Annotated in this window: 196 protein-coding genes, 2 tRNA genes and 1 other RNA gene (2 of these 199 only partly in view); 89 read left to right on the top strand and 110 right to left on the bottom strand. The window is 61.3% G+C overall.

Annotated features, from left to right (window positions below):
• Window positions 1-770, top strand: the final stretch of a protein-coding gene (locus tag KF757_01235) for a ComEC/Rec2 family competence protein (GenBank protein MBX3321591.1). Its footprint begins 1,747 nt before the window's first position; 770 of the gene's 2,517 nt are visible here — the last part of the coding sequence; its start codon lies off the left edge, out of view; its stop codon occupies window positions 768-770.
• Window positions 771-774: 4 nt separating this feature from the next.
• On the opposite strand, the gene KF757_01230 is transcribed toward KF757_01235, so the two are convergent.
• Both KF757_01230 and KF757_01225 read right to left on the bottom strand, forming a co-directional pair.
• Complete coding sequence (locus KF757_01230) at window positions 775-1,611, bottom strand: hypothetical protein (protein ID MBX3321590.1); 837 nt, start codon at window positions 1,609-1,611, stop codon at window positions 775-777.
• Between the two features lie 71 nt (window positions 1,612-1,682).
• Complete coding sequence (locus tag KF757_01225) at window positions 1,683-2,564, bottom strand: alpha/beta fold hydrolase (GenBank protein MBX3321589.1); 882 nt, start codon at window positions 2,562-2,564, stop codon at window positions 1,683-1,685.
• Between the two features lie 134 nt (window positions 2,565-2,698).
• Here KF757_01225 and KF757_01220 point away from each other — a divergent pair, with 134 nt between their 5' ends.
• From KF757_01220 to KF757_01205, 4 genes are read left to right on the top strand one after another with little or no spacing between them, the layout of a single operon-like run.
• Window positions 2,699-3,439: a TIGR00730 family Rossman fold protein gene (locus KF757_01220; protein MBX3321588.1), complete on the top strand. Its 741-nt coding sequence runs from the start codon at window positions 2,699-2,701 to the stop codon at window positions 3,437-3,439.
• A 52-nt stretch (window positions 3,440-3,491) separates the two neighbouring features.
• Complete coding sequence (locus tag KF757_01215; GenBank protein ID MBX3321587.1) at window positions 3,492-4,592, top strand: Sua5/YciO/YrdC/YwlC family protein; 1,101 nt, start codon at window positions 3,492-3,494, stop codon at window positions 4,590-4,592.
• Window positions 4,589-5,050 carry a ribose 5-phosphate isomerase B gene (rpiB, locus tag KF757_01210; GenBank protein ID MBX3321586.1) on the top strand — a complete coding sequence of 154 codons (462 nt, stop codon included), beginning with the start codon at window positions 4,589-4,591 and terminating at the stop codon, window positions 5,048-5,050. The genes KF757_01215 and rpiB overlap by 4 nt, the downstream gene beginning before the upstream one ends.
• A 21-nt stretch (window positions 5,051-5,071) precedes the next feature.
• Window positions 5,072-5,311 (top strand): hypothetical protein, encoded by a 240-nt coding sequence (locus tag KF757_01205; GenBank protein ID MBX3321585.1) that lies wholly within the window; start codon window positions 5,072-5,074, stop codon window positions 5,309-5,311.
• A 17-nt stretch (window positions 5,312-5,328) separates the two neighbouring features.
• Here KF757_01205 and pyrE read toward each other — a convergent pair whose 3' ends face one another.
• The gene (gene pyrE / locus KF757_01200) at window positions 5,329-5,898 is read right to left on the bottom strand and encodes an orotate phosphoribosyltransferase (GenBank protein ID MBX3321584.1); all 570 of its coding nucleotides are present in this window, start codon (window positions 5,896-5,898) and stop codon (window positions 5,329-5,331) included.
• Between the two features lie 188 nt (window positions 5,899-6,086).
• Between pyrE and KF757_01195 the strand changes: the two genes are divergently transcribed.
• On the top strand, window positions 6,087-7,085 hold the full coding sequence (locus KF757_01195) for a hypothetical protein (protein MBX3321583.1): 999 nt from the start codon (window positions 6,087-6,089) through the stop codon (window positions 7,083-7,085).
• Between the two features lie 40 nt (window positions 7,086-7,125).
• On the opposite strand, the gene KF757_01190 is transcribed toward KF757_01195, so the two are convergent.
• The 14 genes from KF757_01190 to KF757_01125 form a co-directional block, all read right to left on the bottom strand.
• Window positions 7,126-7,917 (bottom strand): SDR family oxidoreductase, encoded by a 792-nt coding sequence (locus KF757_01190; GenBank protein ID MBX3321582.1) that lies wholly within the window; start codon window positions 7,915-7,917, stop codon window positions 7,126-7,128.
• Window positions 7,918-7,934: 17 nt separating this feature from the next.
• Complete coding sequence (locus KF757_01185) at window positions 7,935-8,789, bottom strand: hypothetical protein (protein ID MBX3321581.1); 855 nt, start codon at window positions 8,787-8,789, stop codon at window positions 7,935-7,937.
• Between the two features lie 28 nt (window positions 8,790-8,817).
• Window positions 8,818-9,519: a cytochrome C oxidase subunit IV family protein gene (locus tag KF757_01180; protein ID MBX3321580.1), complete on the bottom strand. Its 702-nt coding sequence runs from the start codon at window positions 9,517-9,519 to the stop codon at window positions 8,818-8,820.
• A 23-nt stretch (window positions 9,520-9,542) separates the two neighbouring features.
• Window positions 9,543-10,226: a cytochrome c oxidase subunit 3 family protein gene (locus KF757_01175; protein MBX3321579.1), complete on the bottom strand. Its 684-nt coding sequence runs from the start codon at window positions 10,224-10,226 to the stop codon at window positions 9,543-9,545.
• A 32-nt stretch (window positions 10,227-10,258) separates the two neighbouring features.
• Window positions 10,259-12,052, bottom strand: coding sequence for a cbb3-type cytochrome c oxidase subunit I (locus KF757_01170; GenBank protein ID MBX3321578.1), 1,794 nt, complete (start codon window positions 12,050-12,052; stop codon window positions 10,259-10,261).
• 85 nt (window positions 12,053-12,137) lie between these two features.
• Window positions 12,138-13,277 (bottom strand): c-type cytochrome, encoded by a 1,140-nt coding sequence (locus KF757_01165; protein ID MBX3321577.1) that lies wholly within the window; start codon window positions 13,275-13,277, stop codon window positions 12,138-12,140.
• The gene (locus KF757_01160; GenBank protein MBX3321576.1) at window positions 13,274-14,212 is read right to left on the bottom strand and encodes an SCO family protein; all 939 of its coding nucleotides are present in this window, start codon (window positions 14,210-14,212) and stop codon (window positions 13,274-13,276) included. The genes KF757_01165 and KF757_01160 overlap by 4 nt, the downstream gene beginning before the upstream one ends.
• Window positions 14,213-14,214: 2 nt before the next feature.
• Complete coding sequence (locus KF757_01155) at window positions 14,215-14,595, bottom strand: hypothetical protein (protein ID MBX3321575.1); 381 nt, start codon at window positions 14,593-14,595, stop codon at window positions 14,215-14,217.
• A 148-nt stretch (window positions 14,596-14,743) separates the two neighbouring features.
• Window positions 14,744-16,063, bottom strand: coding sequence for a hypothetical protein (locus KF757_01150; protein ID MBX3321574.1), 1,320 nt, complete (start codon window positions 16,061-16,063; stop codon window positions 14,744-14,746).
• Entirely contained in the window at window positions 16,060-16,863 is an 804-nt protein-coding gene (locus KF757_01145; protein MBX3321573.1) for a c-type cytochrome, read from the bottom strand. The genes KF757_01150 and KF757_01145 overlap by 4 nt, the downstream gene beginning before the upstream one ends.
• On the bottom strand, window positions 16,860-17,465 hold the full coding sequence (locus tag KF757_01140; GenBank protein MBX3321572.1) for a DUF3341 domain-containing protein: 606 nt from the start codon (window positions 17,463-17,465) through the stop codon (window positions 16,860-16,862). Before KF757_01140 ends, KF757_01145 begins: the two co-directional genes overlap by 4 nt.
• A 45-nt stretch (window positions 17,466-17,510) precedes the next feature.
• A complete protein-coding gene (nrfD, locus tag KF757_01135; protein MBX3321571.1) occupies window positions 17,511-19,076 on the bottom strand; it encodes a polysulfide reductase NrfD in 1,566 nt (521 codons plus the stop codon).
• On the bottom strand, window positions 19,076-22,591 hold the full coding sequence (locus KF757_01130) for a TAT-variant-translocated molybdopterin oxidoreductase (protein ID MBX3321570.1): 3,516 nt from the start codon (window positions 22,589-22,591) through the stop codon (window positions 19,076-19,078). The genes nrfD and KF757_01130 overlap by 1 nt, the downstream gene beginning before the upstream one ends.
• A 43-nt stretch (window positions 22,592-22,634) precedes the next feature.
• Window positions 22,635-23,336, bottom strand: coding sequence for a cytochrome c3 family protein (locus tag KF757_01125; GenBank protein ID MBX3321569.1), 702 nt, complete (start codon window positions 23,334-23,336; stop codon window positions 22,635-22,637).
• A gap of 232 nt (window positions 23,337-23,568) precedes the next feature.
• Between KF757_01125 and KF757_01120 the strand changes: the two genes are divergently transcribed.
• The 3 genes from KF757_01120 to KF757_01110 all read left to right on the top strand — a co-directional run bounded on the left by KF757_01120 (window position 23,569) and on the right by KF757_01110 (window position 28,115).
• Entirely contained in the window at window positions 23,569-25,095 is a 1,527-nt protein-coding gene (locus KF757_01120) for a hypothetical protein (protein MBX3321568.1), read from the top strand.
• A 147-nt stretch (window positions 25,096-25,242) separates the two neighbouring features.
• On the top strand, window positions 25,243-26,742 hold the full coding sequence (locus KF757_01115; GenBank protein ID MBX3321567.1) for a DUF1800 domain-containing protein: 1,500 nt from the start codon (window positions 25,243-25,245) through the stop codon (window positions 26,740-26,742).
• A 26-nt stretch (window positions 26,743-26,768) separates the two neighbouring features.
• Entirely contained in the window at window positions 26,769-28,115 is a 1,347-nt protein-coding gene (locus KF757_01110; GenBank protein MBX3321566.1) for a DUF1501 domain-containing protein, read from the top strand.
• Between the two features lie 33 nt (window positions 28,116-28,148).
• Here KF757_01110 and KF757_01105 read toward each other — a convergent pair whose 3' ends face one another.
• Together KF757_01105 and KF757_01100 are read right to left on the bottom strand one after the other, a co-directional pair.
• Window positions 28,149-29,258 (bottom strand): hypothetical protein, encoded by a 1,110-nt coding sequence (locus KF757_01105; protein MBX3321565.1) that lies wholly within the window; start codon window positions 29,256-29,258, stop codon window positions 28,149-28,151.
• Window positions 29,259-29,330: 72 nt separating this feature from the next.
• Complete coding sequence (locus KF757_01100; protein MBX3321564.1) at window positions 29,331-30,758, bottom strand: dicarboxylate/amino acid:cation symporter; 1,428 nt, start codon at window positions 30,756-30,758, stop codon at window positions 29,331-29,333.
• Between the two features lie 132 nt (window positions 30,759-30,890).
• Between KF757_01100 and KF757_01095 the strand changes: the two genes are divergently transcribed.
• Complete coding sequence (locus KF757_01095; protein MBX3321563.1) at window positions 30,891-32,843, top strand: ABC transporter ATP-binding protein; 1,953 nt, start codon at window positions 30,891-30,893, stop codon at window positions 32,841-32,843.
• Window positions 32,844-33,042: 199 nt separating this feature from the next.
• On the opposite strand, the gene KF757_01090 is transcribed toward KF757_01095, so the two are convergent.
• Window positions 33,043-34,629 carry a S8 family serine peptidase gene (locus KF757_01090; GenBank protein MBX3321562.1) on the bottom strand — a complete coding sequence of 529 codons (1,587 nt, stop codon included), beginning with the start codon at window positions 34,627-34,629 and terminating at the stop codon, window positions 33,043-33,045.
• A gap of 119 nt (window positions 34,630-34,748) precedes the next feature.
• Here KF757_01090 and KF757_01085 point away from each other — a divergent pair, with 119 nt between their 5' ends.
• Complete coding sequence (locus KF757_01085; GenBank protein ID MBX3321561.1) at window positions 34,749-35,375, top strand: hypothetical protein; 627 nt, start codon at window positions 34,749-34,751, stop codon at window positions 35,373-35,375.
• A 92-nt stretch (window positions 35,376-35,467) separates the two neighbouring features.
• Here the strand turns inward: KF757_01085 and asnS are convergent, their stop codons facing one another.
• The gene (gene asnS, locus KF757_01080) at window positions 35,468-36,907 is read right to left on the bottom strand and encodes an asparagine--tRNA ligase (GenBank protein ID MBX3321560.1); all 1,440 of its coding nucleotides are present in this window, start codon (window positions 36,905-36,907) and stop codon (window positions 35,468-35,470) included.
• A gap of 81 nt (window positions 36,908-36,988) precedes the next feature.
• Window positions 36,989-37,807 (bottom strand): prepilin-type N-terminal cleavage/methylation domain-containing protein, encoded by an 819-nt coding sequence (locus KF757_01075; GenBank protein ID MBX3321559.1) that lies wholly within the window; start codon window positions 37,805-37,807, stop codon window positions 36,989-36,991.
• 150 nt (window positions 37,808-37,957) lie between these two features.
• Between KF757_01075 and KF757_01070 the strand changes: the two genes are divergently transcribed.
• The 3 genes from KF757_01070 to KF757_01060 are packed head-to-tail and all read left to right on the top strand — an operon-like array spanning window position 37,958 to window position 42,931.
• A complete protein-coding gene (locus KF757_01070; GenBank protein ID MBX3321558.1) occupies window positions 37,958-39,211 on the top strand; it encodes a 23S rRNA (adenine(2503)-C(2))-methyltransferase RlmN in 1,254 nt (417 codons plus the stop codon).
• Window positions 39,195-40,439: a hypothetical protein gene (locus KF757_01065; GenBank protein ID MBX3321557.1), complete on the top strand. Its 1,245-nt coding sequence runs from the start codon at window positions 39,195-39,197 to the stop codon at window positions 40,437-40,439. Before KF757_01070 ends, KF757_01065 begins: the two co-directional genes overlap by 17 nt.
• Window positions 40,436-42,931 (top strand): alpha/beta fold hydrolase, encoded by a 2,496-nt coding sequence (locus tag KF757_01060; protein MBX3321556.1) that lies wholly within the window; start codon window positions 40,436-40,438, stop codon window positions 42,929-42,931. The genes KF757_01065 and KF757_01060 overlap by 4 nt, the downstream gene beginning before the upstream one ends.
• On the opposite strand, the gene KF757_01055 is transcribed toward KF757_01060, so the two are convergent.
• Window positions 42,905-44,128, bottom strand: coding sequence for an HDOD domain-containing protein (locus KF757_01055; GenBank protein ID MBX3321555.1), 1,224 nt, complete (start codon window positions 44,126-44,128; stop codon window positions 42,905-42,907). The genes KF757_01060 and KF757_01055 overlap by 27 nt on opposite strands.
• Window positions 44,129-44,270: 142 nt before the next feature.
• On the bottom strand, window positions 44,271-44,972 hold the full coding sequence (gene pdxH, locus KF757_01050; protein ID MBX3321554.1) for a pyridoxamine 5'-phosphate oxidase: 702 nt from the start codon (window positions 44,970-44,972) through the stop codon (window positions 44,271-44,273).
• 179 nt (window positions 44,973-45,151) lie between these two features.
• Between pdxH and dnaB the strand changes: the two genes are divergently transcribed.
• The 4 genes from dnaB to KF757_01030 all read left to right on the top strand — a co-directional run bounded on the left by dnaB (window position 45,152) and on the right by KF757_01030 (window position 52,820).
• Complete coding sequence (gene dnaB / locus KF757_01045; GenBank protein MBX3321553.1) at window positions 45,152-46,672, top strand: replicative DNA helicase; 1,521 nt, start codon at window positions 45,152-45,154, stop codon at window positions 46,670-46,672.
• Between the two features lie 87 nt (window positions 46,673-46,759).
• Window positions 46,760-47,851, top strand: coding sequence for a potassium channel protein (locus KF757_01040; protein MBX3321552.1), 1,092 nt, complete (start codon window positions 46,760-46,762; stop codon window positions 47,849-47,851).
• Window positions 47,852-47,893: 42 nt separating this feature from the next.
• Entirely contained in the window at window positions 47,894-51,187 is a 3,294-nt protein-coding gene (locus tag KF757_01035) for an amidohydrolase family protein (GenBank protein MBX3321551.1), read from the top strand.
• Window positions 51,188-51,557: 370 nt separating this feature from the next.
• On the top strand, window positions 51,558-52,820 hold the full coding sequence (locus tag KF757_01030) for a hypothetical protein (protein MBX3321550.1): 1,263 nt from the start codon (window positions 51,558-51,560) through the stop codon (window positions 52,818-52,820).
• Here the strand turns inward: KF757_01030 and KF757_01025 are convergent.
• Entirely contained in the window at window positions 52,793-53,725 is a 933-nt protein-coding gene (locus KF757_01025) for a thermonuclease family protein (GenBank protein MBX3321549.1), read from the bottom strand. The two genes, KF757_01030 and KF757_01025, sit on opposite strands and share 28 nt — an antisense overlap.
• A 646-nt stretch (window positions 53,726-54,371) precedes the next feature.
• Window positions 54,372-55,472, bottom strand: coding sequence for a class I fructose-bisphosphate aldolase (locus KF757_01020; protein MBX3321548.1), 1,101 nt, complete (start codon window positions 55,470-55,472; stop codon window positions 54,372-54,374).
• Between the two features lie 93 nt (window positions 55,473-55,565).
• Here KF757_01020 and KF757_01015 point away from each other — a divergent pair, with 93 nt between their 5' ends.
• Window positions 55,566-56,354, top strand: a complete 789-nt coding sequence (locus KF757_01015; GenBank protein MBX3321547.1) for a pyridoxine 5'-phosphate synthase — start codon at window positions 55,566-55,568, stop codon at window positions 56,352-56,354.
• On the opposite strand, the gene KF757_01010 is transcribed toward KF757_01015, so the two are convergent.
• Together KF757_01010 and KF757_01005 are read right to left on the bottom strand one after the other, a co-directional pair.
• On the bottom strand, window positions 56,348-57,259 hold the full coding sequence (locus KF757_01010) for a ChaN family lipoprotein (GenBank protein MBX3321546.1): 912 nt from the start codon (window positions 57,257-57,259) through the stop codon (window positions 56,348-56,350). The genes KF757_01015 and KF757_01010 overlap by 7 nt on opposite strands.
• A 42-nt stretch (window positions 57,260-57,301) precedes the next feature.
• A complete protein-coding gene (locus KF757_01005; protein ID MBX3321545.1) occupies window positions 57,302-58,747 on the bottom strand; it encodes a hypothetical protein in 1,446 nt (481 codons plus the stop codon).
• Window positions 58,748-58,829: 82 nt separating this feature from the next.
• Here KF757_01005 and KF757_01000 point away from each other — a divergent pair, with 82 nt between their 5' ends.
• Both KF757_01000 and ppk1 read left to right on the top strand, forming a co-directional pair.
• Window positions 58,830-59,216: a 6-carboxytetrahydropterin synthase gene (locus KF757_01000; GenBank protein ID MBX3321544.1), complete on the top strand. Its 387-nt coding sequence runs from the start codon at window positions 58,830-58,832 to the stop codon at window positions 59,214-59,216.
• A complete protein-coding gene (gene ppk1 / locus KF757_00995; GenBank protein MBX3321543.1) occupies window positions 59,213-61,357 on the top strand; it encodes a polyphosphate kinase 1 in 2,145 nt (714 codons plus the stop codon). The genes KF757_01000 and ppk1 overlap by 4 nt, the downstream gene beginning before the upstream one ends.
• A 334-nt stretch (window positions 61,358-61,691) precedes the next feature.
• On the opposite strand, the gene KF757_00990 is transcribed toward ppk1, so the two are convergent.
• Together KF757_00990 and KF757_00985 are read right to left on the bottom strand one after the other, a co-directional pair.
• Entirely contained in the window at window positions 61,692-62,534 is an 843-nt protein-coding gene (locus KF757_00990; GenBank protein MBX3321542.1) for a hypothetical protein, read from the bottom strand.
• 84 nt (window positions 62,535-62,618) lie between these two features.
• Window positions 62,619-63,437 (bottom strand): hypothetical protein, encoded by an 819-nt coding sequence (locus KF757_00985; protein ID MBX3321541.1) that lies wholly within the window; start codon window positions 63,435-63,437, stop codon window positions 62,619-62,621.
• A 209-nt stretch (window positions 63,438-63,646) separates the two neighbouring features.
• On the opposite strand from KF757_00985, the gene KF757_00980 reads away from it, so the two are divergent.
• Both KF757_00980 and KF757_00975 read left to right on the top strand, forming a co-directional pair.
• Window positions 63,647-64,699 carry a carbonic anhydrase family protein gene (locus KF757_00980; protein MBX3321540.1) on the top strand — a complete coding sequence of 351 codons (1,053 nt, stop codon included), beginning with the start codon at window positions 63,647-63,649 and terminating at the stop codon, window positions 64,697-64,699.
• Window positions 64,700-64,811: 112 nt separating this feature from the next.
• Window positions 64,812-65,624 carry a glycosyltransferase family 2 protein gene (locus KF757_00975; protein ID MBX3321539.1) on the top strand — a complete coding sequence of 271 codons (813 nt, stop codon included), beginning with the start codon at window positions 64,812-64,814 and terminating at the stop codon, window positions 65,622-65,624.
• Here KF757_00975 and KF757_00970 read toward each other — a convergent pair.
• Window positions 65,598-66,371 carry a class I SAM-dependent methyltransferase gene (locus KF757_00970; GenBank protein MBX3321538.1) on the bottom strand — a complete coding sequence of 258 codons (774 nt, stop codon included), beginning with the start codon at window positions 66,369-66,371 and terminating at the stop codon, window positions 65,598-65,600. The two genes, KF757_00975 and KF757_00970, sit on opposite strands and share 27 nt — an antisense overlap.
• Before the next feature lie 193 nt (window positions 66,372-66,564).
• Between KF757_00970 and KF757_00965 the strand changes: the two genes are divergently transcribed.
• Complete coding sequence (locus KF757_00965) at window positions 66,565-68,226, top strand: DEAD/DEAH box helicase (GenBank protein MBX3321537.1); 1,662 nt, start codon at window positions 66,565-66,567, stop codon at window positions 68,224-68,226.
• A gap of 39 nt (window positions 68,227-68,265) precedes the next feature.
• On the opposite strand, the gene KF757_00960 is transcribed toward KF757_00965, so the two are convergent.
• The 6 genes from KF757_00960 to KF757_00935 form a co-directional block, all read right to left on the bottom strand.
• Window positions 68,266-68,994, bottom strand: coding sequence for a hypothetical protein (locus KF757_00960; protein ID MBX3321536.1), 729 nt, complete (start codon window positions 68,992-68,994; stop codon window positions 68,266-68,268).
• A complete protein-coding gene (locus tag KF757_00955; GenBank protein MBX3321535.1) occupies window positions 68,991-69,461 on the bottom strand; it encodes a hypothetical protein in 471 nt (156 codons plus the stop codon). The genes KF757_00960 and KF757_00955 overlap by 4 nt, the downstream gene beginning before the upstream one ends.
• Window positions 69,462-69,825: 364 nt before the next feature.
• The gene (locus KF757_00950) at window positions 69,826-70,770 is read right to left on the bottom strand and encodes a hypothetical protein (GenBank protein MBX3321534.1); all 945 of its coding nucleotides are present in this window, start codon (window positions 70,768-70,770) and stop codon (window positions 69,826-69,828) included.
• 275 nt (window positions 70,771-71,045) lie between these two features.
• Complete coding sequence (locus KF757_00945; protein ID MBX3321533.1) at window positions 71,046-72,506, bottom strand: PhoH family protein; 1,461 nt, start codon at window positions 72,504-72,506, stop codon at window positions 71,046-71,048.
• A 39-nt stretch (window positions 72,507-72,545) separates the two neighbouring features.
• Window positions 72,546-73,064, bottom strand: a complete 519-nt coding sequence (locus KF757_00940; GenBank protein MBX3321532.1) for a DUF456 domain-containing protein — start codon at window positions 73,062-73,064, stop codon at window positions 72,546-72,548.
• Between the two features lie 12 nt (window positions 73,065-73,076).
• Window positions 73,077-73,970, bottom strand: a complete 894-nt coding sequence (locus tag KF757_00935; protein ID MBX3321531.1) for a hypothetical protein — start codon at window positions 73,968-73,970, stop codon at window positions 73,077-73,079.
• Window positions 73,971-74,353: 383 nt separating this feature from the next.
• Here KF757_00935 and KF757_00930 point away from each other — a divergent pair, with 383 nt between their 5' ends.
• Window positions 74,354-75,583, top strand: a complete 1,230-nt coding sequence (locus tag KF757_00930; GenBank protein ID MBX3321530.1) for an aminotransferase class I/II-fold pyridoxal phosphate-dependent enzyme — start codon at window positions 74,354-74,356, stop codon at window positions 75,581-75,583.
• A 3-nt stretch (window positions 75,584-75,586) separates the two neighbouring features.
• Here the strand turns inward: KF757_00930 and KF757_00925 are convergent, their stop codons facing one another.
• From KF757_00925 to trpE, 3 genes are read right to left on the bottom strand one after another with little or no spacing between them, the layout of a single operon-like run.
• Window positions 75,587-77,314 carry a cation:proton antiporter gene (locus KF757_00925; protein ID MBX3321529.1) on the bottom strand — a complete coding sequence of 576 codons (1,728 nt, stop codon included), beginning with the start codon at window positions 77,312-77,314 and terminating at the stop codon, window positions 75,587-75,589.
• A 3-nt stretch (window positions 77,315-77,317) separates the two neighbouring features.
• A complete protein-coding gene (locus tag KF757_00920) occupies window positions 77,318-78,202 on the bottom strand; it encodes a universal stress protein (GenBank protein MBX3321528.1) in 885 nt (294 codons plus the stop codon).
• A 28-nt stretch (window positions 78,203-78,230) separates the two neighbouring features.
• A complete protein-coding gene (trpE, locus tag KF757_00915; protein ID MBX3321527.1) occupies window positions 78,231-79,859 on the bottom strand; it encodes an anthranilate synthase component I in 1,629 nt (542 codons plus the stop codon).
• A 50-nt stretch (window positions 79,860-79,909) separates the two neighbouring features.
• On the opposite strand from trpE, the gene KF757_00910 reads away from it, so the two are divergent.
• The gene (locus KF757_00910) at window positions 79,910-81,853 is read left to right on the top strand and encodes a hypothetical protein (GenBank protein ID MBX3321526.1); all 1,944 of its coding nucleotides are present in this window, start codon (window positions 79,910-79,912) and stop codon (window positions 81,851-81,853) included.
• 44 nt (window positions 81,854-81,897) lie between these two features.
• On the opposite strand, the gene KF757_00905 is transcribed toward KF757_00910, so the two are convergent.
• The 3 genes from KF757_00905 to KF757_00895 all read right to left on the bottom strand — a co-directional run bounded on the left by KF757_00905 (window position 81,898) and on the right by KF757_00895 (window position 85,188).
• Window positions 81,898-83,430 carry a SpoVR family protein gene (locus KF757_00905; protein ID MBX3321525.1) on the bottom strand — a complete coding sequence of 511 codons (1,533 nt, stop codon included), beginning with the start codon at window positions 83,428-83,430 and terminating at the stop codon, window positions 81,898-81,900.
• 63 nt (window positions 83,431-83,493) lie between these two features.
• Window positions 83,494-83,937, bottom strand: a complete 444-nt coding sequence (locus tag KF757_00900) for a hypothetical protein (GenBank protein ID MBX3321524.1) — start codon at window positions 83,935-83,937, stop codon at window positions 83,494-83,496.
• A gap of 42 nt (window positions 83,938-83,979) precedes the next feature.
• Window positions 83,980-85,188, bottom strand: a complete 1,209-nt coding sequence (locus KF757_00895; GenBank protein MBX3321523.1) for a hypothetical protein — start codon at window positions 85,186-85,188, stop codon at window positions 83,980-83,982.
• Between the two features lie 124 nt (window positions 85,189-85,312).
• Between KF757_00895 and KF757_00890 the strand changes: the two genes are divergently transcribed.
• The 7 genes from KF757_00890 to KF757_00860 all read left to right on the top strand — a co-directional run bounded on the left by KF757_00890 (window position 85,313) and on the right by KF757_00860 (window position 92,590).
• On the top strand, window positions 85,313-86,044 hold the full coding sequence (locus tag KF757_00890; protein MBX3321522.1) for a 16S rRNA (uracil(1498)-N(3))-methyltransferase: 732 nt from the start codon (window positions 85,313-85,315) through the stop codon (window positions 86,042-86,044).
• A complete protein-coding gene (locus KF757_00885; GenBank protein MBX3321521.1) occupies window positions 86,041-87,231 on the top strand; it encodes a terpene cyclase/mutase family protein in 1,191 nt (396 codons plus the stop codon). Before KF757_00890 ends, KF757_00885 begins: the two co-directional genes overlap by 4 nt.
• A gap of 59 nt (window positions 87,232-87,290) precedes the next feature.
• On the top strand, window positions 87,291-88,814 hold the full coding sequence (locus KF757_00880) for a carboxypeptidase M32 (protein ID MBX3321520.1): 1,524 nt from the start codon (window positions 87,291-87,293) through the stop codon (window positions 88,812-88,814).
• Between the two features lie 134 nt (window positions 88,815-88,948).
• On the top strand, window positions 88,949-90,202 hold the full coding sequence (locus KF757_00875; GenBank protein MBX3321519.1) for an aminotransferase class V-fold PLP-dependent enzyme: 1,254 nt from the start codon (window positions 88,949-88,951) through the stop codon (window positions 90,200-90,202).
• Between the two features lie 157 nt (window positions 90,203-90,359).
• Window positions 90,360-90,432, top strand: a tRNA-Ala gene (locus KF757_00870).
• A gap of 75 nt (window positions 90,433-90,507) precedes the next feature.
• Window positions 90,508-91,917, top strand: a complete 1,410-nt coding sequence (chrA, locus tag KF757_00865; GenBank protein ID MBX3321518.1) for a chromate efflux transporter — start codon at window positions 90,508-90,510, stop codon at window positions 91,915-91,917.
• Window positions 91,918-91,972: 55 nt separating this feature from the next.
• A complete protein-coding gene (locus tag KF757_00860) occupies window positions 91,973-92,590 on the top strand; it encodes a sulfotransferase family 2 domain-containing protein (protein MBX3321517.1) in 618 nt (205 codons plus the stop codon).
• Here the strand turns inward: KF757_00860 and KF757_00855 are convergent.
• From KF757_00855 to KF757_00825, 7 genes are all read right to left on the bottom strand, one after another.
• Window positions 92,587-93,618, bottom strand: coding sequence for a fatty acid desaturase (locus KF757_00855; protein MBX3321516.1), 1,032 nt, complete (start codon window positions 93,616-93,618; stop codon window positions 92,587-92,589). The two genes, KF757_00860 and KF757_00855, sit on opposite strands and share 4 nt — an antisense overlap.
• A 143-nt stretch (window positions 93,619-93,761) precedes the next feature.
• Window positions 93,762-95,426 (bottom strand): lysine--tRNA ligase, encoded by a 1,665-nt coding sequence (gene lysS, locus KF757_00850; protein MBX3321515.1) that lies wholly within the window; start codon window positions 95,424-95,426, stop codon window positions 93,762-93,764.
• A 42-nt stretch (window positions 95,427-95,468) separates the two neighbouring features.
• The gene (locus tag KF757_00845; protein ID MBX3321514.1) at window positions 95,469-95,948 is read right to left on the bottom strand and encodes an Rrf2 family transcriptional regulator; all 480 of its coding nucleotides are present in this window, start codon (window positions 95,946-95,948) and stop codon (window positions 95,469-95,471) included.
• A 65-nt stretch (window positions 95,949-96,013) separates the two neighbouring features.
• Window positions 96,014-97,048, bottom strand: a complete 1,035-nt coding sequence (locus KF757_00840; protein MBX3321513.1) for a MoxR family ATPase — start codon at window positions 97,046-97,048, stop codon at window positions 96,014-96,016.
• 161 nt (window positions 97,049-97,209) lie between these two features.
• The gene (locus KF757_00835) at window positions 97,210-98,400 is read right to left on the bottom strand and encodes a PDZ domain-containing protein (GenBank protein MBX3321512.1); all 1,191 of its coding nucleotides are present in this window, start codon (window positions 98,398-98,400) and stop codon (window positions 97,210-97,212) included.
• A 108-nt stretch (window positions 98,401-98,508) separates the two neighbouring features.
• A complete protein-coding gene (locus KF757_00830) occupies window positions 98,509-99,144 on the bottom strand; it encodes a hypothetical protein (GenBank protein MBX3321511.1) in 636 nt (211 codons plus the stop codon).
• Window positions 99,131-99,721: a sigma-70 family RNA polymerase sigma factor gene (locus tag KF757_00825; GenBank protein MBX3321510.1), complete on the bottom strand. Its 591-nt coding sequence runs from the start codon at window positions 99,719-99,721 to the stop codon at window positions 99,131-99,133. The genes KF757_00830 and KF757_00825 overlap by 14 nt, the downstream gene beginning before the upstream one ends.
• 105 nt (window positions 99,722-99,826) lie before the next feature.
• On the opposite strand from KF757_00825, the gene KF757_00820 reads away from it, so the two are divergent.
• The 3 genes from KF757_00820 to mutM are packed head-to-tail and all read left to right on the top strand — an operon-like array spanning window position 99,827 to window position 102,162.
• Window positions 99,827-100,828: a twin-arginine translocase subunit TatC gene (locus KF757_00820; protein ID MBX3321509.1), complete on the top strand. Its 1,002-nt coding sequence runs from the start codon at window positions 99,827-99,829 to the stop codon at window positions 100,826-100,828.
• A complete protein-coding gene (locus tag KF757_00815) occupies window positions 100,821-101,300 on the top strand; it encodes a nucleoside deaminase (protein ID MBX3321508.1) in 480 nt (159 codons plus the stop codon). Before KF757_00820 ends, KF757_00815 begins: the two co-directional genes overlap by 8 nt.
• Window positions 101,293-102,162, top strand: a complete 870-nt coding sequence (gene mutM / locus KF757_00810; GenBank protein ID MBX3321507.1) for a bifunctional DNA-formamidopyrimidine glycosylase/DNA-(apurinic or apyrimidinic site) lyase — start codon at window positions 101,293-101,295, stop codon at window positions 102,160-102,162. Before KF757_00815 ends, mutM begins: the two co-directional genes overlap by 8 nt.
• Window positions 102,163-102,544: 382 nt before the next feature.
• On the opposite strand, the gene dnaA is transcribed toward mutM, so the two are convergent.
• On the bottom strand, window positions 102,545-103,927 hold the full coding sequence (gene dnaA / locus KF757_00805; protein ID MBX3321506.1) for a chromosomal replication initiator protein DnaA: 1,383 nt from the start codon (window positions 103,925-103,927) through the stop codon (window positions 102,545-102,547).
• Between the two features lie 132 nt (window positions 103,928-104,059).
• Window positions 104,060-105,037: an MBL fold metallo-hydrolase gene (locus KF757_00800; GenBank protein ID MBX3321505.1), complete on the bottom strand. Its 978-nt coding sequence runs from the start codon at window positions 105,035-105,037 to the stop codon at window positions 104,060-104,062.
• A 418-nt stretch (window positions 105,038-105,455) separates the two neighbouring features.
• Here KF757_00800 and KF757_00795 point away from each other — a divergent pair, with 418 nt between their 5' ends.
• Window positions 105,456-106,271 carry a TVP38/TMEM64 family protein gene (locus KF757_00795; protein ID MBX3321504.1) on the top strand — a complete coding sequence of 272 codons (816 nt, stop codon included), beginning with the start codon at window positions 105,456-105,458 and terminating at the stop codon, window positions 106,269-106,271.
• Window positions 106,272-106,289: 18 nt separating this feature from the next.
• On the opposite strand, the gene KF757_00790 is transcribed toward KF757_00795, so the two are convergent.
• Both KF757_00790 and KF757_00785 read right to left on the bottom strand, forming a co-directional pair.
• Entirely contained in the window at window positions 106,290-108,017 is a 1,728-nt protein-coding gene (locus KF757_00790; protein MBX3321503.1) for an iron ABC transporter permease, read from the bottom strand.
• A 12-nt stretch (window positions 108,018-108,029) separates the two neighbouring features.
• Window positions 108,030-109,265 (bottom strand): insulinase family protein, encoded by a 1,236-nt coding sequence (locus tag KF757_00785; protein MBX3321502.1) that lies wholly within the window; start codon window positions 109,263-109,265, stop codon window positions 108,030-108,032.
• 473 nt (window positions 109,266-109,738) lie between these two features.
• On the opposite strand from KF757_00785, the gene KF757_00780 reads away from it, so the two are divergent.
• From KF757_00780 to KF757_00760, 5 genes are all read left to right on the top strand, one after another.
• On the top strand, window positions 109,739-109,933 hold the full coding sequence (locus tag KF757_00780) for a hypothetical protein (protein ID MBX3321501.1): 195 nt from the start codon (window positions 109,739-109,741) through the stop codon (window positions 109,931-109,933).
• Window positions 109,934-110,021: 88 nt separating this feature from the next.
• A complete protein-coding gene (locus tag KF757_00775; protein ID MBX3321500.1) occupies window positions 110,022-110,660 on the top strand; it encodes a hypothetical protein in 639 nt (212 codons plus the stop codon).
• Window positions 110,657-111,913: an amidohydrolase family protein gene (locus tag KF757_00770; protein MBX3321499.1), complete on the top strand. Its 1,257-nt coding sequence runs from the start codon at window positions 110,657-110,659 to the stop codon at window positions 111,911-111,913. Before KF757_00775 ends, KF757_00770 begins: the two co-directional genes overlap by 4 nt.
• A gap of 94 nt (window positions 111,914-112,007) precedes the next feature.
• A complete protein-coding gene (locus KF757_00765; protein ID MBX3321498.1) occupies window positions 112,008-112,916 on the top strand; it encodes a phenylalanine 4-monooxygenase in 909 nt (302 codons plus the stop codon).
• A gap of 37 nt (window positions 112,917-112,953) precedes the next feature.
• A complete protein-coding gene (locus KF757_00760; protein MBX3321497.1) occupies window positions 112,954-113,184 on the top strand; it encodes a DUF2892 domain-containing protein in 231 nt (76 codons plus the stop codon).
• On the opposite strand, the gene KF757_00755 is transcribed toward KF757_00760, so the two are convergent.
• A complete protein-coding gene (locus tag KF757_00755) occupies window positions 113,178-113,423 on the bottom strand; it encodes a hypothetical protein (protein MBX3321496.1) in 246 nt (81 codons plus the stop codon). The genes KF757_00760 and KF757_00755 overlap by 7 nt on opposite strands.
• Window positions 113,424-113,498: 75 nt before the next feature.
• On the opposite strand from KF757_00755, the gene speA reads away from it, so the two are divergent.
• From speA to KF757_00740, 3 genes are all read left to right on the top strand, one after another.
• Window positions 113,499-115,475: a biosynthetic arginine decarboxylase gene (gene speA / locus KF757_00750; GenBank protein ID MBX3321495.1), complete on the top strand. Its 1,977-nt coding sequence runs from the start codon at window positions 113,499-113,501 to the stop codon at window positions 115,473-115,475.
• 224 nt (window positions 115,476-115,699) lie between these two features.
• Window positions 115,700-116,311 (top strand): PEP-CTERM sorting domain-containing protein, encoded by a 612-nt coding sequence (locus KF757_00745; protein ID MBX3321494.1) that lies wholly within the window; start codon window positions 115,700-115,702, stop codon window positions 116,309-116,311.
• Between the two features lie 235 nt (window positions 116,312-116,546).
• A complete protein-coding gene (locus tag KF757_00740) occupies window positions 116,547-117,650 on the top strand; it encodes a deoxyhypusine synthase (protein MBX3321493.1) in 1,104 nt (367 codons plus the stop codon).
• 6 nt (window positions 117,651-117,656) lie between these two features.
• Here the strand turns inward: KF757_00740 and KF757_00735 are convergent, their stop codons facing one another.
• A complete protein-coding gene (locus KF757_00735; GenBank protein ID MBX3321492.1) occupies window positions 117,657-118,190 on the bottom strand; it encodes a hypothetical protein in 534 nt (177 codons plus the stop codon).
• A gap of 73 nt (window positions 118,191-118,263) precedes the next feature.
• Here KF757_00735 and thiL point away from each other — a divergent pair, with 73 nt between their 5' ends.
• Window positions 118,264-119,172, top strand: coding sequence for a thiamine-phosphate kinase (gene thiL, locus KF757_00730; protein ID MBX3321491.1), 909 nt, complete (start codon window positions 118,264-118,266; stop codon window positions 119,170-119,172).
• Between the two features lie 13 nt (window positions 119,173-119,185).
• Here the strand turns inward: thiL and KF757_00725 are convergent, their stop codons facing one another.
• The 4 genes from KF757_00725 to tsaE are packed head-to-tail and all read right to left on the bottom strand — an operon-like array spanning window position 119,186 to window position 121,412.
• Window positions 119,186-119,632 (bottom strand): biopolymer transporter ExbD, encoded by a 447-nt coding sequence (locus KF757_00725; GenBank protein ID MBX3321490.1) that lies wholly within the window; start codon window positions 119,630-119,632, stop codon window positions 119,186-119,188.
• Window positions 119,629-120,048, bottom strand: coding sequence for a biopolymer transporter ExbD (locus KF757_00720; GenBank protein MBX3321489.1), 420 nt, complete (start codon window positions 120,046-120,048; stop codon window positions 119,629-119,631). The genes KF757_00725 and KF757_00720 overlap by 4 nt, the downstream gene beginning before the upstream one ends.
• On the bottom strand, window positions 120,045-120,749 hold the full coding sequence (locus tag KF757_00715; protein MBX3321488.1) for a MotA/TolQ/ExbB proton channel family protein: 705 nt from the start codon (window positions 120,747-120,749) through the stop codon (window positions 120,045-120,047). The genes KF757_00720 and KF757_00715 overlap by 4 nt, the downstream gene beginning before the upstream one ends.
• A gap of 9 nt (window positions 120,750-120,758) precedes the next feature.
• Entirely contained in the window at window positions 120,759-121,412 is a 654-nt protein-coding gene (gene tsaE / locus KF757_00710) for a tRNA (adenosine(37)-N6)-threonylcarbamoyltransferase complex ATPase subunit type 1 TsaE (protein MBX3321487.1), read from the bottom strand.
• Between the two features lie 57 nt (window positions 121,413-121,469).
• Here tsaE and gmk point away from each other — a divergent pair, with 57 nt between their 5' ends.
• Entirely contained in the window at window positions 121,470-122,075 is a 606-nt protein-coding gene (gene gmk, locus KF757_00705) for a guanylate kinase (protein ID MBX3321486.1), read from the top strand.
• A 30-nt stretch (window positions 122,076-122,105) separates the two neighbouring features.
• On the opposite strand, the gene KF757_00700 is transcribed toward gmk, so the two are convergent.
• Window positions 122,106-123,350: a hypothetical protein gene (locus tag KF757_00700; GenBank protein MBX3321485.1), complete on the bottom strand. Its 1,245-nt coding sequence runs from the start codon at window positions 123,348-123,350 to the stop codon at window positions 122,106-122,108.
• A 108-nt stretch (window positions 123,351-123,458) separates the two neighbouring features.
• Between KF757_00700 and aroC the strand changes: the two genes are divergently transcribed.
• A complete protein-coding gene (gene aroC / locus KF757_00695; protein MBX3321484.1) occupies window positions 123,459-124,631 on the top strand; it encodes a chorismate synthase in 1,173 nt (390 codons plus the stop codon).
• A gap of 496 nt (window positions 124,632-125,127) precedes the next feature.
• On the opposite strand, the gene KF757_00690 is transcribed toward aroC, so the two are convergent.
• From KF757_00690 to ssrS, 3 genes are all read right to left on the bottom strand, one after another.
• Window positions 125,128-126,036: an aminotransferase class IV family protein gene (locus KF757_00690; GenBank protein ID MBX3321483.1), complete on the bottom strand. Its 909-nt coding sequence runs from the start codon at window positions 126,034-126,036 to the stop codon at window positions 125,128-125,130.
• Between the two features lie 696 nt (window positions 126,037-126,732).
• Window positions 126,733-129,441 carry an AAA family ATPase gene (locus KF757_00685; protein ID MBX3321482.1) on the bottom strand — a complete coding sequence of 903 codons (2,709 nt, stop codon included), beginning with the start codon at window positions 129,439-129,441 and terminating at the stop codon, window positions 126,733-126,735.
• 175 nt (window positions 129,442-129,616) lie between these two features.
• A non-coding RNA gene (gene ssrS, locus KF757_00680) (6S RNA) lies at window positions 129,617-129,808 on the bottom strand.
• 230 nt (window positions 129,809-130,038) lie between these two features.
• On the opposite strand from ssrS, the gene KF757_00675 reads away from it, so the two are divergent.
• Entirely contained in the window at window positions 130,039-130,323 is a 285-nt protein-coding gene (locus KF757_00675) for a hypothetical protein (GenBank protein MBX3321481.1), read from the top strand.
• Between the two features lie 86 nt (window positions 130,324-130,409).
• Here the strand turns inward: KF757_00675 and KF757_00670 are convergent, their stop codons facing one another.
• From KF757_00670 to KF757_00645, 6 genes are read right to left on the bottom strand one after another with little or no spacing between them, the layout of a single operon-like run.
• Window positions 130,410-130,877 carry a transcription elongation factor GreA gene (locus KF757_00670; GenBank protein MBX3321480.1) on the bottom strand — a complete coding sequence of 156 codons (468 nt, stop codon included), beginning with the start codon at window positions 130,875-130,877 and terminating at the stop codon, window positions 130,410-130,412.
• A 50-nt stretch (window positions 130,878-130,927) separates the two neighbouring features.
• The gene (locus tag KF757_00665) at window positions 130,928-131,695 is read right to left on the bottom strand and encodes a hypothetical protein (protein ID MBX3321479.1); all 768 of its coding nucleotides are present in this window, start codon (window positions 131,693-131,695) and stop codon (window positions 130,928-130,930) included.
• An 8-nt stretch (window positions 131,696-131,703) separates the two neighbouring features.
• Window positions 131,704-132,609 carry a hypothetical protein gene (locus KF757_00660; GenBank protein MBX3321478.1) on the bottom strand — a complete coding sequence of 302 codons (906 nt, stop codon included), beginning with the start codon at window positions 132,607-132,609 and terminating at the stop codon, window positions 131,704-131,706.
• Between the two features lie 8 nt (window positions 132,610-132,617).
• Window positions 132,618-133,547, bottom strand: a complete 930-nt coding sequence (locus KF757_00655; GenBank protein ID MBX3321477.1) for a D-alanine--D-alanine ligase — start codon at window positions 133,545-133,547, stop codon at window positions 132,618-132,620.
• Window positions 133,544-134,458 (bottom strand): UDP-N-acetylmuramate dehydrogenase, encoded by a 915-nt coding sequence (gene murB, locus KF757_00650; GenBank protein MBX3321476.1) that lies wholly within the window; start codon window positions 134,456-134,458, stop codon window positions 133,544-133,546. Before murB ends, KF757_00655 begins: the two co-directional genes overlap by 4 nt.
• Complete coding sequence (locus KF757_00645; protein MBX3321475.1) at window positions 134,458-135,966, bottom strand: hypothetical protein; 1,509 nt, start codon at window positions 135,964-135,966, stop codon at window positions 134,458-134,460. Before KF757_00645 ends, murB begins: the two co-directional genes overlap by 1 nt.
• 11 nt (window positions 135,967-135,977) lie before the next feature.
• Between KF757_00645 and KF757_00640 the strand changes: the two genes are divergently transcribed.
• From KF757_00640 to KF757_00630, 3 genes are all read left to right on the top strand, one after another.
• The gene (locus KF757_00640) at window positions 135,978-136,625 is read left to right on the top strand and encodes an NUDIX domain-containing protein (GenBank protein ID MBX3321474.1); all 648 of its coding nucleotides are present in this window, start codon (window positions 135,978-135,980) and stop codon (window positions 136,623-136,625) included.
• Between the two features lie 73 nt (window positions 136,626-136,698).
• The gene (locus KF757_00635; protein MBX3321473.1) at window positions 136,699-137,673 is read left to right on the top strand and encodes a hypothetical protein; all 975 of its coding nucleotides are present in this window, start codon (window positions 136,699-136,701) and stop codon (window positions 137,671-137,673) included.
• Window positions 137,670-138,275 (top strand): hypothetical protein, encoded by a 606-nt coding sequence (locus KF757_00630; protein MBX3321472.1) that lies wholly within the window; start codon window positions 137,670-137,672, stop codon window positions 138,273-138,275. The genes KF757_00635 and KF757_00630 overlap by 4 nt, the downstream gene beginning before the upstream one ends.
• A 6-nt stretch (window positions 138,276-138,281) precedes the next feature.
• Here KF757_00630 and floA read toward each other — a convergent pair whose 3' ends face one another.
• The 6 genes from floA to KF757_00600 form a co-directional block, all read right to left on the bottom strand.
• Window positions 138,282-139,283 carry a flotillin-like protein FloA gene (floA, locus tag KF757_00625; protein ID MBX3321471.1) on the bottom strand — a complete coding sequence of 334 codons (1,002 nt, stop codon included), beginning with the start codon at window positions 139,281-139,283 and terminating at the stop codon, window positions 138,282-138,284.
• Window positions 139,284-139,325: 42 nt separating this feature from the next.
• Window positions 139,326-139,844 (bottom strand): hypothetical protein, encoded by a 519-nt coding sequence (locus KF757_00620; protein MBX3321470.1) that lies wholly within the window; start codon window positions 139,842-139,844, stop codon window positions 139,326-139,328.
• On the bottom strand, window positions 139,841-141,661 hold the full coding sequence (locus KF757_00615) for a hypothetical protein (protein MBX3321469.1): 1,821 nt from the start codon (window positions 141,659-141,661) through the stop codon (window positions 139,841-139,843). Before KF757_00615 ends, KF757_00620 begins: the two co-directional genes overlap by 4 nt.
• Before the next feature lie 61 nt (window positions 141,662-141,722).
• Complete coding sequence (locus tag KF757_00610) at window positions 141,723-142,142, bottom strand: biopolymer transporter ExbD (protein MBX3321468.1); 420 nt, start codon at window positions 142,140-142,142, stop codon at window positions 141,723-141,725.
• Window positions 142,139-143,386: a glycosyltransferase gene (locus KF757_00605; protein MBX3321467.1), complete on the bottom strand. Its 1,248-nt coding sequence runs from the start codon at window positions 143,384-143,386 to the stop codon at window positions 142,139-142,141. The genes KF757_00610 and KF757_00605 overlap by 4 nt, the downstream gene beginning before the upstream one ends.
• A 48-nt stretch (window positions 143,387-143,434) precedes the next feature.
• Window positions 143,435-144,310 (bottom strand): DUF4097 family beta strand repeat protein, encoded by an 876-nt coding sequence (locus KF757_00600; GenBank protein ID MBX3321466.1) that lies wholly within the window; start codon window positions 144,308-144,310, stop codon window positions 143,435-143,437.
• A gap of 158 nt (window positions 144,311-144,468) precedes the next feature.
• Between KF757_00600 and KF757_00595 the strand changes: the two genes are divergently transcribed.
• From KF757_00595 to KF757_00585, 3 genes are all read left to right on the top strand, one after another.
• A complete protein-coding gene (locus tag KF757_00595) occupies window positions 144,469-145,164 on the top strand; it encodes an HAD hydrolase family protein (GenBank protein ID MBX3321465.1) in 696 nt (231 codons plus the stop codon).
• 124 nt (window positions 145,165-145,288) lie between these two features.
• Window positions 145,289-145,777, top strand: a complete 489-nt coding sequence (locus KF757_00590; GenBank protein ID MBX3321464.1) for a CHRD domain-containing protein — start codon at window positions 145,289-145,291, stop codon at window positions 145,775-145,777.
• A 36-nt stretch (window positions 145,778-145,813) separates the two neighbouring features.
• Window positions 145,814-146,113: a (2Fe-2S)-binding protein gene (locus tag KF757_00585; protein ID MBX3321463.1), complete on the top strand. Its 300-nt coding sequence runs from the start codon at window positions 145,814-145,816 to the stop codon at window positions 146,111-146,113.
• Here the strand turns inward: KF757_00585 and sucD are convergent, their stop codons facing one another.
• A complete protein-coding gene (sucD, locus tag KF757_00580) occupies window positions 146,114-147,100 on the bottom strand; it encodes a succinate--CoA ligase subunit alpha (protein MBX3321462.1) in 987 nt (328 codons plus the stop codon).
• 369 nt (window positions 147,101-147,469) lie between these two features.
• Here sucD and KF757_00575 point away from each other — a divergent pair, with 369 nt between their 5' ends.
• Window positions 147,470-148,606, top strand: coding sequence for an AAA family ATPase (locus KF757_00575; GenBank protein MBX3321461.1), 1,137 nt, complete (start codon window positions 147,470-147,472; stop codon window positions 148,604-148,606).
• Window positions 148,607-148,657: 51 nt separating this feature from the next.
• Here KF757_00575 and KF757_00570 read toward each other — a convergent pair whose 3' ends face one another.
• From KF757_00570 to rnhA, 7 genes are all read right to left on the bottom strand, one after another.
• Complete coding sequence (locus KF757_00570) at window positions 148,658-149,848, bottom strand: hypothetical protein (protein ID MBX3321460.1); 1,191 nt, start codon at window positions 149,846-149,848, stop codon at window positions 148,658-148,660.
• Window positions 149,849-149,869: 21 nt separating this feature from the next.
• On the bottom strand, window positions 149,870-150,460 hold the full coding sequence (locus tag KF757_00565) for a prepilin-type N-terminal cleavage/methylation domain-containing protein (GenBank protein MBX3321459.1): 591 nt from the start codon (window positions 150,458-150,460) through the stop codon (window positions 149,870-149,872).
• The gene (locus KF757_00560) at window positions 150,457-153,363 is read right to left on the bottom strand and encodes a hypothetical protein (GenBank protein ID MBX3321458.1); all 2,907 of its coding nucleotides are present in this window, start codon (window positions 153,361-153,363) and stop codon (window positions 150,457-150,459) included. Before KF757_00560 ends, KF757_00565 begins: the two co-directional genes overlap by 4 nt.
• A gap of 31 nt (window positions 153,364-153,394) precedes the next feature.
• Window positions 153,395-154,093, bottom strand: a complete 699-nt coding sequence (locus tag KF757_00555; GenBank protein ID MBX3321457.1) for a hypothetical protein — start codon at window positions 154,091-154,093, stop codon at window positions 153,395-153,397.
• 60 nt (window positions 154,094-154,153) lie between these two features.
• Window positions 154,154-155,380, bottom strand: a complete 1,227-nt coding sequence (locus KF757_00550; GenBank protein MBX3321456.1) for a type II secretion system F family protein — start codon at window positions 155,378-155,380, stop codon at window positions 154,154-154,156.
• Between the two features lie 40 nt (window positions 155,381-155,420).
• A complete protein-coding gene (locus KF757_00545; protein ID MBX3321455.1) occupies window positions 155,421-156,476 on the bottom strand; it encodes a type IV pilus twitching motility protein PilT in 1,056 nt (351 codons plus the stop codon).
• A 120-nt stretch (window positions 156,477-156,596) separates the two neighbouring features.
• Window positions 156,597-157,049: a ribonuclease HI gene (gene rnhA, locus KF757_00540; protein MBX3321454.1), complete on the bottom strand. Its 453-nt coding sequence runs from the start codon at window positions 157,047-157,049 to the stop codon at window positions 156,597-156,599.
• 31 nt (window positions 157,050-157,080) lie between these two features.
• Between rnhA and KF757_00535 the strand changes: the two genes are divergently transcribed.
• Complete coding sequence (locus KF757_00535; GenBank protein MBX3321453.1) at window positions 157,081-160,158, top strand: hypothetical protein; 3,078 nt, start codon at window positions 157,081-157,083, stop codon at window positions 160,156-160,158.
• Between the two features lie 17 nt (window positions 160,159-160,175).
• Here the strand turns inward: KF757_00535 and KF757_00530 are convergent, their stop codons facing one another.
• The 3 genes from KF757_00530 to KF757_00520 all read right to left on the bottom strand — a co-directional run bounded on the left by KF757_00530 (window position 160,176) and on the right by KF757_00520 (window position 164,904).
• Window positions 160,176-162,068 carry an HDOD domain-containing protein gene (locus KF757_00530; protein ID MBX3321452.1) on the bottom strand — a complete coding sequence of 631 codons (1,893 nt, stop codon included), beginning with the start codon at window positions 162,066-162,068 and terminating at the stop codon, window positions 160,176-160,178.
• 224 nt (window positions 162,069-162,292) lie between these two features.
• Entirely contained in the window at window positions 162,293-163,744 is a 1,452-nt protein-coding gene (locus tag KF757_00525; protein MBX3321451.1) for a sigma-54-dependent Fis family transcriptional regulator, read from the bottom strand.
• Window positions 163,744-164,904, bottom strand: coding sequence for a Nif3-like dinuclear metal center hexameric protein (locus KF757_00520; protein ID MBX3321450.1), 1,161 nt, complete (start codon window positions 164,902-164,904; stop codon window positions 163,744-163,746). The genes KF757_00525 and KF757_00520 overlap by 1 nt, the downstream gene beginning before the upstream one ends.
• Before the next feature lie 64 nt (window positions 164,905-164,968).
• On the opposite strand from KF757_00520, the gene KF757_00515 reads away from it, so the two are divergent.
• The 3 genes from KF757_00515 (at window position 164,969) to KF757_00505 (ending at window position 168,227) form a co-directional block, all read left to right on the top strand.
• Window positions 164,969-165,850, top strand: a complete 882-nt coding sequence (locus tag KF757_00515) for a hypothetical protein (protein MBX3321449.1) — start codon at window positions 164,969-164,971, stop codon at window positions 165,848-165,850.
• 19 nt (window positions 165,851-165,869) lie between these two features.
• Window positions 165,870-166,856 (top strand): ROK family protein, encoded by a 987-nt coding sequence (locus tag KF757_00510; protein MBX3321448.1) that lies wholly within the window; start codon window positions 165,870-165,872, stop codon window positions 166,854-166,856.
• A gap of 789 nt (window positions 166,857-167,645) precedes the next feature.
• Window positions 167,646-168,227, top strand: a complete 582-nt coding sequence (locus tag KF757_00505; GenBank protein MBX3321447.1) for a hypothetical protein — start codon at window positions 167,646-167,648, stop codon at window positions 168,225-168,227.
• A 62-nt stretch (window positions 168,228-168,289) separates the two neighbouring features.
• Here KF757_00505 and KF757_00500 read toward each other — a convergent pair whose 3' ends face one another.
• Window positions 168,290-168,928, bottom strand: coding sequence for a hypothetical protein (locus KF757_00500; GenBank protein ID MBX3321446.1), 639 nt, complete (start codon window positions 168,926-168,928; stop codon window positions 168,290-168,292).
• A gap of 99 nt (window positions 168,929-169,027) precedes the next feature.
• Between KF757_00500 and KF757_00495 the strand changes: the two genes are divergently transcribed.
• The 4 genes from KF757_00495 to neuC are packed head-to-tail and all read left to right on the top strand — an operon-like array spanning window position 169,028 to window position 175,523.
• On the top strand, window positions 169,028-172,588 hold the full coding sequence (locus KF757_00495; protein MBX3321445.1) for a DUF115 domain-containing protein: 3,561 nt from the start codon (window positions 169,028-169,030) through the stop codon (window positions 172,586-172,588).
• A gap of 7 nt (window positions 172,589-172,595) precedes the next feature.
• Entirely contained in the window at window positions 172,596-173,315 is a 720-nt protein-coding gene (locus KF757_00490; GenBank protein MBX3321444.1) for an acylneuraminate cytidylyltransferase family protein, read from the top strand.
• A complete protein-coding gene (locus KF757_00485) occupies window positions 173,312-174,367 on the top strand; it encodes an N-acetylneuraminate synthase family protein (protein MBX3321443.1) in 1,056 nt (351 codons plus the stop codon). The genes KF757_00490 and KF757_00485 overlap by 4 nt, the downstream gene beginning before the upstream one ends.
• Window positions 174,368-174,380: 13 nt before the next feature.
• Complete coding sequence (gene neuC, locus KF757_00480; GenBank protein MBX3321442.1) at window positions 174,381-175,523, top strand: UDP-N-acetylglucosamine 2-epimerase (hydrolyzing); 1,143 nt, start codon at window positions 174,381-174,383, stop codon at window positions 175,521-175,523.
• 7 nt (window positions 175,524-175,530) lie between these two features.
• On the opposite strand, the gene KF757_00475 is transcribed toward neuC, so the two are convergent.
• A complete protein-coding gene (locus tag KF757_00475; GenBank protein ID MBX3321441.1) occupies window positions 175,531-176,853 on the bottom strand; it encodes a SpoIID/LytB domain-containing protein in 1,323 nt (440 codons plus the stop codon).
• Here KF757_00475 and KF757_00470 point away from each other — a divergent pair.
• Both KF757_00470 and dprA read left to right on the top strand, forming a co-directional pair.
• On the top strand, window positions 176,852-177,256 hold the full coding sequence (locus KF757_00470; GenBank protein MBX3321440.1) for a hypothetical protein: 405 nt from the start codon (window positions 176,852-176,854) through the stop codon (window positions 177,254-177,256). The two genes, KF757_00475 and KF757_00470, sit on opposite strands and share 2 nt — an antisense overlap.
• Window positions 177,257-177,265: 9 nt before the next feature.
• Entirely contained in the window at window positions 177,266-178,450 is a 1,185-nt protein-coding gene (gene dprA, locus KF757_00465) for a DNA-processing protein DprA (protein MBX3321439.1), read from the top strand.
• 272 nt (window positions 178,451-178,722) lie between these two features.
• Here dprA and KF757_00460 read toward each other — a convergent pair whose 3' ends face one another.
• Entirely contained in the window at window positions 178,723-178,998 is a 276-nt protein-coding gene (locus KF757_00460; GenBank protein ID MBX3321438.1) for a hypothetical protein, read from the bottom strand.
• A gap of 82 nt (window positions 178,999-179,080) precedes the next feature.
• On the opposite strand from KF757_00460, the gene lexA reads away from it, so the two are divergent.
• A complete protein-coding gene (gene lexA, locus KF757_00455) occupies window positions 179,081-179,698 on the top strand; it encodes a transcriptional repressor LexA (protein ID MBX3321437.1) in 618 nt (205 codons plus the stop codon).
• Between the two features lie 168 nt (window positions 179,699-179,866).
• Complete coding sequence (locus tag KF757_00450) at window positions 179,867-180,673, top strand: hypothetical protein (protein MBX3321436.1); 807 nt, start codon at window positions 179,867-179,869, stop codon at window positions 180,671-180,673.
• 59 nt (window positions 180,674-180,732) lie between these two features.
• Here KF757_00450 and KF757_00445 read toward each other — a convergent pair whose 3' ends face one another.
• Window positions 180,733-182,085, bottom strand: a complete 1,353-nt coding sequence (locus KF757_00445) for a glycosyltransferase family 1 protein (protein MBX3321435.1) — start codon at window positions 182,083-182,085, stop codon at window positions 180,733-180,735.
• A 471-nt stretch (window positions 182,086-182,556) separates the two neighbouring features.
• On the opposite strand from KF757_00445, the gene recR reads away from it, so the two are divergent.
• Window positions 182,557-183,195: a recombination mediator RecR gene (gene recR, locus KF757_00440; protein ID MBX3321434.1), complete on the top strand. Its 639-nt coding sequence runs from the start codon at window positions 182,557-182,559 to the stop codon at window positions 183,193-183,195.
• A 106-nt stretch (window positions 183,196-183,301) separates the two neighbouring features.
• Window positions 183,302-184,771: an RNA polymerase factor sigma-54 gene (gene rpoN / locus KF757_00435; GenBank protein MBX3321433.1), complete on the top strand. Its 1,470-nt coding sequence runs from the start codon at window positions 183,302-183,304 to the stop codon at window positions 184,769-184,771.
• A 360-nt stretch (window positions 184,772-185,131) separates the two neighbouring features.
• Here the strand turns inward: rpoN and KF757_00430 are convergent, their stop codons facing one another.
• From KF757_00430 to KF757_00420, 3 genes are read right to left on the bottom strand one after another with little or no spacing between them, the layout of a single operon-like run.
• On the bottom strand, window positions 185,132-186,043 hold the full coding sequence (locus tag KF757_00430; protein MBX3321432.1) for a hypothetical protein: 912 nt from the start codon (window positions 186,041-186,043) through the stop codon (window positions 185,132-185,134).
• Window positions 186,044-186,058: 15 nt separating this feature from the next.
• Window positions 186,059-186,802 (bottom strand): prepilin-type N-terminal cleavage/methylation domain-containing protein, encoded by a 744-nt coding sequence (locus KF757_00425; protein ID MBX3321431.1) that lies wholly within the window; start codon window positions 186,800-186,802, stop codon window positions 186,059-186,061.
• Entirely contained in the window at window positions 186,799-187,401 is a 603-nt protein-coding gene (locus KF757_00420) for a hypothetical protein (protein ID MBX3321430.1), read from the bottom strand. Before KF757_00420 ends, KF757_00425 begins: the two co-directional genes overlap by 4 nt.
• Between KF757_00420 and KF757_00415 the strand changes: the two genes are divergently transcribed.
• Window positions 187,400-187,663: a hypothetical protein gene (locus KF757_00415; protein MBX3321429.1), complete on the top strand. Its 264-nt coding sequence runs from the start codon at window positions 187,400-187,402 to the stop codon at window positions 187,661-187,663. The genes KF757_00420 and KF757_00415 overlap by 2 nt on opposite strands.
• A gap of 93 nt (window positions 187,664-187,756) precedes the next feature.
• Here the strand turns inward: KF757_00415 and lptB are convergent, their stop codons facing one another.
• From lptB to KF757_00380, 7 genes are all read right to left on the bottom strand, one after another.
• Window positions 187,757-188,527 (bottom strand): LPS export ABC transporter ATP-binding protein, encoded by a 771-nt coding sequence (gene lptB / locus KF757_00410; GenBank protein ID MBX3321428.1) that lies wholly within the window; start codon window positions 188,525-188,527, stop codon window positions 187,757-187,759.
• Between the two features lie 40 nt (window positions 188,528-188,567).
• Window positions 188,568-188,990: a DUF4870 domain-containing protein gene (locus tag KF757_00405; protein ID MBX3321427.1), complete on the bottom strand. Its 423-nt coding sequence runs from the start codon at window positions 188,988-188,990 to the stop codon at window positions 188,568-188,570.
• A 57-nt stretch (window positions 188,991-189,047) separates the two neighbouring features.
• Window positions 189,048-189,899 carry a CHAD domain-containing protein gene (locus KF757_00400; protein MBX3321426.1) on the bottom strand — a complete coding sequence of 284 codons (852 nt, stop codon included), beginning with the start codon at window positions 189,897-189,899 and terminating at the stop codon, window positions 189,048-189,050.
• A gap of 51 nt (window positions 189,900-189,950) precedes the next feature.
• Window positions 189,951-191,681 carry a M3 family oligoendopeptidase gene (locus tag KF757_00395; GenBank protein ID MBX3321425.1) on the bottom strand — a complete coding sequence of 577 codons (1,731 nt, stop codon included), beginning with the start codon at window positions 191,679-191,681 and terminating at the stop codon, window positions 189,951-189,953.
• A gap of 107 nt (window positions 191,682-191,788) precedes the next feature.
• Window positions 191,789-193,060, bottom strand: coding sequence for a hypothetical protein (locus KF757_00390; GenBank protein MBX3321424.1), 1,272 nt, complete (start codon window positions 193,058-193,060; stop codon window positions 191,789-191,791).
• Between the two features lie 33 nt (window positions 193,061-193,093).
• On the bottom strand, window positions 193,094-194,506 hold the full coding sequence (locus tag KF757_00385; GenBank protein MBX3321423.1) for a hypothetical protein: 1,413 nt from the start codon (window positions 194,504-194,506) through the stop codon (window positions 193,094-193,096).
• 77 nt (window positions 194,507-194,583) lie between these two features.
• Window positions 194,584-195,840, bottom strand: coding sequence for a CCA tRNA nucleotidyltransferase (locus tag KF757_00380; protein ID MBX3321422.1), 1,257 nt, complete (start codon window positions 195,838-195,840; stop codon window positions 194,584-194,586).
• A 209-nt stretch (window positions 195,841-196,049) separates the two neighbouring features.
• Between KF757_00380 and KF757_00375 the strand changes: the two genes are divergently transcribed.
• On the top strand, window positions 196,050-197,420 hold the full coding sequence (locus tag KF757_00375) for a hypothetical protein (protein MBX3321421.1): 1,371 nt from the start codon (window positions 196,050-196,052) through the stop codon (window positions 197,418-197,420).
• 20 nt (window positions 197,421-197,440) lie between these two features.
• On the opposite strand, the gene KF757_00370 is transcribed toward KF757_00375, so the two are convergent.
• Both KF757_00370 and KF757_00365 read right to left on the bottom strand, forming a co-directional pair.
• Window positions 197,441-197,938, bottom strand: coding sequence for a hypothetical protein (locus KF757_00370; protein MBX3321420.1), 498 nt, complete (start codon window positions 197,936-197,938; stop codon window positions 197,441-197,443).
• A gap of 56 nt (window positions 197,939-197,994) precedes the next feature.
• Entirely contained in the window at window positions 197,995-199,440 is a 1,446-nt protein-coding gene (locus KF757_00365; GenBank protein MBX3321419.1) for a CPBP family intramembrane metalloprotease, read from the bottom strand.
• 247 nt (window positions 199,441-199,687) lie between these two features.
• Here KF757_00365 and rplM point away from each other — a divergent pair, with 247 nt between their 5' ends.
• The 4 genes from rplM to KF757_00345 all read left to right on the top strand — a co-directional run bounded on the left by rplM (window position 199,688) and on the right by KF757_00345 (window position 203,266).
• A complete protein-coding gene (rplM, locus tag KF757_00360) occupies window positions 199,688-200,134 on the top strand; it encodes a 50S ribosomal protein L13 (GenBank protein ID MBX3321418.1) in 447 nt (148 codons plus the stop codon).
• Window positions 200,135-200,204: 70 nt separating this feature from the next.
• Window positions 200,205-200,738 (top strand): 30S ribosomal protein S9, encoded by a 534-nt coding sequence (rpsI, locus tag KF757_00355; GenBank protein ID MBX3321417.1) that lies wholly within the window; start codon window positions 200,205-200,207, stop codon window positions 200,736-200,738.
• Between the two features lie 317 nt (window positions 200,739-201,055).
• Window positions 201,056-201,892, top strand: a complete 837-nt coding sequence (locus KF757_00350) for a hypothetical protein (protein MBX3321416.1) — start codon at window positions 201,056-201,058, stop codon at window positions 201,890-201,892.
• A gap of 60 nt (window positions 201,893-201,952) precedes the next feature.
• Window positions 201,953-203,266, top strand: a complete 1,314-nt coding sequence (locus KF757_00345) for a serine hydroxymethyltransferase (protein ID MBX3321415.1) — start codon at window positions 201,953-201,955, stop codon at window positions 203,264-203,266.
• 30 nt (window positions 203,267-203,296) lie between these two features.
• Here KF757_00345 and KF757_00340 read toward each other — a convergent pair.
• Window positions 203,297-203,370 (bottom strand) — tRNA-Arg (locus KF757_00340).
• A 44-nt stretch (window positions 203,371-203,414) separates the two neighbouring features.
• On the opposite strand from KF757_00340, the gene KF757_00335 reads away from it, so the two are divergent.
• The gene (locus tag KF757_00335; GenBank protein MBX3321414.1) at window positions 203,415-204,044 is read left to right on the top strand and encodes a hypothetical protein; all 630 of its coding nucleotides are present in this window, start codon (window positions 203,415-203,417) and stop codon (window positions 204,042-204,044) included.
• 28 nt (window positions 204,045-204,072) lie between these two features.
• On the top strand, window positions 204,073-204,969 hold the full coding sequence (locus tag KF757_00330; GenBank protein MBX3321413.1) for an endonuclease/exonuclease/phosphatase family protein: 897 nt from the start codon (window positions 204,073-204,075) through the stop codon (window positions 204,967-204,969).
• Between the two features lie 106 nt (window positions 204,970-205,075).
• Here the strand turns inward: KF757_00330 and KF757_00325 are convergent, their stop codons facing one another.
• Window positions 205,076-205,708: a hypothetical protein gene (locus KF757_00325; protein MBX3321412.1), complete on the bottom strand. Its 633-nt coding sequence runs from the start codon at window positions 205,706-205,708 to the stop codon at window positions 205,076-205,078.
• Window positions 205,709-205,897: 189 nt separating this feature from the next.
• Here KF757_00325 and ychF point away from each other — a divergent pair, with 189 nt between their 5' ends.
• Window positions 205,898-207,001 (top strand): redox-regulated ATPase YchF, encoded by a 1,104-nt coding sequence (gene ychF / locus KF757_00320; protein ID MBX3321411.1) that lies wholly within the window; start codon window positions 205,898-205,900, stop codon window positions 206,999-207,001.
• 53 nt (window positions 207,002-207,054) lie between these two features.
• On the opposite strand, the gene hppD is transcribed toward ychF, so the two are convergent.
• Window positions 207,055-208,248, bottom strand: a complete 1,194-nt coding sequence (hppD, locus tag KF757_00315; protein MBX3321410.1) for a 4-hydroxyphenylpyruvate dioxygenase — start codon at window positions 208,246-208,248, stop codon at window positions 207,055-207,057.
• Window positions 208,249-208,426: 178 nt separating this feature from the next.
• On the opposite strand from hppD, the gene KF757_00310 reads away from it, so the two are divergent.
• Entirely contained in the window at window positions 208,427-209,455 is a 1,029-nt protein-coding gene (locus KF757_00310) for a zinc transporter ZntB (protein ID MBX3321409.1), read from the top strand.
• Window positions 209,456-209,490: 35 nt separating this feature from the next.
• Here the strand turns inward: KF757_00310 and KF757_00305 are convergent, their stop codons facing one another.
• The 3 genes from KF757_00305 to radA form a co-directional block, all read right to left on the bottom strand.
• Window positions 209,491-211,119: a SpoIIE family protein phosphatase gene (locus KF757_00305; GenBank protein MBX3321408.1), complete on the bottom strand. Its 1,629-nt coding sequence runs from the start codon at window positions 211,117-211,119 to the stop codon at window positions 209,491-209,493.
• A 138-nt stretch (window positions 211,120-211,257) separates the two neighbouring features.
• The gene (locus tag KF757_00300; GenBank protein ID MBX3321407.1) at window positions 211,258-215,463 is read right to left on the bottom strand and encodes a S8 family serine peptidase; all 4,206 of its coding nucleotides are present in this window, start codon (window positions 215,461-215,463) and stop codon (window positions 211,258-211,260) included.
• Between the two features lie 279 nt (window positions 215,464-215,742).
• On the bottom strand, window positions 215,743-217,119 hold the full coding sequence (gene radA, locus KF757_00295; GenBank protein ID MBX3321406.1) for a DNA repair protein RadA: 1,377 nt from the start codon (window positions 217,117-217,119) through the stop codon (window positions 215,743-215,745).
• Window positions 217,120-217,207: 88 nt separating this feature from the next.
• On the opposite strand from radA, the gene KF757_00290 reads away from it, so the two are divergent.
• From KF757_00290 to KF757_00250, 9 genes are all read left to right on the top strand, one after another.
• Window positions 217,208-221,485 carry a hypothetical protein gene (locus KF757_00290; protein MBX3321405.1) on the top strand — a complete coding sequence of 1,426 codons (4,278 nt, stop codon included), beginning with the start codon at window positions 217,208-217,210 and terminating at the stop codon, window positions 221,483-221,485.
• Window positions 221,482-222,648, top strand: coding sequence for an LOG family protein (locus KF757_00285; protein MBX3321404.1), 1,167 nt, complete (start codon window positions 221,482-221,484; stop codon window positions 222,646-222,648). Before KF757_00290 ends, KF757_00285 begins: the two co-directional genes overlap by 4 nt.
• Before the next feature lie 7 nt (window positions 222,649-222,655).
• On the top strand, window positions 222,656-223,669 hold the full coding sequence (locus tag KF757_00280) for a hypothetical protein (protein MBX3321403.1): 1,014 nt from the start codon (window positions 222,656-222,658) through the stop codon (window positions 223,667-223,669).
• Window positions 223,670-223,729: 60 nt separating this feature from the next.
• Window positions 223,730-224,716, top strand: coding sequence for a calcium/sodium antiporter (locus KF757_00275; GenBank protein ID MBX3321402.1), 987 nt, complete (start codon window positions 223,730-223,732; stop codon window positions 224,714-224,716).
• A gap of 90 nt (window positions 224,717-224,806) precedes the next feature.
• Window positions 224,807-226,081, top strand: coding sequence for a hypothetical protein (locus KF757_00270; GenBank protein ID MBX3321401.1), 1,275 nt, complete (start codon window positions 224,807-224,809; stop codon window positions 226,079-226,081).
• 28 nt (window positions 226,082-226,109) lie between these two features.
• The gene (queC, locus tag KF757_00265; GenBank protein MBX3321400.1) at window positions 226,110-226,793 is read left to right on the top strand and encodes a 7-cyano-7-deazaguanine synthase QueC; all 684 of its coding nucleotides are present in this window, start codon (window positions 226,110-226,112) and stop codon (window positions 226,791-226,793) included.
• Window positions 226,790-227,497 (top strand): 7-carboxy-7-deazaguanine synthase QueE, encoded by a 708-nt coding sequence (locus tag KF757_00260; GenBank protein MBX3321399.1) that lies wholly within the window; start codon window positions 226,790-226,792, stop codon window positions 227,495-227,497. Before queC ends, KF757_00260 begins: the two co-directional genes overlap by 4 nt.
• A 9-nt stretch (window positions 227,498-227,506) precedes the next feature.
• Window positions 227,507-227,992 (top strand): 6-carboxytetrahydropterin synthase, encoded by a 486-nt coding sequence (locus KF757_00255; protein MBX3321398.1) that lies wholly within the window; start codon window positions 227,507-227,509, stop codon window positions 227,990-227,992.
• 90 nt (window positions 227,993-228,082) lie between these two features.
• Complete coding sequence (locus KF757_00250) at window positions 228,083-229,519, top strand: Do family serine endopeptidase (protein MBX3321397.1); 1,437 nt, start codon at window positions 228,083-228,085, stop codon at window positions 229,517-229,519.
• A 47-nt stretch (window positions 229,520-229,566) separates the two neighbouring features.
• Here the strand turns inward: KF757_00250 and KF757_00245 are convergent, their stop codons facing one another.
• Window positions 229,567-230,686: the 3' portion of an efflux RND transporter permease subunit gene (locus tag KF757_00245; protein ID MBX3321396.1), read on the bottom strand. 2,282 nt of this gene lie beyond the right edge of the window; the window shows 1,120 of its 3,402 coding nt (coding positions 2,283-3,402); its start codon lies beyond the right edge, outside the window — the gene reads right to left on this strand; the stop codon is at window positions 229,567-229,569.

The following is a 230,686-nucleotide window of genomic DNA, read 5'->3' as shown; positions in this document are numbered from 1 at the left end:
CGGTCGGGGATGGGTCGTGCTTCATTGTGCGCAGTGGGCGTGAGGCGATGATCTGGGATTGCGGATCGTTGCGTGCGGACCTGAGGCCGGTGCTGGAACGGGCGCAGCGTGCCCTTGGTGTGCGCGCTGTTTCTGCTGCGGTGGTGACACACGCGGATCTGGACCATTACATTTCGCTTCCGGATGCGATGGAGGTGTTTGGGATTGATCGCGTGCTTGTGCCAGAGCATTTCTTGGTTGCCAAGAACGCACCACTGCGGTCATTGCATGAAGAACTGAGGTCGCGCAACGTTGAGCCGGAGACGATCGCTCGCGGTGATTACGACGTGCTGGGGCATACTGCGATCATGGTCCTTTGGCCACCAGCATCGGCGGAGATGGCCAAGGACAACGAAGTTTCGGTCGTGTGTCGATTGGAGGTCCAAACCGATGTCGGCGTGCGGCGCGTGTTGTTGACGGGCGACATCGAATCGGGAGCGATGGAGGTGCTGCTCGAAGATCGCGAGTGGATCGCGGCCGACGTGCTGGAAGTGCCGCACCACGGGAGTTTTTCGCTCAAGGCGTGGGAGTTTGTCGAGGCGGTCGGTCCCCGTGTGGTGCTGCAATCGACAGGCATCAGGCGAGCGCGCGATGAACGCTGGAACGGTGCGAAGCAAACGCGTGAGTGGTATGTGACTGCGCTCGATGGTGCGAGCTGGGTGGAAATCATGCGCGATGGGACCATTCGCTCGGGGTCGATGCGACGGCCAGACGTTGGCAGGCAGCGGTGAGCACTCAGAAGCGGATCTGAAGCCTTGCGAACAAGCCGTTGTCGGCGAGTTCGGCTTCGATATCGCGTACTTCCATCACGGACCGCACGAATTGGTATCCGGTGATGAAGTCGATGTTGTGTGTGAACTGGATCTTGGCTTCTGCGGTGAGGTCGAGGTAAGTGCCCTGATTGTCGATGGCGTGAGAGACGGCCGAACCTTCGAGACTGAAGCGAGGTGCGGGATTCCATTCAACTCCAGCACCGACGACGGGCACGGCGACCATGCCTCGACGCTTGTTGTAGGTGGAAATGGTGTTGCCGCCGCTGTCGGTTGATGTTGTCGTTTGGCCGACATGAGCGCGGATAGCGCGGAAGCCGGAGATCATCTTGAGCGCGAGTTCGTCGTTTCCGAGGGTGTACATTTCGAGTGAAATGTCGTAGAGGTCGAACTCGCCGGTGTCGCGGAGGATGCTGTAGAGCGATTCGTCGCCGAAGGTGTTGGTGTCGTCGCTGAACCCGCCATCAGCGAGGAACATGGCTCGCCCGACACGCACGCCGGAGAACTCGTACAGATCGCGTTCGGCTGCGAGAAGCTCGATATTGACGGGACCAATGAGTTGGCCGTCCCACCTCAGTCGCCTCGATACGGGATTAAGGTGGACGGTCCCGCGTGTGCCGAACTCCCCGCCGTCAAGATTCGGATCGAAAGGTGGCGGCAGGTCCATCCAGCCGGATTCAGAAAGATCGATCAGTGGATCAAACGTGAACGCAATCGCGGGCTGCTCACTCTGGCTGGCGGCATCCTCGCCCGGTTGACCGAGCAGAGACACGCTCAGCAGCATGAAGACGATGGCGCTCATGAAAAACTCTCAGGCCCGCTCGTGTGGCGTCGTCTGACAATCCTACCCCAGCACCACACGGTTGCGAAGTGCTAACTTCTACAAGAGTTATCGGCCATTTCACCCACGAACCGTTCTATAGAGGAGGCCAGGATGTGGAATTCTCCCGACTCAGAGGCCTCCGGATTGGGTGGGTTGGGAACGTTGAACACATGATTTGCATCCGGCACGAGCACGAGTTGGGTTCGTGGTGCCCACGATGCCAGTTCGTGAGCTGCGCAAGGCGCGACAGTCTGGTCGGCCAGGCCATGAATCACCAGAATCGGGCACGGGATGCTGGCGAGAGCCTTTCGAAGATCGTGGGCGCCGGGGTCAATGATCTGTTCTTCGAGCCAGCGTGAGTTGATGCGGAGATCCTGACCTGTGCGATTGCTGTGCACAAGTGTGTACCCGCGCGCGATAAATTCGTTCTGCTCGTGTGTGCTCATCGTGCAGCATGCGCTTGGAGCGGCGAGCGTGACGATGCCCGTCAGCGAGTGCGTGTGGTGGTGGCGGTTAGCGAAAAGCAGGGCCGCGACGCCGCCTCTGGAGTGGCCCAGAACAAAGAGAGGAAGACCATCGCCCAGAAGTTGGCCTCGTTTGATGGCGCCGCAGACGTGCTGAACATCCTGGACTTGCGCGTTCCATGTCTGATCGCTGAAGAGGTCGGGTCGATCGAAGATTGTCGCGTGTGGCGTGACCCCTGAGTGGGCGAAGTTGAATCGATGAGCGATGACGTTGCAGCGTGCCAGGAGTTGTGTGAGCTTGACGATGAGCCCGTAGTCCTTGTAGCCAAGGAATCCGTGGAGAATGATGGCGACGGCGCAAGGTGGGTTGTGCGGGATATGCGTGTCGCCATAGAGTGGAAGTGACGCAGCACCCGGGATGACCCACGTTTGCGTCGTGTGTTGCGAATATGGCTGAGGTTTGGACATGGTGTTGCTGGAGACTTGCACCCCATTTGAGCCGATAGTAACAGGCGGGACGTATTTTTGCGTGCGGAGCACGGCACGATTCTGGTTTTAGAGACTTGGGGCGAAGAGTGGGCAAGAAATCGATCTGGCAGAATATGACGCGTTCGGATTGGGGCAAGAAGCCCCCGCCCGGCGAGGAGCGCTCGTTTCTCGAAGGCCCGAAGCTTCGGCGGGAGGAGTTGTTCCGGTCGGTGCGCTTTTTTTCGGAGTTCATTCGCGGATTCCGTCAGTTGCACTTCATCGGGCCATGCGTGACGGTGTTCGGTTCGGCACGGTTCGCGGAGGATCATCGGTACTACAAGCTCGCACGCGAGGCTGGGCGTGCGCTGGCAGATGCCGGGTTTGCGGTGATGACCGGGGGCGGGCCTGGGATCATGGAGGCCGCCAACCGGGGTGCCCGGGATCGCAAAGGACTGAGCATCGGGTGCAACATTCAGTTGCCGATGGAGCAGGAGCCGAATCCGTATCTTGACCGATTCGTAGAGTTTCGGTATTTTTTTGTGCGCAAGGTCATGCTTGTGAAGTACTCGGATGCGTTCATCGTGATGCCGGGGGGGTATGGGACACTTGATGAGGTGTTCGAGACGGCGGTGCTGGTTCAGACGAAAAAGATTGAGCAGTTTCCGATCGTGTTGATGGGGGTTGACTTCTGGGAGCCTCTGTTCGCGTTCATGCGCGAGAGGTTGCTCGCGGAAGGGACGGTGAGCCCGGAGGATCTGGACCTGTTGACACTGACGGACTCGGTCGATGAAGCGATGGCGAAGATCACCGCGGCGCGCGAAGCTCGGCACCGCGAGACGCCAATCCGGCAGATGTCGATTCTGGGCGAGAGATAGGGGGCTGGGTGGCATGGGCGAAGTCGGGCAGTGCGCCGAATAGAATCGGAGCGTGACTACGGCTGAACGCGTCATTCAACTGGACTCGACAAGCGCTGAGACGGCGGTCTCGCGTGCTGTGGCGTGCCTTCAGGAGGGCCTGCTGCTCATCATGCCGACCGAGACGGTCTATGGCGTTGCGGCGGCTGCGGACGACCCGGGGGCGGTGAAGAAGCTGCGGGAGATCGGGCGTCTGGGAACGGCCCCACTCACGTGGCACGCCAGTTCGCGTGAGGACGTGTTGAGCCGACTGGGTCAGTTGCCGCGAGTGCATCAACGCCTGTTGACAAAGTTACTTCCTGGGCCGACGCGGTTTGTGATCGAACTGGACGCAGCGCGACTGGGGGCGCTTCGGCACGACCTTGGCGTCGAAGCGGGAGTGATTGATGATGGGGTTGCACTCGATGTGAGGGTGCCGATGTTGCCGATCGTACGACGAGTTCTGGATCCCGTGGATCGGCCGATCGTGATGATTCGGCTTGCGGCGACGGGGATCGGGGCCGACGGCGGGCTCGACCCGCGTGCTGTGGATCTGGACGATCGGATCGGGTGCGTGCTTTCTGGTGGGGGAACGCTGTACGCGAAAGGCTCAACGACGGTACGCTTGCATGCTGGTGGTGGGTTCGAGATTGAGTATGTCGGGGCGGTTCCGGAGTCTGATGTCATGGAAGCAGCGGAGCGAATTCTTCTTTTCGTATGCACGGGCAACACTTGCCGAAGCCCGATGGCGGCTGCGCTTGCGGAGGGCATGATCGAGCAATCGAAGGATGATCTGATCACGATTGAATCGGCAGGGATTGCGACGGCGGATGGCATGTCTGCGGCTGCGGAAGCAGTCGAGACGATGCGCAAACTCGGGTTTGACATTTCCGGGCATCGCACGCGATTGCTGACGCGGAAGCAATGCGCCAGGGCAGATGCTATTTTCGTCATGACGGCTGCGCATCGGGCTCGAGTGCTGGAAATCGATCCGGGCGCGGACGGCAAGACGTACTTGCTCGATCCGGCTGGCGATGTGCAGGATCCGATCGGGCTTCCACTCGCGGCATATGAGGCGACGGCTCGGCAGTTGCGTGCTCTGATAGAGCAGCGTTTGAAGGAACTCAGCGTATGAAGATCGTCATCGGATCGGATCATCGTGGACATTCAACGACGACACATCTTGCGACCATGCTCGAAACTCGCGGGCTTGAGGTTGAGGTGCTTGGATCGTGCGGTGACCAGCCCTGTGACTACCCGGAAGGCGCGTGGAATGTCGGGCAGGCCATTCGCTCGGGGCGGGCTGATCTGGGAATTCTGATTTGCGGCACTGGAATTGGCATGGGCATCGCGGCCAATAAGATCCCGGGCGTACGGGCGGCGGTGGTGCATGACGAACTGACGGCGCAACTCAGCCGCAGCCACAACAATGCTAATGTGCTGTGCTTGTCGGCCGACCTGCTCGGCGAGCGTCTCATCGAGAAGATCGTAGATGTGTGGCTCAAGACCGAGTTCGAGGGCGGAAGACACGCTCGGCGGGTCGGTAAGATCGCGATGATCGAGGAAGGCAAGGATCCCGCATCCGTAACCTGAGTGCAGCCCGAGCCGAGACCGATGCGAGACTTCGATGACGATGCTGACGGCGACCTCGATCCACTCGGACCGAGCGAGGACGACCTCGAACGTTTCGGCGATGCGTTTGTTCTGTGCGCATCATGCGGCAAGGCCATGTTCGATCAGGCAACGGTGTGTCCGTACTGCGGGTTTATAGCACCTGGCACGAGTCGCACGCCGTGGTGGGTGATCATCGCTGCGCTGGTGGCACTGGTGGCCATGTTCATGCTGGTTTTCTGAGGGAACGGGATGATGGTTCATTCGCGTTCGACGCCGAGGTCCGTGACGGTGAAAAGCGACTCGAAGATCAGTCCTGCACGCTCGACGTTTTCGCGTGCGCCTTCGAGGCGGTCGATGGTGGCGATGACGGCAAGGGGTTCAAGCCCGGCGCTGCGCAGGACACCGACGGCCTCAAGCGCCTGCCCTGCGGTGGTCGCTACGTCTTCAACAAAGATCACGCTTTCTCCTGGCTGATGAGTGCCTTCGAGTTGCCTGGCGGTGCCGTAGTCCTTCTTGGCGTTGCGAACGAACAGGCACGGAACGCCGGTCTGGATCGAAGCGACCGTGACGAGCGGGATTCCCCCGAGCTCAGCCCCGGCAAGGCGGTCGGCACGCCGATCGAGGGCATGCTCGATGGTTCGGATTCGCTGAGCCAGCAAAACGGCAAGTTGGGCAAGAATGGCCGGACGGGTGGTGAAGGTGTACTTATCAAGGTAGTAGGTGCTGATTTTCCCGGACCGGAGCGTGAATTTTCCTCGAAGCAGGGAGGCTTGGGCGATGGCGGAAGCCAAGGTGGCACGATCGGGCGTCGACGAGGCGTGGTTCATAGTCCTAGGGTATGACCTGTCACTGAGGCGCAACAGGGAGCAAAAATCAGGATCTCGAGGCGGCATTATGCCGAAGCGGCTGTCATAATCTTCACTGTGATGGTGTCGCGGCACACGCGCTGCGCGTCAAGTGGACACAGAGATGAAATCCCCTTTATAGGGGTTTGGGAGGTTTGGTTGTGAACAAGATGAGCATTTCCGTTCTGATGGGCGTTCTGCCTCTGGTGGCCGGTTCTGTGGTGGGACAGGTTGCGACTCCTCCTCCGGGTCCGAGGCCCGAGCCTCCGGCTTTTGTGCCACCGCCGCCACCGGCACCTGCGGCACCTCGGCCTCAAGTTCAGCCTCAGCAGTTGGGTCGGCAGTTGGAGCGACTGCCGGACATTCCGTATATTCCGCTGGAGTTGGTCCAGTATGGCGAGTCGCTTGATCTGGTGGCGATGGGGCCAAACCCGACGATTGGGCAGTCCAAGGCTGCGGAACTGATGCCGATGCTGGTCGGTCGTCGTGCCCGGCATGAGTTGGTGGTGCTGGAGAATCTGGACTTTGTGCTGCAGATCAACGACGGTTTGCTGGACGATGTATCGTTTCAGGACATTCAGAGGCTTGTGAGGGTCTCGGACATGGTCAAGCCGCTGGTGCCGCCGAAGGGCATATCGCAAGAGGCGTTCGACCGCGGGATGTTGTCGCGCGTGCAGCACGAGTTCAATACGAAAATCGTGCGAGAGTATCAGAACGGGATGAGCGAGATGTTCACGGCGGACTATGGGGATGACGGACTGGGTGAGTTCTTCAAGTTCCTGATGTCCGAGTCGATCAAGGAAGCGATGGCTGCGCTTGATGGCATGTGCATCGAAGCAACGTGGCGGATGGACGACGTGCTGGCCAAGGCCGGGCTGGCCGATACCGAAGTCGGGAAGAAACTTGCGACGATCACGGGTTCGGTCGAGACACCGTGGGACGAGTTGAACGACAAGGCGGCCGAGATTCAGAGCGCATGGGGTCCGTGGAGCCTGGAGGAGAAGAAGGCGTTTCTCAATGCGGTGACGACGACGCGCGATGACCAGTACTTCCCGCCGATTCGGATGTTGAATCTCGATGCAGTGGGCTGGCGTGATCGCACGCAGGACGAGGACAAGAACATGAAGGTCCGGATCCGCCGAAGAGGCGACGCGACCCCGCAAGAGTAGTCTCGATACATACGCAAGCGTGCTCGCGAACGCGGTTGAGTCAAGAGAGCGCCAAACTGGCACCTCCATCGACAATGATGCTCTGGCCGGTGATGAACGAGGCCCGCTGTGAGCACAAGAACGCTGCGACGGCTGCGAGTTCGGCCGGATCGCCGAGTCTATTGAGCGGGATCGCGCTGGCCATGGTCTCGAGTTCGTCGTGAACGGTTCTGCCCGAGGTACGGCTGCGCACCTGCGCGAGTTCTTCGAGTCTTGACGTGTGGTGCATGCCGGGGCAGACGTTGTTGACGAGGATGCCATTGGGCGCGAGTTCGCGGCTCAGAGTTTTGGCCATGCCATGCACAGCAGGGCGCAGGGCATTGGATAGCAACAGGCCTTCGATGGGTTGCCGCGCGGAAAGTGAGGTGACGTTGACGATGCGCCCCCACTTGCGCTGTGCCATGTGAGGCCTTGCGTGGCGGATGAGACGAACGACATTCATCAGCGTCAGTTCGATGCCGCGATACCAGTCGTTTTCGGCGATCGTTGCGAAGGTGCCCGGAGTGGGGCCTCCGGTGTTGGTGATGAGGATGTCGAGGCGTGAAAAGTGGGTCGCTGCTTGATTGACGACGCGCTCACACTCTTGTTCGAGGCCGATATCCGCGACAAGTGGGAGAACTGCTGCGCCGGTTTCTGATTGAATTTCATGTGCGGCGGCTTCGATGTCGGGCTTGGTGCGCGAGCAGATGGCGACGGAGCAGCCTTCGCGTGCCAGTTCGAGGGCGATGGCGCGGCCGAGGCCTTTGCTTGCAGCGGTGACGAGGGCAACACGTCCATTGATGCCGAAGTCCATGTATCGGCTCCTTGAGGTCAGGCCTTGCGATTCCAGGTCTGCTCTCTTGTCGGCGCCAAGGCGAGCGCGAGCGAGATCAGCAATCCGATGACGCCCAGAGATGCGACCGGAAGCGACCAACCTGCGGCGATGAGTGCATCGTGCTGAAACGTCCGGTTGGGTGCCTTGCCGCTGGGGATAACGTGCAGGGCCGCGTGCCACTCCCACGAATCTTCGGCGAGTTCATCGGGGTTGCGATCGGGCTTGGGCTCGCCAGCGCGGTTGGCTGCGAGTACACGACGTTCATAGGAACGCTGACTCTCTGGAAAGGTGCGTGACCATTGACGAAACCCGCCCTGTGGCAGGAGTTCAAGAAACCCGAAGGTCCAGCGCTTACGCATGGTTTCGCCGCGTTCGCGGCTTGATGAATCGACTTCGAGCCCGAATCGGCTTTCGTCGATGCCGGGGTTGAGATGGCGCGAGACCAATACAAGGCGGGGCTCGATTTCACCCTTGTTGATGGCTTGAACAAAGGACTCGTACGACTGCCCTTCGGCAGGCGGAGCGACGAACATGACACGGAGCCAGTCTTCGTGGCGAGCAAGGCCTGGCAGCGGATGCAGGCTGGGCACTCCGACGGGAATGGCTGCGACATCCTGGTCGTAAGAAATCTCGACGAACCCGACGCCCTTGTCATCGAGACGATCGACAATTTGCACCTGACGGTCGTGGTAGAGGAAAGAGGTCAGGTCGAGGACGAAGAAGTACGGCGTGTTGCGTGGATGATCGCGATTGAACGCGTGAACGCGCTGTGCAAGGACTGCGCAACCGACCAGGAGTGCCGCGAGGGAAATCGCGACACCGACCCAGGCACCTGAACGTTTGCGTTTCATGGTTCGTCTTTGGACCGCGGGGGTCGGTTCAGTGTCCGTCGCGATGTCCGTGATCGTGATCGGAGTAGAGATCGGGGGTCAGGCCGTGGCGTGGGATAGAACGTTGAGCGGTGCTGATGTCAGGTTCGCGATGACCATGGCCGTGGGCATGATGCTTCTCGGCCATTTTCTTTTCCCAGACTTCGAGGCCGTACTTGTCGATGTATTTTTGTCGTGCAAAATCGATGACTGACATTTGTGAGGTGGAGTAGCGAGGCCCAAGAGTAATGTGGAAGTTGTCGTCCGTGCCGGACATGCCCATTGAGCCGCCGTCGAATCCGGGTTTGATGACGCTGGACTTGTAGTCGTAGACCCGCCCGCGTGCGCCGAGATCGAGGGCTGAAAATCCGAGGAAGAGGCCGACGCCGAAGATGCAGAAAAGGAAGATGATGGCGTTGAGGGGCTTGTCGTAGCGGAGTTGCATGAAGTAGAGGCACACAAGCGAGCCTTTGATGGTCGCGATGCCGAGGACAATGGCAACGTTGATCCATGTGGGGATCGTGATGTCGAACTCGCTTGCGATCCATTTTTCGAAGTTGGCTGCGGAGACCGTGAGGAAGGTGAAGAACAGAAGAATCGCGAGGACGCCGATGATGATGCGCCAATCGACGACGGTGTGTCCGTGATGACCTTCCTGGAATCCGTGCGGGTCCATGTGATCGACGGCATGATGATGTGCTTTGCTGGACATCGTGCGTTCCTGTGTTCGATTGGTCAGTGGATGAGGTACAGGAGGGGGAAGAGGAAGATCCAGACGAGGTCGACAAGGTGCCAATATAAGCCGGACGTTTCGACCATCGTGTAGTTCTTCGGGCCGTAGATTCCCTTGAAGGATCTGACGAGCACCCAGGTCAGGAGCCCGGCACCGATGACCACGTGCAGGGCGTGTATGCCTGTGCCGGCGTAGTAGAGGCCCCACCAGATGGGCTCGCGTGGGTCAGTGGCAAAGGGATAGCTGAACCAGGCACCGGGAGCTTTGCCTTCAGCGAGCTTGGGGATGTACTCGAAGGTGAACTTGATGATGATGAAAAGTGCAGCACAGATCAGGGTGATGATGAGGTTGACCTTGAGCCAGAACTGCTGATTGAGTTGTGCACAACGGACGCCCATGGCCACGGTGAAACTGGAGATGAGCAGGATGACGGTATTGAGAAGCCCCCATCGCCAGTCGAGGTAGCTGGATCCATTGATGAAGGCTTCGGGGTAAAGCATGCGGAAGATGGCGTAGGCGACGAAGATGCCCGCGAAGAGGAGGACTTCGGTGGCCAGGAAGAGCCACATGCCGAGCTTGGCTGCATCGAACTCGTCGTCCGCAGTGCGCCAATGGTGCTCGTGCTTGTAGGTCTCCCACCGCATGGGCGGCTTGGCCGGATTCTGATGTGCGTCAATCGTGGTCATGAGACTTTGGTCCTTGGCTCAGTGATGTGGATTCAGTGACGACTGGGCTGGGCCGGGAGCGGGTAATCCTCGATGCTGCAATGCGGAGGAACGACGGTTTCGAAGTCATATGGCCCGTGCTTGACGAGCGGCTCGTGATGGAAGTTGTGAGCACTAGGCGGGCTTTCGGTTTCCCATTCGAGGGTGAGGCCGCCCCATGGGTTTGGCGGAGCCTTGGGGCCGGCGAAGAGGGAGTGGACGAAGTTGATCAGGTGGGTGAACATTCCGAGCGCGAGCACCCATGAGCCAACGGTGGAAATCTGATGGAGCAGTTCGAACTCGGGGACGTAGTTGGCATAGCGACGGGGCATGCCCTGTGTGCCGAGGAAAAACTGAGTGAAGAAGGTGACGTTGAACCCGACGAAGACGAGGAGGCACCCGAGCATGCCGACCTTTTCGTTGTACATACGGCCGAACATCTTGGGCCACCAGTGGTGGAGGCCTCCGATGAAGGCGATGACTGTGCCGCCCATCATGACATAGTGGAAGTGGGCGACAACGAAGTAGGAGTCGTGGAGGTGGAGGTCGGTCGAGAGTGCGCCAAGCGGGAGGCCGGTCAGGCCGCCGATGGAAAAGAGGAAGAGGAATGAGAGTGTGTAGAGCATCGGCGTATTGAGCACGATGGATCCCTTGTAGAGCGTTGCAATCCAGTTGAAGACCTTGATAGCGGTCGGGATTGCAACGAGGAAGGTCAGGGCGCTGAACACGGCTGAGGCGAGTTCGCCCATCGCTGTGAACATATGGTGCCCCCAGACGATGAAGCTGACCGCGGCGATGCCGAGCGAGCTGAAAGCGATGGCGCGATAGCCGAAGATGTGCTTGCGGGCGTGGACCGCGAGCATTTCAGAGATGATGCCCATGCCGGGAAGGATCATGACGTATACAACGGGGTGTGAGTAGAACCAGAAGAAGTGCTGGTAGAGGACGGGGTCGCCATCGAGCGAGGCATCGAAGATGCCGATTCGGAAGAGGCGTTCGAAGATGAGCAGCAGGAGCGTGATGCCGATGACAGGGGTAGCGAGGACCTGGATGATGCTGGTGGCGTAGATAGCCCAGATGAAGAGTGGCATGTCGAACCAGCCCATGCCTGGGGCGCGAAGTTTGTGGGTGGTGACAATGAAGTTCAGGCCTGTGAGGATTGAACTGAATCCAAGAATGAACGCTGCGGCAACCATGAGCACAACGCGGTAATGGTCGGCGTCGGTCTGAATGGAGTATGGAGTGTAGAAGGTCCACCCGGTATCGGTACCGCCGAGAATGAGCGATGTAACGCCGAAGAGGCTGCCAAAAACGTAGATGTACCAACTGAGCAGGTTGAGTTTGGGAAATGCCACGTCCTTGGCCCCGAGCATGATGGGCAGAAGGAAGTTGCCGAGTGCTGCGGGGATTGCGGGAATGATGAACATGAACACCATGACCGCGCCGTGAATGGTGAAGATGCGGTTGTAGGTGTTGGAGGCGGTGCTTGGGGTGTAGTCGCGCGTGATTTCGCCAGTCACGGGGTCAGTTTTGGCCTCGGCAAAGTTGAACAGAGCGCCGGCGAGTTCGCCTTCGGCGGTGATGGTCATGGGCTTGAAGAGTTCGGCGCGCACTGCGAGGCCTGCGACCCCGCCTATGAAGAACATCGTGAGCACTGCGAAGAGGTACATGACGCCGATTTTCTTGTGATCGACGGTGGACGCCCAATCCCAGATGATGCCCCAGAACCCGAGCCCCTTGGAGTCGAGGTACGAGCCCTCGTCGTGGTGGTGCCCTGCGTGTTCGTGTGGTGTGTGATCGTAACTCATTGGAACAACCTCGTGTACGCTGCGCTTGCGTCGGCGGCGTGTATCTGCTGCCGGGGGGTGTCAAGGCTTGTGATGAAGCGGATTGTCATTGGCCGTCCTCGGTCGGTTCGGGGTCGGCGGATTCAACTTCTTCTTCGGGGGCTGGGCCCTTGTCACTGAGGGTCTTGTAGTACGCGATGACGCCATTGATCTCGTCATCGCTGAGGATGCCAGCGAAGGCGGTCATGATCTTGCCTTCGTACCCGGCAACGATTTTGGCCTGCGGGTTGAGAATGGACTCGCGGATGTAGTTTTCGTCGATGAGCACGCTGGTCCCGCCCGAGATCGCCCGTTCATAGCCATAGGCATTGAGCCACGATGGGCCGATATTGGGGCTGCCATCGATCGAGTGGCAGGAGATGCAGTTGTTGCGGAAGACGACTTGCCCAAGTTCGACAGGGCTGAGGTTGCCGGTGCTCCAGTCGTTAAGCACATCGTTATAGACCTTATTGCTGACAACGCGGAAGATGCCGTACATCTCAGAGTGCTGATCGCCGCAGTACTCTGCGCAGAAGATCCAGTGATCGCGGTATTCTTCGCCTTCGCGCAGTTTCTCCGTGCGGAAGGTGTATGAGGTGAGCCGGTTCGGATAGAGGTCGATCTTGGTACGGTAATCGGGAACCCAGAACGCGTGAATGACATCGCGACTCTGCATGAGCAGCTTGACGTCGGTATCTTCGGGCAGGACGAAGATCTTGACGCTGTCCTTTGTGCCGAGCGCTGTTGAATAGCCGGAACGCGCACCGTTGGGGTAGGTGATAATCCAATCCCACTTGAGGCCTGTGACATTGAGAGTCAGCGCATTGGTGGGGGCGACAATCTTGGCCATGTATCCCTGAAAGCCGAGGAGGAAGATGACGAGGAGGCCGGAAGAAGGGACGACGGTCCAGAAGATTTCGAGCGGACCGTTGTGCGATGCGCTGACCGGCGCGGGCACTCCGGGGCGCCGGCGGTACTTGATGACCCAGTAGAACATGAGCCCCATGAGGAGGACGAAGAAGAACACACTGAACCAGAGCGTGAGCATGAACAGGCCATCGGTGCGTACTGCTTCTTCAGTCTGGGCAGCGCCGCGGAAGAAGAGCTGGTGCAACCAGTCTCCTCCCTGAGGATTGTGAATGCGCAAATCGCTGCTGCGAAAGAGTTCGAGATGATCGACCGGTGCGGCCGGTGTGTCCTGCATCATGTTCCCTGCCCCAGCGCGGTGGTGCCGATGCGCGCGTTGGCATCGAGCACGACCGAATCCTGCTTCTGACGTCGAGCCGAGGCACGCCGCCTCCGCTCATACACAAACAGCCCGCCGACCAACACAGCCAGCAGGACCATCGTCATCAAACCACCGAGCCTCATGAGCTGCATGGCATGCAACGAGTACTTGCCTGCATTTGGATCGAATTGATAGCAGAAATGCAGCACGCGATCGAAGAGATTTCGGGCGATCTTGCCCTCGCTGGCATCGAGGAGCGCGAGTTTCATCTGCCTCGGCGGCTGGTCGTAGCCATACATATAGCGCATCACTCGCCCATCGGGCGACATCACCATGAAGACGACGGGATGTGAATACTCGCCGTTGGGAAGCCGACGAAACTCGAATCCGACTGCATCCGCAACCTGCTGAATGCTTGTCTCGTCGCCGGTGAGGAATGCCCAGTTTTCCTGAATGGTTTCGGTGTTGCCCCGACCATAGAGGCTGATGAGTTCAGTCTGTTTCGAGCGGGCGATAGTCGGATTCTCGGAGTCGTCGATGCTCAGGTAGACAACATTGAAATCCTGCCCGATTGTGAAGTCCATCTCGCGGAAGGTCTCGACCATGCGCTGCATGATGAGCGTGCAGACGACGGGGCAGCGGTAGTAGACGAGGGCGAGAACCACGGGGCGACCGACGTCGAAGTATGACCCAAGACGCGTGATGCGATTGGAAGAGTCGCGGAAGGTCAGTTCGAGCGGGGCTCGTTCGCCGAGCCGTTCAATGAGGTCGAGTCCCTGGATTTCCTTGGGCTTGACGTTCATCTGGGCCAGAGCAGGCGAAGCAACGCAGACGAGGACAAGCGACACGACCGCGATCGCTGCGCGCTGCAGCGATTGGCGGTGACTTGTCGTTGTCGGGCGCGCGTGCATCATGTTCAGCCTGCTTCTCCGCCGCGATGTGTGAGGACGCGATTGATCCCTTGTTCGATCGGGAAATGCAGCGTGTCGTGGTCGACCCAGTCGGTGGAATGAAGGCGTTCGAGAGCGGCGCGCTTGCGCTCGCGGGCTTCATCGCCGAGGATCGTGGTTTCTTCGACAGCCACTTTGTACTTCGAGGCGTAGTTGTCGAAGAAGACGATGAGGATCAGGACAGTGAAGAGCACGCCGAGGACCATCGCGACAAAGGTCATGGCAAGGGCTTTGGGGCTTGCGTGCGCCCCGTGTTCGTCCTGCCACGCGCCCTCTTCGGGCCCATGCCGATGCCACGAATCGGGTGCGGCGGGTTCGTGCTCAAGGTGTTGATTATGGCTTGACATGGTTGATCTTCCTGTGATTCGAGTTGCTGGCCTTGTGTGCAATCAGGTGAAATGAGTGATCCATTGAATCAGTTCGCCCCAAAGTCGTTTGCGGATGTTCAGTCTCTCCGAGTTGAGGGCTTCGTGCTTCTTGCAGATCTCCTGAAAATCAGACGTAGTTCTTGTGCTCCATGGAAAGTTGAAGTCTGGGGTCCTTTAGCGGGACCAGCGGGACCGACGCGACCCGACGAAGGAGGAAAAACCCGAAAACGCCGAAGACTCCGAGGATGCCCGCGATATCGAGCCACCAACTTGTCGGGCCGAGAGGTGCAGCACCGTGATCGCCAGCGGTGACCATGGGCTTGATGATCCAGATCATGTCAAAGACGTGTGCGATGACCAGCAGGACTGCGATGGCGGCCAGAGCTTTGGGGTGGCGCTTGGGGATGCGCGACATAAGCAGGAAGAAGGGGATGAAGAAGTGAACAGCGATGAGCACCTGCCCGAGGAGCATCCATCCACCTTCGCGACGCGCGATGAAGTACATGGTTTCTTCGGGGATGTTGCTGTACCAGATGAGGAAATACTGCCCGAATGCGATGTAGCCCCAGAAGACTGTGAAGGCGAACATGAACTTGCCGTGGTCGTGGAAGTGTTCGGGCGTGACGAGAGTATCGAGCTTGCCCTTGCTCTTGAGCCAGAGCAGCAGCAGCGCGATGCAGGCGAGTGAACTGAACGCAGACCCTGCGAAGTAGTAGACGCCCCACATGGTGCTGAAGAAGCGGTAGTCCATTGCCATGAGGAAGTCGAAGGCGAAGAACGCCAGCGACAATGCGAACACAAGGAGGCCCCAGCCGGACATGAATCGGCTGCGGCGGCTCAGCCAGCGATCGCCCGATTGATCCTGCTCGACGCTCCAGCCTCGGAGTCGCAGGGCCATGAAGGTCCAAAGCCCGGCGTAGAGAAGGAATCGGACAATAAGGAATGGCGTGTTGAGGAAGCCGCTCTTTTTCTTGAGGAGGTAATCCTGCTCGGGGTCCATTCCGATCCAGGTGAGCAACATTCCGCCGGAGACGAGCTCGATCACGAGGATGACCGCGACCATGGCCATGCAGATCGGGAGCATCGATGCGAGGTTCTCGGATTGTCTGCGAAGCGTGGTGGACCACGAGGCGTTGGTGATGTGGTGGATCAGTGTGAAGAACAGGCCACCGAGTGCCATGGCGGTGACCGCCATCACGCCGACTTCAAAGGCTGCCAGCGCGTGCACGGGGCTGCCGAAGACGAAGCCGCCGACGATCGTGAGAATGAGGCCGACGGCGCCGATGCCGAGGAGGATGCGTTGCGCTCCGGCGGCTTCGGCCTGCGTGAGGCGCACGTTGCTCTCGGCCAACGCTGGGTGATGCGCGAGATGGTCAAGATGATCTTGATACGCGGCGTCACTCATGGCCCCGTCGGGCGAGCTGCTGTGCATCGTTGCTTGACTCATTGCCCGACCTCCCCGTTGGTTTGTGCGGATGGGGCTTCTGGCTCAACAGAAGTTTCCGGCTCGACTGGGGCTGGGGGCCTTGACTGCAGGAGTATGTCGCGAGTGCCCGCGGGAAGATCATCGACGGATCCCTTGCGGGCTTCCTGAAGCGCCCTGACGTACATAATGATGTTCCAGGTGTCCTGTGCGTCAATGGAATAGCCATAACCAGGCATGTTGCGTACGCCCTGTCGAATGACTTCGTAGAAGTACCCGTCGAACGAGGTGCGTTGCGCAGGATCGGTGTAAAGATCGAGATGAAGGCTCACGGGGGGAGCAATGAAGTAATCTGCGACCATTCCTTTGCCGTCGCCTTCGTACCCGTGACACGCGGCACAGAAGATGTTGTACCTCTCCTGTCCGCGGCGGATGCGCTCGAGCGTCACCGGGACGGGGATGTAGTCGATGTATGAATCGTCGGCCGCGCGGCCACGATAGACCGCATCATCTTCGGCAATGAAACCCGCTCGCTCGACCATGAACGACCTCGACCACGGAGCATCGCCATGAAGGCGAGGGTCGAAACTCGCACGTCCGAAAGCCACTACGTTCGGGTCTGGCACGCGCGCTGACGATCCATCCTCGAAGAACGACGAGTCGGCCTGCGGCACGTATCGCGGCTGGTGGTCCATGTCCGGGAAGAACTCGCGCGGTGGGTTTTCGAATCGATCGCTGCGACAGCCACCCAGACTGGTTGCCAAAGCTACGACGCCTGCGAGCAGGATCACACGCTGCACAGTTGATACCTCGCCCTTGTTCACGCGTCATCCTCCACCAGGTCGATGTTCTTGCCGCCTGAATCTTCGAGCAACTTTCTGACGCGATCGGGGTGGAACTGTTTGTCCTCGGCCTCGATGCAGATGTAGAAGCGATCATCGCTGGCTCGCCAGAAACTCGGCCTCGAGAGCAGCGGGTGATGGAATCGGGGCAGGCCATTGAGCATCAGCATGCCGAAGAGCGCGGCGAAGGCCGAGGGCAGCACGCCGAGCTCGAACATGATTGGCACAAAGGACTCCCATGAGCCAAAGGGCTTGCCCTGCACAACCATTGGATAGTCGGTCTTGGTCACCCAATACTGGAACAGAAGGCCGAGGCCCGCGCCGCTAAACCCGATGGCAGCGACGAGCAGCGGCAATGCGGTGCGCTTGAAGCCCATCGCCTCTTCGATTCCGTGAATCGGGAACGGCGTGTACACATCCCACCGCCGAAACCCCGCATCGCGGACTTTCTCGGCTGCGTGATAGACGTCGGCAGGTGTGTCGAACTCTGCAACGATGCCATGAACCGGCTTGCGGTCTTCGGTCACGAACCGCGCCGGCGGGCGGGAGAACCCGGGGATGTACGTCCCCAACGCCATAGCCACGTCACGCGCCCAAGAACCAACTTTTTGTTCTGCTCGCGCCATCGGTCAGTGCCCTCCCTCGTGACCATTGCCATGGGTGTGCGGATTCGCCTGGGGTAGCACGGCTTTGACTTCCGCCATCGCGAACATTGGCAGGAACTTCGCGAACAACATAAACAGTGTCAGGAAGATCCCGCACGAACCGACGAACGTAAGGATGTCGACCCATGTGGGCCAGAACATGTGCCATTCGCCAGGGAGCCACGCACGGTGGAGCGACGTCACGATGATGACGAACCGCTCGAACCACATGCCGATGGTCACGGCCAGCGATACAAGCCAGATGACCATGGGGTTCTGTCGCATCGATCGGAACCAGAACAACTGCGGGCTCAGGACGTTGCAGGAGATCATGGTCCAGTACGCCCACCAGTACGGTGCCTTGCCCGGGTGAGCGCGATTGTTGATGAACACCGACCACTCGAACTCATTGGCGCCATACCACGCGATGAAGAACTCCATGCCGTAGGCAAAGCCCACCATCATGCCGGTGACCAGAATGATCTTGGCCATGTTTTCGAGATGGCGGAGTGTGAGCAGTTCGTGGAAGTTTGGCAGCACAGCCCGCAGCGGAATGAGCAACAGAAGCACCATCGCAAAGCCGCCGAAGATGGCGCCCGCGACGAAGTATGGTGGGAAGATCGTGGTGTGCCATCCGGGGACAACCGATGTGGCGAAGTCGAACGACACGATCGAGTGCACGGACAGCACGAGCGGGGTTGAGATGCCGGCGAGAATCAGATACGCCGCTTCATAGCGGTGCCAGTGGCGGCTGCTGAATCGCCATCCGACGCTGAGCAAGCCATAGACGAACGCGCGGATCTTGTCGACATTGATCCACTTGATTTCGATGGTCTTGCCGGTAGGGAGCAGCACGAGGCAAGGCATGCGCCGTCCGCTGTGCAACCGGGCCATCGCCCGATCGCGAAGCGTTGCAAGGTCGGGGATCATGCCCATGTACCAGAACAAGGCTGAGACCGTGGCGTATGTCGAAACCGCAAACACGTCCCAGAGCAGCGGGCTGCGGAAGTTCGGCCAGATCCAGTTGTAGTTAGGAATCGGAAACAGCATCCACGCGAACCACACGCGACCGACGTGAATGCCCGGGAAGATCCCGGCGCAAATCACAGCAAAGATCGTCATGGCTTCGGCAGAGCGATTCACCGCTGTGCGCCACTTCTGCTTCAGAAGGCAGAGAATGGCAGAGATGAGCGTTCCGGCGTGGCCGATACCGATCCAGAACACGAAGTTCGTGATGTCCCAGGCCCAGTCGACCTGATTGTTCAACCCCCACACCCCGACCCCGGTGATGATCAGATACGGGATCATGATCGCGGCCATCAGTGCTGCCAGACTGCTGACGGTGATCGTCGCATACCACCAGAGTGGTGCTGACTTTTCTGCGTAGCCGCACACCGTTTCGGTCACATCGGAGAACCCTCGCTCGTTGAGAACGAGGGGAGCTGTGACGGCCGGGTCTTCGATCAGTGTGCCATCGCCGCGCGGCAGATCGAGCACAGCGGCTTGCCCTGCGAGTCGCTGGGCATTGATCTGGTCGGGTTCCTTCCCCATCATGCGTGAACTCCAGCAGATCCGTCCAGCACGCGCAAGCTCAGCGCGTATCCGGTTTCACGGGATTTCCTGTTCTGATCGATGAACGTCGTCGAGGCGTGATGCCCCCCGCCATGATCGAATGGATCGTGGTGGTCATAGGTTGCGATGTTCGCGTTGGGATTGCGAATGCGCATCGCGTAGGTCGTGCGAGGCCGCGTGTTGATATACCCGAGCAGCATGTACGACCGCTGCGAGTTGCGCTCTTCGACGACCTTGGCCTTCGGGTCGAGAATATCGCCAAAGACGATCGACTCTGTCGGACACGCGGCCTGGCACGCGGTTTTGAAGAACCCGTCGGGGATCGGGCCGATCTGATCGGGCTCGGTCCAGATCTTGCGGACCTTGACTTCCTGCCGGGCGCGATTGACGCGCTGGATGCAGTAGGTGCACTTTTCCATCACGCCACGGGAACGGACCGTGACGTTCGGGTTGCGCTGCATCTTGGCGATTTCATCGACCTTGGCGCGGAGACGCGGCGGGATGAGGTTCTGGTTGAAATCAAGACTCTTGTCGCTGCCTTGGGCGGTCCTCTTGCCGACATACTTCGGGTCAAGCCCGCCCTGATGGCGAACCTGCGAGTAATCGAAGAAGTTGAAACGGCGCACTTTGTATGGGCAGTTGTTGGCGCAGTACCGCGTGCCGATGCACCGGTTGTAGGCCATGTTGTTGGTGCCTTCGGGCCCGTGTACGGTGGCATTGACAGGGCACACTGTCTCGCACGGTGCATTTTCGCAATGCACACACGCCACCGGCTGCATGAACACGTTTTCGGGGTTGTTCAGATCGTCGCCCGTGAAATACCGATCGACGCGGATCCAGTGCATCTCGCGACCCTTGGCGACTTCGCGCTCGCCCACGATCGGGATGTTGTTCTCGCTCTGGCATGCGATTGTGCACACGCCACAACCTGTGCAGCTCGCGAGGTCGATCGACATCCCCCACTGCGGGTTCTGGCTGTAGACCGAACCATGGGCCGGCTCCATCGGTGACGCGTTGAGCGGGTTGTTGTAGATCGAGCGGTTTGGAGGAGTGTGGCTCAGTTCACCAAGTTTCTCCGCCAGACTCAGTTCGTCCACAGCGACCTTCTCGCCGTAGATCGCATCGGGGTTTCTCTTGGGTCCTTTGCCAGCGTGCTTGTCCCAATACTTCTTGTCTGCGGCCCGCACGATGCTGGTGCGGCTTTCCATCGACCAATGGTTCTGTGTGCTCGCCATGTCTGCCCAGCCCGAACCGCTGGTCAGAGTCGCACCGCGCGCCGAACCCGTGCCCGCGCCGCGCACTGCATATGTGTTCGAGCCGACACCCGTGCCGACATGCCCGCAAACCGTTCGGCCATAGCCCAACACCACGCGCACGGTGTTGTCGGGCATGCCAGGGAGAATCCAGACGGGCAGTTCCATACGCCGCTGATCAATGGTCAGGACACCTACGCGTGCCTGCGGGATTTGCTGCTTGGTGTAGGGGTCTATGCCACCCTTGGGTTCGAGCCCAAGTGCCTTGGCTGTTGCGGGACTGACGTAGGCCGGATTCTGCCATACGACCTTCGATGCGACGTCGGGCAGTTCCTGCAACCAGCCGTTGTTGGCGTGTCGGCCGTCCCATGTGTTTCCGGTTGTAAAGACGACTTCGAGCGCATCGGGCGTCGGGTCGCTCGTGCTGCCCAGAGTGCGGACTGCGCCAGCGATGGCGCCGAAGTTGACCGCAGGCTGCTGGCCTCGGCTCGCAGGAGCGGGCATCATGCCGTCGTGCAGCACACGCCGCCAGAGTTTTTCAAAGGCTTTGGAGTCGCGATCCAACGACATACGCTCAGCCCACGTCTGCGTGACCAACGTGTAGCCATCGGGGCTTTGTTCGCCCGCCAGCAGCGCCAGCAGTTCGATCTCGCTCAATGCAGGGTCGTAAAGCGGCGAGATCATCGGCTGCGTTGCAGCGAGCGTGCCGTCCCACGCTTCGGTGTCGCCCCACGACTCGAGGAAGTGCGTGCCATTGAGCGCCCAGGTCGAGGCGTCTGCGGTCTCCGTATTGCCAACGCTCCAGCAGACTGTGGTCTCGATGTGCGAGAATTTTTCTGCAAATCCCAGACCGGCCGGCGCGTCGTAGACCGGATTGGTGCCAATGCAGACAAGGGTCTTGACTTCGCCGCGACCCATGCTCTGGCTCAGTTCAGTTATTGCTGCACCGGAGTCCGACGCCAGTTCGGAGCTCATCGCATCGTGCGTGACGATCGTGCCAAGGCTGTTGAGTGCAGCATTCATTGCCAACACCAGTGCATGCACGGCTGGTGGTTGCGACGGACCTGCAATCACGACCGCCTTGCCGGCGCGGTGCGTCAGCAAGTCATCGACTATTTCTTCGACATGCTTGGCGGGGATGGTGCCAATGGTTTCGGCAGCCCCACGGCCGGCGAGGAGCGACTGGAGCTCGCCCGCACCCGCTGGCCCCGCCTTGGCAATCATGCGCTGCGCCACAGCGACCGCCAAGGCTGTGATCTGTGATGGCGAGAGGCGGAAGCGGTGGTCGGCCAACGAACCCGTTGCTGTCGGTGAAGACTCGGCAACGTACAAGCGACTCATCGCGTCGTTGGCGGTCTTGACCCGCCGCGTCGCAGCGAACGCTCGAGCATTGCGGATCGAATCCGGCCCTTCAGCCATGAAATTCGAATCAAGCGACAACACCACATTGGCCTTGCTCAAGTCATAACGCAGGCGGCGCGGGCTGCCTGTTGCGATGCGGCTGCCTTCGATCTCGCCACGCGTCTCGACCGGATTCCATGCAACCCACTTTGCCTCCGGCCAGCGTGCCAGCACACGGTCGCGCATGGCGTCGCGGGTAGGACTGGACTTCTTTTCAACGACAAACACGAGACCCTGGCCCCGAACTTCGTCGAACTGCTTGAAATGCCGCTCGGCAAAAGCCTTGAAATCGTCCCACGTCGCAACCAACTTGCCGCGAGAAGGGTTGTGATAAACCGGGAACTTCAGTCGATCGGGGTCATACAGATTCAGGATCTCGGCAACGCTCCAGATCGAACTCGCACCCTGATTGATCGGGTGCAGCGGGTTGCCCTCGATGTGCGTCGGCCTGCCCGTGTGGGTCTCGACCAGCAACCCTTCAGCCCCGCCGCCCGGCAGTGTCATCGCGGTGGCGTAGTACAAAGGACGCCCGGGAATGATGTCTTCGGGCACATCCCTTGAGTACGGCATGACCCGTCGATCTGTGCGACGGCAGCCCGGGATCGTCGCAGCACCTGCCAGAGCCAGGCTCGCACCCATCAGCTTGACAAACGTCCGCCGCGACGCTTCGAGCATCTCGCTCGCGCCCGACGGAAACTCCCTTTCAACAAACTCACGGAACTCCGGAGTCTGCGAGAATTCCTCAACACTGCGCCAGTGCCGCATCCCGGTGGGGGTTTGCGGCTCGGTCGCGGGAAGAATCTTGCCACGCGTCGATGGACATTGATCAATCGTGCTCATCGGTTGCTCATGCTCCGGACTGCAATAAACCGTTTCATCCGTCTCAATAGTGACACGCGGCACAGTGCTGCGGCGGATCGCGCAGCAGTGATTCACGCAACGCCTCGGGCGTCAGGCCGTCATAGCGGCGCTCGCTGATCGGCCTGGACATCCATTCCTGCTCTACCCACACCAGATCGGTCACCTTCTCGCGCGGGACCAATTGAGGCTCGGGATCGCGATGACAATCCAGACACCAACCCATCGCAAGACTGTGCTGCTGCGCAACGACCGGCATCGCGGTAATCTGTCCGTGACACGAATAACAACTGACACCCGCCTCGATGTGCACCAGGTGCGGGAACTGCACATAGTCGGGCAGAATGTGAATCTCACGCCACGGAATTGGCTTGTTCTCCGCATACGCCTCGCGGATGAACGCAACCTTCTTCTCCTGTTCATCGCCGCCAGGCATGCGTAGCCGATTCTCGGCGTGGCACCCGTAGCAGGTCGCCACAGGAGGCACATTGGAGTGGCTCGACGATTCGACATGGGTATGGCAATACAGGCAGTCAATCCCGAGCTTGCCGGCGTGCAACTGGTGGTTGAACCCACTGCCCGGCTGCGTCGGCATGTAGCCCACTTCCCAGAACGAAGGCGTCGCGTAATACGTCACGCCTCCGACAGTCGCCACGGCTCCACCGACTCCGAGTATGCCCAGAATCGTCGGAAGCGTGTTCATCCATCGCGGAAAAAGTGCGGACACTGACCGTACTCCTTCTCAATCTCGACGCACACCCGCTCACCCCGGGTGTACTGCACGAGTTGAAACAAGGGAGCGCACGGGCCCCCAGACAGCCCAACAGATTAGCAGGACCATCTGCGTCCGGCATTGCTGTCAGGCCGAAATTTGTAGCGATTCTGCCTATCCTGATCCACTGCGCGCACTGTTCAACCGTAAATGAGACCGTGTCTCAATGCCATCCGTGGAGCACGCCATGAACTCACGGGAAAACCCCCCCCTACTCCCCTCTTCCCTTGTCGTCGGATTTGCCGCCTCTGTTGCAATGTGGTGCGGGTGGTATGTCCTGCACCTGCCGGGGTTCGCTGCGGGTTCCAAAGCGTCGGCACTCATGCTCGGACTCGTGCTGTTGATGGTCACCGCCTTCGGCGGCGCGCAGGCACACAAACCCGGGCATCGCGAAGGCTGGGTCGTCGGCCTTATCGCCGGGCTGATCAGTGCCGCCATAAACCTACTCCTACTCGGGTCGAAAGTCGTCGAGCAACCGGCCACAACAGCCGATCTCGAAGGCTTGAACAACCAACTCCGCCCCGATGCTCCAGTCATTGTCCTGGGGTTTTTTGCGTTCAGTGCCGTTGTAGGAGCCTTGGGAGGGTTCGTCGGTTCTGCTCTGGCCCGCACCCGCCCGAGACATGAATCGTGGCTCGCGACCTTTTCAATTGTCGCTGCGGTGTCGTTCCTGCCTCTGCTCGTTGTCGGCGGAATCGTCACCAGTACCGACAGCGGCATGGCGGTCCCGGACTCTGTCACAACCTACGGCTCGCTGTCGTTCCTCTTTCCGTTGAGTCTGATGGCTGAACCTCGAATCTACTTTGAGCACACGCACCGGCTCTTCGGCACCCTGGTCGGGCTGACCACTCTCGTACTGGCGGTGTGGGTGATCGGGCGATCGCGCGCGTGGGGGTGGCTTGGGCTCTGCATCGCCATGATCGGGGGGCTCCTGCTTGCCTTCGCTGCCCGACATGCCGATACCCTCGACCAAACACCCGCGATTCTCGTGATGGGCTCGATAGTGGCAATTGCGTTCGTCCTCATGATCTGGGGCATCGTGCGGGCGAAGTCTGCCCAAATGGCTGGGCTCCTCGTGGTGCTGGTCGTGGGGCAAGGGTTGTTTGGGGCTTTGCGCGTCAGCGAGATCAGCACGCCTCTGGCAATGGCGCACGGCGTGCTTGCCCAACTTGTCTTTGGTGCTGCCGCCGCCTTGGCAACGCTCCTGAACATTCAAGACCGCCCTGTTCAAGCCCTGCCCCCGGAGCAAACTCGTCGCTCGATTCGGTCGGCATCGCGCCTGGGCCCCTGGGTCGTCGCAGCCCTGATCCTCCAACTCATCCTCGGCGCGGGCTATCGGCATACCGCCAGCCACGCATTCCTCGGCGGACATGTCCTTTTTGCCGTATTTGTCGCAGCCCTGGCGATCGTCATCGGGTCGCAACTGAGCACCAGCGAGCGTTATTCGGACGTCGGACAGCGTTCCTGGCGGTGCGGGAAAGCCTTGATTCACCTCGTCTCGCTTCAAGTCGTCCTCGGGGTCGTCGCGGTGGCGCTGGTCGCGGTTGCAGGGGCGCAAAGGCCGATTCCATTGGCGCACGAACTCGAACACGCTGCCCCATTGCCGATGATGGAGGCGTTTTTTGCGACTGCACATCAGGCGACCGGAGCCGCCTTGCTCGCGCTGGCGGTGACCATCGCGGTCGCTTCGCATCTTCGAAGCAGGCAACATTGACACTCAACCAGGCAATCTGCACCCTGATCCGGCGTTTTGCCGAAACAGAAACTGCTGTACTGCCAATGGACCTTCTGGTATCGTGGTGGTGTTCAGCGCCTAGGGGTTGCCTGCATGAGCTTCTCTCAGCCACAAAACGATCGTGCCTTGGGCAGCATGCGCCCGATCCCCAAAGAACGCTTCGGCTACGAGCAGGCTCGGCACCTGCTGTGGCGGGCCGGTTTCGGAGGCACGCCCGAACAAATCAACACCCTTGCATCCTGGGGCCCGGAGCGCGCGGTGGCCCATATCGTCGACTTCGACGCCGTCGCGTACGAAACCCCGGAATCCGACTTGTTCGACCCCGACATCATGCGGCCGCTTTCGCCCGAGGAGCAGCGCGAGCTGCGCCTGGCGCGCGCGAACCAGAACGAGGATGTCGTCGCCCGCTTCCGTGTACGCGAGCAGCAGGCCGAACGCGAAGACCGCAGACAGATCCGGCAAGTTCAACAGTGGTGGCTGACGCGCATGATCGAGTCACCCCGCCCGCTCGAAGAAAAGCTCACGCTGTTCTGGCATGGTCACTTCGCGACCAGTTACCGCACGATCGAGAACAGCTATCACATGTACATGCAGAACCAGTTGTTCCGCTCGCACGCTGCGGGCAACTTTGGTGATCTGCTCTTTCGCATCATCCGCGACCCCGCGATGCTCGCATACCTTGACAACAACAACTCGCGTCGGGGCAATCCAAACGAGAATCTCGCGCGTGAACTGATGGAACTGTTCAGTCTCGGGGTCGGCAACTACACCGAACGCGACATCAAGGAAGGTGCCCGCGCCCTGACCGGCTACACGTTCAACGATGACGAGTTTCTCTTCCTCGAAGCCAACCACGATAACGGCAGCAAGAACATCCTCGGCAAGCGCGGCGCGCTCGATGGCGACGGATTCGTCACCGCAATCCTCGAATCACGCGCCTGCTCGCGCTTCATTTGCACAAAACTCTATCGCTACTTCGTGTCCGATGTGCCGCTTGATTGGAACTCCATCCCGCGACAGCATCGAACGGTCATCGAGCAGATGGCCAGCACCATGCTCAGTGGCCGATACGCCATTCGCCCAACCCTAGCACGCCTGTTCCTGAGTGAGCACTTCTACAGCCCGTCGATCATGAATCAGCAGATCAAGAGCCCGGTCGAACTCGTTGTCGGCGCGATGCGTTCGCTGCACACACCGGCACGTGACCTGACCATTCTTGTCGAGGCGCTGGACCTCATGGGGCAGAACATCATGTTCCCGCCCAGTGTCAAGGGCTGGGACGGCGGACGGAGCTGGATCAACACTTCCACATTCTTTGTGCGGCAGAACATCCTCGCTTTTCTGCTGACTGGCAAGAAACCCGTCGGGTACGACGCGCTGGCAAACCAACAGGTATACGAATCGGAAAAACTGATCGACTGGCTGCAGGAGAACGACCCCGCAGCCGCCCGCGACCCGGAGCGCGTCGTTGACTTCCTGCTGCGCCTGACACTTGGTTCATCGCCCGCCAGCGCCCGCGAATCTCTGACTTCGTTCATCAACGCCAATGGGGGGAACGTCAATCGTGACATGATCACTGCCGTTCTGCTCATCATTACCGCAATGCCCGAATATCAGATCTGCTGACCGGCTCGCCCACGAGGAATGCTCACATGAACCTGCACAACAACCCCGACCGCGCTCGTGCGTATACACGCCGCGAGTTTCTCAACAACTCGCTGGCGCTCGCTTCGGCGGCGGTCACGGTCCCTCACTTCATCCAGGCCTCGGCCTATGCCATGCCGCGCGCCGCCTTGGGCATGACATCCATTCCGGGCGCCCCCGAAGATCGCGTCCTTGTCGTCATTCAACTTTCCGGTGGGAACGACGGGCTCAACACTGTCATTCCGCATCTGGACGACCTCTACTACCGCTCGCGCCCCGGCATTGCCCTGCAGCGCAATCAGGTCAATCCGCTCAGCGGCAAGGGTGTTGACGGCGTATCGCTCCATCAGGCACTCTCGCCGATCAGTAGCCTCTATGACCGCGGCCTTTGCTCCGTCGTGCAGGGCGTCGGGTATCCGAACCCCAACCGCTCACACTTCAAGAGCATGGATATCTGGCATACCGCCGACACCTCTGGCACGGGCGATGGATGGCTGGGGCGCTATGTCGACTCGGAGTGCTGCGGGTTCGGCAAAGGTGAAAGCGGCACGCGCGAAGCTGCGCCTCGCATGACGGCGATCGAACCTCCGGTTTCGATCGGGCGCGATGCGCCACTCGCCCTGATGGGCCGAAGCACCAAGCCTGTAGCTTTCGAAACTGCGGACCTGTTTCGCTGGACGGGGCAAGACATTCACAAGTCGCTGGTCGATCCGTACGCCGAGATCACGCGCCGCCAGGTGCCCGAAGATGTTGATGAGCACTCGACCGCTGCGTTCCTGATGCGCACTTCGATGGACGCTCAGATCGCGTCAGAGAGCATTCGACGCGCTGTCGCCGCCCGCCCGCTGGTGCAGTACCCCAACTCGCAACTCTCTCAGCAACTTCAGATGGTCGCGAAGATGATCCGGGCCGGCATCAAGACGCGGGTGTATTACGTCAACCACGGCGGGTTCGACACGCACTCGGGTCAGGGCGGCGCCAACGGGCGACACGCACAACTGCTGACCCAGTTTTCGCAGGCTGTCGATGCCTTCTACAAAGATCTTGAGGCTCAGGACAACGCTTCGCGGGTCCTGACAATGAGCTTCTCGGAGTTCGGGCGTCGTGTCGCGCAAAATGCTTCGGGCGGGACCGACCACGGCACCGCCGCGCCGATGTTCCTCTTTGGGCCGATGGTCAACGCCGGCGTGCTCGGCAGCCACCCCGCGCTCAATGACCTCGATCAGGGTGACCTGAAGTTCCGCATCGACTTCCGTGCGGTGTACGCGGGAATTCTCGAACAATGGATGAAAGCCGACAGCAAGACTGTCCTCGGCGAGACCTTCCGCCCCATCGAAGCCATCCGTCGATCCTGAGAGTCTGCGACAAATCGACTTCGAGTAACGGACTTAATCTGCTAGGGCAGGCTCGGGCACGATCTGCGCGCGCCACGCTGCGTCAAGTTCTTCGAACGACAAACCAAGCACCGTAAGTGTGGCGTCATCAAGGTTTGATCCATTAGCCATGGCTCGGAGCCACGCCAACATGGCTTCCCGCCCCGATCGATCAATGATGAACTGCACCATGTGATGACCTTGCAAATACACATGCGACATGTGGTCCATCGCTTCGCCGCGAAAATCCGCGAGTTGATGCCACTGGCGCAGATTGTCGCCGGCTGCCCATCGCCGCACGCGTCGATCCATTGTCGCGGCTGAGCGATCGAATGCTGCTGCACACCACTCCGCAACCCCTTCGAGCACCCACCAGGGCATGTCCGTAGCGTGTTCGCCCATAGCAAAAGTTACAAAATGCCCGTACTCGTGCGCCAATAGTGTGCGCAGCGCCCGCCCTGTCTGCTGCTGGCTGTGGACAAGTTTGATGGCCTCGCCCGGTTCATTCCAGCCTCCGAGAGGCTCGACATAACTCAGATAGATCGAATGCTGAAGGTGAGCCATCGTTCGATACAGTTTGACCTGTGGCTGGCCTTCAATGCTCGCGTCCATCAGTGTGTCAATCGCACTCCGCACACGCGGCATCGTGTGCGCAATATGAAGCCCGGTTGTCGCCAGTTCCGGATCCACCAGCACCTCGGCACCCGCAGCTTCAACTCGAGTCCAATGCTCGCCCGCGTACTGCCACTCGCTTTCTCCACGCACAAAACGCGCGACAAATGACACGCTGCGCTGGCGGGCTTCGGGGCTCAACTTCCATCGCATCTCCATCGGCATCGTCACAGAGCCATCACGCTGCTCAATCAACTTCTCCCGATCAAGCACGATCTCGAAAAGTGCTGGGGTGTGTTCGCGCAAGTCGGATGCCCAGTTCCGCTGCTCCGTCCAGAAGATCGGGTCGGTACGCGAAACCACTTCAAGGTATCCATTGGTGTCTCCCGCAAGCACCGATTCGACCATGATCTGCGTCACCCGTTCGATGCCGACAATCGCCGGCTCGCCGGCTCGCGCCAGTCCTGCCAAAGTTCCAATCGCAATCACGCATACAGCAAGTAGGGTTCGCATGACCAGCAGCATATCAAACCAGGTCGCCCGACGCGGGCCGCTTGTGTGCTGGCGATTGCGCGGCCCGGCCGATCACAGGGCCTCGCTTGCTTTGGTTTCCAACCGCCGAAGCACCGTTTCCTCATCGTCGATCGCGTTCTCGCTGGTGGCCACAACCGCGCACACCATGCAGTCGCCGGTCACGTTACAACTCGTGCGGCACATATCGAGCAGGCGGTCGATGCCAAGAATGACCGCAATGCCCTCGAGCGGAATATTGACGCTCTGAAGCACGATCACGAGCATGACAATGCCGACGCCCGGCACCGCCGCCGTGCCGATGCTCGCGAGCGTCGCAGTCAACACAATCGTCAGCTGCTCGCCGATTCCGAGGTTCATGCTGTACATCTGGGCGATGAAGACCGCCGCTACGCCCTGATACAGTGCTGTGCCATCCATGTTGATGGTCGCGCCGATCGGCACGACAAACGAGTTGACTTCATCGTGCACACCAAGTCTTTCCTCACAGCACTCCATCGTTACAGGGAGCGTCGCGCCCGAACTCGAACTCGAAAATGCGAGCAATTGGGCCGGACTGATCGCACGAAAGAAACGTCGATATCCAACCTTTGTCAACACCCGCAGCACTGTTGGGTAAACAATAAAGATCATCAGCAACAGACCCGCAACCACCGTCAGGACATACCAGAACAGATTTGCGAGCACCGTCACGCCAAGATCCGCCAGCACAACCACAATCAACGCGAAGACCGCATACGGAGCCAAAATCAGGATCAGGTGGACAATTTTAATGACGACTTCGGTCATCGTGTCGAAGAAACGAACAACCGGCTCTGACTTCTCTCTCGGCAGCATCGTCAGGCCGACACCGACCAGCAGCGCCGCCAACACCACCTGAAGCATCTTCGTATTGGCAATGGCCGAAAATGGGTTCTCGGGGACGATGTCGAGCACCGTGTTCCACACCGTAGGCCTCGCCTCGGCGCGCGCGATGCGCTCGCTCGCAGACTCGGCCTGCTGCTCCCGGAGAGACTCTCGCAGTTCTGGCGGAAATCCCTTTCCCGGCCCCACCACATTGGCCAGCACCAGGCCCAACGTAATCGCAACCGCAGTGGTCGCCAGATACAGCCCGATCGTTTTGCCGCCGATGCGCCCAAGTTTGGCAGTGTCATTCAGGCTCGCGACACCCGCAATCAAACTGAACAGCACAATCGGCACCGCAATGAACATGAGCATGCGCATGAAGAGCCGCCCGATGAAGACCGTCGCTTCGCGCACGAGTCGAGCGACACCTGCCCACATATTTGCGTGCTCATTCGCTCCACCCTCCGCCGAGGCAGCCTCGCGAACGTCCCCCGCTTCCGACAGAAACGCTCTGGCATCCCCGACCCCCAGAGCCGCCCATGTCGCGTCTGTCCACCAGGCGTTGACCGCCACTCCAACGATGATCCCGACCACCAGCCCGATCAGTATCTTCCAGTGCAGCGCGAGTCGCTTCATGTTATCTCCAAACTCCATTGAGAAGGTACACGCCAACCGCACCACCATACGGCATTTGGCCCCCCGGCACAACTCACTTGCCTGCCTGATCCACGTTTCAACAAGAGTTGCTGCATGCTTCTACGATGCTGCATGTTCCCCCGCAGCAGCAAGAGCCGATTTCACGACTACCGCGCCCGCCGAAAGAATGCGCATGAACGAGACCGGGTCTCGGACGTCGGCCCGACAGGTCAACCAAAGCCCGCCGCCCGCAAGCGCTCGTTCATCGCACTCTTCGCCGCGTTTTTCGCGCTCGCCCGAGGCCATCGCCTCCTGATTGCCGCCGCCCTGGCCACACTCAGCCTCTCAACCGGCCTCGCGCTTCTCATGCCAGCGTCGACCAAGGTCGTCATCGACTACATCCTGACCGACAACCCCGGCCCGGCCGGGCTTCCTGACTTCATCCCGTATCGCGACTCCACTCCCGAAGCACGCCGCGCTCTTCTCTGGCTCCTCTCAGGCGCATTGCTCGTCAACACTCTGTTCATGGTCGTCATCGGTCTCTGGGGCCGCTGGCAGATGACGCGCCTCTCCAAACGACTCCAGGTCCTGCTCCGCCGTCGCGTCTTCGACCACGCTGTGCACCTCCCCATGCACCGCATCCACGAACTCAAAAGCGGCGGAGTCGCCAGCCTCCTGCGCGAAGACGCCGGAGGGGCGGCCGAACTCCTCTTCAGCATGCTTTACAACCCCTGGAGAGCCCTCACTCAACTCGTTGGCACGCTCGCCATCCTCGCCGTTGTCGATTGGCGCATGCTCATCGGCTCGCTCGTGCTCATCCCGATCATCTGGGCAACGCACAAGACCTGGATCGCACGCATCCGCCCGCTCTACCACGACATTCGCGCCGCCAGACAAGGCATCGACGCCCAGACCACCGAGGCCTTCGGCGGCATCCGAGTCGTCCGCGGCTTCAATCGCACCAACGCCGAATCATCCCGCTTCGTCCGCAGCAACCACTTCATGGCCAGGCAGGAACTCTTCACGTGGTGGTGGGCACGCCTGCTCGAAGTCGCGTGGCAGTTCATCATCCCCATCGCCTCGGTCGCCGTCCTGCTCTATGGCGGATCGCGCGTCGTCAACCCCGCCGACACCATGACCATCGGCGATGTCATGATGTTCAGCGCCTACCTCCTTATGCTCCTCGGCCCGCTCGAAGCCCTCGTCGCCAGCGCCACCGGCATCCAGAACAATCTCGCCGGGTTCGACCGCGCCCTCGACCTGCTCGCCGAAGAACGCGAGTTCGCCTCCGTCGCCCCAGCCTCGCCGACACCAATCAACCCCGCCCAGGTCCAAGGACGCATCACTTTCGAAAACGTCTGGTTCGCCTATCCCGAACGCAGCCTCGACCCGCGCTGGGTGCTGCGCGACATCAACCTCGATGTCCAGTCCGGCGAAACCATCGCCCTCGTCGGCCCCAGTGGTGCTGGCAAAACCACTCTCTGCAACCTCGTCGCACGCTTTTACGACCCGACCAAAGGCACGATCCGCCTCGATGGGGCAGATCTGCGCACACTCGACGCTCGCAACTACCGCAGCCTCCTCGGCATCGTCGAGCAGGATGTCTTTCTCTTTGATGGTTCCATCGCTCAGAACATCGCCTACGCACGCCGCGACGCCACCCAGGCCGACATCGAACACGCTGCACGCATCGCCAACGCATACGCCTTCATCACCGACCTGCCCGATGGCTTTGCTGCCCGCATCGGCGAGCGCGGCGTCAAACTCAGCGGCGGCCAGAAACAACGCATCGCCATCGCCCGCGCCATCCTCGCCGACCCGCACATTCTCATCCTCGACGAAGCCACCAGCAATCTCGACAGCGAATCCGAACGCCTCATCCAGAACGCCCTGACAACGCTCATGGCTTCGCGCACCTGCTTCGTCATCGCCCACCGCCTGAGCACCATCCGCCACGCCGACCGAATCGTCGTCCTCGAAGACGGCGCCATCCGCGAGATCGGCACACACGAACACCTGCTCGAAATCGACGGCCGCTACGCCGAGCTGCTGCGCATCCAGACCGGCGAAACAACCCTGACCTGACTTCGCAATCCTCCGCCCCGACATCGGATCTCCGGGCACGCCCCTGCTCTTGCCCAGACGCCGGATCTTCGGGCGCGCCCTGCCCTTGCACAGACGCCGGATCTTCGGGCGCACACTTGCAACCGGACTTCCCTGCGCGCGAGCGCTCGAAGGTCCGGGTGAATCGTCGTCAAACCACCACACCCCGCCGCACACACACTCACTCCGCAAGATAACTGCTCAGAAAGATCGCCAGATCCGCTTCGGTGTGCTCTCCGTCGAGGTCAAGGTCAGCTGTAACATCGCCCTGGCCGTAGGCGATGAGAAAGTCGATGGGGTCGAGCGTGTCAATGCTCTCGTCGCCATTAAAGTTTGCGGGCATGCAGAGGATCATCGCATATTTCACTGCCTCGCGCGCATTGACGAGGCCATAACCTGTCCACTTGTCATATCCCGTCGGCCCGATGTCAGTCGCAGTTGCTTCCAGAATGCACTTTACATCTTCAAAAGAAAGGCCCGGATTCACCTTCAGCATCAACGCCACAATACCCGCAACCTGCGGCGAAGCCCACGATGTGCCAGCGGAAAACGAGTCCAGAAAGCCATATTCAGCGCCCTGTTCTGAAACTTCGTCATACGCAAACGTCGTCACAATATCTTCAATCGGCGCGACAACGCTCAGTACAGGAACATGATCTGTGTCGTCATAATCAGGAAAGATACTTGCCCTGCACGAACCCAGCGCCGACCGCAATGGGTTGATGCGCGAATGACAATGCCATCCCTGCCCGGTCCGGCACGCACCGCCGACAGTGATCGTTTTCGGATGCCACGCAAGCGGATAATTCGTGGCCGTGCCGCTGGTCGCCGCGGTGCACGCCGGTTCGTCGGGGTAGTCATCAGTCCAGCAGGGATCTTGCGGCGTCGACGCACTGTTACCGGTGATAGCGATGATGATGCAGCCGCGCTCGTAGGCCTGATCGATGGCAACATTGACTTGATTCATCACAGGCACATCATCTATGACTTCTTCGTTGCAGAATTGCTCAGTGTTGTTGTACCCAGTAATGCCCTCGAACGCAGTGCAGATCACACGCGCCCGTACCGGACCCCACTCTGCCGTATTTCCTTCGCTGTCACCCGGGCTCCAGCCCGCAGCATAGCGAATAGAAGCAGCAACAGACGTTGCTGATGGTCTGCAACCTCGACACGGGGATTGCTGCGCAGGCATAATTCTAATAATAAGCAAGCTACAATCCCAGCACACACCAGCGATGCCGGTCTCGTTGTCAGTCAATGCGCCAATAAGACCAGCCGAAATCGTGCCGTGTGGCGTACCACCTCCCATCCATACCCGGTCTTCAACATCAACGGGACCATTATCAGGATCGGGAGGATCGAAATCATTAGGATCACAAGGACAGAAACCTTCAATCAGTGGCAACCCCCCGTATACAATCGTCGCGCTCGCCGGATGAATCTTCCCCTCGAACTCTGGATGATTCATGTCAATGCCGGAATCGATGATTGCGATCGTGGTGTTTGGGTCATTGTGATCGATCGCGTATGGATAATCGAGCGTGTTGTAGCCGACCAGCGTCCACGCATAGGTCACCTTGGTTGAGTGCAGCCAGTGCTGGCCGTGCGGCGCCAACGTGGAAGATTGGAACAGCGGATCGTTGACCAGAAGCGTTGGCTCAATATTACCGAATCCCCCGCCCAACTGACCGAACGCCACCCCCACGGGCAGCAAAAACCAACCGAATAAAACTGCGGCCACACTGATCATTCGATAAAAATATGCCATAAAATCCTCCATTCAGGTTGACGGCGCAGGGCGGATGCATCATACTGAGTGGATACGGAACACGCAATCGGAATTCGGACTAACCGTACAAGAATTCTCACTTTTCGGAGGCTTCGGCCATGACGAGACTCGTCGTCATCCTCGCAGCATGTCTCATAGCCGCAATCCCATCCCTTGCTCTTGCTCAGGACAAGGTGTTCCGCGCATGGTTCGAAGCCCCTCAAACCGTTATGGCAGGTGAGACTGTCCAAGTCTGGATGTGGGCGATATATGAGATTGATAGTGTGCCGGAAACCGTTGGCAACATGGATGCTGCTGTGGGAAGCATCGAAGTTTCGGGTGATCTTGCTGCATTCACCAGCATCTCACAACTTCGCAACGGCCTGGCGCTGATTCTTGATCGCGGCACACCGGATGGGCCTTGGCTGCGTGATTTTATGACGGTGCAGCCACACGGCCCTGGCATCAACATTGACGAGCGCAATCCGATCCCGATGTTGATGTTTGAAATTGAAACCACTCCGCAAACAACTGGTCTGCTGCACGTTGATTTGCGACCTTTCACAAATGAGTCGATACCATATTTGAGCTGGTTCTATCTTGATGGTCCAGATCATTGGACGAGCACAACCGACCCCGACGTGTCACTCATCACCACCACCGCCACCATCCGCATCATCCCCGCCCCAGCCTCCGCGGCCATGCTGGCCTTCGGCTCGCTCGGCTTCACGCGCCGCAGACGCTGAGTCATCACCAACCCCACAGCGATCATCGTCGCAGGCCCGCCTCTCCCGTCTCAATATTGCAATGCTCGCCTTCGGCCCGGCCAAGCCAGGCTTCAGAACTCCGCCTGCTTCGGCGCGCGAGGGAAGGGAATCACATCGCGAATGTTCTGCATACCTGTGCAGAAGAGAATCAGGCGTTCGAACCCGAGCCCGAAGCCCGCATGCGGAACGGTGCCATACTTGCGCAAGTCGCGATACCACCAGTAATCATCCTTGTGCAGGCCCATCTCTTCGATGCGTCGGTCGAGCACCTCGAGCCGTTCTTCGCGTTGTGAGCCGCCGATGATCTCGCCAATACCCGGGACGAGCACATCCATCGCAGCCACGGTATCGCCCGGCGCGCCGTCGGTGCCCGCGTCGTTGAGCCGCATATAAAAAGCCTTGATCTGCTTGGGATAGTTCATCAGAATCACAGGCTGCTTGAAATGTTGCTCAGTCAGGTAGCGTTCGTGTTCGCTCTGGAGGTCGAGCCCCCACTTGACGGGGAATTCGAACTTGGCCTTGCCGCTCGCCTGGGCCTGTTCGAGAATGGCGATCGCTTCGGTATAAGGCAGGCGGCGGAACGGTGTTTCGAGCACATGCTTCAGGCGATCGATCAACCCCTTCTCGATGAACTCGTTGAAAAACGCCATGTCATCAGCCCGGCGCGTCAGCAGGTCATCGAGCAGGTACTTGAGCATGTCCTCAGCCAGATCGGCATCGGCAGCCAGATCGGCAAACGCGATCTCGGGCTCGATCATCCAGAACTCAGCAAGGTGGCGACTGGTGTTCGAGTTCTCAGCCCGGAAGGTCGGGCCAAACGTATAGACGCGACTGAGCGCGCAGCAATACGTCTCGACGTTGAGTTGGCCGCTCACCGTCAGATGCGCTTCCTTACCGAAGAAATCTTCGGAAAAATCCACTTCGCCCGATTCGGTGTGCGGGCACTTGAGCGCGTCGAGGGTCGAAACACGGAACATCTGCCCAGCCCCTTCGCAGTCGCTGGCCGTGATGATGGGTGTATGGATCCAGTTGAACCCGCGATCATCAAAAAACCGATGAATGCCGCACGCCAGAGCGTGGCGCACGCGCGCGATCGCACTGAACGTGTTTGTGCGCACGCGCAGGTGGGCTTGCTCGCGCAGATATTCGAAGGTGTGTCGCTTCTGCGGCACAGGGTAGGTATCCGGGTCTTCGACCCATCCCACAATGGTGATACTCGACGCGACCAGTTCGACACGCTGCCCCTTGCCCTGACTCTCAACGAGTCGGCCGATGGCTTCGATCGCGCAGCCGGTGGTCAGTTTGGCGACATCGTCGTAGTTGGCAAGAGCGAACTCGCCCTCCTTGTTCGCAACGACCTGGATGGAATCGAAACAGGATCCATCGTTGACCTGAATGAAACTGAGCCCGCCATTGGCCTTCGAGTCGCGGCGGGTCCGCACCCAACCTTTGACAACGATTTCGCGTCCGCTCTCGCCCGCGAGGGCATCGACGATCCTGATCCATGTCATGCACAAGTCTCCCACAAGGTGTGGGAGATGGTATCGAGCGTGCGTCCCCTGGTCCGGGCCGACCGTGGAGTGGTCGCAGGTTCACTGTGGACGGTTGATCCAGCCAAAAGGCCGGGTTATCGGTGCATAGACACGCCGCCAGCGTTGCATATAAAACACAAAGACGTCGTTGGCAACCCAGTCAGTGCCTTCCTGACGCGACTCATCATGCTTGAGGTTGGCGACGAAAAGTTCGACCGAGCCATCGAGAAACCCGATCATGCCGCCGCGATCGTGGCGCGTGGTAATCTGGTCGAGATTGCCCCATCGGCCGTCGAAGATCTGCCCGTTGTACCACCACGAACTCTCTTCGATGAAGATGGGGATGGAGCGAAAAGGTGACAGATACAGCGTAGCTTGTTCTGCCGTCAGAAAGGTCCATGAGCCAGGGTGGTACCACTTATTCACACGATCGAGATACATGACCTGAGTCTGGCTCGAGAGGTTGACCCCCTGCATCCCTTCGACCATGCAGTAGTCGAAGTCGAGCGCGTTTGAGCCGTCACTGAAAAGTTGGTTGCCCTCTCGGCCGTAAGGGTTCTGTCGCTTGCTCTTGGGGCACCCCGTGACTTCGTGGACGGAATCGACATAGTTGTACAGGTGCCCAGGGACGAGGCGGCCGTTCTCCACTCGGCGTGCCCAATCGAGCGTGTTCCAGTACCTGTCCTTGTTGTCCTGAGCATAAAGAGTGCCGGCCAGACCGATCTGGCGAACCTGTGACTGGCAGACAGTCATCCACGCAACGTTGCGGGCACCGCTCAGGCCGGGAAGGAGGAGCGATATCAGGATCGCGATAATGGCGATCACGACTAACAGTTCAATGAGCGTAAAGCCCTGTGAGGAAGACCGATCCCGGACCATCGTGCGTTCCCTTCCCTGCGACCGAATGGCCGCACGAACGCCACTATAACAACATTTTCACTTCCTGCCAAGTGTTCTTTTGACAAGTGGACTTGCGAAAGAGTGAGCCGCCCGGCCTGTGAGGGTGCTTCGCCTACGATTCTCGAATCTATGAGCCTTACCCGCCCAACTTCCGCTGAGCAGGCGTCCCTGCCTGATCCGTTGGGCTTGACATCTGGCGAGTTCCTCGCTCGGGTGCCAGGGCTGGGCCATGAACAGGCAAGGGCCCTGTATCGGTCAATCTATCGGGAGGGGCGCACGGGTGTCATCGCGGTGGGTGGGCAGCCCCGCGCCACTGTATCCGTCGGCGACATCGGGCGGATCATGGAGGAAGAAACACCAGAAGGGCGGACCACCAAATTTCTGACCCGCGTTCGAGGCCTCCCAAACGACGCCAACAAAGCTTCTTTCGGGCTCGACACCCTCTGGGCCGAATCGGTCATCATTCCGATGATCGGTCGGCTGGGAAAGCGGACCCACACGCTGTGCGTCTCGAGCCAGGTCGGTTGCGCGATGGGATGTACTTTCTGCGAGACAGCCCAGATGGGGCGTGTACGCAGTCTCTCGGCCTCAGAAATCGTGGCACAGTGGTTCACCGCAACGCACCTGATCGGGCACCTCGAAGGGGGCCGAATCAATAACCTCGTGTTCATGGGTATGGGCGAACCGCTCGACAACTTCGACGCGGTAGCGCAGGCGATTCGGGTGCTGTGCGATCACAACGGCCCGGCACTGGGCGCAAGCAATATCACGGTCTCGACCGTCGGACGCATCGATGGACTCGCCCAACTCGCTGGCCTGACGCGCGAGGAGGGTTACCGCCGGCTCGGGCTTGCGGTGAGCATCAACGCCCCCAACGACGAGATACGATCGCAACTCATGCCCATCAACCGGGCGATGCCGATGAGTGATCTGCGCGATGCACTCCTTCGTTTTCCTATGCGCGCCAGCGGCAAGATCTGCTTCGAGTACGTACTCATCCCCGGCGTCAATGATGCCGACGAGCACGCTGCTCAACTCGCAGACTATCTCGCACCCTTCGGCAAGGCTCCGGGCCGAAGCGTCCCGATCGGGCTTGTGAACCTGATTCCATACAACCCCCGCCGCAACTCGCCGTGGCCTGCGCCGGAGGAATCGGACGTCGAGCGCTTCATGGGCGCTCTCGTGCGCTATGGTGTGTACGTCAAGCGTCGCCGCACGAAAGGGCGCGACATGATGGGCGCATGCGGACAACTCGGCTCGGCCGAGATCAGGCGCCGACGCCTTGTCAATCTGACCATTGATGACTCGGGTTCAACACGAGTGTCATCGGCCGAACCAATGTTGCATGAACGCCGGAGATCTGGACTTGAACATCCATGTTGATCGAGGCGGCCTGAACATCGGCACACTACGGGCCGAAACCCTGGTCGCCCGTGTCGGGTCGCCGATCGTGATCTACGACGTGGACACCATGGTCGAGCGCTTCTATGCGTTTGCCGAAGCGTTTTCCGAACTTCGGGCGATGGTGAGTTTTGATGTCGATGCCATTCCAAACACACATGTCCTTCATCACCTGGCCAAGCGTGGCGCGGGGCTGAGCATTCGATCTGGCACCGATCTGGAGCGCGCGTGGCTGAGTGGCGTGCCCATGACGCGGGTTGTCTATGCCGGTCTTGGGCGAAGCGACGATGATGTTCGTGCTGCCCTCGACGGGCTCTACAGCCCGATGTTTCAGTCCGGCCGGCTGGTCGAAGGTCGCCCGCCATATTACCGCGGACCAATCGGGTGGTTCAGCGTCGAAACAGGCACAGAACTTCGGCAGATTTCTCGCATTGCCAACGGAGTACGCATCGCATGCAACGCAATCTGCGCCGTTGACGTCGGCGGGACCGGCCATGGATCGTGGGGCATTTCTGCCGAGCACGCGCTCGAGCTCTTCGATGAGTTCGGCAATGAGTCGCGCCTTCGCCTGCGAGGATTGCACATGCACGCTGGCGAGCAAGCCAGAACTGTCGACAGTTTCGTCGCATGCGTCGAGCGCTTCGTGCGCCTGGCTGATCAGCTCATGAAGCGCAACCACCCGATCACGCTGCTCAATCTTGGGGGTGGGTTCGCAAGCAACGAAGTGGACCAGGACGCGCCAACCCCGGCTGAGTATGCCGGCGCGGTCGCTGCGCTGCTTCTGCCGCTGGTCGAAGCGGGTGCAAAAGTTGTCATCGAGCCCGGTTGGTCGCTCTGCGCTGGTTCCTGCGCAGCCATCTCGCGCGTGCTCGGGGTTCGCCAGGGCGTTGCAGCGCGCCGAGTCGTGTGTGATGGCGTTCCCTGCGTCGCGATCGCACGGTCCAGCGCAGTTCGACCAATCGTCGCACCTTCTGACCCAGACGCGACACCACGAGACGCTGGCCAGATCGACGGTGCGCTGGAGCACAGTGTGCGAGCGAATCCCGGCGACCTCATCGCCTGGCCCGCCGGTGGCTACCGCGCCCGGCACAGCGGACACTCAGCCTGCGAAATTCTCCTCAGCGCCGGAAAGTCCCGCATCATCCTCCCAAGAAGAGGAGTCTCCGATGCGCTCGTGCCCGAACTCGAATCGCAGGAGGTCATACTGTGACACGCGGGCAAGCCCGACATCCCCGCTCGATGGTCGCTCTCGGCGTGCTGACTGCATATGCGCTGCTCCTGCTCGCCTCACACATCGTTCAACACATCAATCGCTCGCGGGACGACCAGCCTCTACCCATCGAGCGCAGCATCGAAATCCCGATGGTCACGCGCGAGGGGCCAAGCCCGAACGAGCGCCTTCTGCTCGGCTACGCCGATGTCGGCCTGCCGGCGCATGCTGACGACGCGCCAATCGTGCTGCTCCACGGCTCTCCGGGACGAGCCCTCGACTTCATGTTGCTTCAGGATGAATCGGGCCAGACGTTCGTTGACCATCTCGCCAAGGCCGGTCGGCGCGTCATCGCCATCGATCTGCCCGGATTTGGTCGATCAGAACGCTGGGTGCCCGACTACTCATTCGAGGCCTCGGCCTTTGCCGTCATCGAACTCCTCAATGCGCTCGGCCTTGATCGGGTGCATCTCGTGTGCTGGTCGAACAGCGGCGGAGTCGGGCTGCATGTCAGCGATGTCGCACGCGATCGCGTCGCATCGCTCACGCTGCTTGCCTCGATCGGCGCCCAGGAAACGGAAGGCTCCGGCAGTTACTGGTTTGAACAGGGCAAATATCTGCTCGGCGTCCCCGTTGTCGTGGCGTTGCCCGAGTTGATCCCACACTTCGGCTCGCTTGGAACAACCGAGTTTCGGCACACTTTTATCCGCAGTTTTCTTGACTCGGACCAAAGACCCCTCGAAAACGTCATGCGACGCTTGCAAGTGCCGACCTTGATTCTGCATGGACGCCACGACCCGCTCGTCCCCGACTGGGCAGCCGAATATCACCACTCGCTGATCTCGACCAGCAGGCTCGTCATGCTCGATGCGAGCCACTTTCTCCCGATGCTCCAGCCTCAACAAAGTGCAGCGTTCATACTCGAACACGCCAATCGGCACGATGTGCTCGGCGTTCCGCCATTGACGCTCTACGATGACCTCGCGCCAACCGCAGACATCGCCGGGCCAATCGGATGGATCGAGCACGCTGGTGTTGTTGTTCGCTGGACTGCGTGGTGGGTGCTCACGCCACTGCTTGCCATTTTTGCCTGGCGCAGGCCTGATACTGCGACGCTGCTCGCTGCGTTCTTTGTCGCATCAGGGAATCTCGATTTTGGCGTCGCCTTCGTTGGTCTGTTCCTCGGACAGATCACCGATCGTGTCCTGGGTGCGCGCCAAACTCGATCCGCGCGTTCCGTGCTCAGTGCTGTCTTGTGGGTGCCGTTCGCCTTGTCTCTCGCGTCGATCGTTGCAGCCCTGATCGATGGCCCCGCCGGCGCGTGGGATGGGTGGGCGTTTGTTCCGCTTTTCTGTGTGAGTGTGATCGGGCTGCGATCATTGAGGCTCGGATTGACCTGGGTCGGTCGGCGCCGCATCGCCGCAACAGTGACACGAGCGTTGCATCACGAATGGTGGCCATCGAGCGTGTACTATGCCTCGGTTCTTCCGAATCTCGCCCGAGAAGCCTGGCGTTCCCGATCGGTGCTGGCTTTTGCCGCTGCAAACCCGGGTATCGAGAACGGAGGCGGGTTCGTCGGCGAATCCAAGTCAGCGATCATCGCCCAGTTCCATCCCCAGGAGACGCGCGTGCTGCCAGCGGTGCGCATTGCCGACTGCGATGATCGGTACACGCGCGCCCTGCTTGCACTCGAAGGCACTCCGGCACTCGGTGGCTTCCCCGTCGTTGTCAAACCGGATAGCGGCCAAAGAGGAATCGGCGTTGCGCTTGCGCACGATCCCATTGAGCTGGAAGCAGCCATTCATTCCATTCCCGGAGCGATCATGCTCCAGCGCTTCCATCCAGGTCCGCACGAATGCAGCGTCTTCTGGATGCGCAGGTCCGCCGCCGAGGATCCAACCCCCATCGACCAGCGCGATGGCTTCATCTACTCCATCACGCGCAAAGTCTTCCAGCGTCTCGAAGGTGATGGCCACAGTACCGTCGCACAACTCATCTGGTCTCATCCGCGATTTTGCTGCCAGGCCTCACTGTTTCTTGATCGATTCCGCGACCAGCTCGATCGCGTGCTCGCCCCCGCAGAAACTCTCGCACTTTCGTTCGCCGGAAATCATGCGCAAGGAACCATGTTCATGGATGGCGAGGATCTCAAGTCACCCGCACTCGAGGCTGCAATCAACGACATCGCCCGCAACTTCCACAACGCCGGATTCGACTACGGCCGATTCGACCTGCGCTTCGAATGCGAAGACCTGCTGCACGCCGGACAAGGCTTTGCCATCATCGAAGCAAACGGCACCACCAGCGAATCAACCAACATGTACGACCCCTCTCGATCGTTCGCTTGGGCACGACGTGTCATGCTCGGACACTGGCAGAGGCTCTACGCCCTTGGTGCCGAGCGACATCGGCTCGGCTATCGAACGCTCACCCTCGGGGAATTTCTGCGACTGCTTCTTATGCCGTCAGGCGGCAAACGCCGAGAGGAATGATTCAAACTGGGCCGACTGGTCCTCGGCTGAAGACTCGAGCGCGAACGCATCGAGCACCGATTGTGAAGACATCAGCGATCGGTTGAAGAACTGACTTGTCAGCCTCTCGCCAGATGCGCTGCACAGAAAGACCACAAAAGCGTCGTTCTCTTCCGGGACCAGTTCGATGCGACGCCCTCCGAGGACGAACTCGATTGGGACGTTTGCGTCCGGTGACTCCAGGGTGTGGCCGATCGTGCGCTCGATCGCAAGCACAAGCTGGCCTTGCACCTGGTCGAGCAGCGAGTTGATGTCATTCATCTGGGTCGCCAGATCCGAGAACACAGCGAACGTCGCTTCGTACTCCCGCACACTGCGCTTGATCATCTCCGACAACTCTGACGCATCAAGGTCGAACAGCCGATTGGCGATCAGTGGCAGCGGAGCAGCGCCCTGCGGCGTGCTGTTCTCAGGATCAAGTTTGATCGCACTGACGTAAAACGCGATCCGATGCAGCTGATGAATATCCTCAGAGCGCGCTGTATTCCCCGGATTGGTCCGCTGCCACTCCAGGGGTCGCAGAAGCAGATCCGGAAGTTTCCAGTGCCGGCCCAGCGCTGCAATCACATCAACGCTCGTGAAGGGAAGCGTCTCGAACTCTTCAGTAAAGCGCTTCGGCGGAAGAGGATTGGCCTCAAGGTAGTGCAGGTAGTGGTTCCCAACAAGCTCGAGCATCAATGGCGTGCCGGCGTCGAGCAGAAGACCGATCACGAACGCTTCAGCTGCGCGAGCAGGCACAAGCTTGCGAGCCAGAACCGTCGCGAGACACGCTCGATAGATCGATTGCGTCCAAACCAGGCGCGACAGTTGCGACGAAGCATCATGAGATGCCGCCCGGCTCACATAAAAGCCCAGTGCCAGCGACTTGAGCCTTTCGAGCCCCAGCAGCACACACGCGCGATCAACGCTCGTCACCGGCTGGCGCTGGGCAAAAAATGCCGAGTTGGACATCTTGAGCAGCCGCCCTGACAGCGCCGGATCCGACGACACAATACGGGCGTAATCGCTCGCCCCAGCATCTGCATTTGAAACGATCTCCAGGATCTTGGCAGCAACCTCCGGCTGCGTTCGGATGCCGATGCGCTCGAGCCGACGTTCGATCTCGCAGTAGAGACCAGGAACCTCCGATGCAGCCAATTCCCTTCTGATCTTGGACACTCAGTCACCTCTCACTAGTCGCTGGCAGAGCAACACATCGCCTCTGTCACTTCGACAATCAGAAGGTGAATCTCAAGTACAAGCGGTCAATTCCCCACAATAAATTTCGAGCCCGAATTGCCGATCTCATCAGACCCCCGGTTCAGGGTTGAAGGCGGGTGCTCCTCCATGGTCCGCAAACAACCTCCCCTTCCTTCTTTACGACATCTCGTTCCCACAACGCTCGGTCGTGTACCCGGCTCGCCGCGCCGGCCCAGATTTCGACCGCGCTCGCCCAAAGCCGATAACCTCCCCAGTGCGGCGGACGCGGGATCTCGGCATCATTCCCCTGAAGCACCAACCCCGGAAGCGAGAGCCCCAGCTGGCCGATCGTCTCCATCACGCGATCAAGCATCTGCACCCGCGACGCGATGGGCGTTGATTGTGCGCTGGCCCACGCACCTATGCGGCTCTCCCACCGCCTCGAACGAAAATAGGCATCGCTCTCCGAGTCGGGAGCATGCACCACCGGGCCTTCGATGCGGATCTGTCGATCCAGAGCGTCCCAATGAAAACACGCCGCCGCGCGTGGGTTGGCTTCGAGCTCAAGCCCTTTGCGACTTTGACGATTGGTATAGAAAGCCACCCACCCCGGATCGGGGCGGATCTCCTTGCAAAGCACCATGCGCACACTTGGGAACCCCGAAGCAGCAGCTGTCGCCAGTGCAATCGCGTTCGGATTCGGCTGGGTCTTGCGCTCGTGCGCTTCATTGAGCCACGCAACGACGGTTGGCATTGGGTCGTGTGGGAGTTGGTCGGGGAGCGGGCTCGGGCCACTGAATAAATCGACAATTGAACGCTTCATGGCGGATGGTAGATGGCACGTTGAGATGTTGTCTCAGAACGCCAGCGCCTACGGTCGGACGGGAGAATGCGCACACGATGGAGCGAGCCAACCAGCGAAACAACCGGTCCACATCCATTACCGAGCAATCGCTGGGAAAGCTTTTTGACAAGCTCCCGCCTCATTCGATCGAGGCGGAGATGTCGCTCCTGGGATCGATGCTGCTCGATCCGCAGATGATTGCGGACGTGCTGCCGATTGTGAGCAAGCGCGAACAGTTCTACAAAGAAGCGCATGGTGCGATTTTCGAAGCGATCGTCTCGGTGTACGACCAGCACCACTCGGGCGATCTTGTCCAGATTGCCGAGTGCCTGCGCGGGAAGGACCAACTCGAACTCATCGGCGGGGCGGAATATCTGGTCGACCTGGCCGAAGCAGTCCCTTCCGCGATCAACGCCCCTCACTATGCGCGCATTGTCGCGGACCGCGCGAGATTGCGCAAACTGATCGACGCTGCGGGCACGATCCTGTACGACGCGTATCACGCGGGGCAGGACAGTGAAGGCTCAAAGCAGGTGATTGACCAGGCAGAAATGTCGATTTTCGACATTGCCCAGGAAGAACAGGTCGGCGAGCCCGAGCGCTTGAAGGATCTGCTCCAGCAGCAGATCGAACTGATCGAACAGGCCGAGGGGCGCGGCATCAGTGGCATGGCAACCGGATTCGATGATCTCGACAAGTTGCTCAGTGGCCTCCAGCCCGGCGAAATGCTCATCCTCGCTGCGCGGCCGAGCATGGGCAAGACGGCGCTCGCGCTCAATCTCGCGGAACAGGTCGCCTTCGGCGGCTGCACGCCCTGGAGCCCATCAAAGGGTGCCAAGCACGTTCCGGTCGGGATCTTCAGCCTCGAAATGTCTCGTGGTTCGCTGGCTCAGCGTCTGCTCAGCGCGCGATCGGGCATCGACGCACACAAGTTGCGGACCGGCTCGCTGACGATGGACGAGTGGCAGAAACTCAGCGATGCTGCGGGCGAGTTGTACGAAGTTCCGATCTATATCGACGACACGCCGGGCATGACCGTGCTGAACCTGCGCGCCCGCGCGCGGCGGATGGTTGCCAAGCACGGCGTGCGCGTGATTTTCGTCGACTACCTTCAGTTGCTCACAGCGCCCGGAGCCGCACGCGAAAGCCGGCAGGTTGAAGTCTCGACCATCAGCCGGCAGATCAAGGCCCTGGCGCGCGAACTGCACATTCCTGTGGTGACACTGGCCCAGCTCAACCGCGGAGCCGAGCAGCGCGAGCGGAACCGACCGCGCATGAGCGACCTGCGCGAGTCGGGCTCGATTGAACAGGACGCGGACGTCGTGATGCTTCTGCACCGCGAGGCCTATTACCACAAGGACGACGAGGACTGGACCAACGACCCGGCCAACGAAGAACTCCTGCACCTGTCGGAAGTCATCATCGCCAAGCAGCGTAACGGCCCGACCGGGGTCGTGAAACTCACATGGGACGACACCACGACGCGCTTCAAGAACTATGACTGGCGCCACGCCGGGGGCTACGGCGGTGGGTACACGGACTACTCATCGCCCAGCAAAGCCGCAGAAAGCAAGCCCCCGCGCCAGTCGTTCGCGCCGGGGCCCCAGGCCGGGCCGATCGAAGATCATCGCGACGGTGGCGGGCCCGATGCGGACTTCGATGATGAGCCGCCGTTCTGATACGGATCCATCCTCGACCCGTCGCTCCCGGCGTTTGTGCCTGGAGCGCTTGCGTGGTAGGCTACTGGAACGATTCGGGAAGTCTGCATGCAGGTTCGACTCAACATCGATCGACTCAAGACTCGCATCAAGCCCCACGCGCCGCTGCGCTGGCACCTGTGGCGTGAGTGGTGCTTTGTGCGGACGGTCATTCACACGCTTCGGTATCGGATTCTGATTCTTGTTCTTGTGCTGGCGGCCGGCGGGTTGTTGTTCCGCATGCTTCAGCCCGAGGCGGGATTGTCGCCGCTCGAAGCGACCTATTACTCGTGGAGCCTGCTCTTCGGCGAGCCGCCACAGGAGTTTCCGAGCAGTTCGGTGCTGGCTGTGCTGTTCTTCCTGTTTCCCGCGCTGGGGCTGACGGTTGTGCTTGAAGGAATGATCGAACTGGCGCTGATGCTGCGCGATCGGCGCCGGAATGAAAGGGAATGGTGTCGGGCGATGTGCAAAGCGATGGAAGATCACGTCGTGCTCGTCGGACTTGGGCGGCTGGGCTATCGCACGTTTCTGCTGCTGCGCAAGCTCGGGGTGCAAGTCGTGGTCATTGAGCGTGATGAAAAGAACCAGTTTCTCGAAGACGTCCGTCGCGACGGCTCGCCCCTGATGATCGGTGATGCGCGGCGCGAGTCGATCCTCGAAGAAGCAAACATCAAACAGGCCCGAAGCCTCATTCTGGCCACAACCAACGATCTTGCGAATCTGGAGATTGCCCTTGATGCGCGCAAGTTCGCGCCCACTGTGCGAGTCGTGATGCGGATGTTCGACCAGAACATGGCCGACAAGGTGGCAGAGGGATTCGATATTCGCCCCGCCATGTCGCAATCAGCCATCAGCGCGCCCGCGTTTGCCACCGCCGCGATCGAGCCTGATGTCATCAACAGCGTGGTGGTCGATGACCGCCTGATCGTCATGAAGCGGTGGAAAGTAACGGCTGGCGGCCCGGTTGCCGGCCTGAGCGTCGGCGCGCTGCTCGACACGCACGAGGTCGCGGTCGTTGAACACGCGCCTGAGCGCGGCGGGCGAAAGCTCTTTCCCGCAACCGATACCAGACTCCAGCCCGGAGACGAGATCGTCATCCAGGGCCCGTTCGATGAACTCTTGAAACTGCGGATGACAAGCCAGAAGCCAAGGGGATCCTGAGGCATCAGGACGCGCGAGGCTGGGCGTTTCTACGATGGAGGCATGATCGAGACCATCACTCTGGCCATCGTGCTCGCTGCATCGAGCCTTCAACCCACCTCAAACGCTCCGACCGCTGAGCCCGCCAATGGGGTTCGTCACGCCGAGCCGATGCGCTTCGCGATGACCGGCGCCACGATCCACGCTCGCCCCGGCGAAGTCATCACCGGCTCGACACTCTTCATCGAGCAAGGCCGCATCAAGACCATCAGTGTCGAACCCGATGCCGCGGCGCTCGCGACCAGTGGCTGGCAGGTCGTTGATCTGTCCGGGCTGCATATCTACCCGGGCCTGATCGAGCCGTTCTTCGAAGTGGACGCGGGCACGCTCGCAGAGGGGCGCGCCGGACGGCACTGGAGCACTCTGGTCATACCCGAGCGCAGCGTGATTGATGGTCCCGGGCTCGATGCCGCCGCGCGGCGCACTCTGCGAAACAACGGATTCGTGTCTGCGGCGCTGAGCCCCAGGGGCGGCATCTTCCGCGGCCGAGGCGCCGTCGTGAGCACGGCCGACGCCCCCGCCGACACCAGCAAGGACCGCCCCACAACCTACGCCGCCAATGTGTTTCAGATGGTTGCTTTCGAGACAACGCGCGGCGAACGCGCGTACCCCACGTCACACATGGGTGCTGTCGCACTCGTGCGGCAGGTGTTGCTCGATGCCGAGCATCAACACGCGCAGTCCGCCAGCACGCCAGCGGGTTTTCTCGATTCGCTCAAGCCTGAGGCGACGCCGCTGTGGTTTGACACGAACGTCGAACTCGAAGCCCTGCTCGCCGGGACCATCAGCCGCGAGTTCGGGCTCGACGTTGCCAGGACTGTCATCATCGGAAGCGGGACTGAATTCCGCCGGCTCGACGCGATCGCGGCTGACGGGCACACGATGATCGTGCCGCTGCGATTCCCGGCGGCTCCGGATGTGTCAAGCGTCTCGGCGGCCGAGGGCATCGATCTTTCAGACCTCATGCACTGGGAACAGGCACCGACGAACCCGAGGCGTCTGGCCGACGCGGGGGTCACCGTCGCGTTGACCAGCAGCAAACTGCCCGAGGGTCAGAAGTTTCGCGACAACGTCCGCCGCGCGATCGAAGCCGGGCTCTCCGAAGACCGGGCGCTGGCGATGCTGACCACGATCCCCGCTGCGATTCTCGGCGTGGACGATCGCCTGGGCACACTCGAAGCCGGAAAGCTGGCGAGTCTTGTGGTGACTGACGGCCGCCTGTTCGATGAGAAAACCAGAATCCTCAGCGTCTGGGTTGAAGGTCACTCCCACCACATTGCCGACCGCAAGCAGGACGTGCTCGATGGCATGTGGAACATTCGTACCGGTGATGGGTTCGAAATGCAGATGATCGTCAAGGGCACAACCATCGAGATGATCGAGGGCGATGCTCGCAACAAGGCCCGCAAGGTCGTCATCGACCTTCCCGCGATCAGCTTCCTCATTGACGACGAGGACGACGATCAGGTGACCTATGTTGTGTCCGGCGTGCTTGTCGGCGATCGGCTTGCTGGCACCGGGATCGCTCCTTTTGGTCAGACCTTTCAGTGGACGGCGATGCGCACCGAGCAGGCCGCCCCCGTCGAGGCGGGCGAGGCGGCACCGGCCGAGAGCGACAAGCAAGCAACCGAGCCGTCGGGTGCACCTCGCACACGCGCCGCGAAGAAGCCGGAGATCCATCGCGCGCCGGACGACCTAGGCGGCGTTCCGTTCGGGCCCTACGCAATGCCCGAAGCGCCTGCCCAACAAACCATCGTTCTTCACAACGCAACGATCTGGACCCAGGGCCCCGACGGCATCATCGAAAATGGGCACATGATTGTCTCTGACGGGCGCATCGTCGCGGTTGGCGCGGGCGGGCTCGAAGCCATCAGTCTTCCCGCAGGCACCGCTTCGCTCGACGCGGGCGGACGACACATCACGCCCGGCCTGATTGACGCCCACAGCCACACCGGGCTGTTCCGACTCGGAGTCAATGAAGCAGGGCAGGCGGTGACGGCTGAATGTCGCATCGGCGACGCGCTCGACCCCGGCAACATCAACTGGTATCGCCAGCTCGCCGGCGGGGTCACCACCGCCAATCTGCTCCACGGCTCGGCCAACCCCATCGGCGGGCAGAGCCAGATCGTCAAAGTGCGCTGGGGCGCGCTGCGCCCGCAGGATATGTTTTTCGAAGATGCAAAACCCGGCATCAAGTTCGCGCTCGGCGAAAACGTCAAGCAGTCCAACTGGGGAGACCGCTTCACCACACGCTACCCGCAGACGCGCATGGGCGTCGAGACCATCATTCGTGATCGGTTCTTCGCCGCTCAGGAGTACGCAGCAGCCCCGGCCCGATATCAGCAGCAGATCGACCGCATCCGCATGCTGCGCATCCCGGTCGAAGAGCAGGACCGGCGCATCGCAGCCCTGCCCCGTCCGCGCCGGGATCTCGAGCTCGAGACGCTCGCCGAGATTCTCGCGGGCGAGCGGCTTGTGCACTGCCACAGTTATCGCCAGGATGAGATTCTGATGTTGTGTCGCGTGGCCGAGGAGTTCGGATTCACCGTCGGCACCTTCCAGCACGGGCTGGAAGTCTACAAGGTGGCCGAGGCCGTGCGCCAGCACGCGATCGGCGCCAGCCTCTTCAGCGACTGGTGGGCCTACAAGGTCGAGGTGCAGGATGCGATTCCCTACGCTGGACCGCTTCAAACCCGCGTCGGTGTGCTGACCAGTTACAACTCCGACTCCGACGAACTCGCACGCCGGATGAACGGCGAGGCCGCCAAGGCTGTCAAGTATGGCGACGGACACATCGCGCCCCACGACGCGCTGGCGTTCGTCACCATCAACCCCGCGATCCAGCTCGGCATCGCCGACCGCGTCGGGTCGCTCGAAGCCGGCAAGGACGCGGACTTTGTCATCTGGTCCGGGAGCCCGCTCTCAAGTCTCTCGCGCTGCGAAGCCACCTGGATCGACGGCCGCGAGTATTACTCGCTCGAGCGCGATCGCCAGCACCGCGAGCGCATCCGCGCCGAGCGCCACCGCCTCCTCCAGCTTGCCCTCGAAGCGCCCAGGCCCAGAGCAAGCGACCACAAAGAGAGGGACAACGAGGGGGACAAAGAGAAGGACAACGAACAGCACAAAGATTCCGATCAACCCACCGGTGAACCCGAACTGTGCGCGCACGACGAGCACACCCACGACCTGGGCGACCTGATCGATCGCGCCCGCCGAGGCATCCTCTCGCACAACAACGAGTGCGGCTGCGACCTGATCGATCACGAAGCGAGGCTGATTCATCTGCTCGATCAATAAACGCAACGCAAGCCCAGGACGCCGGATCGTTGGGCTCACACCCTTCCTGCCCCCTCGCGCAAGCCTCCGCAGCCCGAAGGTCCGGGCCACCGCAAAGCAGCGGACGAAGAACACTGAAGTCGAAAACGACTTCAGTGGCACGGATGCAGGGACTTTGATGCTGCCCTGCCCACCCCCGCCAATTAGGGGATATTTACATAATTGCGCTGTACAATCGCACGCGAAGGGTTTGCGCATGCCTGAGTAATTTTCGATGAGGTACTACCGCCGGGGATACCGACGCCGCCGTTACCGTGCCTCGCCGCGGGGTGGTTTCACGCCTTCGCACCGTATGCAAGTTTCTCGCCTGTACGGTGGAATCGATCACGACGTGCGCCGCATGTTCTTTGCGATGGATAGCTTCACGCTCAAAATGGTGTTCAACCGCTACGAGAAAGAGTACGGGTCGGGTAAGCGCAAGTATGCTGAAATGACATTCGAGGAGTGGCGGTCTGGCAGGGTCCAAATGGGCGGCGAAATCAGTGATCGGTTAGTGCGCATCGTCCCGGCTTTCCTGACCTTCGACCAGAAATACGAACTGATCGAGAAACTGTGGTTCAAGTTCCGATCGAAGACGACGCTCGACGTCACAATCTCGCCCGAAGGCGGGCTTGACGCAGCCATCGAAGCGGTCATGGCCGCGATTGACGCAGTTGGAGAACAGGAGATTCCGCCCTCCGTCGCGGACCGGCTTGAATGGCTGGCCGCGGACGACGGAGTTGCCGCGCAAGCGCTTCTGGAACAAATCGACAAGCGGAAAGGCGAGATTGCAGTCCAGACACTTGAATCCGAATTGAGGCAGTTGCTTTCGATTGCCGAAATGCACCAGGACAAGTCGGTTTCGGGCACACGGACGGTCCGTCTGCCCGCGGCGACCGTGTATATTCATGTCAGCCAGCACGCCCCCCCGACTGCAAGGAGATCTGCAATGAGCAACGGCCAAGTTCCCCCAGAAGGCGAGAAGCCCGGCCAACTCGCGCGTCCGCAGGGCAACCATCCAACACGGGACTTGGCTCCAATTCAGAACCCCAACGACTTGCTTGGAGAAGCTCTGCGCCGTATGTCGCCCCAGAAACAAGAGGAGATCGTCAGTAAGGCTACCGACGAGGCGCTACGACTTCAGGTGAAACAACAAGAGGGCAAGATTGACCATGAGATGGCATCGAGCAAAGTAGACAGTGCTGCCGAAGCCGCGAATAGACTCGGGCACGCCGGGACTGAGTTTGAGGTTAAGGCAGAGCACCGATCAGAGCACGGCTCGGTCCAGGTTACGGTCAGGAGCAAGAAAAGGTCTCTCTCGCAACAAGTCGGAGGGTGCTTCGTCGCAACTGCCTGTTACGGCGACGAGTTCCATCCAACTGTTGTGGTGCTGCGTGAATTCCGAGATACCTGCTTGCGCGTGCGGCCGTCGGGTCGAGCCTTTGTCGCGTGGTACTACCGCAATAGCCGGCCGTACGCGAGGATGATCGAGGACCGAGCCGTGCTTCGCCTGGCTACACGCCTGTTCTTCGCTCCACTAGTCGCGTTTGCGAAACTAGCGATCTGGCTTGACACCACGCATCACGTTCAAGGCGACGACCAAATGCCACGTTGAGCGGCGCGGGCTTCGCCCTCGGCCGCCGAAAAGTCATTGGCAAAACGATTACTCCCGTACTTCGTCACATGGGCGGTCCAACCTCGCCGAACCATTTCGACGTTTACGTTTTGACCGTCCACGATCAAGTACGCCAGTACGCGCCCGTACTTGTCGCGTTCTAATTTCCCTGGCGTCTCATATTCGAGAGTGATGGGGCTGTTGGCCACAAGTTCCCTGAGAGCGTTCCCGGCCTCTGAATACCAACGCTGTCCGCGTTCGGGAGTGTCGATCGCCAACAATCGGATCCTTTCCTCAAGCCCTGTGCCGCCCACACCTGACACCACGAGCGTGTCCCCGTCAATGACTTGGATCGCCGCGATCCTGCTTATATTCAGGGCCGGGGACGATTGTGCCACAGTCGACGGATTACCGCTGCTTCGTCCGCCCGTCGCCCAAATCCCAACCCCGATAAGCCCGATCGAAGTGGCAACGGCGATCACCACACTCGCGACCCATCGAGGGATCGGAGCCAATCGCGGCGAGATACGAGCAACTAAGGGAGGTGGAGCGTTCCGCACCGTGACGTAGATGGAACCGTGCTGTGACCGATGTTCCGTTCGGATCTCAACGTCCGTACTGGTGCTCCCCAGCCGGTGCACCGCATCGGCGACAGCTTCAACTTTTGACGCGACCATGTCTCGATCTACGGCCCCTTCGCTTTGCTTCACACCGAGCCGTATCGCTTCGTCTGCCGCCTTGGAGAAAATGGACTCCTGTTGGCGCGCATTCATGAGCCGGAGTGCTTCCCCAAGCAGATCCTCCGGGTTTTGAATTGGATTGGTCGGAGCACTTGAACCCGGCGTGGAATGATCAAAGTCGTTCGGTGGCCAATCGCCGCCCGAAGTTCCCTTGTCATCGTTCATTGAGTCGCTCCAGTAGATGAGGATAAGACTATACGTTGTGAGGCGAAGCGTCGCCGGCAGGCGGCATGCTTACACCGTCTTCGTAGCGAGCGTGAAAGGGCACCGTCTTCGCCCGGTGGCAGGGTGGCATCAAAGTTCAGTTCCCCCGTGCCATCGAAGTCGGCTCTGCGACTTCGATGCCGAGCGTCGAGACGCTCCCGACTCTGGCACCGAGGACGATGCCAAGCCATCGACCCCGCTGGTTCACTGCCAGATGCCTAGTGCCTAGTGCCCAGTGCCTCTCCCCTCTCGATCACTCTTATCACACCCGAACACGCCCGCTGCGGGTCGTGCGGGACATCGGACGCTGGATGGCGTGACGGACCGCGGGTCCGTGGCGTTTATCTGCGCGCCGGGGCGGTTTGAGGCTGTTCTTGCGCGATTTGTGGCTGCAGAAGAGCGATCTTCTAAAGCACAAGAGCGACATTCCAAAGTAGAAGAGCGACATTCCAGAGTAGAAGAGCGATCTTCCAGAGCCGAAGAGCGACATTCCAGGGCACAAGATCGATCTTCGGGAGCCAAAAAGCGACCTGCGGGCCCGAACAAACCTGCCCACACGATCCGAACTCACCCCCGCCGAGCGCGCGGGAACGGGCGGGGCCCGGCCTCAGGCCACCGTCACGCCCGCATCGAGGTAGACATCCTGGATCGCGTGGAGCAGGGCGGCCCCGTCCTTCATCGGGCGCTGGAACGCCTTGCGCCCCGAGATCAGGCCCATGCCGCCCGCGCGCTTGTTGATGACCGCGGTCTTGACCGCGTCGACCAGATCGCTGGCCCCCTTGCTCTCGCCGCCCGAGTTGATCAGCGGCACGCGGCCCATGTAGTTGTTGATGACCTGATAGCGGCACAGGTCGATCGGGTGCCCGCCGCCGCCGCTTTCATCCGAGCCCGAGAGTTTCGTGTAGACCTCGGTGCGGAACTTGCCGTACGACGAGTTGCCGGCGTTGAGGGCCTTGTACCCGCCGTTGTTGGTCGGGAGTTTCTGCTTGATGATGTCGGCCTGGATCGTCGCGCCGAGGTGGTTGGCCTGTCCGGAAAGATCGGCCGAGGCGTGGTAGTCGGTGCTGCCGACCTTGAACGCGTCGCTGCGCGTGTAGCACCAGAGCACCGTCACCATGCCGTAGTCGTGGGCCTCGGCGAACATCTCGGCCACTTCCTGAATCTGCCGCCGCGACTCGGGCGAGCCGAAGTAGATCGTCGCGCCCACCGCGACCGCGCCCATCTCGAAGCACTGGCGGATGGTGCCGTAGGGCGTCTGGTCGTAGGTGTTGGGGAACGAGAGCATCTCGTTGTGGTTGAACTTGACCAGGAAGGGAATCTTGTGGGCGTACCTGCGCGCGACCGCGCCGAGCACGCCGAACGTGCTGGCCACCGCGTTGCACCCGCCCTCGATCGCCAGGTCGCAGATCTTCGCGGGGTCGAAGTACTCGGGGTTGGGCGCAAAGCTCGCGCCGCCCGAATGCTCGACGCCCTGATCGACGGGCAAAATCGAGACATAGCCCGTGCCCGCGAGGCGCCCGGAGTTCATCAGCAGCGCAAAGTTGCGCAGCACATTGTTGTTGCGGTCCGTGGCCGCGAAGCAGCGATCGACAAAGTCCGGCCCCGGCAGGTGCAGGCTCGAACGGCTGATGGTCTTGCTCTCGTAGCCGAGCAGGGCGGTGCCGTCGGCACCGAGCACGTCACGGACGTTGATCGTCAGGTTGGGCATAGGAAAGTCCTTCGGTGGGTTGCGGGGTTGCGAACGGTCGATTCTAGCAGGGGTTGTCGCGGGTTCCGGCGCCAGCGTTCATATCATTGACCCATGCTCGAACTCGGCGTCAACATCGACCATGTCGCAACCGTGCGCAACGCCCGCTACCCAGCGCAACCGGACTTCGGCGAGCCCGACCCGGTGCGGGCCGCCCACGAGGCCGAACTCGGCGGTGCCGACGGCATCACCATCCACCTCCGCGAAGACCGCAGGCACATTGTCGATCGCGATGTCGAACTGCTGCGGCGGCTCGTGCGCGTGCGCCTCAACCTCGAAATGGCCGCGACTGACGAGATGGTCGCGGTCGCTGCCCGCCTGACCCCCGACACCGCCATGCTCGTGCCCGAAGGCCGCAACGAGGTGACGACCGAAGGCGGACTCGATGTCGCGCGCGAGGCGGCGCGCCTGCGCGACGTGGTCGGTCGGCTCCACGATGCCGGGCTGATCGTCAGCGCGTTCGTCGATGCTGAACCCATGCAGATCGAAGCCGCAGCCAAAGTCGGCTTTGATGTCTGCGAGATTCACACCGGGCCCTACGCCCACGTCTTTGCCGAATGGGGGGGCGATCTGCGGCGGGCCGAACTGCGCACCGAGATCGAACGCATCGCAACCTCCGGACAACTGGCCCGCGAACAGGGCATGCGCTTCAACGCAGGCCACGCGCTCAACTATCACAACGTCGGGCACATCGCCGCCCTGCCGGGTGTGAGCGAACTGCACATCGGTCATGCGATCATCAGCCGGGCGGTGTTCGTCGGCCTGCGCGAGGCCGTCAGGCAGATGAAGGCGGCCATGATCACCGGCCGCGCCGCCAGCAACCCCGCTGGCAGCCCTCACTGACCGACGTAGAACACAAAGTCAGCGCGCCCCCGATCGTCATCCGCGATCTCCACCTCGCTCGACGCCACCATGCTCAGCGTGACGATCCGTGCATCGGGCACCCGGTGGCGGAGAAACTCGACCGTGCCGCCGTCAAAATCGGAATGAAAGCGCCCGATGACGAGCAGTGCGGGCTGCGCACCGGCCATGAGCGCGCGGGCGGTCGAGTCGGCCATCGTCGCGTCCCACATCTGCTGCGAGCGATACATCTTTTCGATCATCGCTGCGGGCATGCCGCCGCCCTCGCCAGCTGGACCGTGCGACATACCGCCCATGAGGCCGAAAAAATCATCGCGGTACTTGCCCGTCACGAGCACATCGGGCACAACGAAGAGGCGTTGCTGCTCGCTGCCGAGCGAAACAAGGTTCTCATAGCCGCCGGCCGTTGTCCGCCGCACATACCTCCGCGGGGCGTTGGCCGCGATGACCGGCGCGCCGACGGCGCGAGCGGTTTCGACCATACGCGAGTGCCCGGCCGGGTAGTTGCTGCTCGTGCGTCCCGCCGCTTTGAGAAATGCGTCGGTATCCGTCACGCCCGAGAGATAGTCATCCAGAGCCACCTGCTGATCGCGCTCGAAGAACTCGAGGAGCAAAGCCGCAGACGAACTGGCAACCGCTTCCCACACATCCGCCGCCGCGGCAAGCCCCATCGCGTGGCCGTGCGTCTCGCCGATGATGATCGCGCCAGCGTCGCGCACGCCCGCAATCATCGCGTCCCAATCGACAGGCGCGCCGCCACGATCGAAAATCCGTACCGACTCGCGCGGCACAAGCGGGGCAACGACCACGTCCGCCTCTGTCCGCTTCGCGCCAGCACATCCGCCCAGTAGCCCCGCGAGCATCACACACAACATCATCGCCTTCACGTTACTAGCCAGCACAACTCCACCTCCGGTTGCTTCCCAGACTCAGGCCCGGGCTTCCTTGACGATCTTCTCTACCGCATCAAGCAGCTCGCTCGCGGCCTTTTCATGCGGTGCCTCAGCGATCAGACGCAGAATCGGCTCGGTGTTGCTCGCGCGCACATGCACCCAGCTGTCCGCGAAATCAACCCGCACGCCATCTTGCAGATCAACCTTCTGCCCCGCGTACGCCCGGGCAATCGCCGCCAGCGCCGGGTCTGCATCGCTTCGCTGCTTCAGGTCGGCCTTGCGCTTGACAATCGCGTACCGCGGCATGTCGGCGACCAGCTGGCTGATCGTCTTGCCAGATCGTGCAACAAGTCCCATCACCAGCGCCATGGCCGAGAGCGAATCGCGCACGAACGTGACCTGTGGCCAGATGACGCCGCCATTCCCCTCGCCACCAAGCACCGCCCCCGATGCCCTCATGGCCTCCACGACGTTGGCTTCGCCCACCGCCGTGCGCACGACGCGTGCGCCGTGCCGGGCCGCCACGTCGTCGATCATGCGGCTCGTGCTCAGGTTCGTGCACACGCTCTGCCCGCGTGCCGCAGACCCAAGTGCGCCAAGCACCGCCTCGGCCGCGAGCGCGAGCGTGTATTCTTCGCCAATGTAGCAACCCTGCTCATCGATGATCGCCAGTCGATCGGCGTCCGGGTCCTGCGCAAAGCCCACGCTCGCACCCAGCCCGCGCACCGCGTCGCACAATCCGCCCGGTTGGCTGAGGTTCTCAGCCGTCGGCTCGGGTGCATGCGGAAACACCCCCGAAGTTTCGCCATGCAGCATCACGCAGTGTGTGGGCGCGTGTGCAAAGAAAATGCTGTCAGCTTCGGGTGCCGATGCGTTGACCGCATCGACCACCACGCGCCTCACAAGCCCGCTCGCGCCCACCATACTCCACAAGTCATCGCCAAACAGGTCTTCGCAGGCGTTGAGCACGCGGGCAACATGAGTGCCGGGTGCTTCGTGCTCGTGCCAGACGCTGGGTATCCGGTCGCCGGGCACGAAGCCAGATCCCCCCGCCTGATAGGCTGCGACAATGGCAGCCGCATCATGCGCCGACGGAGCACACGCATCGACGCCCTCAACCTTGGCTCTGCGAACCAGCACCTTAAGGCCATTCCACTCCTGCGGATTGTGGCTCGCCGTCACGATCATCGCGCCGTCAGCTTCCATCAGATCCGTCGCAACCCCCACCGTCGGCGTTGTCGCCACTCCAAGCGAGCATACCCGAACACCCACCGCCTGCAACCCCGCAATCGCCAGACGTTCGATCATCTCCCCGCCCGCGCGACCGTCGCGACCCACAACCACCAGAGGCTCGCCGCCAGCGTGCTCACGCAGCCACGAACCGAACGCCGAGGCGTACCGCAACGCCACTTCCGGCGTCAGACTCTGGCCCACAATCCCACGCAGGCCGCTGACTCCAAGCATCAATGGTGCATCGGACATGAAATCTCCTCGAGGCGCACTGGCTGCGTTCTTGTCACAAACTGCATGATTTACCGCACCTACGCCGATCTATACTGTTCGAGTGTACGAGATCACAGTAGAGCATGTTTTCTCCGCAGCCCACAGCGTCCGCATCGCCGGGCAGAGCGAACCCCTGCATGGCCACGACTGGCGCGTCACCGCGACAATCACCGCCCCACGACTTGACGCCGATGGGTTCGTCTGCGACTTTCACGCAGCCGAAGAGGCCTTGGCCAAAGTGTGCCTGCCCTTCAAAAACCGGACACTCAACGATGTCCCACCATTTGCAGATGTGAACCCCTCCGCCGAACAGGTCGCCCGAGTATTGGCCGAGTCGCTCGCAGTGCTCCTGCATCCGATTCTGCCGCCAGACGCTCGCCTCGCGTCGCTCCGGGTGACTGAGGCTCCCGGTTGCGCCGCCACCTTCGTCGCGGAGAGCGCGCGATGACATACTTCCCGCCGGGGATGGGCATTGACGATGATCCGGACGGCCCGCTCAACACAAGCGAGGAACTGTTCCTCAATCGCGACCTCTCGTGGCTTGAGTTCAACCGCCGCGTTCTAGCCCAGGCCACCGACCCACGCGAACCGCTGCTCGAACGGGTCAAGTTTCTGGCCATCTTCTCATCAAACCTCGATGAGTTCTTCATGAAACGGGGCGGACTGCTGCGACAACGCATCCTCGCCGCCGCGTCCGATCCCGAAGCCGCCCAACATGCCGCCAACATCCTCCCGCGCGTGCGCAAGACCGTGCTCGAACTCGAAGCCGTGCAGGCCAACTGCTGGCAGAACGAGATCATCCCCGCGCTCGCCTCGTCCGGCATCAACATCGTCAACTACCTTGATCTGGACAGGATGTCACGAGACTCGATCGACGCCTGGTACATCGCCAACGTGTTTCCTGTTCTGACGCCCCTGGCCGTCGATCCGGGTCATCCGTTCCCGTTCATCTCGAACCTGTCCGAGAACATCGGCGTCATCGTCGGGCGCGAAGGGACCGACGAGCGGCTCTTCGCCCGCATCAAGATCCCCACGATGCTCAGCAGGTTCGTTCCCGTCGATGCGGGCAGCCGCGCATTCGTCCCGATCGAACAGATCCTGCTCAACAACCTCGACGACCTCTTTCCCGGCATGCGTATACACGAGTCGATGACCTTTCGTGTCACGCGAAGCGCCGTTACGAGGCTCGACTCCGAAGACGCTGACGACCTGCTCGAACACGTCGAGACACAACTGCGCATGCGCCGCTTCGCCAGCGCGGTACGCGTCGAAGTCGATACCCATGTCTCGAACGAAGTCCTCGGGTTTATCACCGACGAACTCGGCCTCGGACCCGAAGACGTCTATCAGCGCGGAGGCCCGCTCGACTACGGCGGCCTGTTCACCATCGCCGACCTCCCGGTGCGCGAACTCAAGGACACCCCCTGGACCCCATGCCCCGTACCCGACCTTGCACGCGAGGGCGGAAGCGACATTTTCTCGCGCATTCGCGAGCGAGACATTCTTCTGCACCACCCCTACGAATCATTCACCGACTCCGTCGAACGCTTCATCGCCGAAGCCGCCCGCGACCCGGATGTGATCGCCATCAAGCAGACCCTTTATCGAACCAGTCGCGATTCTCCGTTCGTAACATCACTCGTCAAGGCCGCAGAACGGGGAAAGCAGGTTGCCTGCCTCGTCGAGCTGCGCGCCCGATTCGACGAAGACAAAAACGTGCGCTTCGCCCGCCAACTCGAAAAGGCCGGCGTCCACGTGGCCTACGGCGTCGTGGGCCTCAAGACTCACTGCAAGTGTTCCCTCGTCGTTCGACGTGAGACCAGCGAAGGCCGCGACGGTCTGCACTGCTACGCCCACCTCGGCACAGGCAACTACCACCCCAAAACCGCCCAGCTCTACACCGACATCGGACTCCTCACCGATGACCCCGAGATCACCGCAGACGTAGTCGACCTCTTCAACGTAATGACCGGCCGCGCACGACCGGCACAGTATCGCAAACTGCTCGTTGCACCAACACACATGCGCGAAGCGTTCGTCGCCATGATCGCTCAGGAAACCGAACTGGCCCGCACAGGACGCAACGGCCGCATCATCGCCAAGATGAACGCACTCGAAGACAACATCATCACCGAAGCGCTCTACGAAGCCTCTCGCGCTGGTGTCCAGATCGACCTCATCGTGCGCGGCTTCTGCTGCCTTCGCCCGGGCGTCCCCGGCATGTCCGACAACATCCGCGTCCGGTCCGTCATCGGGCGCTTCCTCGAACACTCCCGCATTTTCTACTTCGGCAGCGGAGCCGACGACCCTCTCGATGGCTCGTTCTGGTTCAGCAGTGCCGACTGGATGTACCGCAACCTCAGCGCCCGCGTCGAAGCCGCCTGCCCGGTTCAGGGCAGAGACACCCGCGCACGACTCTGGCACATCCTCGACGTGCTTCTGCGCGATCAGTCTCAGGCGTGGGTACTCGAACCTGACGGCTCGTACCGCGAACTGCGCCCACCACCCGACGCCGACCCCAACAGTCCCGAAGTCATGGGCTCATTCGCCACCATGATGGCCGACGCACGCCTGCGGGCGTTCGAGTGAGCCGCCCCCCACAACAAGTGTCGCAGGATCAGCCATTCTGAACAAAAAAAGACAAGCCCCGACCAAAATCGGGGCCTGACTTTGAATGAGAGAGAGACTGACTATTGTGCTACCGTCTTCAAACCGCTCCGGCGTGCGTTAACACCCCCCAGCGGTCCTACCGTACCCATACGGAATAGACCACATGAATGGTGTTTCGTCCACCTATCCTGCCAGCGATTTTTCGGGCGTGCAAGCAAAAATCATGTAACCGTCTTGATTCAAAGAACTTCGAAGTGGAAAACTGGGCAAGAAAATTTCACTTCTTTGCCCCCGCCTGACCTCCCGGGGATCCTCATCGCTTGGGTGCAATGGCTGTGCTCACCCCTAATTGGGTGCCCAGTGGTCGCACAGGCCCGGCCTTCATTCGTTCCGTCGCCCGCTTCGCATTGGCATCGCTGAACTCTGTCCCGATGAAGTTCCGACCCATCGCCAGCGCCATCACCCCCGTTGTCCCCGAGCCGAGGAAGGGATCGAGCACCAGATCGCCGGCATTTGAAGAACACGCGACCACCCGTTCGAGGTAGGCCTCGGGCAACTGGTTGTCGTGCCCGTGTCGGCGTTCCTTGTTGTTGCCCTGAATGCGCCCCCAGAACGGCCCGTACCACACATCCATCGGCACCCGATGCCCCGCAGGCAGCCCGTCGCGCTTCGACTCGGTCCGCGCGTCCTTGTAGATCGCACGTCGGTCTGACAGTTCCAACACCGCTTCGGGGTTCCAGGTCCGCCTGGCTGCATCGCGGGCGAAGTACAGCGCGTGCACCTTGGAGTTGATGAACCGCCCCTTGGTGTTCTGTCCGAACCTGTAGTGCCACACACACCAATTAATCATGGTGAGACCCCGAGCCTTGAGATGAACAACAATCTCGGCTGCGTGGTCATCAGGAATATTCACCCACATCGACCCGGTGGGTGCAAGTGATTGCACACACAGGTCGAGCCAGTCTCTCGTGAACTGCGCATATTCCTCGGCGGGCATGGCGTCGTCCCACTGGTCATAAGCCCGGTTCCAGTTGAACGGCGGATCGGCGAAGACCAGATCAATCCGGCTCTCGCGCACTTGCGGCAAACGCGCGAGGATCTCGCGGCAGTCGCCGACATACACCTCCCCAGTTGCGCCCGTCCTGGCATCCTTCACAACGCGAGCCCTGGGCGCGCGCCCAGATCGCGCAACGGGCTTTGGTTCTCTCTCAACAGAGGTCATACGAGCAGCATAGCGGCCCTATGTGCGTCGCGCTCTCAGCGCCTCTTGAACAAGCGAGCTGGGGTTCGCCAGGATTTGTGCGCAACACGCGCGCCACAGGCGATGCCGCCGCGCCCGTGCAACCCGGCCCCCACCAGTTGCGGCTTTGATCACCCGCATTGCCACCGAACTCCGAGGAAAGCACCCGAACGCAATCGGTTCAAGCGACAGGTCTCGCAGCATGCGCACAAGCCCAGCTTCACTCGCCGCGGCACGCCCGATCGCAACGGTATCGAGCACCGTGATGCGCCAGCGCCCTTCTCGCCACTCGGCCATGAGGTTCGAGGGCTTCGAGTCTCGGTTGATGAGCCCGCACTCCTGAATCGCGGGCAACATGCGACCGACCGTCAGTGCGAGATTGCGCTCGCGCGCAAAATCGAGATCGCCGCACGCCAGCAGGTCGAAAACTGTCGCGCCGGGCACCGCCTCAAGGACGAGCAATTCATGCCGCACCAGGCCCGCAGAGGCGCGCAGGATTGCGACGCACCCTGCGGCCAAAAACCCTTCCGATACAAGGCGCTCAGCCCCACGCCACTGACGCGCATGCTGCGATAGGCCCACGAGTGATTGAACGAGGCGGTACAAGCTGTCAAGCGGCCGAGCCTTGATGACAATGTCGCGCGCGCGCCCATCAAGAGTGACGGTCGCTCGCCACACTCCCCCTCCGCCGGGCTCTGGGCTCTTGAGGCAGACGACATCCGCAGCCCCCTCCAACGCGTCGTGCCACTGGCTGGCGGCATACCCCCAGCCCGCGGCGTATCGCACGACTGCCGGATTGCCGGTTGGATGATCGGGCATGAGAACACGGTAGCGACACGGCAAGGCCGACCACAGAACACGGTGAGCAGTTGGTAGGGATCGATTAGATCTGTGGGGGATTTGCCGCCGACGGAATTGACACTAATTTTTCTTGTGAAACGGGCAAATACCTGATATATTGACCTCCAAACATTATCGGCGGGAATGCCGACATTCGGGTCTTGGGATGATGAATAAGGAGGCACAAGATGCTGTGGTCATCACGAATTCACTGGACTATCGCCGCACTCGGAGTCTGGACAGCCGGGGCTCTCGGGCAACAGCTGGAGCCCCAACCGGATCTCTCCGGGTGCCCGTGCACTTGGCCAGACGTCGACACCCGGGCTGGCGGACATCAGTTCAGCCCCATCAACATCGCGGACAACCTGCTTGTCTATCCGCGCAGCCTTCCTGCGTTGACCTTTATCTATCCGATGGCCGACTTGCTCGTGCATGATCCTGGCGGTGCACATACTGGTGTGCAGGCCAACAAAATCGGTTTCGTGCATGTGCCAAACGTGCCTGACCCGGTGATCCCCGGCGCAGTCCTGATCATCGGGGGCGTGACCTACGAGTTGGTTCAGTTTCACTTCCACGTTCGTTCCGAGCACAAGAGGAACGGCAATGACTACGCGATGGAAATGCACCTGGTCCACAGGAAACAAGGAGGTACCAATCTGGTCGTCGTTGGTCGATGGATTGAGCCTGTTTCGGGCGGAATGTTCCACCAGGAACTTGACAAAATCTTCGGGATGGGGCAGCTGTACGACAATGCGCTGCCCATGCCGTGCCGGTTGCCGTTCAACGAATTGGGCTTCGACCTCAGCACGCTCCTGCCCGCGATGCCGCCACTCGCTCCTCACCCCGCGACTTTTCGCTATCACGGTTCGTTGACCGCTGTGGGCGATCAGGCCACGAAAGTCGATTGGATCATTTTTGAGGACACCATGGGGCTCTCGCACGCCCAGATCAACGAGATGTGGAATTACCTGAACAACTGCCCGCCCGCGGCTCGTCAGGGGTCCAATGCAACAGCACCTTTTGCTCTCAAACCCGTGTGGCCGCCGTTCAAAGTCAGCACCGATATCATGCCCGGCCCGAAGACCGATGTTAATGGCGATGGCTCGATTGACTTCTTCGACGCGCTGGTCTTCCTCGGGTGGTGGTCGCTGAGCAACGAGCGCGCCGACTGGAACGGCGACTACAGCGTTGACTTCTTCGATTTGGCCGATTATCTCAATGACTTCGCCGCCGGGCTTTAAGCGTTGTTGGTCACCCACAACCGGGTAAGCATCGCGTGGACCGGGGCGAGGCGGCGGGTGCAATCGGTTTCATCGGACGATTGAAACACCCGACCCGCCTAGCGTTGACGCAATGCGCGACGCCGATGCGATCAATCGTCCGCCGCTGTCCGTCGCCTTGATCTGCAAGGACGCCGCCCGAACTGTCGCGCGCACACTCGAGGCCGTCTGTGGCTGGGCCGACGATGTAATCGCCCTCGACAGCGGCTCGACCGATGGCACGCTCGACCTGCTCGCCCAGCACGGCGCGCGCGTCGAACGTGTCACGTGGCAGGGCTTCGTGCGCACGCGGCAGGCCTCGATCGACGCGGCCCGCTACGACTGGGTGCTGTGCCTCGATGCTGACGAATCGCCTGATGATGCGATGAAGCGGTCGATCGATGCGTTTCTGGCCTCGCCCGAGGCCGAAGTGTGCGCTGGAGCGACACTCAACCGCAAGATCTGGTATCGCGAAAAACCACTGAACTTCGCGTGGCAGCCCGAGCGGCGGTTGCGGCTGATTCATCGTGCGCGAGCACATTCGGGCGGGCTCGACCCTCATGCTGAACTTGTGCCCAACAAAGCCGATGCGCGGCTTGGCGCCGTGGCGGGCACACTGCGGCACGATGGGTTCGTCACCTTCGCCGAGCAACTCGCCAAAGACCTCGGCTATGCGCGCACAATGGCCGCCAGTCTGCACGCGCGCGGCGTCCGAGGCTCGACCGGCCGCATCATCACCAGCCCCATCGGCGCGTTCGCCAAGCAGTTGATTCTCAAGCAGGCGTGGCGCGACGGCTGGCCCGGGTGGTGCGCCGCCGCTTCGACCGCCTCTGCCACACTCGCAAAGCACATCTGCCTCGTGGAGTTGACGCGTAGCGACTCAGGAACTCGCGGGCGCTCTGCCTGAATGTTGTGCTCGACGAAGTGTGCGGGTGGCCTTGGCGCCTCCTGCCAGAGCGCGCATCATCGACTTAAGACCACCGCTGAAACCGTGAGCTTTGAGCAGCCGACGCGTGTAGAGGTCGGGATGCACGCGCGAAAGACTCTCGGGGTCTACTGGCGCCACGCAACGGCGCAGATCGCTGACGCGCTCGTGTTTGACGTACAGCACGATATTCTGGCGATACCACACATCGATGCGCGGGTCACTCCAGATCGCGGGGCGAATGGTGTCGATGGCGCAAAAGCCCAGGTCTGCAAACTGCCGCCCCCAATAGGACTGCCACTGTTCATTAACATGGTGGTTGCCGCCCTGGCACGGCACCGCAGCGGAGAACAGCACAAAGTCGGCAAGCTCCGTCAATGCCCGCACCAGCGCAGCGCCTTGAGCATCGGTGATGTGCTCGGCCACTTCGAGCGAGATGGCCAGGTCAAATCGTCGGTCGATGTCGATCGGCTTGCGCAGGTCGATCGTGCGGAATCGCTCAGCATCGATCGCAAGCATTGAAGGGTCCAGCCAGTCACCTTCTGCGCCCACAATGTCTTCGACCCCGCGATCGCTGATGGCCGCCAGCCAGGTACCGACCCCGCAGCCGATATCGATGCACGAACGGATCGGCGGAAGTACATCGAGAACAAGATCCATCACGCGATCGGCTGCAAACCGCGTCCGCTCGTCGAGGCCTTCATAAAAACATCGGTCGTACTGGCGCATCGCAACTCCTGCACGCGTCGGCTCCGTGCGGCCCTGCCCGAACAACGAGACTCTAGCGAGGCGGCTGCCAACTGCTCGACAAACGAAATGTAGAAGTCCGCGCCGCCGCACCATGCTCCGGGTGGCTATCCTTCGTATCTACAACGGGTTGGCCCGGGCTTCGGCCCGCGGGCCTCCAGCACTGAGGATATGAATGATCGAACCGAATGAGCCAGAAGCCTCCGGACAGGCTGAAGGAAGCAGCGAAGACAAGCCCCGCAAAAAGCGCCGTCGTCGTCGCCCGCGCAAGCCCGGCGAGGCCAATGCAGCCGCAGGGACCAGCTCCGATGCATCGCCGGCACCCGAAGCATCGCAGCGCGCGCCGCGTGAAGATCGCCACGACCGCGAAGGCCGAGGCCCGCGTCGCAAGAAACGCTCGGGGCGCCCCCACGAGAATGAGCCTGATCCGACACAATCATTGCGCGAGCGCAAAAGAGAAACAGACCGAGCCTGGGATCCAACGATCTTCGACATCGGCCAGACCTTCGAGTCGATCGGGCTTCGCGAAGAGGTTGTCCGCGCTTGCACCGCCGCCGGGTTCAAGCACCCGACGAAGATTCAGGCCACGCTTGTGCCGGTGGCATTGACGGGCCGCGACGTGCTGGGTCAAGCCAAAACCGGCACGGGCAAGACTGCTGCGTTTGCCCTTCCCTTGCTGCACCAGATCGAAGCGGGCACGCCTTTCCAGGCCATCATTCTCGCGCCAACGCGCGAACTGGCGATTCAGATTCAACAGGACTTTGCCGAACTGGGCCGCTTCACCGACCTGACCTGCGTCGCGATCTATGGCGGGCAGAGCATCAACGCTCAGGCTGAAAAACTCAAGAAAGGCCCCGAGATCATCGTCGGCACGCCGGGGCGCATCCTTGACATGATCGACCGCCGCTACCTCTCGCTTGCCCACGTCCGGCACGCGGTGCTCGACGAAGTGGACCGAATGTTTGACATCGGCTTCCGCGACGACATCCGGGCGATTCTGGCCAAGTGTCCGAAGGAACGCCAGACCGTGTTCGTTTCGGCAACGCTCTCGGCTGAAATCGAAGACCTCGCCCGGCGGCACATGACCAATCCCGAAAAACTCGTCGTCTCGGCGGGCAGTCTGACGGTCGAACTGGTCAAGCAACACTATCTGACCGTCGCGCCGTGGGACAAAAAGAGGCTGCTCGCACACCTTCTGACCCACGAGGCACCCGACCTGACGCTGGTGTTCTGCCGCATGAAGCGAACCGTCGATGACGTGGTCAAGTACCTCGCGCACAAAGGCATCGAAGCGCACGCGATCCATGGCGATATGCCACAGGGCAAGCGCAACGCGACGATGGAAAAACTGCGTCACGGATCGCTGGCGGTCCTGGTGGCCTCGGACCTGGCCAGCCGCGGCATCGATGTCGAAGGTATCACACATGTCGTGAACTACGACCTGCCCGAGGACCCCGACCTCTATGTGCACCGCATTGGACGCACAGCCCGCGCCGGTCGCGACGGCGTGGCGTGGAGCCTCGTGACCCCTGCACAAGGCGGCCTGCTGACACAGATCGAGCTGCTCATCAACGCGGAGATCCCGAAACTCGATTACCCCGACTTCGAGCCGCGCGAGAGGCCGAGCGACTGGCGCGATACTGCCCCCTCGGGCCAGCCGGTGGTCGAGGTGGTTGCTCCGCCGAAGGAAGAAAAGAACCGGTACGCCACGCCGCTTCCACCCGCAGCCGCTACAAAGGACGGCGAGGATCAGCAAGCCAAGTTCCCTGATGGTGTGGTCCCGACGAAGTTGCCGCCGCGATTGATGCGCGGGCGCGTCAAGCCAAGGGGGCGGTGAAGCGCGAAGTTTGAAGCGTTGCTGATGCGTGCACGTTTTTCAATGTGAAATATCCCTGCCGCGTACTCCATCGACAGTATGCAAGACCGGCAAGCCGATGATGGGACCCAACAAGAACCCGGAACACCCTCCGGGATATGCTCGTTGCAAATCGCTTGCCGGCGACGACTTGGCCGCGCCATCGACCAACGAAAAATTTAATTTGCCCGGCGCGTTGTGGTGGGTGCGCCAAGATTCCAGTGCGGGGTCTCGCTCAATAAACAAGCCCTTGCTTGAGGGAAACACAACCTCATGAATCATGACAGCACGAAGTTGTGTTGTCGAGTATTCTCGATACTCGCGCATCCAAAACTTGGGGTCGGCAACAAAACTTTGTGAATACCAATATTCCGATATTGGTCCGACTTCGTTGCTCCCGGGGGGATGAAAACTCGCCGAATGAACATTTCCACCGTAGTATTCGCCCGCCATTGCGATTGGCCATGATGCATATTGCGTAAAAACGAGCATTTCGGTGGAATACCCTCCCGCGGAGTGATGCGTGGGCTCAACAGATGCGACCGCGAGAAACGGAAGCGAGTCTTGATAGTCTCCCGCATAGACAAAAAAGACCTGTGTATGACTGCGCAGGTTGGCCAATGTTACTGATGCCAAGGCATGGCTCCGGCCGTAGTGTAAGCCGGGAACCAAAAGAGAAACTAACAACCCGACGATGACAATAACGATTACGACTTCAACAATTGTCCACCCCCGCCGCCCACTCTTCATGGTGTGTCTCCTTGAATTCCATGGCGAATTAAGAGGCCTGGTACAAGCAACAACACCAAGACGGCGTTTCGCCACAAGGCGCTAACTGCGTCTTGATTCATCCTGTTAAACAGATAGAGCTTTCCAAAACAGGCGCAATCGGGCGGCTCCGCAAAGGCGACATGAGCGACATAGATGGCGCTGTATATAACCAAGAGACCGATAGCGATAGATGAGACAACACGAAAAGAAATATTCGCAATCAAAAGCAACCCCAACAACAACTCAAAAACAGGCACCAATACGGTGATGATGGGGTGCGCCAAAGGCGGAACCAGGGTCCATGTTCCAACCGACACAGCAAACGATTGCAAGTCCGCCAGCTTTGTCACACCAGCAATCATCAGAATAAAAATTACAACAACCGAAGCCGCCTTGGCCACCCGAATACCCAGTTGTCGTTTACTGAGGTGGGAAAGGCTGGGCACAAATACCCCCAGGCGCAGTCTGGCTGATGGTGTTCGTTGTGTTGATGGTTACAACCATGCATCCGCCATACTCGTTGCGAATCGAAACTTCAACTGCACAGAAATTGTTTTCCATGTGGGACTGGGCCACTTGTAACCCACTTGCGGCCTCCCTCACCATAGTAACAGGAGAAAACCAAAAAGGGTTCGCACTGCCGCATGTGGGATCGTGGTTTTGCTGAATGACCCAGTCGCAGCTGTTGCTGTCGTACTGTTGCCAACATACAGCGTATGCTGCGGCGACAACACACCCCGTGCCAAGGGCAATGAGTCCGAATCGATTAGGGAGTTTCAACATTCTTCCAGTCCTTTCAAGTAAAAGTGATCAGCGTGTTTGCCACTGTCGTCTCGCGATAAGTAGCCCTGTTGTCAGCAACCCGGCCAACAGCAACCAGCCTGTCCACCTTAAGATGCCACTACTCTTCGATGACACTATCGCGTCATGCAACGGAACTTTGATCGGGGTTTCTGCGTCCAGATTTGTCACATAGACGCCCTGCCCTCTTCTGTAGTCGACCATGGAAGTCGGGCTTGTTCTGCCGCGAACTGTATCGACCTTGCCGACTTCTGGAATCCGGCCAATTTGTTCAAACTCTTCCCGAAAAATCCTTGATGTGCCGGTCAGAATGATCTCGCGGTACAAATATCCTCCAGGCCGAATTTCTTGCACTCGCTCCGGCACAGGAGTCGCAAAGCCATCATGCTCGACCGGCTCACCAAATCGTGCCTTGAAGCCAACTCCGGCAGGATACCGATCGTTTCGAACAATCTCCCATTCCGAAATCCATACCGTTTCGCCATCGCTCGAAATCTGGCCACGCCATCGCAAAATCTTGGTTTTGTCGGGATTTGCGGCGTAGCCAACCCACCCGTTTTCATCAAACATGGACGATACGGGCTGCAAGTCGGATGCCATGCCGACACCCATGCCAAAAAAAACAACTTGGCACACCTCTTCTTTTCGACGCAATAGACTTACGTCTGGTTCGCGCGCTGCTGGCATCGTGTCAACATGTCCATACATCATTTGCGGCGGAGTCAGAGACCACACCTGATTGCCGCGACGACCGAAATCCGCGTACGGGGTCAACTCCAACTGGTGGTCCTGAGAAATCCTCCAGTTCGTGATGTTCCAGTGCCATACGCGATAGTCAACGCGATCCATGCCAAGTTCGAGCAGCCGCCTCTCTCTGTGTACAGCCAGATGCCTTGGGCTATCAGGTCGTCCCTCGATCTCGCGGGAAAGCGCATCAACTTGTGCCTGGGTCATCGATGGATACAGAACAGTCTCAAACTGCACATACATTTGATTAGGAAAGACGTAGGACTGTGATTCACTCCATAGATCGGAAAACCACGCAAGCGATCCCGCGGGGTCCGACGAGGATGCTGTGGCTGCCAACCACAACGAGGCCAGAGATGAAACACCTGCCCAAAGCATTGAGGAAGGATACCCCCCCCCCCCCCCCTCTGTGTCAATCGCCCGCAGAATTGCCCCCCCAAGAACCGCCGCCGTATTAACGGGGTAGCCTCCGCCACCGGTGCTTACAACCTCTGCGCCGCCAGACTAGCCAGTTCGCTGCGTTCGCTGCGGGCCAGCGTGACGTGGCCCACGAGGCCGAGGCCCTTCATCTTCTCGACCGCATAACTCAGGCCGTTGGATGCCGAATCGAGATACGGATTGTCAATCTGCCCGATATCGCCGGTCAGGACGATCTTGGTCCCTTCGCCCACCCGGCTGATGATCGTCTTGACTTCGTGTGGCGTCAGGTTCTGTGCCTCATCGACGATCATGAACTGGTGCGGTATCGAGCGGCCGCGAATGTAGGTCAGCGGCTCAAGCACCAGTCGCCCGTCGGCCATGAGTTTGGTGATGCGCTGCTCGGGCGAGAGGCTTTCAGGGGCCTGCATGTGCGAGCCGCGCGTCGAAAGCAGATAGCCGAGATTGTCGAAAATCGGCTGCATCCACGCGGTGAGTTTTTCATCCTTGTCGCCCGGAAGGTATCCGATATCGCGCCCCATCGGCATGATCGGCCGCGCGACGAGCAGTTTGTCGTAGCGCTGTTCGTTGAACACCTTGTGCATGCCCGCCGCCAGCGCGAGCAGCGTCTTGCCCGTGCCCGCCGAGCCGAGCAGGGTGATGAGTCGGATCTCGTCATCGAGCAGCAGATCGAGCGCCATGGTCTGCTGCACGTTGCGAGCCATGATGCCAAACGTGGCTTTGCGTTGCGCTGTGACGGGCTGAACGTGCTCGGTGTCGGCCAACCGCCGCCCGAGGCCCGAGTGGGCCTCATCGCCCATGTCCTTCATGACCAGGAACTGGTTGGGCAGCAGTTCACGCACATAGGTTTCGCCCGCTTCGGTCGTCGTGGTCAGCACGTCTTCGAGCGACGCCAGCGAAAGCATGCGCTCGCGATACATTTCGTCGATCAGATCGCCGGGGGTCTCGGCTGCGATAAACCCCGTGTACAGCCGGTCGGCGTCGACCTTCTGGTTTTCGAAATCCTCGGTCCGGATGCCCAGCGCGTCGCTTTTGATCCGGGCCGAGAGATCCTTAGAGACAAACACAGCGCGGACGCCCTCTTTCTTCAGATGCCATGCGACCGCAATGATCTGATTGTCGGGCGATGTCTTGGCGATGACATTGGGGCGTTCATACTCAGTGACATCGATGCGAATGGTGCCGGTGGCCCCGTTGGGGCCGCGCGCGCTGGCCACGCCCGACGGGAGTTTGATGTGGCCCCAGTCGATGCCTTCGGTAAGTTTGCCCGCCTTTCGCAGGAGGTCGAGATGCCGAATGCATGCGCGGGCGTTGCGTCCGATGTCATCCTCGCGCCGCTTCATCGTGTCAAGCTCCTCGATGACGGGGAACGGGATGACGACGTTGTTCTCCTGAAAGACAAACAGCGCATTGGGGTTGTGGAGCAGGACGTTGGTGTCGAGCACAAAGTGCTTGATCTCGGCATCCTGCTTTGGTGTTGATGTGGTCGTGGGTGTGGTCGTCATCCTGGCTGGTGCTCCTCCGCCATGAGCAGCATAGCGACTCTACGCCCAGGCGAACACCGATCCGGCGATCAGCAGGCCCGCCACCACAAACGCACAGCCCGTTTTAATGATGGTCGAGGCGAAGCGCCCGATGGCGGCCCCCCCGCCGCATCGCGCAGCGTCGCACCATGGCTTTTTGGCAAACTTCATCTCTCCGAACACCGCCCCCAATCCCGCCCCGACGACAGCCCCGACGATCGTGCCGACCAGAGGGATGGGCAATAACACTGAGCCCGCGATCGCACCGACCAGGCCACCAACAATGCTCCAGAGTGCTCCGTGCTTTGTTCCCCCAGCCCTGGACGCCCCGACCGCCGACGCCGCGAAGTCGGCAATCTCTGCCAGCAGCCCGATTCCAACAGCCGCGCCGATTGTCCACCATTCGATCAGCCCCGGCTGCCACAGCGTCTTGATCAGAATCGTGCCCCCAATGGCGACCCATATCCCCGGAAGCGTCAACAGAGTCAGCGCAATGCCCAAAAGGGCAAGAACCACCACCACCGAAGCAGCAAAGGTCATCAACGCGCAGTCCTACCTGTCCGAGTCCGTGTCGGCTGCTTGAGAAGTTGGCGTTTCACTTGCATCCGATTCATTCGACGCGCTCGCAGAGGCTTCAGTCTTGCTGGCTTCTTCGCCGCCATCTTCTTCCGAACCGAAGGCTTCGCGTTCCATCTCCAGAATCCACTCCTCGACCAACCCGTGCCTATACGTATCAAAACGAAGGCTTTGCCCCCCCACTCGATCAACCTCGGGCTTGATCACCAGATACACGATAAACTTGTCCCACTTGCGCTTGTCGACCTCCTTGAGATCGGCGGGCGCGATGCGGGCACCGCTGGGCATGATGAGGGTTTTTGTGCCCGGCTCCCACCGGTACTTGGTGATCGCGACCTTGCCCACGAGAAACACAACCCATGCGCCGAGCCCATAGCCAATAACCATCATCAGCCACTGTGACGGGATGTCGTACGCCTTGAGCGGACTCGGTTGTGAAGCCGTCTGCCAGATAGTGTCCAGTGCATCCTTGCGCTGGCGTGGCGCCATCTGCGAAAACCCCGTGTTGTCCGGCGTCAGGTCGCCGACGCGAGACAATGCGGTCAGCCACTCGCGCCGCGCGAACGCGCTGCCACTCGTGTTGGCGCTCGGATTGGCATTCAGTCGTTCAAGTTCGGCGACTGGATCCAGCACTGGCGCGTTGCGCGTCAGGATTCCCGGATCGCGACCCGCACGAGACTCTTCTTCCAGCACGCTGAGATATTGCCACTCGGCCCACTCGGCATGCCGACGCCCACGATCCGGATACTTCCAAACCGCGTCATACAAAGCCCACGAACCGAATCCGAGCAGCACGACCGCAAAGACCCCCATCTTGCGCAGCCATCGCACCCCAATCGTCGAAGTCAGCACACCTTGATCCGTCGTCATCCAATCCTCCGCGATCCGTTCTAACCCTCGAGCGTGTTCTTTCGGTTCATTCTTCAGTCATTTCAAAAGCCCCGGCCCACCATTGTTCCGCGTATGCGCGGCCTTCCCGCTCAGTCATCATCGGTGCAAAACCACCCTCCGCCACAGGACGCGTCGGAATCCGCACGCACTTGCGCCCTCCTGTAATCGCCAACGTGAGCCATGCCGAATGCTCCGCCCGATATCTTTCCGCTGGCCCTTGCTGTTGAGGCCCAAACAAGTCCCAAAGCATACTTTGAGCATAGCCTGCGAGTGTCCGCCAATCCGAACTACGCCCGCTGTGCGAAACACGAACTCGACGCTTAGACTGCACCATTGCACACCGGGTTGTCAGGAGAACGTCCATGAGCAGCTACACACACCCCTTCGAGATTCGTACGGAAGAAACCCTCCGTATGCTCAGTGACACTGGGCAGTACAAGACATTGCAGGTGCTCGAAAGCCCTATGGATGCGACGGTGCGGATTCGCCACTCCGACGGCTCGGCCCGTCAGGTTCTGTGCTTCTGTTCCAACAACTACCTCGGACTGGCCAATGAGCCGCGAGTCGTGGAGGCCGGTATCGCTGCCCTCCGCAAGTACGGGGCGGGCACCGCCTCGGTTCGGTTCATCTGCGGCACGTTCGAACCACACGAACACCTCGAACGAACCATCGCCGAGTACATGGGAACAAGTTCGAGTTACTCCTTCGTCAGTTGCTGGACCGCGACCGAAGCCCTGTTCCCGACGTTCTGCGAAGCGGGCGACATCATCATCTCCGACGAACTCAACCACGCATGCATCATCGACGCGATCCGCCTGACTCCGATCATCAAGAAGGGCGTCAAGAAGACCGTCTACAAGCACTCTGATATGCAAAGCCTGCGCGATCGCCTGCGCGAAGCAGCATCTGACCCCGAAGTCACCGGACAGATCTGGGTTGTGACCGATGGCGTGTTCAGCATGGAAGGCGACATCGCCAACCTGCCCGCGATGCGACATCTGTGCGACGAGTTCAGCGCCCTGCTTGTTGTCGATGATTCGCACGGCCACGGTGTCATGGGCCGCACAGGTCGCGGCACGCACGAACACTACGGCCTCATTGGACGCAACGATATCGGCAACGTCGACGTCTTTACCGGCACACTCGGCAAGGCCCTCGGCGGGGCAGCAGGCGGCTTCGTCGCTGGCACCAGCGAAATGACCGACCTGCTGATCCAGCGCGCCCGCCCAACGCTCTTTTCCAACGCTTTGCCTGTCACGGTCGCCGCAAGCGCGGCCAAAGCCATTGAAATCGTCATGGACGAACCCGAGCGCGTCACCCGCCTCAAGAACAACGTCGAGACCGCGCGCGAAAAAATCGCACGCGCCGGATTCGAAGTCATCAGCTCTCCCACCGCGATCTGCCCAATCATCGTCGGCGAGACCGCGCAGGCGATCCGAATGTCCAAACGACTCCTTGAGCTCGGCGTCTTCGTCATCGGCTTCGGATACCCGGTCGTGCCCGAAGGGACCGCGAGACTGCGGATTCAACTCTCCGCCGCCCACACAGACGAACACATCTCAACCCTCGTCGACGCTCTCAAGAAACTTTGAGCCTCAGTGCTCCGCATTCTCGATATTGGCTTCGACGCGCAGGAACGCGCGCAGTTCGGTCAGGTTTGTAACGCTGGACGCAAGCCGCTGCGCGGTGTGGGGGTCCTTGAACGAGCGCGCGACGCTTGACAGAATCTCCAGGTGACGAGCGGCGTCTCGTGCAGGCGTAAGAATCAGGACGATCACGTGTACCGCCTCGCCGTCACTGGCATCAAAATCAATGCCCGCTCTGCTCAGACCAATGGCGACGATCGGCGCTTCGAGCTCTGCCAGCCGGGCGTGCGGAATGGCAAGCCCATGACCCATGGCCCCGCTGATGGCTCGCTCGCGCGCCAGCACCGCCGCTGCGGCAACATCCGCATCGACGCTCGCAGCCTCGGCCGCCACACGCGCCAGGCGGTCTACCGCAGCAATTCGATCCGCACCTTCCAGGTCTGCCACGAACGATTTTGCAACAACAAAGTCGAGCAGCGAAACCTGACGCTTCTTGCCAAAACTGCGCTGGATCAACACGCCTGCGCCCATCGAAGTTGCCAGGGCCATGACGACCAGAGCAACGAACAGTTTTTCGCCGATCAGCCCCGCTTCGAGCGCGAGCAACCCGAGGATAATCTCCATCGCTCCGCGCGCGTTCATGCCAAACCCGATCGCTCGCGACTCGCCCTTGCCAAACCCCATCCATCGGGCGGCAAAAGTGCACCCCACGATTTTGCCCACGCACGCAATAGCCAACACAAGCACAACCAGGCCAAGGTCGAAGTTCTGCACGAAGTCGGCCTTGAGCCCGATGCTGGCAAAAAACAGCGGCGCAAACACAAATGAAACAAACTGCTCAATCGTCGCGCGCGTCCGTCGGCGAAGATGCGCCGAATCTCCCAGCGCCACCCCAAAAATGAACGCGCCGAAGATCGCGTGAACCCCGATCCACTCGGTAAACGCTGCACACAACATCGTGCACGTCAGCGCAAACCCCAGCACCCCCCCGGGCCATTCCGTGTGGGCCTGAATCCACGGCAGGACGCGGTTAACCCCCCAGCGTCCGAAGGTCAACATCACGACCGTAAACACGACCGTCAGCAACATTGTCACGCTCGGGGTAAGCCCCTCTCCACCAGCACCCATCATCGCCAGAACGAACGCGAAGATGATCCAGCCAACGAGATCGTTAAGGACTGCCGCCGCAACGATCGTGATGCCAAGGTCCGTCTGGAATAAACGCAGATCAAGCAGAATTTTGACAATGACGGGCAGTGCCGTGATCGACATGGCCGTCGCAACGAACAACGCAAAGACCATCGTATTGGAATCTGGCAATGCGCCCATCAGCCCCGGCGCAAAATACGCCGGCACAAAACCAAGCACAAATGGCACCAGAATCCCAAATAAACCAACAACAAGAGCGTTTTTCCCCTGACGCCAGACCATCGAAAGATCGATCTCCATCCCCGCAACCAGCAGGAACAGCGAAATTGCGATGATGCTCAACGCCTCAAGCCCATTGGCGACCGCGCCCGACTGCGGGAACAACCACGACTGCGCCTCGGGCATCAAGGCCCCAAACACCGTTGGGCCCAGCAGGATGCCCGCAAGGATCTCCCCCAGCACCGCAGGCTGACGCATCAACTGCGCGATCTCCGCCGCGATGCGCGCGCACCCGAGCAGCACCGCGACCGCCAGAAAGAGCGCCGCAACATCTGTGTGCGAAAACCCTTGTGCCGCCAAGAGAACCACGACTCATGATCTCCTTATGCCGCAAGGCCCATCGCCGCGCACAATCAAAACCGAGCAGGGCAACTTTTCCATCACCACAACCGTTGGCTGGCTGAAGAATCGGTCAAGAAATCCAAGCGGCCGATTCGGCGCAACGATCCCCAGAACATCGGCACCAAACTCATCTGCATAACGCGCAACTTCGTGCCCCGCGCGGCCCGACAGCGCAATCGCCGTAACGTCCAGCCCTCCCGTATCAAACCCATTGACGAATGTAGCAAGCACGTGCTGCTCGGTGGGCAACCCCGCGTACGTACTTCCCGAGACTTCAAACTCTCGCGCAGGCTCATACCGCCTCGAAAACGCTGCCCCCGAACTCTCCGACGCGAAACACACCGCTGCACCTTCTGACGTGTGAGCGAGCGCGACGATCGCTTGTGCAACCTCCGGCGATGGGTCCGCCAACGAAACCGAGACCAGAAACCGTCGCCACACCGCCGCGTCGCGCCCGGCTGTCGAAACCAGCATCACCGAACAACCCGCACGCTGCGCAACACGCCGCGCCGTAGACCCCACAAGATCCTTCAGCGGCTTTTCTCGCTCGAGCGCGCCAATGACCAGCACCCCCGCGTTCTTCTCCCTCGCTGCGGCGCAAATCGCCTCCTCAACAGCCGTCGGCCGTGATTCGGCATCAATCACAAATGGAACATCGGTCTGGCTAGAAATCGATGCTCGCAGTTTTTCCTGCTGCTCGCCGCTCATCGCGCCGACATGTAGGAATCGCAGGTCCAGCCCGTACGCCCGCGAGCAGCGCGCCGCCGCCCGAATCACTCGCCCGGCCGTCGGTGAGTTTGTGACACACGCGAGCACGCAAGGATTGATTGAGCCTTGTTCTTTGCCCTGATCCATTGTGGGCATCATACCAGAATCGCCGACCTTACGCGCTTGCCGGTCCGCCGTCGGATGTCAAACGGCGGCCGCCAAACGCGTGTTCCGCAAGATCGATCGCCCGCCCCATCGCCGCTGCCTTGTTCACCGTCTCCATGAACTCCGGCTCGGCTTGAGAATCGGCAACGATACCCCCCGCCGCCTGAATGTGATACACCCAGGCTCCGTCCGCACACCTCATATCCGTCGGCACAACCATCGTGCGCAGCGCCAGAGCGATGTCCATCTCGCCATCGAGCGAGACCCACCCAAGTCCGCCGCCATAAGGCCCGCGGCGCACAGGCTCAAGCTCGTCAATGATCTGCATCGCCCGAATCTTCGGCGCGCCGCTGATCGTCCCGACCGGGAGCGCCGCACGCAGCGCGTCCCACGCATCAAGACCCTCGCGCAGCACCCCCGTCACCGTCGAACTGATGTGCATCACATGGCTGTACCGCTCAACATCCATCACACGCTCAAGCCTGATGCTCCCCGGTTCGGCCACACGGCCCACATCATTGCGCCCAAGATCAACCAGCATCACATGCTCCGCCCTCTCCTTCGGGTCGGCGAGCAGTTCGACCTCAAGCGATCGATCCTCCGCCTCGGTGGCTCCGCGCCGCCTGGTTCCCGCCAGAGGGCGATTCGTCACCACAAACCCCGCGCCCGACCTGCGCACACGGCACAAAATCTCCGGACTCGACGCCACAAGAATGCAACCGGCCGCCTGCAAGTACACCATGTACGGACTCGGATTCACCGCACGCAGCGCGCGATACACATCAAACGGATCGGCCTGGCTCACACGCTCGAACCGCTGCCCCAGCACTACCTGAAAAATATCGCCCGCGCGAATGTACTCCAGCGCCCGCGACACCATCTCAGCGTGCCCCTCGCGCGTCAGGTTCGACGCCATCACACTTGAAGGACGATCGCGATCTACGCGTCCAAGTGGCAGCGGTTTGCTGTGGCGCCCCAGGTCCGCTACTCGTTGTTCCAGAGCCGCCATCGCCTCGTCATGCGCACGCCCCGCATCGACCCCGTCCGCAATCTCAACCATTTTCACGACATGCAGGCGCTTGGCAATGTGGTCAAACACCACCACGCCGTCATAGAAACCAAAGTGCAGGTCCGGAAGGTTCCGATCGTCCGTCGGCGCGTCTGCAAACCCAAGTTTCTCGGGCTCGGCATAACGCACCGAGTCGTACGCCGCATATCCAAACCACCCCCCAAGAACGCACGAAGGCAGCAGCCCCCGCGCAACAGCCTCCTGCGGCACCACCAGCACGCGCTCGTGCGCAATCGATCGCAAAATCTCAAACGGGTCCTCGCCATGCCGCTGCGATCGGCTCTCGTCGCGGTGATCGATCAGCGTGACCTCATCGCCCGTCGCGATGACCTCGAGCATCGGCCTCGCACCCAATACCGAATGCCGCCCCACACGCTCGCCACCCTCGACCGACTCGAGCAGAAACGACGGTGCAGTCCGCTCATCAGCCGACACCAGGCGACGATACGCCAGCACCGGGGTCAACTGATCCGACAACAAACTAACACCCAGCGGCACCACAAGCACGCGCCCAGACGCACGATGCTCCTCACAAAACGCGACAAACTCCTCGCGATTCATCGTCGGCATGGTCAGCGACTTTAGGCCTCACGCCTCGCGCCCGATCCTACGATGCCCCGATGCCAGCACTTCTCGTCGCGTGTGCCCTTGCCTCGACCTTTCTGACTGCTCAACCAGCCGCCGCCGCTCCCGCCACCTCGCCCCCCGCCCTGGCACTTGCCGATCATCTCCGCCGCACCCGCGAGAACTCCCGCCTCATCCCGACGCTCGTCATCGTTCGCGACGAGCCTTCATACCTCTCCGCCATTTCAAAGTGGACCAGCACCACTCGCTTTCCTGTGTTGTTACACGACGGCTCAATCGAAGCCGCCGAAGATATCGCCCGTTTCTGTCGGGCCTTCGAGCCTTCGTCTGTAATCGAGTATCACGCCGCAAATGCCCAAGCCTGGACACGAGACCGCGACTCGCGCATCCGCCGCATCGAGCACACTTTGTTCGAAGCAACCACCGGCCGCACCGACTTCGCCTCCATGCTCGAGTGGACAACCGCCACGAAACAAACCCGATCCCTCACCCCTGGCCTTGTCGTCGCCGATCCCGAAGACACCCTCTGGCCCGCAGCCTTGGCCCTCGCAGCAGGCCGATCTCAACCGATCATCTTCACACGCTCCCCCGGCCGCATCAACACCGCCCTCTCGCTCGAAGACGCCTTCACACTCGAACGGTTCCTGCGTGATGCCGCTCAGAATCTCGATCTGGCATGGGCCGGCATCAACGACGATGTCGATGCCATCACGCTCGCCTTGCAGGTTCCGGTCAAAGTACGCTCGCGCGAGGAACCCCCCGACTTCCTCGCAACAACCGACTTCCTCAGCCGCTCCGATCCGCCCGCTCGCTCGCGCTGGGCGTTCGTCGGGCAACTCCACGGGTCGCAAGCCCGCGCTGCCTACCTCGCTATGTCCAGCCTGTTTCTCGGCGCTCACTCGGCATGGCTCTTCGACGGCTACTCAAGCGAACGCGGCTGGGATGAATACGACGCCACTCGTGCCGCAAACACCCTCAAGAACCTCGGCTGGACCACCACCCTCTTCGACGAACCGCGCCAATCGCTCGAAGTCTGGCGAGCCGCCGCTGTCCGCCCGCTCAACGCCGATCTCGTATTCGTCAACTCCATGGGCAATCCCGAGTTCTTCCGTCTCAGGCCCGGCGACGCGAGCCCCGGCGATGTGCCATTGCTCACCAGACCCATCGCGGTTCACTTCGTCCATTCTTTTTCCCTCGCTCGCCCCGCCGATCGCGACACCGTCGGCGGGCGATGGCTCGCGCACGGCGCGTATGCCTACTTCGGCTCAGTCCACGAGCCACAACTCGCCGCCTTTGTCCCCACACCACGTGTTGCCGCCCGACTTGCAGCAGGCCTGCCCTTTGCCGCCGCAGTGCGCTACGACACCGGCGAACCCTGGAAACTCGCCGTCATTGCCGATCCGCTGCTGACCCTCGGCCCGCCCCTGCCGCGCATCGAATCCGCGCTTGCGCTCGATCCCACCACCAACCTCGGCGACCGTGCCGCGCAGGCCGTCGGCGAACATCGCTTTACCGACGCAATCGAACTCTTCTCGCTCCTAGGCCGCGACTCCGACGCCGTGCGCCTCACCCAGGCTCTCCGCCGCGAACAACCCGACTCCATCACGCCCGATTTGGCCAAAGCCGCGCTCATGCCCATGTTCCGCGCGGGTCGGCCCGACGATGTCGTCGCACTCTTCCGCGCTCTAGCGCCAGCCGATCGCGAGCAGGAGATCTTCCTCGACGCCCTCTGGCACGCTGCCCGCCTGCGTCTCTACACCGACCCCGCCACGACCGACCTCCTCCGCCAGCACTTGCGCCCCGGACAGATCGCCGCCGACGCCCTTGAGCTGGCAGACGTCATCGCGCACCAGCACGACCGCCATGCCGCTGCGGGGTTCCTGAACTCGATGAGGCCCCGTGTCACAAGCCCGCGAGATCAGCGACAGATCGACCGCCGAGTCAGTGAACTGCTTCGCAATACTCCATCGCGCCCCTGACCTGCTCGCAAGTTTCCGCCAGCAAGCCCGCTTCACCATCGTCCTCAGATCACATGCGCCGGAGGCGGAATCTCTTCGGTAATCTTCTGCTGCCTGGGCTTCTGATCGTTCGGATCATTCATCGACAACAGGCACATCTCGTCATTGACCCGGCTCTGCAGGTGCACCGGCCTCCCCCACACGATCCGTAAGTTCCGCAGCACCTCCACCGCCTTGCCCGCCTCGACCTCAAGCCCGCTGAACTTGTGCGCCAGGTACAGCTCGCCACGATTGAGATAGTTGCCATCAACCACATACATAAAGGGCTGACCCATGTTGGTCAGTTGATACAGCAGAGTCTGTTTGATCCTGTCAAAATCGCGCGAAACCACCCGCACCTCGCCCGTGTTCGGATCACGCCGAAACTGATACATCTGGTGCTTCTCGACAAACCCGGGCGTGAGAAACTCATCAATGAAGTTCACATCGTTATAGATCCGTCGAACCTCGAATATCTTCTCGCGCCCCTTCATCGACTGGTCGTCGTAACGCTCTTTCGCGCCCAGGTTGTCCAGCCGATCCCACGCCGGCCCATGCTGCCCGCGGTTCCAGCGCCTTTCGATATCCTTGAACAGCTCCACCCCGATCTTGTACGGATTGAACCCCCCCGGCGGCATGTGAACCACGCCCGAATGCTGCTCCGCGTAATCAATAATCTCGCTGGCTTCAAGAAAGTGCTCGGTCATCAGTTTCGAGTGCCAGTACGTCGCCCACCCCTCGTTCATCACCTTCGTCTGGCCCTGCGGCGCAAAGTAATACGACTCATCGCGAATCAGGCCCAGAATGTCCGACTGCCAGTCCTCGAGCGCCGCGTGCCGAAGCAGAAACAACAGCACATCGCGCGTCGGCTGCTTCGGAAAGCGGCCCTTCTCGACCTCGCGCTTGCGCGAGAACGCCTCGCGCTGCCGCGCCATCTCGTGCGCCGGATTGATAAACGGATCCATGTAATCCTTGGCCGGCAGCCGATCCTCGCTGAACGCCTCATTGCTCGCGCCCGCATCATCGCGCTTCACAAACACGCTGTGTGGGTCGATCAGGTGCTCGATCGAAAGACACGTATCAATAAACCGCTCGACCGTCTCCGCCCCCTGACGCTCGATGTGTCGCCGCACGCGCGTCGCGTGGTTGGCGATCTCGTTCATCATCTTGCGATTGGTCTTGCTGAACCAGAAGTTGCTCTTGAAAAAATCCGAATGCCCATACACATGCGCCATCACCAGTTTCTGGTCCGTGACGCTGTTCGATTCCTGAAGATACGCATAGCACGGGTCGTTGTTGATGACCATCTCATAGATGCGACCCATGCCGTACGCATCGCGCTTGCGGAGTTTCTCGTACTCCATCCCCCATTTCCAGTGCGGGTATCGGATCGGGAATCCTCCATACGCCGCAATCTGGTTCATCGTGTCAAAATCAAGCACCTCGAAGATGACCTCGAAAAAATCGAGCCCATACTCGAGCGCCTTGGCCTTGATCGCCTGCATGTGCGCAAGCAACTCAGGAGGCAGGTCCGTACTCTGGCGTCCGGTCGACATCATCTATCCCGCTTATCGGCGTTTCAGCCCGACCTCTATACGACTTCGAGCCCCGAGAAGATCATGTTAGCTCAGAATGATTGCAACCAGCCAACCCACGCTTCCCAACGTGATGAACCAACACAGAGCAACAAGCCCCCACGTCGTCGCGCGGTTCGCGCGCTGTATTTCCTTGCGCCGGATGATCCACGCTGGTGTGCCCACCAATGCCAATAGCCCCCCGACGAGCGAAGGCCACAAATCGTGCCATCCCCCAAACCCCCCATTCATAGCTACAAGAGCTGTAAGGCCCAACAAAATAAAATGAAACCCAAGCCCCAGCACAAGCCCGATCAAGCCCATGATAAAACTCGCAAGCCTCGGCTCAACCAACCCCACATTCAGCCGCAGCGCCTGCCCGCACTCCGGACACTCCGCCCCCTTCAGCCCGCGCAGGTTGTACCCGCACCCCGGACACGGGACATCCTGCTCTGACAGATAGTGCTCAAGGAACAGCCTCTCGTCGCTCATCTCCACCAGCATACCAACCCGACCTGCCTTGGGGAGGAGCGATCAGTTCCCGCTCGTCTCGTTGTACAGCCCGATCGGTTCTTCCGTCGCCACCGGTATATTCGGCTCACGAAACACCAGCACAAACGCCCACACACACACGCCCAGAAACGCTGTGTACACCGCCAGCCAACCCGCCGTCTGTCGCAGCGTGTCCGGCAACTTCTCTGCCGGCTTCGCACTCAACAGCAGCGCCTGAGCCATCAACGGCACTGCAGCCCGGCCCGCGGCCCTCATCGCCATGCCGCCCATCGCCGCCACCGCTCGGCCGCGAGACTTCGCAGCCTTCGCCTCGGAATCGCGCACAAGAGTGGGCATATCACTCTTCGCCTGCGACAAAATCGCTTCCGGTTGATCTCGCTCGATCGTCGCGTGCGCAGCAACCGGATTCGGTGCTGTCGAGGCTGGGCCCTCCCCTTCCACCGTCGGCGCCTCAGACACGCTCACTTCGGCGACCGGCAAAGCCGGCTCGGGCTCGCTCAACTCATCCGCCGCCGCCTCGGCAACAGCCTCGTCGATCGTCGCCACCAACTCCTTCTCCCATGACGAAGATTCTTCGTCCGTCGCAACTCCTCCAGCCTCGTCTTCTTCCTCAAGACTCTCCAGCATAGATTCGGCAAGCGTCGCCAATTCCGCATCGAGCGCATCGAGATCATCAGCCATCGCCGCACGGGCAGCCGACCCCTCAGGCCCCTTCGTCGGTGCGGCCCCGGGTGTCACCTCTTCCCCTTGAGCAAAATCCGCAGCAATCGCGCCCAGCGCCGACTCCAACTCCTGCGCGTCAATCGCTGCCACTTGCTCCATCCCGAGCGTTTCATCAACCGCTGCATCAGGCTCCGAAACCAAAGTCTCGTCGCGCGGCGTCGCCTCCGGCCCTCGGCCCTGCGCCGGCACATTCTCAGTCACATCGCGATCACGCGCAGGCGACGCAACCTCCAGCGAACTCAGCAGCGACCGCACCTGATCCTCGACCTCCGACTCGAGCGCCGCCACCGAAGACCGGATGTCCTCCCCTTCGCCGATCGCTACCAGACCATCATCGCTCGAAACCAGCCCCGTAAGCCCCGATGACACCTCCTCCAGCGCTGCCGCGTCCTCTTCTTTCATGCGCGATTCGAGATCAGCGCACGCCGCATCAATCGCGCCGAGAAGTTCTTCGACACGCGACGAGAGATCCGCCTTGGGCTGCTTCTGTTCAGTTCCCTCAGACATGGGCCGGTTCCAAACCCCGTAGCGTCCATCGGAACTTCAGACACTCAACTACACTGAATATCGGCCGCAGGACGCACAACCGCGTTATCATGACCACCGAAATAAGGTGATACCCTTCCACTCCATGCCTTCTCCCACACATCGAATCTACCTGCCCGACGCCCCTGTCAGCACGGGAGATTGCTTCGATATCCAAGGCCCCGAAGCCCATCACGCCGTTCGAGTCAAACGACTACGAATCGGAGAACGCGTCCAACTTCTCTCCGGCACCGGCACAGTTGCTCTCGCCGAAGTGCTCGGCGTTGAGCCAAAGTCCAAAGACCGCACAACCCTCCGCCTTCGCGTCGAATCCGTCGAACACCTCGATCCGGTGCGGCCCCGAGTCATCGTCCGCTGCCCAGCCCCTAAGGGTGACGCGCTTGAAACAATGATCGACCAGCTCAGCCAGGTCGGTGCCAATGCCTGGAGCCACCTGCGAACCGCCCGTAGCGAGCGCGAACCCCGCAATCTTGACCGCCTCGAGCGCGCCGCAGTCGAATCACTCAAACAATGCGGCCGGGCACACCTCATGAGGATCGAACCCCCTTCTGACCTCGTGTCACTGCTCGCACACCATGCTCCCGGACGGCTCGTTGCAGATGCGACCGGCTCGGCCGAACTACCTCCCATTGCCGACACGGTCGAACTCCTCGTTGGGCCCGAAGGTGGGTGGTCGCCCGAGGAACGCCAGGCGTTTACCGATGCCGGCACACCTCTGATCCGCTTCGGTCCTCATGTTCTGCGCATCGAAACCGCAGCCGTGGTTGGGGCAGCGTGTATCCTCCATCAGGCACAAAAGTCGGGAGGTCTCCTATGAAACAGTTGATCGCAGGGTGTGTCGCGATTTGTCTCCTCGGCACAGCAACGAACACACAGGCCTCAGACGCTCACACTCGCTCTGCCGCCAGAGAAATGTCGGCCAATGCAATCTCCTACCTGCGCTCGCAGCAGGATCCTTCGACCGGTGGCTGGTCGAATCGCGACGGCGGGCCGAACTTCCCCGCCATCTCTGGCCTTGTCCTTACCGGCATGCTCATGGATCCGCGCATCGACCAGCGCGACCCCCAGGTCGCGCGCGGCATCGAATACATCCTGTCATTCCGCAAGCCTGACGGCACAATCCACGACGGCATGCTCCCGAGTTACAACACCGCAGTCTGCCTCAGCGCCCTGGCTCGCGTCCACACATGCGATGCAGCAGAAGCCATTGCTGCTGGGCAGAATGCCCTTCGCGCAATGCAGTGGCAAAGCGCTGTTCCACCCGGTGCTCAGGCCTACAACGAGCCGGTTGATCCTGACCATCCTTATTACGGCGGAATCGGCTATGGCACACACGGGCGCCCGGACCTCTCAAATCTCGGATTCATGCTTCAGGCCCTGCACGACACGGGGGTGAGTGCCGACGACCCCGCGTTTCAGCGGGCGTTGACCTTTCTTGCGCGCACGCAGATGCTCGATAGCGTCAACGACATGGACTACGCCGACGGATCGTCGCAGGGCGGATTCATCTATGCCACTGTTCCAAACGCCCAGAGTGTCGAAGGCCGCGCCGGGCAGAGCATGGCCGGGATGATCGAAGAATCCCTTTCCGACGGAACCACCGTCAGCCGTCTTCGGGCGTATGGGTCCATGACCTACTTCGGGTTCAAGAGCCTCATCTACGCCGACCTCGGACCCGACGACGAGCGCGTGCGGGCGGCTCTTGGCTGGATCACGCGACACTACACCCTTGAGGAGAACCCCGGTCTCGGGACCGATGGGGTCTACTACTACATCCTCTCCTTCGCGCGCGGCCTCGAAGCCTTCGGACACGACACGCTTGAGGTTCACTCCGCTCAGGGTTCTGCCGAAACCCGACACTGGAAGCGCGATCTGGTTTCGCGGCTGGCCGAGCTCCAGCAGGATGATGGTTCGTTCAGAACTCTGGACGACCGGTGGATGGAAAACAACCCGGTCTTGATCACCGCGTACGCGCTGATCGCGCTTCAGATCGCCGGACAATGACCGGGCAGGGACTAGGATTAACACTCAACACCTGACACCCACAAACGGAGGATGATGCCATGGGAGGTTTGCCGGCAGAATATGTCGAGTTGTGCGCGTTGCGGCGCGAGGCAGCCACGCTCGGCTCGGTCGCACAGCTAGCGTCGTGGGATCAGGAAACCTACATGCCTAACGCGGCTGCGGAGGGACGCGCCGAACAAGCCTCACTCCTGGCGCGCCTGATTCACGAGCGCAGCACCAACCCGCGCGTCGGCGAACTGCTTTCGGCGTGCGCACAAAACGCGGCAGTGAGCGCAGACCCTCGGCTCAAGGCCAATGTCCGGGAGATGCAACGCGACGACGACCTGGCGACCAAACTCCCCGGTTCTCTGGTAGCCGAACTGGCCGAGGTGGGCAGCAAGAGCCAGCATGTCTGGAAAGAAGCCCGCAAGAAGTCGGACTTTGCGATGTTCAAGCCCTGGCTTGAGCGGATGATGGCCCTGACGCGCAAGAAAGCCGAGTGCTATGGCATTCCGGCAGGCGGCGAGATCTATGACGCGCTGCTCAACGAGTACGAACCCAACGCCCGGGCAGCAGAAATCGAAAAGGTCTTTTCCCCTTTGCGAGTCAAACTTGCCGCGTTGGTCGCTGACCTGACAACCAAAGGCAAGGCACCCTCCGACGCCCCACTCAGAGTCCATGTTGCCAAGGAGCGCCAGCACGGGTTCGGACTGAAAGTTATTGAGGCGTTCGGGTTCGACCTGCAAGCCGGTCGGCTGGATGTGACGACCCACCCATTTTGCTCGGGGTTTGCGCCGGGCGATACGCGCCTGACGACGCGGTACGACGAGGACTATTTCGCGGGCGCGCTGTATGGCACGTTGCACGAGTGTGGGCACGGGTTGTATGAGCAGGGGCTGCCCAAGAGTGACGGGCTCTTTGGTCAGCCGCTGGCCGAGGCAATCAGCCTGGGCATTCACGAAAGCCAGAGCCGGATGTGGGAGAACTTCGTCGGGCGGGGCCGGGCGTTCTGGGAATGGGCACTGCCCGCAGCCCGGCAACACCTGGGAGACCCCTTCAGTTCGTTCTCGCTCGACGAGGTCTACCGGGCGGTCAACATCGTCAAGCCGAGCTACATTCGTGTCGAAGCGGACGAAGCCACGTACAACCTTCACATTATGCTGCGGTTCGGCATCGAGCGCGAACTCATTTCCGGCCGCCTGGCGATCGATGACCTGCCAGCCGCCTGGAACAAGGCGTTCAAGGATCTCCTGGGTATCGACGTTCCCAACGACGCGAAGGGATGTCTGCAGGACGTTCACTGGTCGTTTGGGTTGATCGGTTACTTTCCGACGTACGCGCTGGGAAATCTGTACGCTGCCCAGATGTGGGAGAAGATCCATCAGGACATCCCGGGGCTTGAGGATGAGTTCCGCAAGGGCGAGTTCGGGTCGCTGCTGGCGTGGCTGCGCACGAACATTCACGGCGCAGGTCGCGAGTTCTCGGCGGGCGATTTATGCCAGCGTGTAACAGGCAAGCCCCTCGAAGCCGAGCCTCTGCTGCGGCACCTGGAAGGAAAACTTCGCCCGATCTACGGGCTTTGAGCGCACAACAGCGGGGCAATTGCCGACGCGCGGGAACTGCGCGAGATACACTCGCGCGTGGAACCGTGCGTGTCAGGGTCCGCGAAGAATTACCGGTTGATGTGCAGAGTCGGAACAAGCCGAGAAAGTATGTCATGAGCATTGCGCCTGTTGTGTCGTCATCCCTCGAGTTGCGTCGTCGAGCCGTGTGGCCTCTCCGGCCGGGGCTGGTCTATCTGAATCACGGCTCGTATGGCAGTTGCCCGGCGTATGTGCTCGAACGACAGGACGAACTCCGTCGCCGCATGGAGCACGACCCGACTCAGTTCTTCAAGGTCGATCTCGAAGGCTTGTGCGACCGGGCGCGGGACAGCCTATCCCAATTCATCAACTGCCAGCCTCAGGATCTGGCGTTCATGCCGAACGGGACTGTGGCGGTCGCGGTCGCACTGCACAGCGTGCCCCTCGAACCGGGCGATGAAGTGCTTGTGACCGACCATGAGTATTCGGCCACTATGAATGAGTTGGAGCGGCTCTGTGCCTGGACCGGGGCGCGGGTTGTCAAGGCGCGGATTCCCGTGCCGGTCGCGGACGAAAACGCGGTGTTCGAGCCGATCATGGCGGCAGTAACGCCGAGGACGAAACTGATTGTCGTGAGTCACATTTCGAGCGCTTCGGGGATCATCTTCCCGGCGCGTCGACTGGCGCATGCTGCCCGCGAGCGCGGAATCGAGATTCTGCTCGATGGTGCGCATACGCCGGGGCAGGTGACGATCGACATCGCGGACCTTCAGCCGACGTTCTATGCGGCGAGCTGTCACAAGTGGCTCGGGGCACCGAAGGGAACGGGGTTCCTGTATGTGGCGCGCGAGGTGCAGTCGCGGGTCAGGCCGCTCTCGCTTTCGTGTCGCACGCATCTCAAGCGAGACGACCGGGCGGCGTTCCTCTGCGACTTCGACTATGTCGGCACAAACGACTATTCCGCGAACCTGGTCATCCCTGACGCGATTGAGCATCTGGCGTCGCAGGTGCGCGGCGGCTGGCCGGAAGTCATGAGGCTCAACCACGACAAGGTGATGGATGCGCGGGCATTGCTCTGTGAGCGCACACCGGTGCGCCCTCTTGCGCCCGAGCGCATGATCGGATCGATGGCGTCGGTGGCGCTGCCTCCAAACCCGGACCCGACGCGCGAATGCGACTATGACGACCCATTGCAGGATGCCCTGCTCAAGCGACACAAGATTCAGGTGCCGGTGTGGGACATGGCTCCGGTAGCCGACCGCGTGATGCGCGTCAGCGCGCAGTTGTACAACACCCGGCAGGAATACGAACTGCTCGCGTCGGCCCTGGTGGAGGAGCTGGATCGCGAACGCGGCGGAGAGCAGTCCCCGCGGTATGCTGGTGAATGATCCGGGACGAAAAGTTCCTGTTTAAGCACCCTCGCCAGCCGCACTTGACCCTTTCGGCCGCCTCTCTACGATCCCCGGTTACAGACGCCGGGTCACCCTGGCCGATGAACGCTGGTCGGTCCGTGGCGGTCAAAGTCCGTCAGGGAGACAACATCAAGGGGGCGTAGCTCAGTTGGTAGAGCGCTTCCATGGCATGGAAGAGGTCGAGAGTTCGAGTCTCTTCGCCTCCACTTGATCGAAGACGCTGCTCTCGCGGGCAGCGTTTTTCTTTGGGTAGCTCCGAGCTCTCGCTACCATACGTCCGCATGACGATCCCTCCTGATGCGACCGACCCGGGCAGCCCGCCCACTGCCCCGCCGACCTTTCGCCAAGCCCTGCGCGTGTTTGCCTACATCGGGATCCACTCTTTTGGGGGGCCTGCCGGACAAATCGCCGTCATGCACAAGGTGCTCGTCGAGGACCGCCGGTGGATCAGTGAAGAACGCTTCCTCCACGCCCTGAACTACTGCATGCTGCTGCCGGGGCCCGAGGCGACGCAGTTGGTGACCTATGTCGGATGGCTTATGCACCGCACAATGGGCGGAATCGCTGCGGGTGTGTTGTTTGTGCTCCCCGGCTTCATCTCGATCCTTGCCCTGACGCTGGCCTACACGCTGCTCCGCGATGTAGGGGTGGTCGAGGCGCTGCTCTTCGGGCTCAAGGCGGCCACGCTCGCCATCGTCGTCGAAGCGGTCATCCGAATCGGCAAGCGCGTGCTCAAGAATGGTGTCATGCTCGCGATTGCGGCGGCGGCATTCGTTGCCATCTTCGGTTTCGGCGTGCCCTTCCCGCTCATTATCGTCTCGGCGGCACTCATTGGGCTTATCGGCAGCCGCATCGCCCCGGGGTTCTTTGCTGTGCTCAAGCCGAAAGCCGCCAGTGACGAACACGCCGCGATCGTGTATGCCACGGATATCGTCGACAACGCGCACACCCGCCCCAATGCGTGGCGCACTGTGCGCACGATCATGGTGTGGCTTACGCTCTGGCTCGGGCCGGTCATTGCGATTCGCGCGTGGCTCGGGCCGGGGCACATTTTCACGCTTCAGGCCGAGTTTTTCAGCAAGGCCGCGGTGGTGACCTTTGGCGGGGCGTACGCGGTGCTGGCGTACATCGCACAACAGGCTGTTGAGGTGTATGGCTGGCTGGCGCCGGGCGAGATGCTCACGGGTCTGGGCATGGCTGAGACGACCCCCGGCCCGCTCATTCAGGTTGTCCAGTTCGTCGGGTCGGTCGGGGCATTTCACGACCCCGGCCCGCTTTCGCCGGTGAGCGCAGCTGTATTGGCCGCCGTGCTTGTCACATGGGTGACGTTTGTCCCGTGTTTTCTCTGGATTTTTGCAGGCGCGCCGTATGTCGAGGCGGTTCGCGGCAAGCCTGCGCTCGCAGCGGCCCTGTCGAGCATCACGGCTGCGGTGGTTGGTGTGGTGCTCAACCTCGCGGTGTGGTTCGCTGCCCACACGCTCTTTCGCGAGACGTTCACTGTCACGGACTTTGGCCTGAGGCTGACGCTGCCGCGACTTTCCACGCTTGACCCTGCGGCTCTTGTCGTCGCGGCGATGGCGGCGTTCGTGCTGTTCCGCCTGCACTGGGGTGTCATGAAGACCCTGGCCCTGGCGCTGCTGCTCGGGCTCGTGTGGCACGCCATCGGATATGCCGCGGGTCGCTTCGGGTGAATATCGTTGCCACGACCGGCACTTCTTTTCTGTTGTCGAACTTCAGGGAGTTCCCATGGCTTCGCTCGTTACCCGCGTCGTCAACCGCATCAAGCGCCAAAAGCGCATCGTGCGCCACCGTTATGTCGACAAGTTCATCTTTATCCACATCAACAAGACCGGAGGCACCAGCATCGTTAAAGCCCTGGATCTGCCCGGCGAACATCGCAGCGCCCTCGAAAAAATCAACGAACTCGGCCGCGCGAACTGGGACCGCCGCTTCAGTTTCGCTGTGATCCGCAACCCCTGGGACAAGGTTGTCAGCCACCACGCCTATCGCGTGCAGACCAACCAGACTGGCCTTGGCAGCAAGGATCTTGACTTCAAGGACTGGGTGCGAGCGGCTTACCGAGACCGCGATCCGGCGTATTACGACAGGCCCAAGATGTTCATGCCACAGACTGACTGGTGCGTCGATGAATCCGGCGCGATCGTCGTCAACCACTTCTGCCGGTTCGAGAATCTCAACGCCGACTTTGCCGAGGTCTGCCAGAAGATCGGGAAACAGGCCCAGCTGCCGCACCTCAAGAGCAGCAAGCGCGGCAACTACCGCGAGTATTACGACGACGCGACGCGCGACATCGTCGCGGCCTGCTTCGCCAAGGACCTCGAAAACTTCAAGTATGAGTTCTAATTGTGATTGCGGCGACGACGCGATTCCATCCGCTCAGGCGTCGGTACGCGCACGTTCCGCACCAGTCCGACCTTCGACATAAGCAGAATCGTGAGGTAACTCACATCGATTTCCCACCAGCGCAGTCCGTGCCGCGCTGACGTTGGAAACGCGTGATGATTGTTGTGCCACCCCTCGCCCAGCCCAAGCACGCCGAAAACCGGATTGTTGCGGCTTTCGTCGCGGCTGACGAATGGGCGCGTCCCCCAAAGGTGGCACACCGAATTGATGCTCCAGGTCACATGATGCACCAGCAGGATTCGCACCAGGCCGCCCCAGATGAACCCGAGCAGCGCCCCCCACCACGACAGCGTCACCACACCTGCAATGATCGTCGGGATCAACAGCCCCACCGTTACCCACAATGGAAACAGCAGGCTCAGGCGGCGCACGAGCTTATCTCGCATCAGATCGGGCGCATACCGCCACGAGCGCGGGCCTTGGTTCTCGAAAATCCAGCCCACATGCGCACGCCAGAAGCCTCGAAGCGTGTTGAGCACGCCCGCGCCATGTGTGTGGGGCGAATGCGGATCCTCTTCGTGATCGCTGTGCTGATGGTGGCAGCGATGAAATGACACCCACCGCACAATCGACCCTTCAGCCGCCATCGACCCCGACACGCCGAGCAGTGTCTTGACCACCGGGCCCGTATCAAACGACTTGTGGGCGAAATAGCGGTGAAACCCGATCGTCACGCCGAGCCCGCTGATGAGATACATCCCACCAAGCACCGCAAGTTGAACCCACGAGAACCCCCACCCCCACACCAGAACAATCGCGGCCAGAAGGCCGATGAACGGCACAATCACAAACACGAGATTCACGATTTTGTTGAGAGTCGTGTGCCCCGCGTCGTGGTGTTCGTCTGTATGGACGCTTGTGGGCTTGAGTTCGAGTTCAACACCAGTCGGTGTTCCTGTTTCCAGAGTCTTGGGTTGAGAAGGCATCATGCTCCAGGTCGCCCCATCGAGGCTCACGCGTGCTGGCATACCGCGGCTCCACCGCGGCACAACGCCCGCACCAAAAACCGTAGGAGCGCGTTCGGCTACAAACCCTGAAAGCAGGCCGATTCCGGTCACTGCCCTGTCACGCATGCACCAACAGGAACATGAATATGCATCGCTCGTTGCGATCAGGACTCCGATTCCAGAGCCTCCCCGCGCCCGATCGGCTTCATCAGCGGAAACAGAATCACATCGCGAATTGTCGGCTGATCGGCCAGGAGCATCATGAGGCGATCAATCCCCAGGCCCATGCCCCCCGCAGGGGGCATGCCCACCTTCAGCGCCGTCACAAAATCTTCATCAAACGTACGAAACGTCGTCTCCTCGTCATCAATGCCCGCGAGTTGTTCGCGGAAGCGGGCTGCCTGTACATCCGGGTCGTTGAGTTCGGTGTAGTGAGGCCCGATCTCCATGCCCGCGACGAACAGGTCGGCGCGCTCGGCTACTTTCGGGTTCGACCGGCTCGCGCGCGTCAGCGGGCTGAGAACTGCGGGGTAATCCATAATCCATGTCGGGCGCGCGGGGTCGAGTGTGCCTTCGGCAAAATCCTCGAAAAGTTCATTAACGATGAAGATCGGGTCGATGACTTCGCCCTTGTCGTTGCGCGTCTTGATGTGTCGAGCGGCAGCCTCGGCCATCACCCGCGGCGTGTCCTCCATGGAAAAGCCCAATGCGCGCTCGAAGAGGTCGGCATAGGTCACGCGATCGAACGCCGGGCCATAGTCGATGCGTAGCTCGCCAAAGGGCAATATGGGCGAGCGTGTGTCAACGCCCGCCTCGCCTTCGCGCACCTGGGCCGCAGCCCTTGCAACATGTCGCACCAGCTCCTCGGTTGTTGCCATGACGGAGTGGTAGTCGCCGAACGCCTGATACAACTCGAGCATCGTGAACTCGGGGTTGTGCTGCTTGTCGAGCCCTTCGTTGCGAAAGTTGCGATTGATCTCAAAAACTCGTGGCAGCCCTCCGACGAGCAGCCGCTTGAGATACAACTCGGGCGCGATGCGCATGTACAGATCGAGTCTGAGCGCGTTCATGTGCGTCGCAAACGGCCTGGCCGCCGCGCCGCCCGCCTGTACCTGGAGCATCGGCGTCTCGACTTCGAGATAGCCCCGGTCTGTCAGAAATCGTCGTATCTCCGCCACGACCCGGCTGCGCAACTCGAACACGCGCGTTGTCTCGGGGTTGGCCCACATGTCGATGTACCGCCTCCGATAGCGCGTTTCATGATCCGTCAGGCCCGCGTGCTTCTCGGGCGGCGGCACAAGGCACTTGCTCGCGGGCTCAATGTCCTCAGCCCACACCGTCACCTCGCCAGCTTTTGTCTTCATCAGCAGCCCGCGCACGACCAGAACGTCGCCAAGATCGGTCGCCTTGGCAATCGCAAATCCGCACTCGCTGCACTCGCGCTGGCTGACCGCGACCTGAAGGCTGTCGCGTGACGCATCGCGCAGATTCATCCAGATGAGTTTGCCGCCATCGCGCCGCAACATCACCCGTCCAGCAACACACACCCGAGGCCGCCGATCTTCGATCGGGCTTGGCACCCCGGATGGATTGTCTTTGAGCCTCGCCTTGTTTTCCGCTTGGGCTTCCTGATAGGCCTGGTCGGTACCTTCGTCGTAGGCGGCGAAGGCCTCGGCCAGTGATATCAAGCCGTCTGTGCGTGAGCCGTACGGGTCAACCCCGAGCCCTGCGACGACGGCGCGATTCTCTCGCCGTTGTGCTTCGAGGGGGTGTACGTTATCGTGAAGATTGGTGTCCTGGTTCACGCCCGCATCGTACGCGTTCGTCACGCATCGCTCGGGTTCAGGGCGTCATTAGTTTCGAGGCCCCCGCTAGTTTCGCGGGATGATCTTGCGCCCGCTGATGGTCAGCCCGAACTGTTCGAGCATGCCGGGGTCGCACAGGGGACGGCTGACCTCTTTTTCGTCCAGCAGTTCCAAGAGCGACACGTCCTTGAACGTCTCGATCAACGACGCAATTGCTCCGTCGAGCTTGCGGTGCAAAGGGCATAACCGCGTCCCGTGGGCCGCGATTCCCAGTGGGCACGAATCGATCCGATGCACTGGACTGATCGCGTTGACGATGTCCAGAATGCTGATCTGGTCCGCAGACCGAGAGAGTTTGTATCCACCTCCAACCCCGCGCCGACCCTCGATCAGATTCGCCTGGGCAAGCGAGTGCAGGACTTTGGCCAAGTAATTGAAAGGCACCAGTGTCCGCTCGGCCAATGTCGAAGTCGGTACCAGTTCATTTTCGGTGTAGGCCAGCCACACCATGGCGCGAAGCGCGTATTCGGTCGTCTGTGAAAGCATAAAACCCCCCGGTTTCTGCTAGTTGATCCATTCCGCGTGAAAGGATCCTACCGCCTCCGCCTCGTTCAGGGGCGAAGAACCTCGTCCATTTGCGACAATTCCGCCGCACTGCTCGATTCGACTGTGACCGAACGCAACAGTCCATCCACGATCTGGTCTGTCTTGACCTGATCGGCTTCCGCATTGAAATTCGTCATGATGCGGTGGCGAAGCACAGGCAATGCCACCTCCCGCACATGGTCGGCTGTCACATGCGTCGAACCCCCCAGGAGCGCCCGAGCGCGGGCCGCCAGAACAATGTTTTCGCTTGCGCGCGGCCCTGCTCCCCATGCAACATAATCGCGCACAATCGCGGGAATCTGCACCCCTTCATCCAATTCCGCGACGCGCGTCGCCCGTACCAGCCGCAAGGCATATCTCATCACATGGTCCGGCACTGGTACATGCCGCACGCTCTGTTGAATGTCCGAGATGCCCTGGCCATCAATCACGCGCTCGACGTTCTCGTCGCCGCGCGTGGCGGTGCGGCGCATGACTTCAAGTTCTTCCTCCGCAGTCGGATACCCGATCATCACCTGAAACATGAAGCGGTCCAGCTGCGCTTCGGGGAGCGGGTATGTGCCTTCCTGTTCGAGCGGATTCTGCGTTGCGAGCACAAAGAAAGGCGAAGGCAGAGCGTGCCGAACTCCACCCACAGTCACCTGCCGTTCCTGCATCGACTCCAGAAGCGCCGCCTGTGTCTTTGGCGGGGTGCGGTTGATCTCGTCGGCCAGAACCACATTGGCAAAGACCGGCCCGCGTACAAACCGCAACTGCCGATGCCCCGTGGTCTTGTCCTCTTCGATCACTTCGGTGCCGGTGATGTCACTCGGCATCAGGTCGGGCGTGAACTGAATACGATTGAACTCCAAACTCAACGTTCGCGCGATCGTTGAAATCAGAAGCGTCTTGGCCAGCCCCGGCACGCCGACAAGCAGCGCGTGCCCCTGACAGAAAATGCACGTCAGAATCTGCTCAACCACTTCGTCCTGGCCGACGATCACCTTCTGAATCTCAGATCTCAGGCGGCTGTAGACGTCACGAATCTGCTCCGGTCGCATCCAGGACTCCTTTTCCGGGCTGTGAGAATCATAGTCGAACCGAAAGGACAAAAAACAGCGACGGCAGTGCAGGGTCGCATCGCACTGCCGCCGCAACGATTCGAGCCTGCCCGCCGATCAGCACGATGCGGCGTCCAGTCTCGTCACGCGAAGGGGTTTTTTCAGTTTTCGCTGCGCAGCTTGCGCTCGAGTTGGTCGGCCATAACCTCGAACCGCTGGATCAACCGATTCATCCGCGCTTCCATCTGCTCGGAAAGGCCTTCCATGCGCTTTTCCAGTTCCGCAAGCCGGCGCTCGAGTGTCTCGCGCTCGGGGATCATTGCCTCAAAACGTCCAGCAAAGCGCTCGGGAATCTCGATCACCCGATTCTTGTCGTCAATCACGAAGGTTCCGTCCCGCCCGGTCGGATTGGGAATCGTCATGACCCGTGGAGATATTTCCACCATATTGTCCCGAACCTGAGGCCTCAGTTCGAGATACTGCCCATGAAGTTGTGCCGCTGCGGCTCGCGCCGACTCTGAAGCACGCATTGCTTCAACCAACACGCGCTCGAGCTCGGCACGCAGTTTTTCGTCGTTCACCTGCGAGCGCACGCGCTCCAGAATATTTTTGAGTTCCACTTCCTGCTTTCCCGTAGCCGCTGACGGCGCGGGTGGCACTTGTGCCGCCCTCAATCCCGATCCCGCAATCGGCGATTCGGCCATCCCCATCCGCGATGCGTCGAACTGCTTGACCACAACCCTAAAAGTCTCGCGTTCGCCACCGCGCAACACCCGCATCTGCACCACGTCTCCGGGCTTCTTGCTCATCAACGCTTTCTGCAGCACTTCCGGCGTCACATCATCATTGCCATCAATCGCGACGATGATGTCGTGTGTGCGAATTCCCGCCTCAGCCGCTGGAAGCCCCGGGATCGCTTCTTCAATCAGAATCACCCGGCGGTCCCCAAGCTTCAGCTGCGATCGAAGCGACTCGCTCGGCTCGCTCATGCGAATGCCCACCATCACCGGCAATGGCTTCGGCTCGCCTGGCTGAAGAAAGTGCGAGCCATCCAGCCTGACGGTCTGCTGCACATGGGCAACGGAGCCATCATCGGCAAGAATTGTCACGGTGTCGCCGTTCCGCTGAATCTGCTCCGTTGGCACCGCTTTGCCATTGAGCAACACCTTCAACGGCTCGCCATCGCGCACCATGAGTTCAATACTCGTTTGCGTCACCTGATCCGGAGCGGCATTCGTCACGAATAGGGCCGCCTCCGACCGCACCTGGGCATGCTCTGGCCCGACCGCGCCGGCCGCCGCAACCAGTGCTCCAATCGAAATCCCACTCCACACGATTTGTCGCTTGTTCATCGCAAACCTCCCATCAATACCCTGTTTATCGCGACCCTGATTGTCGCGGGCACCGCGTCCGCACTCTCTATAGATGAGCCTGCCGCGCCAGCCCGTCAACATTTCTGCTCAGTACGCCATCCCCGCGTGGCGGACACGCGGCGCCGGAATGGGCACAAGATTCCCTGCTTCGTCCTCGATCATCCGAAACATGTCGCGCAACTGCTGCCGCTCAACGATCTGGCGCACAAAAATCACTTCGATCCCAGACCCGTCGGGCAGTGTGCGGGTTTCAATCACATGGGTTTCAGGAATCAGGCCGATCACCGTTCCCGCTTCGCGGCCGCGATCGACATACGTTCGCAGCGCATCGTCGGGAGTGTCAATCTTCACAAAGTTCGCGCCGAATGCGCCTTGCGCCGAATGCCCGTCGCCGGAGAGCGGCATGCCCAGCGACCACGCCAGTAATACCGCCGCCGCTGCAAGCCATCCGCCCCACATCCTCGCCGCACCGAGGCGCACACTCGCATGCCCGACCATCCGCCCGCCCGACTCGGCATCGATATCCACGCACTTCGCACACGCGGCCGCATCGTTGCACGAGAGCCGAAGCGCTGCGTTCATCGATTCGAGTTCCTCGATCTCCGCCCAGACTTGCGGCTCGTGCGATGCGATCTCCCGCAGCGTTCGCCAATCCGTTGCAGACGCCCGGCCCTCAATCACACGCCCAAGCAGCACGTCCCGATCCACTTCATGACCTGACATCGACAGTCCCTTTCTTGCGAGCGACGAGTTCCACCTCCCCGGCTCCCTCGTCCCGCGCCAACTCCCGAAGCATCCGCCTCCCGCGCGCGATGCGCGTTTCGATGGTTGTTTCCGGAATCTCCAGCACCCTCGCGATCTCACGATAACTCATCCCCTTGACACACCGGAGCAACAACGGCTCGCGATACCCATCGGGCAACTGCCTGGCCAGATCGAGCACACGCTGCGCATGCTCACGATCCCCGACTTCGGCCGGTTCCGGCCGGTCGGTTCCTGTCAGCCTCACACGGGATTCCACCTTCTGCTTGCGCCCGGCCGCCCGGGCGACATTGGTTGCCACGGTGCGAAGCCACGGCTTGAACGCCTGCTCGTCCCGCACCGTATGAACCGTTCGAACAATCGTCATGGCCACTGTCTGAAGGAGATCTTCCAGGTCCGCCTGCCTCGGCTTGTGCGCCAGAAGAATCGCCGCAATCCACCCTCGATTCCGATGCCACAGCGCGCGCAGCGCATCGCGATCGCCCGCCATGGCGGCACGAACCAGTGCTTCGTCCTCCGGTCCATTGAACTTGTCCACCGCGGCCCTTTCCAATCGGCCCCTCTGCCTTATAGGGATGTCGCGCTTCTTGAGTTCCGTCACAATCCTGTGCCTTCTGGTCCCATATCCTCCTGCTTCATCACCATGTCACCTTCCGACTCAAATCCCAACGCCAAACGGCCCGCCTCCGACCACGCTCTCATGTCGTTCGGCGATCACCTCGACGAACTGCGCAAGCGCATCATCTACGCCCTTCTGGGAATCGTTCCCATCTTTTTCCTTGCGATGGCTCTCGGAAAGCCCGTTCTCGAAGTCCTGATGATCCCGATTCGAGCCTCGCTCCGCAATGCCAACCAGCCCGCTTCGCTGATCGCAACCGCCCCGTTCGAAGGATTCGGGACGTGGTTTCGCGTTGTTCTGGTCCTGACCATCCTGGCCGGTGGGCCATGGATCGTGTACCAACTCTGGCGCTTCATCGCGCCGGGCCTGTACAACTCCGAAAAACGCTTCGCCTACCTGCTCATGCCCATGAGCATTCTGCTCACATGCATCGGGGTTACGTTCCTCTACTACGTCATTCTCCCCGTCATTCTCACCTTTCTCATCACCTTTGGCACCAATGTCGGCAAACTCGAGGTCGCGGTCGCTCCGCTTCCGCAGGGCGTAGCACTCTCATCAATCGTGATTCTCGAAGTCGATCCACCCAACCCAGAAGTCGGCAACATCTGGCTCAACCGTTCTCTCAAACAACTTCGTGTATGCATCGATGCCGAACCGGTTCCCCTGATCATCGGCATGGAACTGGCTTCAACTGCTGGTGTGCTCCAGCAGTACCGCATCAGTGAATACGTCAAGATGCTTCTCAACTTCGCGCTGGCGTTTGGCATTGCCTTTCAGATGCCCCTTGTCGTGCTTCTGCTCGGCTGGGCGGGCATCGTCGATCGCCCGTGGCTTGCTAAATATCGTCGATACGTCATTGCCGGATGCACCATCATCAGCGCCATCCTTACCCCCGCCGACCCGCTCTCAATGGTGCTTCTTGCCCTGCCGCTCTATGGCTTGTTCGAACTCGGCATGCTGCTGCTCATTCTGCTCCCTGCCGACCGTGTCGCAGGCCGTGCTCAGCGCGGGTCCACGCATGACTAGCCATCACGATAAATCGATGATGCACGAAGCGCTCCGCCTCGCGCGCATAGCGGCCTCTTTGGGCGAAGTCCCGGTTGGTGCTGTTGTGTATCACACCGCCACCGGCACACCTGTCGCACACGCCTTCAACCGCCGCGAGCGCGACCGCGATCCGGCCGCCCATGCCGAGTTTCTCGCTGTTCAGCGGGCTTGCCGCGTCATCGGAGACTGGCGCCTCAACGAGTATTCCATCGCCATCACGCTCGAACCGTGCGCCATGTGTGCTGGCATGCTTGTCAATGCTCGCGTCGGACGAGTCGTGTTCGGCGCGCTCGACCCGAAAGCCGGCGCGGTTCGTTCATTGCACCACCTGCTCGAAGATCCGCGCTTGAACCACCGGGCCGAGGTCATCGAGGGCCTCGGGGCCGACGAGTCCGCGGCTCTCCTGCGATCGTTCTTTCGCTCACTGCGCGCCCAGGAACCCGATGCCTGAACTGCCCGAGGTCGAGTCCTACCGCCTCGCACTTCAAGCCGAGCTTGTGTCGCGGCGGATTAAGGCGGTGCGCATTCTCACCCGTTCGGTTGTTGCCTTCCCTGCCGATCCGCTTGCGGGGATCGTGCGTTCCCGTACTGATGCGCCGCCCGCTCGCGCTCGCCTCGCCCTTCTCCTCAAGGGCGACACCGTCACCTCGATCTTGCGCCACGGCAAGCAGCTTGCCATCATTGGGTGCTCCGGTGCCGCGGTCGCAATTCACCTCGGCATGACCGGGCGATTCTCCCTCGACGCCGCGCCCGCAACCCATGTTCATGTCACGTGGCACCTCGACGACGATCGAACGCTGCGCTTCATCGATCCGCGACGCTTTGGCCTCGTTGCAGGACATGAGTCCTTCGATGATCTCCGCGCCAGGCGCTGGTCCCGTCTGGGTCCGGACGCGCTCGCCATCACCCCGAAACTTCTCGCCGCCGCGTGCGCCGGCTCTGCCCGCCCGATCAAGTCGCTCCTCCTCGATCAGTCCCGCATCGCGGGCATCGGCAACATCTACGCTGACGAAGCCCTCTTCGCCGCACGAGTTCATCCCCTCGAACCCGCACACAATCTTGCCCCAGACACCCTTGAGCTGCTGGCATTACAACTGCAATCAATCCTGGCTGCAGCAATCGATGCTGGCGGTTCAACCATCCGCGATCATCGCATGCTCGTGGGCACCGCGGGCTCGTACCAGAACCACCACCGGGTCTATGCCCGAGCAGGACAGCCTTGCAACATGTGCCACGAGCTTCTCGTGGGCCTGCGCATTAGCGGGCGGGCGACGGTCTTTTGTCGGTCCTGTCAACTCCACCGCGAGAAATAATCGACGGGTTATCCACAAACCGGATTTCTTCCGGTTTTGTCTTCCGTCGGTTCGCACATACCCCTCGTGCAAGGAGGTGTTCTTCTTTTCTATAAGAGATAAATTGACCGTAGTCGTAGTAGTGAAACGTGGCGCAATGTGGACAAAAATTCCTCAGGCGCAAGATGCTCCGGCAAAACAAGCACTTATAGCTCCCGGCGATTCCGGGAGAACCTGTCGGCTTTCAGGCGCACGCCAGCGACTCAATTCGCAAAAAGATTAGGCTCTCAGACGATTCACCCTTCAAAGCGAAGTCCCGGCACTCGATCGCGCTTGCCAACGAGCGCCTGCCCACACCTTGTTCACAAAACAAGCGAGCCCCACCGATAACCGAACAACAGTTCTACGCCCGAATCTGTTCTTCCGCGAGGGACTTGTTCAGAGACTGAATCACCGAGGCGAATGCATCGTCGATCGTTTGCTTGCTCTCGATCGTGCGCACAGCGTGCATGACAGTAGTGTGATCGCGCCCCCCGAAATGAGCACCGATCTCTTCGAGCGAGTGCTGTGTCTGCTTGCGCGCCAGGAACATGCAGACTTGCCTGGGCAGGCTGATTGACTTGTGTCGTCGTTTGCCGAGAAGGTCCGTCCGCTTGACGTTATAGAAGTCCGTGACCACGTTGATGATCGCGTCGATCGAAGGGCGGCGGGTGATGCGGGGCGCCGTGTCGCCCAGGGCAGAACGGGCAAGGTCGAGATCAATCGGGCGTTTTTCGACCGCGGAGTGAATCTGGATCTTGACGATCGCCCCCTCAAGTTCGCGAATGTTGGTGTCAATCTTGGCGGCAATATGACACGCGACATCGTCGGGCAGATCGAGTTTTCGCATCCGAGCTTTTGACTTGAGGATCGCAACCCGGGTTTCGTAGCACGGAGGCTCGATCTTGGTTACCAACCCCCAGTTGAAGCGACTCACCAGCCGATCTTCAAGGTCCGGGATCTCCTCGGGTGGACGATCGCAACTCAGTACGATCTGCTTGCGTGACTGATACAGGGTGTTGAATGTATGAAAGAACTCTTCCTGCGTTCGGTCGCGCTTGGTCAGGAAGTGAATGTCGTCGATCACCAGAACGTCAACATCCCTGAACCGGTGTCGGAACCCGGACATCTGTCCGGTCTCGACCGCGTTCATGAAATCGTTGATGAAGGCGTCGCACGAGACGTAGTGCAGCACCGCGTCTGGGCGATCCTGTTTGATCTTGAGGCAGATCGCCTGAAGCAGGTGGGTTTTTCCGAGTCCGACATCGCCATGGATAAACAGCGGGTTGTACCCCGGGCCGGGATTTTCACTGACGCTGACCGCAGCGGCGTAGGCGAGGCGGTTGTTGGGGCCTGGGATGAAGTTCTCGAAGCAATAGTCCGGATTGATGACCAGGGCGTCAGGGTGAAATGCGAGTTCGGATTCGCTGCCGGCGTGCGCACGGGAATGGCCATTGATAGCGGAGCCCGGAGCGACCCCCATGTTTTGGGGTGCGGCATCGCGTGGCCCGACAAATCGCACTGCGAGCAACTGGTTCGTAACTGTGCGCAGGGCGTCGTTGAAGGCGTCGAGGCAATCGCGGCGGAGGTAGTCGCGGTGGATGTCGGAGCGCGCGCGAATGCTCATCGTGCCGTTGACGATGCCGAGGGGTTCGAGTTCGTCGAACCATTGTCTCCACATTGTGGAGTGGTGGCTCCGGAGGTACGCGAGCAGCGCGTTCCACACCTGCCGATCAGGGTCAATCATGGGCGTGCAACCTCGAAGGAGCCTCGGGCACTCCTCAAAAGAACGGACAAGGGACGCAGCGGGTGTCGTCTCCCAACGCACCAAAGCACCGCCGCCGGTGAACTGACACGGTAATCCAAACCGGGAGAGGTGTCAACCATTCTCTGGCGAATTGGCTGCGGATCCGGCCTGGCGTGTCGCCAGCTCGATTTCTCGTTTGCGGGCGTCTTCGGCTTGCAGGTCGTAGCGCATTTTGTTGGTTCGGTGATCCATGAGCAGGTAGGCCTTGGAGGCCTTTTCGGGTCCCGCAATTTCGAGCAGCCGCTGGGCTGCGTACCCGAGATGAGTGCGGCGCGAGATGTGTACGAGGACCATGGCTTCGCACTCGACGAGGCTGAGCCATTCGGCGACGTCATCGACATGCAGGTGCATCCCGATCTTGGCGCGTCCCTTGTGTTCTGGTTCGAAGAAGGTGCATTCGACGATGATGATCTGGGCTTTGCGCACATCTTCGCGGAGCAGGCACGCGCCGGGCAGCGTGTCGCCGAGGTACGCGATCTGCGGGATTTCGAGGGTGCGCGTGATTTCGGTGCCCCGGCTTTTGAGTTCGCGCAGTTTTTCCTGGGGCAGGCCTACGAACTCTTCTTTGAGCTTGGTTCGCCGTTCGAGAATGGAGTATCCGGTGCTGGGGGCGGTGTGTTCGGTGGCGAAGGCGCGCAGGAAAATGTTATTTTTGATCTCGATTGATTGTTCTTTGCCTGGCTCACTTGACAGCGCGATCACCTCGTATGGGGTGACCTGGCGTTCGAGCTCCTGAAAGCCTTTCATCATCGCATGAACGGCACCCTCGATGCGGGTGTCGCAGACAATGGTTCCGGTTCCCATGCCTTGGAAGCGGCGCTGGCTGCACCAGTAGGCGAGGCCTCCGATGTGATCCATGTGTCCGTGGCTCAGTGCGACATACTTGCTCGCCAGGGCTGCGCGGGGGCAGACCCCCATGTCGAAGCAGATGTCGAGTTCAGGAATTTGAATGCTTGTGGCTTCGCCGGCGACACTGAAGCCCTGCACTCGATACGGCGGGAAGTAGAGGAAGCCGAGGGTGCCTTCGCGAGGCGGCGGTTTGGGGATCATGGGGCAAGCCTCTCTGGCCGAGCTTTCGCTCGACAGGAATTGTCTCGGGTCAGTATCGCCCGATCCGACACCCGGATCGTGGCATTCACCCCCATGGTACACTGGCAGAGCGGCTTTGACACAGGCGTGACGAACACTTTGCGGTCGCGTTCGTACTTCAGGGAGTGTGGCGCTGGCGTGGAGGCCTGCAACCAAAGCGGGCCAAGTGCGAATAAGGAATATCGAGCGCGGCGCACGTTCATGCTGCTGCGGCCTCTTGTCTGGTCCTCTCTCTCCTCCGGGTTCGTCGGTTCCCTTGCGGGCCGACGAACTCTTGACGCGGCGTGGTGATTCTTGGTGCTGCGGGGCTTGCTGCAGACTCAGTTTGTGAGCACACACAAGCCGCCGATCGTGGCCTTGGGCCTACGCTCATGGCGCGATGAACGACACTCCGCCACAACGCGATGCACATCACTCTGAGGCTGTCGGAATCGGCGATTCCGAAGCGGGCGAAGCGGCGACTGGTGCGGGCGGGCCGATGCCGGCGCGCGACGATTCGGCGCGTGCGGTGCTGGTGCGCCTGGGGCCGGCGGCGATTCTGGGGGTGTTGTGGGCGATTCTGCCTGCGTTGGGCGGGATCGCGGTGCTGTACTTCATCGCCGACATTTCCGCGTTTTTGCGCGAACACCAGTTGATGGGCTTTGTGCTCTATGTGGTGGTGTTTATTTTCAGTGCGGGATTTGGCCTGTTGCCGACGTATTCGCAGTCGTTGTTGGCGGGGTATGCCTTTGGGCTGGCGCAGGGGTTTGCGGGGGCGCTGGCGGGCTTCACGGGTGCTGCCCTGGTGGGGCACGTCATTGCGCGCACGGTCGCGCGTGAGCGGATGGAGCGGGAGATCAGTGCACACCCGAAGGCGGCGATCGTGCGCGATGCGTTGGTGGGCCGGGGATTCTGGCCTTCGCTGGGCATCACGACTCTGGTGCGGCTGCCTCCCAACTCGCCGTTTGCTCTCACGAATCTGATCCTGACGGGCGCGGGAGTGTCGAAGCGCGTGTATGTGCTCTCGACAATGCTGGGCCTTGCTCCGCGGTCGCTGGCGGCGGTGTACATCGGGACGCAGATCAGCGACTGGTCGAACGTCGATAAGCCGCGGTGGCTCATTGTCGGGGGCATCGCGCTGACAGTGGCAGCGATCCTGATTATCGGAAATATCGCACAGCGGGCCCTGCACCGCTTTGCCTCGCGTGGTGGTTGAGTTCGGGCGTACCTTGGGCTAAACCCTGAAGATGGACCCGAGTTTCTTGCCCAGCAGGAGGCTGGCGCCGAAGAGCGTGACGGTCAGGAGCGCCATTCCCCAGACGCCCATCGCGCTGGCGATGCTCGGCCCGTCGCCCAGGCGGTTGGTCAGTTCGAAGATCATCTTTGTGATCGGGAAGTGGCTGGTCTTCTGGGCCAGGATCATCGAGTCTGAGACCTCGAGCATGGAGAAGCTGAAGACCAGGAGACAGCCCGCGATGAGGTTGGCCATGATGAGCGGGATGATGACGCGGCGGATTGCGTAGAGGCGTGGCGCGCCGAGGTTGATAGCGGCTTCTTCGAGTTCGCCGCTGGTCTGTTCGAGCCCGGCGGCGGCGGAGCGCACGATGTATGGCAGACGCCGGACAGCGTATGCGATGATGAGCAGCGGGAACGGATTTGGGTCGGCGCCGAGCACGCTGAACAGTCCGCCGAGGGGGTCGCCGTCAGCGAAGGGCCAGCGCAGCGACATCGCGACAAAGCCGAAGGCCAGCACCAGCCCGGGCACCGCGAGCGGGAGCATGCACAAGGTATCGAGGACGTTGCGGCCGACGAGGCGTGTGCGCACGATCAGGTATGCAATGACGATCCCGAGCAGGAGGTTGACGACCATCGCAGCCAGCGAGAGCAGCAGGCTGATGCGGATGGCACCGAAGGCATCGGGCGAGCCGAGCGCCTGGCCGAAGTGGTCGAGGGTGTAAGAGCGCGGGAGGACCGAGCGGTACCAGTCGCCAACGCCTGAGACGCTGGTGAGGATGACGCCGAGGTGGGGCAGCAGGGCCGCGATGCCGACGGCTGCGAACAGTCCTGTGGCGATGAGCCTTCCGGCCAGGGGAAGATTTTTTTCGTCGCTGGCGCGAGCGGCTTTGGAGTACATGGCGTGGCCTTTGCGGCCAAAGGCGACGCGCCCGACGATGTAGAAGAACATTGACGATGCGAGCAGTACGAGCGTGAGGGCGTAGGGCTCGGCGGAGTCTTCGACTTCCTTGAGGCCATAGAAGATCTGCACGGGCGTGACGCGGTAGTAGTCGAACATGAGCGGCGTGCCGAGTTCGGTGAAGGACCAGATGAAGACGATGGTCGCGCCGGCAAAGAGGCCTGGTCGGATGAGGGGGAGGGTGATGCGAAAGAAGCGACGCCAGGGGCCTGAGCCGAGGTTTTCGGCCGATTCGTTCAGGGCGGGGTCGAGGTTGGCCAGGGCGGCGGCGGCGTTGAGATAGATGATGGGGTAGAGGTGCAGGGCTTCGACGATGACGACGCCGAGGAACTTGGCTTCGCCGAGAATGTCCCACTCGGTGCCGAGCAGGGCGTTGACTGCGCCTTGGCGCCCGAGCAGAGCCCGCATGCCGATCGCGCCGACGAATGGGGGCAGGATGAGCGGGACGAGGATGGCGGCATTCCAGAATTTCTTGCCGGGGAAGCGATAGCCCGCGCTGAGCGTGGCCAGGGGCAGGGCGATGAGGATCGAGAGGGTTGTGGTGCAGGCGGCGATGGCCAGTGCGTTGAACAGGCCGCCGCGGAGGTTGGGGTCGGCGATGACGAGGGCGAGGTGGTCGAGCGTCCAACCGGTGCCGGTTGCGGGGTTGGCAGCAAACCCGCCGCGGATTGTGAGGGCGATTGGGTATAGAAGGAAGAAGGCCAGGGCGCCGATGAGCGACAAGAGCAGGGTGTACTGAAGGATGTTGCGCACAAGCCGTGGGGTCACCGGCGTGGTTCCTCAGAGGGCCGGGGCGGCCAGGGCGCTCGGGCCGAGGGTTTGGATCGTCAGGGTGCCGAGTTGGCGGGTCGAAAGATAGGCGTTGACATCGTCGAGCGTGATTGAGTCGAGGCGGGCGGCAATTTCGGCCAGCGAGCGTGGGCGGCCGAGTTTGTACTGGTCGCTGGCGAGGGTGACGGCGCGTGCGGGGCTGGATTCGCCGCTGAAGATGACGCGGCTCTTGAGCCCGACCACAGCCCGTTCGAACTCATCGCGCGTGACGCCGGCGCCGACACGGGCCAGTTCGGCGACGAGGACATCGAGCGATTCCTGTGCGCGTTCGGGCGTGGTGCCGACGTAGCCGGTGATGGAGCCGAACTCGCGGTCTGCGCGGTAACTGGCGCTGACGGAGTAGCAGAGGCCTCGTTTCTCGCGGACCTCGGTGAAGAGTCGGCCGGACATTCCGCCCGAGAGGATGGAGACGACGATTTGTTCGAGATAGGCATCGGGCGACGGGGCGGGTGGGGCATCGTGGACGACGATGATCTGGACTTGATTGGAGCTGTCGTCTTCGTGCGCGTAACCGCGAGGGGCGGGCGGGCCGAGGGTGATTGGTGGCGAAGTGCCAGTCCAGGATTGGAGCAGGGCGTTGATTCGGCTGGAGAGATCGTGGGATTCGACGTCGCCCGCGACAGCGATGATCGAGCCGAGCGGGGCGCAGCAGGTAGCCCAGTGTGAGGTGACGTCATCGAGGGTGAGGGCTTCAAGGTCTTCGGTGGTGCCCATGCCCGAGCGGTTGATGGGTTCGGGGTAGTGTCGGTCGCGGGCAGCAAGAACGGCACGCTGGTGCGGGTCGTCCTTGAGCGACTCGATGGATGCCAGGGCCAGTTCGCGTGCCGGGTCGAGGCTTTGGGGATCGAAGCGGGGGCGAAGCGCAAGATCGGTCAGCAACGGGAGCGCCTCGCCGAGTCGCTGCCCGAGCATGGTGGCGGAAAGCTTCATGTGGATCGTGCCGGCGTCCACTGAACGCGAGAGGCCGAGCATGTCGCAGGCGTCGGTGAAGGCGCGGGAGTCGAGGTTTCCGGCCCCGCGGAGGAGCATTTCACTGGTGACTGCTGACCAACCCAGGCGATCGTGTGGATCCCGGGCGGCACCGGCTGGGAGGAGCCAATTGAGTGCAACGGAGCGCACACCAGAAATTTTTTCGATGACGAGCGTTGTTCCGCAGTCGAGTGTCGTGCTTGAAATCGGATTCATCATGTACTCCGATGCGCTAGAGGGCAAGTTTAGCGGGGCTGCAACGATTCGCGCGCTGTTGCGAGGGAATGTGCGGCAGTAGGTTCAGGATGGCGGTTGTGCACGATCATGTGGCGAACGTTCACGATCTTGATGCGATCGTGCGGGTGTCGTGCGACCTTGCGCGATGCAGAGCGAGTGAAGCCGAGCGATCGCGTGCGCCCGATTGCGTGCTCGTGAGCAGTGCATGACGAGCACATGACTCACGTTGCGTGCGCGTAGAGAGGGGCGACTTGCGAGCGTGCGCGCGCGAGATTGTGTATCTTGAAGGCGCGTGAACTCGGTGTTGAGGGAGCGTATTGGCTTGGATTGTTCAAGTTCAGAGGAAAAGAATTCCGATAAGGCAAACAGTTTCACAACCGATTGTCGGATTGCGAAAGTTCGCAACGACCCGGTGACGTTTGGTTTGCAAACCAGTTTTAGGAGTACGAAGCATGGCCAAGAAGACCGCAAAGAAAGCAAAGAAGAAGACCGCCAAGAAGGCAGCCAAGAAGAAGACTGCCAAGAAGGCAACCAAGAAGAAGGCTGCAAAGAAGACCGCCAAGAAGGCGGCCAAGAAGAAGACTGCTAAGAAGGCAGCCAAGAAGAAGACAGCCAAGAAGGCCACCAAGGTCACTCCCGCGATGTGATCGCTGGCAGATCCAAGCCCATGACGGACCGGTCTCACTGAGGCCGGTCCGCTTGTTTTTGTCGACGGCGCGCGGAGAATACTCCATCGTGACAGACCAAGAAAACAAGGCCAAAACGTGCATGAGGACCTATCGGCAGGGCCGGCTTATTGCGCGACACAGTGATGGGATCGATACACGGGCCGAGGATGTTCGGTTCATTCTCGACCCGGCCGGCGGCGCGATCATCTTTCCGCTCTCGAGCGCGATGATGAGCCTCGAAGAGTGTGTTGTCTATGTTCCCGATGAGTCGCCCGACGACAATGGTGATTGGCTTGAGCTTCAGGTCGAACTCTCGGCCGACGATGAGGTTGATGAAGAGTTGAGAGACCGGCACTATGCGTATCACGATCGAGGGCGGCCTGGCGTATGGGTTCGGGCTCGCGTCGCGGCGTGCCGATTCGGGAGCACGATCATCGATGGCGCGGAGATTGCGCCACCCAACACGCTTGCCCGAATCGAGCCGGCGCTGTGTCGCGCATGCAACGCAGACCGCGCAAAATTGGCGGCGGCATGTTTTGCGCACCGTCGCGTGCACGTGTCCGAAGCGACCACTGTCGGTGTGGATAACTTTGGGGTTGATGTACGAATCGCGCTCGGAGTGCTGCGTGTCGAGTTCGACGCGAGGGTTGATGACGAAGCGTCCGCGCGGCAAGCGATTGCAAGACTGATGGAGACACCCGTATGAATCGCCCTGATTGCCTTCGCGAGGCACACGCGCACCTGTTTCAGCACGGGCGAGCACTGGGAATGGTCGATCTCGCGATGTGCGCGTCGTCGGGCGAAGTGCTCGATCGCGTGCGCGAGCGGGCATCGTGGGGCGAGAACGTCATTCTCGGGCATGGCGCGCGACCAGAATCATGGAATGACCCGCGATGGCCGACGCGCGACGAACTCGAGGCGGCCTCGGGCGACATCCCGTGCTGTCTGTGGTGTTTCGACTATCACGCTTTGATGGCGAATCGTGCCGCGCTGGCTCTGGCGGGCATTGACGGCAATACCCCGAGCCCTGCTGGGGGGTTGATCGAGCGGGACCGTTCGGGTCGGCTGACGGGAGTGGTGTACGAAAGGGCTGCCCAGATGGTGTGGGAGGCAATGCCCGAACCAGAGAGCGATGCTCGCGGTGCGATTCTGAGGGCGGCAATCCACGATCTTTCGCAAACACACGGGTTCGGCGAGATTCACGATCTCAAAACTCAGGAATGGCTAGGCCCCGCTCTTGCGGCGATGGACCGGGAGCAGACTCTTGCCGCGACCTGTGTTCTTTGGCCTCTGGTTCAGGATCTTCGGGTGGTTGCGGAGACTCGAGGGCGGTGGGAAGGCGAGCACGTTCGACTCGGCGGCGGCAAGATCTTCGTCGATGGCACGCTCAACAGCCGAACAGCGTGGATGCTTTCACCGTTCAAAGACGGACGGGTGGAACATCCTTGTGGCCTGCCGATGATGTCGCCGGCGGAGATCGAGGAGGCGGTGCGAGCGTGCGACGCGACCGGAGTTCCGATGGCGGCCCATGCGATCGGGGATGCTGCGGTGCGCGCGGTGCTCGACGCGATCGAGCACGTCAGGCCTCGCACTCCGGGATTTCGGATCGAGCACTGCGAGGTCATTGATGAGGCGGATGTCTCCCGGTTCGCACGACTCGGCGTCATCGCCAGCGTTCAGCCTTGTCACCTGCTCTACGACACAGAGGTGCTCGAACGGGCCCTCCCGCATCGGCTCGATCGTGTCATGCCACTGCGCGAACTGATCGAAGCGGGGTGCACGCCTGGGGTGGGGTTGATTTTTGGGAGCGACACTCCGATAGTCAGGCCGCACCCGCAGGACAGCATTGATGCTGCCACGCGCCGCCGCCGCAACGAGCGCAACGAACAACAAGCGATCGGGCTTGACCAGCGGCTGACCGAGGCGGAGGCATGGGAGTGTTTTCGCGGGGGCATTTGAATTGGTGCTGGTTTCGGGCCCGGCTCGGTGTCAGACCTCTATGATTCTGCGAACGCGTCGCGGATCGAGCGAACACGCCGAAAGGGGCTGACAGATGCGCAGCGACATCTCATACAACAACATCATCGACGGGGAGGAATTCGCTCGTGCCCAGGCGGCGGCGGATGCGGCGGCGGATCTCCCTGGAGATCAGATCGACACCAACCAGTTCTATGTTGCCCAGCAATATGAAAGGTACAGCGAGGAGAACCACGCGGTCTGGAAGATGCTCTATGAACGCCGATGGGACATGCTCGAGCTTCAGGCGTCGCGGACGTTCATCGATGGACTCAAGGCAATTCGTCTGGTCCCAGACCGAGTGCCGCTGTTATTCGGCACGGCTCCTGATCCGTATGACCCCGCGCGTCAGGTCAAGGGAATTAACGAGTACCTTCGGCCTCTGACCGGGTGGCAGAGCCGCGGCGTTCCGGGTTACCTGCCTGCCAAAGCCTTCTTCGCGTGCCTCAGCCGGCGCGAGTTCCCGACGACGATCGTGATCCGCCCGAAGGACAAGATGGACTACCTGCCCGAGCCGGACATTTTTCATGATGTGTTCGGGCATGTGCCGCTGCATGCCGATCCGGTGTTTGCGGAGTTTCTTCAGACCTATGGCCTGGCGGCGCTGCACGCTGGAGATGGGCACGAATTGGCCCTGTCGCGACTGTTCTGGTTTACTGTTGAGTTTGGACTGGTGCACGAAGATGGCCGGCTCAAGATTTACGGCTCGGGGCTGATTTCGAGCCACGGCGAGAGTGAACATGCTCTGACGGCACCCGAAGGGAGAGGCGAAGGCAAGGTCGAGCGCCGACCCTTTGACCTCGAACGGGTCATCGAGACCGACTTCGAGATTGACCATTATCAGCCGATTCTCTATGTGCTCGACTCGTTCGAGCAGCTGCGCGATGCGATGAACTCGTACGCCGAGCGAGTGATGAACCAAAAAAGCGCCACACTGAAAGCGTGATGCAGGACAAACACACAACAGAATGGAGAGCAGACTGATGCGGCCGAATGTCGGAAGTGCGGATCGAGCGGTGAGAATCTGGGGAGGAATAGCGTTCCTGTCGATTGCCATTCTGGGCCTTGGGCTTTTTGACGGGATGATCGGCGGGATCGTGTGCGCGACGGTTGGCGCGATCATGCTCATCAGCGGTGCTGTCGCGTATTGCCCGGGCTATGCGATCGTCGGCATGGGGACTTGTCCGGCTCCGAAGGACAAGCGGGCTCAGTGACAGCACCCGTTGCCCGGCCGGCAGCAATGTCCACTGTTGGGAGCCGAAGGTCGAGCGCGGCCGCTGCTGACGAAACTCAGGCTGATGACCTTTTCAACCGGCTCACTGGCGGGTGTCGGGCCGGGGTCGATCGAGGCGAGAGTGCAGAGTTCGCCCCAGGTGCGGATCTCGTCTGACATGGAGTGCTCGACCTCGACCAGTCGCTGATTCGCAGGGCATCGATATTCATACTGCGGCACGACAACCTCCTCGCCAACGCATGAAGTATTGACACGCTCGTCGCAGGCGGCGACAGTCTTCGCATACAATTAGGAATGACCACTGTGCCGACGGGACGAGAGAAGACGGACGCAACCTGGACCACCCAGGACGCATCGGATTTGTATGGCATTGATTCCTGGGGCCAAGGGTACTTCTCGGTCACAGACGCCGGAACGATCGCGGTGCGCCCCGCGCGAGACGAAGAGCACCAGATCGATCTCTATGAACTCGTCGAGGGCTTGCGTGCGCGTGGGATTCACACGCCAGTGCTCCTGCGGTTTACGGATCTGCTTAAGAGCCGCCTGACGGAACTGCGCGACGCTTTTGATACGGCCATCCGAGAAAATGAGTATGGCGGCTCGTACACCTGCGTGTATCCGATCAAGGTCAACCAGCAGCGACCCTTGTGCGAGGAAATCCGCGACTTCGGTGATGTGCTGGGATTCGGACTTGAGGCGGGCTCCAAGCCCGAACTGTTGGCGGTCCTCGGCCTGACGGAGAACCGGCCGAACATGCCGATCGTGTGCAACGGCTTCAAGGATCAGGAATACGTCGAGACGGTGGTCCTTGCGACCAAGCTTGGCCGGCGCATCGTGCCTGTGGTCGAGCAAGCGATCGAACTCGACCTCATTATTGAGCAGGCAAACCGCTATGGCGTGAGGCCGATGATCGGGGTGCGCATCAAGCCCTCAGCCCGAGGCGCGGGCAGGTGGGAGTCTTCGGGCGGGATGCGGTCCAAGTTCGGGCTGCAAGTGTCGGAAGTTCTGGCGGCACTCGAGAAGCTCCGGAACAACGACATGCTCGACTGCCTCCGCCTTGTGCACTTTCATGTCGGGAGCCAGATCTGCGACATACGCCAACTCAAGAACGCCATCAGTGAACTGGCGCATACCTATACCGAACTGCGGCGCCTGGGCGCAACACAACTGGACATGATCGACATCGGCGGCGGGCTTGGCGTTGATTATGACGGCAGCCAGTCGAGCTGGGCTTCGAGCGTGAACTACTCTGTGCGTGAGTATGCGTCGGACGTGGTGTATCGCATCAAGGCGGCCTGCGACGATGTCAACCAGCCCCATCCGATGATCGTGAGCGAATCGGGGCGTGCGATGGCGGCCTATTCGAGCGTGCTGGTGGTGGATGTGCTTGGCAAGAGCCACTTTCCATCGGACCCCGATCTGCCATGGATTCGGCGCACGATCGATGCCGAGCGCGCCAGCGGGCAGGAGATTCCTCAGCCCGTGATCGACCTGCTCGATGCCTACGAAGGAATGGCCACACGCGAGGCTCTAGAAAACTACCACGACTCGATTCAGGCCCGCGATGAGGCGATGACGCTCTTTGGCATGGGGTATATGTCGCTTCCGATGCGGGCGGTGACCGAGCGACTGTTCTGGGCCATTGGGCGGAAAGTGATTCAGATCACAGACGAAGACCCCGAGAGTGCATTGGCCGACCAGATCGGCGACCTCGGGGAACTGCTCAGCGACATTTATTTCTGCAACTTCAGCCTGTTTCAGTCACTGCCCGATTCGTGGGCGATCGATCAGTTGTTCCCGATCGTTCCGATTCAGAGGCTCAATGATCGGCCGAGGCGACGCGCGATTCTGGCAGACATCACCTGCGATTCTGATGGGCAGATCAGCCGGTTCTCGAGCACCGAAGGACAGAAGGCTAAAAAAACGCTCGAACTGCATGAGCTTCGCGGAGAACAGCCTTATTACCTCGCCTTCTTTCTGGTTGGGGCTTATCAGGAAGTGCTCGGCGATCTGCACAACCTCTTTGGCGATACCCATGCGGTCCATGTTTCGCAAGAAGAGGACGGCTCGTGGTCCATCGGCGAAGTGGTCGAGGGCGATACGGTGCGCGAGGTGCTCAGTTACCTCCAGTTTGACCCTAGCGATCTGAGGCGGGCCATGCGCCGCGACACCGAGCGGGCAGTGCGCGAAGGTCGCATGAGTGTCGAGGAAAGCCGGGCACTTCTGACCTTCTACGAAAGCGGCCTAGAGGGATATACCTATCTTGAATAGGCCACAATCATTATAGGACGTGTGTCTGCCCTAAGGCCCCGATAAGTCCTGTTGTGGAACGGATTAGAGAGGAAAATTGTGCCATTTTTCTTGCATTCGTGACTTCAGCGTGTGTGGGGCAGATCCTTTACGCTTAGACTACACGAGGCGATCGGATTCTCGTAAGGCGAAGTGGCGCCTGATCCGTCGTGGGACTGGTTTTTAGAGAGATGAGGAGAATACACATGATGAAGAACGTGATGATTGCTGGTGTGGTTGCGCTCGCATCGGGTGCGATGGCGTCGGTCTACGACAACGGCGCGATGGATTTCCTGAATGGCAACGAGATGACGCAGTGGCTGCAGACCGAGGATTTCGTGCTCAGTTCCAGCGCGAACATTACCGGCGCGACTTTCGGGCTGCTCAATACATTCGCTGGCTCCAACAACTCGAATTGGGACGGCTCGCTGCAGTGGTACATCTTTGATACCAATGCTGGAGTTCCGGGCAATGTGATCGCCACTGGAAATGCCCAGAACATTCAGATCAGTTTCGTGGGCAACGTGTTTTGGGACTTCTACGACGTGTCGTTCAGCTTCGGACAGAGCGTCGCCCTGAACAGCGGCACCACATATCACTTCGGCCTGCACATGGCAGCCGACTACAACAGCCGCGACGAACTCTACTGGGCGTCGACCGCCAACAACGCGACACAGACCGGCTGGGAGTCTGATGGCGGCACCATGAACAACTGGTCCAACAACGGCGTCGAGCACGCATTCACGCTCGTCCCCGCTCCGGGCGCTCTGGCGCTGCTGGGCTTTGGCGCGGTCGCCGGCCTGCGTCGTCGTCGCTAAGCCGTTTCTGACGACTTGGTTCGTTTTATTCCGGGCGGCGCGACATGCGTCGCCCGGTTTCTTTTTGTGGATGCCATGCGAGGCGGGAGTGACACCGCCCCAGGCCGAAACCAAGGGGCCAGAGTTCCTACAATTGAGTTCATCAGGCCCGCCACCCCCGGGCCTCGTGATTTCCTGTCGCCACGGGGGGCTGGCGACGAACAACGAAAGCGCGCATCGCGCACGGGAGACATCGATGACCACGCCAACACCGTTCACCAAGACCGACCTGCTTGCCAATCCGATTCAGCACGTCGACATCACGCGCTTTGACGCCCGCTCGATCATCGACGCCTACGAGCAGACAGCGTTTCAGGCACGCAACACAGCGAGGGCTGCCCGCATCTACAGCCAGATGCTTGGCGACAGGGATTGTGTGGTGATCCTGACGCTTGCCGGCTCGCTCATTTCGGCGGGGCTGAAGAAGACCATCATCACACTGCTCGAACACAACATGGTCGATGCGATCGTGTCGAGCGGGGCGAACATTGTCGATCAGGACTTCTTCGAAGGCCTGGGCTTCAAGCACTATATCGCTCCGGGCAGTCCCGAGAGCCCGCCCGTCGATGATCCGACGCTGCGCGACATGGCGATCGACCGCATTTACGACACCTATATCAATGAGGACGAACTGCGCGTCTGCGACGACACAACCAAGGCGGTGTTCGACAGCCTTGAACCGGGGGCGTATTCGTCGCGTCAGTTGATCGCCGAACTCGGGCGATATCTCGACCAGCACCACCCGAAGAACGAATCGGTCGTGCTGACGGCGTATCGCCGGGGCGTGCCGATCTTCTGTCCCGCGTTCAGCGACTGCTCGGCGGGCTTCGGCGTCGTGCTGCATCAGGCCGAGCGGGCAGCCGCGGGCAAGCCTTCGGTCTCGATCGACTCGGGCCGTGACTTTTATGAACTGACGAAGATCAAGCTGCACACGATGGAGCACGGCGGCGACACGGGGCTGCTGATGCTCGCGGGCGGCGTGCCCAAGAACTTTGTGCAGGACATCGTGGTCTCGGCTGAACTGCTCGTCGAGAAGGGCCTGGCGCCCGAAGGCGAGACGCCGATGCACAAGTACGCGGTACAGATCACGGCTGCCGATGTGCGCGACGGCGCGCTGTCGGGCTCGACGCTGCGCGAGGCGTGCAGCTGGGGCAAGGTCGATGTGGTGTACGAGCAGATGGTCTTCGGCGAGGTCACGAGCCTCTTCCCGCTGATTGCGTCGGATGCGTATCACCGCAAGGCCTGGGCCAAGCGCCCGCAGCGGAAACTGGCGGAGTTGTTTGAGGCGGCGGCGGTGTGAAAGTCTTCAGTCGGCGGCCTTGGTTCTGAATCCTCGCTTTCGTACTTGTCTGATCCGGGCACGAACCGATGGCGCGGTTTCTGTTGCTTCGCCGTCGGCTAGCAGGCGCTCGGCTTCTTCGCGATACGCCGGGTGGAAATACGCGAGGCGCGCAAAGCCGTTGTAAGCCCAAGCGCGAACGAACTTGTTTTCGTCCGCCATACAGCGCTCGACCAATCGCTTGATGTCACGAACCGATTCCTTCGGGAGCACGACGAGATCCATGATCTGGAGCATGTGAAGCCGGGCTTCCCAATGCTCAAAGTCGCGAGCACGGGCAAAAAACTCGCGGGCTTGTGCGTGCGAGCATGTGCCGCCCGAGTCGAGGTGGTGCTTGAGCAGCCACGAGGCGGCTCTTTCGAAGTCAGGAATGGCAGCAAGCCGAGTGATGGTGGCAACGAAGTTCCGGCGGGAGGAATGTTGGTCGTAGATCTGCCGGATCGATGCAGCGTCCTTGTTGTCCCACTTCGCGAGCGCCGTGCGTAACGGAGATGCAGCCATCGTTGCAGTGTACCGCAATCGGCAGAAGTTTCGAGAGCCAGCCGCGGATCATGGCGTGCCCCAACAATCCCCCATGCACGAATCCGATCTTCTCCGCCACATCGAGTCCACGGCTGCCGACCTGACCGGTTTCGCCGGGGCGTTCGGGCGTGTGCTCGTCGGGCCGGGCGATGATTGTGCGGTGGTGCAGACGCCGGGCGGCGAGGTGCTGCTCGCGACGGTCGATCAACTCGTCGAAGGGCGGCACTTCTCGCCGGGCACACCGATCGACCTGATCGCGCGCAAGGCGGTTGCACGGTCGGTGTCGGATATCGCTGCGATGGGCGGCTCGCCCGCGTGGGGGTTGGCGACGGGGCTGCTGCCGAGTGGGTTCGAGCATGGCCGCGCGCTCGTCGATGCGCTTCATGCATGGGCGAGGCATTGGGGTTGCCCGCTGATCGGCGGCGACATCGCGGCCGGGCCGGGGCCATTGAGCCTGACGGTGACCATCGTCGGTCGGATGGAGGCGGGTGTGGCACCGCTGCTGCGGAGCGGGGCGAAGGCTGGCGACCTTCTGTATATCACGGGCCCGATCGGCGCGAGTTTCGAGAGCGGTTGGCATCTGAACTTCGAGCCTCGTGTTGAGGCCGGGCGCGCGGCGGCAGCGTGCCCGCGCGTGCATGCGGCGATCGACATTTCGGACGGCCTCGGGCGCGATGCCGCACGCCTTGGGCATGCCTCAGGCGTTCGGCTGGAGATTGATGCAGCGGCGATCCCGCTCCGCAAGGCGGGGCAGGCGTGGCGTATCGCGGCTGGAGCGGGAGAGGACTACGAACTGCTCCTGGTCATTGAGCCCGGCAGCGATGGTTTTGAGAGCGAGCAAGGCCTGCTCGGTCCGATCGGGCGCGTGCGGGCGTGCTCACCGGGCGAAACGGGCGGCGCGAGCATTATCGACGCTGACGGAACGCATGACGCAGCGGAACTGGGATGGGATCACAAGTAAGCGATATGGCGATCTAGCGAAGCGCTACATCGCGAAAGCCCGCGTCAACGAGCATCTCCTGCACACGAACGATCGCGTCGTATGACACACTGGATTCGGGCTCGATGATGATGCGTGTGTGAGCGACCGCAGCCCCGAGCGATTGGGCGGCGACGGTCGCTGCATCGGCAAGGACATCGACTCCCTGTCGGTCAAGCCCCAGGCCGGAAACGAGCACCCCGGCGGGCGAGGGCGCCAGCGTGATGAGCAACTCTGCCGGTCCCAGGGTGAAGGTTGGTGGGGCGTCGCGGCGATCGGGCGCGACTTGGGCTCGCAGGATCCACTCGGGCCCCACCAGCGCGGTCGAAGCCATGAAGAAGACGAGGATGACCATCACGACATCGACCATGGGCGTCATGTTGGGGCCGAAGTGCGTCTGCCATGTGTGAAGGGCGTTGCGTCGGCGGAAAGGCGCGCTCATGGCGATTGCTCCGTCGCGAGCTCGATGACGCGAACCTCTGCGTCGCGGCAAGCCTGAATGACGGGGCGGACCACCGCATACATCGCACCGCGATCGGCCCGCAGGCGCACGCGTCGGTCGGGGTGCAAGCCGAGTTCGCCCGCGAGCAGGCCGGCCAACGCGCCCACCGCCGTCGGCCTCCCATCGAGGAGCACCACACCAGACTGGTCAACGGTGATGATGATCGGGTCGGAGTGTTCGTGAATTGTTTCGCCGGTGCGCGTCTGGGGCAGGTCGATCTCGCCGCGCCGATCGAGCACGAGCCGCCCGACAAGCAGGAAGAAGATAATCAGGCACATGACCACGTCGATAAGCGGTGTGACGTTGATGTGTCCGCTCGGCTGCTGCTGCACGATGGATACCGCGCGGCGTCTCATGGCACCTTGTTCTCGCGTGCGACCAGATCAATCACGCGATCGACAGCGGCTGAGGCTTCGGCCATCGCGCGCGTGCAGATTCGATCAGCAATGCCACGATACACGCCAAAGACGAGCAGGCACGGCACAGCCAGGAGCAGACCGAGCAGCGTGTGAAACAGGGCTTTGGAGATACCTAGCGAGAGATCGGTCGGCCCGGCCTGCCCGCCTGTTGCGCCGAGCGATGTGAAGGCCAGGATCATGCCCCACACGGTGCCCGCAAGCCCCACAAGCGGGCCGAGGTTGCCGATGACATTCAAGAGTTCAAGCTTGCGAAAGCATCGCGCAGACTCGATGCTGGCGGCCAGTTCTGCAGCGTCACGCATGGCCTGCGGACCGAGTGCACGCTGCGACAGAGCGGCTTCGACCGTGCGCGAGACAAACGCCCGATCATCAGCCACCGCGTTCGTCACCAGAGCGATGCGACCTCCCTCGATCGCGCGCGTCAGCGCTTGTGTCGAACGGTGCGGCTGAATCACGCCCTGCCGCACGTCGAGCACCACTCGCACGATCCACGCCACCGCCACCAGCGAGCCGATGAGCAGAGCGACAGAAAAGAGATCGAAACTCTGTCTGAACAGAGGCCAGAGCCCGAGTTCCTGAGCCTGGGTTGCGAGGGTTGAGATCTGCGGCGAGGCGAGGCGGGCAAGCGTTCCGTGCATGACACGATCTTACAGATGTTCCTCGTAGTCTGCCTGATCGGCCGGTCGATCAACCTGATACGACTCGCTGAACCATCGGTAGAGGTCGGCCCAGCGAGCCCGTTCGCTGCTGAATGGATAATGCGGATTGTCGGGCGAGACGGCTTCCCCGGTTACAGGGCATGTCGTGGGCCGGAGTTTCGCAGGGCTGGCGGGCGCATCCAGAGCAAGCGCCCGATCCGCCCAGCCTTCGGGCATTGTGAGCGTGATGCGCCGCTCTGACTGGCCGATGTGCTCGATATCGATGTTCAGCCCCTCGCGTGCGAGCAGGTGTTCGATGCGTTCGGCCCACTCGATAAGCACAATCGCGTCCGCTCCGGCCAGCGCATCCCAGCCGAGGAGTTCGAGTTCCTCCGCATCGCCGCCGAGGCGGTAGGCGTCCATATGCACAATCCGCACTCCGTGAGCGCCCCGGTATTCATTGGCAATGACAAAAGTCGGGCTTGAGACTTCGGCAGGGTTGGCTCCCAATGCCTCTGAGAGCGCCCGAATCAGCGTTGTCTTGCCGGCTCCGAGCATTCCTCTCAGCCTCACGATGTCGCCGGGGCGCAACACGGCGGCGATCTGCCGAGCCAGGTCGCGCGTGTGCTCGGGGCTTGTGGATTCGAGAATAATCTGCGGCATGGCTGATTGTTGCGCGGCACACGCAGGGACGCGCACAAGGCGTCCTACCCTGTCGGCATGGATCGCAGGCTCGCAACCGACACCGACGACGGCATGCTGCTCATCATCAGCGGGCCCAGCGGTGTCGGTAAAACCACCATTACCCGAGGCGTCGAACGCGGCATCGCGGGCTCCGTCTTCAGCGTCTCGGCCACGACCCGGCCAAAAACCGCCTCCGATGTCGAAGGCGTCGATTACCACTTCGTCGATGACGCCGAGTTCGACCACATGATCGAGAACGATGAGTTTCTCGAATGGGCCGATGTCTTCGGCAAGCGCTACGGCACGCCGCGGCGGTGGGTCGAGGAGCAGTTGACGCGCGGCAGGCTGGTCATCCTCGAAATCGATGTCAAGGGCGCGCAGCAGGTCAAACAACGCATGCCCGACGCCTTTGCGATCTTCGTTCTCCCGCCGAGCGAAGAAGAACTGCTTGTGCGACTTCGCGGCCGAAAGAGGGAGTCGGAGGAACTCATCCAGAAGCGCTTCGCCGAAGCCCGCAGCGAAATCGCCGAGGCTCGCGCGGGGGGGTTTTACGACGCGTTCATCGTTAATGCGCAGTTGGATGAAGCGATGGCCGAGGCGATCAGGCTCGTTGGGAAACGAAGGGCGAGTGGGCGAGCGTGAATCTGCGGCGGGGGGTATTGGGCCCGCATGTTATTCGTCTTGAAGTTCACGCCAGAGTGTTGGGGCTCGTTTGTGTAACTCCTCGATCCGACGGGTTACTTCATCGAGGCCTTCGCGCGTGCTGGCGATGAAGAGCGAGCGGCGATACACAGAACATTCGAATGGATACAGCATTTCGGCGTCCGTGAATCCGGCTAGATCGGTAATTGTCCATTCAAGGATCCAGTCGAGCAGGTTTTGGTCCGTCTGTTCCAGTCGGGCATCCTCGTTGGCGACACGAACAGCATCAATCGTTGAGCCCAGGTCAAACTGTCGTATATAACCCGTCTGGCCATCCTCCATAACAAGCTGAATATCCGGGATGCCGGTCGAACCGGTGTCGGGTCGCCAGTTCGCGGGCTGCCAGAGGTGTCGCAGGCCTTCTCGAACCAACTCGTCTCCGCGATCAGTCGCGAGATAGGCCACATATTCAGAGATTTCGGGCCACCACCTAGAACTCCGGAGGTTAACTTCCAAACACACTTCAAGGTCAAAGCGGCTGGGACATTGGATCCCACGCATGAGCGTTGCGATCCACCCGCTGCTCTCAATCGATTCGATGATGGCCGGTGCTTCAATGTACCACGCGCCTTCGCCCGGGCAAGGATCCTGTCGGCCATAGGTATGCACAAACGCAGTACACCAGTCGTGGCATCGGTGTCGCTTCCATTGACGATCGTTGCGATCCGGCGCGCGCACAAAACGCCACTTCCAGCCTTCAGAAGAATTCGCTTCCGCTCTATTTCTCAGGTTGAGGACCCATAGGTACTCCTGCCACTCGCGCATGCCAATGGTGTCAGCCCTGTAGAGCAGTTCGCGAGTAAGCGGCGCGGTCGAACCCTTGTATCCTCCCGCCTTGTACCACGCATCCGCCGACTGAGGCAGCACAACCAGCACCGTCGTCGGCACATATCCCATCCAGCCGCGCTCGCGGAAGCGCCAGTGGAAGGCCAGTGCGTACCACGAAATGCTCACAAGGCCGAGACTGAGCGCCGCCATCACCCATCGCCTGCGTGTATACAGCAGTTGTCGCGCTCGCGCGTGCTGCCGCCCGCACTCCGGGCACACGATTGAGCCGTTGGCCGCAGCAGGAATGCCCTCCATCCGATACCGGCACTTGCGACACCGCGGGCGCCCGCGCGCCCGATCCCAGAACAGCGCCCAGCAAAACACGATCGCGCCCGCGCCAAGCAGCGCCCACGCAAACCAAGCCAGGTTGACGACAATCCATCCCATGTGCACAGCCTATCCGCGATCGCCGCTGCTGTGTTCCCGCTCTCCGGCCATTCTCGCTTCGCTGCCTGTTGGGGTTCGCTGGCGGGCTTGAGACGCTAATCTTTGCTCATGCCCCACCTCAACTATCAGACCGCCGGCGAAAGCCATGGCCCCGCGCTCGTCACCACCATCACCGGCCTCCCTGCCGGGCTCGCCCTTGATATGGACCTGATCAACGGCGAACTGCTCCGCCGCCAGGGCGGGTACGGCCGGGGCGGAAGGCAGAAACTGGAAACCGACGAAATGACCTTTCTCTGTGGCGTGCGGCTGGGGCGGACGATCGGGGCGCCGCTGGTGTTTTCGATCGCCAACCGCGACAGTCGGCTCGATGACCTCGTGCGTACGCCGCCGGTGCATCGCCCGCGCCCGGGGCACGCTGATCTCGCGGGCAGCATCAAGTGGCTGACGACCGATTGCCGCGAAACGCTGGAGCGGGCCAGCGCCCGCGAGACCGCCAGCCGCGTAGGTGCAGGGGCGATCGCGAAGTGTCTGCTGCGCGAGTTCGGGATCGAGGTCTTCGGCTTCGTGCGGCAGATCTATGACGCGCGGACCGATGTCGATGTCACGCCCGAGAACTGGCAAAGCCTGGTCGCGGTGCGCGACGCGAGCGATACCTACACGCTCGACGAGGCTGCGACCGACGCCCAGCGCCGCGCGATTCGCCAGGCCAAGGAAGATAAGGACACCGTGGGCGGGCACGTCGAGTGTCATGTCTTCGGCTGTCCGCCTGGCATCGGGTCGAGCATGGACTGGACCACCAAACTCGACGCGCGCATTGCCTACGCCGTGATGGGTATTCAGGCGTTCAAGGCGGTGCAGATTGGCGCCGGTGTGCGCGCGGGCCAGACGCGCGGGAGCGACCTGCACGACCCGATTGCCTTCGACCCGGCGCGCAAGGGCGACCACACGCTCGGGTTCGTGCGCTCGCGCAACAACGCCGGCGGCCTGGAGGGCGGCATGACCAACAGCCAGCCCATCGTCGTCACCGGCACGATGAAGCCCATCGCCACGCTGCTCCAGGGCATGCCCAGCGTCGACCTGAACACCAAGCAGCCCGAGCGCAGCCAGTACGAACGCAGCGATGTCTGCGCGGTTTCGGCGGCGAGCGTGGTGATGGAAAACGTCGTGGCTTTCGAGGTCGCCCGGTGCTTCATCGACAAGTTCGGGAGCGACTCGATGATGGAACTGAAGCAGAACGTCGAGGCGTATCTACAGACGGCGAGAAGGTTACCGCTGGAGTGAAGTATCGCCGACACCATAGACGCGGTGCACATCGTGACGAACTGTCCCTTCTGCCGCTACGACCTCTCCGGAACGCGCTCTTGCGAGCGCTGCCCCGAGTGTGGCAATTGTGTTGTGCCAGACCACATTCTGGCGATCATGAACCACCCCATGCTCCGGGACGAACTGGCTCTCTGCATACTCGCAGCGATAGGCTGGTTCATTACAGCGGCGGTGTTTCTGCTCGCATTTGCTTTGACCCGCGGCCGACTCTTCATCATGCTTCCTGCAGCGGGGGCTGCATGTGCCCTTGGCGCAGCCAGCATCTGGCTCAGTAGTTTGAGCCGCCGGCGCTGGCCAGCACACTTTGCTCGATGCCCGCCTAGCGAGGTCCGTCATTCCGCGTGGTACACACCGATCGCTCTGTATATGATGGCGGCGTTTTTCGTGCCCACAATTGGGAGTTGCATGCTGTTGATATCCCCCTGATTCAACGACACAATCGCTCGGCCCAGAGTTACAACGACTCTTCAATATCCGCCCCCAGCCCCGCCAGCAGATCCCGCGTCACAGGCCCAACAGTGCCGCCCCCCACCGCCTCGGCCTCGATACGCACCACCGGCAGCACGCCCCAGCTCGAATTCGTCAGAAACACTTCGTCGGCATCAAGAAGATCATCGATCGAGAGCATCCGTCGCGCACAACCGATGCCCTTGGCTGCGGCAATCTCGCTCACCGCTTCGCGCGTCACGCCCGGCAACACCGGGCTCGGGAGGGCGTTGGGTTCTTCCTCGCCGCGCGCGATCGGCGTGTGCAGCGTCCAATCCTTGACCAGAAACACATTGCTCACACATCCGCCCGCGAGGTGATTGGTTACCTGCATGACGATGGCTTCGCCCGCCCCCTTGCTCGCGGCTGCCTGCAACTCACGCAACCTCATCCAGTAGTTCAGAGTCTTGTGCCCGGCGAACGGGTCGAGCGGGTTGACGCGGGCATCGGCAAGTGTGGCGCCGACGCCTTGCTCAAACATAGCCAGCGGGTACGACGTCGCTGGTTGCACACTGATGATCACAGTCGGCGTGTGGTTCGTTTTTCCGCCGATTTCGAGCAGATTCAGGTCGCCGCCCGTCAGCGTCAGCCGCACGCGCGCCCGCGCATATCCAGCCTTGGAAATCGCTTCTTCGACCGATTCAGCGAGCGGCTCGATGCGCACATCGTTGCTCAGCCCAAGTTCTTTAGCCGAACGGGCCAGACGTTCGAGGTGCTCGCGAAGCCGATACACGCGCACATCGCCGGAGGTGTCGAGCAGGCCGAGCATGGTTTCGAACAAACCCACGCCATGCAACAGCCCGGCATCGAATGCCGAAACCTGCGCCTCCTGGCGATCCATCCAATGACCCTGCACAAACACAATTGGTTGGCCCATGATCGGAGTGTATTGACAAAAAAGTCGCCGGGCGGCAAGATGGGCATCTGCCGCCCGGCTCGGCGTGGGAAGAAAGGAGTTTGTCAAAGGCCTGGTGCTTTTCGCGTGATGCGCCACATCACAGCCAGCGCTCGGCCTGCCAGCATTTCCAACAAAATGCGGGTCGCGGCGGTGCAAACACGCGACCCACATCCGCCGCAAGGGCGGACCCCTCTCTCCACCCGTTTCCACTCCCGTGCAGCGGGAAACGGGCGACTCGGACCATTGATTGATGCAGGTGCTCCTACCCACCCGGCATCAGACTACCACTCTCATCAACGCTCGCTCGGCATCGCTCATGCCAAACAAACCACCACACGCAACCTCCGCGCGGTTTCCCGCGCTCCGCCATCAGTTTCGAAGTTCTCGATCGTGGAGCGAATGCTCCGGGCCACTATCGGGGGATCGGAATCGAACCCGCGAATCCTCGCCAAGCGGTATTCTCGCTCTGGCTCAGTCAAACTCCCATCAATTTCCCGCAACCTCTTAGACACAAGGCTGTACGACGCACTGCCGATTTCGGTTTCACGATTTGTTGTAAGTTGTTCACTCAGCAAAGGATCGGTGCCGCCGCCGAGGGCGGATTCCGCCGGAGCAGCGGTTTCACGCGTGAATCGCCATGGAACCTGAGTTTGAAGGCAGCCCGAACTTCCTAACTTACCCCGACTTTCTCTCGAACTTAAAACTCTGACCTTGATGCGATACCACCACCACGTCCCCTGACCCGAGTTCCCCTGCAAGGATCTTGCTCGCCAGCGGGTTCTCGAGTCGGTGCTGGATTGTCCGCTTCAATGGCCGAGCACCGTACGCCGGATCCCAGCCCTCGGCGATCAGGGCCGCCTTGGCCTCATCACTCAGGTCGATTGCCATGTCGCGCTCGGCAAGGCGCCTGCGGAGGTGTTGCAGCTGAATCTCCAGGATGCTTCCCATCGTCTCGCGCCGCAGTTGATGAAACACCACCACTTCGTCGATGCGGTTAAGCAGTTCAGGCCTGAAGAACTGCTCGCGCACCCCCACATTCAACTGCCCCTGCATGCGCCCGCGTTCGAGAGCCTCTTCGGGTGACAAGCCTGAAGCGTCAAAGTCCGCGCCTGGGCCACGACGGATCAGATCACGCACCGCGGCTTCGATCTCCCAGTCCTCCGCTCCGCGCTCGGTCATGTCCTGAATCTTCTGGCTGCCCAGGTTGCTCGTCATCACGACAATCGTGTTGCGGAAGTCGACGGTGCGTCCCTGCCCGTCGGTCAGTCTCCCGTCATCAAGCACCTGGAGCAGCACGTTGAACACATCCGGATGTGCCTTTTCGATTTCGTCAAGCAGAATCACGCTGTAAGGCCTGCGCCGCACAGCCTCGGTCAATGCGCCGCCTTCGTCGTAGCCGACATACCCCGGAGGCGCACCGATCAATCTCGCGACGGCGTGTTTCTCCATGTACTCGCTCATGTCGACGCGCACGAGCGCCTCTTCGGTGTCAAAAAGGAACTCGGCCAGAGCCTTGCAGGTTTCTGTCTTGCCCACGCCGGTAGGCCCAAGAAACAGAAAACTCCCGATCGGCTTAGTCGCATCGCTCAGTCCGGCCCGACTGCGACGGACCGCGTCCGACACCGCGCGCAGCGCGTCATTTTGCCCCACGACGCGCTGACGCAGGTGTTCTTCCATGCGAGTCAGTTTCTCGCGTTCGCCCTCGACCAGGCGACTGACGGGGATGCCTGTCCACCGCCCGACGATCTCGGCAATCTGCTCGGCATCCACTTCTTCCTTCACGAGCGCTCCGCCTCGCTCCTGCCGCTCGTCGAGCACCCTCTCTGCCTGTTCCAGCTGCACATGCATATCGCGCAGGTCGCCGTACTGGATTCGGGCAGCCGCTTCGAGGTCGCCGCGGCGCTGCGACTGCTCCAGTTCCACGCGTTTTGCGTCGATTTTCTCCTTAAGCGACTTGACGGTATCGAGATCCTTCTTCTCTGCCTCCCACTGGGCCGTCAGCGCGCGGTTCTGCTCCTGGAGTTCGCTCAGGTCGCGCTCGATTCGTTCGAGTTCACGGCCTTCGGTTGTTTTTTTGTCGCCCTGGCCGATGCGAATGGCCTCGCGCTCCATTTCAAGCTGCATGATCTTCCGCCGCAGTTCATCGAGTTCGGTCGGCATGCTGTCGTTCTCGATCCGCAGGCGCGATGCGGCCTCGTCCACAAGATCGATCGCCTTGTCGGGCAGGAATCGGTCCGCGATGTACCGATGGCTCAGCCGCGCGGCCGCCAGAATCGCATCGTCGCGAATACGCACGCCGTGGTGCGCTTCGTAGCGCTCTTTGAGTCCCCGCAGAATCGCGACAGTCTCTTCGACGCTGGGCTGGCCCACATAGATCGGCTGGAAGCGCCGCTCGAACGCCGGATCCTTCTCGACGTGCTTGCGATATTCATCGAGCGTTGTCGCGCCGATCGCGCGCAACTCGCCGCGAGCCAGTGCCGGCTTGAGCAGATTCCCAGCGCTCACCGCCCCCTCTGCCGCCCCGGCGCCGATGATCGTGTGCAGTTCATCAATGAAGAGAATGATCCGCCCTTCGCTGGCCTGCACTTCGCGCAGCACCGCCTTGAGACGCTCCTCGAACTCGCCGCGGTATTTCGCGCCCGCGAGCAACTGCCCCACATCCAGCGCGATGATCCGCATCGAGCGCATCGAGTCCGGGCAGTCGCCATTGACGATTCGCAGCGCCAGACCCTCAGCGATCGCGGTCTTGCCCACGCCGGGCTCGCCGATCAAAACCGGGTTGTTCTTCGTGCGGCGGCTGAGCACCTGCATTGTCCGCCGAATCTCCTCATCTCGCCCGATGACCGGGTCGAGCTTGCCTTGCTGTGCCTTGTCCGTCAGGTCGATGCCATACTTCGAGAGAGCCTCATAACTCGACTCCGCGTTTGGGTCATTGACACTGCTGACTCCCGACACTTTGCGAATCTGCTGCACCGCAGCCTCGATGGCTTTGCGATCAAGTCCCAGAACCGTCAACAACTCCTTCGCAGGTCCCGAAACCTCTGCCAATGCCACAAGCAGGTGCTCGGTCGAGACATAGGCATCCTTCATGCGTGAGGCAGCGGCGTCGGCAGCGGTCAGCACATCCATGATCGCCCGCCCCGACGATCCCGCTCCCGAGCTTGTCTTGGGCAGGCGACCGAGCTCGCTCTCGGCCAGCGACGCAATTCGCCCTACGTCCGCTCCTGTGCGAGCCAGGATCGACCACGGCGCGCCGTTGCGATCGCTCAGCAGCGCTCCCAGAACGTGCAGCCCGTTCACCTCGGGGCTTGAGCGGCGCGAAGCATCGGCCTGGGCGTCGGCCAGGGCCTGTTGGGCGAGCGTTGTAAAGCGATCCATGCGCATGATTCACTCCTCGGAGAACACCTGTTCTCTCAAAGGCTTGTGCAATCGCTGCGCCAGTTGCTGTCGCCCCTATGCCCTTGCCAGCGGGTTTGTATGCCCTTCCGCGCTGCCGAAGTGGCAGGCGATGGGGATTTTCCAGCCAGTGTGCCCGGCCAGCGATTGGGGAACAAAAGTGGGTCAAGCCGATTGGTCGGCACCAGTCGATCTGGAATGTCCGAACCCCGATTCAAGGTGGGTACCATTGCAGCGATTCCGGAACTTCCCCGACGAGGGGGCGTGTTCGTCGTTCGTGATCCCGGTTCCCGATCGAGGGTTCAAAGGCTCGGACATTCACCAAACCGCCTGGACGCCGACCAATCGGCCTGACAGGAAGCACCATACCAGAATCTACCCCTCGGGTCGAGACCAATTTTCCGATTCTTTCGCGAAGTTTGTGTTCTGGTTCGGCATGGTCCGATGAAACAGAATGGGAAACTTCGCGTAAGGAATCAGCAGTGCAATTTGACCTTGCGCCGGGTTCCCGCCACAATCAACCCCGGTCAGCGACCTCGCAGAGGTCGAGGTAGAGCACAGAACCCGTCAGCCAGGAGGCAGAACATGAAGAACCGCCGTTGTCTTTTCGTCGCGTCGATGCTGGGCTCTGCTGCCGTTCTGCTTGGGGGGTGCGCCAGTGGCGGCTCGACCAAGAGCACGGATGTCCGCCATATCCGCTCGAATTTGACCCCCGGCCTCTCGACCAGTGCTCAGCGGCACACCGAGGTCAACAACTCTTTGGCCATCATGTCCAACCAGCACTTCCGCCTCCTGCACGAAGACCTTGGACGGACCCTGATGTATCTCGACCGCCCGTCGCGTCTGACGCCGGCTCCGGTTGCGCACTGACCGGGCATCGCACAGCATGTGTACAGTTTGTTGATGAATCCAAAACCGGCGCTAGCGCCGGTTTTTTTTTTCGAGACCACAGCCGCTTACAGCAGCTCGATGACCTCGAACGTCTTGATCCCTCGAGGGGCTTTGACCCGCACCTGTTCGCCGACACGGGCTTTCATGAGGGCTTCACCCATCGGGCTTGACGCGGTCACCTCGATGTACTCGAGCGTGATGCTCCCGCTTGTTTCCCCGACCAGCCGGTAGACATCCTCGTCGCCTGTGGTCACATTGCGAAGCTTGACGACGGATCCGATGAACACGACCTCTGCCGACTTGGCCGCGGAGTTGTCAACGACCTGGGCGCGCGCAAGGCGGTCTTCGAGCCGACGGATCTCGGCCTCTTCGAGGCCTTGCTGCTCACGGCTTGCGTGATATTCGGCGTTCTCCTTGAGATCACCCAGTGCGCGAGCTTCCGCGATACGCTCGGAGATGACCGGGCGATTGGCCCGCAACTCATCGAGACGGCGCTCGAGCTTTTCCTTTTCCTCGCGCGTCAACAGTTCCATGCGATCTCCTTCGTTCCGACGGGCCGCGACAGCAACCCTCAAACCAGACACTATGCCTTGCGACCCGAGCGTGCGACCTCAATGCCCAACGCGGCCATCCACGCACACGCACCAACCAGAGCCGTCACGGCGATGCTCAACCAGTGGGTGGCCCGAATGACCAATACGCCCGATGGCGGATGTTCCCGAGACAACTCGTGGACGGCAGTAATGGGTGAGACCATAATTGCCCACCCCGTTCCGCTGGCTGGACCAATATCAATCATACCCGAAGCAAACAGGACAAGTGGCAGGCCGATGAACAACCCGAGAATGGTGATCATCCATCCAGCCCGCCGCAGATCGATTTGTGATCGCGGCGACTCAAGCAGGTATGCAAAGCACAATGCCGCACCAACAACGGTCGTCCATGCTGCCTGACACAGACTCACCGCGCTCGCCTGCTCAACGGTCCACTGTGCAAGCATGCGCAGCGTTTGAGGCCAGATCAGCGCCTGCACCGGCAGGACCACGATGAACAGGTCGTGGGCGATGTGCGAGCAGATCGAGCCGCGGGGACGCTCCTGGCACAAGCGCACCATCGGCCACAAGATCACCATTCCCACCGTCACTGAAACGATCAGAATGCGCACAGCAGGTTGATAGATATCCTCGGTCACGATTCGCGCAGGCCCAAGCGACGCGAACATAATCAGTGTCGAGACCATCAGGAACACTGTCCACGCGAGCGCAAACGTGCGAGGCTCGCCACGGCGATGGTCCCAGGTCTGTCGTCCCGCTGGAGGCCGCCCAAAGAGATCGAGATCCTGCGCTGCCATTCTTCGCTTCACGGGTTGATGTCCAGGCCCTCTCGAAGTGGGAGTGGGCCATGAATCTCCATGCGGGCGCTGTTGCCATCGATGCGACCATCTTTGCGGAACAGGCTGCTCAATCGCTGGAGTTTGACCTCGGTTGTCACTTCGCCGGGCTTGAACTGCCCAGGAGGCGCGCCCCACACGACACGTGATTCGGTCGGCGTGATGATTTCGAGAACACCCTGACGCGCCATCAGCCGCACATCGATCGCGCCGACCTGATGAAAATATGGTTCGTTGACCAGCACACGAAGCAGCGCGAGCGCTGCCTGCACGTCTGTTCCGGGCCATGCCTTCATGTACTTGGTCTCGGGGTTCGGATCGGCTGGTGCCAGACCCGCACCGAGAATTGCCTTGACCTCGGCGGCTCCGGGCGCGAACACCATCGGCATGATCATTCCATCCCAGCTGATCAGATGATCGCGCCCATTATGATTGACGACAGCTGCCGGGACGCGCCACTTGCCGCGAATCTGGACCCGGTCGCGCCCGACACGCTGCACCTTCGGCGAGCCATCAAACCACCCGCAGCGTTCGAGCATGCGTCCAACATCGGCCAGCGCAGCGGCGCTGAGCGGGTCGCGCCCCCGCAGCAGCCCGAGGCTGCGCTCGATCAACGCGTCAATTTCAGATTGAGGCACCCAGCGCAAGCCTTCGGTCGAAACTGGAGGCGTGAGTTCGATCGTGATCGCGTCCTGCACAAGGAGTTCTCGTGCGGTCTGATCGAGGTGCTTGACGCCGAAGGTCATGCCCGTTCCCATCGCGATGACGCAGAGGCCGGCCACGATTGGAGACGCGATACGCCATACCTTGCCCCAGTCAGTCGAGGAAGCGGCGCGCGATGCCTTGCGAGATGATTTCTTGCGTGTTCGAGCCATACTTGTTTCTATGCCTTCTGGTGCGACCGCGACATGGCGCACCCGACGAGTTGCGAACACAGGGCAGCAAACGGGAGCCCTTCGGCCGCTGCTGCCTTAGGGACCAGCGATGTCGGGGTGAAGCCGGGCATTGTATTGATTTCGAGCAACCAGTGCGAACCTTCGCGGTCGAGCAGAAAATCGACTCGCGCCAGATCGCGCACACCCAGCGCGCGGGCCAGGGTCAGGGCCTCGGCACACACGCGCTCGCGGACGCCCGCGGGCAAGGCGGGATCGGTCGTGTAGACCGTGTCTGATCGCTGGTACTTCGCTTCGTAGTCGTACACGCCGCCAGCCGGCGCGATCTCGACGATTGGGAGCGCCCGAAGCGATCCCTCGCGCGCGAGCAGCGCCACGGTGAGCTCACGCCCCTCGATGTACTGTTCAACCATATAGCTTCGGTGCGGATTGGCGCTGAGGTCTTCGCGTGCCTGCTCAACAGCGTGCTCCCAATCGGCCCGGTCCCGGCACACATGCAGCCCGACGCTCGAACCGTCGTGGGTCGGCTTGAGGACGACCGGCGGGTCGATCGGTGCATGGTCGTCGCGCGGATCAAAAACAAATGCTGGAGCGGTACGAATCCCCAGCCGCGAGGCTTGCAGTTTGCATCCCATCTTGTCCATGCACGCCCGGGCAGCCCGCGGCCCGCAGCCGACGTACGGTCGGCCATCGACTTCGAGCAGATCCTGCAGCGGCCCGCCCTCGCCATACTGCCCATGCAGCACCGGAAACACCACGTCGCTCTCGATCGACCGCAACTCCGACAGGCTCAGACGATCGATCGTCCGTTCGATGACCGTGTACGTCGATGAGAGAGCCTGTGCGACCGAGCGGGCGCTGGTCAGGCTTACGGGGCGCTCCGCGTCAGGCCCGCCACCAAGCACCAGAACCCGTGTCATGGTTCTCGGCTCCAGACCACGACCTCGCGTTCGAGTCGCACGCCGAATCGGTCGAACACGCGCTCTTCGACTGCGAGCATGAGGACCAGCAGGTCGTTGGCTCGCGCGCCCGGGTGTGCGACAAGGAAGTTTGCGTGCACCGAACTGACTTCCGCCCCCCTGCAGCGCAGGCCCTTGCAGCCGGATCGATCGATCAAGAGTCCGGCGCTGACGCGCGCACCGGCAGGGGCAATGTCTTCGAGAGTGTCGATCAACATCGGATTCTTGAATGCACATCCCGCGCTCGACGCGGCCATCGGCTGGCTCACGCTCTTTTTTTCCATGCACGCGCGAAATCGAGCGCGAATTGCCCTGACATCATCGGGCAGAAGGGCAAACTCCGCCTTGGTGATGATGTACTCATCAAGCCCCGAACGGCGGTAGCCGAAGTCAATCTCCGCAGCCTCAAGCACTCGGCTTCGCCCCCGCTTGTCGATCGCATGCACCCGTGCAATCGAGGTGCAAATCTGCCCGAACGCGCCCCCGGCGTTCATGCGCACTGCACCGCCGACGCTGGCGGGAATTCCTCCGAGCACTTCGAGGCCCGACAAGCCCGCATTGCTCGTCAGCGTAATAAGCCGGCGCAGATCCACACCCGCGCCCGCGTGCACAAGGTGTGTTCGGGGATCGATCTCGACCTGCTTGTAGAAGTCGCTGGCCAGCGAGACGACAATCCCGCCCACGCCTTCGTCCGCAACGAGCAAGTTTGCACCCTCGCCGAGCACGCGCACGGGTTCGCCAGTTTCAATCGCCCATCTCAGGTCATCGTCCGATTGGGCGACGACCAGCGCGTCGGCACATCCGCCCACGCCGAACCATGTCGAGATCGGCGCATCGCGTTGTACTTCTCGCGTTTCTGCCGAACACGTCATCAGGCCTGTGCCTTTCCAAGAGACTTCATGAACTGATGTCCGACCTGCCACACCGGACCCGCACCCATGACGACCACCAGGTCACCATCGCGGGTAAACGTCCGAAGGTGCTCGACAATTGCATCGAACTGATTGATAAGCGAAGCTTCGACGCCTTTCTCTCGCAATTTCTCGACCAGATCCTGTGATGAAACCAATTGCTGCTCAGCCTGTGAATCGCGCACGAAGTAGATATCGGGGACAATCACCACATCTGCCTGCCCGAAACTCGTCGCGAACTCGCCAAGCAGGAAACGCGTTCGCGAGTGCTGATGAGGCTGAAACACGCAGATCAGCCGTCCGCCCCTGGCCTCGGGCGATTCTGCCTGACGCAGTGCTCGCAGCGTTGCATCTATCTCGGTTGGGTGGTGCCCATAGTCGTCGTACACTCGAACGACTCCACCGCCAGGCAAGACCCCGTCGCCCAACAGCTGCATGCGGCGATCCAGGCCACGGAACGCAGAGAGCGAGTGCTCGACCCTCGCTCGCTCGGCACCAAGCAACATTGCAAGCGCAGCTGCGGTGGCCGCGTTCATCGCGTTGTGCTCGCCGGGCATGTGGCCGATCCACTCCAGACGCAAGTCTTCGTGCCGCAGTGTCGTACGCCTCGATGCCGCGTCATAGGACACACACCAATCGGCAGCCGGGTTGAAGCCGATCGTCTCGACCGCGCACTCAAGCCCGGCCGTTACGACGCTGCGGTATGCGCCGTCGTGCGCGATCAATAGTTTGCCGCCCTGGCTTGCTGGCGGAACGCGGCGCGCAAAGACTGCGAAAGCCTCGATGATTGCATCGATCGAGCCATAGATATCCAGATGGTCGGCCTCGATGCTGCTGATCGAAGCGAGGGTCGGATACAGGTTGTGAAATGATCGGTTGAACTCGCAGGCCTCGCCAATGAGCAAGCCAGGCTTGCTCGCGAACGTGCCCAGCGGCACAACCTGCGCACCAATCCGCGACCCGACGGGTTCTTGGGCCTCACCCCCGAGGCTGCCGCGTCCGAGCTGTGCGCATGTCGCGCCCACGATCACCGACGGATCCAGGCCTGCGTCTATCAATACGCATCCCAGCATGGCTGTCGCGGTGCTCTTGCCATGCGTTCCTGCGATGGCGACGCCCGTGCGCCCGGACATCGCCAGTCCCAGCGCTTCAGCGTAAGTCATGATCGGCAGGCCTCTGACCTGGGCCTCGAGCACCAGTCGATGATCGCGCTTCACCGCAGCCGACATGATCAGCAGGTCCCGGTCCGCGGGCAACGTCGATTCGGGTCCGTCGTGCTCGACCATGATCCCTTCGGCGCTCAGCCTCTCGGTCAGGGCGGTAAGGCTCGAGTCGCTCCCCCGGACATGAGCGCCACCCGATCGCAGCAGCCTGGCAAGACCAGACATGCCACAACCGCCGATGCCGACCATGAAAGGCCTGCGGGCGCGGAAAACCTCGGACACCCAGTTGTTGATCGGCGTGGGCACGATAGATGGTAATGTGGAAGTGGTCACGAAGAATCTATCGGCTTGGCGGGCGAATCGGGGCGAGTCTCGGAAACAACAAGCCAAACACGCTATCCTCGCTCATCGTGCCTGACCCCGCAAACATCCTGCCCCAACTCACGAACCCGGGACCGCTCCCGTATCGACTCGCATGCCTCTGCGACTTGCGCGACGAGCAAGGGCGCGTTCTGCTCATTCGCCGCAAGAAGGAACCAAACTTCGGCTTGTGCTCGCCCATCGGTGGCAAACTCGACATGGAAACCGGGGAGAGCCCCGCCCAGTGTGCCCAGCGTGAGATCCGCGAAGAAGCTGGCATCGACATTCCCATCGACCGCATTCATCTTGCCGGACTGATCAGCGAGTGCGCGTTTGAAGGCCAGGGTCATTGGTTGCTGTTCTACTACCGCATCCTCGGCCCGGTTGCGGTCAAGGAAGGCCCCATGAAAGAAGGTCTGCTCGAATGGCACGAGCAGGACACCGTCTCTTCGCTCCCCTTGCCCGAGACCGACCGCCGAATTATCTGGCCCCTTGTCAAAAAGCACGAAAATTCCGGGCATGACGGCAAGCCTGGGTTCTTCGCACTACACATCGATTGTCGCCCCGGCGAACTGATCTGGTCGATTGAGCAGGAGTCGCCCTGAACGGCTTGGCCAGATTCCTAACAGGGTTCGAGATTGAACGGATTGCGGGTCTGAAGCGTACCTAAGATTTGTCATGGCCGGGTCAACGTTCGGCAATTCTTCACAGCGAGGGCTGATGCTGGGTGTGCTGCTCAGCCTGAGTGCCCATCTTGCAACCCTGGTGGTCTTCGCCTTGCCGAGCGACGCTTCGGGCGACCGCGCGGAGACGCCACGCCGCGCGATTGACTCCGAGCAGACCTCCCAAATTCGTCTCGGGGTGCAGAAGTCGAACGCGGTCACAGTCAACTGGGTTGGATTTGAAACGCCCACAGAGCATGTGGCGGAGCAATCGACGGTGGAGCAGGCGGCCCTGAGCCCCGAAATAGGGCAGGAAGTGACCGCAGCAGCCACTCCGATGATGACGCCCGAAGTTGCGGAACCAGCGGACGCGCAGCATCCGATCGAGGCAGCAGAAGCCACGCCGCCACAACCAAGCACCGAGCAGGCGCAGGCTGAGGCAGTCGGGTCGCTTGTGCCGATGGTTTCGACAATGGATGATGCCCCCCACCACGAAGTTGCGGAAGAAGTTGTAGCTGTAGCAGCCCCACCAGCGCAGGAATCGGTGGACCAGCCGGAGGTCAAACAGGCTGCCGAGGCCAGCCCGGCACCTTCGCAAGCCTCGGCACAGGGTTCACCGGGCGAAGAGGATCGGCGCGAGAGCGATGCCTCATCACTGAGCAAGTCGCTCGACTATCGTCCGGGCAGGCCTCTGGCGACGGAAGGGCTTGAGATCACGACTGTCCGTCCCCGCTACAGCGTGACGACCCGTTCGATCGCACGTCCGCGCGACCCTCACATCACAATCGAGTTTGACGCCAAGGGGTCGGTGAAGCGGGCATACTTTGCCAAGATCGAGGGGCGTGTTCGCAGCACCGGGCATGAACATGTCGACGGCCCGCTTCTGGACGCGATTTACCGCTGGAAGGCCGAGGGCCTGGCCATCAAAGATCTCAAGGGCGATCAGACCGTTGCGATCACGATTCGCGTGATTCTGGGGGCCGAGCAATGAGCCGACGTTTGATGGTTGCGTGTGGCGTTGCGCTCGCAGCCTCGACTGCCTGCGGACAGTTCGAACGCGACCGTGCTTCGGGGTGGAACTTTGACAGGTCGGTTGATGCCGGGTATTCCGACGTCGGGCCTCTGACAGCAAGCCTGCGTCTTGAAGGCTTTGACCTGCGCTCGCCCGACGACTGGGATCGCGTGTATCAGTTGAAGGGGATTGATGGCGATCTTTTCGCGCGGCGCAGCGGCGGGCTGACCGCAATCTTCGATCGCTCGCAGTACATCGACTCGCCTTATGGCACTCAGGCGAAGATTCCAGCCGGGACCATGTATGTGATCGGCGAACCTCCGCCATGGCTGCTCGAATCGCTTGGACTTGGTGGGCCTGACGAGGCGGCCGAACAACGGCGAGCGGACCATCGAGTGGAGACAGCCCTTGCGACACGCATTTCCATGCGATATGAGCCGACGATTGCAGCCGCGCCCGATGATGCACAGGTTCTGGCCGAAGCGCGACGCGATACATCGATCTGGTTCAACGACGAAGCACGACAAGCGCGCGTCAAGCGGCTGCTCGACCGCGCCCAGAAAGCAAGCAAGCGGGACTGAGACTTCTTAGCGGCGTTCGCTTTCCGTATCGCCGGCGATGGACTTGCGCATCGAGGTATCGGCGACGATGTTGCGCATGCGGTAGTAATCCATGATGCCCATATTGCCCGAGCGGAACGCATCGGCCATGGCCTTGGGAACCTCGGCCTCGGCAAGCACCACAATGGCGCGGTTTTTCTCGATTTCGGCTTTGAACTCCTGCTCTTGCGCAACAGCCATCGCACGGCGTTTTTCGGCTTCGGCCTGGGCTTTTCGCTTGTCAGCCTCGGCCTGATCGCCCTGAAGCTTCGCGCCGATATTGTCCCCGACGTCGATATCTGCGATGTCGATGGACAGAATTTCGTACGCCGTTCCGCCATCGAGGCCACGCGCCATCACAGCCTTGGAGATCCGGTCCGGATTCTCCAGCACCTGCTTATGACTTTCAGCCGAGCCGATGGCGGACACGATACCCTCGCCGACGCGAGCAATGATCGTTTCTTCGGTCGCACCGCCGATGAGGCGGGCGAGATTGGTCCGCACCGTGACCCGGGCGCGGGCCTTGAGCTGGATGCCGTCCTTTGCCACGGCGTCGATGGTCGTACGGCCCATCGCCACGTTCGGGCAGTCGATAACTTTCGGATTGACCGATGTATTCACAGCGTCGAAGATGTCGCGGCCGGCCAGATCGATCGAGCAGGCGGTGTCCCAGTCGAGATCGATGCGGGCGCGCTTGGCAGCGATGAGTGCGTTGACGACGTTGACAATCCGCCCGCCTGCCAGATAGTGCGTTTCGAGCTGGTTTGTTGAAGCCGCGATACCGGCTTTGACGGCACGGATGCGGCTCAGGACCACCGCCCGAGTATCGACCTTGCGGAAGCGCATGGCGATGATGTCGATCAGCGAAACTCGAGCACCCGACAGCAAGGCCTGAAACCACAAGCCCAGGAACTGGAAGATCGAGAAGAAGATGACAATCGCCACAAGTCCGACGATGATCCCGAGAATCCACCAAATAGTGTCTGACATGGTCGAGCAACTCCTGAATCAGGGTGATCCGCGAAGGTCATTCTAGTTCGTCCGGGGGTTGCGCACCGCTCGGACCTTGATCTGGTTCGGACGAGCCGAAACGACACGCACCGGCGAGCCCGCATCGATCAGCGCCCCCTCGGCCAGTGCTTCGTAACGCTGAGCATCAATGCGAACCTGCCCCACGGGTCTCAGGTCCGTGATGGCCACGCCTTCGCGCCCGACGAGCACTTCGTATTGCTCGACGATGCGGCGTTCCTGCTCCATCTGCTCGGCGACCTGTTCTTCGGTCGCTTCGCCGATCAGCCTGCGACCAAACGGCGTCGAAGGGAGGAGCGACAACGCAAAGAAAAATGTTGTTGGCCCGAGCACCAGAACGCTCAGCGCGCCCGCAAAGCCCCATCGCACGTCGTAGCGAAACAACGCAACGACACCCGCGATCGCGACGAGGATGGCAACTGTGCCGATGATCCCGCCCGAGGGAATGAACGCCTCGACGACGATCAGCAGGATGGAAATAGCAAGCAGGCCGATGCCCGCGTAGAGCAACGCTTCGGTCATGCCGGAAGATCTCCATGCGTAGGTTCGGTGGTCGCGGGGGGCTCGCCGGTCGCCTCGACCAGAACGCGCCAGGCATCGACCCCGACAACCCTGATGGGTGTTCCAGCGGCGATGAATCCCAGATCTGCTGTCACATCGACAAGATGATCCCCGATTTCTGCCTGCCCCACGGGCTTGAGATTGGTCGCGGCCACGCCTTCGTCACCAACGCGTACCTGGCCTGAGGTATCAAGGTCCATCATGGCAACGAGCGGCACAGGCTCATCGTTGTCGGTTTGCGCGGTCAGGATCAATCGATTGAGGAATGGAATTGTGCCAAAGTGCTTCGAGACGAAGTACATCCCAATCCCGGCCGTCAGCGCCCCCAGCACGATCGTGATCATGCCCGTGAAGGCTTCGCGTGCTGCCGAGTTAGATCCGGGGAACATGCCGGCGTTGTTGGGAATGAACGTTCCGATCAATCCGCCAAAGAGCGCGACAAACCCGACCACACCAAAGAAACCAAAACCGGGCAACACAAAGATTTCGATGGCGATGAGTGCGATGCCCAGGACAATGGCTCCGATCTCCCACCAACCCGCCATTCCGATGACGACGGGCGGCGCGATCAGGAGAAACCCCGCAGCCACGGCAATCGCACCGGGCAGAATCATGCCCGGACTCGTCATCTCGATAAACAGCGCGAGCAGAAAGACCGCAACAAGAATGCCGCGCACAACCATGCTTGTCAGAAACCGTGACGATCGCTCCGACCATGACTCATCGAGGCGAACGAGCGACGTCGCCCCAAAGAAGGCCAGCAGTTCGCTGTCGCTGCCAATGACAGAAGCCGCAAATCCGAGTTGTTGCATCTGGGCAGTCGACATCACGATCGGTGCGCTGCCGTCGGCAACATAGCCGACATAGTTCCATCGCCCCTGTTGGCTCTCATCAAAGACCGGGCGGGTGCTTTCTTCGCTCAGACGATCTGAAACAGCGGTACGCAGATCGGTGAGGCCTGGGGCGGCCGGCTGGAACTGCAGTTCGCGACTTATTGGGGTGCCCGGAGAATCCTCCGTGGCGGGGGCGGTCGCGGCCGGCGTGCGAGCATTGGTCACACGCGGAATCATCGGCATATCGCGCGGCGCATCGCGCATGAACACCCGCTCGAACTCGGCCTGATTGATCGCGAAGCGCTGTCCGGTCTCGCGCGATTCGACATACCACAACTCGACGCCATCGATCACGATCGCCTGAACCAGATACTCGTCAAACCCGCTGCGCCGGGCCGAATCGACCACGTCGGCGAGCAACGGCGGCAGGAGCTTGGTCCGTTCGTCGGGCGTAAGACCTCGCAATCCGATGCCTTGTCCTTGTTGTCGGCGCCCGATCGTGACTGGAAACGCGTCGCCCATGGCTGCGCTGGGCGAGACGACGATTTCGCGGCAGGCGATGGCGATGATCGCGCCGCCCGAGTAGGCCTTCGAATGAATCCACGCCACAGTATTTGGCACGGGACTGAGTTTGATTGCGCTCGAGAGATCAAGGACCGCGCCAAGTTCGCCGCCTTCGGAATCGATCTCGAAGACAATGGCATTGGCCCCGGCGGCGTGTGCGCGTTCGATTCGGCGCTTGACGCTGTATGTCGTGACGCCATCGATCATCCCGCTGATCGTGATGACCGCGACGTTGCTCGCCTGGCGAGCAGCAGGGATTGCGCGGGGCGGGGCCGAGTCGGGCTCGAAGGCCGCCAGGATCGTCGAACAGATCACCGTGCAAGCCAGAAGCACGCGTCGAAAGAAGCGGGGGCTGAAAGGTTGGTTCGGGCGTATGTGCATGGTCACATTGAGTATACGGGGACTGATCGCGACCGCCGCGACGAACTGTGAAACCACTCCGTTATTCCGCAGGCGCGGGCGGGGGTTGCACACCGATAAGGCTGAAATCTCCGAGTCCTTCGCGAGAGAGATACGCCACCAGTTCAATGAGCCTGCCCGACGCACCCTCCCGGTCAGCCGCGATGAGCAGTGCGGCATCGACTGCAACTTCACGCCGTGCCCGAATCGCCTCAGCCAGAGCTTCGAGCTCGATCGGTTCGCCCTCGAAGAACAGAGACCCCTGATTGTCGAGCACAATGGTAATGTTTGTGCCGCTCGGCTTGTCGCCGGTGTTGATCGAGGGCAGTTTGATGTCAAGAACATCAGCCCGCACGAGCAATACAAGCGAGAAGATAAAGAACGTGAGCAGCAGAAAGATGACGTCGATCAAGGGCGTCATCTCCAACCGAACATCCGGACTTGTGCGACGAAACCGAATCATGTCTGCGACCGATCCTTGAGGACGTACTGCCGTCCACCCCACCGCGTCGGGACGCCTCTCGCCAGCTCCTTGCCCGCCCGGGCCAGAATCCCGCCAACCAGCCACGACCCTATCGGGTGACAAACAATAGCCCACAGCGGCGATCGCCCGGCCTTTGCCGCCACAAGCAGCGCGGCGAGCCATACAAGAAGTCCGGCACCGGCGAACGCAATCGCCGCAACGCGCAGCGGATCCCAGCCCCCATCAATCCCAAGCCCCATCGCCAGGCACAACACGCCACACAGAGGAAGTGCGGTTCCTGTCGAGCGAGCCACCAATGACGCGTGCACAAGCCTGCGCGACTTGCGGTTGGCTGCCTCGATGTAGATCCGCTTCCAACCCTCGCGGAACTGACCCCATGTGTCATACATGCGGCAAGACATCGCTTCCCCCGCGAGCAGAAGCCCGGTTCGGAGGCCAGCCCGCGCAAGCAGCCTTGCAAACGCAATGTCTTCGAGCAGTGCCTCTCGCACCGCTTCGTGCCCGCCGATCTCGCGGTACGCTGAGGCGCGGAACATCATGAATTGCCCGTTTGCGAATGGCCTCTGCCGATCACCTTCGTGATTGGCGCGTAAGAGCGGGTACTGCCGCATCAGTTCGAGTGTTGCGGCTGGCTGTGCGACCTTTTCGAACCAGTGTCGTGTCGAGAGGGTGCTGAGCAGGCTGAGCATGTCCAGCCTGCGCTCATCGAGCAACACAGCGCACGCCCGCAGACACTCGGGATGAAATGAGCAGTCCGCGTCCGAAAACACAAGCAGGTCAGCGTCCGCAGCAGCCCGCGATCGGCTTGCGCCCGACCACGCCGCATGCACCTTTCCTGCCCACTCCGGCGGGCAGGAATCAATCAACACAATCTCGAAGCGATCATCGTCTCCGATCGCTGCGCGGGCGATGCTTTCGGTGTCGTCGGTGCATCGATCAAGAGCGAGTACGAATCTCGCCGATGCGTCATTTTGGGCGCGCATTGATGCCACAAGTGCTCCGATGTTCGAAGCCTCGTTGTGAGCGGGCACGATCATGCACACGCGATGTCGAGCGGGCGACTCGCGGCCCAGGGCGCTCCCGGCGGTCGGAAGGCCCGCCAAAGTACCCGCCGCATGCACGAGCGCGACGCTCCAGTAGACCAGCAGCCCGATCGACCCGAGAGTCAGGATCATGAGCACAATCGCGGTCGGCAGCGGAATGGACGCGAGGCTGGACGTCATGTCGATGAGCCTAGCCGCCCCATGTGCTGCCCGATGTTCCGTTCATGGTCAGCGTTTGCGAATCGTGATCTTGCCGTTGGACGTGCTCAACTTCGAAGGCTCGGCATTCGCCGACTCGCCCAGATTGACGCTCAGGTTCCGCGCCTTGGTCGTGATGTCGCCCGTCTGCTCAAGACCGAACACGGAAATCGAGCCGTTGGATGTTGACGCTGCGAGCGAACCCGCCAGCGCGGGGCCAAATTCCAGAGTGATGCTGCCGTTGGAGGTTGTCGCACTGACCGGCCCGGCACTTGCATCAGTCAGCGACAGATTCACCGATCCATTCGACGACGTTGCACTCACGCTTCCGCCAGCCTCGACAATCTCGATGCGCCCGTTGCTGGTTCTTGCGGTCGCATTGCCATCGAACCCGGTGAGCGTGATCGCGCCGTTGCTGCTGCGGGCCTTGACGTTGCCGGAGAATCCCGAAGCGGTGATGCGGCCATTGCTGGTGGTCAGGTCCAGATCGTGCCCGAGATTTTCGACATGCAGCGCGCCGTTGGATGACACCAGCGTGACCTTCCTGGCTTCTGGCAACTGCACGATGAACGAGCAAGATTCGCTGCCGTGCCGCTTGTCGTCGGGCCATTGCACGTTGATGGAAACATGGTCGTCTTCGCGATGCACGATCGCACTGACGGCGTCGAGCCTCTCTTGCGTCTGCATGCGAAAGTGTGCAACCACAACGATCTCGTCGCCCAGAACCTGTTCAACACGGACAGATCCGTTTGTTGTGCGGACCTCGAGAGATGGAGCGGGCGTGGCGGGGCTGCGCAGTTCGTCCGTGCGCTCGAAGCGAGCCTGGGTCTGTCCACCACAGCCGGCGGCATATACAAGGACAACGATTGTTAATACAGACGCTGCCAAACGCGAGAGCAAAACCATGAGCATCTCCTTCTTGCCAACCCTGCCGAGTATTGATAGTAGTAGTAATCAAGGCATTCCGATTTCGCTTGCGCCGCTACGATCGACCCGTGCAGCCGACCCAATCCAACTCTTCGCGCCGCTACGACGTGGTTTTCTGTGACGTTGATGGCTGCTTGATGCCCGAGGACTCATCACCAGCCGATGTCGCAGCACTGGTCGAGATTGCTGCGTACAACGCCAGGGCGCAAGCCCAGCATGATCGCCCCGTGTTGGTTCCGTGCACCGGCCGCCCACAGCCCTACGCCGAAGCCGTGTGCCGACTGTTGGGTTGTTCATCGCTGCCTGCAATCTGTGAGAACGGGGTCTGGTTCTACGATTTTGCGGCACACCGCTGGGAGATGAACCCGGCCATCACGCGTGGCGATCGCGAGGTGATCCGCGATCTTGAGCGATGGGTCGAGATCGAGCTCGGCCCGAGGGGCTGTTATCTTCAGCTTGGCAAATCTGCTGCCGTGACGATCTTTCATGTCGATGTGTCATACCTCGAGCGCGAGATCGTGCCGATGCTGCGCGACTTGATCGCTGGCCATGCGTGGCCCCTGCGTGTTTCCATGACATGGACGTGCATCAACTGCGACCTTGCGCACGTCAGCAAGGGATCGGCCATCGACCAGCTGATCGAGCGTTACCGCCTCGACCCGGCCCGCCTCGCGGGCATCGGCGACACCCTCGGCGACCTTGCGATTCGCGAGCGCGTCGCCTGGTTCGGCTGCCCCGCCAACGCTGCGAGCGAACTCAAGCCTCACGCAGACATGGTCGCCACGCGTGCGCTGGCCGAAGGAGTCATCGACCTTCTCAACACAATCGGGTGATATCCCCCCATAGTGGTGTGTAAGCGTGCGATTAAGTCGGCGGATGACTGGCATTTTCCCCAAGCGAGCGCACAGTGTGCGAACGGTGTTTCAACAAGTGGGCTATGGAGAAAAGGAGATGATCATGCGCGGTGCAGTTCTTGTTGCGGTTTGCGGGTTGGTTGGTGGGGCACAGGCTTCAATTTTTCACTTTGTGGCTCACATTGACGGGGCTCAAGATAACACCCCGAGCCCAGCAACCGGGGTGAGCTTCGGGCAGTACGACTCAGTCGCGAATACATATTCGTTCGACTGGAGCATCACGGACAACCTCATCGGAACGCCTGCTACGCCCGGCGCGCACATTCACAATGCTGCTGAGGGAAGCAATGGCCCGATCGTGTTCCATTTCAGCAACCCCGATGGAACGTGGCCTCTGGTCGGAAGTGCCACTTGGAACAATGTTCCCGCTGCAATGGTCGATGAACTTTTCGCTGGTCGGCTCTACGTCAACTTCCATACGACAGCACATCCGGCAGGCGAAGTGCGCGGGCAGATCTACTTGATTCCATCTCCCGCTTCCGCGGTGCTGTTTGGCATCGGAGCGCTTGCGCTTGTCCATCGTCGTCGGTGAGCCCAGTCGGGGTCAAAATCCCGGATACGATCAGTCGTGGACCCGGACGACCATGTCTGCCTGTGCTTTCGCGTGTCGCTGCGCAAGATTCGCACCTACCTCAACCGCGAGGATCCGCCGGTTGCTTCGCTGATCTCGGAGTGTCTGAGCGCGGGCACGGGGTGTGGTTGGTGTGTGCCGTTCCTGAAGAAGTTGCACGACGACCACGCTGCAGGCCGGACGCCCGACCTGCGCATAAGCCCCGAGCGATATGGCCAGGAGAGACAGGTTTACCGCGACACAGGTGCGCGCCCGGAAGAAGATGAGTCATCATCCGACGAGCCGCGGACTACGTGATTACAGCCCCAGCGCCTCGGCCATCGCACGCCCCATATCGGCGGGGGTTTCTGCGACTGTCACACTGGCGTCGCGCAGCGCGGCGATCTTGCTCTCAGCGGTGCCCTCGCCGCCCGAAATGATCGCTCCTGCGTGCCCCATTCGCTTGCCCGGGGGAGCGGTGCGGCCAGCGATAAACGCGGCAACCGGCTTGGTGATTTCATCCTTGATGTACGCAGCGGCAGCCTCTTCGTCGGTGCCGCCGATCTCGCCGATCATGAGAATACCTGCTGTATCGGGGTCATCCTGAAAGAGCTTGAGCGCATCGATATGGCTCAGTCCGCGCACCGGGTCTCCGCCGATTCCGATGCATGTCGATTGTGCGAGGCCCAGATTTGACGTCTGCCAGACTGCTTCATAGGTCAGCGTGCCCGAGCGGCTCACGATTCCGACGGCCTTGCCGCTCTTGGCTTCGGAGATGTGAGTATGGATGTACCCGGGCATGATGCCAATCTTGCACCCAGCGTTGGTGTAGGGGTCCTTGCCGCTACTTCCCGAGCCAGTCTTGGGGCCAGGCGTGATAATGCCGGGGCAGTTTGGGCCGATGAGCGTGAAGAGGCTCTGGCGCGGATGAACGTCGGCTCCGCGAGCAGCGAGATTCCGCTCGTCGAGGATCGCTCGCACCTTGACCATGTCCTGCACCGGGACGCCTTCGGTGATCGCACAGATCAATTCGATTCCCGCGTCCATGGCTTCGAGAATCGCATCCATCGTGAAGGCGGGCGGGACGAAGATCATCGTGGCGCTTGCGCCGGTCTCCTGTACTGCCCGCTCGACGGTGTCGAAGATCGGAAGGCCGTTGTCGTCCTTCTGGCCCCCTTTGCCGGGCGTCACCCCGCCGACCATTTTGGTGCCATAGTGGTAACAACCACGAGTGTGGATTGCACCGAATGAGCCGGTGATGCCTTGGCAAATGACACGAGTATCGGCGTTGACCAGAATCGCCATCTTCAACCTCCAGGAGTCCAACCCGTTCGAGCGGGTTGTAAGCCTAGGTGCCGGTTGATCGCGAGGCTGTACTCGGTGAGTTTCAAGGGCGGGGGAGCGTTGGGCTGGACTTCTTCGAGGACCACGGCATGCGATCAATGAGCCGAAGCTCTTTGGGGGTAAAAAGGCTCGTGCGCTCAACCGCACCGATCAGACACAGAGTCGCCGCGACAAACCCGATGAGGTCCAAGAAGAGATACAGAGCGCGAGGCGTTGCTTGGGGTTGGATCGTGCTAAACAGTCCGACACACTGATCCGGGGTTTCAGACTCCAACCGGCGACACGATCTTCGCTTATACTTCGGCCAGGAAGGCACACACGGGAGAACACATGCGCGCCATTGTCACCGGGCAGATCGGGCTCGATAAGAAATCGTACCTGAACGCCGTCCGTCGCTTTGCGGGCGAGCAGGGCGAAACCATCCAGATCTATAACGTCGGGGACATGATGTATGCCGAGGCTCCGGACGTTCGGCCCGGGCGCATCCTCGACCTGCCGCTGAGCCGCCTCAACTCGCTTCGCCGCGCAGCCTTTAAGGACGTGATCGCTGATTCGCGTGAGCACACCAATGTGATTGTCAACACGCACGCGACTTTCCGCTGGAGGCACGGTCTCTTCGCTGCGTTCGACTTTGATCAGGTCCGTAAACTCGAGCCCACCGTCTTTATCTGCCTCGTTGACAACATCGAGGTGGTGCACCACCGCCTGCACGCTGAGCACGATATCGACGCCACGCTCAAGGACTGCATGGTCTGGCGCGAAGAGGAAATCCTCGCGACAGAACTCATGAGCCAGGCCATCCCCGGCAGCCGGTTCTACATCGTCAGCCGCGGGCGCCACAGCGAGACGTATCGCACGATGTTCCAACTCGTCTGCCGCCCGCAGATGCGCAAGGTCTACCCAAGTTTCCCGATGAGCCACGTCGCGGACATGCCCGAAGTTCAGGCCGAGATCGACAGTTTTCGCTCTGCTCTGGCGCAACACTTCGTGACCTTCGACCCCGGCGATGTCGATGAGAAACTCCTGCTCGATCGCGCCCTTGAGGCTGTCAAGCAAGGGCGAGACTTCTTCGACCACATGCCCCACCAACTCGGAGGCGTGCAGTCAGAGATGGAACCCATCCGTATGCGCACACGCGAGGTCCTCGACATCGCCGGCGATATCGACGGCCAGATCTATATGCGAGACTTCAAACTCATCGATCAGGCCGACATGATTTGTTCGTATGTCCCCGAACTCTCGGGCGAAGGCGGGAAGTCGATTCCGGGCCTTTCCAGCGGAGTGGAACGCGAACTGCAGCACGCATGGGAACACGCCAAGGAGGTCTATGTGGTCTGGAAACCCTCCAAGGCTCCGAGCCCATTCATCACCGAGACCGCAACCAAGGTCTTCGCATCGGTTGACGAGGCGCTGAATTTCTTTGAAGAGGAAGGCATGTTTGCGCAGCGCAATCTCTTCGGCCACTGATCTCAGCGACTCGTTCGACCTCGCGCCCGCCTTGCCGGTTCACGTGACCCGTCAACACCCCAGCACAAACGCCCGCTCGGCCCACAGTTTCTCGACGCGCTCACGAAACGAAGGCCGCTCGGGCAGGTGCATGCCGCACCCGACAAGCAGTTCGATCATGCCCAGATAATCGCTCAGCGCGATGTACTCGCGACCAACGCGAGGCGTGGTTGCGTTGGTTCCCGCCTGCACAGCGTCCAGGTCCGCCATGTTGTGATAGTTGCCCAGTGGCAGGCACACGCATGTTGACTGGTAGCCATACGCACAGAACACACTTGCCTCGCACGCACCACCAGCCATCAGTTTGCGTTGCCATCGCCAGGCCGGAGCTTCGCTGTGCTTCTGCGCAGCCGTGACCATCGAAGGCCCACCCGCGATATCTTCCGCGACCTTGGCCACAGCACCCGTCAGTTCCGGCGAGAACACGCTTACGCGGTCTCCAACGCGCACGATTGGGCCGCCACCGATCGGCGAGTCGGCAAAGCTCCGGCTGTTCTCGAGCGCGATGACGCGAGCGTTCTTGGGCATTGTTTCATCACGACTCGCGCCGATTGCGCCAACAAACCCGATCTCCTCAGCCCGAGTGAAGAGCAGCCTCACGTCACCCACCGCCTCGCCCGCGTCGCGTACGGAGCGCAATTCCTCCATAGTGCTCAGCGCAGCTGCCACAGCTGCCAGGTCGTCGCACGCGTTGGTGTGCAGGACGCCGTCGATCACTTCCTGCATCGGCAGATCCCACACAGCCACATCTCCGATGCGAACGCCGTCGAGCGGGCCGGCAAGTTCCGCGACGTATCTCTTGAACGGTTCCTGAGGCCCATCGCTCGGGCCGCAAAGCCTCGCGCGCTGCATCGCAGTCGCGCCGCGATACACCACCACCGACGCATCAACAAAGTAGTCGTCCATCACCCCGCCGCGAAAACTCACTTCAAGGCTCGTCGGCCCGAGTACGCGCTCGACGACAAACGCGGGATGATCGAGGTGGGCCGTGATATAGATCGGAGCGTCACTACCCCAAGGCTCCCTGGCTCGCAGCGTCAGGTTTCCGTGCGCATCGCGTTCAAGGCACAGGTCTTCGCGCTGCTCTGCCCAGCGCTCGATGTACTCAATGACTCGGCCCTCGTGTCCCGCAGCTGTCGGCAGACGGGTCAACTCATTGAGCCATCGAAGGTACAAGGCGCGACGATGATCGGCAATGCTCATGCCCCATCGTACGCCCGCGCGTCAATCCACCCGGCGCGGCGAGGCCGACGCAACCATCCGAATCGTCGGCGCGTCCAGATCTGCCGCGACAGCAGCGTCCTGAAGATCATTGGGCTGCACCACCATGTCAACCGTCACCCGCTTGAGCCGCGGGCCAACGTCATACTCCATGATGAAGTTGAGTTGCGTCAAGCCGCGTATGAGCGGCCGCGTCTGTTCTTCGACCAGCGTCTCGCCCTCAAATGTTGAGAGTGTGTAGATCAGATCAAACGAGCCATCATTCTCCTGGCGACTCAGTGTCGTGACCCGCCTCACCCCGGTGATCGCGTTGCTGTACGACACAAACTCCATCCAGTCCGACTCGATCATTGGCGTAGTCAGCGGGTTGATCGGATACGGCCCGAACTCATCGCCGTTACGAATCATGGCCATCAATCGCTGCATCACGATGCGCGAAACAACATGCGTCGACGCCGACTCGCTTGTGACCTTGTACGACTTGAAGCTCGCATCAAGAGCGGCCAACGTGGCGGTCAGAAGCGTTGATGTGATCACGAGCGCAATCAGCAGTTCAATGATGCTGAACCCGCGCCTTGTACGAACTCTACTCATCGATTGCCCTCCTGATACGAACCCGCCCGCGGCGCGACCTGGAGCGGCAGTCGAAGCCCGCTGGGTAGCGTCATGTCCGGGTCATACGACAACTCGATGCGGCCGTACCCATGGAAAGGCACCGGCACAGCTCCTGCATTCAGCTGCGCCTGCGTCGGTGTTTCGGTCGGTCCGAGATCCGCAAGCCCGTCGCCATTCAGATCCCATCCCACGATCCGCACACCATTGTGCAGCGGCAGACTCTCGGGATCCATCGATTCGTAGTCCCCGTCCTCGGGGCCGAAGTATCCGATCGACGCGTTGAACCCCGCGGGATTCCCGATCGGGTTGCCCGCCACATCGACCAGCGGTCCTTCACCATGCACCGGCTTGAATGTGAGCAGCAGCGCGCCCTTGATCGACGCATTCCCGCGAATATCCAGCACGCCCGCGATGATGGCGCCCGTCAGACGAACATCCTGCTCCGGCGGCGAGTTGAATGTACCGATGTCCACCGAATAGTTCGGCAGCATCATCGAACTCTTTGCCAGCTCGCGCACATCCTCCGGGTCCGGGTTGTGCAGGCCCGACTGCGGGAAGTCAGGGTGTGACAGCGAAAAACGAGTCGCGCCAGTAAACTGCAACTTGTTGCGCACCTGCGTGTAGTTCACCGGCGTACGCCCCACGACCGAGCCCACAATCAGGCAATCGTGGAACCGAATGTTGTTCGAGAACTTTTTCGTATCGGTTACACGCTTGCCGCCAATGACAAGCGGGTTCGGCAAAGCCGCGTACGCGTCATTCGTGTAGTTGATGATGTCCGGAACCAGCACGTCACCCTTGTCCATCGGCGAGACAGCCTTCTCAAGCACCTGCTGTGGCGGGCGTGCTGTATCGGGAAGGTACGGAGCGCCAATCACATTGGCAGGGTTGTCGCCTGCGTTCGGCCCATACGTCACACGCTCAAACGCCGGCACCGGGTATCCAAGCGTTTCGTTCATCACCATCTGGCCAAACAAAGTCCAATGCGGGTGGGTGTTCTCGATTGACGTTTCCACCAGTGTCGAGCCAATGAACTCGCAATCGACAAACAACGCGTTGAGCCCGAGCGGAATCACGACATTGCGGAACCGGAATCGCCTGAAAACCGGGCGGTAGTACCAATCGGCATAGTTTGGGCTGTTGAACGGCGACTTCTCGAAATACGCGTCCGCCGCATTATCGGGGATGCCGTCCAGATTCGCATCGGGCCACACAGCAGTGAAATGCGGCGAATTCGGTCCGCCTGGGTTGTTCGCCGTTTGCCAGAGTGTCAGTGAGGCAACATCAGTTCCCAGTTGAGCTGCGACTTGTGTCCAGAAAGCATCGCCCGACGCTGCCGCCATCAGCGCGTTCTCGGTGTCGCTGAAGCTGTCAACGTTGATTTCGGGCAGCATCGCGTCTGGTGCATCAAAAATCAACGGGCTCTGGTTGTCTTCTGGCCTGACGGGGCCTCGCAATTTCGGGCCGTATGCGCCACGTTCCGCGACCCACTCGTTCGCATTCACACGGAACACCACCCGTCCGTTCACTTTCGCGTACTGGTCCATCGCGTCGATGTACCCGTCGCGATACCCCAGTTCCAGATCGCGGTATGTATTGGTCCGCGAATCGAAATCAAGCAGAATGTCGACGCCGGGGTCGTAGCGACCATTGTCATTGACGTCTTCATACCCGAAGACGCCGTTCCGATTACGGTCAGGGTTGCCGCCGTCGAGCAGCAATGCCAGGTCATCATCAAGGGTGAACTCAGGAGTTGCACCCGCAGCCTCCGCCGGCGTTCCGGCGATCAGCGCCGCGCTCAGCGTCACGCGCTTATCGCCATCGGCATCAAAGTGCCGAATAAAGATGTCAAACTCGTCGACGAATCCGTCCTCGGTGACGTCCACAAAGGCGTAGTCTGCCTCGCCGTTCTGGCTGTAGTCCGTCTCGTTCGAAGGAATCCCCTGCGACTCGATCGGATGCCCGACGCGCAGACGATTGTCGCCATCTACGTCATAAGCGTCTACGCCCGCGAAGAAGTCCGTCAATTTCTGGTCGAGCACCGGATCAAGCCCGAAAAAGTCCGATCGGATAATCAGCGGATCGCCCATCTCGAACTCGATATCGTCGAATCGCGCACCCAGGTCCCCGACCACGCGCACGTTCTTGCCGATCATGATCTTGTTTGGGCTGATGATCGCGTGGTTCACGCGCTTGACCAGGCGGTAATCACGGCTCACTGTGCGCCGGATCGGCTCATTGTTCCGCCGATAGTCGAAGTCAAACCCGTCAACGATCACGCGAATGTGCTGGCCATCGGCAAGTGGTGCGTACCGAATCTGAAACGCAGGCGGGAGCGAACCTTCGCTTAGTGGAGCCTCGATGGCCACCGCGGGCGTGTACACCCAGTGCGTCGCCAGGTATTCGTTGTTATCAACACCCGCCGGTGCCGAGCCGATCAGTGCCGAAGCGATGAACGACCCGCCCGAGATGATGTTCAAGTCCGAGTTGTGATGGTTCACCAGCGCCTCGGCCAGACCTGCGGGCGGATTCACTTCCGAATACCCGCTCGCCGGCGGCAGCACGCTGTGATCGCCAATCGCAGCACCGTTGCCCGTCCACAGACCCCACGTAAACGCGCTGTCGATATCGCTCTGCGACACGACAAACCTTCGGGAAGCGCCCAGCAGCCGGCCTTCCGCCACGGCCAAACCTGTCTCAGCAGCCGACATGGCCCGCATGACGTGCAGGTGCATCGCCGCAGTTCGAATGTTCCCTGTACTCGCAATCGCCATCGCCGCGACGAGCGATCCGAAGATGATCAGAAACATCATCGCCAGCACGGACGCAACGCCCTTGCGCGTCCATTGCCGTTTTCCAGACTTGTGCATCTTCTTGTGCATGATCACCGCTCCAGGTTCCCCTGCACCGCGCTCACGGAACAATCCATGTCACTCGAGCGACAACCTCCGGGTTGATCGCCATCGGCCCTTGATACGTCACCTCAACCGTCACACGCAGCGGATATTCATGGACCGCGCGTCCCGCAAAGTTGCCAAGTGCGGGCTCCCAAGCGCCGTTTGCGACCACCACGCTTGTGTTGAACGGGTCCACCTTCTGCACGAGCACGTTCTGTGTCCAGCCGATCATCGGCTCAACAACACCCGTCTGCTCATCACGGATCGCAACTTCGCCATCGATCGAAATGTTCGGGATGACTTCGCCGAACGCATTGATCGGACCGGCGTATTGCCCGTCGTCGAGTCCCGAAGGGCCGAAGAACGAGAACGACACACCATCGAAATCATCCAGGTCATCAAAGTCCAAGACTGAAACTTCACCGTTCTCGCGCCCCCACCCACGAAGCGTCGAGTTCCCATTTCCGTCGGCCTCGAGGTACAGACCCGTCACCGGATCGTGCTTGGGCAGGTGCCGCGTCAGCTCGCGAATCTCATTGGCAAGAAATGTGCCCGTTGCCGCATGGCTCGACCACATGTTCGAGCGGATGAACGCCTGCTGCGCATCCACCATCGCCACGATCCCGACGCCCACGATCACCGTCGCCAGCGCCGCCTCGATCAGCGTGAATCCGCCTCGAGCTTTCGGCGATCGACGCACAGATGCCTTCGCCATGGTCCGCATAGCACTTCGTCCTCCGACGGGCACACCGCGCCCTGTCCTCTGACGAATCGGCTATTTCACGATCTGGCTCATCTTGAAGATCGGAAGGATGATCGCCATTGCGATGAATCCGACGATCGTACCCATCACAAGGATCATGATGGGCTCGATCATTCCGGTAACCGCCTTGATGTTGTCCTTGAGCAGCCTTGCGTAGTACGTGCTGATCTGGTCAAGCACCTCGCCAAGCTTACCGGACTCTTCGCCCGCCGAGATCATCTGCACCACCGCACGAGGAAGCAATTTGTCATTCTGAAGCGGCGTTGCGATCTTCTTGCCCTGCTTGACGCTCGTGTACACCTTGCGCCACATGATCTTGTACAACTGGTTGCCCGAGACATCGCCTGTGATCGTCAGCGTGTCGAGCATCGGCACACCCGCATTGAGCAGCTGCCCCATCGTCTGCAACGAACGGCTCAGGTACAGCGACCTGAACATGTTCTTGAGCACCGGCATCGTCAACTTGAACTTGTCGAACCAGAATGACCCGACCTCTGTCTTGAGCGCCGTCCAGATTATGCCCACAATCACACCCACAGCCGCCAGCAGCAGCGGCCACTGGGCGATCACCGTCTTGCTCACCGCCATCAGGAAGTTCGTCGCCCAGGGCAAAACGTCTTCCTTGCCTTCAAACACCGCATAGAACTTCGGCAGCACGAACGTCAATAGAAAGATCGTCACACTCACAGCCAGCACGCCGATGATCGCAGGATAGATCGACGCGCCAACCACCATCTTGCGCGTTTCCATCTGTTGCGAGATGTACCCCGCGATCCGGTCCAGCATGTCCGCGAACGAGCCCGAAATTTCCGATGCGCGCACCATGTTGATATACAGCGGGCCGAACAGTTTGCTGTGGTTCGCCAGCGCGTCCGAAAACTGCCGGCCCGACTCCACATCGCTCTTGAGTTCCAGAATCAGTTTCTTGAACGAGCGGTGCGTGGTCTGATCCGCAATGCCCTCAAGCGCGGCGCGCAGGTTGATACCCGCGCGGATCATCACCGCCAGCTGCGTCGTGAAGTCCAGCACATGTTTGCGCGTGGGCTTCTTCTCGTTAAACTTGCCGATCGTGGCCAGAAGCGATCCGCCCGAGTTCCCATCGCGCGAAGGGCCGATCGAAACAACATGCAGGCCCTTGCTGCGCAGCGAACTGGCCGCCGCCGCCGCCGACTGCGCCGACAGCACACCCTGCTGGATGCTCCCGCTCCGGTCCTTGACCTGATACTGATAGGTCCCCATCGTCTAGCCGCCTGTCTCGCCCAACTCATGGGCGCACGCATCACGCCACCAACTGACGCTCCAGCTTGTCCGGATACACCGCCTGTGCGATTGCGTCTTCCTTACTGATCAGCCCATTGAAATACAACTCCGCAATCGACGTATCCAGGCTGCACATCCCAAGCGCCCGGTTCGTTTCGATCACGTTCGGAATCTCGTACGTCCGGTTCTCACGAATCAGGTTCCGAACCGCAGGTGTCGCCAGCAGCGTCTCCACCGCCGGAACCATTCCAGGTCGATCCGATCGCGTGAACAAAGTCTGGCTGATCACCGCCTGCAGCGTTGTCGAAAGCATCGACCGAATCTGATTCTGCTGCCCCGAAGGATACATATCAATGATGCGCTCCACCGTCTGCGACGCATTGACCGTGTGCAGCGTACTGAGCACAAGGTGGCCCGTCTCTGCCGCACTGATCGCCAGCGCCGAAGTCTCCAGATCGCGCATTTCGCCCACCAGGATAATGTCCGGATCCTGACGCAGCGCGTGCTTGAGCCCCGATGAAAACGTCGGCATGTCCTGCCCGAGTTCACGCTGCTCGATCAGGCATTGCCCGCTCTCGAACGTGTACTCGATCGGATCCTCCAGCGTGATGATGTGCTTGGCATACCGCTCGTTCATCGCCTGGATCATCGCTGCAAGCGTCGTCGACTTGCCCGAGCCCGTGTCGCCGGTCACCAGCACCAGCCCGCGCGGCAGATAGGTCAGCCTGGCAATCACCTCCGGCAGGCCAAGATTCGCCAGTGGCGGAACCTTCGTCTTGATCGCACGCAGCGCCATACCGATCTTCGCCCGCTGCATGTGCGCGTTGACACGATACCGGCTCAGTCCCGGCACTTCGTACGAAAAGTCCGCGTCACGCTGCCGCTCGAAGATTCCCTGCGCCTCTTCCGACGCCATCTGCTTGAACATTCCTGACGCCACCTCGGGCGTCAGCACCGGGAACTCCATCGGCGTCATCACCTGATGCACGCGCATCACCGGGGGCTCGCCCGCGACCAGGTGGATATCAGACGCATCCGCGTCATACGCAGCCCGAAGAATCATGTCCAGGTTCAAAGTCGTCCTCCTCCGGGTCGCACCACGCCGCAGCGCCAACCCCGGAGTAGATCGGCACTCCATCAGTCCCGATTCACCCAGAACCCAACAATGTTCTCGCCCAGCGTCCGAAAACCAGCATCACATAGTTCCCATGAGTCGCTGGTACGCCTCCACCGCCAGCTGATCGCACCGCTCGTTCTCAGGGTGTCCCTGGTGTCCCCGGATCCAGTGAAACCTCACCTCATGCCCGGCCGCCAATTCGTCCAGCGCCTGCCACAGGTCCACGTTCTTGACCGGCTTCTTGTCAGCAGTCCGCCACCCCCGCCGCTTCCACCCCGCCATCCACTCACTCAGTCCCTTGAGCACATACTGCGAGTCCGAGTACAGATCCACCGATGACCGCTTCCCCAGCGCCTTGAGGCCATTGATCACCGCCAGCAGTTCCATGCGGTTGTTCGTGGTCATGGCCTCGGCACCCGAGTCCTCGATTTCCTTCCCGCTCGTCGGGTGGCGCAGCAAAAACGCCCACCCCCCAGGCCCGGGGTTTCCTGAACAGGCCCCATCCGTGTACAACTCGACGTGTGGCAACATCGCTCGACTATATCGGCCCTTACCATCGCCCATGAAACGTGTCCACCGCTTCGAGGTCCGCCCGCTCGCCGATGCCGGAGATCCCTCAGCTGCCTCTGTCCTCCGTGAAGCCCAGCGTCTCGGCTTCGCTCCTGCGCGAGTCCGCACCGCGCGCCTCTATCTCGTCGCTGCCGACCTCGACCACGCCCAGGCCGCCCGCCTCCTTCACGACCTGCTCGTCGATCCCGTCATCGAATCGGGCACCATCGGCTCAACGCCTGCGCCGGCCGCAGCCTCACTGATCGAAGTTCACCCCCTTCCCGGCGTCATGGACCCCGCTGCCCAATCGCTCGCCGCAGCCATTCGAGCCCTCCTCGATATCGATGCCGAGGTCGCCACCGGCACACGCTACGAGTTCGAAGGCCTTGACCCATCACAAGCCAGCACCATCGCCCGACTCAGCATCGCCAACCCGGTTATCCACGCAATACATGCCGATCCGTACCACCCGGCTCACTTCCCCCAAGGCCGCACCACCTCGTTTGAAGTGCGCCACGTCCCGCTCCGCGAACTCGACGACACCGCCCTCGAACGCCTGAGTCGCGATGCCCACCTCTTTCTCAGTCTCGATGAGATGCGCGCCATCCGCGACGAATTTCGCCTCCTGAACCGCGAGCCGACCGACATCGAACTCGAAACCCTCGCCCAGACCTGGTCCGAACACTGCGTCCACAAGACCCTCAAGTCCACGATCAAATACTCCTCGACTCCAACTCAAGCTCCAACTCAAGCTCCAACTCCAAGCCCAGGGATCCCAATCCCTGGGCTCGACGACCATTCACGCCCGCGTCCCGGCATCACCCACAATCCCGACGGCTCCATCATCATTCACAACCTGCTCAAGTCCACTGTTGCTGCTGCCACGCACGAACTCATCGCTCAGGGCCTCGACTGGACCTTGTCCGTCTTCGTCGATAACGCCGGCATCATCGCTTTTGACGATGAGCATGCGGTGTGCGTCAAGGTCGAAACCCACAACCACCCCAGCGCCATCGAGCCCTATGGCGGAGCTGCCACCGGTATCGGCGGCTGCATCCGCGACATCATCGGCACAGGCCTGGCTGCCAAACCCATCGCCAGCACCGACGTCTTCTGCGTTGCGACGCCAAACATCACCGACATCCCCGCCGGCTGCCTCCACCCGCGTCGCGTTCTGGCCAATGTCGTCGCCGGTGTTCGCGATTATGGCAACCGCATGGGCATCCCCACACTCAATGGCGCCGTCTGGTTCGATGATCGTCACATCGGCAACCCTCTCGTGTTCTGTGGCTGCGTCGGCATCATGCCACGTGACAAAACTCAAGGCTCGGCCAAACCCGGTGATCTCATCGTCGCGCTGGGCGGGCGCACCGGCCGCGACGGCATCCACGGCGCAACGTTCTCCAGCGCCGAACTTACCGACACACACGCCGACGAGTTCGCACACGCGGTACAGATCGGCAATGCCATCGAAGAAAAGCGCGTCCTCGACGCAATCCTTCGCGCACGCGATGACCAGGCCGGCGTGCTGTACTCTGCCATCACCGACTGCGGCGCGGGAGGCTTCTCATCCGCAGTGGGCGAAATGGGTGAAAAAATCGGGGCTGAAGTTCATCTCGATCGCGCACCACTCAAGTACGCGGGGCTTTCCTATACCGAGATCTGGATCTCCGAAGCACAGGAACGCATGGTGCTCGCGGTGCCTCAGGCCAACCTCGACAAGATCCAGACCATCTGCGACGAAGAACACGTCGAACTCGCCGTCCTCGGCTCCTTCGGCACACCCGGCGCCAACCTGATCCTCCGCTACCACAACACCGAAGTCGGCCGGCTGCCGATGCACTTCCTTCACAATGGCATCCCCACCCCAACGCGCGAGGCATCTTGGACCCCCCAAAGAAACCCAAGCGCCAGCGCGGGCTCTTCACATCCCCAAAGAGGCCCAAGCGCCAGCGAGGGCGCACTCGCAAACACCCTTCTCGCGCTGCTGCAACACCCCAACATCGCAAGCAAGCAGTGGATCATTCGCCAATACGACCATGAGGTGCAGGGCAACACCGTCATTCGCCCGCTCGGAGGCCCCGACGGCATCGGCCCCATGGACGCCGCCGTCATCGAGCCCGTCCCCGGCACGTGCCGAGGCCTGGCCATCGGATCCGGACTCGCCACACACTTCGAAGCCGATCCCTACCTCATGGCCCTGGCCGCCATTGATGAATGCGTCCGCAATCTCGTCTGCGTCGGCGCCGACCCTTCGCGCATCGCCATTCTCGACAACTTCTGCTGGCCAAGCTGCAAGAAACCCGAGAACCTCGGCTCACTCGTCCGCGCAGCTGTCGGTTGCTACGACGGAGCTATGGCCTATCGCACCCCATTCGTCTCCGGCAAGGACTCGCTCAACAACCAGTTCACCACCGACGACGGCCGAACCATCGAAATCCCGCCCACGCTCCTCATCACCGGCATCGGCATCGTCCCCGATATCGCCCGATGCATCACCATGGACGCCAAGCAGCCGGGCAACACACTCGTCTTCGTCGAACCTCTCGGCAGTGATTCGTCACCAACGCGACAAGGCCACGAACACAACTTTGCCAGTCTCGGCTCAAGTCATTACGCCCGCTTCTTTGGCCTCCCCACCGGCACGACAATGGATCTGCCACGATGGAATCCCGTGGCGAGTGCTGCGCTGGCGCACGCAGTCGCGGGCGTGCTCCGCGAAGGCCTCGCCCTCTCGGCTCACGATGTCTCCGATGGCGGCGCACTCTGCGCCGTTGCTGAAATGCTCATCGCAGGCTCAACCGCAGGCCGCCCGCTCGGCTTCGACCTCGATTTCGGCCTGTACACAGGCGCCCAGGCCATCGGTTACTGGTTCGGCGAGCGACCCGGAGGGTACATGCTCGAAACACAAAATCCCGCTGCACTGCTCGCCAGACTCGCAGAACTCGCCGGCCATCCACTCGCTGGCAACATCATCGGTGGCCCGATCAATACCTCCGGCGTTCTGATACTTCGCGGCACGCCCTCAGGTCGCGACGAAGCCATCTCCGTCGCCGACCTCGCAGCTGCATGGCAACATCCAATCCTCTGATCAATCTGCACTCTTGCTTACGCGGCCATCGCCTCGCTGAAGTCGCCTTTGGTGATCTGCTCTATCCACCATCGAAACCGCTTGCTGATATCAATCTTGCTGACACACATTGTCGCGCCAGCCATCAACCCTTCTGCCTTTCGATGGTCATCAAGCAGCGCCGACACCACCAGAATCGGCACGCGCTTGTTTGGCAGTTCGCGCACCGCACGCACAACATCCGTTCCCGATCCGCTGCTCAGGCAGTAGTCCGTAACCACCACGTCAGGCGAAAATCCCGCCTTGAACAGCCGATGCACGCCAAGAATTCCCGACTCCAGCGTCACACGCACACCAGGCACCTTGAGCAACATTGTCCTCCACAAAGTGGCGCTCAAGGGATCGTCTTCAACCAGCAGCACATTGGTGATCGCGCCGGTGCTGTCGCATGATTCTTCTATTCCGTCTTTCTCGGGTCCCACCCACATCTCGACTCGGTTTCGCCCGTTCTCCTTGGCCTTGTACACCGCTTCGTCTGCACGCCGGATCAGCTCCGACATGCTCGGCGGGGCATGACTCGCTCCGGGCTCCCAGCTCGCTACACCGATGCTGACCGTCTGTGAGTGGTGGTCCACCGGATTCTCAACAGCACCCAGATCCATTGGGGTTCCGCACACAGCCGTCCGCATCCGTTCAGCAATTTCCCTGCTACGAGCCAGGTTCGCTCCGGGCAACAGCACCGCGAACTCTTCGCCGCCATATCTGAACACGACGCCCGCTTCGCCCACAGCCTCAGCAAGTCTGCTCGCAATCTGCACCAGTACTTCGTCACCAGCCTGATGCCCCAGGGTGTCATTAACTTTCTTGAACGAGTCCCCGTCGCAGAACGCCACGCCAAGAGGTGAGTTGGTCGTGCTCGCCATCTTAAACAACACTTCTGATTGCTCCTCAAATCGCCGCCGATTCGGCAGTCCCGTCAGCGCGTCCGTCTGGGCTTCGCGCTCCGTTGCGATCTGAATCTCGATTGTTCGCTCCTGCGCTTCTGCCATCAGATTCGACACATTCGTCGGAGTCTGAATCACAAAGTTGAAGATCTTGCCAATCTCCTTTGCAGCGAGGGAAATCTCGTTGAAATGTCCTTCAACCTGTTTGAAAGTCTGCCCGAACCACTCGCCCAAAAGGAACTCAAACTCACGCATAACCCTGTTCGCGCCACTCTCGCATCTCAATGCATCAGTAGCCAGTCGACCCAGCACCGCAGTGCGCACAATCGCGCTCGACGCGCTGGAAGCCTGGTCCGGCGAGTGATGGAACTGAACGACATCTACATATGGCTTGGGCAGACGCCACTTCGTCGCCAGCGCAGCCCCAGCCTCCATGTGCGTAAAGCCAAACGCAGCCTTCTCCGCTGTCGGCAGAGTATCCCCATCGAACCCGGTCTCCGCGCACACCTGCGTGTACTGCTTGCCAAGCGCAGTCACCGAAGCAAGTATCCCGATATCCTGAAACAACGCCGCTGTAAATGACTCATCCGGATCCGCACGCCTCAACTGCATCGCTAGCACACGCGCGCCCGAAGCTGCATAAATCGATCGCACCCAGTAATCATCCAGACTGAACAGAGGCTGTTCGCCGATGGACCGCGATGTGTCGATCAGGCTGAACCCCAGCACCAGCGACTTGACCGTGTTCAGGCCTAGAAAGTTCAATGCCCGATCAACCGTCCCACATGGCTGTGACAGCCCATAAAAACTCGAATTCACAGTCTTGAGTATCTTGCCAACCAGCGCCTGGTCCTTCTCTACCGCTCGCGCTATGTCACGCAACGACACATCCGGATTGCGCGTCAACTCCAGCACCTGCATCGCGACCGCCGGCAGCGAAGGCAGCGACGGACACGAAAGCACTCTCTCTAAAGCCTCACTCGGCATCGACCTCTCCATCCACTGAACATATCGGACAGACGTTTGCCTCCCCGCACAGAAAGTGCGAGACCTTTTCTATCGGCAAACGGGGCAACATCCCCCAGTTCAGAAGCAGGGATATTCATCTAATAACCCAGGACGTCCGCAGGAGCCAGCATTACAGGACGTGCAATGCACCCTTGGCGCACTGGCCGCGCAACACCTGCGCATGGGCCTAAGCCCAATACGCCTCAGCGCAAGCCATATTCCTTCAACTTGCGGTACAGCGTCCGTTCGCCGATACCCAGCAGTTTCGCAGCATGCTCCCGATTGCCTCCGGTCATACCCAGGGTCTCGCGGATCGCACGCTTCTCGAGCTGCTCCAGACTCGTTCCCGCCAGAGCGCCCGCCACACCCTCACTCGCTCCATCACCAGCATCCGAGCGAATGTCATCCGGAATATGCCGGACATCGAGCCTGATCGAGCCCTCGCCTTCGCCCGCAGCCGTAATCACCATGTTCTGCACCACGTTGAGCAACTGCCGCACATTCCCCGGCCAGTCATAACTCGTCAGACGCAGCAGCGCCGAATCCGATATCGCTGGCGCAGGCTGCTTTGGCGCAACCTCAGCCGCAAACTTCCCAATCGCGTGCCGCACAATTCGAGGAATGTCGTCACGCCTCTCACGCAGCGGCGGCAGCGTGACATGGCTGCCGTTGATTCTAAAAAACAAATCTTCCCGAAACTCGCCACGCACAATCAACTCGCGCAGATCCCGGTTCGTCGCACTAACGAATCGAACATCAACCTTGCGCGCCTCGTTCGAACCCAGCCTCACCACCTCGCCCGACTCCAGCACGCGCAGCAACTTGGCCTGCATCGACAGCGGCATGTCCCCGATCTCATCGAGAAACAGCGTTCCGCCGTCCGCGTATTCAAAAACACCCTCGCGATCCTTGTCGGCCCCCGTGTACGCCCCGCGCACATGCCCGAACAACTGATCTTCGATCAGGCTCTCGCTCTGCCCGGCACAGTTGAATGCCACAAAACGCTTGCCCTTGCGCTTCGAATTCTCGTGCACAGCCCGCGCCACAAGCTCCTTGCCCGTTCCACTCTCGCCCGTAATCAACACCGAAATAGTGCTGGCCGCGACCGTCCGCACCACCCGCAGTATCCGCCGCATCTGCTCCGAGCCGGCGATGATCCCCTCGAACCCATCGTGCTGCACCAACGGCGAGAGATCGCCCGACTCATGCCGCAGCATCACATTCTCCGCCGCACGTTGAACCAGGCTGCGAAACAGCTCCAGATCCAGAGGCTTCTCAATAAAGTCGAACGCGCCAAACTTGAACGCCGCCCGAGCGGTCGGCACATCACCATGCGCCGTCACCATGATCGTCTCGGCTTCGGGCTGCATCTGCCTCGCCGCCTCGAGCACGCGCAGCCCCGCGTCTCCGCCATCAGCCGATGTACCATGCTGCCCCGCCGACGATGGCATCCGCAGATCTGTCACGATCACGTCGAACGCTCCGCCATCGAGCTCTTTCATCGCTTCGTCCACGGACCCGACAATCGTGCAGATATGCCCGGGCTTGCGCAGCGCGTCGGCCATGACATCCGCGTGCTCGGCTTCGTCATCGACAATCAACACCTGCGCGCCCGCATGTCTCGCCCGGTCCACACTATTGAGGCTCTCATCCATCAATCATCGCTCTCCACCATTCTGAACAAGTCCCGATCGCGGCTGCTGACCACAAATCGGGCATCGCTCAACAGCGCTTCCAGCCGCCCCGCAAGACGAGGCAGGTATCCACGCTCCGTGTTCGTATGCCCACCGAGGATAACGCTTACGCCCTGTTCAAGAGCCTTGACCACCGCGTGGTACCGCATCTCCCCAGTGACGAACACCTCACATCCTTCGCCAGACGCCATATCTGCAAGATCCTCGCCCGCCCCGGGCACCACGCCAACACGACGGATCGGCTCGTCGGCCAAAGCCGAACCCGCCAGCGCATACTTCACTCGATCCGTATTCAGATGCCGGGCAAAACGTCGCGCAAGTTCCGGAACCGTCGCCGGCCGATCCAGCACCAATCTCCGCCCAAGCCCCACCTTGCGATCGCGCACGCCGTGCAACTCATACACATCGATCGCAGGCTCCTCGTACGGGTGAAACTCCCGCAGCGTCTGAATCACCAGCGCCAGCGAAGCACGCGAACACACCATCTCCAATCGGTGTTCTGGTACTTTCTCCAGCCGTCCCGCCTGTCCCACGCGAGGCCGGGCACCCTCGCCCCCAAAGAACGTCCCTGTGCCCATCACAGAAAACGAACACACTTTGTAAGCTCCGATGCTCCCCGCGCCAGCCGTCCCGAGCACATTGCGCATCGTGTCCACGTCGCTCTCGGGCACAAACACGACCACCTTGAGTTCCTGATTCTGATCCAGCTGATGATGCGACTTGATCGCGCGACAATCGCCCGCGATCTGTCCCTCGCTCCCTTCGCTTAGGCCTTCGCAGAGCCAGTCCGTCACGCCACCCGGTGCCGCATCCAGCGCCGTGTGTGGCGAGTAGATCGCAAGACCCGCCTCAATCGCCCCACGCACGATGCGTTCCTTCGCCGTCGCGTCCGTCATCGTCAGCATCGGGTCCCAGATCGGGCAGTGATACGCCACAATCGCGCCGGCCTTCAGTTCGAGCGCCTCTGCAAGCACCGCCTCGCTCAGATCAATCGTCAGGAGTACCGGGCCCGCGATCGTCCGTTGTGGCGAACCCACAATCAGCCCCGCGCGATCCCACTCCTCCGCATAGGCCAGCGGCGCAATCTGCTGCATCGCATCAACCAGATCCTGTACCTTCATGCGTGCCTCCGATCCCACAGTATAGGAAAACGACGCCGCCTCCAATCCTCTACCATCTACTCTCATGCCCGACGCGCTCGCCTGGCCCTGCCCGGCCAAAATAAACCTCGCTCTCGCCGTTGGTCAGCCGCTCCCGCCCGATCACCCCCGCGCCGGCATGCACCCCATCGCCTCATGGTTCGCGCCTATCGCGCTCGCCGACACGCTTTCGGTCACCCGCCTCGCCCAGTCCGCCTCCTCGCACTACACCATCACACGTGCCGACCGTCAACCTGTCGACTGGCCCATTGACCACGACCTCGCAGTCCGTGCACACCGCGCGCTCGAACAATTCCTCTCCCGCACGCTCCCCATACACCTCGACCTCACCAAGCACATCCCCCCCGGCACAGGCCTGGGCGGCGGCTCATCAAACGCCGCCTCAACTCTCCTCGCCCTCAACCAACTCTTCGAACTCAACATTCCCCACATCACCCTGGCTCGCATCGCAAGCAACCTTGGTTCAGACATCGCATTTTTCATCGATGACCAACCCCCACGCCCCGCTCTGGTCACAGGCCTCGGCGAACAAATCGAACGACTTCCGCCACTCCAACTCCCCATCCTCCTCATCCTGCCACCCTTCGCCTGCCACACTCCCGCCGTCTATCGCACCTTCGATACTCTGGCTTATCAACCCGCCCACCTCGACCACGCTTGCACCATCGCGCGCACCGCCGACACACAACAACTCTTCAACGATCTTTGGCCTGCGGCTCAACTCGTCGCACCGCAACTGACCCACATTCACGCCCGCGCCACGCACGCCCTGAGTGCTCCGGTCCACCTCTCCGGCAGCGGAAGCGCCCTCTTTGCGATCGCGCCCGCCGACCACGCCAGCACTCTGGCCCGCGCGCTCCCCGAGTGCATCATCCTTTCCACCCATACCCTTGCACCGACCGATTGATTCCGCAGGAGCGCAACGCATGACGACCACACCCGATCTCCCCCAAGGCCTCATCGCAGGTGTTGACCTTGGCGGAACCAACATCCAGTTCGGCATCGTCGATCATCGCGGACGCATCCTCGGCCGCGCCAAAGACAAGACCCCCACCGACCAGGGAATGGAAGTCATCCTCGACCGCATCGTCCTCGGCATCCGTGCCGCTGCCAAGGACGCCCAAGTCCAGATGGCCGACCTCATCGCCCTCGGCCTCGGAGCGCCCGGCCCCGTCGACCCTGTCGCAGGAATCGTGCGCGAAGCCGTCAATCTCCGTTGGACCATGGCCCCGGTCGGCGAACTGCTCATGGAACGCCTCGGCATGCCCGTCGTCCTCGACAACGATGTCAACGTCGCCGTCTATGGCGAAGCACACCACGGCGCCGGCATCGGGTCACGAAACCTCATCGGAGCATGGATCGGAACCGGTGTCGGAGGCGGGCTTATCCTCGACGGAAAACTCTTCTATGGCCACCACTTCTCGGCCGGCGAACTCGGGCACATGCTCCTCTACCCCAACAACCCGCCAGGCTCGCGCACCATCGAGAACATCTGCTCCCGCTCCGCCGTCGTCGATCGCGTCCTCCACCTCATCCGCACCAACCGCAAATCCATGATCCCCGAACTCCTCGGCGACAAATTCCCCAAAATCAAATCCAAGACCCTCGCCGATGCCTATCGCAAAGGTGATGAACTCGTCATCGAAGTCATCGACGACGCCGCCGACCGCCTGGGCATGGCGCTCGGAAGCATCACCACCTTGCTCAGTCTCGAACGCATCATTCTCGGCGGCGGACTCACCGAAGCGCTTCAGGATCTCTTCGTCGATCGCGTGCGATTGGGTGTACAGCGAGCCGCCTTCCCCGCAGTCGCCAAGACCGTCGATGTTGTCGTCAGCAAACTCGACGACGACGCCGGAGTTATCGGAGCCGCGCTCCTCGCACGCCAGCGACTCGCCAGTGTTCAGGCTTGAATCTCAAAACATCAGACGCAGCCGCTCGAACAGTGCATCCGCAGCCTCATTGAGCCGCGACTCGGACTCATACGACCCCGCACGAATCTCCTGCTGCACCCGTTCCACCAACTCAACCCTTACCCGACCCGCGGAAGGCTCAAAACCCCCACTCGCTTGCGCACTGATCTCAACTCTGTCTCCAGGCCTCACGATCGACGTCGGGGGCACCGCGCGTTCCGACCGCCCCGGCACCTCACGAAACAACCGTTCTGAACCCACCCTGCCAATTGGTCCGTAAGATTCCATCGTGTCCCCCTAAGTCAAGACAGGTGCATCCCACACCCGGCCCAGTCGTATCTCTTCAATGGATTGCTTCGATTCCCCGTGGCGCACACTCATCGACCCAATCACCCGCACTGCTGCATAATTTCTTCTATGTTCATCGCGCAAGTACATGAAACTTCGCAAGTTAGCACCCCCAAACAGCGGGGATACACTTCCGTATCCAAACGGCTTGTTACCTGTACCCTACTCTTACTCGCATCCAGCCTCCCAGGGTGCAGCTCGTCACAGCCGCGCGAGAAAAAACCCCCACAGGCCGTCACCGACGTCTTCGGCCGACCCACAACTTCCCCGGGTACGACATGGGGGGGTGACCAAGGCGAGGAAACCATCCGCATCCCCTCAAACGCGGGGCCCTCCGCCTGGACCATCGTTCTCGCAGCACTTCCTACCGACGACCCCGCACATGCCGAGATCCTCCTCCAGCAGGTCCGCACCATCGGGAGGCTTCCCGATGCCTTCATCATGGACCGGGCAGGCAAGAAAATTATCGCTGTCGGAAGCTTCCGCAACCCAACCGATCCCATTGTTCGCGCCGAACTTCAGCGCGTTCAGGACATCCAGGTCGATGGCTCGCGCCTCTACGAAAACGCATTTCTCGTCCCTCCCTCCGGCGAACTTTCGCGTGGCTCAATTCCCGCCTACGACCTCCGCAATGTCCACGCCGAGCACGGCAAGCGTGCCGTCTACACCCTTCAGATCGCCGTCTACAGCCGCGAAGATGGCCGAGTTCCAACCCCCGCAGAGCAAGCCGAGATCCGCCAAATCGCCGAGAAGGCCGTCGTCGCGCTCCGACAATCCGGCGAGCAGGCTTTCTACTACCACGGCCCGAATCGCAGTATGGTCACCATCGGCATCTTTGGCGAAGACGATCACGACGTTCAGGATGGCTTCCCGATCGAAAGCCCGCGCCTCGCCTCGACCAGAACGCGACACCCATTCAACCTGCTCAATGGTCGCACCATTCTCGAAACCACACGCACCAGCACCGGAGGCCGCTCGCAACGCGAGCAATCCAGCTTCCTCGTCGCAATTCCCAAGAACTGAAGCGTTTGTCTCTCTACATTCAAGTGCACGCATTCACTGCACCTGACAGATCCGCCGCGCCGTTATCCGCCAGGCCTTGAAACGCCCGGTATCCACAGCGCCTCGATCCGTCGGGCACGCCACGTCCCGTCTGTCTCCCGCAGCCAATCAATGCGCCACCAACTCGGCAGCACCCCGACATCGCTCGTCACGCGCACGCGCACTTGCGTCCGGCCGAGCCTCGGCCCATCAAGCGTCGACTGAAGTTCCAGAATCGTGTGCTCGCGCACCGGGTAGACCGACCCGAGGTAGCTCCGCACCGCAGCGATCGTCTGCGCTTTTCCCACCCCTCGGCCCACTCGCGTCACATTCAACTCCAGATCCTCATCGAGCAGCTCCTCGAGCAATTCGACCTCGACGCGCGCCACCGCTCCGATCAGTTCGCGCGACCTTTGTTTCATCGCTTCGCGATCCGTCTCCACCACCATCGCGCAAACGAACGCCCCCGCCGCCACCGCCAGCGCGACCCCGAACACCACCAGTCCGTGTCTGGCCCGCCCGCGTTGATTGAGAATCAGAAACCCCACCACCCCAACCAGCATCACCGCCACCACGGTCGGCCAGGGGTTGTCAAGCAAGATCCGCTCGATCAGCGGCGAAGAAGGCAGCGGTGGAACCGAAGCCCCCTCAAACAGATTTAGTTGCGCAAGAACTGCCGACATTCGTGTCTCCACACCCATCATCCTAACGCCCAGCACGCGACAGGTCCGATCAGACTGCCGACACCCACTCACGCGCACCCTTTGCGCTCCGGAGGTTTCATGGACTTCTTTCAGGCAGACCCCTTCACGCTCGATCAATCCTCGGTTCTCGATCGGAACCTTGCCGCTTTGGCACGCACCTGTCCACAACTCGCAGCACGCCTCCGACTGGTACAGCCACGCACCGATATCGAGTTCGATACAAGCGACGAAGGGGTGACTACCGCCCGATTCGTGGGGGGAACTCAACTCGCCAGCCGACGTCGCCCTCTCTCCGAAGCCCGCACCCTTGCAGACTCCGTCGATGTAAAGTCTCATCCCGGAATCGCCGTCCTCGGCTTTGGGCTTGGACACCACCTCGAAGCCATCGCACAGCGACAGCGCGGCTCCGGAGCGCTCCTCTGCTTCGAGCCGGACCTCGAACTGCTCCGCGCCGTTTTCGAACGCATCGATCACTCCGACTGGATCAGCGCGACCAACTTCGCCATCCTCACCGAACCCGATGACGGCGCCGCCATCACACACGCCCTCACCGGCGTCGAAGCGCTCGTCGCCCTGGGCGTGAGGCTTGTCGATCATCCCCCAAGCATTCCACGCCTCGGCGAACAGGCCGAGCGTTTCGGCCGGTGCCTGGCCGATGTTCTCAAGGCCCTGCGCACCACCATCGTCACCACGCTCGTTCAATCCGAGACCACGCTGCGCAACGCACTGATGAATCTCGATCACTACGTCAACTGCCAAGGCGTTGCCGATCTCGCCGGCATCTGCGCGGGATCGCCCGCCGTCGTCGTCGCTGCAGGCCCGAGTCTCGAACGCAATCTTGAACTCCTGGCCGATCCTGCGGTGCGCGATCGGTGCGTCATCATCGCGGTCCAGACCGTCCTGCGCACCATGCTGGCGCGCGGCATCCGCCCCCACTTCGTCGCTGCCCTCGACCACCACGAAATCAGCAAGCGGTTCTACGAAGGCCTCAGCGCCAAAGATGTCGAAGGCATCACACTCATCGTCGAACCCAAAGCCAATCCCGCCATTCTCGACGCCTTCCCGGGCACCATCCGTTGCATCGGCGAAGACCTTCTCGATTCGATCCTCGCCGATACCGACCTCCGCCATCGTCGCATGGGCAGCATCAAACCCGGTGCGACTGTCGCACACCTTTGCTACTACTTCGCCCGACACCTCGGCTGCGACCCCGTCATCCTCATCGGGCAGGACCTCGGTTTCACCGACGGCCAGTACTACTCCGCGCACGCCGCCATCCACAATATCTGGGCGAGCGAACTCAGCGAGTTCCGCACACTCGAAATGTTCGAATGGGAACGAATCGCACGCCAGAAATCGCTCCTCCGTCGCAAGGTCGATATCCTCGGCCGCCCCATCTACACCGACGAACAGATGGCCACCTACCTCGCCCAGTTCGAAAGCGACTTTCTCGCCGATTCGGCCCAGGGCCTGCGCGTCATCGACGCAACCGAAGGCGGAGTCGCTAAGCAGCACACGATCACCACGACTCTCGCTGCCGCCCTCGATGCCTGCGCCGGAGCTCCGTCGCACCGTCTCCCGAAGACGGAGTACCCAGCCCGCACCGACTCACACATCGAACTGGTCCGCCGCAGACTCGTGCAGGTCCGCGCCGACGCACGCACCATCGCCATGAAGAGCCGCGAAACGCGACGGCTTCTGCGCCGCCTCACCCGCACCGGCACAACCCTCGACCAGATCAACGCCGCTGTTCCTCGCATACACGAGATTCGTGACGAGGTCACCGCCCTCCAGCCCGCCTTCGATCTCACGCAGTTCCTCAACCAGGCCGGCTCGCTCAACCGCTTCCGCGCCGACCGCAACATCGAGATGGAGCCCAGCCTCTCGGACATCCAGCGCCAGCAGCGCCGCCTCGAACGCGATATCGAGAATGTCACCTGGATTGCCGACGCGGCCGACACGCTCTGCGCCCTGCTCGAAGAATCGGCCGTCGCCATCGCTGGCGGCACCAAGCGCACGCGCGACCTCATCGCCCTGCCTGGCATGAACACCGCGCCCTCGCGCCGCCGCCGCGTCGCCGCAATCCTCCACATCGACTTCGAGCAGGGCGGCCTCGGCACGCCCCGCAGGCTCGACGAGCCACTCATCGCAGGCCTTTCTCCCCTCGCCATGACCGTCGCGCGGTTGCTCACCTGCAGAAGGCTCAAGGAAATCGTCTGCCTCACCAACGACGAGCCACGCCTGCGCAGCATCCTGGGCGAACTTCACGCGCGCGTCGTCGTCGGCCCCCTCGATCTGCCACGCTTCCGCGCCCGCATCAACGCCATCGGACCCGCACGCCGATTCACCCCCACTACATGGCGCGGCGGCATCGCCAACCTTGCCGTTTTCGACGAAGCACTCGAACCCGCTTCATGTGCCGATATCGTCGAATCACGCAACCTCGACGCCGCCATTATCATCGGCCCCGATTGGTGCGCTATCGACCCCGCCCTCACCGACGCCCTCATCGAGCGACACACCGAGCACCCCGACGGGCACCGCATTACCTTTTCACAGGCTCCACCCGGGCTTTGCGGCTTGCTTATCGATCGCGCGACGTTGCGCAACCTCGCCGACAACGAACACCGCGCCGGGTGCCTGGCCACCATCGGTGCCATGCTCGGCTACGTGCCCTTCGCGCCGCAAGCCGACCCAATCGCACGCTCCGTCTGCATCAACATTCCTTCCGTCGTTCGCGACCTTCAGGAGCGCTGCATCCCTGACTCTCCGGGTGACGCTGCACTTCTTTCTCGCGCCTTCACAGACCTCGATCCCATGCGCGCAAGTGCCGCCGATCTCTCGCACGCGATTCTCTCTCGCCGCGCAATGCCCGCCCTCCCGCGACACATCACGCTCGAACTTGTCGCTCGCCGCGCCATGCAAGGCCCATGGGCAGCGAGCCTCGCACGCTCGTTCGGCTTTGCACCACGCCAGCCCATCGCACTCGAACACGCTCAGCGCATCATCGAGCAACTGCCCCCGGCCTCCACCCTGACCCTTCACGGCTCGGGCGACCCGCTCGACCACCCATCGCTCGCCGAAATAACCGCCGCCGCACACAAGCGAGGTCTCGCGACCCACCTCCGCACCGCACTCGCCAGTGACACCTGGGATCAAGTCCTCGATCTCCAGTGCGACGTCGTCAGCATCGACGTGCTCGCGACCAACGCACCAACATACCAGTTTCTCACCGGCATGGGCGACTATGAGCGCGTCAAGGAACGCGTCGAAACGCTCCTCCAGACACGAAACAGCCGCGCTCCATCTTCCTTGCCCTCGCCATGGATCTTGCCACGCATCACACGATGCGACGCGGTCTACGAACAAATCGAAATCTTCTACGACGGGTGGCTCCGCGCGTGCGGATGTGCCGTCATTGACCCCATGCCAACCATCGACTCCAACGGACGCATCGCGCCTCTCCCGCAGCCACAAGCTGCCCGCGATCGCATCTCGCGCACCACCATCACCATTCGATCCGATGGCTCCATCGTCGGCCTCGACAACCACACAAACCACTCACAAACCATCGCATCACTCTGGCAACGCCTGCACCAGAAAACCACACGCGACGACTCCGCCCTCGCCGCAGCCTGATTCACCCATGAAACCAACCGCAATCATCCTCGCACGCGGTGGAAGCAAAGGCCTCCCCGCAAAAAACCTTCGACCGATCTGTGGCCGCGCCTGCGTCGAATGGACCTTTGACGCCGCCCTCGCCTCCAGCCGCCTCGCGCGCGTCCTGTTCTCCTCCGATTCCGCCGAGCTCCGCGCCATTGCCCACGGCTACAACATCGAAACGCACACCCGCTCTGCCGCACAAGCCTCCGACACGGCAACCATCGATGCCGCTACCCGCGAAGCCCTCGCCTCCGATCCGCTCGCGGGCCCAATCGTCATTCTCTACGGCAACGTCCCGATCCGCCCGCCCAACCTCATCGACGACGCTCTCGCTCTTCTCGAGCGCACCGGCTGCGATTCTGTCCAGAGTGTTGCGCCTGTCGGTCGCCATCACCCATGGTGGATGTCTCGCATCGACGACCACCAACGCCTCACGCCATGGCAGGGCGACACACTCAACAACAACGTCTTTCGTCGGCAGGATCTCCCGCCCGCATACATGCCCGATGGCGGCATCATCGCGCTCCGCCGCGACGCGCTCGAACTCCGAATCCTCGATGTCATGCCCGGGCCACACGCCTTCCTCGGCCGCGACCGCCGTGCCATCATCAACCCGCCCAACAGCGTCATCGACATCGACACCGAAATCGACCTTCAACTCGCATCCGTTATCCTCGAAGCAGCCCGCAGGAGCGTCGCATGAACATCGCCGGTCGTCGCATCGCACTCGACCTCGAGCCATACATCATCGCCGAGATCGGCGTCAATCACGACGGCTCAATCGACAAAGCCATCGCGCTCGTCGAAGCCGCAGCCAACACCGGCGCAGACGCCGTCAAACTTCAGTTCTTCTCTGCCGATCTGCTCATGTCCCGCGGCGCGCCCCTCGCACAATATCAGACACACGCGCGAGAACGCGATGCATTTGCCATGCTCAGGCGGCTCGAACTTCCTATCGAAGCCATGAGCCGGATCGTCGCCCACGCTCACGCCCACAGCCTGCACGCCATTGTCACCGTCTTCAGCACCGAACTCGTCCCCACAGCCGCCACCCTGCCGTGGGACGCCTTCAAAACCGCAAGCCCCGACATCATCCATCGCCCGCTTCTCCGCGCTCTTGCCGATCTTGGCCGCCCTCTCATCGTCAGCACCGGAGCCGCGACCGCGCAGGAAGTCGCCCGCGCTCTTATCTGGCTCAGTGCCATACAACACCGCCTCGCCATTCTTCATTGCATGAGCGCCTATCCCGTTGCACCCGAACATGCCTCCCTCGGTGCCATCGCAGCACTCGGCTCCATGTTCGATGGCCCCGTCGGCTACAGCGACCACACCACGCTCGTCGAAACCGGAGCCCTCGCTGTCGCAACCGGCGCCACCATTCTCGAAAAGCATCTCACGCTCGATCGTCACGCCCTCGGGCCAGATCACGCCGCCTCCCTCGAGCCCGCACCCTTTGCCCAGTACGTCGCACAGGCCCGCCGCGCCCACGCCATGCTCGGCCCCGTCTCAAAACAAGTTCTCCCCTGCGAACGCGATGTTCGCGCCGTCTCGCGCCAGTCCATCGTGGCCGCGCGCACCATCCCCGCAGGCCGCCCCATCACGCGCGACGATCTCACCTTCAAACGCCCCGGCGGCGGGCTTGAGCCCTGGATGCTCGAACAGATCCTCGGCCACGCCCTCACCATCTCCCTCAACCCCGGCAGCCTCATCGAACTCGCCCACCTCATCGAGAGCCCGCAACGTTCCGCCGGATGACCTACAACACCTCATGTCTTCAGCAGCGCCCGCAACCCGCCGCGTCGTCATCGTCACGGGCTCCAGAGCCGACTTCGGCCTCCTCGTCCCAGTCATCCACGCCATCGAGCAGCATCCCGCGCTCGATCGCCTCGTCATCGCGGCCGGGTCACATCTCATCGCACCCGCACTCACCTTCCGCGACGTCAAGGCGCTCTTCCCTGTCGCCGACTCCATTCCCATGCAGGTCGCCGGCGCCACCGGGCGCTTTGCCGATGTCGCCGCAGTCGGCAAGGGCATCTCTCGCTTTGCGCGCAGTTTCGAATCGCTCGCGCCCGACTGGGTCGTAGTGCTCGGCGATCGCATCGAAGCCTTCGCCGCAGCCGCCGCCGCTTCCATTGCAGGCATCGCGCTGGCCCATATCCATGGCGGAGACCGCGCCGAAGGCGTCGCCGACGAAGCCATGCGACACAGCATCTCCAAACTTGCACACCTTCACCTCGCCGCGACCGAATCCTCTGCCCAGCGCCTCATTCGCATGGGCGAAAAGCCGCAACACGTTCTCACCGTCGGCTCACCTGCCATCGATGGCCTCGAAGCTATTGAACCCCTCGACGATGCGCACTGGCTCCAACTCGGCAATCCCACCGCCGTGCTCATCTTCCACCCGATCGGCCGCAGCAACGACGCCGAAGCCGCCGCCATGCGCTCCATCCTCCAAAGCCTCGCCGACGAACGCCTCCTCGTCCTGCACCCCAATCATGATCCCGGACGCGACGGCATCATGCACGCCATCCGCGAAGACACGCACCCAGCAACTTTCGCCGAGCACATTTCCCGCCCGCACTTTCTCGCCATGCTCAAACGCCTCGCAGCCTCCGGCGCCCTGCTCGTCGGCAACAGTTCGGCAGGACTCATCGAAGCCGCCGCACTCCGCTGCCCGGTCGTCAACATCGGCCATCGCCAAGCCGGTCGCGAAAGGCCCGCAAACGTCATCGACGTGCCCGACGAGCACGCACCGACCATCCGAGCCGCGCTCGCACGCGCCCGTGCTCTCCCGCGGGCAGATCTCTCTCATCCCTTCGGCGATGGCCACGCCGCCGAGCGCATCGCCGCCGCGCTCGCAGACTTCGACCCCAAAGCCCCCGCCTTCCTCCGCAAACACAACACTTACTGATCTCACATCAGCGCACGTCCTCAACCCGCCCAAGCCTCGCCCCAGCGAAAAATGCGCCGAGCATGTCTAGCGCCGAGTAGCCCTCGCGCGCCCACTGCGCCGCGCAGTACTGACACAAACCCACCCCGTGCCCGAATCCACGGCCTCGAATCGTCACCCGGTCCCCCAGCACCTCAACCTCGAAGTCATTGCTCGGCAATCGATCCGCAGCACTCAAGGGCATCGGCCGCCCGTCGTTCATCGCCACACGCAGATCGTCCGCAAGGAACCGATATCGCCCGTGCCGATCGTCCACCACCACATATGTCCCAGGCCGACCCGATGGCGACACCTCATCGATCTCCACCCGCACAATCGACCCCATCCCTCTTGCCGCGTGCCCCACTGCCGCCGCCCAAGCACGAACACGATTGGACACTTCCTGCCGCCCGCGCCGGCGCGACCACCGATACAGCGGCGCATCGTCGCACGCATGCGCACGCGAATGCCCGCCCAGAGGCTCGGCCGCATTGAACGCCAGCCTCCCCCTGGTCGGCCACACCATCGCCGCCGATGCCGCTCTCCCGCCGCACGCGCTCGCAAAGTACGACCGCAGCACGTCACCTTCCCACGTCAGCACGAGCCCACGCGTCCGCTCAGCCGCACGAGTCGCTTTCTCCAGAGGCTCTCCACCCGCGAACACCTGATGCCGTTGATCGTCATTGACGTCATAGTGCCGTTCGATCGCACGTCCCATCTCGTGGACCACATAGCTCCGAGCACAGATCGCCTGCGCTTCAAAGCACGCATCAGCCCAGTGCCCGAACAACTCACCTCCCAGTACACCCGCGACGTACCGCTCCAACTCCACAGGCCTCACCACATCAAAAACTTCACCCTCCCGCCATACACACACAATCTCCGCTCCCAACACACGACCATCGCTCCGCAGCGTCGAGCCCATCACACTCCGAAACTCGATCGGCCCACGTCCGCGTACCTCCCGCCCACTCGCATCGCGCGCCACCATCTCCAATCCACCTCGAATCTCGATCGGCGCAACCAGCATCACTTCCCGCGCCCGCCCCACGCGGGCCGCAATCGGCCCCAAGTGCTCCACCACCATCGCCGACCGGGCCTCCGCCACGCGCACCCGCACCGACACCGCCTCCCCCCGCTCCATATGCAACGGCATAAGAAGCACGACAATCGCCATCACAACCATCACTCCCGCAAGCCCCCACGCGCACGTCGCCACCCACTCGGTTCGCGCCGCCACCAGCCACGGGATTCGTTTGGTGTTCAACTCCAATCGACGATACCATAGCGGACCAGTCAGGAGTCGCCTCATGCTCAATCGTCTTGTGCTCAGCCTCGCGCTCTCGCTTGCTCTTGTTTCAACCGGTGGCTGTTCCTCCGGCCGCTCCATCGCCACCGATCGCGCATTCGATGGGCCCCCCATCACCGTCCGCCCTATCGACGAACATCAACTCCTCGTCGTCGAAGCCCCCACGCCAGGCTGGACCATGCGCATCGATCACATACAGCGCAAACTCAACCACGCCGATGTCTTCGTCACCATGCAACGCCCCGACCCCGGCGTCCTCTACGCCCAGGTCATTGTCGAGCAGCAACTGCTCACCAATGTCACACTCTCACGCCCCGTCAACGTCTACGCACGCACCCTCGCCTTCGGACAAACTCGCAAAAAACCACCCTACCGCCTCGCTGCCAAGTCCGAACTGCCAGAGTGAGGCTTGCTCATGACCACACTTTACGACGACGACGCACTCGACCTCCTTCAACTCGCCTTCACCCCAGGGCTCGGACCCATCCGTATCGCCCGCTGCATCGAGCACTTCGGCTCCCCCGCCAAGGTTCTTCGTGCCTCCCCCAAGGCCTTCGAATCCGTCCCCGGCATCGGGCCCAAACTCGCCAGCCAGATTTCTTCTCACGTTCGCACAGCACGCCAACTCGCTCTCGAGCAGCTCGACGCCGCCGCCAGCATCGGTGCCACCATCCTTCTCAAAGGCTTCCCAGGCTACCCCGCACTCCTGGCCGAACTCGACGACGCACCCGTTATGCTCATGGTCAAGGGCCGCATCGACCACGACGACCTCGACCGATACCCCGTCGGAATCGTCGGCTCTCGCAACTGCACGCTCTATGGCACCGAACAAGCCGAGCGATTTTCCGCCGCGCTCGCTCGCGCCGGCCTCACCGTCGTCTCCGGCGGGGCACGCGGCATCGACACCGCCGCTCACTCCGCCGCAATCAAAAGCGGCGGACGAACCATCGTCGTACTCGGCTGCGGCCTCGGGCACATCTACCCCGACACCAACGCGGCACTCTTCGACCGCATCGTCGCAGAGGATCGCGGTGCCATCGTCTCCGAACTCCCCATCGACACAGCCCCTAACGCCAACAACTTCCCATCACGCAATCGCATCATCTCAGGCCTGAGCCTCGGCGTCCTCGTCATCGAAGCCGGCGCACGCTCCGGAGCCCTCATCACCGCCCGAGTCGCCGCAGAAGAACACGGCCGCGAAGTCATGGCCCTCCCCGGACGCGTCGATTCCGTCGCCAGTCGTGGCACCCTCGAACTCATCCGCGATGCCGCCGCCGCCGCTGTCATCGAGCCCGCCGACGTCATCGCCACACTCGAAAATGCCGCCCGACACCACTTCTCCGGCACACACGAAGCCCGATTCGTCGATCCCGTTCGCTCCGAAACATCTCTAGGGTCCGATAATGAAATACTCGGAGCCGCAAATCCTCTTCAATCCCGCATTCTCGCCGCTCTCGATTCCCCCCGCACCGCCGACCAACTCGCCCAGGCACTCGAAATAGAGTCTTCCACCCTGCGCAGCGAACTCACCATGCTCGAACTCGCCCGTCGCATTCAGCGGACCGGTTCGACCTTCGTGCGCGTCACGACTGCACGGTGAGATATCCTCGCCCGACTGCGAATTGGGATTCCACTGAGCCTGACAAATTGGTAAGATTTCACCTTTACAACCACTTGCCGTGTGGATACTGCTTGGCTATCGTGCTCCGAACAATCGCTCAAGTCCATACCATGCTCTTGCCGATGTTTGGTGTGTGAGTGGATAAGCAACTTGTCTCCAAACCTCGATTCATCGAGGTTCTTTGAAATCTCGGCATGAGGCCGAGGCAGAATGAGAGGCTCAGGATGGCCTATCGAATCGCAACGGAACGTTCAAGCGCCGTCCTTCGGCTCGGGCCGGGCGGCGCATTCGTGCGGGAGTACGCTGGTGAAGGTCGCAGCCTGCGAGAACGCCGAAGTCTTGACCCCGCGATGGCGGACGCTGCCCAGCATGCGTCGACCAACCGCCACGCCCCGCTCGATGTCCAATCCGTCGCCCATGCAGCCGCTGCTGTCACACTTCTCGATCATCAGCGGGCACGCCTCGGCCGCGTCCTCAGCCGCATCCGCCTGGGCACCCACACCCTCGATCGCGAGTTCGACTCGCACGACCCCGAATCACCCACATCCAAGGACACATTCTGGAGCAACCTTTCCAGAGCATTCAGTTCCATGCGAAAGGACGTAGACAATGATGAATCTCACCCCCAAACAACTTCGGATCCTGCAACTCATTCGCGACTGGCGCGTGCGCCGTGGCTTTTCCCCGACCATGCAGGAACTGGCAGACGAAATCGGAGTCAGCAAGGTCACAATCTTCGAACACGTCGAAGCACTCATCAAAAAGGGAGCCCTCGTCCGCGAACCCAACAAGGCTCGCTCTTTGTCGATCGCTGAGGGCGCCATCGTCCCCGATGAAGGCCGCCCACTCCGCTTCCCCCTCGTCGGAAAAATCGCCGCAGGCTACCCCATCGAAAAAGTCGCAGAAGAAGAAGAAATCGACCTCGCCGAACTCCTCGGCAGCTCCGAAGAAAAACAAGGCTCAACCTTCGCACTCCGCGTCGATGGCGACTCCATGCGTGACGAAGGAATTCTCAGTGGCGACTATGTCCTCCTCGAACGCGCACAGGTCGCCCGCAATGGCGATCGCGTCGTCGCCCTCCTCGAGGACGGCAGCACCACCCTCAAAACCTTCTTCAAAGAGCCCGATCACATCCGCCTTCAGCCCGCCAACCCCGACTTCGAGCCCATCCGCGTCAAGTTCTGCCAGGTTCAGGGCATCGTCAAAGGCGTCATCCGTCGTTACTGAGCCTTCCCCGCCCCCACACAAACATTCGTCAAGCGGGAGCATTTTGCTCCCGCTTTTTGCTTGCGCGTGGTATGCTGATTCTCACTCGTCCAGGCCTCGGGTGCGTTCGACCCGGCACCAACCAGTTCTGTCCCGTTCGATCATCAAGAGAAGAGAGGAATCCCCAACATGCTCCGACTCGCTCCAATCACGCTTGCAACCATCACCAGCCTCGCCGCCGCACAACCTGTCGTCCTCAATCTCCAGTCCGGATCCCAGATCTCCGTCACCGCAACCCTCACCACAATCCTCGGCTCACGCACCGACTCCGACTCATCAACCATCTCCGGCACCATCACCATCGAACTCGACAACTACTCCAATCCCACCGCCATCACCCTCCACGATTTCCAAGCCGCTCTCGACCAGAACCTCAGCCTGAACTTCAGCTACGGATTCTTCGGCTCGATCAATGTCAGCATCACCAATGCCGACGCCTCCTACGCCACTCCCGGTTCACCCACTGGCCCCGTTCCTGTCGCGGGCGACTCCACCTTCCTCCTCCCCGCCGTTCCCACTAACCTCAATGGCCAAGGCGCCGCCACCGGCAACATCATCGGCATCGGCAGCATCAACGAAACCTTCAACCTCGCCGACTTCAGCCCCTTCGAAGCCGACTTCGCCGGCAGCGTCGGCGTCAACAACGACATCGTCACCCTCGCCGGAACCATCAACTTCGAAGGCGAGTCTGAAGTCCAGTCCGGCGTCACTCTCGCCATCCAAGGCACCCTCACCCTCAACGCCTCCGGACAGGCACCCGATGACCCCTGCCTTCCCGACTGGAACGGCGACGGCGAACTCAACTTCTTCGATGTCCAGGAATTCCTCGCCGACTTCAGCGCACAGAACCCCCGCGCCGACCTCGCCCCCGATGGCCAGTTCAACTTCTTCGATGTCCAGATCTTCCTCGCAGCCTTCAGCGCAGGCTGCCCCTGAACCTCGCGGTCATCGCTTGCACACATGAGCCTCCCGGGTCTGTCTTCGACCCGTGGTGTTCACGCTGCGCACAACGCCTGTTCACTCACATCACGCATCGTCCATGCGACGAGCTCGCGCGAGACCTGCGCCCATGTGTGTTCACGCAGCGTCCTTTCGCGGCCGGCCTCCGCCATCGCGCGCCGCCGCGCAGTGTCACCAAGCAGCCCCCGCGCCTTGGCCAGCGCCTCAGCCGGACCTGCAAACGACTCAACCTCCACGCCATCCTCAAAAGCCTCATCGAGCCCCTCACGCCGGTCGCACAGCAGCGCCGCACCCGATGCGGTGATCTCGTAAGGCTTCAGATTCAATCCGACATCGTCCTGCCAACGCATCGCATTGAGCCCGATCCGCCCACTCGAATACGCTCGCGCCATGTCGCCATACGCAAGGTTCCCAAGCAGCCGGGCTTCGCATGGCCACTCTCCAAACTCCGCCTGCCCAAACACCGCACACTTGAGTCGCTTTGACAAGTACGTAATCGTGAACGCGCGCCGCCACGACTCGATCCCGCGCACCAGCGAAAACGCCCGCACAAACACGCTCGGCAACTCCCGCAGCTTCCGCCCCGCTTCCCCCATCCCTTCACGCTCCAGACGCTCAAGATCTTCAAGCATCGGTGTGCCGGGACGCGCGAGCCGTAAACGCACCAGTCCTTCAAACAGCTCCATCATCGCATCCGCTGCATCCAAGGTCTGCGCCAACTCCCGGAGTTTCGATAGGGAACCCACCGCCCGTTCCTCACGCATCGCCTGCACATCAGGCTCGTCAGACTCCAACTCGCGCAGCATCAACGCGCTTGGCTTCGCATCCCCAGGACCCGTCCCAAAAACAATGTCGAACCGCTCCTCTTCATCGCGGTGTGGCCTGAACACGTCCTCATCAATCCCATACCCCCGACCAATCGTCGGCCCAAACCCAAGCACCTCCGTCATCTCGCGCGAAATCCCAGGATTGTTCACATAGTGTCGCACATACCTCCCGCTCAAGAGCGGCGATCGGCACAACTCCGCAAGCGATCCCCCCGACGCCCAATGGGGGGCATCAAGCCAGAACATCAAGTGAGGCCTCTCAATCACATCAAAAAACGACCTCGGTTGCCCGTTCCGCACACCCTGCGACAACACCCCAAGCGCATTGGCCCACATCCCCACTGAGAAGTCAACGCGGTTCACATCCATGAACTTCGCAATCATCCCGGTCATCTGCTGAATCACCGGGACACGCGATGCCCCCGCTGCCTTGTAAACATTCGCAATCGGCTCAATCTCCAGCCTCAGAACATCATGCCCGCCACGCTCGAAACCACGCGCCATATCCAGAAAGATGTCACGCGAGTTCGTACCCGGATGAGTAAAAAAAACAATGCGCATGGCGACCGCTCCACACTGGGTTCGGCCTCTTATCGTCCCTTTCCCCACAGCGCGACCACTCAGGAACACTGTGCACACAGAACCGCGCCAACAACACACAAAAAGACACAGCACTGAGTCCCTTGACCCTTTCGGGAAAATGATCTCAGATGCTGTGCCCCCTCGGTGCCGCACATGGCTGTGACGCCACCTGCGGACTTCTCTCTCTCACTCCGAGCGGGCGGACTATCAGAATACTCGTTTTGCCCCCGCGCGTACAGACCTTGATCAGGGGATTTCGGGGGTTTCATCGCATCTTTTTGCTCTCGGCCACCCGAGGGTCCCAGAACACACGCGCATAAGCCCTGAAGCCATTATTATCGGACAATCACGCACCCTCCGCCGCGCATTTCTCCCCTCTCCGCAACGCTGTCGGCCAGGAACTCCCGCCCCACGATTCAGCCGCTCGCCCGTGCCTGAATAGGATCATGCGTGGGTGAACGCCGCTCTTTTTCCGCCTATCCCCCAGCCGTTGATCGCCTGATCCGCGAACTTGCCCGTATGCCCGGCATCGGCGCACGATCCGCCGAGCGCCTCGCCTTTTACCTCCTCAAATCAGACCGCGATGTCGCGCTCGGACTCTCAGCCGCAATTGCCGACATCAAAACAGCCGTCCGTCACTGCTCACTGTGTTTCAACCTCACCGAAGTCGACCCCTGCCCGATCTGCGCAAACCCCAAGCGCGATCACGAACGCATTCTCGTCGTCGAGCAGCCCAAAGACCTCATCGCGCTCGAGCAGACCGGAATGTACCAGGGCCTCTACCACGTCCTCATGGGACGCATCAGCCCACTTGATGGCATCGGACCCGACGACCTCACGATCTCCACTCTCGTCCGCAGGGTCGATGACCCATCGCTCAACGGAGGCATCAAGGTCCGAGAAATCATTCTCGGATTGAACCCAACACTAGAGGGCGACGGAACTGCACTTTTTATAGCAGAAGAATTCCGCGGCCGCGATCTGCAAATTACGCGCCTGGCACGCGGTTTGCCCACCGGGTGGCAGCTGGAATACGCCAACAAGGCGGTTCTTGCCGATGCGATCCAAGGCCGGCAATCAATGGGTTGACGCCGGCATCGGAACCTGACGCAGGATGCTCCCCATGCGCTTCGAAGCCTCCCAAAACATGAGACTCGGCCAAACCATGAAATTGGCCCCGAGGATGATCCAGTCCATGGAAATCCTCCAGATGTCTCTGACCGAACTGGCCGAACGCATCGAACAGGAACTCGAAAGCAATCCAACCCTCGAACTGCTCGAAATCGAACCCGGCGACGCCCCCCCGCCCGACGAACGCGCCGACGGCGAACTCACCATCGACGAGACTGGCGAGCAGGACTTCGCTCGTCTCGACGACTACGAAGCCGACAACCCCGACGCCATCGACAGCGACTTTTCCTCCGCCAGACTCGACGCCCTCGAACGCGCCGATGGCCTCCACCCCCAAAGCCCAAGCCGCACACGCCTCGATGGTGAAGCCGACGCCAAATCCGAAGCCATGGCCAGCGCACCCGCACGCGCTTCATCCATCACCGATCAACTCATCGCACAATGGGCGCTGGTCGATGTCGATGAACGATTGCGCGAACTCGGCGCTCAGATCATCCGCTTTCTCGATGACGACGGCTATTTGCGCACAGACCTGACGGAAATCGCCGATCGATCCCCGAGAACCGAACAAGGCGCACTCGCTCCAACCCATGAGGATTGGGAACTGGCGCTCCAGGCTGTTCAGTTGCTGCTCGAACCGGCCGGTGTCGCAGCCCGTGACGCGCGCGAATGCCTCCTGCTGCAACTCGATGCCCTCGTCGAATCTGAACACGACTACGACCCCGGCTCGACTGCCGTCGCGCGCCGCATCGTCGCCGATCACCTCGACGATGTCATGGCCAATCGGCTTCCAAAGATCGCCGAGAAAACGCGCCTCGACCTCGATGAAATCAAAGCCGGGCTCGAAGTTCTCCGCCGCCTCAGCCTCGCACCTGCCCGGGCACTGACCGACACCAAAGAGCCCGCCATCACGCCCGACGCCATCATCGAGTACGACGACGAGCAGGACCGTTATGTCGCGTATCTCAACGACTGGCGCATCCCCAACGTGCAGATCAATCGCGAGTACGCGATGCTCAGCCGCGACAAAGCCCTGCCGCGCAACGATCGCGACTTCATCAAGAAAAACCTCTCCAACGCGCAGTGGCTCATCGAGGCTGTCGATCAACGCCGCAGCACATTGCTGCGCGTCATCGGCGCTGTCATCGCCGAGCAGCGCGACTTCTTCGACTTCGGCCCCGAAGCCCTCCGCCCGCTCCCCATGACGCACGTCGCCGACCAACTCGGCATCCACGTCGCCACAGTCAGCCGCGCCGTCGCCGACAAGTATGTCCAGACCCCGCGCGGCATCGTCCCGCTCCGCAGTTTCTTCAGCGGCGGCCTGCAAACCGAAACCGGCGAAGACATGTCCTACGACGCCGTCCGCGCCGCGCTCAAGGAACTCATCGACGCCGAAGACAAACGCAAACCCCTCAGCGACGAAGCGCTCGTCAAACTGCTCAACGAGCAAGGCATCGAAATCGCGCGCCGCACCGTCGCCAAATACCGCGACCAACTCGCCATCCCAGCCGCTCGCCTCCGCCGCCAGTATTGATCCACAACCAATACCACAAGCCACCCCTCACCGGACACAAGTCTTCATGCCCGACGCCGGATCTTCGGGCGCACACTTGAAGCCAAACTACCTTGCGCGCGAGCGCCCGAAGGTCCGGGTGAATCGTCGTCAAACCACCACAACCCGCCGCACACGCGGGCGCCAGCCATGCCTTTGCATAACCGGTTGCCTTGGCCGGGCGCCATCGTCATGGCTTTGCATGACCATGACGGACATCCGCTACAGGCAGGGTGACACCGATACCTCGACCCCCGTCATGCTCAGCGTGCCACCGAAGTCGGCTCTGCGACTTCGGTGCAACCCCACCCTTGCACCTGAACAGGCAGACTATCAGCCTCCTCAGGGTCCGTCGGGCGCGGACTCGGGTTCGGAGTTGGGTGCATCAGGCTCATCGGCCGGCGGCTGCTCGGGCTGGTTGCGGCGGCGATTCGGACGCTCAGGCTCGGGCGGCACTTCACCTTCGCGCAGCGTCTTGACCATCTCGCCGACGAAGGCGTTGATGCGCACCTTCTGGTGCCCGGTCGCTTCGTTGCCGATGCCTCGGTTCATGAAACTCGCGATGCGGGCGGTGCTCTGGACGGGCATGCGCCCCGACTGCATAAAATCGAGATCGCGCTTGGCCTGCCGCCTCGCCTCGATGAGGCGGTCCTCGTCCGAGATGTCGCGTTCTTCGCCCGCGATTTTTTCCATCGTCTTAGTGAACTCGATGAACTTGTCCTCGACATACCGCGCACGCAGCGTGGGGGGCGCGCTCATGTCGAGATTGCTCGCATAACTGTCGAACAGATCAACCGCCAGCAGCGAGGCGTTGCGCTCGAACTGATCGCGCACCGCTCCGGTGAGCTGCGCAGCGAAGAGGGCCATCAGCAGCGACTGATCGCCGTCGAGCGTGCGCAAGCGTGCGACCAGTTGCGTCAGCAGTTCGATGCGCTGCTCGATGGGAAGTTTGTTGAACTCTTCGGTCAGGAGCGCGTAGTTGAAGAGCACGTCGATATTCGCGGTCGAGAAGTCCGGCTGTTGCACCGGTCGCGTCAGGGCGTACACCGTGACCGCCCCGCCGATGGCCAGGACCGCGAGCGAGCCGAGCATGCTGTATCGCAGACGCCGGTTCGCCCACCAGGTGCTCAGCCGCGTGCGCACCGCAGCATCAAGGCGACGGTCCCAACGCTCGCGGCGCGGCGTGAGCACCGCGGCCGCAGCGACACCCTCATCGTCGAGCAGGCTCGTAAACTTTGGCTGGTTGGAAGTCATCATAAAATCCTGTACTTAGCCACCCGGCAGCCCCGCGAGGCGAGCAACATCGGTGATGAGCTCAACGAGAAACTCCGGATCGTTGATGTTGATGTCGGCCCAGTCGGCCCGAGAATCAGAGATGAACATGGCATTGGCGCCCGGGCCTCCGGTGCGCTTGTGAAAGTACACGTCGTTGCTGTCATCAAAGACGCAGGCGTCGATCAGGAACGGAATCTCTTTGCCCTTCTCGCGCCAGAGTTCCCAGACGCGTGCGACGACACTCGGGCTGATCTGCATTGCGTAGAAGATTTCGCCGAACTGGAAGAGCGAGCCGGGAATGTAGAGGTAACTGGTGCCGTAGGCCTCCCAGTATGGGTCGGTGGTTTTTCCGTCGTCGCCCGGGCAGCGGTAGGGCACTTCGCTGAGGAAGGGCGCGTCTTCCTGGTTGATGTATGTCGGGTCGCGGCGGGGGCTGGGCGCGTCGATGTAGGATTCGAGGACGGTGAGGAGGGTGACGTCGTTGCCGCCTCCGATTTCGCCCGAGCCGATGATGGGGAGCACATAGGGAAACGCGCCCTTGGACTCCTGATCCATGTACATGCTGATCCCCTGCCCCAGGGAGCGGAGGTTGGACAGGCATGCGATGCGGCGGGCGGTTTCGCGTGCCTTGTTGAGGGCGGGGAGGGTGATGCCGATGAGGATGCCGATGATCGCAATGACGACCAGAAGCTCGATGAGGGTGAAGGCGCGGCGCGATGTGGTGGCAAAGGGTCTCATAGTGGCAGTCTCAGCATGAATTGGCTCCGAACCTTCTCGTCCACGATCCGCTTCGCTGCGGGGGTCTGCACAGATCTGAATGTATCGGCATGTCGGGCAAAAACCGAGCGAAACTCTTCATCTTTCTGGGCGGCCTTGGCAATGCCTTGGGCGATTGAGCCTGCGGCTTTCTTGAGTTGTGCGGCCCGGGCGAGGGCGAGTCCGGTGGCTGTCAGGAGCAGGGCCGGGGCTTGAAGGGGTGCTGGCAGGAATGGAAGTGCGGTTTGAGACAAGGTTTGTATCATACCTTCGGGGGATTGGTCGTCCAAGAAGATTCGATTGAACTGCTCGATGCCGGCGTCGATCGAGGCGATGCTGGACTGGAGGTCGGCAGCGGCTGTTGCGCCGGCGTGACGAACGGCGGGGGGCTGGGCGGGGTCGGCAGCGATCGCGGCCAAGCGTTCGGCTTCGAGCGCGAGCTGCTCGCGGGCGATCAGGGCCGACTCGCGCACGTCGGCGAGATGAGCGCGATCCATGCACCCACAGAGCGCGAGGCACGCGAGCAGACAGAAGACGGCAGCGAAGAGGCGGACAGCGAAACGAGTGGTGAGTGAAAGCATGAGAATCCCCCTGTGGCTGCACGATGCGTTGAACGGGCGCGGGCAGCAGCGCAAACCCGAACGGGGGGAGGCTGATGGGGGGAGCAGTTCTGGGGGGATGACGCGATGCTACAGCCAAGCGGGAGGCAATGCAATGGGTGTGCTGCACAGCGTCGCGATTCTGCGCGCGCGGGCGGGAGATGTGGGGGGAAATGTGTGTGGGGGTGAGGGCGTTCCGAATTTCGACCCGGATCTTCGGGCGTTGATGGGCAATGAAGATTGAGAGCAACGGTGCGCCCGAAGATCCGGCGTCCAGTGTCCGGAGTTCTGCGTCTGTAGTTCTGTGTTTGACGATCCGGCGGGGTGGTTGTTGGGTTCAGGGGGAGGCAGTTGCTGTTGCCTGTGGGATTGGGTCGTCGAACTCGTCGCCTCGGAAGAGGGAGCCGAGGTAGACGCGGCGGACGAGGTCGTCGTTGATGAGGGCTTTGGGGGTGCCCTGGGCGAGGACTTTGCCGGAATCGATGATGTAGGCGCGGTCGCAGACACGGAGGGTCTGCTGGACGTTGTGGTCGGTGATGAGGAAGGCGATGCCGAGGGAGGTGAGGCGTCGGAGTTCGACCTGGAGTTCTTCGACGGCGATTGGGTCGACGCCGCTGAAGGGTTCGTCGAGGAGGATGAGTTTGGGGTTGGTGACGAGTGCGCGTGCGATTTCGAGTTTACGTCGTTCGCCGCCGGAGCATGTGCGTGCGAGGTGTTTGGCTTTGTGGGCGAGGCCGAACTGGGCGAGGAGGTCGGTGGCGCGTTTCTTTCGATCGCGGCGGCTCAGGCCTTGGGTTTCGAGGATGGAGAGGAGGTTTTGTTCGCAGGTCATGCGTTGGAAGACGCTGGGTTCCTGGCTGAGGTATCCCATGCCGAGGCGTGCGTGGCGGTACATGGGGAGGGTGGTGACATCCTGGTTATTGAAGGTGACGCGGCCGGAGTCGGCGTCGATCATGCCGATGGTCATGCGGAAGCTGGTGGTCTTGCCGGCACCGTTTCGACCGAGGAGCCCGACGATCTCGCACTTTTCTACGGTGAATGCGACGCCATCGACGACGGTTCGGCCGGAAAAGGACTTGCGGAGATTGGAGGCTTCGAGGATTGGCACGCGCGGGAAGTTTAGGGGCGGCGCGGGCGTCGGGGTGTGGTCAGTGGATGAAGCGGAAGGTCATGGGGTATCGGAAGTACTCGCCGCGATTGGCTGCGACGGATCCCATGATCATGCCGATGCAGCCGAGGACGTAGGGGAGGAATGCTGCGGGGACGAGGAGGATGAGCCCTACGCCACAGGTGATGGTACCGATGACAGCGGCGAGGATGGGGAGGACGACGGAGTAGATAAGGATGGTGATTTGAAAGTTGATGACTTCGCGGCCGTGGTCATCGAGGAAGCGTGATTGGTCTTTCTTGGATGCCCAGATAAGGATCGGGGCGATGATGGTGACCAGTGGGAGGACGAGGTGGCCCAGGAGCGAGAGATGACAGAGGAGGGCCCAGGTGCGTTCGTCGTCGGTGACGTTGGGTTCGCACGCGCGCCCGCGTTCATTGAGTGGGAATGGGGATTCGGACATGAGGAGGGTTCCGTGTGGGCCTGAACAGGGTTGATTGGGGAGCGGGGCGGGGTGGTTTCACGCCGAGCGGGTCCAGGAGCGGTGGAGATCGCGGAGGAAGTCTACCAAGTGCGACGGCTTGGGGGCGAAGGCGGAGCGGGCGCGGGAGCGTGCGGTGTGGAGTTGGTGGGCATGTTCGGCGCGGGCGAGGGATGCCAGGTGGGCGGCGTCGGGACGCTGGAGAGTGTCGAGGAGGGTCAGGAGAATGGTGAGATCGTTGCATGAGCCGAGCGCCTGGGTGATGGCGCGGAGTTCCTGAGCCATGGTCTGCAGGAGGCGGGGATGAATCGTGCGGCAGAGGCGGAGGTGGTACCAGTGCTTTTTGGCTGCGAGTCGCCAGCGGTGGAGGCTTTCGGGGGATGGGGAATCGGTGGTGGGCATGCGCTGCCTTGCTTTTCGGTATTCGCGTTGGATGCCCAGCCAGAAGTCGTCGGTCGTTGGCGAGAGATCGGCGGCGGGAGTGCGGAGTTGGCCGAGTTCGTCGCGGAGTGTGCGGCGGAGATCGGATGTGAGCGTTGTGGGGGCAGCGGGCGGAGCGGTCGCGCGGGCGAGGGCGCGCATGAGACTGTCGAGATCGGAAGGGGGGGAGATGCGGGCGAGGGAGCGGGCGGTGCTGGCGATGGCTTCGTGATCGCGGGCGGGGGCGATGGTGTGTGACAGGCTGCGGATTTTGCGGTCCATGGTGCGCAGCGATTTATCGTGACGGAGATCGCCGCAGCAGTGCAACGTTGCGCGGGCGCGCTTGCAACTGGTGCGAAACGTGCGGAGTTTCGAGGCGGTCAACGCTGATTGTGCCCGATCGATCTGCTCGATGAACAGTCGGCGCAGATCGCGCTCCTGGTCGTGAGGATCGACAAGACAGAACGGCATGTTGTGCCTCCCGGGCTTGAGTGTAACGCGAGGGGGAGGCTCGCCAAAGGATTATTCAGGGAGTTTTTCGAGTTCTCGTTCGACGCGATCGACGAGGCGGCTGACGGTATCGAGGCCGAAGTCAAAGCGGAGACCAGCAGCGGCGAAGAGTTCGGGGAGTGGGCGCGAGCCGCCGAGGGTCATGGCGCGTTTGTAGGCGTTGAGGGCGGCGGCGGGGCTTTCCTCGAGCGAGCGGAGCCAGAGTTGGAGTGAACCGAGGCGGGCGATGCCATACTCGATGTAGTAGAACGGGACGCTGAAGAGGTGGCCTTGTCGCTGCCAGAAGATGTCGCGGAATGGTTCGAGGCCTTCCCACGAGACGGCGTTGCCGAAGCGTGCGACGAGGTCGCGCCATGCGTCGCGTCGCTGATCGCGGGTGTGTTTCGGATTGGAGTAGAGCCAATGCTGGAAGGCGTCGATGGTGGCGATCCAGGGGAGGAGCGCGATGGAGCCTTCGAGTTGCTTGCGGCGGGCGCGTGCGAGATCGCTGGGGTCGGGGTAGAAGGCGTCCCAGTGAGGCATGGTGAGAAGTTCCATGGACATGGAGGCGACTTCGCAGAACTCGATCGGTGCGTGGCGATAGTGGAGCAGGGGCTCATCGTTGCAGAGCACGGAATGGAAGGCGTGTCCGGCTTCGTGGACCATGGTTTCGATGTCGTGGTGCATGCCGGCGGCATTCATGAAGATGAAGGGCTTGCGGATGAGGTCGCGCATGTACTGATAGCCGCCGGGGGCTTTGCCTTTGCGCGAGTCGAGATCGAGCGATGAGCCGTCGCGTGCGCCGTGCGAGCTTGCGCCGTCGCCGAGGTCGCGGAACATGGCTGCGAGTTGCGGGTCGAGCTGGTCAAAGACGCGCTGGGTGCGTGCGACGAGGTCGGCGCCGCCCTTGAAGGGCGTGAGCGGCGCTCTTCCCTTCGGATCGACGCTCAGATCCCATGGGCGCAGGGCGTCGACGCCGAGTTGATCGCGGCGCTTTGCGTCGAGGGCGCGTACGAGCGGGACGATGCGTTTTTCGCATGCTTCATGGAAGTCGAAGCAGTGCCCGGGCGTGTAGTCGAAGCGGAGGCGTGACTTGAAGGCGTACTCGACATAATCGGCACAGTCGGCGTTTCGCGCGACCTGGTCGCGCAGGCGGATCATGTCGTCGAAGATCGTGTGGATGGTGTCGACGTCTTCGAGGCGACGAGCGGTGACGGTGCGGTAGGCGCTCTCGCGGATTGTGCGATCGGTTGATTCCTGATATACGCCCATCTGAGGGAGCGTTTTTTCCTGGCCATCGAACTGGACGGTCATGGCGCCGGTGACCTGCTGGTACTGCTGGCTGAGTTTGTCGAGTTCAGTCTGGAGCGGGACGTTTTCGTCGCGGTAGAGGGTGACGGCGGCGTTGGTGTCGCGATGGAGGACGAGGTAGCGGTCGGTGGTGAGGCTGAAGCGCTCGCAGAGTGAGGCCTGGAGTTTGTCGAGTTCGAACCCGATGGGCTTGATGCGTGGGGCGATGTGCTCGACGTAGTGGAGGTAGGCGTCGCGAGCTGCGGGGTTGTCGGTGTCGCAGGTCATGTTGATGTAGAGGGTGGCGGCGGCCTCGCTGCATGCGGCTTCGAGTTCGGAGCGATCGACGAGCCACTGTTCGAGCGTGGCGCGCGAGGTTGCGGGGTGGTCGAGAAGGTGCTGGAGGCGTGGCTCGATCTGTTCCCATTGGGTTGCATCGAATGGGGTGGTGGCGAAGGTGGAAGGCTGCGGCATGATGAAATCCTCGTGGATTCGATGGTAGGGCGTGGATGTGCGCATGAAAAAACCCGGAGCGGATCAAGGCTCCGGGTTTGCGCCGACGAGGAGCGACCTGTCGAACGTCAATCTCTCAGGAGGTTGGTGAGGTACTCTTTTTCTGCAGCGAGCCAGTCGCGTTCCCAGTCGCTGAGTTCCATGCCCCATGTGAGGAGCGCGAAGTTGGGGTTATTGCGCACCATTGATTCGATGCGGTTGAGGTTCTGGCGTGCGCGGCCGACGAAGCGCGGGCGAATGTCGCGGGGTGCCTGAGCGGCTGCGGCGCGGGCTTCCATGTATGTGGCGAAGTATTCGTTGGTGCGGGCCTGGTCATCGGAGACTTTCTTGCGGAAGTCGAGCATGGCGCTTTCGGCGCGGCTGATGGGATAGATGTAGCCCACGCGGTTCTCGCCGACCCAGTCGACTTCCTGATATCCGAGTTTCTGGGTAAGTTCGGCGAGGTTTTTGGCGGTGCCCTTGCTGAAGCGATAGCGTTCGGCTTGCTGAGCGGTGAAGGTGAGGATGTCGTTGCCGGGGTTGACGAGGTGCTCGCCTTCCTGGGTCTGATACCAGTAGACCTGTCCGGTGCGGGGGTCGATGGTGCAGGAGAGGGGCTCGTTGATCTGCATGGCGCGCATGATCTTGGGGTCGTATCCGCCGCGTGCGCTGATGCGTTCCATCATGTAGAGGACTTCTTCGAGGCCGCGACCGGCGACAGCCTGAAGGCGACCGGACCAGCCGGTGCATGCGCCGTAGTTGCCTTCGGGAAGGAAGTAGATTTCCTCGGCGCAGTGCGCGGTCATTGCGGCTGCGGAGATGGCGGACTCGATCCAGGCGACAGTGCGGAAGCGCTTCTTGTATTCGTTGTGGATGACGTCGGAGAGGCGCTGAATTTCGAGCAGGAGTCCGCCGCCGGAGTTGATCTTGAAGACGACGATGCCGGTGCCGTCGGATCCGAGGTCGCGTTCGAGAATCGGGATGAGGTCGTAGAGGGTTTTGGCGGTCATTTCGATGCCGACGGTTCCTTCGAGGCTGATGATCGCGCCGCGTGGTGCGCCGGGGGTGCGTGGTCGGATCTGCTGGATGGGGTTCGGCTTGGGGTCAGTAGCGGTTGCTGCGGGGGCATCGCGTTCGATCTTTGCGATGTTGTCAGCGAGGAAAAACTCGGTGTTCTCGATGCTGCCCAGGCGGGTCTTGATCCAGACGGACCCGTCGAGTTCGCGGACGATGGTGCCTTCGATCTTGCGACCGTCCTTGAGATGGACGACATCGGATGCGAAGGAGAGGTGGGTCGCGACGAGCAGCAGAGCTGCGGCTGCGACGGTTGCGAAACGGCTGATGAATGCTTTGATGCTCATGGCGTGTGTGCTTTCTGAGTGAGTGCGGTCGAGTTATGGACGATCGGCGAGTTGCTGGAGGCGGATGCGTTCGATAAGGACGCGGAGTTGGTCGACGGGTGGGACGCCGATGCGGGAGAATGCGAGAGACTCCTGATAGCGTTCGACTTGCGCGATGATTCGGCGGAGCATGTTGATCTGCTGGCCTCGAGCGCGCTTGCGTTCGTTGTAGTCGCCCTGAACGTTGATTTCGTTGAACTCGCGGAACATGCGTGGAATGTCGCGTTCGAGGCGGTCGATGGCACTGGACCAGCGGGACATGATGCGCTGGGATGGATCGGAGACGAGTTCATACTGATCGACGATGCCGAGGAAGAACATGATGTCTTCGATGGAGTCGGCGGTGCCCTTGGAGACGCCTAGTTTCTGGGCGATGCTTGCGCGGAGGGTCAGGACATCGTTACCTTCGCCGCGGACCTTCGCTTCGTCGGTGTCTTTGTTTGGTCCTTCGCCATCATCGGTGAGGAGTTCGGCACCGGGGACGGGGGAGGTGTGGTAGACGGGTCTTCCGCCCTGCATTGTGTAGTAGAGGGTGAACTTGCGCCAGGTCATGGCGCGGACGATGTTTTCGTCGTAGCCATTGGGTGCGGCCATACTGATGGCGCGTGCAAGACGGAGAGAGCGTTGCTTATCGACGACGACCTGGTCGCCGACGCCTTCGAACATGTCACCGAGGTCGCCGATCCCGCCCATGCGGCCGTTGCTGGCGAAGTAGATATTGGGGGCGAAGAAAGGAATGAATGCGGCACCTGCCATGGCGTTCTTGACCCAGACCACGACTTCGGGCTTCTTTTCCCAGTGGGTGACGAGGTTTTGTCTGAGGAGGGGTTCGATATCGTCGGCGATGCCGAACTGGTCGAAGCCGTAGCGGTCGTCGCCGAAGTCCTGGCCGAAGCGTCCCCAGTTGTTGTTGACTTCGATGAGGAGGTAATCGGGCTGGAGGCGGCGTGCGGCCTCGACGGCTTGTTTGATCGGGGTGACGTTGACGTCGCGTCCGAACCAGCCGTCGAGGGCGATGTGGTAGACGATCTTGCGATCGGGCGAGTACGAGTCGCGGGTTGGGGCGAGGATCTCGTCTGCCTCGACTGCGGCGTTGCCTTCGTCGATCGTAACGGCATCGCCTCGGACGATGGAGAGGATGTCGGCTTTTCTGTACAGCGTGGCGGATGCGCCGCGGATGGACCCGACGACGACGAAGATCGAGATCGAATCGGCGGTTTCGGATTCGATGACGCCTCGGACGATGCGGCCGTCGCGGAAGATGACCTGATCGATGGATTCACCCTGCGCGACAGCGGCGTGTGCAGTGGCAGGGGTGCATGCGGCGGTGCCGAAACCAATTGCCAGCGCGAGACACGGGGCGCAGGCAAGGGCTTTCAAGAGGTTGGAGACGCGTGATTTTTTCATGGTGCGAGTTCCTCTGATACTGAGGGTGAACATATGCGGTGCTTTCCTGGGCCGCGCGGATTGGGCCGAGGCGGGAGTCATTCCGGTCGTGATTGTTGGACACCGAATTGGGCGGCGAGTTCCCTTGCCTTTGCGAGAGCCTGTTCGAAGTGAGTGATGGTGCTTTCAAGTTGCAGGTCATAGACCTGATCAAGTACCAAACGAAACCCTGGTCCTGGGGTGAAGCCGGCTTGAATTAGGGTGTTTCCATCGATGAATGGTGGCGGGGCGAGCCCGGTTGGGGTGGCCCGTAGCCGATCGAGATCGGAGAGAATGGCGGCTTGGAGGTCCGGGAATGTTGCGACAAGGGCCAGCGAGCCATTGAAGCAAGGGTGCATTGCCCAGCGTTTGAGTTGGGCGGTGGTGGCGGTGGCCCATTCGGATCGGAGGTGGGCGGCGAGTTCGAGGTGCTGGACGAAGGCGTCGCGGTCTTCATTGCTCAGGACGAGGGCGAGTCGCCACTGCCTTGCGATGGTTTCTGGGGCGAGGTTGAGGCCATGCCGATCCAGAGCCCAGGCTGCGAGGCTGAGTGGGTAGGAAGCGTTGTGGTCAAGCAAGACGAGGTGATTGAGTGGAGCGGTGGAAGTTGGCTCCTGAAGGACCGGGCTTTCGAGGCCTGTCTCGGCGAGGAGTGCGATGGCGCGGGCGCGTGCATGATGTGTGAGAATGCGGCGAATTTCTTCGCCGATGCGCTCGCGGCTGACGCCGACGAGGTGGGAAGCGTTGCGGCGCAATGCATCAAGGGTTGCGGGATCGATGGTGAAATTGAAGCGGGCTGCGAAGCGCACTGCGCGGAGTGCTCGAAGGTGGTCTTCGGCGAGGCGTTCGTCGGGGTTGCCGACGGCGCGGATGATGCGTCGATCGAGGTCGTCGAGCCCGCCGACGAAGTCGATGACGTGCTGGCGTGTGCTGTGGGGTTGGGAGGAGGGATCGAGGAAGAGGGCGTTGATGGTGAAGTCGCGGCGGAGGGCGTCGGCGCGAGGATCGGAAAAGGTGACATGGTCTGGGTGGCGTCGATCGGAGTATGGGCCATCGGCGCGGAAGGTGGCGACTTCGATGGTGTGTCCGAGTTCTCGGACGAGGACGACGCCGAAGGCCGCGCCGACGAGGGCGGTGCGGTTGAAGAGTGAGCGGATGCGATCGGGGCTTGCGTCGGTGGCGATGTCGTAGTCTGTTGGCTGGAGGCCCAGGAGTTCATCGCGGACGCACCCGCCGGCGAAGTAGGCGAGATGGCCTGCGCTTGCGAGTTTGCGAGCGATTGTGGCGGCTGCGTCGCGTGGGGTCTTGGGCGTCACGACTGCAAGTGTAGTGCGGAAGGGCCGATAGTCTGAGGCGTGAGGGTGTGGGGCGCAGGTCAGAGTTTTCCCGATCGTCATAGGCGTGAGGGTTTGTGACCAGTGGGAAGCGTGGAGGGCTGGAGCGCTTGTTTTGCGTGAAGGTGAAGTCGATATTGATAGAGAGTGGCCGTAGCGCGCTGCGCCCGGTCAGTTCATGGAGTGACGCAATGCGCAAGGGCACCGGTGACACGACACGAGGGGTTGATCGGCCATCGATTGGATCGATCGCGCCAGCACCGGACCTCATGGACGTGATTGCGGAGATCGAGCGCCGGGTGGGGCAGTTGCAGACTGTGGAGATCGAGTCTGCGGACTCAGAGACGATCGAGCGTGAGCGGCGTGAGAGCCTCGAGGAATTGGCGACTCGGCAGTACGAGTTGAATCAGCGCGAGACGGAGCAGGCGGATCTTGCTGCCCGCATGGCGAGTCAGCGTGAAGAAGTCGAGCGACTCTCGGCGGCACTTGCTGAGCGTGAGCGCGGGATCGCCTCGCGTGAGGGCGAGGTGGGCGCCAAGGCCGGGCAGATCGAGGAGATGCGTGGTTCGCTCGAAGCGGCGCGTGCGGAGTTGGCTTCGCAGCAGAAAGCTTCGAAGCAGCTGGCTGAAGCGCAGGAGCGTGAGCAGCGGCGGCTGAAGGAGTACAAGGAGTTTCTGGCGCAGCGTGAGCAGGAGATCGAGGAGCAGGCTGAGGCGCAGCGCAAGATGCGTCGTGAACTGGCGGAACTGGCGCAGAAACTATCGGTTGCGGAGAAGGAGAACAAGGTTTCGGCGGTCAAGACGAACGAGGAGCGCGAGGCGGCCAAGGCGCGCATTGCGGAACTGGAGAGCCGGTGCTCTTCGCTGGAAGAATCGTGCAAGTCGCTCAAGTCGAAGAAGGACAAGGCCCGGCCGGCGTTGATGACCGAGCCAGCAGCGATGCCGATGGGTGTGCCGGTGATGGTGCAGTCGCGGGATGAGCGTGCGACATCGAGGACGGCGGGTTTTGTGTTGTTGTTGATGACGACGCTGGTGCTCGGCGTGTCGGTGTTTGCGATGATGCAACCAGCGTTTGAGCATGTGGCGATCTGGGGTGTGGGTTTTGCGTTTCTGGTGCCGCTGATCGGATGTTCGATCATTCGCCGGCGTGGGGTGGACTTTGGGCTGATGATGGTGGCGATGTTCGCGGGTCTTTTTGGCCTGTGGTTTGAGCCTTGGTCGGGGGTGGTGGCGACGGCGATCGAGGTGTGGCATCTGCCGCTGGAGGTGGTGCCGGCAGCGATTGCTGCACAGTTGCCGCTGGCGGCTGCAGTATTAACAGCATGCGTGGCGGCTTCGATTGCAACGGGACTTGCGACGGACGACTTTGAAGTTCTGTTTCGCGGTTTGCTGGTGAGTTGTGCGACGGGGGGCGTGCTGCTGGTGCCAGATGACGGCGCGCGGATGATCGTGGTTGCAGCTGGGGCGATCTGGGTGCTGTTGCACACGGCATTGCTGACCAAGTGGGCCGGTGCCGATCAACCTGGGCAGGTCGTTGTGACGAGCGGCCTGCGACTGATCTGAGTCGCTGTGCTGGCGATGGATCAGACTTCGACGCGTTCGAACTGGACACGCGATTCGACGAGGCGAGCAAAGTAGCCTTCGACGGTGTCGATGCCGGTGACGCGGCGGACGAAGGCTGCGGAGCGGACGAGGTCGGCTCGCTGGACGAGTTCGAGGCGGCGATCCTTGAGTTCGAGGCGCGAGGTGTAGAAGGCGCAGTTTTCGTGAGCGACGAGGACGATGCGCTTGAGGCCGTGGACTTCGACGAGGAACTTGAGTTCATCGACGACGCCTTGCTCTTCGAGGTGGGCTTGGGGGTGTCCTGCGAGGCATGCGGGTCCGCCGGGGAGGGCGACGCGGTCGTAGCGAGGGAGTGAGAGCCCGTTCTGAAGGAAGTCGTCGAAGTGTTCGCCGACGCGACCGTCGGAGCAGTAGATGGCTGCGGCCCGGATGCGTGCGTGGTTGTAGGGAACGCTGCTTTCGTAGAGGTGCGCGATTTTTGGCTCGACGATGTTCGGAGTGTCTGCGGGGGGGCACATGGTGACGGGATTGTAAGGCTGATCTTTCGACCCGTCGCGGACCGTTGGCGCGAGCGTCAGTCGCCGATGGTCCTGAGCAGCATGATGACAAGCAGAACGAGGGTGCCGTTGTGCAGGGCGTGGGCTGTGATGCAGGCGATGATGGAGCCCCGCCAGATGCGCATCATGGCGAAGACGAAGCCGAGGGCGATCAGAGGCGGGGTGAGCATTGGGCCATAGTTGTGCATGAAGGCGAAGAGGACAGCGGTCACGAAGGCGGCCAGGATGAGGGGCAGGCGTCCGGACATGTGACGCATGAGAGCCCCGCGGAAGACAAGTTCCTCGCAGAGTGGCGCCCAGATGACAGCGGTGAGGGCGAAGAGGATGACGACGAGGGCGTTTTTGGACGCCATGAGTTCGATCATCGGGTTGGCGGGTGGTTCGGTTTCGATGCCTGAGAGAAAGGTTTTGAGGGCCATCAGGACGAGGACGGCGATGACTCCGGCGACGAAGACAGGAAGGCCTGCGATGTAGCCGACGATGCCGGCGCCGATTTCGCGGGCGATGCCTTTGGGGGCGGTCAGGCCGATGGCGTGCTTCCAGTGGGTGAGCGACATGCCGCGCAGAAGCGGCCATGCGGGCACGAGCAGCAGCGACCACTGCAAGCCAAGCGCGATGAACAGGAGCGCGGCGTCGCTGATGCTGGTGTGTTTATCGAGAAGATCCACGATGACTTTGATGAGCAGAAACAAGCCTACGAAAATCGAGAAGACTTCGAGGAATGCGCTTCCGCCGGGGATGGCTCGGGGCATTGCGGGCTTGAGTCTGCCCAGGCCGAGAAAGATCATTGCGAGGATGAAGAGGACACCTCCGAGCACGATGGCGCCAAGGATGCCAAGCATCATGAAGGTGATGAGGATGAAGGTCCATCCGCCGCTGCGCGGTTCGAGCCGCTGGGGGTCTGAGTCGGGCAGGCTGTGGGTGAGTGCGACGCGCGCGTAGAAGCCGTGGCGCGATTCGAGGTCGGCGCGCTGTGATTCATCGAGGATTCCTGCAAGGACAGGGTCGCGCGGCTCGGCCTGGCTGGCGGAATGTTCGTAGACGCGGGCAAGGAGGCGAGCATCGAGTTCGACGCCTTCGCCGGGGGTCGAGTTGGCGAGTGAATGCAGGCGATCGGCTGCGGCGTTTGCGTCTTTGAGTTCGCCAATAACGACTGCAAGGCAGAGTCGCTCGGTTGTGGTTCGGGCGTAGGTCTCGAGCGCGCGCTCGGCCGCGGGGTCGGCCTGAACCCAGCGGTGAAACTTGATTGACACGCGGTAGGCAAGGTCGGCTTCGAGGCTCGGGGCGATGGCGGATTCGGCGGCTGGGGGGTCGGTCTCGGGTTTTGCGGGTTTGGTGTTCTGTCCGATCGCGACAATCCCGAAGAGCAAGACGGCTGAGACGAGGGCGATGATGCCGGTGATCGGATTGCCAGGGTCACGCGAGGATCTGATGGGCGTGGTGTGTTCGGTTTGTGTCTTCATGGATGCCATAACCATCGGCCGAACCATACCCTTCGGTCCAGATCCGGTCCGGCGTCGGGAGTTGGGCCGTTTGGATGGCCTCTTGACCCTGTATTGGGTTGAGGGCTAGACTTCCTTTCTGGGTCGAAGCCTTCGGGCGGAGATTCATTCGGAAACTTCAAGTCTGCCGGCGTCAAACGTCGGCCCGCCCCGCCCGGTAGGCGGCGTGCTTTAGGGTCGTGAAGAGCGCCCCTACGAGGAGGTCATGATGCCCACGCATCTCAGACGTCAGACGTTCATGGCCAAGAAAGGCGAAGTCGATCGCAACTGGCGCATCGTTGACGCCACGAATCAGCCTCTGGGCCGGCTTGCAGCCGAGGTTGCCATTGTGCTGATGGGCAAGCATCGCCCGGAGTACACCCCGCATGTGGATACCGGCGACTTTGTGATTATCACGAATGCATCGAATGTCGCGCTGACCGGCCGCAAGGCGGAACAGCGGCTCAAGATGCGTTACAGCCGGTATCCGGGCGGACTTAAGGCGCAGACATACGGCGAGGTCCGCGAGCACAAGCCCGAGAAGCTGATCGAGGATGCTGTGCGTCGCATGCTTCCCAAGAATCGTCTTGGGCGGGTGATGCTCTCGAAACTCAAGGTGTACGCAGGCACCGAGCACCCTCACACATCGCAAACCCCGACACCCCTGGAAATCTGATACGAGCAGCCCGCACCGCTCTTGCGGTTGGGCCTTGCACGTCGGTTGAAACCGATCGGAGACACGCACAATGGCTGAATACGGCTTCGAAACCACGATCAACAACCCCGGCCTCGTCGGCGAAAACGTCAAGGCGTCGGGGCCTGCGGGCAACATCAAGCGCGAACTTCCGGACCCGCAGCCGGCCGACAAACATGGCTGGTGGTGGGGTACGGGGCGTCGCAAGACGGCGGTTGCCCGTGTTCGCATCCGCCCTGCAAAGGCTGGCAAAGGCGAGATCAAGGTTCAGGTCAACCGCAAATTGTTCCGCACTGTCGAGGAACACTTCTCAGAACTGCGCGACCGCAACGATGTGAATGCTCCGCTGAAGTTGACTGATACCGATGGCAAGATCGAGGTTTTCATCCGCGTCCACGGCGGGGGATACATGGGTCAGGCTCAGGCGGTGCGGCTCGGGCTTTCCCGCGCCTTGGTCGCGTATGACCCGACGTTTGAGCCCGCGCTGCGCGACGCGGGGTATCTGACGCGTGACGCCCGCAAGGTCGAACGCAAGAAGTACGGCCAGCCTGGTGCTCGTCGTCGCTTCCAGTTCTCGAAGCGTTGATTGGAATCGGGGCTGGCGACTGGCGGCCTCGGGACGGCAACGGGAGAGAATTTCAAACAGTCTTCTGAGGCATCGGCCACTGCGCCGGTGCCTTTTTCGTATACTCCCGTTCCTCAATGGGCAGACCGCGCAACAACCGAAGTGGAAGCTCGAACTCGTCGAAGCGGGCTCGACGCCGGCGCACCGCGAAAAAGCGGGCGGCGCAGGCGCCGGGTTCTACAGCATTGAGTTCGCGGCAGCCCGGCGCGAACGCGCATCGTGCCAACCCGACTCTTGCATCACGCTCCGCTCCTTCGCGGGGATCGGCACAGGGAGCAATGACATCGCCGAACCCGGAGTCGCCAGTAGCTCGGTCTTCAGCTCCGGCACCAGTCTCGCCCCGGCCCAGCGCGCGATCCCGCTGGCGGCATCGCCTTGTTGCTCTGACGGTCATCGCGGCAGGGGCGTTGACAATCACGGGGCTGGTTGCAGCTTCGCGCGTCAATCAATCGCCGCAGTGGTGGGGAACGCTCGATCCGCTCGACCCGAGTGCGATCAGCCAGGCCCGCGATCTCGAACATGCTTTTGGCAACCAGCTGACGCTGATCCGCCCCCAAGCCGAGAATCTTGCGCCCACCGATTCTTGGCGCAGCGATGTGTGGCAGGTTGCGATCGATGCGCAGCATGCCAATGCGTGGCTCAATGTGAACCTTCGAAAGTGGATGGCCAGCGACCCGGACATGCCTCAGTGGCCGGACCGTCTGCTCGCGCTGCGGGTGCACTTCGATCAGGGGCGCATTCACGTCGGTATCGCGCTGCGGCGCGACGAGGAGCAACGGTATCTTTCCGCTTCAGTTGCGCCGCATATTAAGCCCGACGGATCGATGTGGCTCCCGGCGCATGCGATTCATATTGGGACGCTGCCGATTCCGCGCGGAGCGGTGCTGTCGCACGCGCAGGCGAACGCGGATCAATACATTCCGGCGTCGCTGGAAGACCAGGGCCGAGCTTTGCTGCGTGTGTTTCAGGGTCTCGAACCCATCTCGCTCGATCCGGTCATTCGGCTTGACGATGGGCGGCAGGTGCGGCTTTTGAACATCGAGCCTCGAAATGGCAGGCTGATTCTGACGTGCTGTACGGAGCTGCGTGACGACGCCCGCGCTCGTCGCAACTGATCTCCTGGTCGGGTTCAGCGAGGCGCGGACTGAGCGGGGTGTCGGCCCATACGATCCGACATGCATGTCGCGACCCAAGATCAGATTGCCGAAGCCGTTCTAACACTGCTGCGCGAGACCGACCCCGACGCCGCTGCCATTATTGCGGCCGAGGCCCATCGGCAGGAGACGACGATTGAGCTGATCGCCAGCGAGAACCATGTCTCGCGGGCTGTCATGCACGCGATGGGGACGTGTCTGACCAATAAGTACGCTGAGGGCTATCCCGGGCGGCGTTACTACGGCGGGTGCGAGCACCACGACCGTATCGAGAACCTTGCCCGCGAGCGAGCGTGTCAGTTGTTCGGGTGTCAGTTTGCCAATGTTCAGCCGCACTCGGGCGCGCAGGCGAACACCGCTGCGTTCATGGCCCTGATGGAACCGGGCGACACGTTCGCCAGTCTGATCCTCAAGGATGGCGGGCACTTGTCGCACGGCATGAAGATCAACTTTTCGGGGACGTTCTACAAGCCTGTGTTCTATCCGCTGCATTATGACAAGTCGCACCCCGAGCATGAGCGCATCGACTACGACGCGGTGCGGGCCGTGTGTCTGGAACACAAGCCAAAGGTGCTGATGTGCGGCTACTCGGCCTATCCGCGCACGATCGACTTTGCTCGCTTTCGCGCGATCGCCGACGAAGTTGGTGCTTTTCTCATGGCCGACATCGCGCATATCGCGGGGCTTGTTGCGGCCGGCGTGCACCCGAGCCCCTTCCCACACGCGCACGTCGTGACCACGACGACGCACAAGACTCTTCGCGGGCCGCGCGGCGGGCTGATCCTGTGCGATGACGAAGAACTGAGCAAGAAGATCAACAAGGCTCTCTTCCCTGGTGTACAGGGAGGGCCTCTGATGCACATCATCGGTGCCAAAGCCGTGGCGTTCGGTGAGGCGCTTCGGCCGGAGTTCGCGGCGTATCAACGCCAGGTCGTTGGGAATGCCAAGGCACTCGCGGCCGCGCTGGCCGGACTCGGGTATCGCATCACCAGCGGCGGGACCGACAACCATCTCATGCTCGTCGATCTCACCGCGCGCGACGCGAACCTCACAGGCAAGGACGCCGAGGCCTGGCTCGAACGCGCAGGCATTATCACAAATAAGAATGGCATTCCCGACGATGCACGCTCGCCGATGATCACGAGCGGCCTGCGGTTGGGTTCGCCGGCAGCGACCACGCGCGGGCTGCGCGAGCCCGAGATGATCCAGGTTGCGACCTGGATTGATCGTGTGCTTGCGGCGGGTCTGGCGGGAGAAAGCACACTGGCGCGAGAATCGCAAGTTGTGCGCAGCGAGGTTGAGAATCTGTGTCAGCGGTTCCCGCTGGGGCACTAAAAGGAATGCGCGAGCGGAATGAGGCTCAAGCGCGCCCGGGAGGACTCGAACCTCCGACCTGCGGTTTAGGAAACCGCCGCTCTATCCTGCTGAGCTACGAGCGCGACGCAGGAAGTCTATTCGCCGCATGCGGCGGGAGGATCGGGCCATGAGCAACCGGAAGATCGAACGCGAGCAAGCCCAGCCGGACGCTGGGGTGCCACACGCGGGCCGAAGCGGTGCGAAGAGGCGGCTGCGGCGATGGCAGATTGTGGTTGCGGCGGTGGCGCTGGTGGTCACGCTCGCCGGGGCGGGGCTGATGGCGTTTGCGGCGTTGACAACACCCGAGCCCGCACCTCGCGCAGCCACATCGAATGGGGCAGCGAGCGACTATTCTCCGTTTGCTTCGGGATTTGCACCGCGGGGCGAGGGGGACACGGGCGATGATCCGGGTGCAAGTGCAGACGCCACGAATGCAGCCGACCGATTCATCGACCGCTATGGCGGAGCCGTCTTCAAACTCGGTTTTGGTTTCTTCGCAGGATTTGCGATTGGGTACTTGTTGCGTGCGTTTGTCAAGATCACACTGATCGTCGCGGGCGCGATTATCCTTGGGTTGTTTGCGCTGCAGTACTTCGGAGTCATCACTGTGGATTGGCAACGCATCAGTGGCGGTTTTGATACACTGTCGGCATGGCTCGGCGAACAGACGAAGGGATTTGTGAACTTTGTCACGGGCGTGCTGCCATCGACGGCTGCGGGATTTGCGGGGGCAGCGGTCGGGTTTGTGCGCCGATAGCGTGTGATGCGAGCTGCGGAGTCTGCACATGAAACCACTGATCGTTGTTGTGCTTGTTGCGGTGGCAGCGTATTTGGCACCCTGGGGAGCGAGTGAGAATGAGACCCAGCGCGTGCAATCGGACGAAGCTGCGGTGGCGATGGCGACGTTCAACATTCGATTTGGTTCGGCCGAGGATGGGGCACACCACTGGAGGTATCGCCGCGAATTGTGCATTGCGACCCTGCGGGCGCTCGAGGCCGATGTGATTGGGCTTCAGGAAGCTCTGGCGTTTCAGATTGAGGAGATTCTTGAGGCTTTGCCGGAGTATGTGAGCGTGGGGGTCGGGCGTGACGATGGCAAACTCGCGGGCGAACACGCGAATATTCTGGTGCGGGCGAGTCGGTTTACGATTGATCGCGGCGAGACGCAGTGGCTGAGCGATATGCCACGGGAGCCGGCGAGTCGATCGTGGGGCAATGAGAATCCGCGCGTGGTGACGCTTGTGCGGCTGATTGATCGGCGCACCGGCGAGGCTTTGTGGGTCTACAACACGCACTTTGACCATCGTTCGCAGCCTTCGCGTGAGCGGTCGGCAGCGATGATTGCTGCACTTGTTGAGGCGCGACCCGCGTATATGGCGAGTGAGCCGATCGTGGCCATGGGCGATTTCAACGCGGGCGAAGACAACCCGGCGGTGCGGATTCTGCTCGACACAGGAGGGCTGGGGCTGATCGATTCATTTCGCGCGGCGCACGCGGACGCGGTCGAGGTGGGCACGTTTACCGCCTTCCGGGACGAGCGCAGCGGCGAGAAGATCGATCACATTCTGGTCAGTCAGGGCGTGAGAGTTCTCGATGCGGGGATTGATCGCACACGCGGTCCGGGCGGGCTGCACCCATCGGATCATGACGCGGTGTGGGCAAAGGTGGTCATTGAGAAGTAGAGCGCACTTCGCGGCCTTGAGGGGAATGACATTCCGTGGGAGCATGAAAAAACCGCCAGCATTGAGCTGGCGGTTGAATGCTGATTGAGCCTGACGCGATTGCGATTCAGCGACGGCGGCGAGTGGCAAAGCCAGCGAGCGCGAGGGCTGCAATTGAACCCGGCGCGGGAATGGCGTATGTCATGCTGAGCGTAAAGCCATTGACAGCGATGCCGAAGAAGTCGCTTGATGCGAGGCTGGGCGAGTCGAGGTAGCCGAAGCCGCCGAAGAAGCCGTCGAATTCGGTCTCCCCGAGCACATCGTTACCCGCGACATCGCGAAGGTAATACGCGTATGAGACGAGGCTGGCACGTTCGGCATCCTCAATCTGAAACGCATAGAACGTGAGCCAGTAGAGGTCGGACTGGTCGAGGAAGGCCTCGTGGCCGTCCTGGAAGATGTTGCCGCCGGTGACGCTGAAGAAGTCGATCTGGATGGTGCGAATGTTGCCGATGGTGCTCACGGAACTGGTGACGAGGACATCGGTGACAAAGTCGTAGTTGGCGATGAGCAGGGTTCCGGGTCCGCCGAGGGTGTGGATAGCCCAATCGAAGGGTTCGAATGTGTCCACAATGTCCCAATCGTTGTTGGCCGACTGGAGGACGACATTGACGGAAATGTCGGTGCCGAGCGGCGAGGCAACGGCGGACGTGGCGGCAAGGCCGAGGGCCAAGCCTGAGGTCATGATAAATCGGTTCATACAAACTCCTCTCCCCACAAGGGGTGTTGTGCAAGAGGAAGATGCCACCGATTGCGGGTTTTGCAACCGGCGCGACAAGAAAAACTCCTACAAAGTACCCAGATTGACGCAGGTTTGGCAAACGGCTTGGTAATGCGGAACGGCCCTGCGACTGCTACCATCCCGCCCCCCAGACAATCGGAGCGTTTCATGGAAGCAGGCATCGTCGGGCTGCCCAATGTTGGCAAGAGCACACTGTTTAATGCGTTGACGGCAGCGGGTGCGCTGGCGGCCAACTATCCGTTCGCGACGATCGAGCCCAATGTCGGCGTGGTGCCAATTCCCGATCCGCGATTGGCAACCATTCGGGAACTGATCGAGTCGCAGAAGATCGTGCCCGCGATGCTGCGGCTGGTCGATATCGCGGGGCTGGTGCGCGGGGCGAGCAAGGGGGAGGGCAAGGGCAATGCCTTCCTCGGGCACATCCGCGATGTCGATGCGATTGTGCAGGTGGTGCGGTGTTTCGAGAAGGCTCCGGGTGGCGAGGACATCACGCATGTCGAGGGCTCGGTCAATCCGCTGCGCGACATCGCGACGATCGAGCAGGAACTGATCCTGGCCGATCTCCAGACGCTTGAGAGCGCGTTTCCCAAGGCTGAACGCGCAGCACGCAGCAAGGACCGTGACGCTCTCGGGCGGCTGGCGGCGATCAAGGCGCTGATGCCAATCCTCGAGGGCGAGCAACCGGCCCGCGCGCTCAAAGTCACGGACCCGGACACGATCAGAGGCATCAAGAGCCTCGGACTCATCACGATCAAGCCGGTTCTGTATGTTGCCAATGTTGACGACACTGATGTCAACGGCCACAGCGCCAAGGCCGAGGCAGTACGGGCGCACGCCAAGAGCGTTGGGTCGCAGATGGTACCGGTTTGTGCGCGCATCGAGTCGGAACTTTCAGAACTCGATGCGGCGGACAAGATGGAGATGTTGCGCGACATGGGCATGGAAGAGCCGGCGCTCAATGCGCTGGCCCGCGCGGCGTATCGGTTGCTGGGCTATCAGAGTTTCTATACCGCAGGACCCAAGGAAATCCGCGCGTGGACCATTCCCGCGGGCACCAAGGCACCGCAGGCTGCCGGGACGATCCACTCGGACTTCGAGCGCGGGTTCATTCGCGTCGAGGTGTATTCAGTCGATGATCTTGTCGCGCACAAGACCGAGAAGGCCATTCGTGAGGCGGGCAAGATGCGCGTCGAGGGCAAGGAATACGTGATGCGCGATGCGGATGTGTGTCACTTCCTGTTCAATGTGTGACGCGGCGGGCGTGAACGCGACCTGCCTCCACCGCGACAATTACGCGGCGCGCCTTACAGGTTTCCGCGACGCTCCTGTTCAATCTCCAAGGCTTCGAAGAGCGCCTTGAAGTTTCCCTTGCCGAAACTCTGGCTCCCGCGGCGGCAGATGATCTCGAAGAACAGCGTCGGGCGATCCTGCAAAGGCTTGGTGAAGAGTTGCAGCAGGTAGCCTTCGTCGTCGGCGTCGACCAGGATGCCGAGTTCCTTGATCTTGTCATGATCCTCGCGCACGGCCTCGTGCCCGTTTTCGATCAGCATTTTGTTCACGCGGCCCCAGACCAGCTCGTAGTAGGTATCGGGCAGGCTCAGGAAGTCCACGCCACGGCGTCGCAGTTCGGCGACCGAGCGCAGTTCGTCATCAGTGCGCAGGGCCAGGTGCTGAATACCCGGCGTCATGCTGTGCCATTCGAGATATTCCTGGATCTGGCTCTTCTTCTTGCCCTCAGCCGGTTCGTTGATGGGCATCTTGATCAGGTGGTTGCCGCTGGCCATCACCTTGCTCATCAGGGCCGAGTACTCGGTCGAGATGTCGCTGTCGTCAAAGTGCTTGAACATCTTGAACTCGAGGACGTTTTCGTACCACTCGACCCAATGGTTCATCTTGCCTTCTTCGACATTGGTGACGCAGTGGTCGACGTACATGAGACCGCAGGGATTGGCCTTGTTGTAGTCGTTGACGCCGATCGCGGGCATCGAGCGGAATCGCGGGGCGAAGAGCCCACCTTTCTTGACGCGCTCGAGTGCGTAGTCGCCGGTGCGGCTGATAAACGAGTGCACGACGCGTCCAGCACCGGCGATTCCCGCCATGGTGACGCTGCCGCGCTCGTCGCTGAGGGTTACGGGTTCGTAGGCCGATGCGCCTCCATTGCGACGGGCGCGTTCATAGGCTGCCGGGGCGTCATCGACGGTGAAGGCCACGTCCTTGACGCCGTCGCCATACTTGAGCACTTCCTGCTGGGCCGGATGCTGCTCGTGGAGCCCGGTGGTGATGAGCAGGCGAATGTTGCCCTGCCGGAGCAGGTACGACGCCTCTTCGCGGCTGCCGGTGGTCAGGTCGGTGTACTGCTCGATCGAGAACCCGAAGGTGTGGGCATAGAAAAACGCGGCCTGCTTGGCGTTGCCGACATAGAAGCGGACGTGGTCCACATCGTTGAGCGCAAGCGGGTCGACTCGGGTGGTGGCCGAGGGGGTCGTCGCCGTGGTCATCTCAGGAATCTCCAGTGCTTGTGCGGTTGATCGAAGGGAGCCCAGGTCCCGCGTTCATTTTAGGGTCCACCGTTCGTCATTGGAAGTCGAATGTGCGCTGGCTCGGCTTTGTCCTCTTGTGCCGGGATTGGTCGCGCGGCTCGGTCTGGATTGCTGTGATGCGGTACCATGCTCGGTGATGGACCCAGAAACTCACGAGTTGGATCATGACGCGGCCGAGGCGCAGCGGCCTATCGACGCTGAGGGCGGGCTTTTGCATGCGCTATTGCTTTCGGGAGAAGTCTGCACGCTCGAATCGGCCTCGGCGATCAACTTCGAGAATCTGGCCGACCTCCCGCTGCCGGCATGGATTCATCTCGACCGGACCAAGGAACCCGCCCAGCGCTGGCTTCGCGAGCGATCGGGGCTTGATCCGCTGGTGTGCGAAGCCCTGCTCGAAGAGAACACCCGCCCACGGGCCAGCGAGCGCCGCTCGGGGTTGCTCGCGATCTTTCGAGGGGTGAATCTCAATCCCGGAGCCGAGCCCGACGAACTGATCAGTATCCGCGTCTGGGTTGATGCCGACCGCATCATCACGCTGCGCCAGCATCACTTTCATGTTGTGAGCGAGTTACGTCGGAGCATTCGGGCTGGGCAGTTCGCGACGACACCAATGGGTGTGCTGGTTGCGCTGGCGACCGGGTTGTCAGCCGATCTGGGCCCGGTGGTCGAGAACCTCCAAATGCTCATCGACGATTCGGAGGACTGCCTGAGTGAAGAGCAGCCGCACCTCGTGAGCGTGCGCGATCTGGCCATTGTGCGCCGGCAGGCGATCACGCTGCGTCGGTACCTTGCGCCGCAACGCGACACACTGATGCACTTGCTCTCGTCGCCTGCGATCGAAGGTCGATATCGCGCCGAACTCATCGAGTGTGCCGACCGCACCTCGCGCTTTGTCGAAGATCTTGAGGAAGTCCGCGACCGGGCAGCGGTCTCGCAAGAAGAACTGCGGGCCCAGCGCGAGCTGCGCAGTGCGCGTGTCATGTACATGCTGACACTCGTGGCAGCGGTCTTCCTTCCGCTGACGTTCGTCACGGGCCTGCTTGGCATCAACGTCGGCGGCATTCCCGGTGATAGCGACCCGCTGGCCTTTTGGATTGTCACGATCCTGCTCATCGGCGTCGGCGTGTGCATCGTGGTGTTGTTCAAGCGATTGCGCTGGCTGTAGAAGCCTGTGCGATATGCAATCTTCGTCAGGCTCGTTCAGGTGCCCACTTCGATCGAGGCGATGGTCAGATCGTCGGATAGTGCGTCTGTCTGGGCAAACTCGAGAATCGCGCTCGAAAGGCGTTCGACATCTTCGACAGCGCTTTGCGAGCCTTCGAGAGTGGCTTTGGCGCGCTCAACGCCGAACTCGTCGCCGTCGGCATTGCGCTGCTCGACCAGGCCGTCGGAGAAGACGACGACGCGCGTGCCTGGTTCGATTGCGAGCGTCTCAGCTTCATAGCTGCCCGACTGGATCCCCACGATCAGGCCGCCCTTGCATCGGATGGTCTCGGGCCTCGCTCCCGGGCGGCACACCAGCCAGTGTCCGTGGCCGGCGTCGACAAACTGGAGTTGTCGCCGCTCCATATCAAACAGCCCGAGCCAGAGCGTGATGAACTGACCCGAGGCGGTGCGCGCCAAAAGGTGATCGTTGAGGCTCGATACCGCCGACCCGAGGTCGCTCCCGGCCTGGAGACACAGGCGCAGATATGTCTGGGCAATAGCCATGAGCACGCCTGCGCCGACTCCTTTACCCGAGACATCACCGAGGAAGGCGGCACACGAGCCACCTTGCCCGATGCCGACGATATCAAAGAGGTCGCCCGCCACAAACCGGCCGGGCTTGCGGGCCATGGCGTAGCGCACAAGTCCGTAACTACCGACCGGGGGCGGCATGATGAGATCCTGAGCCTGGCGGGCGGCGTTCATGTCGGCCTCGAGGCTGCGGCGCTGGACTTCGAGCGTGCGGCGGCGCAGATTGCCAAGCGCCATCTCGGCGATGCGGGCTATCGCGCGGCAGAAAGCGGCGGCATCGGCGGCCATCGATCGCTCGCCCTTGCGCGCGTCGAGATACAGATACGCCTCGACCGATCGTTCGAGCATGAGCGGGGCGCAGATCGCCGAGTGGATGCCCAGTTGCATGATCGATTCGCCGCCAAAGTTGGATTCATCTTCGCCGGTCAGTCGCACGACTTCGCCGGCCGAGGCCGCTGCGAGCAGCGAGCGGCTGATATCGATGTGTCCGCGCGAGCGCCCGTGGCCGACGTGGGCGATGGTCTCGACATCGCCTCCAGCCGAGACCTGACGAACCACCGCGCCGCGCGTAAAACCCGTGCCCGCGATGGCGGTGTTGAGCATGAGATCGGCCAGTTCCTGCATGTCGCGCGCGCCCTGCGCGCCGGCGGCACACTCGATGATCAGATCGAGGCGGTGCTGGGCGAACTCGTGGTGCCCGGTGCGCTCGACCGTTTCGATGCGATGTTTGGCCGAGTGCACATCGTTGGTCGTCGAGACACTCGTCATCGCCGAGCCGGGGTCGCGCACGCGGAAGGTCCATGGCCCCAGACGGATCAGGTCTCCAGGAGTGATCGGGATCGGCTCGCCAGGTTCGAGCCGCACGCCGTTGACGTACGTGCCATGGCGGCTGGTCTGGTCCATGATGAGCCATTGGTTGTCCTGAAGGACGATGATGGCTTGCCTTCGGCTGACGGTGCCGAAGTCGAGTTGGATATCGGAAGTCGATGCTCGCCCGATGCGATGCGGCCCGGGAGCAGGCAGATCGACCGGATCGATCGGAGGCCCGGCGATTGGTTCGAGGCGCAGAGATGTCTGGGCTGGCTCGCTCATTGGAGTGACCCATAGAGTAGCGATTCTTTCGGGCTGGCACTCACCACAACAGCGGGCTCACAGGGTAAAAAAAGACCCGGGTCAGCGCGACCCGGGCCGTCGGTACTCAAGAGAATCCGAACAACCTGCAATCAGCACTCAGGGGCAACCGGCCGAGAACGCCTGAAGGAAGATCTGCACATCGAAGAAGTCGAAGGATTGGTCGCCGTTGAGATCGGCGATCGGGTTCTGGCTGCTGAACGCAGTGAGGAAGAGTTGAACATCGAAGAAGTTGATCTCGCCGTCGCCGTTGAAGTCGGCCACGCAAGGGTTGAGCGGAACGACGCCCCAGAATCGGATGTCATCGATGTTCCACCCGGGGTAGACCACCGAACTGTCCGTGGTGCCCATGACCCAACGAAGACGTACGTTGGGCTGGTTGTCGGCCCACTGTGAGATGTCGTACTCGACGCTGGTCCAGCTCGACGGGCTGACACTGCCGCCGGTGTGGCTCCAGATCGTGGTCCAGGTGGCACCGTCGTTGTTGCTGATGCGCACGGTTGCGCGGTCGTAGGTCGCGCTTTCGATCGCAAGCCAGCGTTCGAACGAAACCTTAACTTCGGTGATGTCAGTAAAGTCGAGGGCGTTGGTCGTCAGATACTGCTCGGCGAGATTGTTCGGGTAGTCGCCATTGAGGTTGTATCCGTAGACGTTGAGGCCCGTGAACCCGCTGTTGGGATCGCGGTTGCCAGATCCTTGGCCGGTTGGCTGACCGAATGCCCATTGACCCATCGTCGACCAGCCGGGGTTGGTGTCGTCGACCAGGAACTGGTAGATCACCTGAGGCCCGCCGATGGTGACGGTAACGGTAGCGACATTGGACAGCCCGCCGTCCGGAGGTGTGCCACCGTCGTCTGCGCGATAGTTGAACGTGACGTTGCCCTGATAGTTGAACGGCGGGGTATAGGTCACACTGTCGCCGCTGAGTACATAGGGCACTGTGTTGATGGCTGCATTCGTGCCAGCATCACGCATCTGACCGCCCGCGGGAAGCGAGGTGACAATGTACTCGAGTGTGCCATGGGGGAGCCCGTCATCCGTGGCTTGCAGCGTCACGCCCACAGCCTGACCGACCGGAGTTTGGACGGCGATGTGCGAAGCCGATGGCGGACGCGGGCCGCAACCGGCAGTGCTTGCGAGATCGGAGGGGAAGAAGTCGGGATCAAGGCCTCCACCGGCCGAAAGACCCGCGATGCCGTCCTGCGAAGCCATGTTGAGGTAACTGATGCGAATCATGCCGTCGAAGAACAGTTCGATCTGGAAGGTGTTGTTGTTGGTGGTGCTGTACTCGGGCACATTGAGCCATGTGACAGCCATGCGATCTGGAAGTTGCTTGTAACTCACCTGTCCGCCTGCCCCCGGGTTAAGGTCGTCGAACCACCCGCTGATGCGCGGGCGATCGAAGTGGGCAGCCAGCGATTCGGAATACGTCGAGTCGCCCGACCCGAACGTGATATAGCCATTCGACCCGACGAAGAACGATGTGTATGCGGTTCCGTAGAGCGAAACGCTTTGTCCGCTGCCAACGAGAATCGAGACACTGGAGTCATCGCCAAGGGTGATGGCCGTGCCGCCCGCCGGATCGGTCGGGAGACCGCCCGAGAGGGGTTCGGCGCATGAGGTGTAGTAATCCACCGTTGATGTGCCCGCATAGAAGGTGACGGACTTGCCGACAAGGGCGGAGCCGCTGGTGAACTGTTGCGTGAAGAAGTCCGGGACTTCGGGAGTGGTAAAGGCGTAGGCCTGCCCGCCGTTGTCGTCGAACGAGGTATTGCCCGCCAAGTCCTGCATATCGATGGCGTAGTAATAGGTGGTGTTGTCAACGAGGCCCGCGACAGGAATCGCGTGCGTCGTGAGGCCTTGAGCCCGCTCGACGCTGCTAGTCAGATTTCCGGGGCTGGTGCCGTACCACAAGGTTGTCCGCGCCGGCTCGTCGAACTCGACATCGATGACCGCGCTGCGAGGCAAGACCTCGGAGGCATTGGTCGCGATCAGATTTGGAGGCGTGCAGTCCACGATGGCGTTGGCGGTGACGAGGACATTCGACCCGCCCAGCCCGTCGTCCGCATCGATGTAGGTGACGGTGATCGTGTCGCCTTCCTGAACAAGCAGTTGGCCGAAGCTCGGCGAGCCACTGATCGTGATCGAGCCTTGGAACACAGCAACCTCCGGCCCGATCTCCGTGACCTGAACCGTGATCCCGATGGGATCGGACGTGCTGGAGACATTCACGCTGGCGATGTCGATGACATTGTCATCGGCGTTGAGGTCGCAGTCGATCACGTCAATGTTGATAACCGCCGAGCAGGCGAAGCGCGAGCCGCTCATCGCGACGATGCCCTCGGAGGAGCACGCGAAGAGCTGATGGCTCGACGCGATGCCGACGGGCTGATCGGGGCCTTGCGCGATATTGAAGCCGACGACTTCGATGCGATACGCGCCCGGAGCCGGATTCACAATCGCGACCTGCTCGATGTTGTTGATGCGATCGACCGTTGTCTGCACCGCGGGCGCCGACGGGTTGGCGGGGTTGAGCGTCCATGGCATGTGGATCGTGCCGGTGGGCCCGACGATGCGCAGGTCGATGTCGTTGATCAGGGCGTTGTTGGTCAATGGCGTCGCTGGCACGTCGTCCCACGCCACCGTGACCTTGAGCTCGGATTGGCCCGGTTCGACGACCGCAATGTAGAACTGTGTCTGCCCTTGTGCGATCGGGGTCTCGATGACGCGGTGCTGAATGATCGTGTCGGCTGCGGGCTGTGCGCGGACCGAGCCGTAGCCGAACTGATAATCAGGCCCTGCGTTTCCACGATCGACCGCGGAGTTGGCGAGAATGGCTTTGAGGGTTGCGTTGCGCATGTCCGGCGTACTGGGTCGAGAGAGACGCCACTGTTCGATGAGCAGTGCGCTGACGCCCGCAACAGCCGGGCTTGCCATGGATGTGCCGCACATGACGGTATAACCGGATGAGCCGTTCATGCTGGTCACGCCTGTGTCGCCGTTGGACTGGCACCCGGGGCCTGAGATGTCGGGCTTGATGCGTCCGTCGTCTGTCGGTCCCCAACTGGAGAAACTGGTCATGGAGTCGTCGTTGGAGTTGAGCGCGCCGACCGTGATGTGGTTCTTGGCAGAACCGGGCGGCGCGATTGAGTAAAACTGCCCGTGACCTTCGACATTGCACCGGCTGCCCTGGCGCTCGTTTCCGCCAGCCCAGACGATGCGCATCGGGCTGCCGAGGCTGCCTCGCACGATGGCATCGATGAGCGATGCGGTGACGCCATAGTCGCCTTGCCACGCGCAGTTATAGCCATTGGACTCGACGTTTGAGCCAATCGAGTTGTTGGAGATATGCGCGCTGTGCGTATTGATGGCCTGGTTGTAATCCGCTTCGAGATCGCCGGGATCGGTGTAGAGGAAGCCGGGCTGGAGCCCACCGGCGACTTCAAAGCCGTAGGCCACGATGTGTGCCGCCGGGGCTTGCCCGCGGAACGTTCCACTGGATGCCGCGCCGCTGCCAGCGACGGTGCCCGCGACGTGGCTGGCATGCGTGCCGGTGCCGCTCGTGTCGCCGATCGTGAGGCGGCCCGCGAGATCGGGGTGCGAAGGGGTCGCTGTGCCTGCGTCGTAAACCAGCACGCGCACGCCCGCGCCAGTCAGGCCATACGGTGCTGCATTGATCGTCTCGGTGCCCAGAATCTGTCTCACCGAATCGTTGGTGGGGCTCATCCTGGGCAGGGGCGGCTCGATCCACATGACGCTGTCTTCGTTGGCCAATGCCTCGATGCGGGCTCGCGACATGTGTACAACGAGTGTGTTGATCGATTCGACCACACTGATGACTTCGCCGCCCATCTGCTGCACGAGATTGAACCCGGCTCCGAGGGCGTCCACGTCATCGTGGAACGAGACATAGACAGCGACCAGCGGGTTGCTGACGCGCTTGTCGATCTCCTCGGGCGACAAGCCTTCTCCGACCGCTTTGTCACGGATCACGTTCAGATCCTCGACGATCATCCAGTCGTGCAGGATGCCGGCGTTCAGGTCTGGGTGCATCTTGCGACGCGCGGGGAGTTCCTCGACATGCGTCAACAGCCCCGAGGACGCTGCACGCTGGGCGTTGACGCTCGGCGCGACCGTAGCCAGATACGCATTGCCACCCAGGGCCCGGACTGGACGAACGCCCATTGACGCGAGGGTTTCACGCTGGCTTTGGGTCGTCGGACCCGAGAGCTGAATGACAATGTGACGTGGTGATTCGGGGTGTGTCAGTCGCTTGATTTCGCGCTCAATGCTGGTTGCATTCATCGGTACAGCAATGGTTTGTGGCCCGGATCGCCACTGAACTTGCCCACTGGCCACCGGAGCGGCAGCAATTGCCAAACCACAGCCCAGAATCAATGAAACAGCCCGAGGCCTCGCCGCGGCGAAGCACTGCCGACGATCTGAAGTCATGGAAACCCCTCTCGAGACGCCGAAGGTGATTGGACGCATGAACTCCACACGGTGCCATGCTCCATAATGGCATGATCCCGAAAAATGCTTACTGTGTCAAGAGTCGCGTCAGGATTGGCTCACTTCGTGCCTTCAGGAGAGATGCTCGAGGGCGTCCTGCACTGACCGGATCGGGGTCACTTCAACACCGCGCTGCCGTACAACCTCGTGTGAAAATGGCAGGAGAACCCGGCCGAAGCCCATGCGGCCGGCTTCGGTCAAGCGCTGCTCAAGTTGAGGCACACCAGTGACTTGTCCCGAGAGGTTGACCTCACCGACTGCACACACCCCGCGCTCGAGTGCCTTGCGGCGTTCCGCGCCCGCGATGGCCAGCAGGACGGCCAAATCCGCAGCCGGCTCGACCACCCTCAAGCCCCCCACCACCTGAGCAAACACATCCCGATCGGCAAGACGTATTCCACCGTGCTGTTCCAGAACCGCGATCAACATTGCAAGGCGGCTGCTATCGAGGCCTGAACTCTTGCGTTTGGCTGCTCCGACGAATCCAGTTGCCGTGAGGGCCTGAACTTCTGCCAGCACGCAGCGTGAGCCATGAATGACCGGGCAGACCGCCACGCCTGGTCGGGGTGCATCTGACCCGGCGCGGACACTCGCGCCACCGGGGAGTTCGGCCAGGCCTCGGCCGGTCATTCCGAAAATGCCCAGTTCGAGTGTGGCTCCATATCGGTTTTTCACCGCCCGCACCACACGCGCTGCTGCCAGACGATCACCCTCGAAGTACAGAACAGCATCAACCAGATGCTCAAGCAGTCGAGGACCGGCCAGTTGGCCGTCCTTGGTGACGTGCCCCACCAGCACCACAGCCATGCCCGAAGATTTGGCCAGCGTGACGAAATCGGCTCCACATTGGCGCAGTTGGGTCATGCTTCCGGGCGCGGCCTCGGCTCGCGAACTGGCGATCATCTGCACCGAATCGATCAGCACAATCGCAGGTTTGGACACGCGGGCTTGCTCGGCAATGCGCTCCAGACTTGTCTCGGCCAGCAGGAACAATTCTCGTGGAGCACCCAGTTCCAGCCGATCCGCCCGAAGGCGAATCTGCTCAGCCGACTCCTCGCTCGACACATACAGCACCCGGTGTCCGCGCGACGCCCAACCGGCAGCAGCCTGAAGCAGAAGAGTTGATTTCCCGACCCCCGGCTCGCCGCCGACAAGCACCACCGAACCGCGCACAAGCCCGGCATGCCCGCCCGATGAACTTCCAAAGACACGGTCGAGTTCCCCAATGCCGGTGCTCATGCGTTCAACATCCACATCGGCTCCGATGTCGGCAATTGACCGGGCTTCGGGTGCCTGGCCCGTCCAGCCTGCGAGGTGGGCAGTCGCAGAATCAATCGGCTTCTGCTCTTCGAGTGCGTCCCAGGTACCGCAATCAGGGCAGCGCCCGATCCATCTCGGGAACGTCGAACCACAGGACCGACAGGCAAAGACTGAACGGGTTTTGGCCATGACCCAATCATAGACGTACGGATTTTGTCTGGTCAAATGCGATACGACGGGTCGTATGTGGGTGCTCAACCCGCTAGCATCGACAGAGATGGAAATTTGCGATACGTCCCCCGTTGAGTCGCCGGTCAAGAAAGTTTCGCGCGCGCGGATGGTGGTTGTGCTTCTGTGCGTGGCGGTGCTCCTTGCGGGGCTGGTGTTTGCGGGTCTGATGTTCGTGACCCGGGGGTCGGCAGCCCGCTCGTTCATTCTCGGTGAACTGTCAAGCATGGTCGATGCGGATCTGGATCTGGCGCGGGTCTCGATCGGGCTTGATGGTCACATTGTGCTTTCTGATGTGACTGTGCGGGTGCGGGGTGTCCCTGGAACAGCTGGAGAAGTGATTTCTGCTCGCACAGTCAGAATCGAGACGCGTGGCTTGCTCTCGGGCAGTCCGGTGGTCGAGCGACTCCTGATCGAAGAGCCGATGGTGCGTGTGAGTCAGTCGATCGACAACGGCTGGCTCAATCTTCGCGAACTGAGATTCAGGCAGCAGGACCAGACGTCAAACGCGGCGCTGCCCGCAATCGAGATCATCGGCGGCATTATCGAACTCGGCGAGCACACGGATGCGAGGTACACCTCGCTGCGGCGCATTCCGATCAAGGGCACATTTCGGCCTTCGGATCAGGCAGATTCGTATGAGTTCGAGGTGATTCACGGCCTTGGCGGGAGCGAAGATTCGAGACTCAGCGGGCGCATCATGCCCGACGATGTCGAAGTGCTGATCGATGAACTTGATCTTGCATCGTGGCCCAACGAGGCGGTGCCTACGCGGTATCGTGAATTGCATCGGCGGCTGGCGCTTGCGGGCCGCGTCGAACCGACTCGCGTCGTCGTCAACCGCGCCACCGGCGTGGAGATTCTGGTCCGGTTGAGCGAGGTGGAACTGACGCTCCCGCTTGATGAACTGCCGGTGCAGAACTCTCGCATGACCGGAGTGTCGGGGTTTATCAGGCTTGATCCGGGCGGATTCGAGGCGAAAGTTTCCGGGCTTCTTGACGGCGTGCCCACGACCGCGCTCATCAGTGGACCCGACGCAAGCCTCGCCAGCGCCTTTGAGTGCGCTATCAGCGTCGGGCGCGTTCAGTTGACGGAGAACATCGGCCGATTGAGTTACCTGCCGGAGTATGTGCGCGAGCAACTTCAGATCTTTTCGAATCCTGTTGCGCAAGTCGAGCTCGATCTGGTCTTCAATCGCGCCTCGCAGCCGGGAAGCGAGATCGAGACCAGCGGCGAGATTCGCCTCTTTAATGGCGTGGCGTCGTACCGAGAGTTCCCTTATGAGTTTGTTGATCTCGAAGGCTTGTTTCTGCTCGATGCCGATCGCCTGACGATCAAGTACGTTCGCGGGCGGTCGACCAATGGCTCGAAGATCGAGGCCGACGGATGGGTTGCACCACTCGGCGACGATGCGGAGGCGATCATCAACGTCAGGGCGACAGATGTGCCTCTCGATGCCAAACTCCGCGCTGGATTGAGCGAGCGCAACCGAACGCTGTACGACGCGCTGCTCAGTCGCGAGGGGTATCAGAGGCTGATTGATGATGGCCGCATTGTGACCGGTCGTCAGGGCCGATTGTGGACGAGTGAACGCAATCGGCTGCGTGCGCAGTTGCGTCGCAACGAGATCGCGCCGGGTGAGATTGAGGCGGCAGCAGCGAGGGCTGACGAACTCGACGTTCTGCTGCAGACACCCGCGTTTGATGTGGGTGGTGTGGGTACGGTCAACGTCTACATTCATCGACACTTTGGTGCCGAGAGCATCTGGGATCGTGAAATTCGCATCGAACTTCCGAGTGTCGGTTTCGTGCCCGAGCATTTTCCGTTGCCGATTCTGGCTGAACTGGTAGCGATTCGCATCGTCGACGGCGAGGCGGAACTCACGAGCGGCGTGTTCAAAGGCGTCGAAGGCGGCGTCGCTCACGTCACCGCTCGAGCGCAACTTGAAGGTGAAGAACGGTCGTCGGATGTGCAGGTGACGGCCCGAGGAGTGCCGCTCACGGCAATGCTGATTGACGCATTGCCCGAGGCTCAACAGCGCAACCAAAGCGCGTTGAGTGTGCGCGAGCTGCTCGGCCGCCTTGGTCTTGCGGGCGAGGTGGATTGCGAGGCTTCGTTCTCGCAGCGCGAAGGCAGCGATGAGTTGAACTCGCTTCACATCGAGATCGTTCCCCGAGGGGTGTCTGCAAGCCCGGCGCAGGTCGATCCCGATTCGTCCGTGGGCCTGCGACTCGAAGAGATCGAAGGCATCGTCAAGGCGAACAATAAAGCCGTCGAAGTGCATTTGGGCGCTCAGGCCACATCGACTGGCATTCCGAATGGTGATGGCGAGGTGACGAGAGTTGCGAGCCGTGTTGAAGCCCACGTCGTGCTCGGGCTTGAGATCGAGGCCGGCCGACCGGAAATCGAGCAGGCGAGAGTGCTGCTGCCCTCGTTCGAGTTATCGCTTCCGATCGAGAATCTGGTTGGGATCGTTGATGTTGAGACTGCGCGACGTGTTGCCACATTGCGAGCGGCTCATGCACCAGCGGGGCGGGTCGATGCGTCGGTTTCGCGGACGGATGCGCATTCGCCAATCGTGTTGTCTATGCGTGACGGTGTCGATGTCGAGGTGAGCGCGTGGGATCATCGTTTTGGCATTATCAAGACGCAAGGCTCGCTCATCCTGACGCGCGACGAACGCACCACTCTTGCGATGGATCGTTTCGGGGGCATTTTTGCTGTCGATGGTGAGGCGGTTGGGCTGGTGACGGCCAGCGGCGTGTTTGATGCGGAGAATGGTGCTGGCAAGGCTGAGATCGAGGTGAATGAGGGACGCATCGAATCGATCGGCGCTGAGCTGCTTGTATCACGATTGATTCCAGAGTTTACCAGGACATGGCGCGAGCAGCAGCCAGCGGGTGTGCTGGATCTGCGCGTCGAGATCGAATCGGATGATGAAGTTCGCGCGAGTCAGATCGATATCCGGCCGCGTGCATTCGAGTTCGGCCCGGCAGGACATCGGGTGCGTGTGCGCGAGTCTTCGGGGCAGATTGTGCTTTTCGGCGGCAAGGGCCGCGTTGAGGAACTGCACCTGTCGGGCGAGCAGTGGTCTGGGACGCTACGAGGGACGTTTGAGGTCATGGAGGAGTCCGGCTTTGATGCCGACCTGAGGGTAGATATGCAGGCGACCGGCTTGCCGCCAAGTCTTCGAAGTCTCGTGCCTGATGACTTTGGTTCTATTCTCGATGCGATCTCAATAGATGTGGCTGGCCCGCTGCTGGTGCGCGACACACAACTGCTCGTTGGCAAGAGGTCCACAGGGATCGAAGTGAACACCGTCGGCGAGGTTATTGTCGAGAACGCGAGCGCGTCGATCGGCGTTGATGTTACGGAACTTGATGGGCGCATTGCGTTTTCGGTGCATCAGCATCCGAGTTTCGAGTCGCCGCGGTTCGAGATGCAGATCGAGGCGGATCGGTTGCGAGCGGCTGGAATTTGGTTGCTCGGGGCGGTTTGTGCCGTGAAGTCGAGCCTTGATGGTGAGGCGGTGGAGGTTGGTCCATTCAGCGCGACGGCGCACGATGGTCGAGTTGTAGGCTCGGCGGTGGTATGGCGCGACGCGGGCGCCAAGGCTCCACGATTTGACCTGCACGCGCTGATGTCAAGCGTCCGCCTGGCCCCGGTACTTGCGGATCTATCGCTCGATACCGCCGAGCCCGACCCGACGACGGCAGCGGATGAATCGCGTGGTGTGATCGATGCGCAGCTGACGCTCTATGGCGAACTCGGAGGGGCGCGACGCGGCATGGGGCAGGTGCAGATCAGCAAGGGGCGCGTGCTGAGGCTGCCGCTGCTTGTGCCGCTTATCGAGGTCAGCAACCTGCAACTGCCTCGCGGGGAACTGCTCGATATCGCGCGGGCGCAGTTTTACATTCGTGATGATGCATTAACGCTTGAAGAACTCAGCGTGCTCTCCCGCTCAATTGAACTCCTTGGCTATGGCACTCTGTCGTTGGCATCGCAGGAACTCGATCTCCGGATCAACAGCCGTGCGGTGCGGCGAATTCCGCTCGTGAGCGAAGTGCTCGACAGTGTGCGCGATGAATTGGTGACGGTACGTATTGAAGGCACGGCGCGTTCGCCGAAGATTCGTACAGAACAATTCATGACCACGCGGCGTGCGGTGCTCTCGGTGCTGGGGTGGGAGCCGAATGAACAGGAAAAACTGCTTCGCGATATCAAGCAGCGTGCACTGCGCTATCGTGAACGGGCGCGCTTGAGCAGCGAGCAGATCTCGCGCGTCGTCGATGCCTATGCACAACCAGACGAGTCTGAAAAGCCATGAGCAATGAACACAACAGAACCGAACTTGACCCGCCTGCGTCCACACAACCCCGGGAGCAAAGCGCCGCCCCGCCCGAAGTCGGGTCGCAGCGCCGGGCTGATGATGGACAGATTCAGGATCGCGTACGCGAACTGATCGAGGACGTCTCGGGCCCCGCCGACGAATATGATGCGCGGCTCGTTCGGGAGCTCATCACAGCGGCGCTCAAGCTGCTGCCCGACGGCCGGGACCGCGGCGAACTCAAACTGATGACTGCGGCGATGAAAGAGTTGCGCTACGCCTTTCGCGTGTTTGGGCAGTACCCGGACCCGCACAAGGTGACGATTTTCGGCTCGGCGCGCACGCCCCAGGACCACCCGGACTATCTGGCAGCCGTCGCGTTCAGCCGCATCATGGCCGAGCGAGGGTGGATGGTGATCACCGGGGCGGGAGATGGCATCATGAAGGCGGGCCATGAGGGCCCGGGGCGCGAAGCCAGTTTCGGAGTTGCGATTCGTCTGCCGTTCGAGACCACGGCCAATGACATCATCGCCGATGATGAGAAGCTGATTCACTTTCGCTATTTCTTTACACGCAAATTGATGTTTCTCAGTCAGGCTGAGGCGGTCGTGTGCTTTCCTGGCGGGTTCGGCACACTCGACGAAACATATGAGACGCTCACACTCGTGCAGACCGGTAAGGCGAGCATTATTCCGATCGTGTTTGTCGAGGGCGAACCTGTCGAAGGTCGGGCCGTCGCAGGCGGCGATACATCCAAAGCCATTGCCGGTTACTGGTCCGGATGGAAGACTTTTGTCGACGATCAACTGATGCGGCGCGGATGGATCAGCCCGGAAGACGACAACCTGTTCTACATCGCACGCGATCCGAAAGACGCTGCCGACCACATCGACCAGTTTTATCGCGTGTATCACTCGTCGCGCTATGTCCGCGATCAACTTGTCATTCGGCTCAAGCACGAAATTCGGGATGAAGACGTTGCGATGCTCGCGCGCGAGTTCGCGTCGCTCATCAAGACCGGCACGATCGAGAAGAGCGGCCCGCTTCGCACAGAAGAGGACAACCTGAGTCTTCCGAGACTGGTTTTCACTCATAACCGCCGGAAATATGGTTTGGTTCGCCTGCTGATTGACCGGATCAACCGGTGCCCGGCGCTCGAATAGGAACACCGTGCAACTGCTTTTCGCTCGTAGTCTGATGCTCGGGCTCATGCTTGTGGGCATGGCGGGATGCCGCGTGCCCGAGCGTACCGATCAGACCCTGACCGTGACGGAGCGGCCCGAGCCTGTCGTGGTTGGGGCGTCGATCGGGCTTGAGGTGCGGCGCGTCGTTGTCGAAAGTGCAGGGGGGCGCATCGGGCTGGCACTCGGGCCACACGCCGATCGTGCGACGGGCATTGATCCGCTGATGATGGGGCGCCTCCGGGCTGCCGGGTTGCGTGCTGTTGCGGTTCCGGTCGATCAGCTTGAAATGACGCTCGGGTCGTTGCGAACGATTGGAACCATGCAGCAGGAATGGCTGGGGCAGCTGCATTTCTGGACGCCGCTGGTGGTGGGCCCGACGCTCAACGAGCGATACACGACGGTTGAAGGTGGAATTGTCGAACTCGATCCTGGGCGGTTGCGCCTGATGGCTCGCGCGTATCTCGTGCCTCGAACGCACGACGCGCCGGAGGGGGCACAGGTCGATGCCGCCCTGCGTGTCGAGTTGATGCCACAACATGAACAGGCGGAGCGGCGGTATTTTTCCAGTATCATCGAACCTCGCACCCGTACATTTCAGGACGACGGGTTGCTGTTTCACAGGCTGCGATTCACCGTCGATCTGGTCGGCTCGCACGCGCTCGTGCTTGTGCCCGAAGATCCGCGCATTGATTGGGAGCAACTCAACACAGCTGCGAACAGTCCGGCACCCGCGCGCGACACCATGACCGGACCGACGGATCTTCCTCCAGATCAAACGCCAGATCCGGCACCAATCCCCCCGACGGTCACAACGACTCCAGGCCTGTCGCGCCTCGCGGGCCCAGAAGAGCCAGCACCACGTTCGCTGGGCGAGCAGATGTTGCGACTTCCCACCCAGACGGACATCCGAGACTCGGGCAGCGTGTCCGTGCGGCAAGAGCGATCGGTGGTGCTCGTGTTGATCCCTCACACGCCGAGGCACTACCGCCTGCTTCCCTGAATCCAAGGCGAAAGTGTTGCGTCTACCCTATCGGCGTTCTCCAACAGAAGCATTCGCCATATGCCGGACCAACTCCATCCTCTGATCGCCATCGTGCTGGTTGTGCTCGGGCTGGTGCTGACCATTACTGGGTCCGACCAGCTTGTGCGCGGTGCTGCGAGCCTCGCACGCCGACTCGGGCTGAGTTCGTTCGTGATCGGCGTGACGATTGTTGCCTTTGGCACCAGCGCGCCCGAACTCTTCACAAGCGTCCGTGCGAGTCTCGATGGTGCTGGTGGCCTCGGCGTTGGCAACGTCGTCGGGTCCAACATTGCGAACATCTGCTTCATTCTCGGCGTGGCGGCACTCTTCCGCCCCATCGCGGCGTCGCGCACTATTGCCATGCGCGATGCCCCGATTGTCCTGGGAGTCTCACTCATTGCTACAGCGATGATGCTCAACCAATCACTTTCGCGGCTCGAAGGCGGAGCCCTCTTCGCAGGAATCGTGGCCTACATCTGGTACAACCTCAAGGCCGGACGCCCGGATACGCCACAACCCCCGCCTCCAGAGAGCGATCTGGAACCAGAAAATGCCACCCCGCCGACCGATCGCGCTTTCGTCAGCAGCCTGCGAACGACGATTGGGCTGCTCGGCCTGCTCGCGGGTTCTTGGCTGCTCGTATGGGGCAGCGTGGATCTGGCCCTGTCGATGGGCGTTTCTGAGATCGTCATTGGCGCGACGGTTATCGCCTTTGGAACTTCAGTCCCCGAGCTTGCCGCTTCCATCCAGGCCGCCATACGCAAAGAGTCCGATATCGCAATCGGCAACATCCTCGGGTCCAATGTGTTCAATCTTCTGGTCGTGCTTGGAGCCGCTGCCGCTGCCAGACCGATCGCGATTTCTTCGGAAATGCTGACGATCCATATTCCGGCGATGCTGGTGACCATTGCGATTATCATTCCGATAATCGCAAGCCGATCGCGCATCGGGCGTATTGAGGGCGGGGTGCTGGTTTCCCTGTATCTGGTGTATGCCGGATACCTGTTCATCAGTGCGCTGATGTAGGCAGAATCCTGTGCGATTTCGCCCAAGAAGTGCCCCCAAATCGTCGATGATCTCGCCAGAGGACTTCATGCGCGGGGGCGAGACTGCCATATGTTGAGACTGAGCGCCATACACGCAAAACCAGGCATGCAACTCGCGATGCCCGTGCTTCATCCCAAGCACCCGTCGACGATCTTGCTCAAGGCCGGGGCGACTCTCGAGCCGCATGTCATCGCGCGCCTCCAGCAGTTCGGTATCGATGAGTTGTGGATCGCGTATCCGGGGCTCGAACAAATTGCCGAATGCGTCAGCCAAGAGGTCTGCATGGCCCGCGCGGCACTGACCAGTGTCCTCGCCGAACCATTCGATCAGGCACGCACCGGTGTTGATCCGCAGCTCGACTATCGCGTGTTTCGTCGGGCTGTGGTCGATCTGATCGACCGCCTTGCCGACTATCCGCACTCCGCGTTCTACATACAGGAAATGAACGGCTGTGGCTCGCCGATGCTGCGCTTCGCCACCAATGTGGCCTACATCGCGGTGCTCATCGGGCTCAAACTTGACTTCTACCTCGAACATCAGCGGTCGCGCCTCGACCCGGCCCGGGCCCGCGATGTCAGCCCGCTGGGCGTCGGAACACTCCTGCGCGATATCGGATACATGCGACTCGATCCCGAAGTCATTCAACGGTATCTTGCAACCCATGACGAGAGCGATCCCCCATGGCAGCAGCACACGCAACTCGGGTTTGACATCGTGCGCGGCGAGGTCGATCCCTCTGCTGCCGCTGTCGTGCTGCACCATCACCAAAGATTCGATGGCAGCGGGTTCCCGCGTCAAATGACGGGCACAGGGTTGGTAGCACTGCACGGCACAGCGATTCATGTCTTCGCACGCATCGCGGCAGCGGCCGAACTCTATGAGTCGCTTCGCTTGCCACTTGCGCCCGATGACATCGAGGCTCCGCTCCCTCTGCCTCCCGTCCGCGTTCTTCGCCTTATGCAGCAACAGCCGTATAGCGACTGGATCGACCCCGTCATTTTCCTCGGCCTGTGTGCCGTGGTTCCGCCGTACGCTCCGGGTTCGATCGTCGAACTCTCCAATGGCGTGCGTGGCGTAGTGGTGCAATGGCGACCTGCCGACCCATGCCGCCCGGTGGTGAGAGAGATCGGCAACCTCAATGATCCCGATCAGTACGCGACCGGAGAGCAGATTGACCTCAACGAACGACGCGATCTGTGCGTTGTGTTGTGGCAGGATCAGGACGTCCGTGACGAGAATTTCTACCCGTCGGAGACCTTGCGGTTCGATCTGCCGGGGATTGCGCGGGCCATGATCAATCGCGCATCCGACCTCAATGAACCTCCTCTTTCTCAGGCGTCGTGAACGTGCGTGTCGATTGCTATGATCGCGCGTGAACACGCCCCAAAGCAACGCGGTGATCCTGCTTTCCGGAGGCCTTGACAGTGCTACCGTGCTGGCCATCGCGCGACAAGAGGGATGGGTGTGTCACGCCCTGGTCATCGACTACAACCAGCGCCATCGTCACGAGATCGACGCAGCACGCCGCGTGGCCGAACAGATCGGTACTGCCTCGTTGACGATCATGCCTCTCGACTTGCGACTGTTTGGCGCCAGTGCGCTGACTGCTGATATCGCTGTCCCGAAGCATGCCGAGCAGGCGGGCATCCCCGCGACCTACGTTCCTGCGCGCAACACAGTTTTTCTTGCGATTGCGGGCGCCATGGCCGAATCACTCGCAGCACAAGCGATATTCATTGGCGTCAATGCCATTGATTACTCCGGGTACCCGGATTGCCGGCCTGAGTTCATTGAACAGTTCGAGCGCACGCTCACTCTGGGCACAAAGCAGGGCGTCGAAGGCTCGCCGATCCGGATCATCGCTCCGCTCGCATCACTAACCAAGGCGCAGATCATCGCGCGCGGCACAGCGATGGGTGTCGATTACGCGCTGACGCACAGTTGTTATGACCCGTCGTCCAGCGGCCTGGCGTGCCGCGTGTGCGACAGCTGTGTCCTGCGCAGCCGCGGGTTCGAGCAGGCCGGCATTCCTGACCCGACGCGATACTCACCATGACCACAACCATGCCTATTTCCGAGACCTTTCTCTCGATTCAAGGAGAGGGCAAACTCACCGGCGTGCCGTCGTTTTTCATTCGGGTGTCCGGGTGCAACCTGCGTTGTTCGTGGTGCGATACTCCGTATGCGAGCTGGGCGCCCGAGCAAACAGCACGTTCCATCGACAGCCTGCTCGATGAAGTGCGCGCGTCGGGCGCGGCGCATGTCGTGCTCACCGGCGGCGAGCCCTTGATCTTTTCACAGAGTGTCGAACTCAACCAGCGCTTGCGCGAGGCCGGTCTTCATGTCACGATCGAGACCGCAGGCACGGTTGCGCCCGATATCGTGTGCGATCTGATGAGCATCAGTCCAAAACTAGCCAACTCCACACCGCGAAACGACCCGCGCGATCCATCAGGCCAATGGACCGAGCGGCACGAGCAGCGCCGCCTCAACTTCGACGCGCTGCGTACATTGCTTCGCGCAGGCCTCGATTGCCAACTCAAGTTCGTGGTCTGCACACCCGACGATCTGACTGAAATCGAGCGCGTAGTGAACCAGATCGCGGGCGTCGCGCCCGGCGATGTGCTGCTCATGCCCGAAGGCGTCAAGCCAAAAACTCCAGGGCAGACACAGTGGATCGTTGACGCGTGCATCCAGCGCAACTGGCGGTATTGCCCCCGTGTCCATATCGATGTGTTCGGGAACCGCAGGGGGACGTGAGTCCTGCCGATGCTGACATATCATCGCCCGATGAAGTACCGCATCTGCAAAGCCTTTGAAGTCGAGAGCGGGCACATGCTTTTCAAGCATCCCGATCGCTGCCGATACCCGCACGGGCATTCTCGCCGCATCGAGATCGTGCTCTCGGCCGAGCACCTCGATGAGAACGACATGGTGTGCGATTTCAAGGCCATCAAACTGGCCATCGGCGAGTTTCTGGACCAGTTTGACCACGCCCTGGCCATCAACAGCGACGATCCGATTGCCGGCCCGCTCAAGCAGATCGCCGGAGCGCGCGTCATCGAGTTCGACTCGATCGACCCTACGACCGAGGTGCTTGCACGACACATCTTCGAGCGACTCGCCCGCGAGATCGGCCAGGGGCGAACATATACCGATCGCCTGGGCAATGCCTATCGCCTGCGGACGGATCTGACGCTCGAGCGTGTTCGCGTCGGAGAAACGAGCAGTTCCTGGGCCGAATACGGGCTTTGAAACTGTCACGTCCCTGTCACGCCCCTGTCACGACCAAACCTATGCACGCGGATTTCCCTATAAGCATAAGTGAAAACTGGAGGACGTTTCATGCCCAGAACCCGTGACCGAATTCTTCGCCCAATGTGCGCATTGCTGGCTGCCTGCTCGCTTGTGTTGACACCGAGCGCATGGGCCGTGTCCAACGCGACACAAAGTGACGACGCAGCCGAAGTCGAACTGCGCTACGCCCGCAGCCTGTCAAATGCGTTTCAGCGTGCTGCCGAGCGTGTTGAGCCTTCTGTTGTGCATATCACAACGCAGTCGCGCGTTGCGAGTGTTCGACGCGATCTCTTTGGCCGCAGGCTTTTCGAGCCAGATACTCTCAGGCCCACAGGCCTGGGGTCGGGCGTCATCGCCGACGAGCACGGGCTGATCCTCACCAACAACCATGTCGTCCAACAGGCCGACATACTCGTCGTGCGGCTGTCCGACGGGCGAGAGTTTCAGGCAACCATCGTCGGTTCCGATCCCCAGCGCGATCTGGCAGTCCTTAAAATCGACGCCGACAACCTCCAGCCCGCCACGCTCGGCGAATCGAGTTCGCTTCAGGTTGGCGAGTGGGTGCTGGCGATCGGAAGCCCGTTCGGTTTCAGTAACACAGTCACAGCCGGCATCATCAGTGCCAAGGGTCGCCGCGGCATCGGACTGGTGAGCGAACGCTTCAAGGACTACGAAGACTTCATTCAGACCGACGCCGCAATCAACCCCGGAAACTCCGGTGGTCCGCTCATTGACCTCGAAGGTCGCGTCATCGGCATCAACACCGCCATCGCCTCGCAATCTGGCGGCTCGGTTGGCATCGGATTCGCCATCCCAATCGATCTGGTCAAAAGTGTCATGCGCAACCTCATCGAAGTCGGGCGCGTCGGGCGCGGATGGCTCGGGGTGACCATGCAGGATCTCACGCCAGATCTGGCCCGATCCTTTGGTATGCCGGCAGATCAGAAAGGCGTGCTCATCGCAGAAGTCCTCGCGGACAGCCCGGCTGCAGCTGCTGGACTCAAGTCCGGTGATGTTGTCGTCTCGATCGCCGGCCGCGCCGTCAGTGGCGCCGCCTCGCTCATCACCGGCGTCGAGATCACGCCGCCCGGCACACAAACGAGCCTTTCGATCTATCGCGAAGGCAAGCAGCGAGAAATCAACGCTGTCATCGGTGATCGCGGCGAGCGCAACACCAAGGTCTTCGGCGGGCTCGAAGTCGATCGCCTCGGAGTGACCGTCGCCACCGTCACCGAAAACATCAGCCGCGAACTTGGGTATCAGGGCAATGACATTTCCGGCGTGCTTATCACCGATCTGCGCGCGAGCAGCCCGCTCGCACGCTCAGGCCTCGAACCCGACGACATCATCTACGGCGTGGCCAACTACCAGGTTCGCTCTGTCGATGAGTTCAAACAACTCATCGACCGCGTTAACTTCCGCGAGGGGGTGCGTTTTCAGGTCATCCGAGGCTTGCGGCGAGGGTTCATCGTCGTGCGCGAGTGAGGTCTTCGCAACACTCCCAGCGACACGCTTGTATCACCAGCGAGCACTCACTCCGTATCGCGCACTTCACCGGAATCGAGCGCCTCACGCGATTCCGTGCCTTTTGCGACTGGAGCGTTCGAATCGGCTTTGGCGCTGAAATCTCCTGTCCCGGTTGCGTTGTGCCGCGTCGGGACACTTCCGACCAGAACCCCCATCGGGTCGGGCGAGGGAGTCCAGGTGCCCGTCCAGAGCGCACGCAGCAGGCGCTTGCAGTCATCGACAATCAGCAGCAGACACGGCAGGAGCATCAGAATAATCACCGTTGCAGAGATCAATCCGCCCGAGATCGTGATGGCCATCGGCACGAGAAACCGCGCTTGAAAACTCTTCTCGAGAATCAGCGGCATCAATCCCAGAACCGTCGTGATCGTTGTGAGCAGAATCGCGCGAATGCGCGCCCGACCCGCTGCGATCGATGCTTCCACGACGCCAAGCCCTCGTCGGCGTTCACCATTGAAGAACTCCATGAAAATCAATGAGTCATTCACGACGACGCCGGTAAGCGCCACAAAACCGATCAGCGACAGAAATGTCAGGTCATAGCCCAGAACGAAGTGTCCCCAGATCATTCCGATTGTCGCAAATGGAATCGCGCTCATCACGACCAGAGGCTGCACATACGACGCAAAAAGCCACGCCAGAACAAGATAAATCAACCCGCACGCCACCAGCATGCCCAGAGGCAACGTGCTCATCGACTCGGCGAAGTCCTTTTGCCGCCCACGCTCCAGAATTCGCACGCCAGGGTGCTCTCGCTCCAGTTGACGAAGGAATGGCTGAAGGTTTGCCGCAATAGACTCAGGGTTCGCACCGACTCCGCGGTCAACATCTGCCGTCACGGTCACAGCGCGCCTGCGATCAAGCCGACGCAACGTCGAGAACGATTCCCTCTCTTCAATGTGCGCCACGTCCTTGATCTGCACCGGGACACCCGCGGGCGTAAAGACATGCAGATTCTCGATCGCCTCTTCGCTCTGTCGGATCGCTCGCGGCAACATCACGCGCACATCCACATCCTCGCGAAACCCCGCAAACGTGTAAGCATCGATCCCGAACACCGCACCCTGAATCTGTCGGCCGAGCGTGGCACGCGTAAAACCCAGCTCCGTCGCGCCATCGCGAAGC

The sequence above is a fragment of the Phycisphaeraceae bacterium genome (genome assembly GCA_019636795.1).
Classification (GTDB): Bacteria; Planctomycetota; Phycisphaerae; order Phycisphaerales; family UBA1924; genus JAHBWW01.
Note: the sequence above shows the minus strand (reverse complement) of the source record. Positions and strands in the feature narration are given on the sequence as shown.

Excerpts from the sequence above, each read along its gene's own strand:
- KF757_01230 (MBX3321590.1), bottom strand. The coding sequence starts at position 1,611 with ATGAGCGCCATCGTCTTCATGCTGCTGAGCGTGTCTCTGCTCGGTCAA.
- KF757_01225 (MBX3321589.1), bottom strand. The coding sequence starts at position 2,564 with ATGTCCAAACCTCAGCCATATTCGCAACACACGACGCAAACGTGGGTC.
- KF757_01220 (MBX3321588.1), top strand. The coding sequence starts at position 2,699 with ATGACGCGTTCGGATTGGGGCAAGAAGCCCCCGCCCGGCGAGGAGCGC.
- rpiB (MBX3321586.1), top strand. The coding sequence starts at position 4,589 with ATGAAGATCGTCATCGGATCGGATCATCGTGGACATTCAACGACGACA.
- KF757_01205 (MBX3321585.1), top strand. The coding sequence starts at position 5,072 with ATGCGAGACTTCGATGACGATGCTGACGGCGACCTCGATCCACTCGGA.
- pyrE (MBX3321584.1), bottom strand. The coding sequence starts at position 5,898 with ATGAACCACGCCTCGTCGACGCCCGATCGTGCCACCTTGGCTTCCGCC.
- KF757_01195 (MBX3321583.1), top strand. The coding sequence starts at position 6,087 with ATGAGCATTTCCGTTCTGATGGGCGTTCTGCCTCTGGTGGCCGGTTCT.
- KF757_01190 (MBX3321582.1), bottom strand. The coding sequence starts at position 7,917 with ATGGACTTCGGCATCAATGGACGTGTTGCCCTCGTCACCGCTGCAAGC.
- KF757_01185 (MBX3321581.1), bottom strand. The coding sequence starts at position 8,789 with ATGAAACGCAAACGTTCAGGTGCCTGGGTCGGTGTCGCGATTTCCCTC.
- KF757_01180 (MBX3321580.1), bottom strand. The coding sequence starts at position 9,519 with ATGTCCAGCAAAGCACATCATCATGCCGTCGATCACATGGACCCGCAC.
- KF757_01175 (MBX3321579.1), bottom strand. The coding sequence starts at position 10,226 with ATGACCACGATTGACGCACATCAGAATCCGGCCAAGCCGCCCATGCGG.
- KF757_01170 (MBX3321578.1), bottom strand. The coding sequence starts at position 12,052 with ATGAGTTACGATCACACACCACACGAACACGCAGGGCACCACCACGAC.
- KF757_01165 (MBX3321577.1), bottom strand. The coding sequence starts at position 13,277 with ATGATGCAGGACACACCGGCCGCACCGGTCGATCATCTCGAACTCTTT.
- KF757_01160 (MBX3321576.1), bottom strand. The coding sequence starts at position 14,212 with ATGATGCACGCGCGCCCGACAACGACAAGTCACCGCCAATCGCTGCAG.
- KF757_01155 (MBX3321575.1), bottom strand. The coding sequence starts at position 14,595 with ATGTCAAGCCATAATCAACACCTTGAGCACGAACCCGCCGCACCCGAT.
- KF757_01150 (MBX3321574.1), bottom strand. The coding sequence starts at position 16,063 with ATGAGTCAAGCAACGATGCACAGCAGCTCGCCCGACGGGGCCATGAGT.
- nrfD (MBX3321571.1), bottom strand. The coding sequence starts at position 19,076 with ATGGGGAAGGAACCCGACCAGATCAATGCCCAGCGACTCGCAGGGCAA.
- KF757_01130 (MBX3321570.1), bottom strand. The coding sequence starts at position 22,591 with ATGAGCACGATTGATCAATGTCCATCGACGCGTGGCAAGATTCTTCCC.
- KF757_01120 (MBX3321568.1), top strand. The coding sequence starts at position 23,569 with ATGAACTCACGGGAAAACCCCCCCCTACTCCCCTCTTCCCTTGTCGTC.
- KF757_01110 (MBX3321566.1), top strand. The coding sequence starts at position 26,769 with ATGAACCTGCACAACAACCCCGACCGCGCTCGTGCGTATACACGCCGC.
- KF757_01105 (MBX3321565.1), bottom strand. The coding sequence starts at position 29,258 with ATGCGAACCCTACTTGCTGTATGCGTGATTGCGATTGGAACTTTGGCA.
- KF757_01100 (MBX3321564.1), bottom strand. The coding sequence starts at position 30,758 with ATGAAGCGACTCGCGCTGCACTGGAAGATACTGATCGGGCTGGTGGTC.
- KF757_01095 (MBX3321563.1), top strand. The coding sequence starts at position 30,891 with ATGTTCCCCCGCAGCAGCAAGAGCCGATTTCACGACTACCGCGCCCGC.
- KF757_01090 (MBX3321562.1), bottom strand. The coding sequence starts at position 34,629 with ATGGCATATTTTTATCGAATGATCAGTGTGGCCGCAGTTTTATTCGGT.
- KF757_01085 (MBX3321561.1), top strand. The coding sequence starts at position 34,749 with ATGACGAGACTCGTCGTCATCCTCGCAGCATGTCTCATAGCCGCAATC.
- asnS (MBX3321560.1), bottom strand. The coding sequence starts at position 36,907 with ATGACATGGATCAGGATCGTCGATGCCCTCGCGGGCGAGAGCGGACGC.
- KF757_01075 (MBX3321559.1), bottom strand. The coding sequence starts at position 37,807 with ATGGTCCGGGATCGGTCTTCCTCACAGGGCTTTACGCTCATTGAACTG.
- KF757_01070 (MBX3321558.1), top strand. The coding sequence starts at position 37,958 with ATGAGCCTTACCCGCCCAACTTCCGCTGAGCAGGCGTCCCTGCCTGAT.
- pdxH (MBX3321554.1), bottom strand. The coding sequence starts at position 44,972 with ATGAAGCGTTCAATTGTCGATTTATTCAGTGGCCCGAGCCCGCTCCCC.
- dnaB (MBX3321553.1), top strand. The coding sequence starts at position 45,152 with ATGTCGCTCCTGGGATCGATGCTGCTCGATCCGCAGATGATTGCGGAC.
- KF757_01040 (MBX3321552.1), top strand. The coding sequence starts at position 46,760 with ATGCAGGTTCGACTCAACATCGATCGACTCAAGACTCGCATCAAGCCC.
- KF757_01035 (MBX3321551.1), top strand. The coding sequence starts at position 47,894 with ATGATCGAGACCATCACTCTGGCCATCGTGCTCGCTGCATCGAGCCTT.
- KF757_01025 (MBX3321549.1), bottom strand. The coding sequence starts at position 53,725 with ATGAACGATGACAAGGGAACTTCGGGCGGCGATTGGCCACCGAACGAC.
- KF757_01020 (MBX3321548.1), bottom strand. The coding sequence starts at position 55,472 with ATGCCCAACCTGACGATCAACGTCCGTGACGTGCTCGGTGCCGACGGC.
- KF757_01015 (MBX3321547.1), top strand. The coding sequence starts at position 55,566 with ATGCTCGAACTCGGCGTCAACATCGACCATGTCGCAACCGTGCGCAAC.
- KF757_01005 (MBX3321545.1), bottom strand. The coding sequence starts at position 58,747 with ATGTCCGATGCACCATTGATGCTTGGAGTCAGCGGCCTGCGTGGGATT.
- ppk1 (MBX3321543.1), top strand. The coding sequence starts at position 59,213 with ATGACATACTTCCCGCCGGGGATGGGCATTGACGATGATCCGGACGGC.
- KF757_00985 (MBX3321541.1), bottom strand. The coding sequence starts at position 63,437 with ATGCCCGATCATCCAACCGGCAATCCGGCAGTCGTGCGATACGCCGCG.
- KF757_00980 (MBX3321540.1), top strand. The coding sequence starts at position 63,647 with ATGCTGTGGTCATCACGAATTCACTGGACTATCGCCGCACTCGGAGTC.
- KF757_00975 (MBX3321539.1), top strand. The coding sequence starts at position 64,812 with ATGCGCGACGCCGATGCGATCAATCGTCCGCCGCTGTCCGTCGCCTTG.
- KF757_00970 (MBX3321538.1), bottom strand. The coding sequence starts at position 66,371 with ATGCGCCAGTACGACCGATGTTTTTATGAAGGCCTCGACGAGCGGACG.
- KF757_00965 (MBX3321537.1), top strand. The coding sequence starts at position 66,565 with ATGATCGAACCGAATGAGCCAGAAGCCTCCGGACAGGCTGAAGGAAGC.
- KF757_00960 (MBX3321536.1), bottom strand. The coding sequence starts at position 68,994 with ATGAAGAGTGGGCGGCGGGGGTGGACAATTGTTGAAGTCGTAATCGTT.
- KF757_00950 (MBX3321534.1), bottom strand. The coding sequence starts at position 70,770 with ATGACCCAGGCACAAGTTGATGCGCTTTCCCGCGAGATCGAGGGACGA.
- KF757_00945 (MBX3321533.1), bottom strand. The coding sequence starts at position 72,506 with ATGACGACCACACCCACGACCACATCAACACCAAAGCAGGATGCCGAG.
- KF757_00940 (MBX3321532.1), bottom strand. The coding sequence starts at position 73,064 with ATGACCTTTGCTGCTTCGGTGGTGGTGGTTCTTGCCCTTTTGGGCATT.
- KF757_00935 (MBX3321531.1), bottom strand. The coding sequence starts at position 73,970 with ATGACGACGGATCAAGGTGTGCTGACTTCGACGATTGGGGTGCGATGG.
- KF757_00930 (MBX3321530.1), top strand. The coding sequence starts at position 74,354 with ATGAGCAGCTACACACACCCCTTCGAGATTCGTACGGAAGAAACCCTC.
- KF757_00920 (MBX3321528.1), bottom strand. The coding sequence starts at position 78,202 with ATGGATCAGGGCAAAGAACAAGGCTCAATCAATCCTTGCGTGCTCGCG.
- trpE (MBX3321527.1), bottom strand. The coding sequence starts at position 79,859 with ATGCCGACGATGAATCGCGAGGAGTTTGTCGCGTTTTGTGAGGAGCAT.
- KF757_00910 (MBX3321526.1), top strand. The coding sequence starts at position 79,910 with ATGCCAGCACTTCTCGTCGCGTGTGCCCTTGCCTCGACCTTTCTGACT.
- KF757_00905 (MBX3321525.1), bottom strand. The coding sequence starts at position 83,430 with ATGATGTCGACCGGACGCCAGAGTACGGACCTGCCTCCTGAGTTGCTT.
- KF757_00900 (MBX3321524.1), bottom strand. The coding sequence starts at position 83,937 with ATGAGCGACGAGAGGCTGTTCCTTGAGCACTATCTGTCAGAGCAGGAT.
- KF757_00895 (MBX3321523.1), bottom strand. The coding sequence starts at position 85,188 with ATGTCTGAGGGAACTGAACAGAAGCAGCCCAAGGCGGATCTCTCGTCG.
- KF757_00890 (MBX3321522.1), top strand. The coding sequence starts at position 85,313 with ATGCCTTCTCCCACACATCGAATCTACCTGCCCGACGCCCCTGTCAGC.
- KF757_00885 (MBX3321521.1), top strand. The coding sequence starts at position 86,041 with ATGAAACAGTTGATCGCAGGGTGTGTCGCGATTTGTCTCCTCGGCACA.
- KF757_00880 (MBX3321520.1), top strand. The coding sequence starts at position 87,291 with ATGGGAGGTTTGCCGGCAGAATATGTCGAGTTGTGCGCGTTGCGGCGC.
- KF757_00875 (MBX3321519.1), top strand. The coding sequence starts at position 88,949 with ATGAGCATTGCGCCTGTTGTGTCGTCATCCCTCGAGTTGCGTCGTCGA.
- chrA (MBX3321518.1), top strand. The coding sequence starts at position 90,508 with ATGACGATCCCTCCTGATGCGACCGACCCGGGCAGCCCGCCCACTGCC.
- KF757_00860 (MBX3321517.1), top strand. The coding sequence starts at position 91,973 with ATGGCTTCGCTCGTTACCCGCGTCGTCAACCGCATCAAGCGCCAAAAG.
- KF757_00855 (MBX3321516.1), bottom strand. The coding sequence starts at position 93,618 with ATGCCAGCACGCGTGAGCCTCGATGGGGCGACCTGGAGCATGATGCCT.
- KF757_00845 (MBX3321514.1), bottom strand. The coding sequence starts at position 95,948 with ATGCTTTCACAGACGACCGAATACGCGCTTCGCGCCATGGTGTGGCTG.
- KF757_00840 (MBX3321513.1), bottom strand. The coding sequence starts at position 97,048 with ATGCGACCGGAGCAGATTCGTGACGTCTACAGCCGCCTGAGATCTGAG.
- KF757_00835 (MBX3321512.1), bottom strand. The coding sequence starts at position 98,400 with ATGAACAAGCGACAAATCGTGTGGAGTGGGATTTCGATTGGAGCACTG.
- KF757_00830 (MBX3321511.1), bottom strand. The coding sequence starts at position 99,144 with ATGTCAGGTCATGAAGTGGATCGGGACGTGCTGCTTGGGCGTGTGATT.
- KF757_00820 (MBX3321509.1), top strand. The coding sequence starts at position 99,827 with ATGTCACCTTCCGACTCAAATCCCAACGCCAAACGGCCCGCCTCCGAC.
- KF757_00815 (MBX3321508.1), top strand. The coding sequence starts at position 100,821 with ATGACTAGCCATCACGATAAATCGATGATGCACGAAGCGCTCCGCCTC.
- mutM (MBX3321507.1), top strand. The coding sequence starts at position 101,293 with ATGCCTGAACTGCCCGAGGTCGAGTCCTACCGCCTCGCACTTCAAGCC.
- dnaA (MBX3321506.1), bottom strand. The coding sequence starts at position 103,927 with ATGATTGACCCTGATCGGCAGGTGTGGAACGCGCTGCTCGCGTACCTC.
- KF757_00800 (MBX3321505.1), bottom strand. The coding sequence starts at position 105,037 with ATGATCCCCAAACCGCCGCCTCGCGAAGGCACCCTCGGCTTCCTCTAC.
- KF757_00795 (MBX3321504.1), top strand. The coding sequence starts at position 105,456 with ATGAACGACACTCCGCCACAACGCGATGCACATCACTCTGAGGCTGTC.
- KF757_00785 (MBX3321502.1), bottom strand. The coding sequence starts at position 109,265 with ATGAATCCGATTTCAAGCACGACACTCGACTGCGGAACAACGCTCGTC.
- KF757_00780 (MBX3321501.1), top strand. The coding sequence starts at position 109,739 with ATGGCCAAGAAGACCGCAAAGAAAGCAAAGAAGAAGACCGCCAAGAAG.
- KF757_00770 (MBX3321499.1), top strand. The coding sequence starts at position 110,657 with ATGAATCGCCCTGATTGCCTTCGCGAGGCACACGCGCACCTGTTTCAG.
- KF757_00765 (MBX3321498.1), top strand. The coding sequence starts at position 112,008 with ATGCGCAGCGACATCTCATACAACAACATCATCGACGGGGAGGAATTC.
- KF757_00760 (MBX3321497.1), top strand. The coding sequence starts at position 112,954 with ATGCGGCCGAATGTCGGAAGTGCGGATCGAGCGGTGAGAATCTGGGGA.
- speA (MBX3321495.1), top strand. The coding sequence starts at position 113,499 with ATGACCACTGTGCCGACGGGACGAGAGAAGACGGACGCAACCTGGACC.
- KF757_00745 (MBX3321494.1), top strand. The coding sequence starts at position 115,700 with ATGATGAAGAACGTGATGATTGCTGGTGTGGTTGCGCTCGCATCGGGT.
- KF757_00740 (MBX3321493.1), top strand. The coding sequence starts at position 116,547 with ATGACCACGCCAACACCGTTCACCAAGACCGACCTGCTTGCCAATCCG.
- KF757_00735 (MBX3321492.1), bottom strand. The coding sequence starts at position 118,190 with ATGGCTGCATCTCCGTTACGCACGGCGCTCGCGAAGTGGGACAACAAG.
- thiL (MBX3321491.1), top strand. The coding sequence starts at position 118,264 with ATGCACGAATCCGATCTTCTCCGCCACATCGAGTCCACGGCTGCCGAC.
- KF757_00725 (MBX3321490.1), bottom strand. The coding sequence starts at position 119,632 with ATGAGCGCGCCTTTCCGCCGACGCAACGCCCTTCACACATGGCAGACG.
- KF757_00720 (MBX3321489.1), bottom strand. The coding sequence starts at position 120,048 with ATGAGACGCCGCGCGGTATCCATCGTGCAGCAGCAGCCGAGCGGACAC.
- KF757_00715 (MBX3321488.1), bottom strand. The coding sequence starts at position 120,749 with ATGCACGGAACGCTTGCCCGCCTCGCCTCGCCGCAGATCTCAACCCTC.
- tsaE (MBX3321487.1), bottom strand. The coding sequence starts at position 121,412 with ATGCCGCAGATTATTCTCGAATCCACAAGCCCCGAGCACACGCGCGAC.
- gmk (MBX3321486.1), top strand. The coding sequence starts at position 121,470 with ATGGATCGCAGGCTCGCAACCGACACCGACGACGGCATGCTGCTCATC.
- KF757_00700 (MBX3321485.1), bottom strand. The coding sequence starts at position 123,350 with ATGGGATGGATTGTCGTCAACCTGGCTTGGTTTGCGTGGGCGCTGCTT.
- aroC (MBX3321484.1), top strand. The coding sequence starts at position 123,459 with ATGCCCCACCTCAACTATCAGACCGCCGGCGAAAGCCATGGCCCCGCG.
- KF757_00690 (MBX3321483.1), bottom strand. The coding sequence starts at position 126,036 with ATGGGCCAACCAATTGTGTTTGTGCAGGGTCATTGGATGGATCGCCAG.
- KF757_00685 (MBX3321482.1), bottom strand. The coding sequence starts at position 129,441 with ATGCGCATGGATCGCTTTACAACGCTCGCCCAACAGGCCCTGGCCGAC.
- KF757_00675 (MBX3321481.1), top strand. The coding sequence starts at position 130,039 with ATGAAGAACCGCCGTTGTCTTTTCGTCGCGTCGATGCTGGGCTCTGCT.
- KF757_00670 (MBX3321480.1), bottom strand. The coding sequence starts at position 130,877 with ATGGAACTGTTGACGCGCGAGGAAAAGGAAAAGCTCGAGCGCCGTCTC.
- KF757_00665 (MBX3321479.1), bottom strand. The coding sequence starts at position 131,695 with ATGGCAGCGCAGGATCTCGATCTCTTTGGGCGGCCTCCAGCGGGACGA.
- KF757_00660 (MBX3321478.1), bottom strand. The coding sequence starts at position 132,609 with ATGGCTCGAACACGCAAGAAATCATCTCGCAAGGCATCGCGCGCCGCT.
- KF757_00655 (MBX3321477.1), bottom strand. The coding sequence starts at position 133,547 with ATGACACGGGTTCTGGTGCTTGGTGGCGGGCCTGACGCGGAGCGCCCC.
- murB (MBX3321476.1), bottom strand. The coding sequence starts at position 134,458 with ATGACGTGTTCGGCAGAAACGCGAGAAGTACAACGCGATGCGCCGATC.
- KF757_00640 (MBX3321474.1), top strand. The coding sequence starts at position 135,978 with ATGTGGAAGTGGTCACGAAGAATCTATCGGCTTGGCGGGCGAATCGGG.
- KF757_00635 (MBX3321473.1), top strand. The coding sequence starts at position 136,699 with ATGGCCGGGTCAACGTTCGGCAATTCTTCACAGCGAGGGCTGATGCTG.
- KF757_00630 (MBX3321472.1), top strand. The coding sequence starts at position 137,670 with ATGAGCCGACGTTTGATGGTTGCGTGTGGCGTTGCGCTCGCAGCCTCG.
- floA (MBX3321471.1), bottom strand. The coding sequence starts at position 139,283 with ATGTCAGACACTATTTGGTGGATTCTCGGGATCATCGTCGGACTTGTG.
- KF757_00620 (MBX3321470.1), bottom strand. The coding sequence starts at position 139,844 with ATGACCGAAGCGTTGCTCTACGCGGGCATCGGCCTGCTTGCTATTTCC.
- KF757_00615 (MBX3321469.1), bottom strand. The coding sequence starts at position 141,661 with ATGCACATACGCCCGAACCAACCTTTCAGCCCCCGCTTCTTTCGACGC.
- KF757_00610 (MBX3321468.1), bottom strand. The coding sequence starts at position 142,142 with ATGATTCGGTTTCGTCGCACAAGTCCGGATGTTCGGTTGGAGATGACG.
- KF757_00605 (MBX3321467.1), bottom strand. The coding sequence starts at position 143,386 with ATGACGTCCAGCCTCGCGTCCATTCCGCTGCCGACCGCGATTGTGCTC.
- KF757_00600 (MBX3321466.1), bottom strand. The coding sequence starts at position 144,310 with ATGGTTTTGCTCTCGCGTTTGGCAGCGTCTGTATTAACAATCGTTGTC.
- KF757_00595 (MBX3321465.1), top strand. The coding sequence starts at position 144,469 with ATGCCCGAGGACTCATCACCAGCCGATGTCGCAGCACTGGTCGAGATT.
- KF757_00590 (MBX3321464.1), top strand. The coding sequence starts at position 145,289 with ATGCGCGGTGCAGTTCTTGTTGCGGTTTGCGGGTTGGTTGGTGGGGCA.
- sucD (MBX3321462.1), bottom strand. The coding sequence starts at position 147,100 with ATGGCGATTCTGGTCAACGCCGATACTCGTGTCATTTGCCAAGGCATC.
- KF757_00575 (MBX3321461.1), top strand. The coding sequence starts at position 147,470 with ATGCGCGCCATTGTCACCGGGCAGATCGGGCTCGATAAGAAATCGTAC.
- KF757_00570 (MBX3321460.1), bottom strand. The coding sequence starts at position 149,848 with ATGAGCATTGCCGATCATCGTCGCGCCTTGTACCTTCGATGGCTCAAT.
- KF757_00565 (MBX3321459.1), bottom strand. The coding sequence starts at position 150,460 with ATGAGTAGAGTTCGTACAAGGCGCGGGTTCAGCATCATTGAACTGCTG.
- KF757_00560 (MBX3321458.1), bottom strand. The coding sequence starts at position 153,363 with ATGCACAAGAAGATGCACAAGTCTGGAAAACGGCAATGGACGCGCAAG.
- KF757_00555 (MBX3321457.1), bottom strand. The coding sequence starts at position 154,093 with ATGGCGAAGGCATCTGTGCGTCGATCGCCGAAAGCTCGAGGCGGATTC.
- KF757_00550 (MBX3321456.1), bottom strand. The coding sequence starts at position 155,380 with ATGGGGACCTATCAGTATCAGGTCAAGGACCGGAGCGGGAGCATCCAG.
- rnhA (MBX3321454.1), bottom strand. The coding sequence starts at position 157,049 with ATGTTGCCACACGTCGAGTTGTACACGGATGGGGCCTGTTCAGGAAAC.
- KF757_00535 (MBX3321453.1), top strand. The coding sequence starts at position 157,081 with ATGAAACGTGTCCACCGCTTCGAGGTCCGCCCGCTCGCCGATGCCGGA.
- KF757_00530 (MBX3321452.1), bottom strand. The coding sequence starts at position 162,068 with ATGCCGAGTGAGGCTTTAGAGAGAGTGCTTTCGTGTCCGTCGCTGCCT.
- KF757_00525 (MBX3321451.1), bottom strand. The coding sequence starts at position 163,744 with ATGGATGAGAGCCTCAATAGTGTGGACCGGGCGAGACATGCGGGCGCG.
- KF757_00520 (MBX3321450.1), bottom strand. The coding sequence starts at position 164,904 with ATGAAGGTACAGGATCTGGTTGATGCGATGCAGCAGATTGCGCCGCTG.
- KF757_00515 (MBX3321449.1), top strand. The coding sequence starts at position 164,969 with ATGCCCGACGCGCTCGCCTGGCCCTGCCCGGCCAAAATAAACCTCGCT.
- KF757_00510 (MBX3321448.1), top strand. The coding sequence starts at position 165,870 with ATGACGACCACACCCGATCTCCCCCAAGGCCTCATCGCAGGTGTTGAC.
- KF757_00505 (MBX3321447.1), top strand. The coding sequence starts at position 167,646 with ATGGACCGGGCAGGCAAGAAAATTATCGCTGTCGGAAGCTTCCGCAAC.
- KF757_00500 (MBX3321446.1), bottom strand. The coding sequence starts at position 168,928 with ATGTCGGCAGTTCTTGCGCAACTAAATCTGTTTGAGGGGGCTTCGGTT.
- KF757_00495 (MBX3321445.1), top strand. The coding sequence starts at position 169,028 with ATGGACTTCTTTCAGGCAGACCCCTTCACGCTCGATCAATCCTCGGTT.
- KF757_00490 (MBX3321444.1), top strand. The coding sequence starts at position 172,596 with ATGAAACCAACCGCAATCATCCTCGCACGCGGTGGAAGCAAAGGCCTC.
- KF757_00485 (MBX3321443.1), top strand. The coding sequence starts at position 173,312 with ATGAACATCGCCGGTCGTCGCATCGCACTCGACCTCGAGCCATACATC.
- neuC (MBX3321442.1), top strand. The coding sequence starts at position 174,381 with ATGTCTTCAGCAGCGCCCGCAACCCGCCGCGTCGTCATCGTCACGGGC.
- KF757_00470 (MBX3321440.1), top strand. The coding sequence starts at position 176,852 with ATGCTCAATCGTCTTGTGCTCAGCCTCGCGCTCTCGCTTGCTCTTGTT.
- KF757_00475 (MBX3321441.1), bottom strand. The coding sequence starts at position 176,853 with ATGAGGCGACTCCTGACTGGTCCGCTATGGTATCGTCGATTGGAGTTG.
- dprA (MBX3321439.1), top strand. The coding sequence starts at position 177,266 with ATGACCACACTTTACGACGACGACGCACTCGACCTCCTTCAACTCGCC.
- lexA (MBX3321437.1), top strand. The coding sequence starts at position 179,081 with ATGATGAATCTCACCCCCAAACAACTTCGGATCCTGCAACTCATTCGC.
- KF757_00450 (MBX3321436.1), top strand. The coding sequence starts at position 179,867 with ATGCTCCGACTCGCTCCAATCACGCTTGCAACCATCACCAGCCTCGCC.
- KF757_00445 (MBX3321435.1), bottom strand. The coding sequence starts at position 182,085 with ATGCGCATTGTTTTTTTTACTCATCCGGGTACGAACTCGCGTGACATC.
- rpoN (MBX3321433.1), top strand. The coding sequence starts at position 183,302 with ATGGAAATCCTCCAGATGTCTCTGACCGAACTGGCCGAACGCATCGAA.
- KF757_00430 (MBX3321432.1), bottom strand. The coding sequence starts at position 186,043 with ATGACTTCCAACCAGCCAAAGTTTACGAGCCTGCTCGACGATGAGGGT.
- KF757_00425 (MBX3321431.1), bottom strand. The coding sequence starts at position 186,802 with ATGAGACCCTTTGCCACCACATCGCGCCGCGCCTTCACCCTCATCGAG.
- KF757_00415 (MBX3321429.1), top strand. The coding sequence starts at position 187,400 with ATGAGAATCCCCCTGTGGCTGCACGATGCGTTGAACGGGCGCGGGCAG.
- KF757_00420 (MBX3321430.1), bottom strand. The coding sequence starts at position 187,401 with ATGCTTTCACTCACCACTCGTTTCGCTGTCCGCCTCTTCGCTGCCGTC.
- KF757_00405 (MBX3321427.1), bottom strand. The coding sequence starts at position 188,990 with ATGTCCGAATCCCCATTCCCACTCAATGAACGCGGGCGCGCGTGCGAA.
- KF757_00400 (MBX3321426.1), bottom strand. The coding sequence starts at position 189,899 with ATGCCGTTCTGTCTTGTCGATCCTCACGACCAGGAGCGCGATCTGCGC.
- KF757_00395 (MBX3321425.1), bottom strand. The coding sequence starts at position 191,681 with ATGCCGCAGCCTTCCACCTTCGCCACCACCCCATTCGATGCAACCCAA.
- KF757_00390 (MBX3321424.1), bottom strand. The coding sequence starts at position 193,060 with ATGAGCATCAAAGCATTCATCAGCCGTTTCGCAACCGTCGCAGCCGCA.
- KF757_00385 (MBX3321423.1), bottom strand. The coding sequence starts at position 194,506 with ATGAAAAAATCACGCGTCTCCAACCTCTTGAAAGCCCTTGCCTGCGCC.
- KF757_00375 (MBX3321421.1), top strand. The coding sequence starts at position 196,050 with ATGCGCAAGGGCACCGGTGACACGACACGAGGGGTTGATCGGCCATCG.
- KF757_00370 (MBX3321420.1), bottom strand. The coding sequence starts at position 197,938 with ATGTGCCCCCCCGCAGACACTCCGAACATCGTCGAGCCAAAAATCGCG.
- KF757_00365 (MBX3321419.1), bottom strand. The coding sequence starts at position 199,440 with ATGAAGACACAAACCGAACACACCACGCCCATCAGATCCTCGCGTGAC.
- rplM (MBX3321418.1), top strand. The coding sequence starts at position 199,688 with ATGCCCACGCATCTCAGACGTCAGACGTTCATGGCCAAGAAAGGCGAA.
- rpsI (MBX3321417.1), top strand. The coding sequence starts at position 200,205 with ATGGCTGAATACGGCTTCGAAACCACGATCAACAACCCCGGCCTCGTC.
- KF757_00350 (MBX3321416.1), top strand. The coding sequence starts at position 201,056 with ATGACATCGCCGAACCCGGAGTCGCCAGTAGCTCGGTCTTCAGCTCCG.
- KF757_00345 (MBX3321415.1), top strand. The coding sequence starts at position 201,953 with ATGCATGTCGCGACCCAAGATCAGATTGCCGAAGCCGTTCTAACACTG.
- KF757_00335 (MBX3321414.1), top strand. The coding sequence starts at position 203,415 with ATGAGCAACCGGAAGATCGAACGCGAGCAAGCCCAGCCGGACGCTGGG.
- KF757_00330 (MBX3321413.1), top strand. The coding sequence starts at position 204,073 with ATGAAACCACTGATCGTTGTTGTGCTTGTTGCGGTGGCAGCGTATTTG.
- KF757_00325 (MBX3321412.1), bottom strand. The coding sequence starts at position 205,708 with ATGAACCGATTTATCATGACCTCAGGCTTGGCCCTCGGCCTTGCCGCC.
- ychF (MBX3321411.1), top strand. The coding sequence starts at position 205,898 with ATGGAAGCAGGCATCGTCGGGCTGCCCAATGTTGGCAAGAGCACACTG.
- hppD (MBX3321410.1), bottom strand. The coding sequence starts at position 208,248 with ATGACCACGGCGACGACCCCCTCGGCCACCACCCGAGTCGACCCGCTT.
- KF757_00310 (MBX3321409.1), top strand. The coding sequence starts at position 208,427 with ATGGACCCAGAAACTCACGAGTTGGATCATGACGCGGCCGAGGCGCAG.
- KF757_00305 (MBX3321408.1), bottom strand. The coding sequence starts at position 211,119 with ATGAGCGAGCCAGCCCAGACATCTCTGCGCCTCGAACCAATCGCCGGG.
- KF757_00300 (MBX3321407.1), bottom strand. The coding sequence starts at position 215,463 with ATGAATGCAACCAGCATTGAGCGCGAAATCAAGCGACTGACACACCCC.
- radA (MBX3321406.1), bottom strand. The coding sequence starts at position 217,119 with ATGGCCAAAACCCGTTCAGTCTTTGCCTGTCGGTCCTGTGGTTCGACG.
- KF757_00290 (MBX3321405.1), top strand. The coding sequence starts at position 217,208 with ATGGAAATTTGCGATACGTCCCCCGTTGAGTCGCCGGTCAAGAAAGTT.
- KF757_00285 (MBX3321404.1), top strand. The coding sequence starts at position 221,482 with ATGAGCAATGAACACAACAGAACCGAACTTGACCCGCCTGCGTCCACA.
- KF757_00275 (MBX3321402.1), top strand. The coding sequence starts at position 223,730 with ATGCCGGACCAACTCCATCCTCTGATCGCCATCGTGCTGGTTGTGCTC.
- KF757_00270 (MBX3321401.1), top strand. The coding sequence starts at position 224,807 with ATGTTGAGACTGAGCGCCATACACGCAAAACCAGGCATGCAACTCGCG.
- KF757_00260 (MBX3321399.1), top strand. The coding sequence starts at position 226,790 with ATGACCACAACCATGCCTATTTCCGAGACCTTTCTCTCGATTCAAGGA.
- KF757_00255 (MBX3321398.1), top strand. The coding sequence starts at position 227,507 with ATGCTGACATATCATCGCCCGATGAAGTACCGCATCTGCAAAGCCTTT.
- KF757_00250 (MBX3321397.1), top strand. The coding sequence starts at position 228,083 with ATGCCCAGAACCCGTGACCGAATTCTTCGCCCAATGTGCGCATTGCTG.